This window comes from Aquicella siphonis (genome assembly GCF_902459485.1).
GTDB lineage: Bacteria > Pseudomonadota > Gammaproteobacteria > DSM-16500 > DSM-16500 > Aquicella > Aquicella siphonis.
In genome coordinates this window covers 344,666-575,351 of record NZ_LR699119.1, presented here as the reverse complement: position 1 = coordinate 575,351, position 230,686 = coordinate 344,666, and the positions used below count along the sequence as shown (strand labels likewise).

The 230,686-nt window shown below is 50.0% G+C and carries 211 protein-coding genes, 10 tRNA genes, 3 rRNA genes and 1 pseudogene (2 of these 225 cut by a window edge); 57 read left to right on the top strand and 168 right to left on the bottom strand.

Annotated features, from left to right (window positions below):
* From putA to AQULUS_RS02715, 4 genes are all read left to right on the top strand, one after another.
* Positions 1–2,003: the 3' portion of a bifunctional proline dehydrogenase/L-glutamate gamma-semialdehyde dehydrogenase PutA gene (putA, locus tag AQULUS_RS02730; protein ID WP_148338381.1), read on the top strand. The gene continues 1,141 nt to the left of window position 1, outside the view; 2,003 of the gene's 3,144 nt are visible here — the last part of the coding sequence; its start codon lies off the left edge, out of view; it ends in the stop codon at positions 2,001–2,003.
* Positions 2,003–3,175: a cation:proton antiporter domain-containing protein gene (locus AQULUS_RS02725; protein ID WP_408608922.1), complete on the top strand. Its 1,173-nt coding sequence runs from the start codon at positions 2,003–2,005 to the stop codon at positions 3,173–3,175. Before putA ends, AQULUS_RS02725 begins: the two co-directional genes overlap by 1 nt.
* Before the next feature lie 134 nt (positions 3,176–3,309).
* Positions 3,310–4,257 carry a cation diffusion facilitator family transporter gene (locus tag AQULUS_RS02720; RefSeq protein WP_148338379.1) on the top strand — a complete coding sequence of 316 codons (948 nt, stop codon included), beginning with the start codon at positions 3,310–3,312 and terminating at the stop codon, positions 4,255–4,257.
* 13 nt (positions 4,258–4,270) lie between these two features.
* Positions 4,271–5,977 carry an NAD-dependent malic enzyme gene (locus AQULUS_RS02715; protein WP_148338377.1) on the top strand — a complete coding sequence of 569 codons (1,707 nt, stop codon included), beginning with the start codon at positions 4,271–4,273 and terminating at the stop codon, positions 5,975–5,977.
* A 266-nt stretch (positions 5,978–6,243) separates the two neighbouring features.
* Here AQULUS_RS02715 and ettA read toward each other — a convergent pair whose 3' ends face one another.
* The 4 genes from ettA to AQULUS_RS02695 form a co-directional block, all read right to left on the bottom strand.
* Entirely contained in the window at positions 6,244–7,917 is a 1,674-nt protein-coding gene (gene ettA, locus AQULUS_RS02710) for an energy-dependent translational throttle protein EttA (RefSeq protein ID WP_148338375.1), read from the bottom strand.
* A 139-nt stretch (positions 7,918–8,056) separates the two neighbouring features.
* On the bottom strand, positions 8,057–9,478 hold the full coding sequence (locus AQULUS_RS02705) for an RtcB family protein (protein ID WP_148338373.1): 1,422 nt from the start codon (positions 9,476–9,478) through the stop codon (positions 8,057–8,059).
* Positions 9,479–9,539: 61 nt separating this feature from the next.
* Positions 9,540–9,953, bottom strand: coding sequence for an archease (locus AQULUS_RS02700; RefSeq protein WP_232051819.1), 414 nt, complete (start codon positions 9,951–9,953; stop codon positions 9,540–9,542).
* 14 nt (positions 9,954–9,967) lie between these two features.
* On the bottom strand, positions 9,968–10,423 hold the full coding sequence (locus AQULUS_RS02695) for an aminoacyl-tRNA deacylase (protein ID WP_148338369.1): 456 nt from the start codon (positions 10,421–10,423) through the stop codon (positions 9,968–9,970).
* A 239-nt stretch (positions 10,424–10,662) separates the two neighbouring features.
* Here AQULUS_RS02695 and AQULUS_RS02690 point away from each other — a divergent pair, with 239 nt between their 5' ends.
* Entirely contained in the window at positions 10,663–12,171 is a 1,509-nt protein-coding gene (locus tag AQULUS_RS02690; protein ID WP_172622705.1) for a glycosyltransferase family 39 protein, read from the top strand.
* Positions 12,172–12,193: 22 nt separating this feature from the next.
* Here the strand turns inward: AQULUS_RS02690 and AQULUS_RS02685 are convergent, their stop codons facing one another.
* Both AQULUS_RS02685 and AQULUS_RS02680 read right to left on the bottom strand, forming a co-directional pair.
* Complete coding sequence (locus tag AQULUS_RS02685; protein WP_148338364.1) at positions 12,194–13,324, bottom strand: aminotransferase class V-fold PLP-dependent enzyme; 1,131 nt, start codon at positions 13,322–13,324, stop codon at positions 12,194–12,196.
* Positions 13,325–13,400: 76 nt separating this feature from the next.
* Entirely contained in the window at positions 13,401–14,894 is a 1,494-nt protein-coding gene (locus tag AQULUS_RS02680; RefSeq protein ID WP_148338363.1) for an NAD(P)/FAD-dependent oxidoreductase, read from the bottom strand.
* Positions 14,895–15,109: 215 nt separating this feature from the next.
* On the opposite strand from AQULUS_RS02680, the gene AQULUS_RS02675 reads away from it, so the two are divergent.
* From AQULUS_RS02675 to AQULUS_RS02665, 3 genes are all read left to right on the top strand, one after another.
* On the top strand, positions 15,110–17,008 hold the full coding sequence (locus AQULUS_RS02675) for a hypothetical protein (RefSeq protein ID WP_148338361.1): 1,899 nt from the start codon (positions 15,110–15,112) through the stop codon (positions 17,006–17,008).
* A gap of 120 nt (positions 17,009–17,128) precedes the next feature.
* Positions 17,129–18,064 (top strand): glycosyltransferase family 2 protein, encoded by a 936-nt coding sequence (locus AQULUS_RS02670; protein ID WP_148338359.1) that lies wholly within the window; start codon positions 17,129–17,131, stop codon positions 18,062–18,064.
* Positions 18,065–18,068: 4 nt separating this feature from the next.
* Complete coding sequence (locus tag AQULUS_RS02665; RefSeq protein ID WP_148338357.1) at positions 18,069–19,742, top strand: glycosyltransferase family 39 protein; 1,674 nt, start codon at positions 18,069–18,071, stop codon at positions 19,740–19,742.
* Here AQULUS_RS02665 and AQULUS_RS02660 read toward each other — a convergent pair.
* Together AQULUS_RS02660 and trmJ are read right to left on the bottom strand one after the other, a co-directional pair.
* Positions 19,739–20,761 (bottom strand): hypothetical protein, encoded by a 1,023-nt coding sequence (locus tag AQULUS_RS02660; protein WP_148338355.1) that lies wholly within the window; start codon positions 20,759–20,761, stop codon positions 19,739–19,741. The two genes, AQULUS_RS02665 and AQULUS_RS02660, sit on opposite strands and share 4 nt — an antisense overlap.
* 323 nt (positions 20,762–21,084) lie before the next feature.
* Positions 21,085–21,810 (bottom strand): tRNA (cytosine(32)/uridine(32)-2'-O)-methyltransferase TrmJ, encoded by a 726-nt coding sequence (gene trmJ / locus AQULUS_RS02655; protein WP_148338353.1) that lies wholly within the window; start codon positions 21,808–21,810, stop codon positions 21,085–21,087.
* Positions 21,811–22,065: 255 nt separating this feature from the next.
* Here trmJ and AQULUS_RS02650 point away from each other — a divergent pair, with 255 nt between their 5' ends.
* The 3 genes from AQULUS_RS02650 to AQULUS_RS02640 all read left to right on the top strand — a co-directional run bounded on the left by AQULUS_RS02650 (position 22,066) and on the right by AQULUS_RS02640 (position 23,722).
* Positions 22,066–22,866 (top strand): inositol monophosphatase family protein, encoded by an 801-nt coding sequence (locus tag AQULUS_RS02650; protein ID WP_148338351.1) that lies wholly within the window; start codon positions 22,066–22,068, stop codon positions 22,864–22,866.
* A 129-nt stretch (positions 22,867–22,995) separates the two neighbouring features.
* Complete coding sequence (locus AQULUS_RS02645; protein ID WP_148338350.1) at positions 22,996–23,190, top strand: hypothetical protein; 195 nt, start codon at positions 22,996–22,998, stop codon at positions 23,188–23,190.
* A gap of 67 nt (positions 23,191–23,257) precedes the next feature.
* On the top strand, positions 23,258–23,722 hold the full coding sequence (locus AQULUS_RS02640; RefSeq protein WP_148338348.1) for an OsmC family protein: 465 nt from the start codon (positions 23,258–23,260) through the stop codon (positions 23,720–23,722).
* Here AQULUS_RS02640 and AQULUS_RS02635 read toward each other — a convergent pair.
* From AQULUS_RS02635 to AQULUS_RS02595, 9 genes are all read right to left on the bottom strand, one after another.
* A complete protein-coding gene (locus AQULUS_RS02635; protein WP_148338346.1) occupies positions 23,712–24,695 on the bottom strand; it encodes a zinc-dependent alcohol dehydrogenase family protein in 984 nt (327 codons plus the stop codon). The two genes, AQULUS_RS02640 and AQULUS_RS02635, sit on opposite strands and share 11 nt — an antisense overlap.
* Before the next feature lie 202 nt (positions 24,696–24,897).
* On the bottom strand, positions 24,898–25,602 hold the full coding sequence (locus AQULUS_RS02630; protein ID WP_148338344.1) for a hypothetical protein: 705 nt from the start codon (positions 25,600–25,602) through the stop codon (positions 24,898–24,900).
* A gap of 13 nt (positions 25,603–25,615) precedes the next feature.
* Positions 25,616–26,017, bottom strand: coding sequence for a hypothetical protein (locus tag AQULUS_RS02625; protein ID WP_148338342.1), 402 nt, complete (start codon positions 26,015–26,017; stop codon positions 25,616–25,618).
* 222 nt (positions 26,018–26,239) lie between these two features.
* Positions 26,240–28,699, bottom strand: coding sequence for a cation-translocating P-type ATPase (locus tag AQULUS_RS02620; protein ID WP_172622704.1), 2,460 nt, complete (start codon positions 28,697–28,699; stop codon positions 26,240–26,242).
* A gap of 68 nt (positions 28,700–28,767) precedes the next feature.
* Positions 28,768–29,514, bottom strand: a complete 747-nt coding sequence (locus AQULUS_RS02615) for a hypothetical protein (RefSeq protein ID WP_148338338.1) — start codon at positions 29,512–29,514, stop codon at positions 28,768–28,770.
* Between the two features lie 172 nt (positions 29,515–29,686).
* Complete coding sequence (locus tag AQULUS_RS02610; RefSeq protein ID WP_197737276.1) at positions 29,687–30,826, bottom strand: ABC transporter permease; 1,140 nt, start codon at positions 30,824–30,826, stop codon at positions 29,687–29,689.
* Positions 30,823–31,752, bottom strand: a complete 930-nt coding sequence (locus tag AQULUS_RS02605) for an ABC transporter ATP-binding protein (protein ID WP_148338336.1) — start codon at positions 31,750–31,752, stop codon at positions 30,823–30,825. Before AQULUS_RS02605 ends, AQULUS_RS02610 begins: the two co-directional genes overlap by 4 nt.
* A gap of 3 nt (positions 31,753–31,755) precedes the next feature.
* Positions 31,756–32,613 carry an HlyD family secretion protein gene (locus AQULUS_RS02600; protein ID WP_148338334.1) on the bottom strand — a complete coding sequence of 286 codons (858 nt, stop codon included), beginning with the start codon at positions 32,611–32,613 and terminating at the stop codon, positions 31,756–31,758.
* A 138-nt stretch (positions 32,614–32,751) separates the two neighbouring features.
* Positions 32,752–33,423, bottom strand: a complete 672-nt coding sequence (locus AQULUS_RS02595) for an outer membrane beta-barrel protein (protein WP_148338332.1) — start codon at positions 33,421–33,423, stop codon at positions 32,752–32,754.
* A 150-nt stretch (positions 33,424–33,573) separates the two neighbouring features.
* Between AQULUS_RS02595 and AQULUS_RS02590 the strand changes: the two genes are divergently transcribed.
* Positions 33,574–34,149, top strand: a complete 576-nt coding sequence (locus AQULUS_RS02590; protein WP_148338330.1) for a hypothetical protein — start codon at positions 33,574–33,576, stop codon at positions 34,147–34,149.
* Positions 34,150–34,370: 221 nt separating this feature from the next.
* Here AQULUS_RS02590 and secF read toward each other — a convergent pair whose 3' ends face one another.
* From secF to yajC, 3 genes are all read right to left on the bottom strand, one after another.
* A complete protein-coding gene (secF, locus tag AQULUS_RS02585; protein ID WP_148338328.1) occupies positions 34,371–35,306 on the bottom strand; it encodes a protein translocase subunit SecF in 936 nt (311 codons plus the stop codon).
* Positions 35,307–35,310: 4 nt separating this feature from the next.
* On the bottom strand, positions 35,311–37,182 hold the full coding sequence (gene secD, locus AQULUS_RS02580; RefSeq protein ID WP_148338325.1) for a protein translocase subunit SecD: 1,872 nt from the start codon (positions 37,180–37,182) through the stop codon (positions 35,311–35,313).
* A 132-nt stretch (positions 37,183–37,314) separates the two neighbouring features.
* The gene (gene yajC, locus AQULUS_RS02575; RefSeq protein ID WP_232051818.1) at positions 37,315–37,674 is read right to left on the bottom strand and encodes a preprotein translocase subunit YajC; all 360 of its coding nucleotides are present in this window, start codon (positions 37,672–37,674) and stop codon (positions 37,315–37,317) included.
* Between the two features lie 330 nt (positions 37,675–38,004).
* Here yajC and AQULUS_RS02570 point away from each other — a divergent pair, with 330 nt between their 5' ends.
* On the top strand, positions 38,005–39,804 hold the full coding sequence (locus tag AQULUS_RS02570; RefSeq protein ID WP_148338323.1) for a metallophosphoesterase: 1,800 nt from the start codon (positions 38,005–38,007) through the stop codon (positions 39,802–39,804).
* A gap of 235 nt (positions 39,805–40,039) precedes the next feature.
* Here AQULUS_RS02570 and queA read toward each other — a convergent pair whose 3' ends face one another.
* Entirely contained in the window at positions 40,040–41,077 is a 1,038-nt protein-coding gene (gene queA, locus AQULUS_RS02565) for a tRNA preQ1(34) S-adenosylmethionine ribosyltransferase-isomerase QueA (RefSeq protein ID WP_148338321.1), read from the bottom strand.
* Positions 41,078–41,256: 179 nt separating this feature from the next.
* Here queA and AQULUS_RS02560 point away from each other — a divergent pair, with 179 nt between their 5' ends.
* On the top strand, positions 41,257–41,412 hold the full coding sequence (locus tag AQULUS_RS02560; RefSeq protein WP_172622703.1) for a hypothetical protein: 156 nt from the start codon (positions 41,257–41,259) through the stop codon (positions 41,410–41,412).
* 35 nt (positions 41,413–41,447) lie between these two features.
* Here the strand turns inward: AQULUS_RS02560 and nuoN are convergent, their stop codons facing one another.
* From nuoN to tpiA, 18 genes are all read right to left on the bottom strand, one after another.
* On the bottom strand, positions 41,448–42,884 hold the full coding sequence (gene nuoN / locus AQULUS_RS02555; RefSeq protein WP_148338320.1) for an NADH-quinone oxidoreductase subunit NuoN: 1,437 nt from the start codon (positions 42,882–42,884) through the stop codon (positions 41,448–41,450).
* 26 nt (positions 42,885–42,910) lie between these two features.
* Positions 42,911–44,467 carry a complex I subunit 4 family protein gene (locus AQULUS_RS02550; protein WP_148338318.1) on the bottom strand — a complete coding sequence of 519 codons (1,557 nt, stop codon included), beginning with the start codon at positions 44,465–44,467 and terminating at the stop codon, positions 42,911–42,913.
* A gap of 3 nt (positions 44,468–44,470) precedes the next feature.
* Positions 44,471–46,444 carry an NADH-quinone oxidoreductase subunit L gene (nuoL, locus tag AQULUS_RS02545; protein ID WP_148338316.1) on the bottom strand — a complete coding sequence of 658 codons (1,974 nt, stop codon included), beginning with the start codon at positions 46,442–46,444 and terminating at the stop codon, positions 44,471–44,473.
* 5 nt (positions 46,445–46,449) lie between these two features.
* Entirely contained in the window at positions 46,450–46,755 is a 306-nt protein-coding gene (gene nuoK, locus AQULUS_RS02540; RefSeq protein ID WP_148338314.1) for an NADH-quinone oxidoreductase subunit NuoK, read from the bottom strand.
* Between the two features lies 1 nt (position 46,756).
* Positions 46,757–47,374, bottom strand: coding sequence for an NADH-quinone oxidoreductase subunit J (locus AQULUS_RS02535; RefSeq protein WP_148338312.1), 618 nt, complete (start codon positions 47,372–47,374; stop codon positions 46,757–46,759).
* A gap of 71 nt (positions 47,375–47,445) precedes the next feature.
* On the bottom strand, positions 47,446–47,937 hold the full coding sequence (gene nuoI / locus AQULUS_RS02530) for an NADH-quinone oxidoreductase subunit NuoI (RefSeq protein ID WP_148338310.1): 492 nt from the start codon (positions 47,935–47,937) through the stop codon (positions 47,446–47,448).
* 67 nt (positions 47,938–48,004) lie between these two features.
* The gene (gene nuoH / locus AQULUS_RS02525; RefSeq protein ID WP_148338308.1) at positions 48,005–49,030 is read right to left on the bottom strand and encodes an NADH-quinone oxidoreductase subunit NuoH; all 1,026 of its coding nucleotides are present in this window, start codon (positions 49,028–49,030) and stop codon (positions 48,005–48,007) included.
* Positions 49,031–49,069: 39 nt separating this feature from the next.
* Positions 49,070–51,433, bottom strand: coding sequence for an NADH-quinone oxidoreductase subunit NuoG (nuoG, locus tag AQULUS_RS02520; RefSeq protein WP_148338306.1), 2,364 nt, complete (start codon positions 51,431–51,433; stop codon positions 49,070–49,072).
* Between the two features lie 31 nt (positions 51,434–51,464).
* Positions 51,465–52,739: an NADH-quinone oxidoreductase subunit NuoF gene (nuoF, locus tag AQULUS_RS02515; RefSeq protein WP_148338304.1), complete on the bottom strand. Its 1,275-nt coding sequence runs from the start codon at positions 52,737–52,739 to the stop codon at positions 51,465–51,467.
* Positions 52,740–52,751: 12 nt separating this feature from the next.
* The gene (locus tag AQULUS_RS02510) at positions 52,752–53,261 is read right to left on the bottom strand and encodes an NADH-quinone oxidoreductase subunit NuoE family protein (RefSeq protein ID WP_148338302.1); all 510 of its coding nucleotides are present in this window, start codon (positions 53,259–53,261) and stop codon (positions 52,752–52,754) included.
* A complete protein-coding gene (locus AQULUS_RS02505; RefSeq protein WP_148340255.1) occupies positions 53,261–54,529 on the bottom strand; it encodes an NADH-quinone oxidoreductase subunit D in 1,269 nt (422 codons plus the stop codon). The genes AQULUS_RS02510 and AQULUS_RS02505 overlap by 1 nt, the downstream gene beginning before the upstream one ends.
* An 18-nt stretch (positions 54,530–54,547) precedes the next feature.
* Positions 54,548–54,670, bottom strand: a complete 123-nt coding sequence (locus tag AQULUS_RS13100; RefSeq protein ID WP_269472861.1) for a hypothetical protein — start codon at positions 54,668–54,670, stop codon at positions 54,548–54,550.
* Entirely contained in the window at positions 54,660–55,349 is a 690-nt protein-coding gene (locus AQULUS_RS02500; RefSeq protein ID WP_148338299.1) for an NADH-quinone oxidoreductase subunit C, read from the bottom strand. Before AQULUS_RS02500 ends, AQULUS_RS13100 begins: the two co-directional genes overlap by 11 nt.
* Before the next feature lie 9 nt (positions 55,350–55,358).
* Complete coding sequence (locus AQULUS_RS02495; RefSeq protein WP_148338297.1) at positions 55,359–55,835, bottom strand: NuoB/complex I 20 kDa subunit family protein; 477 nt, start codon at positions 55,833–55,835, stop codon at positions 55,359–55,361.
* Positions 55,826–56,182 (bottom strand): NADH-quinone oxidoreductase subunit A, encoded by a 357-nt coding sequence (locus tag AQULUS_RS02490; RefSeq protein WP_148338294.1) that lies wholly within the window; start codon positions 56,180–56,182, stop codon positions 55,826–55,828. The genes AQULUS_RS02495 and AQULUS_RS02490 overlap by 10 nt, the downstream gene beginning before the upstream one ends.
* 147 nt (positions 56,183–56,329) lie before the next feature.
* Positions 56,330–56,411: transfer RNA gene (locus tag AQULUS_RS02485), tRNA-Leu, on the bottom strand.
* 69 nt (positions 56,412–56,480) lie between these two features.
* Positions 56,481–56,840: a preprotein translocase subunit SecG gene (secG, locus tag AQULUS_RS02480; RefSeq protein WP_148338292.1), complete on the bottom strand. Its 360-nt coding sequence runs from the start codon at positions 56,838–56,840 to the stop codon at positions 56,481–56,483.
* Between the two features lie 100 nt (positions 56,841–56,940).
* A complete protein-coding gene (gene tpiA / locus AQULUS_RS02475) occupies positions 56,941–57,720 on the bottom strand; it encodes a triose-phosphate isomerase (protein ID WP_148340254.1) in 780 nt (259 codons plus the stop codon).
* A 319-nt stretch (positions 57,721–58,039) separates the two neighbouring features.
* Here tpiA and AQULUS_RS02470 point away from each other — a divergent pair, with 319 nt between their 5' ends.
* Positions 58,040–59,242: an IS4 family transposase gene (locus tag AQULUS_RS02470; RefSeq protein WP_148338290.1), complete on the top strand. Its 1,203-nt coding sequence runs from the start codon at positions 58,040–58,042 to the stop codon at positions 59,240–59,242.
* A gap of 164 nt (positions 59,243–59,406) precedes the next feature.
* Here the strand turns inward: AQULUS_RS02470 and AQULUS_RS02465 are convergent, their stop codons facing one another.
* From AQULUS_RS02465 to AQULUS_RS02445, 5 genes are all read right to left on the bottom strand, one after another.
* Positions 59,407–60,801 carry a coiled-coil domain-containing protein gene (locus tag AQULUS_RS02465; protein WP_148338288.1) on the bottom strand — a complete coding sequence of 465 codons (1,395 nt, stop codon included), beginning with the start codon at positions 60,799–60,801 and terminating at the stop codon, positions 59,407–59,409.
* A gap of 79 nt (positions 60,802–60,880) precedes the next feature.
* Positions 60,881–61,711 (bottom strand): Ig domain-containing protein, encoded by an 831-nt coding sequence (locus AQULUS_RS02460; protein WP_148338286.1) that lies wholly within the window; start codon positions 61,709–61,711, stop codon positions 60,881–60,883.
* 33 nt (positions 61,712–61,744) lie between these two features.
* Positions 61,745–61,990 carry a FeoC-like transcriptional regulator gene (locus tag AQULUS_RS02455; protein WP_232051816.1) on the bottom strand — a complete coding sequence of 82 codons (246 nt, stop codon included), beginning with the start codon at positions 61,988–61,990 and terminating at the stop codon, positions 61,745–61,747.
* Positions 61,987–64,320, bottom strand: coding sequence for a Fe(2+) transporter permease subunit FeoB (feoB, locus tag AQULUS_RS02450; protein WP_148338284.1), 2,334 nt, complete (start codon positions 64,318–64,320; stop codon positions 61,987–61,989). Before feoB ends, AQULUS_RS02455 begins: the two co-directional genes overlap by 4 nt.
* A gap of 3 nt (positions 64,321–64,323) precedes the next feature.
* Complete coding sequence (locus AQULUS_RS02445) at positions 64,324–64,551, bottom strand: FeoA family protein (protein WP_148338282.1); 228 nt, start codon at positions 64,549–64,551, stop codon at positions 64,324–64,326.
* A 287-nt stretch (positions 64,552–64,838) separates the two neighbouring features.
* Between AQULUS_RS02445 and AQULUS_RS02440 the strand changes: the two genes are divergently transcribed.
* Complete coding sequence (locus AQULUS_RS02440; RefSeq protein WP_148338280.1) at positions 64,839–72,752, top strand: hypothetical protein; 7,914 nt, start codon at positions 64,839–64,841, stop codon at positions 72,750–72,752.
* 83 nt (positions 72,753–72,835) lie between these two features.
* On the opposite strand, the gene AQULUS_RS02435 is transcribed toward AQULUS_RS02440, so the two are convergent.
* Together AQULUS_RS02435 and AQULUS_RS02430 are read right to left on the bottom strand one after the other, a co-directional pair.
* Entirely contained in the window at positions 72,836–74,038 is a 1,203-nt protein-coding gene (locus AQULUS_RS02435) for an IS4 family transposase (RefSeq protein WP_148338278.1), read from the bottom strand.
* A 155-nt stretch (positions 74,039–74,193) separates the two neighbouring features.
* Positions 74,194–74,829: an alpha/beta hydrolase gene (locus AQULUS_RS02430; protein ID WP_148338276.1), complete on the bottom strand. Its 636-nt coding sequence runs from the start codon at positions 74,827–74,829 to the stop codon at positions 74,194–74,196.
* A 170-nt stretch (positions 74,830–74,999) separates the two neighbouring features.
* Between AQULUS_RS02430 and AQULUS_RS02425 the strand changes: the two genes are divergently transcribed.
* The 3 genes and pseudogenes from AQULUS_RS02425 to AQULUS_RS02415 all read left to right on the top strand — a co-directional run.
* Positions 75,000–75,194: a hypothetical protein gene (locus tag AQULUS_RS02425; RefSeq protein WP_148338274.1), complete on the top strand. Its 195-nt coding sequence runs from the start codon at positions 75,000–75,002 to the stop codon at positions 75,192–75,194.
* 30 nt (positions 75,195–75,224) lie between these two features.
* Positions 75,225–76,025: an SAM-dependent methyltransferase gene (locus AQULUS_RS02420; protein WP_148338272.1), complete on the top strand. Its 801-nt coding sequence runs from the start codon at positions 75,225–75,227 to the stop codon at positions 76,023–76,025.
* 227 nt (positions 76,026–76,252) lie between these two features.
* Positions 76,253–77,293: pseudogene (locus tag AQULUS_RS02415) on the top strand (MFS transporter); the annotation flags it as partial.
* On the opposite strand, the gene AQULUS_RS02410 reads toward AQULUS_RS02415, so the two are convergent.
* Complete coding sequence (locus tag AQULUS_RS02410; protein ID WP_232051815.1) at positions 77,221–78,582, bottom strand: hypothetical protein; 1,362 nt, start codon at positions 78,580–78,582, stop codon at positions 77,221–77,223. The pseudogene AQULUS_RS02415 and the gene AQULUS_RS02410 sit on opposite strands and share 73 nt — an antisense overlap.
* Before the next feature lie 268 nt (positions 78,583–78,850).
* Positions 78,851–79,816, bottom strand: coding sequence for an L-threonylcarbamoyladenylate synthase (locus AQULUS_RS02405; protein ID WP_148338268.1), 966 nt, complete (start codon positions 79,814–79,816; stop codon positions 78,851–78,853).
* A 102-nt stretch (positions 79,817–79,918) separates the two neighbouring features.
* Between AQULUS_RS02405 and AQULUS_RS02400 the strand changes: the two genes are divergently transcribed.
* Positions 79,919–80,716 carry a segregation and condensation protein A gene (locus AQULUS_RS02400; protein ID WP_197737322.1) on the top strand — a complete coding sequence of 266 codons (798 nt, stop codon included), beginning with the start codon at positions 79,919–79,921 and terminating at the stop codon, positions 80,714–80,716.
* Positions 80,717–80,787: 71 nt separating this feature from the next.
* Positions 80,788–81,537, top strand: a complete 750-nt coding sequence (locus AQULUS_RS02395; protein WP_148338264.1) for a hypothetical protein — start codon at positions 80,788–80,790, stop codon at positions 81,535–81,537.
* 9 nt (positions 81,538–81,546) lie between these two features.
* On the opposite strand, the gene murJ is transcribed toward AQULUS_RS02395, so the two are convergent.
* Positions 81,547–83,103, bottom strand: a complete 1,557-nt coding sequence (gene murJ, locus AQULUS_RS02390; RefSeq protein ID WP_148338261.1) for a murein biosynthesis integral membrane protein MurJ — start codon at positions 83,101–83,103, stop codon at positions 81,547–81,549.
* 287 nt (positions 83,104–83,390) lie between these two features.
* Here murJ and rpsT point away from each other — a divergent pair, with 287 nt between their 5' ends.
* Positions 83,391–83,675, top strand: a complete 285-nt coding sequence (rpsT, locus tag AQULUS_RS02385; protein WP_148338259.1) for a 30S ribosomal protein S20 — start codon at positions 83,391–83,393, stop codon at positions 83,673–83,675.
* Positions 83,676–83,815: 140 nt separating this feature from the next.
* Here rpsT and cgtA read toward each other — a convergent pair whose 3' ends face one another.
* The 55 genes from cgtA to tyrS form a co-directional block, all read right to left on the bottom strand.
* Positions 83,816–84,841, bottom strand: a complete 1,026-nt coding sequence (cgtA, locus tag AQULUS_RS02380; RefSeq protein ID WP_148338257.1) for an Obg family GTPase CgtA — start codon at positions 84,839–84,841, stop codon at positions 83,816–83,818.
* A 170-nt stretch (positions 84,842–85,011) separates the two neighbouring features.
* A complete protein-coding gene (gene rpmA / locus AQULUS_RS02375; RefSeq protein ID WP_148338255.1) occupies positions 85,012–85,287 on the bottom strand; it encodes a 50S ribosomal protein L27 in 276 nt (91 codons plus the stop codon).
* Positions 85,288–85,301: 14 nt separating this feature from the next.
* Entirely contained in the window at positions 85,302–85,613 is a 312-nt protein-coding gene (gene rplU / locus AQULUS_RS02370; protein WP_148338253.1) for a 50S ribosomal protein L21, read from the bottom strand.
* 266 nt (positions 85,614–85,879) lie between these two features.
* On the bottom strand, positions 85,880–86,257 hold the full coding sequence (rplQ, locus tag AQULUS_RS02365; protein ID WP_148338251.1) for a 50S ribosomal protein L17: 378 nt from the start codon (positions 86,255–86,257) through the stop codon (positions 85,880–85,882).
* A gap of 70 nt (positions 86,258–86,327) precedes the next feature.
* The gene (locus AQULUS_RS02360; protein WP_148338249.1) at positions 86,328–87,332 is read right to left on the bottom strand and encodes a DNA-directed RNA polymerase subunit alpha; all 1,005 of its coding nucleotides are present in this window, start codon (positions 87,330–87,332) and stop codon (positions 86,328–86,330) included.
* Between the two features lie 27 nt (positions 87,333–87,359).
* Positions 87,360–87,980: a 30S ribosomal protein S4 gene (rpsD, locus tag AQULUS_RS02355; protein ID WP_148338247.1), complete on the bottom strand. Its 621-nt coding sequence runs from the start codon at positions 87,978–87,980 to the stop codon at positions 87,360–87,362.
* 14 nt (positions 87,981–87,994) lie between these two features.
* On the bottom strand, positions 87,995–88,387 hold the full coding sequence (gene rpsK, locus AQULUS_RS02350) for a 30S ribosomal protein S11 (protein WP_148338245.1): 393 nt from the start codon (positions 88,385–88,387) through the stop codon (positions 87,995–87,997).
* Between the two features lie 16 nt (positions 88,388–88,403).
* Complete coding sequence (rpsM, locus tag AQULUS_RS02345; RefSeq protein WP_148338243.1) at positions 88,404–88,757, bottom strand: 30S ribosomal protein S13; 354 nt, start codon at positions 88,755–88,757, stop codon at positions 88,404–88,406.
* An 82-nt stretch (positions 88,758–88,839) separates the two neighbouring features.
* On the bottom strand, positions 88,840–88,953 hold the full coding sequence (gene rpmJ, locus AQULUS_RS02340) for a 50S ribosomal protein L36 (protein ID WP_148340251.1): 114 nt from the start codon (positions 88,951–88,953) through the stop codon (positions 88,840–88,842).
* A gap of 85 nt (positions 88,954–89,038) precedes the next feature.
* Positions 89,039–90,367 carry a preprotein translocase subunit SecY gene (secY, locus tag AQULUS_RS02335; protein WP_148338242.1) on the bottom strand — a complete coding sequence of 443 codons (1,329 nt, stop codon included), beginning with the start codon at positions 90,365–90,367 and terminating at the stop codon, positions 89,039–89,041.
* On the bottom strand, positions 90,368–90,802 hold the full coding sequence (gene rplO / locus AQULUS_RS02330) for a 50S ribosomal protein L15 (protein WP_148338240.1): 435 nt from the start codon (positions 90,800–90,802) through the stop codon (positions 90,368–90,370). It lies immediately after the preceding gene.
* A 66-nt stretch (positions 90,803–90,868) separates the two neighbouring features.
* On the bottom strand, positions 90,869–91,375 hold the full coding sequence (gene rpsE, locus AQULUS_RS02325; protein WP_148338238.1) for a 30S ribosomal protein S5: 507 nt from the start codon (positions 91,373–91,375) through the stop codon (positions 90,869–90,871).
* 19 nt (positions 91,376–91,394) lie between these two features.
* Positions 91,395–91,748 carry a 50S ribosomal protein L18 gene (gene rplR / locus AQULUS_RS02320; protein WP_148338236.1) on the bottom strand — a complete coding sequence of 118 codons (354 nt, stop codon included), beginning with the start codon at positions 91,746–91,748 and terminating at the stop codon, positions 91,395–91,397.
* Between the two features lie 126 nt (positions 91,749–91,874).
* Complete coding sequence (gene rplF / locus AQULUS_RS02315; RefSeq protein WP_148338233.1) at positions 91,875–92,459, bottom strand: 50S ribosomal protein L6; 585 nt, start codon at positions 92,457–92,459, stop codon at positions 91,875–91,877.
* A gap of 8 nt (positions 92,460–92,467) precedes the next feature.
* Entirely contained in the window at positions 92,468–92,863 is a 396-nt protein-coding gene (rpsH, locus tag AQULUS_RS02310) for a 30S ribosomal protein S8 (protein ID WP_148338231.1), read from the bottom strand.
* A 24-nt stretch (positions 92,864–92,887) separates the two neighbouring features.
* Positions 92,888–93,193, bottom strand: a complete 306-nt coding sequence (gene rpsN, locus AQULUS_RS02305; protein ID WP_148338229.1) for a 30S ribosomal protein S14 — start codon at positions 93,191–93,193, stop codon at positions 92,888–92,890.
* A 5-nt stretch (positions 93,194–93,198) separates the two neighbouring features.
* Positions 93,199–93,750, bottom strand: a complete 552-nt coding sequence (gene rplE, locus AQULUS_RS02300; protein ID WP_148338227.1) for a 50S ribosomal protein L5 — start codon at positions 93,748–93,750, stop codon at positions 93,199–93,201.
* A gap of 9 nt (positions 93,751–93,759) precedes the next feature.
* The gene (gene rplX / locus AQULUS_RS02295; protein ID WP_148338225.1) at positions 93,760–94,086 is read right to left on the bottom strand and encodes a 50S ribosomal protein L24; all 327 of its coding nucleotides are present in this window, start codon (positions 94,084–94,086) and stop codon (positions 93,760–93,762) included.
* 24 nt (positions 94,087–94,110) lie between these two features.
* Entirely contained in the window at positions 94,111–94,479 is a 369-nt protein-coding gene (gene rplN, locus AQULUS_RS02290; protein WP_148338223.1) for a 50S ribosomal protein L14, read from the bottom strand.
* 134 nt (positions 94,480–94,613) lie between these two features.
* On the bottom strand, positions 94,614–94,880 hold the full coding sequence (gene rpsQ / locus AQULUS_RS02285; RefSeq protein WP_148340250.1) for a 30S ribosomal protein S17: 267 nt from the start codon (positions 94,878–94,880) through the stop codon (positions 94,614–94,616).
* Positions 94,881–94,891: 11 nt separating this feature from the next.
* The gene (rpmC, locus tag AQULUS_RS02280; RefSeq protein ID WP_148338221.1) at positions 94,892–95,086 is read right to left on the bottom strand and encodes a 50S ribosomal protein L29; all 195 of its coding nucleotides are present in this window, start codon (positions 95,084–95,086) and stop codon (positions 94,892–94,894) included.
* Entirely contained in the window at positions 95,086–95,499 is a 414-nt protein-coding gene (rplP, locus tag AQULUS_RS02275) for a 50S ribosomal protein L16 (protein WP_148338219.1), read from the bottom strand. Before rplP ends, rpmC begins: the two co-directional genes overlap by 1 nt.
* Positions 95,500–95,502: 3 nt before the next feature.
* On the bottom strand, positions 95,503–96,183 hold the full coding sequence (rpsC, locus tag AQULUS_RS02270; protein ID WP_148338217.1) for a 30S ribosomal protein S3: 681 nt from the start codon (positions 96,181–96,183) through the stop codon (positions 95,503–95,505).
* A 6-nt stretch (positions 96,184–96,189) separates the two neighbouring features.
* Entirely contained in the window at positions 96,190–96,525 is a 336-nt protein-coding gene (gene rplV, locus AQULUS_RS02265; protein WP_148338215.1) for a 50S ribosomal protein L22, read from the bottom strand.
* Between the two features lie 26 nt (positions 96,526–96,551).
* Entirely contained in the window at positions 96,552–96,854 is a 303-nt protein-coding gene (gene rpsS, locus AQULUS_RS02260; protein WP_148338213.1) for a 30S ribosomal protein S19, read from the bottom strand.
* 29 nt (positions 96,855–96,883) lie between these two features.
* Positions 96,884–97,711 carry a 50S ribosomal protein L2 gene (gene rplB, locus AQULUS_RS02255; RefSeq protein ID WP_148338211.1) on the bottom strand — a complete coding sequence of 276 codons (828 nt, stop codon included), beginning with the start codon at positions 97,709–97,711 and terminating at the stop codon, positions 96,884–96,886.
* A gap of 151 nt (positions 97,712–97,862) precedes the next feature.
* Positions 97,863–98,159, bottom strand: a complete 297-nt coding sequence (gene rplW, locus AQULUS_RS02250; RefSeq protein WP_148338209.1) for a 50S ribosomal protein L23 — start codon at positions 98,157–98,159, stop codon at positions 97,863–97,865.
* Complete coding sequence (gene rplD / locus AQULUS_RS02245; protein ID WP_148338207.1) at positions 98,156–98,770, bottom strand: 50S ribosomal protein L4; 615 nt, start codon at positions 98,768–98,770, stop codon at positions 98,156–98,158. Before rplD ends, rplW begins: the two co-directional genes overlap by 4 nt.
* A 10-nt stretch (positions 98,771–98,780) precedes the next feature.
* A complete protein-coding gene (gene rplC, locus AQULUS_RS02240) occupies positions 98,781–99,428 on the bottom strand; it encodes a 50S ribosomal protein L3 (protein ID WP_148338205.1) in 648 nt (215 codons plus the stop codon).
* A 74-nt stretch (positions 99,429–99,502) separates the two neighbouring features.
* A complete protein-coding gene (rpsJ, locus tag AQULUS_RS02235) occupies positions 99,503–99,835 on the bottom strand; it encodes a 30S ribosomal protein S10 (RefSeq protein ID WP_148338203.1) in 333 nt (110 codons plus the stop codon).
* 7 nt (positions 99,836–99,842) lie between these two features.
* The gene (tuf, locus tag AQULUS_RS02230) at positions 99,843–101,033 is read right to left on the bottom strand and encodes an elongation factor Tu (RefSeq protein ID WP_148338201.1); all 1,191 of its coding nucleotides are present in this window, start codon (positions 101,031–101,033) and stop codon (positions 99,843–99,845) included.
* 94 nt (positions 101,034–101,127) lie between these two features.
* The gene (gene fusA, locus AQULUS_RS02225; protein ID WP_148338199.1) at positions 101,128–103,230 is read right to left on the bottom strand and encodes an elongation factor G; all 2,103 of its coding nucleotides are present in this window, start codon (positions 103,228–103,230) and stop codon (positions 101,128–101,130) included.
* Between the two features lie 14 nt (positions 103,231–103,244).
* Positions 103,245–103,814 (bottom strand): 30S ribosomal protein S7, encoded by a 570-nt coding sequence (gene rpsG, locus AQULUS_RS02220; RefSeq protein WP_148338197.1) that lies wholly within the window; start codon positions 103,812–103,814, stop codon positions 103,245–103,247.
* Positions 103,815–103,833: 19 nt separating this feature from the next.
* The gene (gene rpsL, locus AQULUS_RS02215) at positions 103,834–104,208 is read right to left on the bottom strand and encodes a 30S ribosomal protein S12 (RefSeq protein ID WP_148338195.1); all 375 of its coding nucleotides are present in this window, start codon (positions 104,206–104,208) and stop codon (positions 103,834–103,836) included.
* A 180-nt stretch (positions 104,209–104,388) separates the two neighbouring features.
* Positions 104,389–108,552: a DNA-directed RNA polymerase subunit beta' gene (rpoC, locus tag AQULUS_RS02210; RefSeq protein WP_148338193.1), complete on the bottom strand. Its 4,164-nt coding sequence runs from the start codon at positions 108,550–108,552 to the stop codon at positions 104,389–104,391.
* A gap of 102 nt (positions 108,553–108,654) precedes the next feature.
* Complete coding sequence (gene rpoB / locus AQULUS_RS02205; RefSeq protein ID WP_148338191.1) at positions 108,655–112,731, bottom strand: DNA-directed RNA polymerase subunit beta; 4,077 nt, start codon at positions 112,729–112,731, stop codon at positions 108,655–108,657.
* A gap of 118 nt (positions 112,732–112,849) precedes the next feature.
* Positions 112,850–113,224, bottom strand: coding sequence for a 50S ribosomal protein L7/L12 (gene rplL / locus AQULUS_RS02200; protein WP_148338189.1), 375 nt, complete (start codon positions 113,222–113,224; stop codon positions 112,850–112,852).
* A gap of 44 nt (positions 113,225–113,268) precedes the next feature.
* A complete protein-coding gene (gene rplJ / locus AQULUS_RS02195) occupies positions 113,269–113,799 on the bottom strand; it encodes a 50S ribosomal protein L10 (RefSeq protein ID WP_148338187.1) in 531 nt (176 codons plus the stop codon).
* A gap of 375 nt (positions 113,800–114,174) precedes the next feature.
* Positions 114,175–114,870, bottom strand: a complete 696-nt coding sequence (gene rplA, locus AQULUS_RS02190) for a 50S ribosomal protein L1 (RefSeq protein WP_148338185.1) — start codon at positions 114,868–114,870, stop codon at positions 114,175–114,177.
* 1 nt (position 114,871) lies between these two features.
* Entirely contained in the window at positions 114,872–115,321 is a 450-nt protein-coding gene (gene rplK / locus AQULUS_RS02185; protein WP_148338182.1) for a 50S ribosomal protein L11, read from the bottom strand.
* Between the two features lie 111 nt (positions 115,322–115,432).
* Entirely contained in the window at positions 115,433–115,987 is a 555-nt protein-coding gene (nusG, locus tag AQULUS_RS02180) for a transcription termination/antitermination protein NusG (protein WP_456298080.1), read from the bottom strand.
* A 29-nt stretch (positions 115,988–116,016) separates the two neighbouring features.
* Positions 116,017–116,418, bottom strand: coding sequence for a preprotein translocase subunit SecE (gene secE / locus AQULUS_RS02175; protein ID WP_408608920.1), 402 nt, complete (start codon positions 116,416–116,418; stop codon positions 116,017–116,019).
* Between the two features lie 32 nt (positions 116,419–116,450).
* Positions 116,451–116,523 (bottom strand) — tRNA-Trp (locus AQULUS_RS02170).
* A gap of 13 nt (positions 116,524–116,536) precedes the next feature.
* Entirely contained in the window at positions 116,537–117,727 is a 1,191-nt protein-coding gene (tuf, locus tag AQULUS_RS02165) for an elongation factor Tu (RefSeq protein WP_148338180.1), read from the bottom strand.
* A gap of 144 nt (positions 117,728–117,871) precedes the next feature.
* A tRNA-Thr gene (locus AQULUS_RS02160) sits at positions 117,872–117,944 on the bottom strand.
* Positions 117,945–117,957: 13 nt separating this feature from the next.
* A tRNA-Gly gene (locus tag AQULUS_RS02155) sits at positions 117,958–118,028 on the bottom strand.
* 112 nt (positions 118,029–118,140) lie between these two features.
* Positions 118,141–118,223 (bottom strand) — tRNA-Tyr (locus tag AQULUS_RS02150).
* A gap of 215 nt (positions 118,224–118,438) precedes the next feature.
* Positions 118,439–118,511 (bottom strand) — tRNA-Thr (locus AQULUS_RS02145).
* Positions 118,512–118,674: 163 nt separating this feature from the next.
* Positions 118,675–118,950, bottom strand: coding sequence for a hypothetical protein (locus AQULUS_RS02140; RefSeq protein ID WP_148338178.1), 276 nt, complete (start codon positions 118,948–118,950; stop codon positions 118,675–118,677).
* A 92-nt stretch (positions 118,951–119,042) separates the two neighbouring features.
* Positions 119,043–119,157, bottom strand: a 5S ribosomal RNA gene (gene rrf / locus AQULUS_RS02135).
* 144 nt (positions 119,158–119,301) lie between these two features.
* Positions 119,302–122,209 (bottom strand): 23S ribosomal RNA (locus AQULUS_RS02130).
* Positions 122,210–122,428: 219 nt separating this feature from the next.
* A tRNA-Ala gene (locus tag AQULUS_RS02125) sits at positions 122,429–122,501 on the bottom strand.
* A 328-nt stretch (positions 122,502–122,829) separates the two neighbouring features.
* A tRNA-Ile gene (locus AQULUS_RS02120) sits at positions 122,830–122,906 on the bottom strand.
* A gap of 146 nt (positions 122,907–123,052) precedes the next feature.
* Positions 123,053–124,591: ribosomal RNA gene (locus AQULUS_RS02115) — 16S ribosomal RNA — on the bottom strand.
* Together the 16S, 23S and 5S rRNA genes with 2 tRNA genes alongside form the textbook arrangement of a ribosomal RNA operon.
* 190 nt (positions 124,592–124,781) lie before the next feature.
* Positions 124,782–125,981, bottom strand: a complete 1,200-nt coding sequence (gene tyrS / locus AQULUS_RS02110) for a tyrosine--tRNA ligase (protein ID WP_148338176.1) — start codon at positions 125,979–125,981, stop codon at positions 124,782–124,784.
* Between the two features lie 105 nt (positions 125,982–126,086).
* Between tyrS and AQULUS_RS02105 the strand changes: the two genes are divergently transcribed.
* Positions 126,087–127,199: an anhydro-N-acetylmuramic acid kinase gene (locus AQULUS_RS02105; protein ID WP_148338174.1), complete on the top strand. Its 1,113-nt coding sequence runs from the start codon at positions 126,087–126,089 to the stop codon at positions 127,197–127,199.
* 26 nt (positions 127,200–127,225) lie between these two features.
* Here AQULUS_RS02105 and AQULUS_RS02100 read toward each other — a convergent pair whose 3' ends face one another.
* The 10 genes from AQULUS_RS02100 to AQULUS_RS02055 form a co-directional block, all read right to left on the bottom strand.
* Complete coding sequence (locus tag AQULUS_RS02100) at positions 127,226–128,617, bottom strand: phenylacetate--CoA ligase family protein (RefSeq protein ID WP_148338172.1); 1,392 nt, start codon at positions 128,615–128,617, stop codon at positions 127,226–127,228.
* A 172-nt stretch (positions 128,618–128,789) separates the two neighbouring features.
* Positions 128,790–129,854, bottom strand: coding sequence for an Lpg1974 family pore-forming outer membrane protein (locus AQULUS_RS02095; RefSeq protein WP_148338170.1), 1,065 nt, complete (start codon positions 129,852–129,854; stop codon positions 128,790–128,792).
* Positions 129,855–130,034: 180 nt separating this feature from the next.
* A complete protein-coding gene (locus AQULUS_RS02090) occupies positions 130,035–131,114 on the bottom strand; it encodes an Lpg1974 family pore-forming outer membrane protein (RefSeq protein WP_148338168.1) in 1,080 nt (359 codons plus the stop codon).
* A gap of 183 nt (positions 131,115–131,297) precedes the next feature.
* The gene (locus AQULUS_RS02085; RefSeq protein ID WP_172622700.1) at positions 131,298–132,362 is read right to left on the bottom strand and encodes an Lpg1974 family pore-forming outer membrane protein; all 1,065 of its coding nucleotides are present in this window, start codon (positions 132,360–132,362) and stop codon (positions 131,298–131,300) included.
* A gap of 418 nt (positions 132,363–132,780) precedes the next feature.
* On the bottom strand, positions 132,781–133,848 hold the full coding sequence (locus tag AQULUS_RS02080; protein ID WP_148338165.1) for an Lpg1974 family pore-forming outer membrane protein: 1,068 nt from the start codon (positions 133,846–133,848) through the stop codon (positions 132,781–132,783).
* 174 nt (positions 133,849–134,022) lie between these two features.
* Positions 134,023–135,099, bottom strand: a complete 1,077-nt coding sequence (locus AQULUS_RS02075) for an Lpg1974 family pore-forming outer membrane protein (RefSeq protein WP_148338163.1) — start codon at positions 135,097–135,099, stop codon at positions 134,023–134,025.
* A gap of 179 nt (positions 135,100–135,278) precedes the next feature.
* On the bottom strand, positions 135,279–136,337 hold the full coding sequence (locus tag AQULUS_RS02070; RefSeq protein ID WP_148338161.1) for an Lpg1974 family pore-forming outer membrane protein: 1,059 nt from the start codon (positions 136,335–136,337) through the stop codon (positions 135,279–135,281).
* Between the two features lie 157 nt (positions 136,338–136,494).
* The gene (locus AQULUS_RS02065) at positions 136,495–137,580 is read right to left on the bottom strand and encodes a hypothetical protein (protein WP_148338159.1); all 1,086 of its coding nucleotides are present in this window, start codon (positions 137,578–137,580) and stop codon (positions 136,495–136,497) included.
* Complete coding sequence (gene recG, locus AQULUS_RS02060) at positions 137,567–139,702, bottom strand: ATP-dependent DNA helicase RecG (RefSeq protein WP_148338158.1); 2,136 nt, start codon at positions 139,700–139,702, stop codon at positions 137,567–137,569. The genes AQULUS_RS02065 and recG overlap by 14 nt, the downstream gene beginning before the upstream one ends.
* Before the next feature lie 183 nt (positions 139,703–139,885).
* Positions 139,886–141,085 carry a hypothetical protein gene (locus AQULUS_RS02055; RefSeq protein ID WP_148338156.1) on the bottom strand — a complete coding sequence of 400 codons (1,200 nt, stop codon included), beginning with the start codon at positions 141,083–141,085 and terminating at the stop codon, positions 139,886–139,888.
* A 179-nt stretch (positions 141,086–141,264) separates the two neighbouring features.
* On the opposite strand from AQULUS_RS02055, the gene AQULUS_RS02050 reads away from it, so the two are divergent.
* Positions 141,265–141,348, top strand: a tRNA-Leu gene (locus AQULUS_RS02050).
* On the opposite strand, the gene AQULUS_RS02045 is transcribed toward AQULUS_RS02050, so the two are convergent.
* From AQULUS_RS02045 to hfq, 4 genes are all read right to left on the bottom strand, one after another.
* A complete protein-coding gene (locus tag AQULUS_RS02045) occupies positions 141,330–142,661 on the bottom strand; it encodes an adenylosuccinate synthase (protein WP_148338154.1) in 1,332 nt (443 codons plus the stop codon). The two genes, AQULUS_RS02050 and AQULUS_RS02045, sit on opposite strands and share 19 nt — an antisense overlap.
* Before the next feature lie 66 nt (positions 142,662–142,727).
* The gene (locus tag AQULUS_RS02040; protein ID WP_197737275.1) at positions 142,728–142,931 is read right to left on the bottom strand and encodes a DUF2065 domain-containing protein; all 204 of its coding nucleotides are present in this window, start codon (positions 142,929–142,931) and stop codon (positions 142,728–142,730) included.
* A gap of 197 nt (positions 142,932–143,128) precedes the next feature.
* Positions 143,129–144,406: a ribosome rescue GTPase HflX gene (hflX, locus tag AQULUS_RS02035; protein ID WP_148338151.1), complete on the bottom strand. Its 1,278-nt coding sequence runs from the start codon at positions 144,404–144,406 to the stop codon at positions 143,129–143,131.
* 45 nt (positions 144,407–144,451) lie between these two features.
* On the bottom strand, positions 144,452–144,757 hold the full coding sequence (gene hfq / locus AQULUS_RS02030; protein ID WP_148338149.1) for an RNA chaperone Hfq: 306 nt from the start codon (positions 144,755–144,757) through the stop codon (positions 144,452–144,454).
* A 359-nt stretch (positions 144,758–145,116) separates the two neighbouring features.
* Here hfq and AQULUS_RS02025 point away from each other — a divergent pair, with 359 nt between their 5' ends.
* The gene (locus tag AQULUS_RS02025) at positions 145,117–145,809 is read left to right on the top strand and encodes a hypothetical protein (RefSeq protein WP_148338147.1); all 693 of its coding nucleotides are present in this window, start codon (positions 145,117–145,119) and stop codon (positions 145,807–145,809) included.
* Positions 145,810–145,909: 100 nt separating this feature from the next.
* On the opposite strand, the gene AQULUS_RS02020 is transcribed toward AQULUS_RS02025, so the two are convergent.
* Entirely contained in the window at positions 145,910–147,796 is a 1,887-nt protein-coding gene (locus AQULUS_RS02020; RefSeq protein ID WP_148338145.1) for a hypothetical protein, read from the bottom strand.
* A 452-nt stretch (positions 147,797–148,248) separates the two neighbouring features.
* On the opposite strand from AQULUS_RS02020, the gene AQULUS_RS02015 reads away from it, so the two are divergent.
* Entirely contained in the window at positions 148,249–149,724 is a 1,476-nt protein-coding gene (locus AQULUS_RS02015) for a hypothetical protein (protein ID WP_148338143.1), read from the top strand.
* A 49-nt stretch (positions 149,725–149,773) separates the two neighbouring features.
* Here AQULUS_RS02015 and icmQ read toward each other — a convergent pair whose 3' ends face one another.
* The 3 genes from icmQ to AQULUS_RS02000 form a co-directional block, all read right to left on the bottom strand.
* The gene (gene icmQ, locus AQULUS_RS02010; protein WP_148338141.1) at positions 149,774–150,361 is read right to left on the bottom strand and encodes a type IVB secretion system protein IcmQ; all 588 of its coding nucleotides are present in this window, start codon (positions 150,359–150,361) and stop codon (positions 149,774–149,776) included.
* 187 nt (positions 150,362–150,548) lie between these two features.
* Positions 150,549–150,770, bottom strand: coding sequence for a hypothetical protein (locus AQULUS_RS02005; RefSeq protein WP_148338139.1), 222 nt, complete (start codon positions 150,768–150,770; stop codon positions 150,549–150,551).
* Between the two features lie 73 nt (positions 150,771–150,843).
* Positions 150,844–151,833: an MlaA family lipoprotein gene (locus AQULUS_RS02000; RefSeq protein WP_148338138.1), complete on the bottom strand. Its 990-nt coding sequence runs from the start codon at positions 151,831–151,833 to the stop codon at positions 150,844–150,846.
* Between the two features lie 123 nt (positions 151,834–151,956).
* Here AQULUS_RS02000 and gpmI point away from each other — a divergent pair, with 123 nt between their 5' ends.
* Entirely contained in the window at positions 151,957–153,507 is a 1,551-nt protein-coding gene (gene gpmI / locus AQULUS_RS01995) for a 2,3-bisphosphoglycerate-independent phosphoglycerate mutase (RefSeq protein WP_148338136.1), read from the top strand.
* A 50-nt stretch (positions 153,508–153,557) separates the two neighbouring features.
* Positions 153,558–154,985 carry a S41 family peptidase gene (locus AQULUS_RS01990; RefSeq protein WP_148338134.1) on the top strand — a complete coding sequence of 476 codons (1,428 nt, stop codon included), beginning with the start codon at positions 153,558–153,560 and terminating at the stop codon, positions 154,983–154,985.
* A gap of 24 nt (positions 154,986–155,009) precedes the next feature.
* Here the strand turns inward: AQULUS_RS01990 and AQULUS_RS01985 are convergent, their stop codons facing one another.
* From AQULUS_RS01985 to AQULUS_RS01975, 3 genes are all read right to left on the bottom strand, one after another.
* Positions 155,010–155,393 carry a RidA family protein gene (locus AQULUS_RS01985; RefSeq protein ID WP_148338132.1) on the bottom strand — a complete coding sequence of 128 codons (384 nt, stop codon included), beginning with the start codon at positions 155,391–155,393 and terminating at the stop codon, positions 155,010–155,012.
* A 78-nt stretch (positions 155,394–155,471) separates the two neighbouring features.
* A complete protein-coding gene (locus tag AQULUS_RS01980) occupies positions 155,472–155,999 on the bottom strand; it encodes a DUF3592 domain-containing protein (RefSeq protein ID WP_172622699.1) in 528 nt (175 codons plus the stop codon).
* A 55-nt stretch (positions 156,000–156,054) separates the two neighbouring features.
* The gene (locus AQULUS_RS01975; RefSeq protein WP_148338128.1) at positions 156,055–156,387 is read right to left on the bottom strand and encodes a hypothetical protein; all 333 of its coding nucleotides are present in this window, start codon (positions 156,385–156,387) and stop codon (positions 156,055–156,057) included.
* A 190-nt stretch (positions 156,388–156,577) separates the two neighbouring features.
* On the opposite strand from AQULUS_RS01975, the gene spoT reads away from it, so the two are divergent.
* A complete protein-coding gene (gene spoT, locus AQULUS_RS01970) occupies positions 156,578–158,725 on the top strand; it encodes a bifunctional GTP diphosphokinase/guanosine-3',5'-bis pyrophosphate 3'-pyrophosphohydrolase (protein WP_148338126.1) in 2,148 nt (715 codons plus the stop codon).
* Positions 158,726–158,753: 28 nt separating this feature from the next.
* Here spoT and nagA read toward each other — a convergent pair whose 3' ends face one another.
* From nagA to AQULUS_RS01955, 3 genes are all read right to left on the bottom strand, one after another.
* On the bottom strand, positions 158,754–159,932 hold the full coding sequence (gene nagA / locus AQULUS_RS01965; RefSeq protein WP_172622698.1) for an N-acetylglucosamine-6-phosphate deacetylase: 1,179 nt from the start codon (positions 159,930–159,932) through the stop codon (positions 158,754–158,756).
* Entirely contained in the window at positions 159,925–160,857 is a 933-nt protein-coding gene (locus tag AQULUS_RS01960) for a BadF/BadG/BcrA/BcrD ATPase family protein (protein ID WP_148338122.1), read from the bottom strand. The genes nagA and AQULUS_RS01960 overlap by 8 nt, the downstream gene beginning before the upstream one ends.
* 146 nt (positions 160,858–161,003) lie before the next feature.
* Positions 161,004–163,934 carry a hypothetical protein gene (locus AQULUS_RS01955; protein ID WP_148338120.1) on the bottom strand — a complete coding sequence of 977 codons (2,931 nt, stop codon included), beginning with the start codon at positions 163,932–163,934 and terminating at the stop codon, positions 161,004–161,006.
* Between the two features lie 475 nt (positions 163,935–164,409).
* Between AQULUS_RS01955 and AQULUS_RS01950 the strand changes: the two genes are divergently transcribed.
* Positions 164,410–166,704: a rhoptry family protein gene (locus tag AQULUS_RS01950; protein WP_148338117.1), complete on the top strand. Its 2,295-nt coding sequence runs from the start codon at positions 164,410–164,412 to the stop codon at positions 166,702–166,704.
* Positions 166,705–166,747: 43 nt separating this feature from the next.
* Here the strand turns inward: AQULUS_RS01950 and AQULUS_RS01945 are convergent, their stop codons facing one another.
* On the bottom strand, positions 166,748–167,554 hold the full coding sequence (locus AQULUS_RS01945; protein WP_172622697.1) for a methyltransferase domain-containing protein: 807 nt from the start codon (positions 167,552–167,554) through the stop codon (positions 166,748–166,750).
* Here AQULUS_RS01945 and AQULUS_RS01940 point away from each other — a divergent pair.
* From AQULUS_RS01940 to AQULUS_RS01915, 6 genes are all read left to right on the top strand, one after another.
* Positions 167,535–168,287 carry a ComF family protein gene (locus AQULUS_RS01940; protein WP_148338114.1) on the top strand — a complete coding sequence of 251 codons (753 nt, stop codon included), beginning with the start codon at positions 167,535–167,537 and terminating at the stop codon, positions 168,285–168,287. The two genes, AQULUS_RS01945 and AQULUS_RS01940, sit on opposite strands and share 20 nt — an antisense overlap.
* A 177-nt stretch (positions 168,288–168,464) precedes the next feature.
* Complete coding sequence (locus tag AQULUS_RS01935) at positions 168,465–168,887, top strand: rhodanese-like domain-containing protein (RefSeq protein ID WP_148338112.1); 423 nt, start codon at positions 168,465–168,467, stop codon at positions 168,885–168,887.
* 2 nt (positions 168,888–168,889) lie between these two features.
* Complete coding sequence (grxC, locus tag AQULUS_RS01930; RefSeq protein ID WP_148338110.1) at positions 168,890–169,144, top strand: glutaredoxin 3; 255 nt, start codon at positions 168,890–168,892, stop codon at positions 169,142–169,144.
* A gap of 22 nt (positions 169,145–169,166) precedes the next feature.
* Positions 169,167–169,631 (top strand): protein-export chaperone SecB, encoded by a 465-nt coding sequence (secB, locus tag AQULUS_RS01925; protein ID WP_148338108.1) that lies wholly within the window; start codon positions 169,167–169,169, stop codon positions 169,629–169,631.
* A 22-nt stretch (positions 169,632–169,653) separates the two neighbouring features.
* Positions 169,654–170,673 carry an NAD(P)H-dependent glycerol-3-phosphate dehydrogenase gene (locus AQULUS_RS01920; RefSeq protein ID WP_232051814.1) on the top strand — a complete coding sequence of 340 codons (1,020 nt, stop codon included), beginning with the start codon at positions 169,654–169,656 and terminating at the stop codon, positions 170,671–170,673.
* Positions 170,674–171,096: 423 nt separating this feature from the next.
* Positions 171,097–172,299, top strand: a complete 1,203-nt coding sequence (locus AQULUS_RS01915) for an IS4 family transposase (RefSeq protein WP_148338104.1) — start codon at positions 171,097–171,099, stop codon at positions 172,297–172,299.
* Positions 172,300–172,360: 61 nt separating this feature from the next.
* Here the strand turns inward: AQULUS_RS01915 and AQULUS_RS01910 are convergent, their stop codons facing one another.
* The gene (locus AQULUS_RS01910) at positions 172,361–172,708 is read right to left on the bottom strand and encodes a type IV secretion IcmS family protein (RefSeq protein ID WP_232051813.1); all 348 of its coding nucleotides are present in this window, start codon (positions 172,706–172,708) and stop codon (positions 172,361–172,363) included.
* A 2-nt stretch (positions 172,709–172,710) separates the two neighbouring features.
* Positions 172,711–172,953 carry an IcmT/TraK family protein gene (gene icmT / locus AQULUS_RS01905; protein ID WP_148338102.1) on the bottom strand — a complete coding sequence of 81 codons (243 nt, stop codon included), beginning with the start codon at positions 172,951–172,953 and terminating at the stop codon, positions 172,711–172,713.
* Between the two features lie 247 nt (positions 172,954–173,200).
* On the opposite strand from icmT, the gene dotD reads away from it, so the two are divergent.
* The 3 genes from dotD to dotB are packed head-to-tail and all read left to right on the top strand — an operon-like array spanning position 173,201 to position 175,644.
* Positions 173,201–173,671 (top strand): type IVB secretion system lipoprotein DotD, encoded by a 471-nt coding sequence (gene dotD, locus AQULUS_RS01900; RefSeq protein ID WP_172622696.1) that lies wholly within the window; start codon positions 173,201–173,203, stop codon positions 173,669–173,671.
* 16 nt (positions 173,672–173,687) lie between these two features.
* On the top strand, positions 173,688–174,512 hold the full coding sequence (locus tag AQULUS_RS01895; protein ID WP_148338098.1) for a type IV secretory system conjugative DNA transfer family protein: 825 nt from the start codon (positions 173,688–173,690) through the stop codon (positions 174,510–174,512).
* The gene (gene dotB / locus AQULUS_RS01890; protein ID WP_148338096.1) at positions 174,505–175,644 is read left to right on the top strand and encodes a Dot/Icm type IV secretion system ATPase DotB; all 1,140 of its coding nucleotides are present in this window, start codon (positions 174,505–174,507) and stop codon (positions 175,642–175,644) included. The genes AQULUS_RS01895 and dotB overlap by 8 nt, the downstream gene beginning before the upstream one ends.
* A gap of 142 nt (positions 175,645–175,786) precedes the next feature.
* Here dotB and AQULUS_RS01885 read toward each other — a convergent pair whose 3' ends face one another.
* Both AQULUS_RS01885 and AQULUS_RS01880 read right to left on the bottom strand, forming a co-directional pair.
* Positions 175,787–178,120 (bottom strand): DotA/TraY family protein, encoded by a 2,334-nt coding sequence (locus AQULUS_RS01885; RefSeq protein ID WP_148338094.1) that lies wholly within the window; start codon positions 178,118–178,120, stop codon positions 175,787–175,789.
* The gene (locus AQULUS_RS01880) at positions 178,117–178,575 is read right to left on the bottom strand and encodes a hypothetical protein (protein WP_148338092.1); all 459 of its coding nucleotides are present in this window, start codon (positions 178,573–178,575) and stop codon (positions 178,117–178,119) included. Before AQULUS_RS01880 ends, AQULUS_RS01885 begins: the two co-directional genes overlap by 4 nt.
* Before the next feature lie 195 nt (positions 178,576–178,770).
* Here AQULUS_RS01880 and AQULUS_RS01875 point away from each other — a divergent pair, with 195 nt between their 5' ends.
* Genes AQULUS_RS01875 through cydP form a run of 4 tightly spaced genes read left to right on the top strand, consistent with a single transcriptional unit; the run spans position 178,771 to position 181,052 of the window.
* A complete protein-coding gene (locus AQULUS_RS01875; RefSeq protein WP_148338090.1) occupies positions 178,771–179,340 on the top strand; it encodes a hypothetical protein in 570 nt (189 codons plus the stop codon).
* Positions 179,341–179,367: 27 nt separating this feature from the next.
* Positions 179,368–180,318, top strand: a complete 951-nt coding sequence (locus tag AQULUS_RS01870) for a hypothetical protein (RefSeq protein WP_148338088.1) — start codon at positions 179,368–179,370, stop codon at positions 180,316–180,318.
* A 13-nt stretch (positions 180,319–180,331) separates the two neighbouring features.
* A complete protein-coding gene (gene icmW, locus AQULUS_RS01865; RefSeq protein WP_148338086.1) occupies positions 180,332–180,781 on the top strand; it encodes a type IVB secretion system protein IcmW in 450 nt (149 codons plus the stop codon).
* Entirely contained in the window at positions 180,774–181,052 is a 279-nt protein-coding gene (gene cydP / locus AQULUS_RS01860; RefSeq protein ID WP_148338084.1) for a cytochrome oxidase putative small subunit CydP, read from the top strand. The genes icmW and cydP overlap by 8 nt, the downstream gene beginning before the upstream one ends.
* A gap of 58 nt (positions 181,053–181,110) precedes the next feature.
* Here cydP and AQULUS_RS01855 read toward each other — a convergent pair whose 3' ends face one another.
* From AQULUS_RS01855 to AQULUS_RS01840, 4 genes are all read right to left on the bottom strand, one after another.
* Positions 181,111–181,968: a YicC/YloC family endoribonuclease gene (locus tag AQULUS_RS01855; protein ID WP_197737274.1), complete on the bottom strand. Its 858-nt coding sequence runs from the start codon at positions 181,966–181,968 to the stop codon at positions 181,111–181,113.
* A 57-nt stretch (positions 181,969–182,025) separates the two neighbouring features.
* The gene (locus AQULUS_RS01850) at positions 182,026–182,808 is read right to left on the bottom strand and encodes an SPOR domain-containing protein (protein ID WP_148338080.1); all 783 of its coding nucleotides are present in this window, start codon (positions 182,806–182,808) and stop codon (positions 182,026–182,028) included.
* Positions 182,809–182,813: 5 nt separating this feature from the next.
* On the bottom strand, positions 182,814–184,568 hold the full coding sequence (gene argS, locus AQULUS_RS01845) for an arginine--tRNA ligase (protein ID WP_148338078.1): 1,755 nt from the start codon (positions 184,566–184,568) through the stop codon (positions 182,814–182,816).
* A gap of 490 nt (positions 184,569–185,058) precedes the next feature.
* Entirely contained in the window at positions 185,059–185,991 is a 933-nt protein-coding gene (locus AQULUS_RS01840) for a LysR family transcriptional regulator (RefSeq protein ID WP_148338075.1), read from the bottom strand.
* A 117-nt stretch (positions 185,992–186,108) separates the two neighbouring features.
* On the opposite strand from AQULUS_RS01840, the gene AQULUS_RS01835 reads away from it, so the two are divergent.
* Positions 186,109–187,080, top strand: a complete 972-nt coding sequence (locus AQULUS_RS01835; protein ID WP_148338073.1) for a hypothetical protein — start codon at positions 186,109–186,111, stop codon at positions 187,078–187,080.
* A gap of 112 nt (positions 187,081–187,192) precedes the next feature.
* On the opposite strand, the gene topA is transcribed toward AQULUS_RS01835, so the two are convergent.
* From topA to AQULUS_RS01795, 8 genes are all read right to left on the bottom strand, one after another.
* On the bottom strand, positions 187,193–189,484 hold the full coding sequence (gene topA / locus AQULUS_RS01830; RefSeq protein WP_148338071.1) for a type I DNA topoisomerase: 2,292 nt from the start codon (positions 189,482–189,484) through the stop codon (positions 187,193–187,195).
* Between the two features lie 66 nt (positions 189,485–189,550).
* Positions 189,551–190,018 (bottom strand): DUF494 family protein, encoded by a 468-nt coding sequence (locus tag AQULUS_RS01825; protein WP_148338070.1) that lies wholly within the window; start codon positions 190,016–190,018, stop codon positions 189,551–189,553.
* A 17-nt stretch (positions 190,019–190,035) separates the two neighbouring features.
* A complete protein-coding gene (gene dprA, locus AQULUS_RS01820) occupies positions 190,036–191,145 on the bottom strand; it encodes a DNA-processing protein DprA (protein ID WP_148338068.1) in 1,110 nt (369 codons plus the stop codon).
* A gap of 194 nt (positions 191,146–191,339) precedes the next feature.
* Positions 191,340–192,284 (bottom strand): glutathione synthase, encoded by a 945-nt coding sequence (gene gshB, locus AQULUS_RS01815; protein ID WP_456298086.1) that lies wholly within the window; start codon positions 192,282–192,284, stop codon positions 191,340–191,342.
* 28 nt (positions 192,285–192,312) lie between these two features.
* Positions 192,313–193,647 (bottom strand): glutamate--cysteine ligase, encoded by a 1,335-nt coding sequence (gshA, locus tag AQULUS_RS01810; RefSeq protein ID WP_197737273.1) that lies wholly within the window; start codon positions 193,645–193,647, stop codon positions 192,313–192,315.
* Between the two features lie 39 nt (positions 193,648–193,686).
* Complete coding sequence (gene dsbD / locus AQULUS_RS01805) at positions 193,687–195,501, bottom strand: protein-disulfide reductase DsbD (protein WP_172622695.1); 1,815 nt, start codon at positions 195,499–195,501, stop codon at positions 193,687–193,689.
* A gap of 10 nt (positions 195,502–195,511) precedes the next feature.
* Positions 195,512–196,588, bottom strand: a complete 1,077-nt coding sequence (gene hemE / locus AQULUS_RS01800; RefSeq protein WP_148338058.1) for a uroporphyrinogen decarboxylase — start codon at positions 196,586–196,588, stop codon at positions 195,512–195,514.
* A 219-nt stretch (positions 196,589–196,807) separates the two neighbouring features.
* Positions 196,808–197,269, bottom strand: a complete 462-nt coding sequence (locus tag AQULUS_RS01795; RefSeq protein ID WP_148338056.1) for a PH domain-containing protein — start codon at positions 197,267–197,269, stop codon at positions 196,808–196,810.
* A gap of 255 nt (positions 197,270–197,524) precedes the next feature.
* On the opposite strand from AQULUS_RS01795, the gene AQULUS_RS01790 reads away from it, so the two are divergent.
* The gene (locus AQULUS_RS01790; RefSeq protein WP_172622694.1) at positions 197,525–198,046 is read left to right on the top strand and encodes a type II secretion system protein N; all 522 of its coding nucleotides are present in this window, start codon (positions 197,525–197,527) and stop codon (positions 198,044–198,046) included.
* A complete protein-coding gene (locus AQULUS_RS01785; protein ID WP_148338052.1) occupies positions 198,039–198,392 on the top strand; it encodes a tetratricopeptide repeat protein in 354 nt (117 codons plus the stop codon). Before AQULUS_RS01790 ends, AQULUS_RS01785 begins: the two co-directional genes overlap by 8 nt.
* A 133-nt stretch (positions 198,393–198,525) precedes the next feature.
* Here the strand turns inward: AQULUS_RS01785 and AQULUS_RS01780 are convergent, their stop codons facing one another.
* From AQULUS_RS01780 to gspG, 8 genes are read right to left on the bottom strand one after another with little or no spacing between them, the layout of a single operon-like run.
* Entirely contained in the window at positions 198,526–199,365 is an 840-nt protein-coding gene (locus AQULUS_RS01780) for a carbon-nitrogen hydrolase family protein (RefSeq protein WP_148338049.1), read from the bottom strand.
* Positions 199,366–199,405: 40 nt separating this feature from the next.
* Positions 199,406–199,900, bottom strand: a complete 495-nt coding sequence (gene gspM, locus AQULUS_RS01775; RefSeq protein ID WP_172622693.1) for a type II secretion system protein GspM — start codon at positions 199,898–199,900, stop codon at positions 199,406–199,408.
* Positions 199,901–199,947: 47 nt separating this feature from the next.
* Positions 199,948–201,153 carry a type II secretion system protein GspL gene (gspL, locus tag AQULUS_RS01770; RefSeq protein WP_148338045.1) on the bottom strand — a complete coding sequence of 402 codons (1,206 nt, stop codon included), beginning with the start codon at positions 201,151–201,153 and terminating at the stop codon, positions 199,948–199,950.
* A 23-nt stretch (positions 201,154–201,176) separates the two neighbouring features.
* Positions 201,177–202,124, bottom strand: a complete 948-nt coding sequence (gene gspK / locus AQULUS_RS01765) for a type II secretion system minor pseudopilin GspK (RefSeq protein ID WP_148338043.1) — start codon at positions 202,122–202,124, stop codon at positions 201,177–201,179.
* Positions 202,121–202,846 (bottom strand): type II secretion system minor pseudopilin GspJ, encoded by a 726-nt coding sequence (gene gspJ, locus AQULUS_RS01760; RefSeq protein ID WP_148338041.1) that lies wholly within the window; start codon positions 202,844–202,846, stop codon positions 202,121–202,123. The genes gspK and gspJ overlap by 4 nt, the downstream gene beginning before the upstream one ends.
* Positions 202,836–203,252, bottom strand: a complete 417-nt coding sequence (gspI, locus tag AQULUS_RS01755; RefSeq protein WP_172622692.1) for a type II secretion system minor pseudopilin GspI — start codon at positions 203,250–203,252, stop codon at positions 202,836–202,838. Before gspI ends, gspJ begins: the two co-directional genes overlap by 11 nt.
* The gene (gspH, locus tag AQULUS_RS01750) at positions 203,221–203,763 is read right to left on the bottom strand and encodes a type II secretion system minor pseudopilin GspH (protein WP_172622691.1); all 543 of its coding nucleotides are present in this window, start codon (positions 203,761–203,763) and stop codon (positions 203,221–203,223) included. The genes gspI and gspH overlap by 32 nt, the downstream gene beginning before the upstream one ends.
* Entirely contained in the window at positions 203,760–204,212 is a 453-nt protein-coding gene (gene gspG, locus AQULUS_RS01745) for a type II secretion system major pseudopilin GspG (RefSeq protein ID WP_148338035.1), read from the bottom strand. The genes gspH and gspG overlap by 4 nt, the downstream gene beginning before the upstream one ends.
* Positions 204,213–204,383: 171 nt before the next feature.
* Here gspG and AQULUS_RS01740 point away from each other — a divergent pair, with 171 nt between their 5' ends.
* Together AQULUS_RS01740 and AQULUS_RS01735 are read left to right on the top strand one after the other, a co-directional pair.
* Positions 204,384–204,995: a hypothetical protein gene (locus tag AQULUS_RS01740; protein WP_148338033.1), complete on the top strand. Its 612-nt coding sequence runs from the start codon at positions 204,384–204,386 to the stop codon at positions 204,993–204,995.
* Positions 204,996–205,035: 40 nt separating this feature from the next.
* On the top strand, positions 205,036–205,806 hold the full coding sequence (locus tag AQULUS_RS01735; RefSeq protein ID WP_148338031.1) for a hypothetical protein: 771 nt from the start codon (positions 205,036–205,038) through the stop codon (positions 205,804–205,806).
* A 99-nt stretch (positions 205,807–205,905) separates the two neighbouring features.
* Here the strand turns inward: AQULUS_RS01735 and gspF are convergent, their stop codons facing one another.
* The 7 genes from gspF to rsmD form a co-directional block, all read right to left on the bottom strand.
* A complete protein-coding gene (gspF, locus tag AQULUS_RS01730) occupies positions 205,906–207,135 on the bottom strand; it encodes a type II secretion system inner membrane protein GspF (RefSeq protein ID WP_148338030.1) in 1,230 nt (409 codons plus the stop codon).
* A 104-nt stretch (positions 207,136–207,239) separates the two neighbouring features.
* A complete protein-coding gene (gene gspE / locus AQULUS_RS01725; RefSeq protein ID WP_148338028.1) occupies positions 207,240–208,718 on the bottom strand; it encodes a type II secretion system ATPase GspE in 1,479 nt (492 codons plus the stop codon).
* Positions 208,709–210,823 (bottom strand): type II secretion system secretin GspD, encoded by a 2,115-nt coding sequence (gspD, locus tag AQULUS_RS01720; protein ID WP_148338026.1) that lies wholly within the window; start codon positions 210,821–210,823, stop codon positions 208,709–208,711. Before gspD ends, gspE begins: the two co-directional genes overlap by 10 nt.
* A 264-nt stretch (positions 210,824–211,087) precedes the next feature.
* A complete protein-coding gene (locus tag AQULUS_RS01715) occupies positions 211,088–211,495 on the bottom strand; it encodes a hypothetical protein (protein ID WP_148338024.1) in 408 nt (135 codons plus the stop codon).
* A 268-nt stretch (positions 211,496–211,763) separates the two neighbouring features.
* Complete coding sequence (locus AQULUS_RS01710) at positions 211,764–211,895, bottom strand: prepilin-type N-terminal cleavage/methylation domain-containing protein (protein ID WP_148338022.1); 132 nt, start codon at positions 211,893–211,895, stop codon at positions 211,764–211,766.
* The gene (gene trpS, locus AQULUS_RS01705; RefSeq protein ID WP_148338020.1) at positions 211,895–212,965 is read right to left on the bottom strand and encodes a tryptophan--tRNA ligase; all 1,071 of its coding nucleotides are present in this window, start codon (positions 212,963–212,965) and stop codon (positions 211,895–211,897) included. The genes AQULUS_RS01710 and trpS overlap by 1 nt, the downstream gene beginning before the upstream one ends.
* Positions 212,962–213,522, bottom strand: coding sequence for a 16S rRNA (guanine(966)-N(2))-methyltransferase RsmD (rsmD, locus tag AQULUS_RS01700; protein WP_148338018.1), 561 nt, complete (start codon positions 213,520–213,522; stop codon positions 212,962–212,964). Before rsmD ends, trpS begins: the two co-directional genes overlap by 4 nt.
* A 269-nt stretch (positions 213,523–213,791) precedes the next feature.
* Between rsmD and ftsY the strand changes: the two genes are divergently transcribed.
* Both ftsY and rpoH read left to right on the top strand, forming a co-directional pair.
* The gene (ftsY, locus tag AQULUS_RS01695; protein WP_148338016.1) at positions 213,792–214,838 is read left to right on the top strand and encodes a signal recognition particle-docking protein FtsY; all 1,047 of its coding nucleotides are present in this window, start codon (positions 213,792–213,794) and stop codon (positions 214,836–214,838) included.
* 119 nt (positions 214,839–214,957) lie between these two features.
* Positions 214,958–215,824 (top strand): RNA polymerase sigma factor RpoH, encoded by an 867-nt coding sequence (rpoH, locus tag AQULUS_RS01690; RefSeq protein WP_148340245.1) that lies wholly within the window; start codon positions 214,958–214,960, stop codon positions 215,822–215,824.
* 180 nt (positions 215,825–216,004) lie between these two features.
* Here rpoH and AQULUS_RS01685 read toward each other — a convergent pair whose 3' ends face one another.
* From AQULUS_RS01685 to AQULUS_RS01675, 3 genes are all read right to left on the bottom strand, one after another.
* Entirely contained in the window at positions 216,005–216,703 is a 699-nt protein-coding gene (locus tag AQULUS_RS01685) for a ferredoxin reductase domain-containing protein (RefSeq protein ID WP_148338014.1), read from the bottom strand.
* Positions 216,696–217,088 (bottom strand): hypothetical protein, encoded by a 393-nt coding sequence (locus AQULUS_RS01680; protein WP_148338011.1) that lies wholly within the window; start codon positions 217,086–217,088, stop codon positions 216,696–216,698. The genes AQULUS_RS01685 and AQULUS_RS01680 overlap by 8 nt, the downstream gene beginning before the upstream one ends.
* Before the next feature lie 139 nt (positions 217,089–217,227).
* The gene (locus AQULUS_RS01675) at positions 217,228–218,745 is read right to left on the bottom strand and encodes a YifB family Mg chelatase-like AAA ATPase (RefSeq protein ID WP_148340244.1); all 1,518 of its coding nucleotides are present in this window, start codon (positions 218,743–218,745) and stop codon (positions 217,228–217,230) included.
* 228 nt (positions 218,746–218,973) lie between these two features.
* Between AQULUS_RS01675 and AQULUS_RS01670 the strand changes: the two genes are divergently transcribed.
* Positions 218,974–219,047, top strand: a tRNA-Arg gene (locus AQULUS_RS01670).
* 96 nt (positions 219,048–219,143) lie between these two features.
* On the opposite strand, the gene murU is transcribed toward AQULUS_RS01670, so the two are convergent.
* Positions 219,144–219,818 carry an N-acetylmuramate alpha-1-phosphate uridylyltransferase MurU gene (gene murU, locus AQULUS_RS01665; protein ID WP_148338009.1) on the bottom strand — a complete coding sequence of 225 codons (675 nt, stop codon included), beginning with the start codon at positions 219,816–219,818 and terminating at the stop codon, positions 219,144–219,146.
* Positions 219,815–220,870, bottom strand: coding sequence for an aminoglycoside phosphotransferase family protein (locus AQULUS_RS01660; RefSeq protein ID WP_148338007.1), 1,056 nt, complete (start codon positions 220,868–220,870; stop codon positions 219,815–219,817). The genes murU and AQULUS_RS01660 overlap by 4 nt, the downstream gene beginning before the upstream one ends.
* 52 nt (positions 220,871–220,922) lie before the next feature.
* Between AQULUS_RS01660 and AQULUS_RS01655 the strand changes: the two genes are divergently transcribed.
* The 4 genes from AQULUS_RS01655 to pdxA are packed head-to-tail and all read left to right on the top strand — an operon-like array spanning position 220,923 to position 225,721.
* Positions 220,923–221,114 carry a hypothetical protein gene (locus AQULUS_RS01655; protein WP_148338005.1) on the top strand — a complete coding sequence of 64 codons (192 nt, stop codon included), beginning with the start codon at positions 220,923–220,925 and terminating at the stop codon, positions 221,112–221,114.
* Between the two features lie 15 nt (positions 221,115–221,129).
* Positions 221,130–223,727 (top strand): LPS-assembly protein LptD, encoded by a 2,598-nt coding sequence (locus AQULUS_RS01650; RefSeq protein WP_148338003.1) that lies wholly within the window; start codon positions 221,130–221,132, stop codon positions 223,725–223,727.
* The gene (locus tag AQULUS_RS01645; RefSeq protein WP_148338001.1) at positions 223,728–224,702 is read left to right on the top strand and encodes a peptidylprolyl isomerase; all 975 of its coding nucleotides are present in this window, start codon (positions 223,728–223,730) and stop codon (positions 224,700–224,702) included.
* An 11-nt stretch (positions 224,703–224,713) separates the two neighbouring features.
* A complete protein-coding gene (pdxA, locus tag AQULUS_RS01640; protein ID WP_148337999.1) occupies positions 224,714–225,721 on the top strand; it encodes a 4-hydroxythreonine-4-phosphate dehydrogenase PdxA in 1,008 nt (335 codons plus the stop codon).
* A 6-nt stretch (positions 225,722–225,727) separates the two neighbouring features.
* Here the strand turns inward: pdxA and AQULUS_RS01635 are convergent, their stop codons facing one another.
* Positions 225,728–226,159, bottom strand: a complete 432-nt coding sequence (locus AQULUS_RS01635; RefSeq protein WP_148337997.1) for a hotdog fold thioesterase — start codon at positions 226,157–226,159, stop codon at positions 225,728–225,730.
* Between the two features lie 290 nt (positions 226,160–226,449).
* On the opposite strand from AQULUS_RS01635, the gene AQULUS_RS01630 reads away from it, so the two are divergent.
* The gene (locus AQULUS_RS01630) at positions 226,450–227,904 is read left to right on the top strand and encodes a TolC family outer membrane protein (protein ID WP_148337996.1); all 1,455 of its coding nucleotides are present in this window, start codon (positions 226,450–226,452) and stop codon (positions 227,902–227,904) included.
* 123 nt (positions 227,905–228,027) lie between these two features.
* Here AQULUS_RS01630 and AQULUS_RS01625 read toward each other — a convergent pair whose 3' ends face one another.
* Both AQULUS_RS01625 and coaD read right to left on the bottom strand, forming a co-directional pair.
* Positions 228,028–228,291, bottom strand: a complete 264-nt coding sequence (locus tag AQULUS_RS01625) for a YfhL family 4Fe-4S dicluster ferredoxin (RefSeq protein WP_148337994.1) — start codon at positions 228,289–228,291, stop codon at positions 228,028–228,030.
* Positions 228,292–228,370: 79 nt separating this feature from the next.
* Positions 228,371–228,853 (bottom strand): pantetheine-phosphate adenylyltransferase, encoded by a 483-nt coding sequence (coaD, locus tag AQULUS_RS01620; RefSeq protein WP_148337992.1) that lies wholly within the window; start codon positions 228,851–228,853, stop codon positions 228,371–228,373.
* A gap of 116 nt (positions 228,854–228,969) precedes the next feature.
* Here coaD and AQULUS_RS01615 point away from each other — a divergent pair, with 116 nt between their 5' ends.
* Positions 228,970–230,686, top strand: the 5' portion of a protein-coding gene (locus AQULUS_RS01615) for an NAD-dependent malic enzyme (RefSeq protein ID WP_148337990.1). It continues 2 nt past the right edge of the window; 1,717 of the gene's 1,719 nt are visible here — the first part of the coding sequence; its start codon is at positions 228,970–228,972; the stop codon is cut by the window's right edge — 1 of its three bases falls inside, at position 230,686.

Below are 230,686 nucleotides of genomic sequence, written 5' to 3'. Positions count from 1 at the left end.
ATTCGACGGACGTCTCTTATCTCGCCTGCGCGAAAAAACTCCTTGCCCATCCGGACTGCTTTTTTTCCCAGTTTGGCACACACAACGCCTACTCGGCCGCTGCGATCATGGAAATCGCCGGCAATCATACCGAATTCGAATTTCAATGCCTGCATGGCATGGGACGTCCGCTTTATGACCAGATTGTAGATGCGTTCCGTTTTAACCGTCCCTGCCGGATTTACGCGCCTGTTGGCACACACAAGGATTTACTGGGTTATCTTGTGAGAAGATTGCTGGAAAACGGCGCCAACAGTTCGTTTATCAACAAACTGGCGGACGACTCCACCCCCGTTGAAAAAATAGTGGATGATCCTGTTGCCCGTATCGCGGCGCTGGCAAGCAAGCCTCATCCTCGTATTCCGCTGCCCAGAGATATTTATCAGTACTGGCAAAATTCACGCGGGATGGACTTGTCTAACCCTGAACAACGAACCGCGCTCAAGCAGCAACTGGATGAAGCCGTAAAAGAACCCTGGATAGCCGCGCCCATTGTTAACGGCGCAGTGCGGGTGAATGCAAACAGCCGGCCCGTTACCTCTCCTGCTGACGCAAATCGCGTCATTGGCCAGGTCAGCACGGCCAGTCAGGCCGATGTGCAAGCCGCGCTGGAAGCCGCAGCCCATTCTGCCAGAAGCTGGGCTGAAACCCCTGTCATGGAGCGCGCAGCCATACTCGAGCGTGCGGCGGAATTGTTCGAACAGGAAATGCCCGGCCTGATGGCCGTCATTAATCAGGAAGGCGGCCGCTGCATCATGGATTGCATATCCGAAGTCAGGGAAGCAGTGGATTTCTGCCGTTATTACGCTTACCGCGCCAGGCAAGATCTCGCCCCAGTGACCTTGCCCGGTCCCACGGGAGAAGCCAACCAGCTCAGCCTGCATCCGCGCGGCGTTATTGCCTGTATCAGTCCCTGGAATTTCCCTATGGCTATTTTCACCGGCCAGATTGTCGCCGCACTGGTGACAGGCAATCCCGTCATCGCAAAGCCGGCTGAACAAACTCCGTTGACCGCATTCCGTATCATTCAATTACTGCACCAGGCGGGCATTCCTCCCTCTGTGCTGCATTTACTCACTGGCGCAGGCAGCGAAGTGGGCGCCAGCTTGGTCAAGGACACGCGCGTCGCCGGTGTCATGTTTACAGGTTCCACTGAAACCGCAAAGTATATTGAACAATCCCTCGCCCATCGTTCCGGGCCTATCGCCATGTTCATCGCCGAAACAGGCGGTCAGAATGCCATGATTGTCGATTCCTCGGCACTGGCAGAACAAACGGTCATTGATATCGCGCACTCCGCGTTCAATAGCGCAGGCCAGCGCTGTTCCGCCCTGCGCGTGTTATTTGTGCAGGAAGAAATGGCGCCCAAACTATTATCCATGCTGAAAGGCTATATGGCGGAATTGACGGTGGGCGATCCAAGCCAGCTTTCCACCGACATTGGCCCGGTCATTGACAGCGACGCCCTGAAAATGCTGCAAAACCATTATTCCAGCATGAACCAGCAGGGACGTCTGATTGCCCAGGTTCCCATGCGAAAAACGGGACCGGGTCACTTTTTCGCGCCCTGCGTGTTTGAAATCACAGATTTAAACCTGCTCAAAGGAGAAGTCTTTGGGCCGATTCTGCACGTCATCCGCTACCAGGCAAACGAACTGGATAAAGTCATGGAGTCTATAATCCATACCGGATATGGTTTAACATTGGGTATACACAGCCGGATTGATGCGACTATTCAATACATCGCAAACCGCATGCCGGTCGGAAATATTTATGTCAACCGCAACATGATAGGCGCGGTGGTAGGTGTACAGCCTTTCGGCGGCGAACGCCTGTCAGGTACCGGGCCCAAGGCCGGCGGCCCTCATTATTTGCCGCGGCTGTGTCAGGAGCGGGCTGTGTCAAACAATACTACGGCGGTCGGCGGAAACGCGCGCCTGGTTTCGCTGCTTGAGGATGATTGATGCCGCAAAACATTCATACCATCTCGCATATCATCTTCCTGATTTTCTTCGGGACAGCCATCCTCTCGACGGTTGCGTTATTCACACGGCAATCTCTGCTGGTGGCTTATATCGTGCTGGGCGCCATTCTGGGCCCGTGGGGATTAAAGCTGGTCAGCAACAGTGAAGTCATCAAACAGGCTGGCGACATAGGCATCATCTTTCTGTTGTTTTTACTGGGGCTGCATCTGCAGCCGCAAAACCTGTTTCACTCGCTGCGCAAGATGAGCCTGATCACGCTGGTCAGTTCGCTCATTTTTTTCGGTACCGGTTTTATTACCTGTTATACATTCGGTTTTAACTTTGAGGAAAGCCTGGTCATAGGCATCGCGACCATGTTTTCCAGCACCATTATCGGATTGAAACTCTTGCCGACAACCATCCTGCATCATCAGCATACTGGCGAACTCGTCATCAGCATACTGCTGCTGCAGGATATCATCGCCATCGGCGCGATTCTCGCCATACAGATCATCTCCAGTCACAACGGCCCCAACAATCTGACACTCATCATCAGCGCGTTTCCTGTTCTGCTCACGGTCGCTTATCTCTTTCAGCGATACATCTTGCGCTGGCTGCTGGAAAAATTCGACAAAATTCATGAATACATTTTCATTCTTTCCATAGGCTGGTGTTTGTTCATGGCAGAATTCAGTCACTCATTCGGCTTATCAGAAGAGATTGGCGCGTTTATCGCCGGCGTTGCGCTCGCTTCCAATCCGATTTCCTTTTATATCGCGGAAAGCCTGAAACCTTTGCGCGATTTCTTTCTCGTTCTGTTTTTCTTTTCCATAGGCGCGAGTTTTAATTTTGGTTTCTTCAGCCAGGTGTTTGCTCCCGCCTGCATCCTGGCGGGCTTTATCCTGCTGCTAAAGCCCATGATCTTCAGCTGGCTTCTGTACCGGTCAGGCGAGGTCAAATCAGTCAGCTGGGAAATCGGTGTGCGCCTGGGACAAATGAGCGAATTTTCCCTCCTGGTTATCTATATGGCGCTGGAATCTCATCTCATGACGCCGCTCACCGCTTATATGGCGCAAGCCGCGATCATTATCACCTTTATCAGCTCCTGCTACTGGACCGTCATGCGCTATCCAACCCCGCTGGCCGCCACAGACAGACTGCGAAGGGATTAATCAGGCTGCCTGATTAACGTCATTGATTCCCGGGGCGTCTGCCGGCTGAAATTTGCCAGCAAAAATACTTGAAATCCGCTATAATAATCACACTTAAAATAAAACATATGATTACATGACACTGGAGCGACCGCATGGGCACACATTCCCATCATGACCACAGCCACTCGCACGCTCAGGCGCACGGACACCGACACAGCCACGGTGATGCACGCTCATTTAATACTGCGTTCGCCATCGCGGTGACTCTCACTCTCGCATACACCTTGTCCGAAGCCGGTTATGCGTTTTATGCCAACTCCCTGAGCCTGCTTGCCGACGCAGTGCATAATCTCGGGGATGTGCTGGGACTGATGCTGGCCTGGATAGCCAACTGGCTGCTCACTATTCCCGCCCGCAAGCGTTATAGCTACGGCTTCAGACGCACGACCATCATTGCCGCGCTCGCAAACGCTTTCATCCTGGTCGCGACTTCCGCCGTCATTGCGTATGAATCAGTTTACAAGTTCTTTCATCTGACTGCCGTGAATGAAACCGTCGTCATCGTGATTGGTATCATAGGCGTATTCGTGAATATTGGCGCTTCACTCCTGTTCATGCGCGGAGCCCGGGATGACATTAACATCAAGGGCGCGTTTCTGCATCTCATGGCGGACGCACTGATTCTGGTCGGCGTGGTGGTCTCCGCGATCGTTATCCGATACACCGACTGGCACTGGATCGATCCCGCGATGGGTTTGCTCATAGTCGGAATCGTGTTATGGGGCACGTGGGAGTTGCTGCGGGATTCTGTCATTCTGCTGCTGGATGCCATTCCGCATTACATCGATCACATGGGCGTCAAAAATTATCTGCATAACCTGCCGGGCGTCAAGGCTGTCCACGATCTGCATATCTGGGGATTGAGCACACGTGAAGTCGCGCTTACCGCCCATCTCATCATGCCGGATACTCCTCTGACGGATGCGGACTATAAAAAAATCAACGACACCTTGCACCACCAGTTCAAAATCAGTCACGCCACATTGCAAGTCGAATCCGGAAGCAAAGAAGATCCCTGCAGACGTTCGGAAACGTGTTAAGGAGTGTTCATCCATGGATTATGAACTTGACCTCGACGATGAGGGCAAGCCGTACCTGAAAGTTGCGCTGACGGACTACGCGCTCATGGCTAACTCCCTGCTCAACAAAGGTATGTCTTTCACCAGAAATGAGCGGGAACAGTTTGGATTGATAGGGCTGCTGCCTCCACACATATCCAATCTGGAAACACAGAGAGAACGTTCTTATCTGGCGGTGACAGGCAAACCAACAGACCTGGAAAAATATGTTTACTTGCGTGACCTGCAGGACTCCAATGAAACCCTGTTTTATGATTTGCTCTGCCATCACATTGAGGAATTACTGCCTATCATTTACACCCCCACAGTAGGTCTTGGCTGCCAGCGCTTCAGTCATGTATACCGGCGGCCGCGCGGCGTTTTTATCGCCTACCCCTATCTTAATGAGATTGACAGAATTCTTGCCAACCCCCGGTTTGATCATGTACGGACCATTGTAGTATCAGACGGCGAACGTATCCTGGGCCTGGGCGACCAGGGCGCGGGCGGCATGGGCATCCCTATCGGCAAGCTCGCGCTCTACACCACCTGCGCCGGACTGCATCCTTCCACCACGCTGCCAGTCCTGCTGGATACCGGCACCAATAACCCTGACTTGCTCAAGGATCCGCTTTACATCGGCTGGAAACATGAACGAGTACGCGGTGATGACTACGCCCGCCTGATCGACGCCTTTGTCACAGCGGTGAAAAAACGATTTCCTCATGTATTACTGCAATGGGAAGATTTCGCGCAGTTAAATGCCAATCCTCTGCTGGAGCGCTACCGTGGCCAGCTATGCACGTTTAATGACGACATACAAGGCACCGCTGCTGTCACCGCAGGAACCTTGTTCGCCGCCATTCATGTCACGGGGACACGCTTGCGCGACCAGCGTATTGTCATCGCTGGCGCGGGCTCCGCCGGATGCGGCATCAGCAGTCTCATCATGCGGGCGATGATAAAAGACGGCCTGACCGAAAGTGAGGCGAGAAAGCGTTTTTTCCTGATCGACAGACAGGGTCTGCTCACTGATGACATGACAGGCCTCCTGCCTTTTCAAAAACCTTTCGCGCATTCCCGCAGCGAGATTGCGCACTGGCCAGGCGGACATAACCAGCCGCCCGGCCTGAAAGAAACAGTGCAAAACGTTCATCCCACCGTTCTTATCGGCGTTTCCGGACAACCGCGCATTTTCACTGAAGAAATTATCCGCGACATGGCCGCGCATGTTGAGCGTCCCGTGATTTTTCCCTTGTCAAATCCCATCTCGATGAGCGAAGCATCCTCTGCGGATATCCTGCGCTGGACTCACGACAAAGCCATTATTGGAACCGGCAGTCCGGCAGGCGCGGTGACCCGGTTCGGCAAGTCTTTTCGTATCGACCAGACAAATAATTGTTATATTTTTCCCGGAGTGGGACTGGGTTTGATCGCGGTGAAGTCACGTCTTGTCACCGATGAAATGTTCATGGCAGCTGCAAGCGCATTGGCTGATGCCTCTCCCTCAAAACGGGATCCCGACGCCAACTTGCTGGCGCCGCTCAGCGAAATACGCAAGATTTCATTACATATCGCGATCGCGGTGGCAAAAGAAGCCATTGCTGCCGGCCTCGCTGAATTCAATGATATCGGCAACCTTGAAGAGCACATACGCCGCCACATGTGGACACCTGCTTATTTACCCTACCGGAAAATCTAAGCCAGCATTTCATGTAATCGGGAATCCAGAACCAGGGTTCATGGTTCGAGACGCCGCTGACGCGGCTCCTCACCACGAACGGGATTTTCACCACCGCTGAACGCGGCTCCTCACCACGAACGGGAAACACTAAACCCGTTCGCCCTGAGGAGGACACGTCAGTGTCCGTCTCGAAGGGCCTGTCCTGAGGAGGCACGCAGTGCCGTCTCGAAGGGCCTGTCCTGACGTCATGCTTGTCATTCCCGCGCAAGCGGGAATCCGTTCACCTATGCTTCCAGCTTCTTGTATTTGATACGGTGCGGCTGTGCAGCCTGCTCACCCAGACGGCGCACACGGTCTTCTTCATATTCCGTGTAATTGCCGGTGAAAAAGCTGACTGTGCTGTCGCCTTCAAACGCGAGAATGTGCGTTGATATGCGATCCAGAAACCAGCGGTCGTGAGAGATGACCATCACGCATCCCGGGAAACTCAATATGGCTTCTTCCAGCGCGCGCAAGGTTTCCACATCCAGATCATTAGTCGGCTCGTCCAGCAGCAAGACATTACCGCCGCTGCTAAGCAGCTTCGCCAGATGAACGCGGTTGCGCTCGCCGCCGGAAAGGTCTTTGATAAACTTTTGTTGGTCGGTGCCTTTAAAATTGAAACGGCCCACATACGCCCGCGAAGGCATTTGAAAGCTGCCTATGGTCATCACTTCCTGTTCATTCGCGATTTCCTGCCATACGGTTTTCTGCCCATTCAGCGCATCGCGGCTTTGGTCCACATAAGACATGACGACCGCATTGCCGATACGAAAGTCGCCGCTGTCAGGCACATCCAGACCGGCCAGGATTTTAAACAATGTCGATTTGCCCGCGCCGTTTGGCCCTATAATACCGACAACGGCACCAGGCGGAATTTTAAAACTCAAGTCTTCAAACAGGACGCGGTCACCGAAACGCTTGGTGAGGTGATTGGCTTCAATGACCAGATCGCCGAGACGCGGACCAGGTGGAATATAGAGTTCCTGGGTTTCGCTGCGTTTCTGGAATTCCTTTGAGTTCAATTCTTCAAAGCGCGCGAGACGCGCCTTGCTCTTGGCATGTCTTCCCTTGGGATTGGTCCGCACCCATTCCAGTTCAGCCTTGATGGCTTTTTGATGCGCGGTTTGCTGGCGCTCTTCCTGTTCCAGCCGCTTTTCCTTTTGCTCCAGCCAGGAAGAATAATTGCCTTCGTAGGGAATACCTTGTCCACGGTCCAGCTCCAGTATCCATCCCGCCACATTATCCAGAAAATAGCGGTCATGCGTCACCGCCACCACCGTCCCGGGATAATCATGCAGGAAGCGCTCAAGCCAGGCGACGCTTTCCGCATCCAGGTGGTTGGTTGGTTCATCCAGCAAGAGCATATCAGGCTTTGACAGTAACAGCCGGCACAAGGCGACACGACGGCGCTCGCCGCCGGAAATCTTGGTCACATCTGCGTCCCAGGGCGGCAAGCGCAGCGCATCCGCAGCGATTTCAAGCTTTCTATCCAGGTCCCAGGCATTGGCGGCATCAATTTTTTGCTGCAAGTCGCCTTGTTCCTCCAGGAGTTTATTCATTTCATCTTCGCTCATGGGCTCAGCGAACTTCATGCTGATATCGTTAAAACGTTCAAGCAGCGCCAGCGCCTCTCCCACGCCTTCTTCCACGTTGCCGCGCACGTTTTTATTGGGATCAAGATACGGTTCTTGCGAAAGATAGCCGATTTTAATGCCGGGAAGCGGGCGCGCCTCGCCCACGATTTCCTTGTCCAGGCCGGCCATGATTTTTAACAGTGTGGATTTGCCCGATCCATTCAACCCTAGCACCCCGATCTTGGCGCCGGGATAAAATGATAACCAGATGTTTTTCAGGATTTCGCGTTTGGGCGGAACAACCTTGCCTACGCCTTGCATTGTATAAATGTATTGTGCCATGTGTGCTTTGCTGTTTTATTGGTAAGAGTTAACGAGAGGCGCATTATCGTCTAATTTGCCGGTTTCGCCAATAAAAACCCGTTTGGGGAGAACAAAAAACCTTGGCCGCCCCCGAAATAACCTGAAAGATGCGGTGTTCTTATCCTTTCACGCACGCCAGCGGCCGCAAATACGCAACACGCCGGGCCAGCCCGCCCGCCTCGGTCGCCTCCGCGACCATATCCACATCTTTGTACGCTCCCGGCGCTTCTTCCGCGACGCCCCGCAGGGTAGCAGTGCGAATATATATTCCCTTGCGTTCCAACTCATCAATCAGTTCCCGACCGCGCCATTTTTTCAGCGCCTGGTTGCGGCTCATTCTTCTTCCGGCACCGTGACTGGCTGACGCAAACGCCTGATTGAGATCAGAAGGATTGCCTGCCAGCAGATAAGATCCTGTCCCCATGCTGCCCCCGATAAAAACCGGCTGGCCTGCCGCTTGATAGCGCGCCGGCAAATCCGCGTGGCCCGGCGGCAAGGCGCGCGTCGCGCCCTTGCGGTGTACATAGACTTCGCGCAGTTTATTCGCGATCCTGTGCTGTTCTTTCTTGCAAGTGTTATGTGAGACATCGTACAGGGTTTCAATCCGCACACCAGACAACAAACGGGAAAGTGTTTCACGCGTAAGATGAGTAATAATCTGACGATTTGCCAGTGCGCAATTGATTCCCGCATTCATGGCGCCCAGATATTGCAAACCTTCTTCCGAGTGAACAGGCGCGCAGGCAAGTTCCCGATCAGGCAAATGAATCCCCAGCCGCTGGGCGGCTTTCGCAAACATGACAAGATAGTCAGAACCGATCTGATGTCCCAGACCGCGTGAACCGCAATGAATGGCTATCAGGATCTGGCCTTCGGCGATTCCAAACGCCGCGGCTGCCTGCCGGTCATACAGCTTTTCCACCACTTCCACTTCGAGATAATGATTGCCCGATCCCAGTGTGCCCATTTCACCTAGCTGCCGTTTTTTCGCATGATCAGAAACAAAATCCGGAACAGCTCCCGGCATACAGCCGTGTTCTTCTATGCAGGCAAGATCTTCTTTCACTCCATACCCTTGCGCGAGCGCCCAATGCGCGCCGCCTTTCATGACATCATCGATGCCTGCCATGGTCAGCCTGATTTCACCCTCCATGCCAACACCCGCGGGAACAGTATCAAACAAATGGTCTGCGATATCCTGAATGTGCGGAATCACATCCGCCGCAAACAGGTTGGTACGCAGACAGCGCACACCGCAGGAAATATCAAATCCCACACCGCCGGCGGAGATAATACCACCCTCCTGCGGATCAAAAGCGGCGACACCGCCTATGGGGAAACCATATCCCCAGTGTGCGTCCGGCATGGTCAGCGCAGGACCAGCCAGGCCCGGCAGTTTGGTGACATTGGAAATCTGTTCCAAAACCTTGTTGTCCATTTCCTCAAGCAACTCCCTGCTGCCGTACAATATCACCGGATGCTCACTGGACATGAGCTGCCAGCGACAGGAATCTATAGGCTTGAGAAATGTCATATCCATTTTGATCTGTCTCGTTCTTTTTTCAGCCGATTGAAACACACAGATGATGTGCACGGGAATTTTATACGTCTACGATACAGCGCGCTTCCCAGGTGTGATCTACTTTTTTCACGGATAACATGGTAAGCGTGGCGCCCTTCACTTCGATGCCGCGCTCCATGCTGTCTCTCCAGTGTTCTCCAGCCACCGTGGCTTTCCATAGGACACCTTCATGACGCAAACGGAAATCGCCAAACACAAGAGAATGTTCCTGTGATTTGGCTATCAGCAGATTCAACCAGGTCACCAGCGCAAGTTCCAGATCCGCCTCTTCAAATTCGAAAGTAATGATTTGCAGTGGATGAACACTTTCAATGTCCGCCATCAGGGAAAACATCACGCGGGCGGTATTGGCAAAACAATTTTCAACAGTATCTCCGCGCCCGATGATACCAATATCGGCGTCATGGTCAAAATAATTTTCGGTGTCTTTCAATCTAAAGTTCATCGCTAGAATGCGACCACTTTAGGTTTGACCAGCCGCTCAAAATCACCAAATGACAATTGCATGAGTTCGGAGTGTGACCCGGCGTTAAACAGGATATGGTCCTGATGCGTCAAATGACTGGAGACAAACACCGGCATATCATACAAATTTCCGAATGGCGGCATGGCACCCACTTCGCATCCCGAAAATTTGTCCTTGAATTCGGATTCTGCGGCAAGATCCACACCCGATGTACCCGTCACGTCCTTTAGTTTTGCAAAATTGACCTGGTCATTCGCAGGCAAGACCACCATGGCAAGACGTCCATCCATTTTCACAATGACTGTTTTTGCAAGCTGTTTGCCGGATATATGTGCGGCCGCGGCGATTTCCTGCGAGGTGAATGCGGGTGAGTGGGTCATGGAGACATATTTAACTTTATGACTATCAAGAAATTCTTTGAGTTTTTTGACAGGCATGACCATCTCCTTTTATGTATTGTTACAATCCTATTATAGCCCTTTCCACAGGCGATGTGCGCATACGCTTGTTTTACGCTTCAAGGCGGCCGCTCCGCTGTAAGACCGCGAGAAATATTGCCTTTTCCAGGTTGATATTGTTAAATGACCTTTCGTCTTGCAACCCTGTAATCCGCGATGCCTCAAACCGTGATGAAAATTCATTTTCAAAACCCGACGAAGCAAGACGAGGGTTTGAAATGAATCTTTCTCCATCGCATGCTAACCGCTGGCTGTCTCTTTTTCTCTGCGCACATTTGCTGCTCTGGACATTGGCGCCGGCTTTGCTTCGTTACAATCTGCCGCTGGATGCCATCGAAGGGACTATCTGGGGGCACCAGCTGGAATGGGGGTATGATAAAAATCCATTTCTTAACGGTTGGCTGACCGCCCTGGCGGTATATTTTGACCGTTATTCCGGCTGGGTAATTTATCTTTTTAGCCAGATTTGCGTGGTGACCGGTCTGTGGGCGGTATGGCGGCTGGCGCGGGAAATGCTTACTCCCGCCCATGCGCTGATTTCCGTCATGCTGCTGGAAGGCATTCAGTATTACAACTTTCACGCCATCGATTTCAACGATAACACGCTGGAATTATGTCTCTGGCCGCTGGCGGTCTATTATTTCTATCGCGCCCTGCGTTCATCCGGATATATGCCCTGGCTTTTGACCGGTGTTTTTGCCGGTTTGGGCATGATGGCAAAATACTATACCAGTACGCTGCTGGCCGGAATGGGATTGTTTCTCCTGACGCATTCCCAACACTGGAAACATTTTTCACGACCCGGACCTTACCTCGGACTCACCGCGTTTCTTCTCATCATCCTCCCGCACGGCGTCTGGCTGTTCCAGCATGATTTCATTACCATCCATTATGTGATCGAACGCGGCCGCAGCGCGCCAGGCTGGATCAATCATATTTTATATCCCGCCGCCTTCACGCTGGAACAATTGGAAGCCTTTTTGCCGGCTCTCGTTCTTTACAGCATGCTGTACTTAGGCAAAGAAAACCAGACACCGCCTCAACAGGATATAATCGGCGCTTTTAACCAGGCATTTTTATTTTATATCGGCATCATGCCTTTATTATTGACGCTGATGCTTTCCGTTCTTTTCGGCACAAAGCTGCGCGCAGGCTGGGGCATGCCTCTGTTATCAACCTGGGGAATCATACTGACCGCGTCACTTCGGCCCGCATTATCGCGAAAACAACTTTATTGTTTCATCGCTTGCGTTTTTCTGTTAATGGGCGTGATGATCACTGGTTACAGCATCCGTCTCCTGAACACTTCTTCCCTGGCAAGCGCCAACTATCCCGGACAGGAAATGGCGCGCGCGATCACTCAACTCTGGCATGAACGTTATCACACCCGGCTGGAGTATGTAGGAGGACCGCGCTGGATAGGCGGCAACATCGGATTTTATTCGCCGGATCATCCGGCCGTTTTTGTCGAATGGAACAAGCGCCGGGCTCCCTGGGTTTCTCTCGATGACTTGCGTGAAAAAGGAGCCGTATTTGTGTGGGACATGAATCAGGCAGAATCCGTCCCTGAAGATATACGCAAGGAATTTCCGCGTTTACTGCCGCCCGTCATCAAGGAATTCGTCCGGCACCGCAGTAAAAATATTTCAGCCCCGGTCAGAATCGGCATTGCCTTCTTGCCGCCGCAAACGCGGGCAGACGCGATTCTTCCTGCCGCACCGGCTTGAAACATGCAGGCAAAACGCAGTGTCACGAAAACACACGGCAAATCAGATCCGCGGCTTTATCAACGTGGTCTGCGGTGGTAAAACGTCCGAAAGAAACACGCATGGAACTTTTGGATTGACTGTCATCTAGTCCCATGGCACGCAGTACATAAGAACCCTCTGTCCCCTTGCCCTGGCACGCCGAGGCGGTAGAAACGGCAATTTCCGGAACCTGGGCCAGGATGGCGTCAGCCAGCATGCCTTCAAAACGAAGATTGAGAATATGCGGCACTGCGTGAACAGAATCACTGTTCACCCGCAGGTTTTTTATGGAACCTAGCCTCTCTAAAAAGCGGTTGCGCAACTGGCGTATGGCGTTTGTTTCCTGCACCATGCACTCTTGCGCCAACCGGAAAGCCTCTCCCATTCCTGCCATTTGATGGGTGGCGAGCGTGCCTGAACGCATGCCTTGCTCATGACCGCCCCCATGAATCAGCGGCTCTACTCTGACCCGGGGTCTTTTGCGTAAATACAACGCGCCTATCCCCTTGGGACCATAAGCTTTATGCGCGCACAGAGACAGTAAATCCACCTGCGTGTTTCTGACATCCAGCGGCAGCTTGCCAGGGCTTTGCGCCGCATCCACATGCAGCAAGATGCCGCGCGCGGCTGTTTCTTGTGCCAGGGCACTTATGTCCTGAATCACACCTGTTTCATTATTCACGTGCATGATGGAGGCGAGTATCGTGTCTTCTCTCAAAGCCGCAATGAATTTTTCCAGGGAAAGCCGGCCGTCCGCTTCGGGCAGCAGATAAGTGATGAGATAACCTTCTTTCTCCAGACAAGCGCAGGTATCAAGTACAGCCTTGTGCTCGGTCTTCATGGTGACGATGTGCCTGCCTTTGTGCTGATATAACCGCACCGCGCCTTTCAGTGCCAGATTGTCGGATTCGGTCGCCCCCGAAGTCCAGATAATTTCAGAGGGATCTGCATGAATATACGCTGCCACACATGCGCGCGCGGCTTCCACCACTTCTCTGGCTGAGCGGCCATAATCATGAAGGGAAGCAGGATTTCCAAACATGCCGTCCAGCGTGAGGCATTCCGCCATTCTGGCCGCCACTCTGGAATCAACAGGCGTTGTCGCCGCATAATCAAGGTATATGGGTTTCATTCGTTTCTGTGTGGTTATGATAATAATGTCTATAAAATAGTCATTTTTATATGGAAAGTCAAAAACAGCGGTTCCATCAGAAACGGCTGGGAACGCGGCGTAATCCGCTGACAAGCGGATTCGCCGCAGCTGAACCTGCTTCAATATACTCAGCGTCCTGGTTCACACACCAGACATCGTAAAGCCGTTCACCGGCGATAATATTTTTCACCGTCAGCATGGCGGTCATCATGGCATGATCCTGATTATTATATTTGTGCATGCCATTACGCCCTACCAGATAAAGGGAAGGAAATTGTGTTTCCAGCTGCTGACGAATGGTAGCGACATGATCATGGTATTGACTGTCATATACGGGATAAGCATTCAACTGGCGGACAACCCGCCCATCCAGGATGTCTTCCGCTTCCGCGAGGCCCAGCGCTGTGATTTCCCTGACAGCCTTGGCAATCAGCTCATGATCCGGCGCAGACCAGATGGAATCGCCGCGCGAACAAAAATATTCCATGCCATAACTGCACATGCCCGGCTCCGGTACCATCTCCGGCGACCAGGATTTGAAATTCTGGATGCGTGCGACATCAACATGGTCATCATGCACGTAAATCCAGTTATCCGTGAATTTTTCCTGATCCCTGAGTATCAGGACCACAATCAAAAAATCCCGGTAATGCAATCCCCCGGCTGCGGCAGCCAGGGTTTCTGAAGGCGGCGGACTCAGGTAATTCAACACCAGATCACGCAAAGGAGCGGAAGAAATGACATGCGTCGCGCTAAGCGCACGCTCTTGCCCATGCTCATCACGGCAGCGGATTTCCCATTTTTTTTCATCACTGTCATAGGCGCAGTGATAAACCGCATGTCCCATGATGACCTGGCCGTCATTTTGAAGGATTTTTTTCGTGCATACTTCCCATAACATGCCCGGCCCCTTGCGCGGATAGCGGAAAGTATCAATCAGCGTCTTGATGACCGGCTTGGCGCGCCGCCTTAGCCAGGCGCCGGGCATGAGAGCGTGGGCAATGGCGGAAAACAGGGACAGGCCTTTGATTCGCTGCGCCGCCCAGTCGGCGGAAATTTCATCACAAGACATGCCCCAGACTTTTTCGGTATACGTTTTAAAAAAGATACGGAATAATCTTGCGCCAAAATGATTGGTTACCCAGTCTGCAAAGCTCTTTTGTCTCCCCAACGGCCGGATCCGCACTTTCAGATAGGACAAGACACACAGGCTGGATTCCAGCCAGCCCAGCTTGCTTAAAGCCTCGAAAGCGCGCAAGGGATAGGAAAAAAATTTCTGGCGATACAAAATCCGTGAAGAGCGCGGCCGCTCCAGCATGTCATCGGGCAATATTTCAGACCACAGAGCCTCCACTTCCTCCGCTTTGGAAAAAAAGCGGTGACCGCCGATATCAAAATGATACCCCTTGTATTTGACTGTGCGCGCAATCCCGCCCACATAGTCAGGATCGGCTTCTATAACAGTCACCGGGATCCTGTCTTTCGAGAGTAAATAAGCAGCTGTCAATCCTGCCGGGCCTGCGCCAATAATGACCACATGAGTCTGCATAGAAAAAGTCCGTTTACAATCGCGAGGCAGTCGCGGCACTCCGGCACCCACAGAAGGCAGTGCGTCCGGTAATCATTTAATCAGGTCCGGGTTAAAGATGCTGGATAAACCTGTTGCTCCTTCATAACATTCAGTGATAATAAAACACGAAGAAGTCCCCATGCAACAAGCATGGCGGGATACTTATCAGGAAAAACCCATGAGGATACGCCAAGTTGACGACAGATAAAATTCAGCATCGTTCTTTTATACTTTCGCTCGCGGGCGTTTGTCTGGTCTATCTGGTCATGGTACTTGCCTATAACCGCTACGCCATGCTTTCAGTGGATGAATTCTGGTTCGCCCATTTCATCTACCGTTACAAGGACGGATTGCCCTATCGTGATTTCGCTCCCTATAAGACCATACTGGGATATTATCTTTTATTGCCGCCCATGTTATCGGCTCGCGGCATCATGCAAACCCTGATTACCGTAAAAGACACTTTCGCTTTCCTCAACATGTTTATTCTGTTTATCTCTTCATTATGGTTAACACGATATTTTTCCCGGACCGGCGTTCTGATCAGCTTATTCATCCTGGTTTCTTCAGAAATTGTTCTCTCTTATTCCACACAGATACGCGTGGATTTACTCGGTTACTGGTTTTGCTTTTTTTCACTTCTGTTCCTGCTGGAAAAGCGTTTTCTGACCGCCGGAATTCTGCTTGGACTCGGATTTGCAACCACACAAAAAGCCATTTGGTATATTTTTGCCGGCAACTGCGCCCTGGCGATTCAGTGGCTTGCGTATGACCGCCAGATAAAAAACCTGCGAAATCTTGCGGCTTTCAATGCCGGCTGCGGGGCTTTAATCCTGATGTATCTCGCGCTCTGGTCATGGGTGACCGATTGGAACACTGTGATCAACAGTGTTTTTCATGAGGCGTCCGCCATGTATCGACTGGATTGGTATGACACCGCGCGCCGGCTGTTCTGGCAAAACATTATTCTCCACAATCCCCTGCTGTTTCTGTTATGGCCGCTGACACTTGTCAGTCTGTTTGTCACCCATGAAAATGACACCCGTTTCCGTGACCGCATGTTTATTGTTATTTTTGCCTGTGTAATCCTGCTGTCACTGATCCCGTACAAGCAGGTATTTCCATATTACATGCAAGTCACCATACCGGTATTTTTTGTCTTGTATGCCGCCTTCGCCTCCTGGACCCAGGCTGTCTTCTCACCCGCGCCGGCGTTGCGGCTGTTCGTTTCCAAACGGTTTCTCCAGGCTTTTCTGCTGATTTATCTGGCTGCCATTCTGCTGCTGATTTCCTTTCTGGAATTACCCGGCGCTTATTTGTTCTTTTGCCTCATTCCCGTTTCTCTCATCGCTTATATCACGAGCGGGAACAGCGCGCGCGCATCGCTGCGCAGCCTGTTTCTGCCGCTCATCCTTCTCACCGTTCTCTTTGTCGGTCTCATTTATCCCGTCTCATTACTGCCCGCACGGCTCGCCAGCATGAACGGGGACTATCAGAAAGCCCAGGTCCGAATGATTGGCAGCTTGCTCGCGACGCGCGGTGATTATGTCGCCGGCGTGGAACTGATCTACAACAGAAACCAGCCCATCGCGGGATTGCGGCATTTAATGGGACCCGCCATCGATTATCTTTACAAACCCACTCCCAGGCTAAGGACGGTCATGCTCGCTTCGTTATATGAAGATCCCGATGCAACGGCAGATTCCGTGATTCAGTCGCTCAGATCATCCGCGGTAAAATTTTATGTGAATAATTACCGGATCAATGCCCTGCCATATAAAATCAAACATTATCTTGATTCACAATATGAACATTGGTGGGGCAGCATTTATCTTTATGCGCCGCGCATCCCCAGAGGAAAAGGCTTGTTTGTCCTGAAATTCAGCGGTCAATACCTGATTGAATCCGATGCGGCCGGCAGCATTGAAATCAATGGCAAGCCTTATGCACGAGGAGACAGGATCAGCTTGCAGCAGGGTGAATTTTCTTCAAATGCCATCGTGGATTACCGCCTGAAACTCCTGCCAGACATAAACGGGCAGAAACCGGATCCGCGTTTTCAAAAGGATCAGTGGAACAAGGTCATGTTCTGATGTGTACAGCCTCTGCCAAAAATCGCGGGGCAGTCTGCCCGGAGGTTGTATTTATGACTGTCTTTGCTAAGATGATACGATTGATGTCATCTCTGGAATACAAGCTGGACAGGGTTACTAATGGATAATTCAACAGCCAATCCCCGCATCGCAATTCTGATCCCCTGCTATAACGAAAGCGCCACCCTGCCGCGGGTCATCCATGATTTCAAACAGTATTTTCCACAATCCGACCTCTATGTATACGACAACGGCTCAACTGACAACAGCGTGCAAATCGCGCTCGCCGGCGGAGTGCATGTCACACATGTCGCCATGCGTGGAAAAGGCCAGGTGGTAAGACGCATGTTTGCGGATATAGAAGCCGATATCTACGTCATGGTTGACGGCGATGCAACCTACGACGCCGCCAGCGCGCCCGCCGCCATTGATCTGTTGATCCAGCAATCTCTCGACATGGTAGTTTGCACCCGCAGACCCAACGGACAATACTCTTTTCGGCCCGGACATGCCCTGGGCAACAAGTTGTTTACCCGAACCGTCAACTTTTTGTTTGGTCATCAGTTTACGGACATATTTTCCGGTTACCGGATTTTCTCACGGCGTTTCGTAAAGTCATTTCCCGCCATCTCGCAGGGATTCGAAATCGAGGCTGAAATCACCATACATGCGCTGCAGCTGGGACTGCCCTGCGCTGAAATCGAAACTCCTTATCAGGAGCGGCCGCCAGGCTCGGTCAGCAAGCTGAATACCATCCGGGATGGTTTGCGTATCCTGCGCACCATTCTTTTACTGTTTTTATATGTGCGTCCCATGGCGTTTTTTGGGGTCTTGTTTATTCTGCTCGCCATCATTTCCCTGACTCTCGGAATCCCCGTCACGATTAATTTTATCCACACCGGATTGGTCCCCCGAATGCCCACGGCAATCCTGGCCGCCTCGCTTGGATTGCTGGCGAGTTTATGCCTCGCCTGTGGAATTATTCTGGACAGCGTCAGCCGTTCCCGGCTGGAAACGAAACGATGCTGGTATCTGATCGCTGCTTCCGCGCGTTAAACGAATGATGTACAAGACACTAAAAGATCACAGGATAGTTTTACTGCTGGCCATGCTGGGCTGCGGGTGGTTGTCCCTATATTTTGGCAAAGAACTCTGCTGGGACCTCGCGCATTATCATTATTACAGCCCATTTGCCTTGCTAAACGGGCGCAGGCAAATGGATTATTGGCCCAATTCCTATATCCATCAATTTATTAATCCCGCCATTGACCTGTTTTCGTATTTTTTAATCAGCCAGATGACGCCGCGGATGTCGGAATTCATATTGGGCGCCGCACACGGAATCAATTTATGGTTATTATTCCTGATCGCCCGCCGCCTGATACAGGAACCCTATGCTTACTTCATCGCAGTCATGCTCGCCTTCATGGGATTATGCGGACCCACGGTTTTGCCCGGAATCGGATCCTTCCAAAATGACAATCTGGTGGCAGTGTTTGTCCTGGGATTCGTACTGCTGCAATTACAGTGTCTTTCAATTTATCAACAATCAGAGCGCCTGTCCCGTGTCCGGCATGTTCTATCCGGAGTCATACTGGGACTGGGATTCGGCTTGAAACTGACAGCTGGAATTTACATCGCGGGAGGCATCGCCGCCGCGTTAATTTTACCTGTTCCCTTTGGCGTGAGGCTCAAAACGCTTTGTCTCTGGGGCGCAGGATGCGCAGCCGGCATGTTGGTGACGAATGGCTACTGGATGGCAGTCATGTGGGAATCGCATCGAAATCCTTTTTTTCCATTTTTCAACAATTTCTTTCATTCACCTGATTTTATCGATGCCGCCTGGCGTGATAAACGGTTCCTTCCTTCCACGCTTTCGCAAATCCTGTTTTTTCCTTTTTATTTTGCCTGGGACGGCCGCACCGCGGATGCGCCATTCCGGGACCTGCGTTTTCCAGTAATCTATATCTTGTTTGTATGGATCGGCTTGCAATGGATCAAAAACAAATTCTACGCCTGGCGCAAAAAAAATGCGGCCGCGCAAGAACGCGCAGCCCAGCAGGAAACATCTGAACTTCCGTTATTTCTGCTGCATTACTGGCTGTTCGCGTTTTTTATTTTTTCTTACATCGTCTGGCAATATTATTTTTCCATTGCGCGCTACCTCGCTGCGCTGGAAATGCTTGCACCGCTGATCATTTATTTGTTGATACAACAGATGGTGCGCAACAAAATTCTTTGTTACGCAAGCGTATTTCTGGTGTTTTACATTCTTCTTTATTTTCTCTCTCCCATTCCCATGGTAAGAGCGCCCTGGTATGACTCAAGCTTTTTTAACGTCAAACTGCCGTCATTGATTGCCCGCACACCCCGGGCTACAGTGCTCATGACATATACAGCTTATGTCATGGATCGTGATCCGCGTCCGCAAACTTATTTGATCCCCTTCTTTCCCCGCGGCTGGCGGTTTATCGGCGTCCCCTTCTGGCACCGGCAATATCTGGAAGAATCAACCGCAACGGAAAACATACGCGCGCGGCTGCGCGGACAGCATGACCCCCTGTTTTTATTGACATCGGATGCACAAATGCCGGCCCTTTATCAAACTGTGCGCCGCTTTGATCTGATGCCGGCTGGAAAATGTGAGAAAATCTACAGTGACAGGCAAGCGGTCACACATCAAAATGTGTTGTTATGTCCGGTCGTCTCCATGAATGGATTGCGTCACCCTTAGCCGCGCACGCACGTGCGGCGAGGCGCAGCACTGATTGCCTTAATCTCATTCATATACATTTTACCGTTAGTTGCATTGGCTCCAAATAATCCTTGATAGGCAAAATATCCGCCGATGACAACGCCAAAAATGGTCGCCGCGGCCACACCCAGGCCTTTGACAAAGGTGACAAAGCCGGTGTCACGCCGTGTTGCCAGGAGATCACGGTTTGCTGTGATATGCTGATGAAATTTTTTCAATACGTCTGTCCTTGACTGAGCCGGTTTGCGCAAAATGGTCACAGCCCTATGCATCACCCGGTGTTTTTTCAAGGCAAGTGACAGCTTGATATTATCTCCAATCACTTGCTCGACCTTCGCATCCGCTTCATTTGCATGCCTGGCACCATATTGCCTTATCAATGCGGCGGTAATGCCGCGTTTCATTTGCGCAATTTGCGAATGCTGCAATATCTTCACATCGACAGTCTTGTTAAAGAGGGTCTTGTACAATGCGGAAAGCGTTTCTTCATTACTGATTTTATTCACTTCCTGTGCGATTTCGTTTTGTAAATATTGATGGTAACGGACGGAAGCGGCCTGATAATCCAAAATCCGCCAGAATTCACCCGATTCAATATCCTGATTTCGGGCCTTGCGCTCAACCCGCTGCTGAGCTGTCGCCTGTTCCTCATACCATTTCTGGATGACAGGATTTTGCATATGTTTCAAAAGAGTGTTAGCCACTCTCGGATTTTTCATCAGAAAGCGCTGCATTGCCTGAGGGCTGCCGTCAAGCAAGCCTTGTACATGCCGGCCGTCTCCGAACATTGCGATTCTGAATTCAGCGATAGTCATATAATAGGTTGTATGCTGTCCGCGCAGAAATGCCTTGTGCATCTCATCAGACAGCGGCGCTATCATTTGCGCATTGTTTTCCGCCCACGCCTGAAATTTCTTATTCGAATCCGCATTAAATGTGACTGAAAAGAAATCCGCATTAAGGTAAAGGAATTCGATGATAGTATGAATATTCGACATAATTCGCATGCCCCTCGTTTGTTATCATCATTTTTATTGTTTACACCCATTATAAGGCTTAATTCTTGAAATTAATTAAAATACTCTTATGCCCCGTCATGAGGCGGAAGCACAGCGCAAGGTTTGCAATGATAGCGAGGCATGTGGTTCGAGACGCCGCTAACGCGGCTCCTCACCACGAACGGAAAATACTCAATCCGTTCGCTCCTTCGACAAGCTCAGGACAGGCCTGAGGAGGACACGTCAGTGTCCGTCTCGAAGGGCCTGTCCTGAGTCTGTAGAAGGGCAAGTAAAACTGTTCATCTGGAATCGGAGTTACATTGTCAGACGCCGTTTTTTTTGGATTCCTGTATGGCGGTGAGTATACCGCGCAAGATATTCATTTCCATGACATCCGGACGGGTACGCATAAACATGCGGCGCAATCGCGTCATTAACTTGCGCGGCGCATTCATTTTCAAAAAATCAATTTCAATCAACACATCCTGCAAATGCGTGAAAAACTTTTCCATTTCATCAGCTGTCGCAAGACGATAATCCCATGTATCGGCTGAGGCATTCGTGTCCAGACTGGCGAGGCGCAGTTCATAAGAAATCACCTGGACCGCGGCAGCCAGATTCAGCGAACTGTATCCGGGATTTGCCGGAATTTGTGTGTGCAGATGGCAGCGCTGTAATTCTTCATTGCTCAAACCGGATTGTTCGCGGCCAAACAGAATGGCTGTGGTACCCGCGGGAGCCTCGCGCTTCAATTGCTCAGTCATTGCGCGCGGAGCAAGCATAGGCCAGGGAATGGTGCGCGATCGTGCGCTTGCGCCCACCACCAGGGTGCAGTCCGCCACTGCTTCTTCCAGTGTACTCACAACCACCGCCTGGTCCAGGATGTCAGAGGCGCCGGACGCCATTTCGACCGCTTTCGCGTGCGGGAACTGTTCCGGCGCCACCAGCCAGAGGTCGGATAAACCCATGGTTTTCATCGCCCGCGCGGCGGAACCAATATTCCCGGGATGGGATGTATTTACCAGTACAATTCGAATTCGATCAAGCATGGCCGTACATTAGTCATCAGGTGTCACAGGGCCGACAGCTTATCACAAGTCTAATGAGGTTGGTATTTTGCTTCAGGCAGCGGCCGGACATCCCGCTTGCCCGCTCACGGCTTTGAAGTATCCCCGCGAATTGACTCGCTCACCTCCGGACCGGCACGGCCCCGGGCTGACACAATTATCCCTGGCATCCCCGGCCCTTTCGTTTTATTATTGTCCCACTCTGATAAATATAATTTGCGAAGCGCTTTTAACACTATGCGAGAACCCATCATAAACATTGCGATTGAAGCGGCGCGGTCTGCGGGCAACATCATCACCCGCGCCATGAAGCGCCTCGAAAATATCAAAATCGCTGAAAAGCAACCCAATGACATGGTCACGGAAGTGGATCAGCGCGTGGAACAGGAAATCATCTCCATCGTGCGCAAGGCTTACCCTACTCACGGGTTTCTCGGCGAAGAAGGCGGGGAAATCAAGGGAGATGATTATCAATGGATCATAGACCCCATTGACGGAACGCGCAATTTCATTCATGGATTCCCGCATTTTGCCATTTCTATCGCGGTTACCCACAAAAACAAGATTGAACACGGCGTGATCTATGACCCTAACCGCCAGGAATTATTCACCGCGAGCCGGGGCAAAGGCGCCCATCTGAATGAGCGCCGTATTCGCGTCAGCCAACGTAAACGCCTGGAAGAATGCCTGCTGGGAACCGGATTCGCTTACCGTCACAAGAATGTCAGCCACGACATTCCAGGTAAAATCCTTCAGTCCATGATCCCTCTTTGCGGTGATGTACGCCGGGCGGGAGCTGCCACGCTGGATCTTGCCTACGTCGCCTGCGGCCGCCTGGACGGCTTTTGGGAAATTGGCCTTAATATCTGGGATATTGCGGCAGGCATCCTCTTGGTCAAGGAAGCTGGCGGTATGGTATGCGATCCCCATGGCGGCGAAGACTACCTGAAAACCGGGAATATAGTGGCGGCCAATCCCGCCATCATGCGGCAGTTTCTGAAGACCATCAAACCGCAGCTGGATGAAAACACCGAGTAAGGTAATAAAAGTTATTATTAAACAAATTATTACTTTGCACCTCCCCGCCATCCCCCAGTTGCGCCCGGAATTCCAGTATAATGTATATAGGCAGAGGCAGACCTAAAACCTGTTTTAAAGGGGGGGGTTATGGCTTTCCGATATACAGCGAAAATCTATTTCGATGAAGGCGAAGTCGCCCATGAGAGCGGAAATGACATTGATGAACTCTACAGTTGGATGCTGATCAAGACACAGGGCAAATTTGGAAATTTCAACGGCGAGATCACGGATAACAAAACCGGAAAAGTGGTCAGAAGTTTTCGCAAATCCCCTCCGGATTGATTCCCGGCCAAAAGATTCGTATATTGCATGGCTTATCTTACTATCAGGATTATTAAGGACACGTCTCATGCAATATATTTCCAAAATCAGCTGGAACCGCCACGCATCCACCCCCTTCAACGTCAAATCCTTTGATCGGTCACACGTCGTGCATTTTGGCAGCGGATCTTCCATTTCCGCGAGCAGTGCGCCGGAGTACCTGGGCAAAGCTGAACTGCCCAATCCGGAAGAATTATTCACGGCTTCGATTTCCAGCTGTTTTATGCTGACGTTTTTATACTGGGCTGCGCTGAAAGGCTTGATCATTGACGATTATTCCGCCGAGGCCATAGGCACTCTCGCCAAAAACGCGGAAGGCAAGATGGCAATGACTGAAGTCGTGATCAAACCAACTATTGTATTTCACGAAAACAAAAACCCGGAACCCGCCGTACTGGAAGAATTGTTCAAAAAGGCGCACGAAAATTGCTTTATTTCTTCCTCGGTCAAAACCAAAGTCACCGTGCAATCCGAGCAGACTGCTACAGCTTGATAACATAAGCTCCAGTGAAGCGCCCGCTGCGCAAGTCAGCCAGCGCTTCATTCGTCTGTTCGAGCGGATAGATATGGATTTCGGTATGAATCGGAATTTTAGGCGCGAGCGCCAAAAACTCTTCCCCATCCTGCCTCGTCAAATTCGCAACCGAGCAAACCGCGCGTTCTCCCCATAATATTTCATAGGGAAAGGAAGGGATATCACTCATGTGAATTCCGCCGCAAACCACCACACCTCCTTTGATCAGCGCCCGCAGTGCGACGGGAACCAGCTCTCCCGCCGGCGCGAAAATAATGGCCGCGTCCAGCAGCTCCGGCGGCGATTCTGAGGAGGCGCCCGCCCACACCGCTCCCAGCGTTAACGCGAATTGTTGCGCCTCCCTGTCACCCTCCCGGGTAAACGCATATACTTCCCGCCCCTGGTGCCGTGCCACCTGCAACAAAAGATGCGCAGCCGCACCAAACCCATACACGCCCAAACGCCGGGCATTTCCGGTTTTACGTAATGCCCGGTAGCCGATTAATCCCGCACACAATAAAGGCGCGGCCTGATCATCGGGATATTCGTCCGGAATCGAAAAACAGAAACGCGTATCTGCGACACAATACTCCGCCAGACCGCCATTGACTTGATAGCCGGTGAAACGCGCCTCATCACAAAGATTTTCCTTTTCCGCGAGGCAATAACGACAATGGCCGCAACTGCTGCCCAGCCAGGGAACGCCGACCCGCTGGCCGCCGCTGAATCCGCGGACATTTTTTCCGGTTTTTTCTACTATTCCCACAACCTGATGTCCGGGAATAAGCGGCAGTACCGGCTTATCTAATTCACCATCCAGAATATGCAAGTCTGTACGGCATAATCCGCAGGCACGGACTTTTATCAAAATCTGATCGGCTGCCGGCTCCGGAACAGCGACATCGGCTAGTAACAAAGGCTGATTTTGTTTTTCCAGGAGCATGGCGCGCATAAGCTTCTATCCTGTGCTGAATATCCTGTTGCCCCTGCGCTTGGAAAATCAGTCGGGGCAAACCATGTAAAACAACGAGTCAATCATGACATGTTAAATAAATGACCGCTAATAGTCACGCAGACACGGAAAATAAGATAAAAGAAAGGCTGACAGCGATCCGGCTGTGGATCACAGCCGGATAACGATGTAGCGCAAAGGATTAACGCGTGACAGAGCTTGAATAGCCGCCGCCCGGATGACCCGCAAACCCGTAACGCTTTCTGACAGGTGCAGCGGAGGGAGCGGAATCGGAACTGCTAGAGCTGGAATACCCGCTGCCAGACGAGGAATCGGAACTGCTGGAGCTGGAATACCCGCTGCCGGACGAAGAGCCGGAGCTGCTAGAGCTGGAATACCCGCTGCCAGACGAGGAATCGGAACTGCTGGAGCTGGAATACCCGCTGCCGGACGAAGAGCCGGAGCTGCCAGAGCTGGAATACCCGCTGCCGGACGAAGAGCCGGAACTGCCAGAGCTGGAATACCCGCTGCCAGACGAAGAGCCGGAGCTGCCGGATGAACCTGTCACAGAACTACGATACCCGCCGCCCGAATCAGATGGAGCCGGGCTGGAAGGGGCATAGCTTTGACGCTGGTAACCGGAAGACCCTGTTGAATAATAGCCGCTAGGAGCAGCAGGTGTCTGGGAACTGTAGTAGCCGCTGTTATGCGACTGGGTGCTCTGGTAATGCTTGTCACGCTTGTGATGGCGGTTGTAATAATCACGGTTATAGCCGGAAGTGACGCTGCTGTAATAACCATCACCGCCGCCGCTGTAATAATCCGTGGTATAACTTTCCTCAATGACACAGCCGGCAAGCAGCGCTGCGCCAGAAATCACGAGTAATGTTTTCGTCAGCTTATTCATGGGATTTCTCGTATTAATTACAGAACTTTCTGTTTACATCGATATGGTAACTGCCCGGCCTGCCATCCACAGTAACAATGGCGCGGCGGCAAACATTCTGATCAAAGAACACGCTACGGTTCCAGTCCAGAAGCACCAGATGGGTATCGCCATAATAGGAATCATTGCTGATGGTGTCGCTCTTGCCTGAACCAATCCTGTCATCAATAGGTGAGCCTGGGACCACCGCGAAAATCAATTCATCCGAATAATTGGTGACGGTAATATTGGTTGCGGGAACTGCCAGTGCTTTCATGCCTGCTTTGGGATGCTGAGTGCTGTAATAAACACCGCTGTCAACTTTGGCGGCGGCAAAAGCAAAGGATACGGCGACAATGCTGGCTGTCGCAGCTAAAGTGGTAAGCATTTTCTTCATATACACCTCATAGGTCGTGTTGAACGAATTGGCAATTTACGTCCCTGAGGCAACCATGCAGCCTGTGAAGCTTTCCGAGGCTGAAAATTATACCTGCAACCATGGTACAAGCAAGTGCTTGCCGTCTGTCCTGGTCACGAATTGAACACTCCATGGGGATTGTTCATTGAACTCTGTTCAGTAAATATCCTTGCCAAAAGAAATAGCCAGATACATTTGCGGTCAGGCAAACTTGCGGGTCAGCCAGGCGGTCACTGTACTCAGAAAAACCAACACGCCCCAGGTCGCGAGCGAAGGCGGCTGCATATTAAAATAATTCGCGATCACAGGAACCTGGACCAATAATAACAGCGCTGCCAATGACACGATGACAATAATACGCGCCGTGAGTGACTGGAGTCTGCTCAAGCCCAAGGTAAATGCGATATGCGCCAACCCTACCGCCAGGAATGCGTTCGCCCGGGCAATCATGTCATTCCCGGTCAGATATAAACTCATCAGATAAGCCGACATGACGATCAGGGTGGAATATAAACCCAGTATTCCCATTCCCCACCAGTCATACGGATTAAAAAAAGAGATGCGGCGCTTGGCCGCGGAAGAGACGGCCGCCGGCATTTCACCCGGCAGGTTCTGGAAAACCAGCATGCACGTCGGATGGATGAATAATTCTATGCATACAATATGAATGGGATAATACAATAATGGAAATCCCATCAATGGAATCAATGTCGCTGACAACACATAAGGCGTGTGCACCAGCAGCAGGTATTTGAAACTGAGCTGAAGATTCCTGAATAATTGCTTGCCTTCACTGACGGCATTCACAATGCTGCCGAAGTTATCATCCAGCAATACAATGGAAGCGGCTTCACGCGCGCTTTGCATGCCTCGCTCTCCCATTGCGATGCCCACATCCGCCGCCCGCAATGCCGGCACATCATTCACACCGTCGCCCGTGACCGCGACAATCTCATCCAGATCGCGCAAAGCGTTCACGACCGCGAATTTTTGCGAAGGCACCGCCCGCGCGATCACGTCCACATGCCGGAGAAATTCGCCGCCGCCCTTTCGCAGCAGCAATTCCGCCTTGCCGGCGGTGATGACATTGGGCGCGCCTTCTCCCAAGCCAATATCCGCGGCGATTTTTTTCGCTGTCGAGGGATGATCGCCGGTAATCATCAATACGCGGATTCCGCCGCGACGGCATTGTCTGACCGCCGCAAAAACTTCCTGGCGCGGCGGATCTTCAAATGCCAGCACCCCCATGAATTCATAATTGCGATCCGGTTCTGCCAACGCCGCGTTTTGCGCCGGCAATAACAAACGCGCGCAGGCAATCACCTTGTAACCCTGCCTGGCCAATTGATTGACTTGCTCGCGCCAATAGTCTTCCTGCCCGGACGCGAGTGTGCAGATGTTCAACAGTACTTCCGGCGCGCCCTTGGTGGCGAAATAGAATTGCCGGTCCAGCTGATAACAGGAAGTTTCGCGTTTACGTTCTTCAGTGAAAGGATAAACCTGTTTGGATTCATATCCGGCCGCAGGCAAATCTTTGGCCACATCGATAATGGCGGCATCCAGCGGGTCGCCGCTGTCCGCACGCGACGCGAGTTTCGCGCATAACAGCAAATCCGCTTGCATCACGGATTGTGCCGGCGTTGAAACCGCGACACGAAAACGACCCTCGGTAATAGTGCCAGTCTTGTCGGTACAGATGCAGGAAACCCGCCCGATGTTTTCCACTGAAACCGCGCGTTTGACCAGCGCATGTTTTTTCGCGAGGCGGTATACGCCAACACCGAGAAAAAATGTAAACGTCATGGGAAATTCATCAGGCAGCGCGACCACGGCGAGCGTCGCCGCACTGAGTATGGCATCAACCAGCCCGAATCCCTGATAAAAGCGCACGAGAGCAAGCAGAATACAAAACCCCGACGCGACAACAATCAAAATGAAAACCAGTCTGGCCAGCGCGTGCTGCAAGGGCGTCATCTCCTGCTGGGTTTTCAGCACGGAAGAAACGATTTCGCCATAAATGGTTTCCTTGCCTGTATAAACAACGCGAACCAGCGTACTCCCGGTCAACAGGCGCGTGCCTACCAGCCCCCAGTACGTATAACTGATCAGGGGTTGCGCCGAACCTGCGGGAATGGCGGCCAACGCCTGCTTGCTGACCGGGAACGCTTCTCCCGTCAAGGAAGATTCATCGACTTGCGCGTTTTCAGCCGAAATAATGACGCCGTCAGCGGCAAAATATTCTCCCCCCTTGACCAGCACCAGATCACCCGGAACAATGTCTCTCGCCTCAATCATCCGTTCCCGGCCGTCACGAATAACACGCGCATAGGCAATCAGGCGGCTGCTCAACGCCTGTGTGGAAACCTGCGTACGCCAGTGCAGAAATGCATCCATCCCGCCTATGGGAATAATAGCCAGCAAAAGAATGATGGCGCTGGTATATTTGGACAAAATTGCGAAGAGAAAACTCGCCGCCACCAGAAACCAGATCATGGGATCAAGAAGCGTGTCTGTCAGCAGGCCCAGCCAGGCATTGCGCCGTTTCTCCACCACATCATTTGCGCCGTATTGCGCGCGGCGCCGGACAACTTCCTCTTCATCCAGGTTCCATCCCGGAGACAGGGATTGATTGATGCGCTCAACCGGCAAGGCTCTAAACATGGACAAACATCCTTTTAAGCTTCGCATCCTTTCATATCGGATGCGCCCAGTCTGTCATGACAAACCTGTCATTTCCTGTGTATTTTCTGCGTCTCTTGCGGCGCATTTTTTTGGGCAAGATCCTCGAATTGCCTGATCCTGTCTTTCACCCGTGACGGTTGTGATTGACCCTGTGAACTGAAAAAGCCCTGCGTGGACACAGCATCTGAACGCTCCTTGCCCTTGTCACTTCTCTTGTCTACAGGCGCGGCCTGTTCAGTGACATACATTTTCTTTTCCGCAAGACGGCTGACTGCGGCTGCGAAAGCGGCGTCTCCGACTTTCTCGGCATGGTTCTTGAGCTTTCCCAGACCCGGAACATCCAGATTATTGATTTCGTTTTCCACCCGATTACGTGCTGCCGCGAACTGCTTGCCCTTTTTTCCTTCTGCCATTTTGTGCAGCAAATACAAATCTTCAATATCCAGATTTTTACTTTTGTTCATCATCTTTTCCAACCAAGGTCGTATTTCAGCCGCCGATTTTGCCGTCGCAGCTTGATCAATCTGGCTGACCAGCTCCATGTTCTGATGGGTGGTGGCGGACTTGCGCCACTCATGCAATTCCAGCATGTCAAGGCCGTCAAGAAACTGCTTTTGCTGCCTTTCACTCAAATGGCTTAAATCAGGCATCATATCCGTGTCAAAATCCAGATCTTCAACTTCGGATTCACTTTCCTCGTCGGAAAAATCAGATTCATCGATTTCCAAGCCCATCTTTTTTTCTTTTCTGAACGGGTTCTTAAGAATTTTTCTGCTTTTTTTTCGATTGCGCATAACCTGTCCTCCACATTCTTGGCAGCTCTATCGTCTGCATTAGTCTCGATTTGCTTTTAATCTACAGTGATAATATTAGTATATGCCAATTCATCCTGTGTGGATGATTTTCAGATACATTCAGACAGCAGTATGAAAAATATTGCATTTTTCATGACATTCAACGCAAGTATCAATCCAGGGTTTTACGATAGCGTAGCAAAGCGATCACCAGCATGACCAGCATAAAAACCAGCAGCGGCCATAAATCAACCCACGATTCGGCGAAGCCTATGCCTTTCAGCATGATGCCGCGCACAATATTGATGAAATGTGTGAGCGGAAGCAGATTGCCTATCCACTGCGCCCATTCGGGCATGCCCTTGAAAGGAAAAGCAAAGCCGGACAAGAGCATGGAAGGCAAAAAGAAAAATATACTGGTTTGGCTGGCTTCCAGCTGTGATTTGGCAATCGTTGAAATTGTGATTCCCACAGACAGGTTAGCCAGCACAAATGGAAAGACCATTAATAGAAGCAAAAACAGACTGCCTTCCATGGGAACTCTGAAAAACGCTATGGCGATAATCAACACGACCATGACTTGCAAATAACCGACCAAGATAAAAGGTGTGGCCTTGCCGATAATGACTTCCAGCGGAAGTATAGGTGTGGCCAGCAGAGTTTCCATTGTGCCGTTTTCGCGTTCGCGCGTCAGCGCCATGGAAGCCACCATGACAAATGTCATGGTCAACAATGTCCCCAGCAGGCCCGGCACAATGTTATATTGCGTAATCGCGCTGGGATTATATTTGGTGTGAACAAGAAGGCGCGCCGGACCCGGTTTGGGATTCAGCCATTTGAGAGGGCCCGTCAAGTCATACTGAAACGCTTCCGCCATTAATCCGCTGGATGCCGCGACCGCATAAGCCACTGAAACCGGATCGGTCCCATCCACTTCCATCAATGCGGACGGCGTCTCGCCGCGCACGAGTTTTCGAGAAAAGTCAGGCGGAATGTTGAGCGTGAATAATACCTGATGAGTCTCTATCAGTTTTTTAGCCTCCGCTTCCGATTTGGGAAAATGAGTAAACCGGAAGTACTCGGTATTTTCCAGTTCCTGCACCAGCGTGCGCGCGAACGGACCGTTGTCAGTGTTGATCAGCGCACTGGGTAAATGCTTGGGATTAGCATTGATGGCAAGGCCGAAAATAATCAACTGCAAGATCGGCATGAATATGATAATGGCGAAAGTACTGCGGTCACGCCTGAATTGCGTGAACTCCTTGATGATGAGTCCCCATAACCGGAACAATGAAAAATCACTTGGCATCATACATTCTCTTTTTGCGCGGCCCGCTCATTGACCAGGTGGATAAAGACTTCTTCCAGGCTGGTTCCCACATGCTGCCAGGTAAATCCCGGCTGGCTGTCTACAGCCTGCTGCATCAAACCAGCGTCCGTGCCGCATATTCTCAATTCATTGCCCCAGGCAATGACTTGTTCCACGCCTTTCTGTTCGCGCATGGTATCCGCAAGCGTCGTCAGGTTTTTTCCGCTCGCAGACCAGGTGATCAGACCGACATGCTTGATGATGTCCTTGATGGAACCTTCCGCCATCAATGAACCATAAACGATATAAGCCAGACGATTGCAGCGCTCCGCCTCATCCATATAATGTGTGCTGACCAGCGAAGTGATCCCTTTCGCGGTCAATTGAGAAATATAATTCCAGAAATCCCGTCTGGCCTTGGGATCGACACCCGCTGTGGGTTCATCCAGCAAGAGCAGTTTGGGGTCATGTATCAACGCCGCCGCCAGCGACAATCTTTGCTTCCACCCGCCGGACAGCCTGCCGGCCAGCACATTTCGATACTGATCCAGACCCAGCTCCGCCATAAGATCACGCGCGCGCGTGATATAGTCTTGCTCCTCATATACTCGCGCGATAAATTCAAGATTTTCCGTGACGGTCAAGTCCTTGTACAAACTGAATGTTTGCGGAACATACCCAACCAGGCGCTTGATCTTGCGTGCGTCATTCAGAATATCGTAGCCGAAACACTGGCCGGTTCCGGAATCCGGTATCATTAAACCGCACAACATGCGTATGGTGGTGGTCTTGCCGCTGCCATTCGGCCCCAGAAACCCAAAAATCTCGCCGCGACGCACATTCAGGGAAACATGATTCACTGCCAGCTTGCCGTTAAAACTTTTTGTTAAATCCTTGACGTCTACAATATATTCGTCTGACATAGGCATGCTTCAATGGTCAAGAGAATAAGAAACCATCACGGGCTGGCCGGGATGCAGACGATAGGCAACCTGCGGAGTAAACTCCGCTTCAATCCGGTAAATCAGTTTTTCATTGGTTTCCCTGCTGTAAATGACAGGAGGCGTATACTCAGCGGATGGAGAGATGAAACTGATGCGGCCGACATTATCTTGCGCGCAGCTATCGCATTGCACAGATACCTTGTCTCCCAGCTTCAATCCGCCCAGAACCGTTTCACTGACGTAAAACACCACCTTGATGTCCGCCGGCGCCAAAAGAGACAAAACCGGCTGGCTGGCTGAGGTATATTCTCCCAGGCGATAATAAGTATCAAACACCACCGCGTCCACAGGCGCGGAAACCTCTTTCTGCTCTTCAGTCCATTTCATTTTCTCCAGCACCGCGCTGGTGGAGGCAATCTTGGCATTAGACTGCGCGAGCTGCGCTGCCAGCGATTCATAATTGGATCTGGCGTTATCGAGCTGGGATTTCTCTATCGCATTTTTTGGAACCAGGACTTTATAACGCTGGTAGGTAATTTTTGCGTATTCCAGATTTGCAGCGATCGCGTCGCGTGCCGCGACAGACTGCTTGAGATCTTCCTGTGCCTCGCGGTATTCATCGCTCTCAGGTTTCTTTTCCAGCACAAACAAGATATCTCCCTGTTTGACGCGTGCGCCGCGTTGCACCCGCAGCTGTTTTAATACTCCGGACACACTGGTTGCCATGTATGTATAGCGCCCTTCCACATATCCTTGCGCTTTTCCCTGCTCGCTGCGCGAACATCCCGCCGCGGTAACAGTTGTCCAGACCAGAACCAATATGATGCAAATCCGTTTCAAATGCATGAGACAATCCGGGTATCAGGTGATATCCCTGATTATCCTCGAAAAAACCGCCGGGCGCGAGTATTAGGTGCGGAGCGGAGTAATAGCAGGCCGCAGGTGTGAGAAAAAGGTGTTGGCACCGTAAGTTCGAAACACCTGTTAGTCAAAATTATATGTCAGACTGAATGTCGCCATATTCGCCGGCGGCATGGCATTCGTACTGGTATTGATATTACCCAGACCCTGGACGCGCTTGAATTCCACGCCAGCCGTCATATGCGATTTTGGAATATCATAGCCTATACCCACCCCGTACACAGGGCGGATTTTGCGCTGGGATTTTGAGCCGCGGTTGAGAGCCAGGAAGTCACTCACAACAGGCACCCCCCCATCCTGGTATTTGACTGCGTTATTGACCGCGGCGGCGCCGCCTAATGCATATAGACTCAATTTGCTTTCGCCCAAGGGCAGATAGGTTTTTGCGACGATATCAATGGTATTCATGGAATACTCTAGCGACGAATTGAGGTTATTCAAACTGCCCGTGTAACGTGTTTTCGCATACCGCGCAATGCCTGCCTCAATACCGAAGTAGTGGTTGAAATTAAATCCCGCATACGCTCTTCCACCCAGACCGCCCGCTGATTTTGCTGTATGACCTCCCGAATTCGGATCCACAGCAAAGATATCTCCGGAAGGCGTATCCAGTTTGGACGGGCCCAGCCCCACTCCCGCGTAAGGCCCGGGAATGGCTGCTTGAGACAAGACAGGCCATATACAGAGAAAACACAGTAACAAGCCTGGCAAGGCAGATTTATTCATTCGTATCATGGCTTCGTCTTGTTTGGAACTTTCATTATGGGCAAATTATATACAAATTATCTTTTTTGTCAATTTGTTAATTTATTATGTTACAATTGATTACAAGATGTACAAATAGATAAATCACACGAATATCTTTAACCTGAATTGTATGGCCTTATGACAACAAACCGTTTTTTCCCTTCCGCTCCCTCATCCGAAGACAGATTGAATAATCTACTCATACGCATGCTGGATCTCCTTGATCCATCTGAAAAGGAAGCTGCGTTAAGAGATATTTTGCGGGAACTGAAAATACTGGATTTATCCGGCATAGATAAACGCGAAAGAATTTGCCTCATCGATTCTGCAATCAAGTTTGGCAGCATGGAACTAGTCACCGCGATCACTGAAAAATATATTGCGCTTGGGCTGCAAGACGATATCCGTGTTCCCTATGAAAACCATGGAGAACATGCTTTTCGACCGGTTTTTTGGCTGGCTGCTGTCGCGACACGGCTTCCCGGTATTCCCGAGGAAAATTACAACGCCATCGAGAAATATCTATGCGAAAAATTTAACATCCCGGTTACTGTCGTCATTGATGGCACCGCCATAACCCGGGATGAATACGTCAAGGCAGTAACCGCATGGAAACAACAGCAAAACGCCAAACTGAGACAACAGGGGCGTGACAGTGACAGATATGTTATTCCAGAGTCCGGCACACAGCTGACGAACAATCGCTTCTCTTGATTGCACACATATTACGCGGTCAGCCCTGAGCTCGTGGTTCGAGACGCGACACTGCGTGTCGCGTCTCGAACCACGAACGGAAAGCACTCAATCCGTTCGCCCTGAGGAGGCACGCAGTGCCGTCTCGAAGGGCCTGTCCTGAGGAGGCTGCGCAGCAACCGTCTCAAAGGGCGGGCAGCTCCTCACCACGAACACAGGAGGACTTTAAGTCCGGAAGTTTATTACGGCCTTTCATCCGCTTCTTTAGGCACCGCGATCAAGTGCTGACGCGTCAGCCCCAGGGCAAGCGTCAATGAACCCGCGACATAAATTGAGGAATAGGTACCGACAACAATACCGATAATCAGCGCCAGGGCAAAACCATATAAAAGAGTGCCGCCGAGGAAAAACAGGGCGAGTACCACGGTAAGAGTCAGTGCTGATGTCATGATGGTTCGCGACAATGTCTGGTTGATAGACTGATTCATGACTTCCAGCGCGTCAGCCTTGCGGAACTTGCGAAAGTTTTCCCGCACCCTGTCAAAAATAACAATGGTGTCATTCAGTGAATAGCCAATCACCGTTAATACTGCTGCCAATGTAATAAGATTGAATTCAATGTGAAAAAAGGAAAACACACCGACGATAATAATGGGATCATGCACCAGCGCGACCGTCGATCCGATCGCGAACCGCATGTCAAAACGGAAAGCGATATACACCATGGTTCCCAGCAGCGCGATAATGATAGCCATCAAGCCTTTGCTGGCCATCTCCTGTCCTACCGTCGGACCGATATAATCCACCTGGGTCATTTTCGCGCCAGGCAGGGCTTCCAATACTTTGGTCACCATGGCGGTACGAGTTTTTTCATCCAGCATGGCTGGTTCATTTTCTTTAGGCACCAGGCTGACCAGCACATCCCTGGACGTACCGTAGCTGATCACGACGGCTTCGGGAAAACCGGCTTTTTCCAGATTATCGTGAATTTGCACCAGATCCGCGGCCTGCGGATAGCTTAGCTGGATTTGCGTTCCGCCGGTAAAGTCCAGGCCCCAGTTCAAGCCGTAATAAGCGAGTGAAATCAGGGAGAGCGTAAAAAGAATCACGGACAACATGGCTGCCCATTTGCGCTGGGCCATGAAATTGATAGTCGTATTATGTTTAAAAAATTCCATTGCTTCAGATCCCGATAGAAATACGTTTGAGAGGGCGTCCGCCATATATCAGATTGACCAGCGCGCGCGTGCCGGTAATGGCTGTGAACATGGAGGTCATCAAGCCAATGGTCACGGTAATCGCGATGCCTTTGATCATGCCGGAACCCAGGCTGAATAAAATCATCATGACAATCAGCGTAGTGATATTAGCGTCAAAAATAGTCGTGAATGCGCGTTCATAACCGGCATGAATACTGGCCTGCACACCCATGCCGCGCCGCATTTCTTCACGGATACGCTCAAATATCAATACGTTCGCGTCTGCCGCCATGGCCACCGTCAACACCAGTCCCGCGATACCCGGCAGAGTCAGCGTGGCCCCAAGCAGGGACAGCAGAGCAACGACCAGAACGAGATTCATGGCCAGCGCAAGATCAGCGATCACTCCCATGACACCGTAATATAAGGCCATGAAAATGACGACCAGTCCCATGCCCACCTCAATGGACAACACACCCATGCGGATATTCTGTTTACCCAGGCTGGGCCCAACCTGCCGCTCTTCGATAATGGTGACGGGAGCAGGCAGCGCGCCGGCGCGCAGCAACAAGGCCAGCGTACGCGCCTCGTTCGGACTGCTAAGGCCGGTGATCTGGAAATTACTGCCCAGCACGCTTTGTATGGTCGCGACACTGATAATCGTGCGCTGCGTCTTATAGGTAATGACTTGCTTGCCGTTTTCCATCTTGGGTGTTGACTTGATTTCGACGTACACCACCGCCATGGGCTTGCCAATATTTTCCGCCGTGGTCTTGGTAAACCGGCTTTCACCCGCGCCGCTTAAACGCACAGAAACATTGGGACGTCCGTCCTCGCCAAATCCCGAGGTGGCGCTTACCACGGAAGATCCGCGCAGGATAATATCGTTCTTGAGTAAAATAGGCGCGTCGCGATAAGTGTAGAAATGGGTATCAGGCGGCGCCACACCTTCACGCGCAGCCATCACAGCGTCATGTTCTACATCCACCATGTGAAATTCCAGCGTCGCGGTCTTGCCCAATATGTTTTTGGCTTCAGCCGTATCCTGAATGCCCGGCAAATCCACTGATACGCGGCTTTCTCCCTGCTGCTGCACAATCGCTTCAGAAACACCCAGTTCGTTGACCCGGTTACGCAAAGTATTCATGGCCTGTTCCAGGGTTTCCTGTCTGAACTTGAACACAGCGGGCTGCAACAAAACGCCTTGCAAAGTAAAATTATCGCCTTTTACCTGTTTTTCCCACGTGAATTCGTTATAGCGGCGCACCACGAAACTGTAGGCGTCATCCAGCACGTCCTGCGATTTAAATTGCAGCAACACCTGATTATTTCCCTTGCGGGTGATACCGGAATAACGGATGCGCTCATCCCGCAATGCCTGGCCGATTCCGCGCAAATCACCTTCAATGCGCTGCTGGATCACCGAGTCAATATCCACCTGTAATAAAAAATGCACCCCGCCGCGCAAATCCAGGCCAAGCTTCATGGGCGAAGCGCCTAACGACTTTAGCCAGGACGGCGTCGAATTCGCGAGATTGAGAGCCACAAGATATTTGTCACCCAATGCTTCCTGGATGGCTTCCTTGGCTTTCAGTTGAACATCGGTGGAATCAAAGCGGAACAAAAGCGTCTGATTCTGGAACTGGGCATCGCGATATGAAATGTGCGCGTTCTTCAACGTTGTTTCGACCGTCGAAAGCACGCTGTCATCCACCACGGAAGTGGTGGAACCCATGATTTGCACGGCAGGATACTCCGGATACAAATTGGGTGCGGCATAAATAAATGCCGCGATGATGACGACAATTATCAGAAGATATTTCCAGAGCGGATAGCGGTTAATTAAAGCTGCCATGAGTGAATAAAATCCTATTCAGCTTGATGCAAAAAAATGTCTATTCCATTGTGAAGATGCCGCATTTTTCAAATGCGTGCAAAATAATATAACGAGATCATAATTTTTGCACGCTTACGCTTATAACCGTCTTCACTCCATTGTTTTTAATGTTCCCTTAGGCATGACATTCACAATAGCTGATTTTTGCATCACAATATCAACATTGTTTGCGATGGACAGGGTAATATACTGTCCGCTGATTTTGACAATGCGCCCAAGCAATCCGCCAGCAGTCAGCACTTCATCGCCTTTCGCCAGTGAATTCAATAAATTCTGCTGTTCCTTGGCGCGCTTGTTTTGCGGACGCCAGATCACAAAATAAATGAATACAAAAAAAACCGCAAACATGATCAGAAAAGAAAAACTGCTGCCCTGCTGCCCGGCACCAGGCAGAGAAGCTGTTGAATCTGCATAGGCGTTTGATACAAAAAAATTCAGTAATTGGTCCATTGCTGTATATACCTTTTTAAAATCGGGAAAATGGGACGATTATAAGCTGTTTCTCGCCTCCGTCAAATCAGCTCCTTCCCGTCAGCGGCCGGAAAACATCGTCGGCGTCGGTCTAGCCGGGAATACACCGCTGGAATTTCATGATTGTTAATAAATTGAACAGCCTAGTTCCGGTTGTATTCGTCAGCGTTAATATTGACGTAATATTTTTGCACTATACTCATAACATAAACAGAAGACACATAAACACAAGACTGATAAATCATAAGCGAATGATTTCAATAAGCTCACCACCTGCGATGGCAGGCAGTAAACGAGGAGAATATTATTATGTTCCGCCCAATTCCGCCCGAAATAGCATCCCGCATAGAAGAAGATAAAGAAGCCAGAAAACGCCGCATTGAACCGGCAGAACATGCCGCTTACGCAGCCAAGCCCAAGGTATACAGATTGTATAAATCATCAAAAATGGGAAGCATGCAGCCCAGCAGTTCCCTGTTGCTGGACCTGGAGGAGCCCAGCTCTACCTCCAGCGAAGAAGAAATCAGCTCTGTGTCTGTCAAAAAGACCAGCAAGGTTTCCGCAGAATCCCCTTTGCGATTTTTCACGCTGGGCTGCCAGGGAAACGCCAAAAGCGCCCAGATCATGGTCGCCAATCTCATGGAGCAAGTCGCGTCGCAGTCGGACGCACCGCCGGATTTCATCCTGATACTGGGCGATAATTTTTATGACTGGGGTGTGGACGCGCCGGACAATCCCATGTTTCAGACCAATTTCCATGCCATCTATCAGAATCCCAAACTGGGAACCATCAGCAAGATACCCTGTTTTGTCATACTCGGAAATCATGATGAAAACCTGCATAAGCTGGGCGTACTGGAAGCTGAAAAAGGCGTTTCCCGCGGCATGCATCAAGTCGCCCACACCTATTTGCCTCGGACAAAGAAATATCCCACCACCGAATCCTTGCAACAATTGTATCGCAGCCATACCGACGACGAAGTCGTTGACCTGGACCTGGATAATTTACCCTCCTGGAATATGCCCAGCCGCACTTATTCACTGATCAGCGGTGATACCCAGATTTTTTGCATTGATTCGAATACTTATGTGTCTGACTATCTCAAAATGATTGCCGGAGACGAGAATCCCTATAATCAGGCCATTTGGGTAGCGGAAGAAGTTCGCAAAGCAAAAGAATCCGGCCGAAAAGTATTGCTCGCTTTGCATCATCCGCCTGTCACACCAGGCAAACGGGCTTTCCATAATGACATCAGTCTCTATCTTTCCAAGCAAGAGATCGCCAGCGAAGCATTTAATAGCTGCTTCGGCAAGCTGATGCACGAGCACAGTGTTTCCTATAACACACTCATGCTGGAAACGTTCAAACAGCAAAAACTCGTGTTTGACGCTATCTTCGCGGCCCATGATCACGATATTTATTATTACAACAACAAGGAATCCAGAGACATGGAATATCCGGTCTGCCAGATTACCTCCGGCGGAGGCGGCGGAGGCTTGCAGGAAAGAGAAAGCTTTGACCAGCAACAGGACATGGGTTGTTTTCTCAAACGCCACGGTTTCACCGTGGTGGATTGCCCGCAAGGCGATCGCCCCCTGCATTTCAACATATGTACTGTGCCCAAGTCCCAGACTGATCGCGCCTTTCACTTGCACTTTGACAGTGCTGACCACAGACCTTACCGCACTTATCCAAAAGAAATGCTCAAGGAAGAAAAAGAGGCAACCGAACAATTTTGCAGGGTGGTGGAGATTGCGCTGTACCGATATCTAGGCGAGTTTCTGGGCCCGCGCCAAAAACGTGAAAAAGGCAGCTTTCTGGGTACCAGCCCTATCTCTGGAAATGTCAGCCATGGTAAAGACGGCGTGGAGCGCGCGCACACCATATGGGCGTATATCTGCCAAGCACACGGGGACAGTTTACTGAACACATTGAAAACTGTGCACTCACTGTCCCGCTGGGGAGGCACTTTTACCAGCCCGACAGCGCATTCGTTCATCACACTGCTTAATGCTGAAATTGAGAAAAAATATGGAAAAGGCATGAACATGGACAGGCTAATTGAAACGGTCGAAAAACAGCAGCGGAATGAACGCAGATTTTTCTAAGCTGATCCTGGCGTAACACTTGGCCATACGTACGTCGTGGCTCGAAGAGCGGCATATTCGATTTCCATTCGTGGTAAGGAGTTGCACGCCCTTCGAGACGGCACTGCGTGCCTCCTCGGGCCTGTCCTGAGCTTGTCGAAGGAGCGAACGGATTCGGGTTTTTCCGCTCGTAGTAAGGAGCCGCGTCAGCGGAAATCCACTCATCGTGAAGAAAACCGTCTCGAAGTACGGGCTGTCAGAATGACTCGGCTTTTTCTATCCACATGGCGTCGCCATAACTGTAAAAACGATACGCATGCCTGACCGCGTCCTGATAAGCCTGCATGACTTTCGCATATCCGCCAAACGCGCATACCAGCATCAACAGGGTAGACCGCGGCAAATGCAGATTAGTAATCAGCGCATCCACACAGCGAAATTGATACCCGGGATAGATGAAAATACTGGTTTCGCCCCGGTAAGGTTGTGCTGTCCCGCTTTGCATCGCCGTTTCAAGCGCGCGCAGGCTGGTGGTGCCAACCGCGATCACACGCTTTCCGCGCGCCTTGGCCGCGAGAATATTGGCGCACAACTCCGGTGACACTTCCAGATATTCGGGATGCATGACATGTTCCTGGATCTGATTGACCCTGACAGGCGCAAACGTTCCCGCGCCGATATGCAAGGTCAGATAACCCATCTCGATTTTTTTATCCTGCAAATGCCGCAACAAATCCTGATCAAAATGCAGCCCGGCTGTCGGCGCGGCGACAGAACCCTTGTGACGCGCGTAGACAGTCTGATAACGTTCCCTGTCTTCTTCTTCCGCCGAACGCTGCATATAAGGCGGCAGCGGGATCTGACCGATGGATTCAATCATTTCCAATATTGATTCACGTTCGTTGTTATAACGCAGTTCGTAAAACTGATTCTGGCGATCAGTCACTTCCAGAAACTGATAATTAGTCAGTGAAAGATAACTGCCCAGACGCAAAGGTTTACTCGAGCGCACCTGAGCCAGAATGCGCTTTTCATCCAGAATTCTCTCCACCAGAATTTCCACTTCCCCGCCTGTGCTTTTGCGTCCCCTCAATCGCGCAGGAATGACGCGGGTATCGTTAAAAACCAGCAAATCCCCTTCCTCTATCAATTCCAGAATGGCTGGGAAGTAACGGTGACAGATGCTGTTGCTGCGGCTCTCAAGGCAGATGAGACGGCTGGCGCTGCGTTTTTCCAGCGGATACCGCGCAATCAGTTCCGGGGGCAAATCAAAATTAAAATCACTCAGCTGCATGCTAATATCACTCGGAAGTCATTGAATATACATTGAATAAACTGCATGGCCCTCATCAGACATTGTCCCGGTTCCTGTGCGTTATCTCTTAACCGTCATGGTGACAATGACTGATACCTGACAGCGTTCAAATTGTTTAAATTTTATAATAGCCTGATAGTCTAATCGAAGGACTGAATATGAAAAAGGAAAATAGTACCGATTTGAACAAAGTCAGCGAACCCTCTGCGGAAGCCCACGCATTCGCGGATTCGTCCATGAGCGAAGAGTTAAAACACGCCATCCAAAACCTTATTTATCGTTTACGGGAACTCGGACCCTTGCAAACGGCCTGACTCCGCCTAGGCTGCGCCTGCGGGATCATTCAAGGTTATCCGACCGAAATTCTGCACAAATCGATGAAAAAACTGGGCAGTAGTCCCAGTAACAGCGCGGCGGCGCCGTTAATACTGATGGCTATCATCATATCGGAAGACACCGTAATCGGCATGTTAATCATGCCTTCGCTAGGTTCTTCAAAATACATGAGCATGACAACACGTAAATAATAATAAGCGCCCACCAGCGCGAAAACCAGCGCGAGTACCGCCAGCCAGACCAGTTTGGCCTGCACCAGCGCTTCAAGCAGGCCCAGTTTGGCGAAAAAACCCACCGTGGGGGGAACGCCCGCCATGGAAAACAGCAACAGCAGCATCATGAATGCAAGCCACGGATTGCGCGCATTCAAACCCCGGTAATCATCGAGCTTGTCAAATTCAAAGCCTTCCCTGCTCATGATGGCGATAATGGCGAACGCGCCCGCCGCAACCAGCACATAGGTGGAAATATAAAACATGGCTGCGGAATATCCCTGCGAGGAATTCGGACCCGCGAGAATACCCAGCAAGGCATAGCCGATATGGGCGATAGATGAGTAGGCAAGCATGCGCTTGAGATTGACTTGAGCGATAGCAAGCAGGTTGCCAAGGAACATGGACAGTATCGAGATGACGATCAATATCAGTTCCCATTGGTTTTGCAGACTGGGCATGGCTTGCACAAGAATGCGCACGGTAATGGCGAACGCGGCAATCTTCGGAGCGCTGGCAATGAACAAGGTGGTCGGTGTAGACGCGCCCTGATAGACATCCGGCACCCACATATGGAATGGCACCGCGCCGAATTTGAAAATCAGGCCCGCCATGACGAATATCAACGCCACCACGGGCACGACATCATCCCGTGACTGCAGCGTGCCGGCGACCGCGCCAAGCTGGATACTGCCTGTGACGCCGTACAACAGGGAAATGCCATACAATAAAATCCCTGATGCCAGGGCGCCAAGCACGAAATATTTCATCGCGGCTTCCGTTGCATCGCTGGATTTTTTATTCATCGCGACCATGGCATAAAGAGATAAAGACAGCAGTTCCAGCCCGAGATAGATAGTCAGGAATGTGTAGGCGGAAACCATGATGGACATACCCAGCACGGAAAACAATCCCAGCAGATAATATTCACCGCGGGGAATCTTGCGTGCCTGCAAATATTCGCGCGCGTACGCGAAGGCAAAAAGACTGAACAGGTACATGAACAGCTTGCAGGTGACAGCCAGGTCATCTACAACATAATTGCCGCTGAAAGTAGTGATGGGGCCGGGATAATCCTTGAATTGCGGCACTGTCAGAACAAAGGCCGCAACCAGTGTAAGCTGCACCAGCAGATAGGTCACATTGCGCCGGCGTTCGGGTAAAAACGCGTCAACGACCAGGATGAGACACGCCATACTGAGTATGAATATTTCCGGCATAGCGGCAAAAAAATTCATTGCTGACCTCGTCGATTACAGATTTCTCAAGTTAAAATCACGCCATTTTGCAAGTTCATCGCCAGATCCGGCGGCATGCTCTGCAGCAACAAATGCCCGATGGTGACGCGCAGGACATTGATAATCGGCTGCGGGTACAGCCCGACAAAAAACACACCGGCCGCCAGCAGGATATAGTTAACTTTTTCCGTCCAGGTAATGTCGCTGAATGCGGCAACATGTTCATTCCCAATCGGGCCAAAGAAGACGCGCTTGTACATCCACAGCGTATAGGAAGCACTCAAAAGCAGTGTCAGAGAAGCAAACACCGCCACCCAGAAATGCGTCTGGAACGCGCTCATGATAATCATGAATTCACCCACGAACCCGGCCGTGCCCGGCAGCCCGACATTGGACATGGCAAACAACATGAAAAAAGCGGCAAAAATCGGCATGGTATGCGCCACGCCGCCGTAATCCTTGATCAGGCGGCTGTGATTATAAAACCGCTCCGCCATCAAACCCACGCCAAGGAACATCGCGCCCGATCCAAATGCGTGCGCAATCATTTGTATGACCGCCCCTTCCAGGCTCATATAGGCATCCTGCAGGCTGTGCATGTGCGAAACAATGTCATAGACCATGAAACAACCCAGCGTGGCAAACCCCATGTGCGCAATAGATGAATAAGCGATCAGTTTCTTCATGTCCTTCTGGACAATGGCGACCAGTCCGATATAGACGATCGCAATCAGTGACAGAATGATCATGACCCAGGCGAGCTTGGCGCAAGCCAACGGCGTGATAGGCATGCTGAAGCGCAAAAAGCCGTAAATCCCCAGCTTGAGCATCAGCGCGGCCAGCACGACGGATCCGCCGGCAGGCGCTTCCGTGTGCGCATCCGGCAACCAGGTATGTACCGGCCACATGGGCACTTTCACCGCGAAAGCCAGCAGGAAAGCCAGAAACAGCCAGGTTTGCGTGCGCAGACTGAACGGCAGGCCATAAAAGTTTTGGATCATGAAGCTGCCAGTCTGGTTATAGAGATAAATCAGGGCTACCAGCATGAGGATGGAACCCAGAAACGTGAACAGAAAGAATTTGATAGACGCATACGATCGATTGGCGCTGCCCCACATTCCGATGGAGAGATACATCGGTATCAGCATTCCCTCCCAAAACACATAGAACAAAACAGCATCCATGGCGCAAAACACGCCTACTATCATTCCCTGCATGGTCAGAAACGCTGCCATATATTGCGAAACTCGCACCTTGATGGTGTGGCATCCCGCAATCACCACCAGCAAGCCCGTGAAATTCGTCAAAATCACCATGACCAGCGATATGCCGTCTATGCCCAGCGCATAATGGATTTGATAGGCGCGTATCCATAAGTGGTCTTCCAGAAACTGCATATCATAACGCCCGGCGTCAAACCCCAGCAGAAGCGGAATACACAGCAAGAGACTCAGAACGGACACCACGATCGCTATGGTGCGCGCGCTGTTCGCGTTTTTCTCGCTGCCCGTGCATAGCACCAGGACAGCGCCGATCAACGGCAGCCAGATTAAAACTGTTAACAGGGGAAGCTGTTCAAACATAAATTATAATCCCCACATATACCAAGCCAAAAACACAATTATGCCCAACACCATTGCCAATGCGTAATGATAAATATAACCCGTTTGCAAACGGCGCGCTGTCTGGGCAAACCACCGGATAAACCATCCCGAACCATTCACACATACGCCATCAATCAGTTTCACGTCGCTGACATCATAAAAAAGATGGCCTGTTTCCTGCGTCCCGTGAACCAGGACAATCTGATTGAAATCATCAAAACCGTATTTGCGCACCAGAATGGCGTATATCCATGAAAAACGTTTCTTGACCGCTTCCGACCACCTTGGGAAGCCTGCAGTAAACAGCCATGCAGTCAAAATTCCCGCCATGGCCAGCCAGAATGTCAGCGTGGTTCCGGCCTCCAGCGCCATGAGCTTGGCGCCGTGAAAATGTTCAGCCAATTCACCCAGCACATTGTGGTCCGGCAGTACAAAGGTGGTGTTACCCAGCAGCTTGTGCTGGGAAAAGATCATCGCATTCACGAAAAACTCGCCCGCGACCACGCTGGGAATGGCAAGCCCGATCAAGGGAATCAATACGACCCAGGGAGATTCCATCACGTGTCCGCGCAATTTGGGATCGGTGCGCTCGCGCGTATGAAAAGTCATAAACAGCGCGCGGAAAGTATAAAGAGGCGTGATAAACGCACCCGCCAGCACGCAGTAATAAGCATAACCGGCGCCGGGAACCTGGCTCAGCTTCACCGCTTCAATAATGATATCCTTGGAATAAAATCCTGAAAACGGCGGAATTGCGCTTAGCGCGAGCGCGCCGACCACGAATGTCAGGTAAGTGACAGGCATGTATTTCGCGAGACCACCCATTTTCCGCATGTCTTGTTCGTGATGCAGCGCGATGATGACGGAACCAGCCGCCAGAAATAATAACGCCTTGAAAAATGCGTGTGTGATCAGATGAAATATCGCGGCATCGTAGGCGGAAGCGCCCAGGGCAACTGCCATGTATCCCAGCTGCGAAATGGTCGAATAGGCAATCACGCGCTTGATATCATACTGTGTGATAGCCAGCAACCCCATAAAAAATGCCGTGGTGCCGCCGATAATCAATACCGTGGACAATGCGGCAGGAGAATACTCAAACAGCGGTGACATGCGGGCAATCATGTATATTCCAGCGGTCACCATGGTGGCCGCGTGTATCAGGGCCGAGATGGGCGTGGGACCTTCCATGGATTCCGGCAGCCAGACATGCAAAGGCACCTGGGCGGACTTGCCCATCGCGCCGATAAACAGCAGCAGGCATATGAGGGTAATGACAGACACTTCGTAATGGGGAAACAACGCCAGCGTTTTGCTGGTCGCAGACGTGACCTGATTGAATACATCGTGGTAGGACAAAGTACCGAAATACATTAATACCGCGGCCGTCGCGAGCAGAAAACCGATGTCCCCGATTCGGTTGGCGATAAAGGCTTTCAGACTGCCGAAAACTGCAGCCTCGCGTTTAAACCAGAATCCGATGAGCAGATAGGAAACCAGGCCCACCCCTTCCCAGCCAAAAAACAACAGCAGGAAATTGTCCGCGAGCACCAGTATCAGCATGGAAAAGGTAAACAGGGAGACATAACTGAAAAATCGCGTGTAGCCCGGATCATCCGCCATATAGCCTATGGTATAGATGTGCACCATCAACGAGACAAACAACACGATCATGATCATGATCGCGCTCAGGCGGTCAACCAGAAACGCCACGTCAAAGCGCAGCATGCCGGCGGTCGCCCAGGTGTAAAAACTTTCATCCACAGCGGGGTGCCCGTCTATCACCATCACTTTAAACAGGTAACAAGAAAGGATAAATGACACACCCACCAGCCCTACCGCAATGCGGTGAGTCAGCGTACGGCCCAGCTGTTTCCCCAAAAGGCCCGCGGTCACGGCGCCGATCAGGGGCAGAAGCGAAGTGAGGAGCGCAATGAAAATAATCGGATTTTTCACATTCGTTATCCTTTCAATGCATCAAGGTTTTGTACTTCAATCGTACCGCGCCGGCGGTACAAGACCACCAGAATGGCCAAACCGATGGCTGCCTCGCTGGCCGCGACGGTCAGGACAAAAAACACGAACACCTGGCCTATCGTGTTATTCAGAAAGTAGGAAAAGGCGATAAAGTTGGTGTTCACCGCCAGCAGTATCAATTCAAGCGACATCAGCAGCACGATAATGTTTTTCCGGTTCAGGATGATTCCCGCCACACCCAGTCCGAACAATAACGCCGCTATGACTAAAAACTCGGTTAATGATGGCATATCATGCACCTTTCTGTTTGGGCTCAGCGGCCATTTTAATCAGGCGCACACTGTCTTCCGGACGAACGGCAAGCTGTTCAGCCACGTTTTGCGCCTTGCGCTTGACCGGCCCGCGATGCGTCAACGTAATCGCGGCGACTATGGCGGCAAGCAATAACACACCTGCAATTTCAAACGGATAAGCGTATTCGGTATATAACAGACTGCCCAGCTGGCGAATATTGCTATAGTCCGCGGGTTCCGGCAGCGGGACAGGCATTTGTGACAAGCCAAAATACCTGGGTCCCACGGCGGCAATAGTCAATCCCGCGAGGAGCAGCACCAGAATCACGCCAAATGGGAGATAACGAACGAACCCGCTGCGTTTATATTCCACATCGATGTTGAGCATCATCACAACGAAGAGGAACAAGGTCATGACCGCGCCGACATAAACCAGCAGCAGGATTAATGACAGAAATTCAGCGCGCAACATCATCCAGATGCCCGCCATGGAAAAAAAGGTAACCACCAGCGACAACACGCTGCGCACAGGATTGCGCACGGATATGACAGCAAAGGCCGAGCACACTGCGATCGCCGCGAAAATATAAAAAATAACATGTAAGGGTGTCAGCATCTCATTCGTCTCACAATTTAAAAACCATCAATCTGCGCATGAAAAAAAGTTCTTGCAAACTCACAGGCGTCTCATCGGTATTCCCGGTCCTCCCCGCGGTCTCTGGCGATTTGCGCCTCATATTTGTCGCCGATAGCGAGAAGTTTTTCCTTGGTCATGATATTTTCACCGCGATTTTCGATGTGATAATCCGCCATGTTAGTCAGCACGATGGAATCCACCGGACAGGCTTCTTCACAAAAACCGCAGTAGATGCATTTGAACAAGTCAATTTCATAAAGCGTGGTACGCCGGGAACCATCAGCGCGCGGTTCAGAATCAATGGTGATGGCAAGCGCGGGACAGACCGCCTCGCACAATTTGCAGGCGATGCAGCGTTCCTCACCGTTAGGATAGCGTCTGAGCGCGTGCAAGCCGCGGAAACGCGGTGAAACAGGTGTTTTCTCTTCCGGATACTGAATGGTGAATTTCTTTTTCCAGAAATATTTGCCTGTGACGCGCATCCCGCCAAGGAGATCCCAAAGCGAAAAGCTTTTGACATATTGTGTAAGTCGACGCCACATAAAAGTTAATCCCCCTCACCCTGACCTTCATCCGGACAAAAGACGCCGGAGAAGATTGTAAGTAATATCATGCGAACCATGGCCCCCAATGCAACTGTACCGCAAGCGCGATCACGACCACCCAGACCAGCGTGAGCGGGATAAACACTTTCCATCCCAAACGCATGATCTGATCATAGCGATAACGAGGAAAAGTCGCCCGAAACCACAGATAGCAATAGAGAAAGAAGCTGACCTTGGCCAGCAGCCATACCGGCCCCGGCACCCAGGCAAACCAGGATTCCAGCACGGGAATGCCCTGGAATGGCGACAGCCATCCGCCCAGAAACAGCAGTGAAATAAGCGCGGAAATCAGGACCATGTTCGCATACTCGGCGAAGAAAAACAGGGCGAACGTCACGCCTGAATATTCCACGTGAAATCCCGCAACCAATTCGGACTCTCCCTCTGCCACGTCAAACGGCAGCCGGTTTGTCTCCGCGATACCCGATACCCAGTAAACGATAAACAACGGCAGCAAAGGCAGCCAGTACCAATGCCAGAACCCGCCATTCTGCGCGGCGACAATATCCTGAAAGTTCAGCGAGCCGGCCGCCATCATGACGCCTATCAGGGCAAAACCCATAGAAATTTCATAAGAGATGGATTGGGCGGCAGCGCGCAGCGAACCGAACAAGGCATATTTTGAGTTGGAAGCCCAGCCTGCGATCATGATGCCGTAAACACCCAGCGAAGAAACAGCGAAAGAGTACAAAAGCCCGGCGTTGAGATTGGCGAGCACCACTCCCTGGTCAAAAGGTATCACCGCCCAGCCGATCAGCGCGATGCCAAAGCTGAGCGTAGGCGCGATGATAAAAAGAAAGCGGTTGGAAGGATTGGGAACAATGATTTCCTTGGTCAACAGTTTAATGGTGTCTGCGAACGGCTGCCAGAAACCCCAGGGACCGACGCGGTTGGGCCCAATGCGCACATGCATGTAACCAATGACCTTGCGTTCGAAATAAGTGAGATAAAGCACAATCACCACAAGACCGATAACGATCGCGAGGATCTTAAGAACGATGATGGCAATTAAAAATAGGCTTTCCAACATATCTCACCTTGTTATCACGCCCGTCTGCACGGGATTTGATTAGACCTTTTCCAGTTCAACTTCACCCATCATGTCACCCAGCCCGCGCGTGGCAGGAATGCCCGCCGCGACCCACGCCGCGCCGGGCGCGACACGCGCATCCAGCCGCAAGGGAAGTTCCGCACTGGCAGACTGCTGTTTCACCCTCACCCTCTCACCCTCAAGCAATTTGAGCTGCCCGGCTGTTTCGGGATGCAGGCGCACGCACGCAAGAGATCCCGACATGGCCTCCTGCGCTTCCTGCAGGGGACGAGAACGTCTGACCAGACCGTCAACCGCGTAGAGAGGCACTTCTCCCACACGCACAAGCTTGGGTACCGGCTCCAATGCAGCCGACAGATCAGGCTGATAAACTGGCGGTACCAGTGCAGGCATCTTTTCTGCGATCATCCGTACTTCCCGCTTCACTTCTTCTGAACTTTCATAATCGAATCCATCCAGATGGAGAAAATTGCCCAGCACCCGCAATACCTTCCAGCCTGGCCGCGCTTCTGCATAAGCCCGGGCCACGCCGTTAAACGATTGCCAGTCTCCCGCGGCATTCACGAAAGTGCCTGCGGTTTCAGTAAAAGGAGTCACCGGCAGGATGACGTGCGCGCATGCTTCAAGCACCGGGTTACGGAATTGGGACAATGCAACGACAAACCGGGCCTGTTTCAGCGCCTCTTCAGCCATCAGGGCGTTGGCGCAATCCAGATCGGGTTCCACATTGAGCAATACGTATCCCTTGCGAGGCTTGCTCAGCATCGCATACGCATCCAGCCCGGTATGGTTGATGGCCGAACCGCCTGCATGACGGTGCGGAACCGCGCCGGCCAGCCAGGCACCCGCCGAATTGGCTCCCATGGTCATGAATCCGAGCTTCGCGCCAGTCAAGGCAGCGATTTTTTGCGCGAGAAAACGTATGGCGGAAGCATGGGGATGCTGCAAAGCCAATGCACCCAGCAGCACCACGGCTTTCTGTTTGCCTTGCAGCAATCTTGCAATTTGAATGGCTTCCTTATCCGTCCCCTGCATGTTCCATTCGCGTGCCGCGCTCTCGTCCAGAGCTTGCACTACCTCAGCGAGGACACGAACCAGATGCTGCGGAGAAACAATTTTTTTCGCGGCGACGGGGAAATTGAAATCATGATCAATCGAATTGACGACAGAAATGGACGCGCCTTTCAGTCCGGCCTTGCGTACGCGCAGCGCCGCTGCCGGTTGTTCATGCCGCAGGTTTGATCCTATCAGCAAGAAGGCATCAACGTGTTCCAGTTCTGAAAAAGCCATGCCCAGTCCGGGAAACAAAGGCATGGCCTCCTGGTCTTGCACATCCGTTTCACGCAGGCGGTAATCAACATGCGGGCTGCCCAGTCCGCGAATGATTTTCTGCAGCAGATAAAATTCTTCCAGGGTGGAATTCGGAGAGGCCAGTCCTCCCAGCCTGTCAGCGCCATATTCAGCCGTGACAGCCTGCAGGCCCGCGGCCGCCACTTCAAACGCACGCTGCCATTCAACGGCCCGCCAGACACCCTCTTCTTTCACCATCGGTTCTTCCAGGCGGTCAGCATGATAAAGTCCGGCATAACTAAAACGGTCGCGGTCGGAAATCCAGGTTTGATTCACCAGCTCATTCTCGCGCGCGACCACCCGCATCACTTTGCCATAACGTGTGTGAATATTAAGATTGGAGCCCACGCAATCATGCGCGGCCACACTGGGAGCCTGGTCCAATTCCCAGGCGCGCGCCGTGAACCGGTACGGCTTGGAAGTCAGCGCACCTACCGGACAGATATCTATGATATTACCCGAGACTTCGGATTTGACCGCTTGCTCAACAAACGTTGACACTTCTTCATGCTCGCCGCGGAATGTCATGCCCAGTTCGCGCATGCCGGCGATTTCATCGCCAAAACGGATACAGCGCGTGCAAAGAATGCAGCGCGTCATTTCTGTCGCGATCAGCGGGCCCAGATTTTCATCCGCCACCGCGCGTTTGCATTCATCATAATGAGAAAAAGGCGTTCCATATCCCATGGAAAGATCTTGCAATTCGCACTCACCGCCCTGGTCACAGATAGGGCAGTCCAGCGGATGATTTATCAACAGAAATTCCATCACCGCGCGCTGGGCAGCGAGCGTCTTTTGCGAACGGGTAAAAACTTTCATACCCTGCATGACCGGCGTGGCACAAGCCGGAAGCGCCTTGGGCGATTTTTCCACCTCCACCAGACACATGCGGCAATTTGCCGGAATGGATAAATGTTTGTGATAACAGAACCGCGGGATATAAATGTCCGCTTCATCGGCAACCTGTATCACCGTCTGGTTAGGCTTTGCGGTAAGCTTTTGCCCGTCAATTTCAATTTCGATATCAGCCATGCCCATTCGACCTCATCAGACCATCCGTATGTTACACGGTTTCCGGTAAACATTTGCCATGTTCAATATGATATTCAAATTCATCGTAAAAATGTTTCAGGCATCCGCCGACCGGCCAGGCCGCGGCTTCGCCAAATGCGCAAATCGTACGTCCCTCGATATTTTTCGCCGCACGACGCAAGGTTTCCAGGTCTTCCCGCTTCGCGGTTCCACGTTCAATATCATGCGTAAGACGGTAAAGCCAGCCTGTGCCTTCGCGGCATGGCGTGCACTGTCCGCAAGACTCATGCATGTAAAACCGGGAAATACGTTCCAGCAGTTTCACGATGCAGACTGTTTCATCCAGCACGATCACCGCGCCGGATCCCAATCCTGAACCGGCTTTCTGCAGGGAATCAAAATCCATGTCTAACGCCATCATGACATCCGCCGGCAAAATAGGCATGGAAGAACCGCCCGGAATCACTGCTTTCAACCGGTGACCGCTGCGCACACCGCCCGCGAGCGCAAGCAGATCCTTGAAAGGTATGCCCAAGGGAACTTCAAAATTACCCGGCTTGTTGACATGACCCGTGACAGAAAATATTTTACAACCGCCGTTATTGGGCTTGCCCAGTCCCAAAAACCATTCCGATCCTTTTTCAACAATGACGGGAATGGATGCATAGGTTTCCGTGTTGTTAATTGTGGTCGGTTTGCCGTACAAACCGCGTCCGGCCGGAAAAGGCGGCTTGTTGCGCGGCAGGCCGCGCTTGCCTTCCAGCGACTCCATCAACGCGGTTTCTTCTCCGCAAATATAAGCGCCCGCACCCAGATGTGAAAACAATTCAAAATCAAACCCGGAACCAAGAATGTTCTTGCCTATCAGTCCGGCGCGCCTGGCTTCTTCCAGCGCCGATTCAAAGCGTTCATACGGCTCCCAGTATTCGCCGCGGATATAATTGTAGCCCACCGACGCGCCCATGGCGTAGGCGCCTATGGCCATGCCTTCAATCACCTGATGCGGATTGAAGCGCAGAATGTCACGGTCCTTGCAAGTACCCGGCTCGCCCTCGTCAGAATTACAGAGAATATATTTCTGGCCGGGCAGATCACGGCGGATGAAACTCCATTTCAATCCGGTGGGAAATCCCGCGCCGCCGCGTCCGCGCAAAGCGGAAACCTTGACTGCCTCAACGACTTTTTCCGGCGGAATTTTTTCAAGCAGAATTTTTTTCCATTGCGTATAGCCGCCGGCACCGAGATAAGTATCCAGCGTCCATGGCTTGTCCAGGTGTAATGTGCGAAAACAGATTTCGTTAGCCATGCGTACGCCTCGTTACTTTAATCCATCCAAAATCTCGTCGATTTTTTCCGGCGAGAGATTTTCATGATATTGCCTGCCTATCTGGCAGACGGGCGGTGCGATGCAAGCACCCAGGCATTCCACTTCTCTCAGGGTAAACCTGCCGTCAGGAGAGGTTTCATTGAATTCTATGCCCAGACGTTTTTTCAAATGTTCGGCTATGCGGCCGGCACCGTTCAGGGTACAGGAAATATTGGTACACACATCAATCACATGTCTGCCCACAGGCTTGAGGTGGTACAGGGAGTAAAACGTCGCCACTTCGTAAACAGCAATGCTGGGCATGCCCAGATAAGCCGCAACGGCATCCATTAATTCCACCGTGAGCGAACCGTGGTTTTCTTCCTGCACCACGCGCAGCGCTTCAAACACGCCTGAGCGCTTTTGTTCGGGCGGATAACGCAAATTCCATTTATCCAGATATTCGCGTGTGCTTTGGGAAAGTTCAGCCGGCTTGCTGCCGTTGATCAGATTATCTTTCATTAGCGGTCTATCTCCCCGAATACGATATCCAGACTGGAAAGAATCGCGACCACGTCCGCGATCATGTGACCGCGCACCAGTTCATTCAGTCCGGCAAGATGCGGAAATCCGGCCGCGCGGACCTTGACACGGTACGGCTTGTTGGCGCCGTCGGAAACCAGGTACACACCAAATTCACCCTTGGGATGTTCAACGGCGGCGTAGGCCTCGCCTTCCGGCACGTTGTAGCCTTCGGTCATGTTTTTGAAGTGGTGAATCAACGCTTCCATGCTAATTTTCATTTCTTCACGCGGAGGCAGCGCGATTTTATAATCGTCAATCATCACCGGACCGGGATGATCGCGCAGCCATTCCACGCATTGACGGATAATACGGTTGGACTGGCGCATTTCATTCACACGCACCAGATAACGCGAGTAACAATCACCGTTGACACCCACGGGGATGTCAAAATCCATTTTGTCATACACTTCATAAGGCTGCTTCTTGCGCAAGTCCCATGCCACACCGGAACCGCGCAGCATGGGGCCGGTGAAGCCCAGGGCAACGGCGCGCTCGGGTGAAATGACGCCGATATTGACCGTGCGCTGTTTCCAGATACGGTTATTCGTGAGCAAATCTTCGTATTCATCCACACAGGCGGGAAAACGCTCGGTGAAATCCCAGAGAAAATCCAGTAATGATCCTTGGCGGTTTTCATTTAATTTGGCGACTTCCCTGGCATTTTGCCATTTGGAAGGCTTGAATTGCGGCATTTTATCGGGAAGATCACGGTATACGCCGCCCGGGCGGTAATATGTCGCGTGCATGCGGGCGCCCGATACCGCTTCATAACAGTCAAGCAAGTCTTCGCGCTCACGGAAACAGTAGAGAAAAACCGCCATGCCGCCGTTATCCAGACTGTGCGCGGCCAGCCATAACAAATGGTTGAGAATGCGGGTGATTTCATCAAACATCACGCGTATGTATTGCGCGCGCACCGGCGGTGTGATGCCCAGCAATTTTTCAATCGCCAGCACATAGCCGTGTTCATTACACATCATGGATACATAATCCAGCCGGTCCATATAGCCTATGGTGTGATTAAACGGTTTGCTTTCCGCGAGTTTTTCCGTCGCGCGATGCAGCAATCCCACATGCGGATCCGCGCGCACGATGGTTTCGCCATCCACTTCCAGAATAAGGCGCAGCACACCGTGCGCGGCAGGATGCTGAGGCCCGAAATTAAAAACATAATTTCGGATTTCAGGCGCCTGGCTGTTTCCCATGTGTTGGTTTTGCATGCATCAACCCCGCTTTAATCGTCCCGCGGCGCGGCCGCGGATAAGGGAAAACTGGCAAGCAGAAGCCGGCATGCCCGCCGCCAGCCATGTCGTGCTCCCGCACGCGGTCATGCTGTCATTTGACATTTGCAGGTGTCTCCTCGGCAAGATAACGATTGTCATGGCGTATGACCTTGGGTTCCAGCACCCGCGCTTCAATACTGACGGGTTCATAAACAACCCGCTTTAATTGCGCATCGTAGCGCGCCTCGACCTTGCCTATCAGGGGGAAATCCTTGCGAAACGGATGGCCCACAAAACCGTAATCGGTCAACAGCCGGCGCAAATCCGGGTGTCCCCGGAAAAGAATGCCGAACAAATCAAAAGCTTCCCGCTCAAACCAGTTGGCTGACGGCCAGATTTCCATGACGGAATCCACCAGAAGCTCCCTGTTGTCGGGTATGTTCACACGCAGGCGCAGGCGCTGGTTATTTGATAAAGACAGTAAATGGTAGACCACCGCGAAACGGTTGGGACGCGCGGGATTGTCCCGCTGCAAATCTTTCAGAACGCCGCGTCCGAAACCGGTTGCGGTCGCCGTATCCGTCTGCCAGTCATCCAGTCCGTAGTGCAGATAATCCACGCCGCAGACATCCACCAGCAGCCTGAAATCAAAATCCGCTTCATCGCGCAAAACACGACAGACATCCAGCAAGTGCGCAGGATGGATTTCCAGGGTCAATTCATCACGCGCGATAACCGCGTTTTCAATCCCGGCGGAAAAACGTGACTGTATTTTGGAAAGCAAAACATTCACATCCGTCATCATTGCCCCCTAGCGCTCAATTTTCTGATTGCGGCGTATCTTGTTTTGCAGCTGAATAATGCCGTACATTAATGCTTCGGCTGTAGGCGGACAGCCCGGCACATAGACATCGACCGGAACAATACGGTCGCAACCGCGCACAACAGAATAGGAATAGTGATAATAACCGCCGCCATTCGCGCACGAACCCATGGAGATGACCCAGCGCGGTTCCGCCATTTGATCGTAAACCTTGCGGAATGCCGGCGCCATTTTGTTGCAAAGGGTTCCCGCCACTATCATGAGGTCTGACTGACGCGGACTGGGACGGAAAATAACGCCAAAGCGGTCAAGATCATAACGTGAAGCCGCGGAATGCATCATTTCCACCGCGCAGCAAGCCAGCCCAAAACTCATGGGCCACAAGGAACCGGAGCGCGCCCAGTTGAAAATGTTTTCCACGGTCGTGACATAAAAGCCCGGCTTCATCAAATCGCTTATTCCCATTCCAGGGCTCCTTTCTTCCATTCATAAATGAATCCTATGGTAAGCAAGCCGAGGAAAATCCCCATCACCGTCATGCCTGCCCAACCCAGCTCACGAAAAACAACAGCCCAGGGAACCAGAAAGGCGGTTTCAAGGTCAAAAATGATAAACAGGATAGCAACCAGATAGTAACGGACATCAAAAGGCGCGCGGGCGTCATCAAACGCTTCAAATCCGCACTCATAAGCAGAAAGTTTTTCAGGATTGGGGCGTTTGGGCCCCAGAAGATACCCAAGCACAGGCGCAACCAGGCCGACACCCAGACCAATCACCATAAAAACCAATACAGGCAAGTAATTTTGCAGCAACCCACTCTCCTTACATGCGATGCGTTAGCGTAAGCGCGCCGGATTATTATACACGATTCATTTTAATAACGCGTCATCCCTGTTGGAAGCTTGCTGAAAATATTGCTAATCCAGAACACTTTTCCAACAGGGATGATGGAGTATTATTGCCGACGGACGGACTCGAACCGTCACAGCTTGCGCCACTACCACCTCAAAGTAGCGTGTCTACCAATTCCACCACGTCGGCTGATTATTAATTTCAGGGTCTGTTGACTGGCCTGTTGTCTTGACCCAAATCTTCCTTTCTTTATTGATTTTACTTTCTTGCCGGTATGTCGCCCGACTTCGACGGCGCAGGGACTTGCTCACTCTTTTCAGCAGCGGCTGGAGCAGTTTGCGCAGGCACGAAAGGCAGCACCACGTTTTTATCTTTATCTTGCTTGTATGTATGCATGGCAACAGAGTTCAAGCCTATGCTGGTAATAAAAAACACGGCCGCCAGCCCTATGGTCAGGCGAAATAAAAAAGAACCCGACCCGCGGCTGCCAAATACTGTCTGGGAAGCGCCACTGCCAAACGCAGCCCCCATAGTGGCACCCTTACCTTGCTGCACAAGGACCAGAGCGATCACCAGCACAGCGGTAAAAACATGTATCAACAAAATAAACTGGTACATTAAAACACCTCTTCATTATCATCCATCAGGATGTGCTTTAGGCTGCCATCTGTAAAACAAGCCGGGGATGGCCGGCGAAAACACACCGTTTAACGGCGGTCTAATTGGCTTTTGCCGCCGCTGCTTCACGGCTGGCCGCCGCGCAAATGGCAAGAAAGCTGGCTGCATCCAGCGACGCGCCGCCTATCAGCCCGCCGTCTATGTCAGGCATGGCCAGAAGCGCCGCCGCATTTTCCGGCTTCATACTGCCGCCGTACAGTATACAAATTGTTTTTGCTATATCAACATTATTTTGCGCCATCTTCTCCCGGATAAAGGCGTGAACCGCCTGTGCCTGCTCGGGTGTCGCGGTCAAACCGGTACCTATTGCCCACACGGGCTCATAAGCAATCACAGCCTGCCGGAAGGCTTCCACACCGGCAAAACGGATCACGGATTCCAGTTGTTCACCCACCACATTTTCCGTATCGCCGCCTTCGCGCTGTTCCCGTGTTTCACCCACGCACAAAACAGGCTTGAGTCCGGCTTCCACAGCTGCCTTGAATTTCGCGGCCACCAGACGCAAATCTTCGCCAAGAATAGCGCGGCGCTCGGAATGGCCCGCTAACACATATCGGCATCCCAGATCTTTCAGCATGGCGCCGGAAACTTCCCCGGTAAACGCCCCCTGCGTGCCGGGATAAAGGTTTTGCGCGCCCCACATGACAGGAGAGTGATGGAGATGGTCACGGACCAGATTGAGGTGTACAAATGCCGGCAAGACAGCGATATCCACGTCAGTATAGGCCGACGCTCCGGCCTTGATGCCTTCGGCTAATGCCTTTGCCTGGCTCAGCGAGCCGTGCATTTTCCAGTTTCCCGCTATGAGCGGTCTTCGCAGCATAAGATTGCCCTTATCGGTACCACGCTGCAGCCGCGCAATCCGCCTGCGCAGCGGGTGTCTGTGAATTCATTGTCAAGGGCGGTGATTTTATATGAATTATCCGGAGAGGCGCAATGAAATGTTGCGGCATGGCCGTTCATGGTTCGAGACGCCGCGCAAGCGCGGCTCCTCACCACGAACGGGATTTTCACCGCCGTTCGCCCTGAGGCTGAACGCTCCCCTCAAAATTTCTCATAAAAACCATAAAAACAAAGAGTAGAAAAATTGCATAGTGAAGTTAAAATCCAAATTCGACCAAGAATATGGAAACCTCACTATGCAAGGGAAAAAATTATTACATAAATTTATGCAAGAATCTTCATTCTTGCATAAAAAAGTACTAGATACGTTAACCATCACCTGTGATGGTTTGCTTAAAGCAAAAAAGTTAAGTGTGACAGCGTTAGGTAGGGCAATTGCTAGCAAAACACCGGACAAGCACGCTATCAAACGTGTTGACCGGTTAGTTTCCAATCCAACCCTAGAAGAACATAGAGGTTGTTTCTATAAAGCGTTAGCGGAAAAAGTTGTGCCTAAAACAGGGTGGTGCCCCATTCTTGTTGATACTAGTTGTTTAACTGCGGATAGTGAATTTCAACTCATAAGGGCATCGCTTGCACTTGATGGCCGAGGATTTACTTTATTTGAAATGGCTTATAGGAACGGGACGTTAAGTCAGATATATGAGATATTTTTAGAGAAATTGAATGAGGTTTTACCTGAAGAGAAAGGACATGTCATCCTTATTAGTGATGCTGGGTTTCATAATAAATGGTTCCATTTGGTAAAGAAGCAAAAGTGGGATTTTATTGGCAGAATTCGTCAAGATAAGCATTATACTACCACCGATGGAAAAAGTTTCCCTTGTAAGTCCCTACACAAAATAGCCACTTTAAAGCCTACACATCATGGAACTGTTTTCTTATGCAAAAAGAGTCATAACAAAGCAATTATATGTGATTTGTATAGCATAAGGAAAAAGATCAAAGGCAGGAAAATGAAAACAAAAAAGGGGGCTATTAAGCGGGGAAGTTATAGCAAGGCGTTTGCTAAAGGCCAAAAAGAACCCTGGGTGTTGGCAAGCTCACTACCTAAAAACAGCTTTAATCCTGAGCAGATTGTTCGATTATATTCCTTTAGGATGCAAATTGAAGAATCTTTCCGGGACATGAAAAATAACAAATATGGTTTTAGCTTTAAAAACACATTAACCAGAAGTGTTCGGCGATTAAACGCACTCATGCTAATCGCTGCCATTGTAAATTTCATTGTGTGGTCGGTAGGGGTGATGGCGGAACAAAAAAAATGGCATTTAAAATGCCAATCCAACACCTCTAAAAAACGAACATTGTCATTATCTTACTTAGGGGCAATCATCCTGAAGTCGACATATTTCCAAATTAAAACCTCAGAAATAGAGAATGCAATTAAAAATATCATTATCCCCTCAGACCTCAATATAATGGAACGGCAATTTTGAGGGGAGCGTTCAGGCCCTGAGGAGGCACGTAGTGCCGTCTCGAAGGGCCTGTCCTGAGCTTGTCGAAGGAGCGAACGGGTTTGGATTTTCCGTTCGTGGTGAGGAGCCGCGCTTGCGCGGCGTCTCGAACCATGAACGGAATTAATAATATTAAGTGGGCTTGATTAAGTGGGCTTGGCAGTCGCTTTTTTGGCAGCGGCAATTTGTTCGCGTTTTTCAGCGATCTTTTCCTTGCGCTCGGTATCATCCCATTTTTTCACGGATGACAGGTTTTTAAGCTGGGCATTTCCCTTGGTTTCCAGCTCTCCCAGACGCTTGACCTGGGCTTCCATTTTTTCAATCTGCTTGGATTGAGCTTCTGTGGGAGGGTTGGGCATCGCGGCTTTCGCGTCTGTTAATTCTTTTTCCAGGATCATTTTCTGTGTTTTTATATCCTGCAGTTCTTTTTGCAGCGTATCGTGTAATTGTTTGCGTTCCTGCTTGCTCATCTCGCTGGTCTTTTCAACCGAATCCAGGACTTCCAGCTTCCCGTCAGGCGAAGAATCCAGCGCTTTCGCGCGCTTTTTAAACCCTTTATTGACCGTACTGTAATATGCATTGCTTTTCAGGGCACGCTGACTGCCTCTGACTGCGACTTCCGGATTCTGAATCAGTTTTTCCTGCGCTTCCTTACCCTGAACCAGCCTGTCCAATGCGCGCTGAGCCACTTCCAGTCTTTGTTCCAGCTGATTGATTTGTTTGGCGACTGCCTCCGTTTTCTTATCCGGATCAGTCGTGTCTACCCCCTGATAGATTTTCGCGCGCAGGTTCGCGGTTTTCGAAGCAGGATCCGCCCCCTCCAGCTTGCTTGTATTATGCTGGGCATCGACTTCTTCCCTGGCTTTGTTCATGGTGCCTTTATCGGATATGCCCAAGGCCATTTTGGTGCGTTCGTGATTGTTATTGAGGGCTTTTTTATAAGCTAACAGCCTGATCTGGTCTTTCACAGGCAAGGTTTTGATAAAAGCGGTCGTTGATTTATCAAATTCCACAGCCAGCCCTTTTTCCGCCGCCATGGACATCATGCCTATGAGATTACGCTTGGCCATTTTGGGACTCGCAGGCTGCGCAGGAACCGTCAGCTTGACCGTATCTGACCCCAGTTTGCCTGCAATGAAGTCCATGGCGGCACTCCAGCCTTCCGTATCAAATTTACCCAGTTTGTGGGGAATGGGGCAGACACCCTGCTCATCATAAGAAATATTGAAGTCGCTGCGATAATCCTTGTCTCCGGGATTACCGTGGTTATAAGCGTAAATACCGTGCTCCGGCGGCTTTTTAAGCGTTTCGTCGCCTGCCACCAAACGGGCGCCGTCATCATTTTCCTCGTCTTTGTTCGCGCTGTCAGTCAACAAATCCCACCGATCAGACTTATACACGGCCTGGCGATTATAATATTCACGGAAAGCAGCGGTTTGCTGCTCCCATCGTTTTTGTTCTTCTTCTCTTTTCATTTGTTCTTTCTTCTGGTCTGGTGAAGCATTACCAAGTAAATCTGCTAAACCTGCACCCGGTCCCATGACGGCCTCTTTTTGTAGTCATTTATGTTATTAATCTAAAGTATAATCGATAAACCTTATAAGTATATTATAGCTGTTCTCACTCCGGCTCGGGCCGGCTGAGGGTGCTGGATTTTTCTTCATAAACCCGCAATTCTTCTTCAGAAGGTTGATAATTAATGATTTCCAGATGCTTGCCGTGTTTGTCACCCAGCAGCTGGAATTCCATCCAGGCGGCACGCGTCCATTTATCCAGACCCGCCATTTCAATCGTCCAACCCCGTTTGTAAATTTCCTGGGCCATGGCCTGGGCAGTCAGGATACCATCCCGTATGGTGCGTTCATGAGAAAACAAGTCCCTGGGGCACATGATCAGACTGGATCCGCGGTCAAACACTTGATAATGCGGACTCACCCCGGCGATATTCAGCAATTTCTTTTCACTGGGCGCATCCAGGTTAAACGCGTCCCAAATGGTCAGCGTCCCCCACCGTTCCAGAATATAATAAATATCCAGTTTGGTAATAGGCAGAGACAGGACGCCGCCCAGATCAGGAACAGGCAGTTGCTGCTGCAAGGCATCCCAGACTTGCGCTTTTAATTTGTCGATATATTGCGCTTCATTGCTGGCCAGACTGGGTTTGATGGTCAGCAGAAAAGTCGCCGTCAGCGTGTCTGATTCATTTTGCGCCGTCACCACGACTTCATGCAAACCCTCGGTTCCGCCCGCCGGAATGCCGGTCAAAATGCCGTCACCCGTCAGGATAAGGCCTTTAGGCAGCATTTGCCCGCTTTTAAGCGCCGCGCTGAAGCGGATCGCCGGACTGCCTTCCGGCGCCTGAATGAAATTTTTAAGATCCACCGGCCCCAGGGAAGCCAGTTCGTTGACAACCTGGGCAGGAAGAGGCTTGATTAAAACCGGAACAGCCATAAGTGAATGCCTTTAAATGAATTCCTTGATTCATTAAAGTATAGCAATCCCCGTGGTCGCGTCCACCCATTCATAAATTTCAGTCACGGCTGACGGACATTTAAAGCATTGTGTGCCGCACGCCGGTTTTTTCACACACTGGCGGATTTTGCCTTTTTTAATCCAGTGAGACAGCAGACAGCGCAAGGTATCGGGATCCGTCTTGAACAGACTGCAAAGACTGCCCAGGGTCGTGACCTTGACTTGCATCATATGGGATTTGATTTCCATCAGTGTCATGCGGTTTCTCCTGCCGGCAGCCTGGCCGAGCGCATCGATCCTTCCGTGCCCTGCCGCGCATATCCGCGTGCGCAGGCAATAAAAACCAGAAACACTGTTATCACTCCTGTGATCCAGAAAGCGGAGGAAAGCGGGTGACGGGTAAAAGTGGCCGCCTGATAAAACGCGACAGCGGCGCCATACGCCACGCCTGTCATCCAGAAAGTGGAAAACAAGGCCCAGCCGCGGTGCAATTCACGCATCATCGCGGCCAGGGTGGAAATACAGGGAAAATACAGCAAAACAAAAAGAAGATACGCCGCTGCGCCGGCCTGGCCGTCAAATTGTTCATACATCAATCCATAGACACCTTGATTGACCGTGCCTATCGGCGCTTGAGCGAGTACCGGATTGCCGAACACGCTGCTCAACTGGGAAAGATTTTGCGGAATGGATTGCAAGGCTTGCATCAGCCCCCCCAGGATATCTGCTCCGCCGGCCACACCAGCCGCGCTTAAATGCCCGACTTGTGAATAAAGCGTATTCAGTGTTCCCACTACCACTTCTTTCGCCAGCACGCCCGTCACCAGCCCCACGGTCGCCGGCCAGTTGTCAGCCTGAATACCCATGGGGGCGAATACCGGCGTCACCCATTGCCCCGCCAGGGAAAGCAGCGAATGCGCCCCCCCTTCTCCATTATTCATGGTGCCGTCCAGATTGAGCGCGTTTAATGCGCCTATGAGGACGCAGATGGGCACGATCAACCGTCCGGCACGATAGACAAAACCTTTCAGACGCTGCCAGGCATGCAGCAACAAGGTCTGCATACGCGGCATATGGTACACCGGCAATTCCATGACCAGCGGTGAGGGCTCCCCCTTGAGCACGGTTTGGCGCAGCAACAACCCGGTCAATACCGCCATCAAAATGCCGGTAAGATACAGCGCGAAAATAATATTCTGGCCGCCGCGCGGAAAAAACGCGGCGGTAAAGACCGCGAAGATAGCGAGGCGCGCGCCGCACGACATAAACGGTGTCATCATGACGGTGAGTATGCGGTCGCGGCGATTCTCCAGGGTGCGCGCGCCCATCACCGCCGGCACATTGCAGCCAAATCCCACTATCATGGGAACAAATGCTTTACCGGGCAGCCCCAAAGCGCGCATGAAACGGTCTACCACAAACGCGGCGCGCGCCATGTAACCGGAATCTTCCAGAAAAGCCAGAAATAAAAACATGGAACCGATCACGGGGATAAAAGTCACCGTGGTGTTAATGCCTTTGCCTATGCCGTCCGCGAACAGCGCGCTCAGCCACGCGGGTGCCCCCAGATACGCGAGCCCGGCCGCGAAACCGTCCACAAAAAGTGCCTGGCTGCTGATATCAAAAAAATCCTGAAACGCACCGCCTATGTTAATGGAAAAAACAAACAGCAAGTACATGACACCCAGAAAGACAGGGATACCCAGCACCCGGTTCAATACAATGGCATCGATGCGGGAAGTCCAGGTAGTCGTGTTTTGTGTTTGCCGCGACACACAACTGGCAAGAATCTGATTAATGAAGCGGTAGCGCGCATCGGCGATCAGAATGTCCGCGTCTTCTCCCGCCGCCTGTTGTATCTGTGCCTGCTTTTCCCGCACTTGCGCGCGTATTTCAGGCAATACCTGGCGCTGCGCTTCGCCATCGTCTTCCAGCAGCCGTACCGCGAGTGACTCGCCGCATTGCGGCGCCAATTCACGGACGGCCTTTTGCACGATGTCAGGATAAGACACGCGCGCCGGCGCCGCGCTCGCACAGCCACGGTCCGACGCCATTTTTTTCAGGGCCGGCACACCGCCGCCCTTGTTGGCTTCCAGGGTTGCCACCGGACAGCCCAGCAAACGGGATAATTGCGCCGTATCAATACGGATGCTGCGCGCCCGCGCGACATCCATCATGTTCAGCGCAAGCAGCAGCGGCGCACCCCGCTCCAGTAATTGGCAAGTGAGATATAAATGCCGCTCCAGCTGGCTGGCGTCAGCAACCTGGATGATAAGATCGGCAGCGCCGGAAGCAATGAAATCCGCTGCAATGGCTTCATCCACCGCTGATTGTGACGCCAGGGTCAGCGAATAAATACCGGGAAGGTCGGTCACTTCCACCGTGACACCCGACTGGGTGAAGTAACCGCTTTTGCGTTCCACCGTGACACCCGGCCAATTCCCTACCCGCTGGCGCGCGCCCGTCAGCGCATTAAACAAAGTGGTTTTGCCGCAATTGGGATTGCCTGCCAGCGCCACGGTCAGCCGCGCCTGTTCTGCCTCAGCGGGTTTTTCATTATGTTGGCGGGCATCACAGCAAGCGGTCATGGTTCATACTTCTTCTATGGTCAAAATACTGGCTTCACTTTTGCGCAGGCTGAGGGCGTAACCACGCACCTGGATTTCAATGGGATCTCCCAGCGGCGCCATGCGCAGCACGGTGAATTCCGTGCCGGGCACCAGACCCATGGCCAAAAGACGCTGGCGGTAAGCCGGATCGCCTCGCCCTATAGAAAGCACTCGCGCCTTATGCCCAATCCGGAGTTGATTGACGTGCATGAAAATACCCTTATAGTGATACGAAAGAGTATTACTCGGCAGGACCAATCCTGTCAATAAGAATGAGAATTATTCTCATTCAGGAGGTGCGAGTCAGGCTACAATATGGTAAAATGAGGGCCTGTGAATAAAAACAAATGCTTATAAATATAACGCTCCCGGTTTTCACTGGTTAGGAAGTGATCGTCTGTTTAAGCCTGGGTTAATGAACTCTGGTCTATAAAAGGTGTATGTCTCTATAACTAGATAACTAGAATGACCAAGCCGTTTACGGGGAGAGGGGTGATATGGGCAAGAAATTAAAAAATAAAATGGGGAAGGTCGAGGAGAAGCTTTCCAAATTTGAAAAAGCCATCAAAAAAGCCGCCACATCTCAAGCCCTGCCCAATATTACAAAAAAATCATCGCTTGACGACATTTATGCTGTTGTCGGCACTGAAAGCGCCAATGCGACAATCAAGACCGCCATTGAGGAGTATAGAAAAATTCAAGCCAGCGTAGGCTCTGTAAAGGTGGATGTTGATGATAACGAACCTGACGAACAAAAACTGGATGGCGCAATCGAGTTGATTAAGTCAGCACAAGCCAAACTTGCTCCTCCCAAAAAAGAAAAACAGAAAAAAGAAAAAAAAGATAAGGCAGCTCAACCCGTCACACTCAGTGCGAACGAAGTGGAGCAGATAAAACTCATCGTCTCCAATCATAAACGAGAAGTCGAGACGTTAAGAGCGTTGCTCGCTTCTGCCCAAGAAGAAAACCCTTCTCCTGATGAACATCTGCAGGCGGCGTTTCGCCGGGCGGAAGAAGCATTAAGAAAATTTGATCGGCTACTCAGTCAACCGCCCGAAACGCCAGGTCTCACAGCAAGCTTTTCAACTGAATTACAGTACGAGAAAGAAATATTAATCCTGCAAAGTGAACTGGCGCTGGCTAAACTGGGTGCGGCGCTGGCTAAACTGGGTGCGGCGCTAGCCAAAACAGATGTTTTAGCAGACAATCAAACGATTCAAAGGATCAAACAGCAAATTATAAGAGACCAGCAATCTCTAGAGCGATACAAACAGGCTGCGCGCGACTCCGGCACTGAAGATAGAGGACATCTAAAATACCTGGCTGCAAATGTTGGCAAGATCCTTGAAACCATTAGCGAGCAGATCAAGCTGGCCGCGCAACAATCTGCGCCATCCCGCACTACCGCAGAGTTGCAGGATTTAGGTATATCTTCCGCTCCCACAGAGCGCCGCCCGCCGCCGACACAACAAGATGAACTTGAACAAATCCCCAGAAAAACTACAGACAAATCATACGGAGAACCACGCGTGTTAAGAAAAGACCCAAAAATCATAATACTTGAGAGACTCAGCAAAGATGCGAGTGAAAAAGACAATGTAACAGCAATGTCTGTGACTTTGAGGAATTACGAAGAAGTATTCACAGGGCACACACTGCTTAAACCCTTGCAAGCATTACAATCTGCGGTGGATCAGCATTGGACTGAAACAAACATCCATTCATCAATTCTTGAAGCCTATAGCCAGTTCGTTAAAGCTTTTGAACAATGGAATGCTGATCAACATCTTGATATCCAGTTTCCCAAACAACTAGTTGCAGCGCCTAGCGAGGAGGCCAGCTTCACTGCGCCAAGAGAAGGAGTGACAGGTTCAAGTCTGGCATCCACTGAAGGCGCGATAACTGCCGAATCACTGCAAGAGAGAATGCAGGCCTTAAATGAAAAAAGCCTGTTAATTGCTCGCGCACAACAACAAGCATCATCGGAAATTGAAAGAAATATGCAACTCATTGCAGAAAGTTTAAGGACTCTGCCTGATTCTGGCGAAGCCACTTCTGCAGCCATTCTTCCCCTCGTAGAAATGCGAGAGCGGCTAAACCGCCAAACCGCAAGCATGCTTGAGGAAGTGCAAGCATTAGCACTAGAAGCAAAGTCTCTCATGATGCCGTCAGAAACAGCCAGTACCAGCGCGCCTGTGATTGACCAAGAACGGTTGGAAGCGCTTGAAAGAAGAACACTGGAGCTTTCACAACAGGCGAGTAAATTGCTGATATCCATGCAACGGGATAATGATCAAATCCCGAATATACTCGAAAACATACAACGTAATGTTGCGCAACAGGTAATCGCACAGCAATTATCTTCTACGCCTGATCTAGAACAAGCTTTTCTGACACTGAAACCCTTGGCGGAAGTGTTGCATAACATTGATGCACCGAAAAACACTGACCTGACAATCTATCGTGAAGCGGTAGATCAACTTAATCAGAAAATTGACAGTCAATCCCCTCTCAAGCCAAGTCTGAATGCGCTGGCAGAGGCATTGAATCAAGAACATCCGGATTTAACGGAAGTCAGAATACAATTTAATAGTTTCTATCAGAGACTTCCCGTAGAGCTAAAAAGTGAAGACAAGCTAAAGCCACTAGCTCTTACTGCGGTTGTAAAACAAGCTCCGGAAGTCATTCCGAAGTATGCGGACTTTGTTTACCCCTATGAGGATACATCCCATGGCGAGTTGAGACTCACTGGTCCTCAGCAAGAGCTGATGGATGAACTCAGCAAAGCCGCACAGTTACCAGTCTGGGATGATTCCATTTTCTCCACTTTGAAAAACTTCAAAGACACATTTCCTGAAACCCATCCGCTTCATGACGCACTCGCATCCCTGGCAAAGGCAACAGATATTAGTGACGATGAATATAGCTCTAAGACTGCCTCTCAGGCGTACACTGAATTCCTCTCTGCCCTGCCCCCAAGCCTCGGAAAGCAATTTCCTCAGAATCCGGGCAACAAACTGGGGGTCCGTCCTGTAACTACCGTCAGTGCGCCGATTGAAGAACTCATTGACGCAAACGACACATCAGAAGCGAATATTGAGAAAGCAGCAAAGCTTGTAGGTAAAGAAAAACGTAAATTTGAAAGCATAATAAATCAATATGATGCTGGTCCCGGAATGAGCTTATTTGCTGAAGATCCAGCGGAAATTGCACAGCTGCGAAAAGCAGTCAAGGCTTTGGAAAATTTACCGCTTGAATTCGCAACAAATCGAGACAATGCGGTCGAGCTTAAAAACCATTTTGAACAAGCCAATTCAATATTACAATCTGCCAGACAAGCCGCAGCACGGTATAAAGAGGCGCAAAAGGCTCGAACTGTTCGTGTTGAAGTTCCAGATGTGCTGATGAGAGCCCGGCTTCCCCGATTCGAACAAGCCGAAGTAGAAGCTATCAAAGAGATTAGAAAAGAAATTCAAAAGTTTATGGATGATACTCAGAATATTGGCTTGGATCTACAACTTGGGTTATTATCATCTGGCTTGCCATCAACAGGCGCAACAGCTAAAGCCTTACAAACATTATCAGCTGAGGTGGGTAAAACTAGCCCTGATTTTAACAGAGAAACAGTCATCCGCTTATGCCAGGAATTCGACGCCACGCTTCCATCTGATTTACGCATCCCGCCGCTGCTGACACCTGAACAGTCACGCGCGCTGGGATTATTAAAACAATCGATTGAAAAAAATTTATTCCCAGCAGATCAAAAAGATCGAAACAAGACGGCGGCATCCGGCATGGTCGCTTCTTGCATGGGTACATTCGACAAATCACATCCTGTGCACAGCATGCTGGCAAGCCTCTCAGATGAGCTCGAGAAGGATAAACCCAGTTACAGCCGAGCCGTTTCATTATATAAGCAGCTGGATGACATACTGCCTGAACCATTAAAATCCACAGTAATACCTCATGTAGAAATCCCCAGACCGCAAACAACAGGCGCGCTGGGCGAACAACATGCACACGAACTGCCGGATCTTCGCGCAGTAGCAACACTAGAGTTAATTGACAATTTAAATCAGGCGCTGAGAGAAGATGAACCAGACTGGGACAGCATTAGCCATATCGCGAAAGAATTGTACGGTAGAGAAGACACACCTGATTACATTTATTACGGAATACGAAATTCAGGTCTCCGCGAATATAATCCAGGCACTGAATATGAAGGCGATCCCCAACCGCTACGTGACGCGCTGGCGCGCCCGCCGCAAGTTAAAACCACTGACACTTTGCTGGGTGAATTGAAGAATGAACTGGCAAAACCCGCACCAGATTCACAGATCATTAAACCTCTGATAGAAGAACTGCTCCATCACGGCAGACGGGATTTTCAGAATCCTCAGGTGCGAGCAGATATAGCGAAGTTAAACCCTGGCCTAGCTCAGTATAATCAACAAACTCACGGACATGGAGCAGTACTCGCATATGATGCAGCAATAGCAGCAGCAAGACATCAGCTGGGAGTACCAGTGCCACAGCCTCAACCACTGACAGCCCAGCAGATCGCGCAACAGATCGCCAACCTCGGACAGCCCCATGTTGGTAATTTGATACTGGCACAGCAAGCCATCAACGCAGGCCCCGGTATGGTCGTCGCCTTCAACCAGGCGCTTACCGCCGCCGGTATACAGGGTGTATTGCCTCCTGGCGGGTTCACAGCCAATGATATTGTGAATATCATCCGCCCCGCACTCACGCAAAGACAGCAGCAGCTGGCTCAGCCGCCGCTGCCACTGACAGCCCAGCAGATCGCGCAACAGATCGCCAACCTCGGACAGCCCCATGTTGGTAATTTGATACTGGCACAGCAAGCCATCAACGCAGGCCCCGGTATGGTCGTCGCCTTCAACCAGGCGCTTACCGCCGCCGGTATACAGGGTGTATTGCCTCCTGGCGGGTTCACAGCCAATGATATTGTGAATATCATCCGCCCCGCACTCACGCAAAGACAGCAGCAACTGGCTCAGCCGCCACTGCCACTGACAGCCCAGCAGATCGCGCAACAGATCGCCAACCTCGGACAGCCCCATGTTGGTAATTTGATACTGGCACAGCAAGCCATCAACGCAGGCCCCGGTATGGTCGTCGCCTTCAACCAGGCGCTTACCGCCGCCGGTATACAGGGTATATTGCCTCCTGGCGGGTTCACAGCCAATGATATTGTGAATATCATCCGCCCCGCACTCACGCAAAGACAGCAGCAACTGGCTCAGCCGCCGCTGCCACTGACAGCCCAGCAGATCGCGCAACAGATCGCCAACCTCGGACAGCCCCATGTTGGTAATTTGATACTGGCACAGCAAGCCATCAACGCAGGCCCCGGTATGGTCGTCGCCTTCAACCAGGCGCTTACCGCCGCCGGTATACAGGGTATATTGCCTCCTGGCGGGTTCACAGCCAATGATATTGTGAATATCATCCGCCCCGCACTCACGCAAAGACAGCAGCAACTGGCTCAGCCGCCGCTGCCACTGACAGCCCAGCAGATCGCGCAACAGATCGCCAACCTCGGACAGCCCCATGTTGGTAATTTGATACTGGCACAGCAAGCCATCAACGCAGGCCCCGGTATGGTCGTCGCCTTCAACCAGGCGCTTACCGCCGCCGGTATACAGGGTGTATTGCCTCCTGGCGGGTTCACAGCCAATGATATTGTGAATATCATCCGCCCCGCACTCACGCAAAGACAGCAGCAACTGGCTCAGCCGCCGCTGCCACTGACAGCCCAGCAGATCGCGCAACAGATCGCCAACCTCGGACAGCCCCATGTTGGTAATTTGATACTGGCACAGCAAGCCATCAACGCAGGCCCCGGTATGGTCGTCGCCTTCAACCAGGCGCTTACCGCCGCCGGTATACAGGGTGTATTGCCTCCTGGCGGGTTCACAGCCAATGATATTGTGAATATCATCCGCCCCGCACTCACGCAAAGACAGCAGCAACTGGCTCAGCCGCCCCAACCCCTCATCCCGCTCATTCCGCCACTGACGCCAGGGCAGCATCAGCAGCTGGATGCGTTGCAGCAGGCTCTGGCGGCGCATAATCCGCCGGGCGCGCAGAATTACCAGGCCATTCATGACATTGTGAAGGATATAAGCCTGCCCACCAGTCATCCGCTGAAAGGCAGGATAGAAAGCTTAAAAAACAAGGCGCATGCTTTAAATACCTATATGGATGCTAATGGTGGAGCTCTGCCGCCTCAGCCGCCGCAAGGGCAAGTTGATCCAGCTTATAATAATCTGATTGCACTTGATCGTGTCGTCACTGATCTCAAAGCGCAGGGGCAGCCGTTGTCTTTGTTGCAACAGTATTATCTAACGCCAAATCAGCAGCAGGCATTGAGAAATCTGCATACCGCTTTAGTCACGCATAGTCAGGCTCCGCAATTCCCTCTTGCTCCCGCAATCCAGCAGCATTTGACATCACTGCGTCAGGGAGGTGCGCACGCTCTGCCAACAGGGCATAAGTTGTTGGACGGGCTTGATCAGCTGCATAATGCTCTTGCCCAGCCAGCAGGCAATCCACAACAGCAAGCAGCCATCAATCTCGCCATCACCGAAGCCATGCGGCATACGGCAGGCCATTTGCCGCCGCAAAACCCGCCCGTGCCTCTGGGAGCGGCCAGATTATCGACCGACCAGCGCCAGTACTTGCGTGACTTGCAGCGTTTGATTGTGGATGACCTGGGACTAGAACCCGGACAAGCTGTACCGGTTCCCGCTCCCCATATCAGTGATGAGACCATTGACAAGGCTATCGAATCTCTCGCCATTTTGACCGACCCGGGTGCTGGAGGGTTGGATCCGACTCACCCGCAAAGAGCAGATCTTGACAGACTGTATCAACACCTGCAGGGATTAAAAGCAAATCCGAGACCCCCAGGTTGGGAAATTACAGCAGCAGGTGAGTTCAAGCGCGTTAATGATGCTATCGCCCCCATATTGCCGCCATTACCCGCGCAGCGGCAATTGACGCATGATCAGCAGGACGATTTGCACATATTGATTGGCGGGCTTGAAACCGCGCTGGATAATGTGTCATTCAACTGGATTTACCGGAAGAGCTTCCAGGAAAACATGAGACTTCTTGCAAGTGGGCTTGTAGATATCCTGAAATCGGCACCAGATGGGTTGAGAGAAGGCCATGCGTTGCGTGAACCGTTAATGGAACTGTTAGAGAAGATGTATCCAGCGGAACCACGTCCTTTGGATTTAAATACTTTACCACTGAACCCGCTACCGGCAAATCCTGCATTCCCGGCTCAAGACCGCACCAACACCGAGCTTGAAACCGCTTTCAAGGCTGCGAAAACTGCTTTCGCGGAACAAAGGCAAGATGCTGAAAATCTGCTGAGTAACGGCCAGATATTAATGGATTATCAAAAACTGTCCAGCCGCTATCAGGCTGAAATGGAACGTCGCAGCGGGTCCATTTCGCCCACGGATGAATTGCGCAGAAACCAGATTGCGCGTAAATGCAACAAAATGATTGACAGCATAGACATCGCTCTGGCCAAGTTGCGAGAAAAATTCGCGGCAGCAACCAGCCCGGACGAAAAGCGGAAGATTGACGAGAGAATGAAGCGTCTTGAAGAATGCCGTGAAAAGCTGAATGAAGCCGTGTGGAACCAGCCGCAAGGACGTGTCGAATTGGTCAACTGCCTGGCTGACGAGCATGTCGTATTAAGAAACCCCAGTGAAGACGAGATCATGGCGCAAGTCCATGCCTATCTAGGGTTAGGGACAAATGCGCAGGCGGGGGGTCTCCTAGGCGGTATGATGACAACTGAAACCGCATTGGGCATGAAAAAATCCGAGCGTTTCGACGGCCCCGATGTCAGGGTGCAAACAACCGCCATCGCAACCAAGGATGCACAAGATCAACCGGTCACCAAACAATTTGTCACCGTGCAGGGAACAAAAAACAATGCGTATCAGTCGCGGTTTTACTATACCCAGAGTGACATTACCAAGATGAGTGACGAACAACTGATCATGCTGGCTGCAAAAGAAGCAGAAAATTTCAACTTTGGAAACCCAAATAAAAACCTGCCCATCACTTTGAAAGGCAATATGCATCCGCGCCTGGCTGAAGCTATATGCGTATATTGTGAACTAAGAGGCTATACTGTGCCTCGTATTGGGAGCGGCGTAGAGTTACCTCCGCGCAATGCTTCGCAAAAAGCTGATTTCAGGACAAAAGTTCAAAAAACCATTAAGGAAAAAGGACAGGAAATTTACGGAGAAAAAGCCAAAGAACTCGGCCGCGATCAGGCTAAAATCCAAAAACGAGAGATTCGCGCCAAAACATCGGAAGCCGAAGTGCCTTTGCACAATACACGGCGGCCTGGATAGCGGGAAAGTTGCATTTGATTTTTAGTTTCATGCCCTTCGAGACGGCGCACCTTGTGCGCCTCCTCAGGGCCTGAACGCTCCCCTCAAAATTGCCGTTCCATTATATTGAGGTCTGAGGGGATAATGATATTTTTAATTGCATTCTCTATTTCTGAGGTTTTAATTTGGAAATATGTCGACTTCAGGATGATTGCCCCTAAGTAAGATAATGACAATGTTCGTTTTTTAGAGGTGTTGGATTGGCATTTTAAATGCCATTTTTTTTGTTCCGCCATCACCCCTACCGACCACACAATGAAATTTACAATGGCAGCGATTAGCATGAGTGCGTTTAATCGCCGAACACTTCTGATTAATGTGTTTTTAAAGCTAAAACCATATTTGTTATTTTTCATGTCCCGGAAAGATTCTTCAATTTGCATCCTAAAGGAATATAATCGAACAATCTGCTCAGGATTAAAGCTGTTTTTAGGTAGTGAGCTTGCTAACACCCAGGGTTCTTTTTGGCCTTTAGCAAACGCCTTGCTATAACTTCCCCGCTTAATAGCCCCCTTTTTTGTTTTCATTTTCCTGCCTTTGATCTTTTTCCTTATGCTATACAAATCACATATAATTGCTTTGTTATGACTCTTTTTGCATAAGAAAACAGTTCCATGATGTGTAGGCTTTAAAGTGGCTATTTTGTGTAGGGACTTACAAGGGAAACTTTTTCCATCGGCGGTAGTATAATGCTTATCTTGACGAATTCTGCCAATAAAATCCCACTTTTGCTTCTTTACCAAATGGAACCATTTATTATGAAACCCAGCATCACTAATAAGGATGACATGTCCTTTCTCTTCAGGTAAAACCTCATTCAATTTCTCTAAAAATATCTCATATATCTGACTTAACGTCCCGTTCCTATAAGCCATTTCAAATAAAGTAAATCCTCGGCCATCAAGTGCAAGCGATGCCCTTATGAGTTGAAATTCACTATCCGCAGTTAAACAACTAGTATCAACAAGAATGGGGCACCACCCTGTTTTAGGCACAACTTTTTCCGCTAACGCTTTATAGAAACAACCTCTATGTTCTTCTAGGGTTGGATTGGAAACTAACCGGTCAACACGTTTGATAGCGTGCTTGTCCGGTGTTTTGCTAGCAATTGCCCTACCTAACGCTGTCACACTTAACTTTTTTGCTTTAAGCAAACCATCACAGGTGATGGTTAACGTATCTAGTACTTTTTTATGCAAGAATGAAGATTCTTGCATAAATTTATGTAATAATTTTTTCCCTTGCATAGTGAGGTTTCCATATTCTTGGTCGAATTTGGATTTTAACTTCACTATGCAATTTTTCTACTCTTTGTTTTTATGGTTTTTATGAGAAATTTTGAGGGGAGCGTTCAGCCTCAGGGCGAACGGTGGTGAAAATCCTGTTTGTGGTGAGGAACCACTCACTCCCTAAGAGCGGCTTCAATCTGTATGCGTAATTCCGCGAGCTGTCCGTGAAAAAAATGTCCGGCTTGCGGGAAGCGGATAATAACAGGTTTGGGTACGCGTGCTTCCGCCCATTCCAGGACTTCCCTGGCGGGGACGACATCATCCAGCTCACCTTGCACCAGCACCCAGGGGCAAGGGATAGGCGGTAAATCCCGCATGGGAAAATGCTGCACAGGCGGTGCGACCGTCACCAGTTTTTTCACCGGCACGCGCGTCGCCGCTTTCGCGGCTATGAAAGCCCCGAATGAAAACCCGGCCAGCCAGATCTCCTGCTGCGGACGTTCCTGCTGCATCCAGTCCATCACGGCCAGCAAATCATCCAGCTCACCATTGCCGTGATCAAAACGACCTTCACTGCGCATCACGCCGCGGAAATTAAAACGTACCGTGACCAGCCCCATTCCCTGAAACAGTTTTCCCAGTGTGGTAACCACCTTGTTGTGCATGGTACCGCCGTGCAGCGGATGCGGATGACAGACTATGCCTAGCGCACCGCGTTCCGGGCCCGTGGGTTCACTGACGGCCACTTCCAGCTTGCCTGCCGGGCCGGTTATAACTTGCGTCGCTTCTTTGGTGAGTGTGGTAATCATGCCGTCATAATAGCATAAATCCCGTTAACTGAATCCTCTCCCGATGGCAGAACATGAAAATTCATCGACTGTTTCCCGGCCCTCGTGTTACCATGCGCGCAAAATCAATCATGTGACAATCATCGCTGTACAAAACCACGGGTAATACTTTTTTATCAGGGCAACCATGAATGAACACTATTGAATTTCTGACAGCGCTCGCATCAATGCCTGCCTTCCAGCCTGAAGTGAAAACGCTGATTGCCGCTCAGCCTCCGGCCGTGCAAGACGCATTTCGTGAGCAAAACGCACAGGCACTGAAACATGCTCTTCAACCGCGCCCGCATGAAATCACTATCCATGAGCGCACGGTCACTGAAATCTGACGCGCCGGCAATAACGAATCCATTATCCACATGACAAAAATGAGTTCTCTTACGGTGGTCGGCAGCGGTATCCGCTTCATGTCGCATTTGACTATCGAAGCGAAAGCCGTAATCGAAGCCGCCGACAAAATCCTGTATCTGGTCAACGATCCAGCCATGCGCGCATGGCTGCTTGCGCGACATCCCGAGGCGGAGTCACTGGAAAAAGCTTATTACGATTATCCGAAACGCGCCTCTGCTTATCAGGCGATGACCCGCACCATCTTGCAAGCGCTTGAATGCGGACGGCACATCTGTGTGGTGCTGGAAGGCCATCCCGGCGTGTTCGCGCGGCCCGCGCTGGAGGCAGTCATACAAGCCAGACTCGCGGGACACACCGCTGTCATGCTGCCCGGGATTTCCGCTGACGCCTATCTTTTCTCCGAATTGCAGATTGATCCCGGTTCTGCCGGCTGCCAATCTTATGAAGCGACCGATTTTTTAATTCACCGCCGCGCATTTGACGGCTGCAGTCACTTGCTGCTGTGGCAAGTCAGCATGATAGGCATATTGACCCGTCATGACGCACATGATCACCGCCGCGGCACGCAACTCCTGGTGGAACGACTTGGCGAAGTTTATCCTGATTCGCATGCGGTCACCTTGTTCGAAGGCAGCCAATATCCGCACATCGCCTCGCGTATTGAAAAATGTCCGCTGAAAAATCTGGCGAACGCCGGCATTTCAGGCATGACCACTCTCTACATTCCACCGGCGCGCAAACCGCCCACAGATATGCGTATGCTGCAACAACTGGGAATCATGGAAGTCCATGCAAAAACCGATGTCTGACCGGCTGCCATCACGTTTGAAAAAATATACGCAATATTATGCAGGCGTGCAGCCAGCCTGCTGGTTATTCGTTTTCCTGCACGGCCTGGATTCGCTGCTCATCAGCATCTGTTATTTTTTACCGCTTTATTTCGTGCAGCAGCTGCATTTTTCCGTTACCACCTCAGGCTTCACCATTGCGTTTTACAGCCTGGGAACCATGGCCGGCAGTGTAATGGGGGGGTACGGCAGACCGCTATTCTCCGCGTCATATTGCCGTAATCAGCCTGCTCGCGCAGGGAATTGCCTTTTTCTGTCTGTCAACGCTGCGCTCTCCCTTCACGTTCATGGCTGCGTTATTTTTTCTTGGCGCCGCCACTTACAGTTTTATCACCGCGAATTTTCTCTGGGCATTTGCGTTATGCCGGACTGAAAATCCGGAAAGACTGAAAGTCATGAACCTGATGGAAACTGCGTCAAACCTGGGTCTGGGTCTCGCTGCGGTCATCATCAGCGTCTTTCTGGATCATGACTTGCGATTATTGGCTGTGTTTTCCTCAATCCTGCTGGCCGGCGCCGCCATGCTGCTGCTATTTTTCCCGCCGTCTCTTTCATCCAGTCCGCGCGCACGTGTTTCCTCTCATGATTCAAGCCTTTCTTCACATGCGTCGTCCATGCGCCTGACACTGCTCACGGTTTTTTGCAGCCTGTTTTTTGTCGGCTTGATCATTTCCCAGCTCGGCAGCACGTATTCTCTCTTTGTGCATCATGCTTTTCCGCATTATCACCTGGGCGGGTTTGGCTGGCTGTTCGCGTTAAACACCTTCCTGGTCGTTTTGCTGCAGACACCGCTTGCCTGTCATCTGCGCCGTTATCCTCCGGTTTTAATCATGGGCGCGGGCGCGTTTTTGCTGGGATCAGGCATGTTCACGCTGATCTTCGCCTTACATTTTTCTCTGGTCATTCTTGCCTGTCTTCTCTATACCACCGGAGAAATGTTGTTTTTTTCTGTCGCGCAACTGATATGTTACGAACAGGCGCCCGCCGATAAAAAAGGCCTGGTTCTGGGAGGTTATCGACTGGTCTACGCGGTCAGCCGTATCCTGGGGCCGGCCGCGGGAAGTTATCTCTATGAGGGGTTTGGCGCAGCTTGCTTGTGGTTTGTGTGCGGACTGATAGGCACAGTCTGCCTCGCCGCCGCCGTGATTTATCACTATTACATTGAGGAACTCATCCCTATGCAGCCTCTTACGAATGGCGCATCCGCCGCGAACCGCGCGCCGGAATGACGCACGCTATCGTTCACATGCATGAAACGCGCGTCTCGCGCCGGAATTTCCACAGACGGCGCAATAATGCCTTGCCGGTCTGACTTGTTGTGAAAATAATGAAAACGCACACTTTTCGCAATCCTGCCAATGACGGTATCCGCGCAGATATTCGCTTCACACGACAATTCTTCACAAAAGACACGCATGATATATTCCAGTTCCAGCATTTCAGCAATTGTGCTGGACACTTCACGTGATTTGGGCGAAAACACATGCGTGGAAGGATGCTGCAGCGAATAATAAACCATTGCCCCAGGCGCGGAAAAATCAAAATGCGCGGGCTGCATCAGCGTAGGAAGATATTTTTTCATGCCGTAGGAAGCAGAAAACGCGTGCTGGATTTGACTAAGCGGCAGCGCGGCGTCATCACACGCGGGCACATATCCCGGCACCGCGCCCAGAGCGGTAGCGAACAAATGCCGCGCGGTATCGGTAAGATAGGGATTGGGTTTGAGGTTGCGTTTTTCCTGAATCAGTGAAAAAGCCATGTCGTAATAAATCCGGTTTCTGTCGTATTCGAATTTACGCCACGCCATTTCATGCAGATATAATTTCAATTTCATCCAGGCACTGTCCGTGTGCAGTTTATTGACCCATTTTTCACTGAAATAAACCAGACAGGAACGCCATTCGCATTTCAGGGTCTGACTGCGGATGATTTCCCTGAACAGGAACCAGTGGTCATACAATGTTTTTGGCGCGAGATGCTGAATATTGAAGTCCCGTTTCAGATTGGCATGATGAGTATTGCAGCCTATATTAGGCAGCATGAAAGTGGAACGCGCGCCAGATGTCACCGTCAACAGTCCGTTGGGCGCGTAAATCCTGTCGCTTTCGCATCCCAGCAAGGTTGAAAAGGGAAAAAAATGTCCCGGCGAATATACCAGCCAGGGAATAGTGATTTTTTTATGTCTGAGATCGATGAAATATTCCAGCTGTTTTTCCAATACCATTCCCATGGGAGAACCGCCCATCCCATAGCCCAGATGTTTGACTATATCAGCGGGCGCTTGCGGATCCGACAGGCGGTAATAACCCTGCTTGCCGTCCGGCATATATGAGCTTTGGGTATCACCTTTCAACGCGCCATAAGGAAGATAAACCAGGTAGAGTGGAAAAGTGTCATCGGGACTTAATTGGTCCACGATTTTCGTGAACTGCGGTTCCACGCAGGCGACGCGCTCACGCACCGTCTTCCAGGTCGTTTTGACCACGCCGTTTCTTTCGTCATGTTCCGTCACCATCATACGCTGTTATCCAGTATGTGCAGATTCGCAGGGAATCGCGTCAAAGCAGAGCAAAACGCTGCGCCTGAGAAAACATGCGCCGCTCTATCCGTGGGGGGTTTTTATTTTGTTTTTTCTTGCATGCAAAAAATTTCTGGCAATCTTATCTGCTTGTTTGAATTTGTCAATCGAACAAGAGAGTAATATTCATATTATTTTTGTTGTTGCTCTAATGGATTCCCGCTTGTGCGGGAATGACAAGCATGCGGGATGTAATCATGGAATCATATCATGAGCGCTGGCTGGCTTTGGCCAGCCGGTCACGAATGGCTTCCCATTCCATGGTGTCAGGAACCGCTTGCACAATAATGTTTTTCAATCCCTGATGATCCAGCGTGCGCAACGTGCGATAAAGTTCATGCGCGTAAGCACCGGGATGATCCGGCATTTGCACATGCAGCACATCCTTGCGCGCGCTTGCATGCCCGCTGGTATGCGTCAACAATGCGAGGGGAAACTCGGTGATAGGGAGAGACTGCAGATAAGCAGGTATTTTTTCCGCGGCCAGCACCCGTGTTTTTGTCAGCGGAGCATAATGCAAGTGATGCATGCCGGGCGCGCGCGCTTCCGACACTCCCTGATGAGCGGCAACCGGTGCGTGGATCACGTCATGAATGGCTTGTGAAGTAATCATCCCGGGCCGCAAAATCACGGGGACAGGACCGCTTAAATCCACAATCGTGGATTCCAGCCCGATGGCGCAGTCACCGCCATCCAGTATCCAGTCTACCTTGTCGCCCAATTCTTCCCTGACCGCCGCCGCACTGGTAGGGCTGATGTGAGTAAAGCGGTTTGCGGACGGCGCAGCAACGCCGCTGCCAAATGCGCTCAACACCGCATGGGCGACGGGATGAGCGGGAACGCGCAATCCCACCGTCTCTTGCCCGCCAGTCACAATATCCAGTACATGCGGTTGTTTTTTCAGTATCAGCGTGAGCGGACCAGGCCAGAATGCCTGCGCGAGCTGCCAGGCGGCGGGGGGGATATCACTGGCCCACTCCGTCAATTGCGACGCCTCAGCAAGGTGAACAATCAAAGGATGGTTGAACGGCCGCTCCTTGGCAGCGAAAATACGCCGTACCGCCGCTTCATTACGCGCATCCGCGCCCAGCCCATAAACGGTTTCCGTTGGAAGCGCTACCAGTCCGCCCGCGCGCAATATGTCTGCTGCCTTGATAATTTCGGGTGTAATCATGATCAACTCACTATTAAGGGCGGTTAATATAGCATTTTATGCTCAGGATAGTTAACATAAGCCCATATGACCGAAGCCGACAGACTACCAGCAGAACCTGAAATGCCCGCCGCATCACCGGCCCCTGCCGCACCGATAGCAACTGTAAAAGGGCAGGCGGTCATTGACTTGCCCAAGGATTTATACATCCCTCCCGACGCCATGAAGGTGTTTCTGGAAGCCTTTGAAGGCCCGCTGGACTTTCTGCTTTATCTGATTAGAAAGCAAAACCTGGATATCCTGGACATTCCCATCGCGGCCGTCACCCGGCAATACATGGAATATATTGATTTGATGCAGGAATTATCCCTGGAACTGGCTGCGGAATACCTGGTCATGGCGGCGATTCTCGCGGAAATCAAATCCCGCATGCTGTTACCGCGTGTCAGCGATACGGAAAATGAGGAAGACGACCCGCGCGCGGAACTGGTGCGCCGGCTGCAGGAGTACGAACGCTATAAGCAGGCTGCGGAAGATTTGAACCTCTTTCCCCGCGAAGAACGTGATTTCTTTATTGTCCAGGCGGATGGCAGCCAGATCGCTGTGGAAAAACCCCTTCCCAGCGTTTCCATGACCGACTTGATGGATGCCCTCATGGATGTCTTGCGCCGCGCGGAATTGAACGCCCGTCACCACATCCAGATTGACGCCTTGTCCGTGCGTGAAAAAATGACCATCATTCTCACCTCCATACAGGAGAAAGATCACTTCCCCTTCGCCAGCCTGTTCAATCTCAAGGAAGGACGGCTGGGAGTTGTGGTCACTTTTTTGGCCATGCTGGAGTTGCTCAAACAAAGCCTGATTGATTTCATTCAGGCCGCGCCGTTTGCTCCCATCTACCTCAAATCCAAGACAGCCTGACCACTGCTTGTTTTCATTTTCATGGACTTGCGACTATACTTATACAAAACCATTTCATTTTTGGGGACTGTATGCCCGAACCAGAATCTGATAACAAACAAGAAGCTGAAACCCCCATCCAGACACTGGCGGCGGGGATGTCCAAATCAGGCGAACCTGGCACGAAAGAGCGTAAAAAATTTCAAAGCACACATGCGCAAGTCATGAAAGGACTTACCGAAGCCTTTTATCAATTACCCAAGGAAAAAACCGATGACGCGGCCTTTCTCAGCATGGTGATACTGGATGCAAAAGCCGCACGTTTACGCGCCAAAGCCAGAACAACGGTGGAATCCCACGAACTGGCTCATATCAGCGGCAATATTTCCGCCACGCTTTCCAAAATGCAGCAATCCAAATCCACTGTGGCTTTTCATTCCCAGTATGTACAGCAATTCGCCCCCCTGCAGGCCGATGCCAATCAGCGGCAAATGCAGGCAGAAGAACTGGGCAACGCCATCACCACTTTCCTGGGCAACTTGCATACCAAGCTCAAGGGTCTGGATACCAAATCGGAAAGTGAACGGGAAAAAGAATTGTCTGAACTTTCCAAACAATGGCAACAGCTGGAAGCACAAACAGACAGGCTGGGCATTAACATGGAGTCGCTGCTGCAAAAGCTGAATGCCATGCACCAGGAGGCATACAACATGCTGCCTGCCCAGGATAAGGCCGGATTACCGCCTCCCGCTGTGCCGGGTGCCGCCCCGCGGGCCGCTGAAACTGTCAAAACAGCAGAAAAACCTGCCACGTCTGAACCAGGCCAGGAAGGTCCGGAATAATCAGAAGGGTTACGATGTAAGCTCTTGCCGCTGCGGCATCAGCAAGTGGTGCAGGCGCACGCCTGACAACCATAGCATGGCAAAATACACCAGCACCGCAGATGCCAGTAAAAACGCCAGGTGTTCTATACGCCAGGAAGCGCGGCTTGCGATCCAGGCGGTAATATCGCCCGCGCCTATCCACAGCCAGATGGCGAGCACGCTGTTGGCAAGTATCAGGCGCAATGAAAACAGCCGCCATCCTTCACGCGGGTGATAAAAACCCCGCTGGCGCAGGTAATATAACAGGCAGCCGGTATTCACCAGCGCGGCCAGAGAGGTGGATAAAGCAATACCGGCGTGCGCGAGCGGCCAGATCAGAATAATATTCAGTATCGTGTTCGTGATCATGGCGATGACAGCAATACGCACTGGCGTGCGCAAATCCTGTTTCGCATAAAAACCTGCCGCCAGGACTTTCACCAGCATGAAGGGCGCGATACCCAGCGCGAATGCTGACAAGCTTTTTTGCGCCATGAGAACGGAATGGCCGTCAAAACGCCCATACTGAAACAGCGTAGACAACATGGGCCCTGCCATGACCGCAAGCACTACTCCGGCCGGAATACCGACCAGCAGAACAGCGCGCAGCGCCCAGTCCAGCGTCAGAGAGAATGATTCTTCTGACTGCGCGGCATGATGACGCGACAGATGCGGCAAAATCACCGTCGAGATAGCCACGCCAAAAACGCCCAACGGGAACTCCATCAGACGGTCGGAATAATATAGCCAGGAGACACTGCCAATCACCAAGAGCGAGGCAAACATGCTGTCTATCATTAAATTGATCTGTCCCACCGACACGCCAAAAAGCGCGGGCACCATTAATTTCAGAACCCGCATGACACCCGGATCGTGAAAATGAATACGCGGCCGCGGCAGCAACCGCAGATTCCTGAGAAAAGGCCATTGAAACAGCAGCTGGATCACGCCGGCGATGAACACGCCCCAGGCCAGCCCTATGATGGGTTTGGCAAAATGCGGCGCCAGCCAGATCGCGGCCGCGATCATGACGACATTCAAAAAAACCGGTGTAAACGCCGCCACCCAGAAACGGCTGTAGGTATTCAGCACGGCCCCGGAGAATGCCGTCAGGGAAATCAGCATCAAATACGGAAAGGTGATGCGCAGCATGGTCACGGCCAGGTCGAAACGGTCGCCCGAACCTGCAAAACCAGGCGCGAACAAGCTGACTATCCAAGGTGCCGCCATGATACCAAGCAGGGTCACGATCAGCAGCGCCGCCCCTAGCGTTCCGGACATGGAATTAATGAACTGTTGTACTTCTTCCCGGGATTTTGTTTTTTGATATTCAGACAACACGGGAACAAATGCCTGGGAAAATGAGCCTTCCGCAAACAGGCGCCGCATGAGATTGGGTATGCGGAATGCAATGGAAAAAGCGTCAAATTGCGCTGACGCACCAAACAAGGTGGCGGTCACCATGTCCCGGATAAACCCGAATACCCGGGATATCATGGTCATGCTGATAACGATTGATGTTGATTTGACTAGACTTTTGCTCACGGCGCACAACCAAAAATTCAAGTATATTCCCCGCGGCAGGCCGCGGGAATCTTAACAAGAGGTTCCCCGGGGGAAATGGGCACCCGTCTTCCCCGGTCATCTGCGCGGTTTGTTTTATTCCGCGTTGACAACCTAATCCTTAATTTGCATGAGTTTACACCGTGCCCACGGTCCTGGGGAGTGTTTTTTTCCACCGATTTCAAATTGACAATATCTTGAAAAGCGGGCATATTACGCACTCTTTTTGAAACATACCTTAGATAAATAAAAGATTTTGGAGAAGAACCTTGGCTAATACAAAGCAAGCAAAGAAGCGCGTTCGCCAATCCGAAAAGCATCGGCGACACAATGCCAGCATGCGTTCCATGCTTCGCACCTACATCAAGAAAGTCACTGCCGCGATTGCAGCAGGCAATCAAGAGGCAGCTCTTGCTTCTCTTCAGGAAGCAACTCCCGTGATAGACCGCATGGTCAACAAGGGCATCATTCACAAGAATAAAGCTGCGCGTCACAAGAGCAGATTGACCCAGCACGTAAAAAAGTTAGGTGAAAAAGCCGGCGCCAACGCTTAAGTCTGCTGATTTTGCCATAAAATCCCTGCACTAGCCCTGCTATTGCGGGGTTTTTTGTTTGTCCCGCTTCCCTCCGGATACACCCGGACAATGGCGCCAAAAAACTCCGCTGGCCAGCCCGGCAGCTTTTTCATCGCCCGCTATTCTTCCCCAGCGCTCCCTTGGTCAATCAGATAATGCATGGTTTCTTTGGCAAGCTCATCCAGCCCTTGCCTGGCCAGGCCCGAAATGATGAATACACGGCCTTTCCAGCGCAGTCTCTTGACTATGTCCCGGCATTTTGACTCTGCCTCTTCCGGCATCAGCAAGTCCACCTTGTTCAATACCAGCCAGCATTCCTTTTTCATCAAATCATCGCTGTACTTGGCCAATTCAGCTGAAATGGCTTTCACATTCTCTACCGGATCACTGCCGTCCACGGGCGCAACATCAACCACGTGGTAAAGCAAACGCGTCCTCGCGACGTGTTTCAGAAAGCGTATGCCCAGGCCTGCCCCTTCCGCCGCCCCTTCAATCAATCCGGGCAAATCTGCGATCACGAAACTGCGAAAATGGGAAACCCGAACCACACCCAGGTAAGGATAAAGCGTAGTAAACGGGTAATCCGCCACTTTAGGCCGTGCTGACGACATGGAACTGATAAGAGTGGATTTGCCTGCGTTAGGCATGCCTACCAGCCCTACATCAGCCAATACCTTTAATTCCAGCCGCAGGTTACGCTTTTCGCCTTCCTGACCGGGAATTGTTCTGCGCGGAGCGCGGTTGACACTACTTTTAAAACGAGCATTTCCCACGCCATGGCGCCCGCCTTTTGCCACGCAGGCAACCTGGCCTGCCATGGTCAAATCAACGATCAATTCATCCGTATCATCATCGTAAACGATAGTCCCCACTGGAACCCTCAAAAACAAGTCCTGGCCGCTTTTTCCCGTGCAGTCCCTGCTGCCCCCCTTCTCGCCGTTTTCAGCTCTGTAGGTGCGAATATAGCGGTAATCCACCAGCGTATTAATGCTTTCATCCGCCTGCAAATACACGCTGCCGCCGTCACCGCCGTCACCGCCGTCGGGACCGCCCAGCGGCATGAATTTCAAGCGCAAAAAACTGCACGCGCCATTGCCGCCCTTGCCGGCTTCGATATAAATTTTCGCCTCATCTACGAATTTCATAATGACCACATTCAGATACGGTTGGACTGAAGCATACAATATTTTTATTATTCAAAAAGATGCGACAGAATATCCCTGGTAAAAAAAAGCCTCACCAGGGAAGGATGAGGCTTCTTATTGATTTTAAATTAAATTATCCAAGGGGCGGCATAATCGCCCGGCAGAAGTCGTCAAGCTGCTTCTACTGGTTCTACAGGTTCAATGCTCACGCTGCGTTTGCGCATGGGTCCTTTGACACCAAACACAACGCGGCCGGATACCAATGCGTAAAGCGTGTGGTCTCTGCCCAGACCAACATGCATGCCGGGGTGAAACTTGGTCCCGCGTTGGCGGACAAGAATTTCACCAGCATTGACGATTTGTCCGCCATAACGCTTGATACCGAGATATTTGGGGTTAGAATCACGACCATTTCGTGTACTACCGCCAGCTTTTTTATGTGCCATTGTGGATCCCCCTGCTAAGCCTCAATCTGCGTGATTTTTACTTCGGTAAAGTTCTGTCTGTGACCCTGCCATTTTTCATGGTGTTTTCTGCGACGGAACTTGACGATCTCAATCTTCTTATGACGGCCTTGGGATACAACGGTCGCTGACACTTTGCAGCCATCCAGGTAAGGACGTCCCACCTTGATTTTGTCGCCTTCACCCACTAATAAAATCTTGTCAAAATTTACAGTCGAGCCCACCTCTTCAGGCAGTGACTCAAGCTTCAGGGTATCTCCCTCTTGAACACGGTATTGTTTACCGCCACTAAATATTACTGCGTACATTTATAACACTCCAACGCTGTCCATTTGATACGGATACTAAAAAGAGGGTGAATTATATTTTATTACCCTCACAGCCGCAACTACTTTACAACAAGATACAAGGCTTGAGACTTGAACCGTCGTCAAATCAATACGGAACTCGCTTCGAATCCAGCCCGGCACGAATAACCGCAAACAATCAAGTCAGTCTTCACGTCAAACAAAAAGCCAGATTAGCGAACCAATCTGGCGAGTTTTAAAACGATTTATTATTTTATTTATAACCTTTAGGCTGCTGCATTATCATCGCGGCGGCCAACCAGTTCAACAATGGCCATGGGCGCATTGTCACCCTTGCGAAAATCGCATTTCAATATACGCAAATATCCGCCCGGACGTGTCTTAAAGAATGGTCCGATTTCGTTAAACAGTTTCAACACGGCTTCACGATCGCGAAGACGGGTATAGGCAAGCCGGCGCTTATGTAACGTGTCTTCCTTGGCCAATGTGATAAGTGGCTCAACAAATCTTCTCAATTCTTTGGCCTTTGGTAATGTTGTTTTAATCATTTCATGTTGCAGCAAGGAAACCATCATGTTTTTAAACATTGCCTTGCGATGGCTGCTTGTGCGACTCAGATTACGACCACTGTTACGATGACGCATGACTATAAACCCTTTTAATTTTAATACTTGATATCAATATATTCTCTGGATCAATGACATTTCCAATCAGTTACTTGGCTTCATCTTTTTCATGAGCTGATGTGGGCGTCCGCCAGCCATCAATTTTGGTACCCAACGCCAGACCATGCGCAGCAAGTACATTTTTGATCTCGGTTAAAGATTTCTTGCCCAGGTTAGGTGTTTTCAAGAGATCTGCCTCGGTGCGCTGTACCAGATCACCGATAAAGAAAATATTTTCTGCCTTCAGACAGTTTGCAGATCTGACCGTCAATTCAAGATCATCAACCGGACGGTAATAAATCGGATTGACCGAGTCTTCACGCGAAGATTTTTCCTGAACCAGCGGAGCTGATTGCAGGTCTACAAATGCTGCCAATTGCTGCTGCAAAATAGTTGCTGACCGTCTGATCGCTTCTTCCGGATCCAGTGTGCCATTTGTTTCAAGGTCAATCACTAATTTATCCAAGTCTGTTCGTTGTTCAACACGGGCATTTTCAACCGTGTAAGCAACCCGGCGAATCGGGCTGAAGCTGGCATCAAGGTGCAAAGCGCCTATGGTCGTCTTGCCTTCAGTCTTACGCGTTCTGACAACGGCTGGCTGATAACCTCTTCCCAGCATGACTTTCAAGGTCATGTTAAGCGAACCGCTTTCATTCAAGTGCGCGATGACATGATTTGGATTAATAATTTCAACATCGTGCTCGGGTTCAATATCGCCGGCAATAACAGGGCCCGGACCCTTTTTGCTAAGCTTAAGAGTCACATCCTGACGTCCATGGAGCCTGATAGCCACACCCTTGAGGTTTAGCAGGATTTCAACGACATCTTCCTGAACGCCTGAAATAGCACTGTATTCATGCAAAACACCATCGATTTTTACTTCAACGATAGCAGCTCCCGGCATAGAAGACAGCAATATTCTACGCAAGGTGTTTCCTAGTGTATGTCCAAAACCGCGTTCAAGCGGTTCCAATGTGATTTTCGCATGAAATGGCGAAACCGTTTCGACGGCGATTTCACGAGGTGTTAAAAAATCAAATGGATTATTTTGCATGTAACAACCTCTCTATCCCAGAAGTGACTATTTAGAGTAAAGCTCAACAATTAACTGTTCATTAATATCTGGCGGCAAGCGATCACGATCCGGGGCATTTTTGAATGTGCCGGAGTACGCGCCTGCATCAACTTCCAGCCAGTCACAGCTAGGACGGGCTTGTGCCAATGTCAAAGCCGATTGTATGCGCAACTGGGTCTTGGCGCCTTCACGCACACTGACAACATCACCGGGAGACAGTAAATAAGATGGTATGTTTACCACCTTGCCATTCACCAGGATACAGCGGTGAGTCACCAACTGTCTTGCTTCCGCACGGGTGGATCCAAAGCCCATACGGTAAACAACGTTATCCAGTCTTCTTTCAAGAAGCTTCAACAGATTTTCACCCGTTGAACCTTTCAAGCGAGTTGCTTTTTTGAAATAGTTTTCAAATTGACGTTCCAGAATACCATACATTCTGCGAACTTTCTGCTTTTCGCGTAACTGAACGCCATGTTCTGTTTCACGACCGCGGCGGGCGCCATGTTGCCCTGGCGCAGTGTCCAGTTTACATTTTGTATCCAAAGATCTAACACCGCTCGTAAGTGAAAGATCCATTCTTTCCCGTCGGGAAAGTTTGCAGCGAGGACCTAAATACCGTGCCATTTGATTATCTCCTGTTACACGCGTCGTTTCTTGGGCGCGCGGCAGCCATTAAATGGGATGCCTGTTACGTCTGTGATTGATACAATTTTCAAGCCGACTGCGTACAATGCTCGAATTGCGGATTCTCTGCCAGGTCCCGGACCTTTTACTCTGACCTGGACATTTTTCATGCCAAAGTTTTCAACTACAGCCTGACCAGCTTTTTGAGCAGCTTCACCTGCCGCATAAGGCGTTGATTTACGCGAACCACGGTAGCCGCAGTTTGCTGCGCTGGTCCAGGCGACTGTGTTTCCCTGGACATCGGTAATAGTTACAATCGTGTTGTTAAATGATGAATAGATATGTGCAATGCCATCACTTATTTGACGTTTTGATTTCTTTCTTGGTTTTACTGCTGCTTCAGCCATGTCGCTTGTCTACCTTCTATTTGCCTTTTCTTTTGCCTTTGCGTGTGCGCGCATTTGTCCTGGTGCGTTGTCCGCGGGCAGGCAAGCCACGTTTATGGCGTGTGCCGCGATAAGTACCCAGCTCAACAAGACGTTTGATATTCATTGCTACTTCTCGGCGCAAATCACCTTCTACACGAAACTTGGCAATCTCGCCTCGCAAGCCTTCGAGTTCAGCTTCAGTCAAATCTTTGACTTTTTTGGTAGGATCAACTTTCGCCGAGCCACAGATGACTTTGGCACGATTTCGTCCAATCCCATAAATAGCAGTAAGCCCTATAACAATATGCTTCTGCATTGGTATAATTACGCCTGCAATACGGGCAGCCATTCAATCACTCCTAACTTTCTTACTAAATTATCTTAACAAACATACAAAAAGCGCATGAGTGTAATATTCAATTACGGAAAAATCAACCTTGTTTTTGTTTATGACGCTTTTCTTTGCAAATAATCCTGACAACGTTATGACGTTTAACGACCTTGCAATTGCGGCATATCTTTTTAACAGATGCACCCACTTTCATTTTTTTATCCTCAAGCTTGCTCTTATTCATGCGACAATAAGCCTGGCGCAGAACAAGTGTTTCATTTATAACAAAAAACCAAGCATTAGCGAAGGGAGTTAAAACCACCGCCTCGCAAATTTGCCTTCTTTAACAATGACTCATATTGAAAAGACATAATATGAGCCTGTACCTGTGCCATAAAGTCCATCACAACCACCACGATGATCAGCAGGGAAGTGCCGCCAAAATAAAAGGGGACATTCCAGGCTAATATCAGGAACTCTGGCAGCAGGCAGACTAATGTAACATAGATCGCACCTGCAAGTGTCAACCGTGTCATGACATTATCGATATATCGCGCTGTCTGTTCGCCTGGACGTATCCCGGGAATGAACGCGCCAGACTTTTTCAGGTTTTCAGCAGTTTCTTTCGGGTTGAAGACAAGCGCAGTGTAGAAGAAACAGAAAAAGATAATGCCCGCACTGAACAAAATCATGTGTAATGGCTGGCCTTGCTGCAACGCAACACTTAAAGTGCTCAGCCATTCCATCCCTTTTGTGTTGCCAAACCATTGTGCGATGGTGGCAGGGAACAAAATAAGGCTGGATGCGAATATGGGAGGTATCACACCTGCCATATTGATCTTCAAGGGCAAATGTGAACTCTGAGCGGAATAAACCTTGCCGCCCTGCATACGCCTTGCATAATTGATAGTAATTCGACGCTGTGCGCGTTCAATAAAGACAACCAGGGCGACGACGCCTATAACAGCCGCGGCCACCAATAACAATACCACAACTTGTAACTGTCCTTCTCTTACCTGTTCCAGCGTTCTTCCCAATGCCGCGGGAAGTCCAGCAACAATACCAGCAAAGATAATCATGGAGATACCGTTGCCTATGCCGCGTTCCGTGACTTGTTCACCCAGCCACATCAGGAACATGGTCCCGGTAACCAGCGTCAATGCCGTTGTAAAGTAGAAGGCAAACCCCGGAGCAAGAGCAACGCCATTCGCCACCAGCATCTTGGATACGCCAATTGCCTGAAATGCCGAGAGTATCACTGTTCCGTAGCGGGTATACTTGTTTATTTTACGCTGCCCTGATTCACCTTCTTTCCGCAGTTCGGACAGGCTTGGTGAAAGAACAGTTAACAACTGGATAATAATGGACGCAGAGATATAAGGCATGATACCCAATGCAAAAATGCTAAAGCGCATCAGCGCACCGCCTGAGAACATGTTGAACAAGCCTACAATATTATTTTGCTGCCCGTTAAAAAGTTCCTGCAAGCGTTGTGGATTCAGGCCCGGTACAGGAATGTATGAGCCAATCCTGAATACTACAATTGCTAGTAATACGAATAATAAACGATATTTAAGATCCGTAAATCCGCTAGAATTGAAATTGACACCGCGCCTGCCTTCTGCCATTTATCCCTCGATTTTTCCCTTAGCTGCTTCTATTGCCTTACGGGCACCCGCAGTAACCGCTATACCACGAATGGTAACAGCACGGCCAATTTCACCCGATCCTATAATTTTGATATCTTTGGTGTCACGTCTGACCAAGCCTGCCGCTATCAAAGCTGCGAGGTCAATCACATCAGATTCGACACGACCAAGATCTGACAAATAAACTTCATCCCTGTGCAATGATTGTCTGGAGCGAAATCCCGATTTAGGGATTCGTCTTTGCAAAGGCATTTGGCCGCCTTCGAAACCGACCTTGTGATATCCACCCGCGCGAGCGCGCTGACCTTTATGACCTCTGCCACATGTCTTGCCTTTACCTGAACCTATGCCACGACCTAACCGTTTAGATTTAGTCTTGGAACCAGGAGCTGGATGTAAAGTATTAAGTTGCATCTTTACAATACCTCTACAGATGTTGTTAACGTTATTTCTGCTGATATTGCCTGATATCAGGTCAGGCTATCCGAGCAGCTCTTCTACATTCTTGCCGCGTTTTGACGCCACGAAGTCTGGCGTAGTGATACTGGACAACGCCTTGAGCGTAGCTCTGACCACGTTGACCGGATTGGTGGAGCCGCCAATTTTTGCGAGTACATTCTTGACGCCAAGCACTTCAAACACTGCGCGCATGGCACCACCTGCAATGATACCGGTACCATCGGAAGCCGGCTTCATGAATACGCGTGTCGCGCCATGTTTGCCAGTGACCTGATGATGCAGAGTGTCGCCTTTCAATACAACATGCCGCATATTCTTTCGCGCATTTTCGAGAGACTTCTGAATCGCAACAGGCACTTCTCGCGCTTTACCTCTGCCAATGCCAATACGGCCGTTACCATCGCCAACCACTGTCACTGCCGCGAAGCTGAAGATTTTACCGCCTTTGACCACTTTTGCATTACGTGCAACAGCTACAAGCTTTTCAGTGTAGCCGTCACCTTTAGAACCTTGATCAAAACTTGCCATAGCTTAACCCTTATGTGCCTTAAAATTGTAACCCAACTTCTCTTGCCGCTTCAGCCAGTGCCTTAATGCGGCCATGGTATGCAAAACCAGCGCGGTCAAATGCGACTTCTGTAATACCAGCTTCCAGGGCTCTTTGGGCAATCAGTTTACCCACTTCTTTAGCCGCCTCAATATTACCTGTAGACTTCATTTTTTTACGCAATTCTTTATCCAGTGTTGATGCGCAAACCAGTGTCTTAGCACCATCAGACGATGTTACCTGTGCGTACATATGACGCGGCGTCTTGTGTACAGTCAATCGGGTAACTTCCAAGTCACGGATTTTTAATCGTGTACGCTTGGCTCTACGCAATCTTGTAATTTTCTTATTCATTACCATTTCACCCTGCTAATAACTTGTTCGCTCTTATAATTGGTGCGCAACCCTGTCTTTTATGCGATGTATTCATACGAATCATTGCATTTGCCACTTTGAAATACTGCATCCTAGTACGATGCGCTATTTCTTCTTCGTTTCCTTGATTTCTATGACTTCATTTGCATAACGCACGCCCTTGCCTTTATAAGGTTCAGGTCCGCGTATTTGTCTTATCTGCGCCGCCACCAGGCCAACCATTTCTTTATTTGAACCTTTTATGACGATTTCAGTCTGGGTTGGCGTTTCAATTGTAATACCCTCCGGAACAGAAAAATCCGTTGGATGTGAAAAACCCAGACTAAGCGAAAGAATTTTGCCCTTTGCCTGCGCTCTGTAGCCCACGCCTACCAAAAGCAGCTTGCGCTCAAACCCCTGTGTGACGCCGTGTATTACATTATTAATATTAGCACGCATGGTACCGGCAATAGATTTATAAAGTTTTACACTTTTACCGGTTATAACACCCTGGGTCTTTGAATTTGGCTGCACTTTTATCTCGTTGCTTTCAACGGATACATGCACAAACGGATGCAGCGGAACTGAAAGCTGTCCTTTTGGACCCTTGACCGACAACATAAGACCTTGAAGTTTGACTTCTACACCAGCAGGTATAACAACTGGCTTTCTACCTACTCTTGATGTTGGGACACTCGATGACGTTGTCATACTCACTCCTACTCAACCGTGCATAAAACTTCACCGCCGACTTGCTGCGCGCGTGCAGTTTTATCCGACATCACTCCCTTGGGAGTGGAAACAATCGATATTCCCAGACCGCCACGAACCAGTGGAATCTGGTCATATCCTTTATAAACACGCAGCGAAGGGCGGCTGACACGATCGATTCGTTCAATGACAGGTCTGCCCTGATAATATTTTAACGTTACGTGCAAGTTCTTCTTTTTTTCGGACTCTATCACTTCGAAATCGTTAATAAAGCCCTCATCTTTCAATACTTGTAAGATTTCTTTTTTAAAGCTGGAATGCGGCATGCGAATGGACTTGATCCCCATAGCCTGAGCATTTCGTATGCATGTTAGCATATCAGAAACTGGATCTTGCATTGACATCTGACACCTCTGTATATCTGTTTTTTACCAACTGGCTTTATGCATTCCAGGGACCATACCATTAATGGTGGCAATCCGCATATGCAATCTGCACAAGCCTGTTAATCGGTTGTAGGCGCGCGGTCTGCCGCAGAGTTTGCAGCGATTGCGTCTACGCGTTGGACTCGAATCACGAGGAAGATCTTGCAATTTCTGCATAGCTTCCCAGCGGTCCTTGTCACTCAAGTGTATATTACTAACATCTTCTCTTAATTGATCGCGCTTGGCTCTTAAGCGGCTCACAAGTTTGATGCGTTTTGCATTACGATTTCTTACTGATTTTTTTGCCATATTCCTTAACTCACTTCTTTCTCTCTAAAAGGGAAATTAAATGCCTGCAAGAGAGCAAACGCTTCTTTGTTAGTTGCAGCAGAGGTAGTAATAGTAATATCCATTCCTCTAAGCGCATCAATCTTGTCGTACTCGATTTCAGGAAATACGATTTGCTCTTTTATACCCAGGCTATAGTTACCGCGGCCGTCAAACGACTTTGCACTCACGCCACGAAAATCACGCACACGCGGCAAGGCTATGGTTATTAACCTGTCAAGAAATTCATACATCTTGTCCCGGCGCAGCGTCACCTTGCAGCCAATTGGCCAGCCTTCGCGAATCTTGAATCCAGCGATAGACTTGCGTGACAGAGTGGGTACAACTTTCTGACCTGTGATCTTTTCCAGGTCACCAATTGCATTCATCAAAATCTTCTTGTCAGCCGCGGCTTCTCCAACGCCCATATTGATTGTGATCTTTTCAATACGCGGAACCTGCATGACAGACTTGTACCCAAACTTTTCTTTCAGCTTGGAAACGACTTCTTTACGATAAAAATCGAGCAACCTTGGCATAACTACACCTTACCCTTTAACTTCAACAAGTTGATCGCTGGCTTTCAAGAAACGCGCACGCTGACCGTCTTTTAATATGCGAATACCAACCCGGCTGCCCTTCTTGGCAGTATGGTCATAAATCATGACATTAGAGCGGTGAATCGGCATGTTTTTGTCGACTATTCCGCCGCGCTCACCTGCGTTAGGATTGGCCTTAACATGTTTTTTGGCTGTATTGATACCTTCAACCAGCAGTTTCTCGCCGCCGTCAACCACAGAAAGGACTGTTCCTCTCTTTCCCTTGTCTTTACCTGCGATGATTACCACTTCATCGCCTTTTTTGATCTTTTTCATAGTCGTATCTCTTTAATCTGCTAGCTAGAGAACTTCAGGAGCTAACGATATGATCTTCATAAAGTTTTCACCGCGCAGCTCTCTCGTAATAGGACCGAAAACACGGGTTCCGATCGGCTGCAATTGCGTGTTTAATAACACAACTGCATTTTCATCAAATCGAATGGATGATCCGTCTGACCTTCTGACACCCTTTTTAGTCCTGACTATAACAGCGTTTAAGACTTCGCCTTTCTTGACCTTGCCGCGGGGGATGGCTTCTTTCACAGAAACCTTGATTACATCCCCGATGCTGGCATATCGGCGTCGAGTGCCACCTAAAACCTTTATACACATGACACGACGTGCGCCGCTGTTATCAGCCACATCGAGCATTGTTCGCATCTGAATCATGCTTTACTCCAACTTACCTGTGGACGTGCCTTTTTGAGCCCGCCAATATTATCATGTTTAAATAAAAATAAAAGCTTAATACAACATCTTTTCGCTATTATTATTGCGTGAAAATCAGCAATATACGGGCAAAATTATTGTTGTTCTTCTCGTTTTAGAATCTCTACCAACTTCCAGCGCTTTGTCTTGGACAAAGGACGGGTCTGCTGTATCACAACGAGATCCCCTATATGGCAAGCATTATCCTCATCATGCGCGTACATCTTGGAAAAACGGCGTATGTATTTTCCATATAACGGATGTTTAACCTTGCGCTCAACCTGAACAACGATTGTTTTGTTCATTTTATCGCTAATGACTGTGCCAGTAATTGTTCTTGATGACTTCTCTTTTTCAACCATTTTTTCGTCCGTCATACTATTGAACCCTTTTCTTTCAGTATCGTTTTGATTCGTGCTATATCCAGCCTGACCTTCTTGAACAGATTGGATTTTGGTGACTGCCCGGCGCCTTTTTGAATCCGCAGGTTAAACTGCTCTTTCAACAAGGCGAGCAGTTCCGTCTTCAGCTCATCCACACTCTTATTTCTTAATTCAATCGCTTTCATTACATTATCGTCCGCGCTACAAATTCTGTTTTAACCGGTAACTTGGCAGCAGCCAAACCTAAAGCTTCACGTGCCAAATCTTCAGTGACTCCTTCAATCTCGAACATGACGCGCCCTGGCTGTACCAGTGCTACCCAGTATTCCACATTGCCTTTACCGGAACCCTGTCTCACTTCCAATGGCTTCTTGGTAATTGGCTTATCAGGAAATACTCTGATCCAGACTTTGCCGCCACGCTTGATGTGTCTGGACATCGCGCGTCTTGCAGCTTCGATCTGCCGCGCCGTGATACGACCATGTTCAACCGTTTTCAGACCGAACTCGCCATAACTTACCTTTGTACCGCGAGTGGCAATACCGCGGTTGCGACCCTTAAATTGTTTGCGATATTTAGTACGCTTTGGTTGCAACATGGATTATTTCTCCTGCTTAGCGGTTTTCTCGGTGCTCTCTGTCTGGGTGGACTTATCGCCAATGATTTCACCCTTGAATATCCACACCTTAACCCCAATTACACCGTATGTCGTATACGCTTCAGCAAGTGCGTAGTCTATATCTGCGCGGAAGGTCTGCAATGGCACACGGCCCTCGCGATACCATTCTGTACGGGCAATTTCAGAACCACCTAGACGCCCGCTGACACTAATCTTGATTCCGAGCGCGCCCGAGCGCAGCGCTGTAGTCACAGCGCGCTTCATGGCTCGTCTGAACATGATACGACGCTCCAATTGCTGAGCCACTGATTCAGCCACCAGTCTTGCATCCAGTTCGGGTTTGCGGACTTCTTCTATGCTGACATGAACAGGCACATTGACTATCTTGCTCACCTCATCACGCAGCGCCTCAACTTCTTTACCACTCTTTCCAATGATGACGCCCGGCCTGGCAGTATAAACTGTCACTCTGGCATTGCGAGCGGGGCGGTCAATCTGGATACGGCTGATACCAGCTTGTGCCAGCTTCTTTCGCAGATAGTCTCTGACCTTCAGGTCCGCACATAATGTGTCTGAAAATTCCTTTGCCGATGAATACCACCTGGATGCCCAGTCTTTCACAATACCTAAACGTATACCGACTGGATTAACTTTTTGGCCCATTACCTCTTACTCCTCATCCGATAAAACGATTGTAATATGACAGGTAGGCTTCAAAATCCGGGAACCACGCCCCTTGGCCTTTGCCTGCATACGTTTATACGTCGGACCTTGATCTGCGAACACTTTGGTGACTTTCAATTCATCAATATCTGCACCGTGATTATGTTCAGCATTTGCAATTGCCGAATCCAATACCTTCTTGAGCACAGCCGCGGATCTTTTACGGCTGAATTTCAAAATATCTAACGCGCGATCAATGGGCAGTCCACGGATCTGGTCGCAAACAAGACGGCACTTTTGCGGTGACAATCTTGCAAATTTTAATTTCGCTGCAACTTCCATACTCAATTCCTCTTTCGTTTAGGCCTCTATTCAGATGCTTTAGCCGCTTCTTCAGCGCCCTTAGCCTTTCTATCACCAGAGTGCCCGCGGAATGTACGGGTAATGGCAAATTCCCCGAGTTTGTACCCAACCATGTTTTCAGTAACATAAACAGGCACATGCAGCCTGCCGTTATGAACAGCAATCGTTAAACCAACCATTTCAGGTACAATCATTGACCGTCTGGACCAGGTTTTAATTGGTCTCTTGTCACTCGTTGCAACGGCCTTCTCAACCTTTTTGATCAGGTGGTTATCTACAAATGGTCCTTTTTTAATTGAACGTGGCACGCTGACACCTCTTACTCAATAAGTTATAACTATTTCTTGTTAGCATCACGGACGATAAATTTGGCTGTACGCTTGTTACGGCGTGTTTTATAGCCCTTAGTTGGCACACCCCATGGAGTAACAGGATGACGTCCGCCCTTTGTTCTTCCTTCACCACCACCATGCGGGTGATCGATAGGATTCATTGCCGTCCCTCTCACCGTCGGACGGATACCTCGATGACGCGTTGCACCAGCCTTACCCAGAGAGCGCAGATTATGTTCTGAATTGCTGACTTCGCCAACCACAGCCCGGCATTCAGACAAAACCTTGCGCATTTCGCCCGAGCGTAGTCTCAATGTTGCGTATATGCCCTCACGCGCAATTAACTGTACAGAAGCACCTGCGCTGCGCGCGAGTTTCGCACCGCCGCCCGGCTGCATTTCAATACAGTGAACCGTGGAACCAACCGGAATATTGATCAGAGGCAAGCAGTTACCTGCCTTAATGGCAACGTCTTTCCCGGAAGCCACTTCATCACCGGCTTTCAAACCTTGAGGCGCTATCATATAACGTCGTTCGCCGTCGGCATATAATAACAAGGCAATAAACGCGCTTCGGTTAGGATCGTATTCCAGCCTTTCAACCTTGGCCGGTATACCATCCTTATCACGCTTGAAATCAACCAGGCGGTATTTTTGCCTATGTCCGCCGCCAATATGCCGGCAGGTAATTCTGCCTTGATTGTTTCTGCCGCCCGTTTTGGATTTTTTCACAACCAGCGCAGCATGCGGCTCGCCCTTATGAAGGTCTTTATTCACGACCTTTATCGCAAAACGCTTACCTGGCGATGTTGGTGAATGCTTAACAATTGCCATATTATCCTCAATTTCTCAATCAGTTACTTAATTTTGTCTTCATCATGTTTACTTGCTGGCAAACGTGAGGAAACGCATTAGTCTATTCAGGGCCGCGCTATTATAATATGAAAACAGCCGAGAGCAACTTGAACACGCTCTTTTTTATTACTTATTGCGCTCCGATGATATCCAGCTTCTGATCCGCCTGCAGCGTAACATATGCCTTTTTCCACCCCTGGCGCTTGCCTTCAAAGCCGCGGAACATCTTTTTCTTGGGTCTGACATTCACAATCCTGACTGTCTTGACCTTTGCATTAAACAAATGTTCGATAGCATCTTTCACTTCAGGCTTGGTTGCGTTATCTGCCACTTCAAACACATACTCATTACGCTTTTCCATGGCAATGGTCGATTTTTCAGAAACATGCGGTGTTAGTATTACTTGTAAAAGACGTTCCTGGTTCATTTCAGCAACCCCTCGATCTCTTTAATTGCAGCCTGAGTAACTATGATCTTGTCCGCTTTTACCAGTGATACTGGATCTGTAGCAGCTGTCGCCGCGTCTCTCACCTCGACCTCGGGCAGGTTGCGCGCGGAAAGATAAAGATTCTCTTCCACAGAATCAGCAATTATCAGCACACTGCCTTCAATCTTCATTTTATCCAGCATCTTCAGCAAGGACTTTGTTTTTGGCGCATCTACTTGAAATTCATCCACAATCAACAATCTTTCTTGCCGGATCAATTCAGAGAATATGGAACGCAAAGCGCCTTTATACATTTTTTTGTTAACTTTTTGTTTATATGATCTTGGCTTTGCTGCAAAGACAATACCGCCCTTACGCCATATCGGGCTGCGAATTGTACCAGCACGAGCTCTGCCTGTACCTTTTTGTTTAAATGGCTTGCTGCCGCCACCGCTGACTTCTGCGCGTGTTTTTTGCGCCTTGGTTCCAGCGCGGCCGGCTGCCATATACGCTGTCACTATCTGATGAATAAGTGATTCATTGAACTCACAAGCGAATACGGAGTCAGCCAGTTCAATCTTTTTCTGCGAGCTTGATAATTTTATTTCCATCGCCTTCTCCTTACGCGCTCTTCTTGACTGCAGGGCGTATCACAACATACGCATTGGTTGCGCCAGGAACGGCGCCTCTGACCAAAACCAGATTGCGTTCAGCATCGATACGAACGATTTGTTGTGACAATATGGTGCGCACCACGTCACCCATATGCCCGGCCATTCTTTTGCCTTTGAAAACCTTGCCTGGTGACTGTCTTTGACCAATAGATCCAGGGGCGCGATGCGAAAGCGAGTTACCATGTGAAGCATCTTGTGAGTTAAAATGATGCCGCTTGATAACGCCGGCGAAACCTTTACCCTTTGATATTCCAGTCACATCGACATACTGACCCACGGTAAAGCGATCCACCTTGATTTCGGAACCCACTGTCAAGCCATCGAGATCTTTTGCATCTTCAACATAAAATTCACGCAGTTCGCAGCCTGGCTCCACACCCGCTTTAGCGAAGTGGCCAGCCTCAGGCTTTGTCAAGCTCGTGCGCTTGCAAGTGCCTGTTGTAACCTGAATAGCATGATACCCATCGTTATCCAGTGTCTTGACCTGGGTAATACGATTAGGAAGCACTTCGATTACTGTAACAGGTATAGACACCCCATCCTCAGTAAACACCCGCGTCATTCCGCATTTTTTGCCAACTAAACCTATTGTCATTTTTATAGCCTCAAACTATAGACTCTCATTCAATCCATCTTCCCTTGCGGGGAATAACAGTGTTGTCTGAGCAGTTAATCTTCCGCATCCACGCTGATTTGCACATCAACCCCTGCTGCGAGGTCAAGCTTCATGAGAGCGTCAATCGTCTTGTCTGTAGGACGATTAATGTCTACCACGCGCTTGTGCGTACGCAGTTCATACTGATCTCTTGCATCTTTATCAGCATTGGGTGAAATACAAATTGTATAGCGCTCGATGCGCGTAGGCAGCGGAATAGGGCCTCTAACCTGTGCCCCTGTCCGTTTTGCCGTTTCAACAATTTCTCTGGTTGATTTATCAATTAATCGGTGATCAAACGATTTCAACCGAATACGTATTCTCTGACTTTTTCTTCCTATTGCCATAGCATGGTTACTCTATCACTTTAGCGACAACACCAGCACCGACCGTACGGCCACCTTCGCGAATTGCAAATCGCACACCTTCTTCCATCGCCACCGGCGCTATCAATGTGACCACCATCTTGATGTTATCTCCCGGCATCACCATCTCCACACCTTCCGGCAACTGCACCTCTCCCGTCACGTCCGTCGTCCTGAAATAAAACTGGGGTCGGTATCCCTTGAAGAACGGTGTATGACGTCCGCCTTCTTCTTTCGACAACACATACACTTCCGCTTCAAATTTCGTGTGGGGCGTTATACTACCCGGCTTTGCCAGTACTTGTCCACGTTCAACTTCTTCACGCTTCGTCCCACGCAGCAATACTCCCACGTTATCCCCTGCACGGCCTTCATCCAGCAGCTTGCGAAACATCTCTACCCCGGTGCAAGTCGTCTTGATCGTCGGCTTCAGGCCCACAATCTCCAATTCCTCTCCCACTTTCACTATCCCGCGCTCAATTCGGCCCGTTACCACCGTCCCTCGGCCCGAGATCGAAAACACGTCTTCAATCGGCAGCAAAAACGGCTGGTCTATCGGCCTTTCCGGTATCGGTATGTACTCATCCATCACTTCCACCAGCTTGTAGATCGATGGCACACCAATCTCACTCTCGTCACCTTCCAGCGCCTTCAACGCACTGCCTATCACTACCGGCGTCTTGTCACCAGGAAACTGGTATTGGGTCAGCAAATCCCTCACTTCCATCTCTACCAATTCCAGCAATTCCTTATCATCCACCATGTCCGCCTTGTTCAGGTACACCACTATGTATGGCACCCCTACCTGTCTCGCAAGCAAAATGTGCTCACGTGTCTGCGGCATAGGACCGTCCGCCGCCGAAACCACCAGGATCGCTCCGTCCATCTGCGCCGCGCCCGTAATCATGTTCTTCACATAATCCGCGTGGCCAGGACAGTCCACATGCGCGTAATGTCTCTTGTCTGACTGATATTCCACGTGCGATGTCGCAATCGTGATACCTCGCGCCTTCTCTTCCGGCGCATTGTCTATCTGATCGTAGGCGCGCGCTTCACCGCCATACTTCTTCGCCAATATGCTCGTTAATGCCGCTGTCAATGTCGTCTTACCATGGTCAACGTGGCCTATCGTTCCTACGTTAACGTGCGGTTTCGTACGCTCAAATACTTGCTTGCTCATTTCCTCAATCCTCTCTTCAATAAACCTCTAACTCAAATCCCGTGAAGAAAATCCCTTGATGCATGGTGTGCATCAAGGGAAGGCTCTATATGTATTATTTTTTACTTTTATCAATAATCTGTTCAGCAATATTGGCTGGTACTTCACTATATTTAGCGAATTCCATTGAGTATGTCGCACGCCCCTGCGTCATTGAGCGCAAGTCGGTCGCATAGCCAAACATTTCTGAAAGCGGCACTTCAGCGTGAATCAGTTTGCCTGATGGAGAATCATCAATGCCCTGTAATATACCGCGACGTCTGTTGAGATCGCCCATGACATCACCCATGAAATCTTCAGGGGTCACAGCCTCAACCTTCATAACAGGTTCCAGAATAACTGGTCTGGCACGCTTGGCAGCATCCTTGAATGCCATGGATCCGGCAATCTTGAATGCCATTTCGTTTGAGTCAACTTCATGGAACGATCCATCAAATAAAGTGACTTTGACATCGACAACAGGATAGCCCGCAATCACACCATTTTGCATCTGTTCCTGTATTCCCTTATCAACCGCAGGAATAAATTCACGAGGAATCACACCGCCGACAATGGCATTTTCAAACTCATAACCCTTGCCCGCTTCCAATGGTTCAAGCTTGATCCATACATGGCCGTATTGTCCTTTACCGCCAGACTGACGGACATATTTACCTTCCTGCTCCACCGCACCGCGTATGGTTTCGCGGTAAGCTACCTGGGGCTTGCCCACATTCGCTTCCACCCCAAACTCACGCTTCATGCGGTCAACAATGATTTCAAGATGCAGCTCACCCATACCTTCGATAATGGTTTGACCTGATTCTTCATCTGTATGCACACGGAAGGATGGATCTTCCTGGGCAAGCTTGCCCAGTGCAATACCCATTTTTTCCTGGTCAGCCTTTGTCTTGGGTTCGACGGCAACGGCAATAACCGGATCAGGAAAGACCATTTTTTCCAGAATGATCACTTTGTTTTGATCGGTCAGAGTATCGCCTGTGGTAACTTTCTTAAGACCAACCGCAGCAGCGATATCCCCTGCGCGCACTTCCTTGATTTCGGTACGATCGTTGGCGTGCATTTGCAACAAACGGCCAATACGCTCTTCCCTGTCTTTAATCGGATTGTACACCGTGTCACCCGAGCTCAAGACGCCTGAATAAACACGGAAATAGGTTAGCGTGCCCACATAAGGGTCGGTAGCAATCTTGAAAGCCAGCGCCGAGAACGGCTCATTATCGGAAGGATGACGTTCGGCCGGTGTTTCAGCAGCGTCATTGAGATGACCTTTAACAGCCGGGACATCCACAGGAGACGGCAAATAATCGATGACCGCATCCAGCATGGCTTGTACACCCTTGTTTTTGAACGCGGAGCCGCAGAGCATCAACACGATTTCATTGCGCAGCACGCGCGCACGCAGCCCCTTCTTGACTTCTTCCATGGTAAGCTCGCCGGTTTCGAGGTATTTATGCATGAGTTCCTCAGATCCTTCAGCAGCAGCTTCCACCAGAATTTCATGATATTTCTTGCACTCATCCAGCATGGCGGGCGCAATGTCACGCTCTTCAAAGGTCACACCCTGGTTTTTATCATCCCAGTAGATGGCTTTCATTTTAACGAGATCGACCACACCCTCGAATTTTTCTTCAGCGCCGATTGGCAATTGCAATGGAACCGGATTTGCACTTAACTTGGTGCGGACTTGTTCCACCACGCGCAGAAAGTTCGCGCCGGTACGGTCCATTTTGTTGACAAAACCCAGTCTTGGGACGCCGTAACGTGTCGCCTGACGCCATACGGTTTCGGTTTGAGGCTCTACGCCGCCCACTGCGCAGAACACGGCGCAAGCACCGTCCAGAACGCGCAGAGAGCGTTCAACTTCAATCGTGAAGTCCACATGCCCCGGAGTGTCAATAATGTTAATGCGATGCTGGGGAAACTGCTTTGCCATCCCATACCAGTAGCATGTGGTAGCAGCCGAGGTAATAGTAATGCCGCGTTCCTGTTCCTGCTCCATCCAGTCCATGGTCGCCGTACCTTCATGGACTTCACCCAGCTTGTGAGAAACGCCGGTGTAGAAAAGGATACGCTCGGTTGTTGTTGTCTTGCCAGCGTCAATATGGGCCATAATGCCTATATTTCGGTACCGCTCAATTGGTGTTACTCGCGCCACGGATCACCTCTACCTTACCAACGATAATGTGCAAACGCTTGGTTTGCTTTAGCCATACGATGGACATCATCACGTGTTTTGACGGATGCGCCACGGCCCAAATAGGCTTCATATAACTCTGCCGCCAACCGGAGAGCCATTGTTTTTTCAGAACGGGACTTGGCAGCATTGACCACCCACCGCATAGCCAGCGCAATACCCCGGTCAGATGCAACTTCAACCGGCACTTGATAGGTAGCACCGCCCACACGCCGTGATTTTACTTCTACTGTAGGAGCAACATTGCCTAACGCCTTACGCAGGGTTTCCATCACTTCTTCATGCGTATGCCCGTGGCTTTTGCCTTTCGCCGCAGACCCGCCAGATTTGCCGCCTTTTCCACCTTTTCCGCTATCATCGTCACCCTTGTCTTTTTCCTTCTTCAGACGGTCAGTCAGCATTTCCAGGGCGTTGTAGACGATTTTTTCAGCGATTGACTTCTTGCCAGCACGCATGACGACATTGATGAATTTCGCGACATCCTCACTACCATAAAGAGGATCTGGTAAAACCTCACGCTTGATTGCAGCTTTTCTTCTTGGCATTGCTCATTCCCACCATTATTTATTGCTTAGGTCTTTTCGCACCGTACTTAGAGCGGCCCTGACGTCGACCATCGACACCCGCCGTATCCAAGCTACCGCGAACTATGTGATAGCGAACACCTGGTAAGTCCTTGACACGACCGCCACGGATCAAAACAACAGAGTGTTCTTGTAAATTATGTCCTTCACCGCCGATATAGGCTGTGACTTCATAACCATTCGTTAAACGAACACGCGCAACCTTACGTAAAGCCGAGTTCGGTTTCTTCGGGGTCGTCGTATAAACGCGCGTACAAACACCGCGTTTTTGTGGGCACTGACCCAATGCAGGCACTTTAGACTTGAATTCCTTTGGCGCCCTACCACTTCTTACTAACTGATTAATCGTTGGCATTGACTATTCTCTCTCTCCAACCGTTAAAATTCATTCCAAATCAATGGCTTAACTTCATAAAGCAAAATCGCGCTGATTCTCCTGCCCGTGAGTCGGCCTGTTTCCAGGCTCTGCTCAAACACACAGGAGAGGCGCGATTCTAAAAAAGCATAACCTTTGATGTCAAGGACTTATTGGTTATTATTTTACTTTTTCAGTACGCTGGACTGCCTGATCATGGCCGTGGACACCTACCCGACGATCCAGATGATAAGCCAATCCCGTTCCCGCCGGTATTAAACGCCCGACAATCACGTTTTCCTTCAACCCTCTTAACTCATCCAATTTTCCACTGACTGCAGCCTCGGTCAAGACGCGTGTTGTCTCCTGGAATGACGCAGCGGAGATAAACGATTCAGTAGACAGCGATGCTTTCGTGATGCCTAAAAGCATGGGTTCAAGACGCGCAGGAATCTTGCCTTCTTTCTTGAGACGCTGATTATCTTCCCGCGCCTGGCTGAATTCAACCTGCTCACCCTTGATAAAGCTTGCATCGCCGGGATCTGCGATAATGACCTTGCGCAACATCTGACGGATGATCACTTCGATGTGTTTATCGTTGATTCTCACGCCCTGCAAACGATACACGTCTTGAATCTCGTTGACCAGATAATTCGCCAGTGCATTCACACCCAGCAGGCGTAAAACATCATGCGGATTCAATGCACCTTCCACCAGTGTTTCACCACGCTCCACATGTTCGCCTTCAAACACATTGATATGACGCCATTTTGGAATCAGTTCCTCATGCACATCCCCGTTATTGGCGGTAATCATGAGACGGCGCTTGCCCTTGGTCTCCTTCCCAAAACTGACCACACCGGAAATTTCAGCCAGGATCGCCGAATCCTTGGGCCTGCGCGCCTCGAACAAGTCGGCAACCCGCGGCAGACCGCCGGTGATATCGCGTGTTTTTGATGTTTCCTGAGGAATACGCGCCAAGACGTCGCCCACTTTCACCTTCGCGCCGTCTTCGAAATTGATAATCGCGTCTGCAGGCAGAAAATATTGTGCAACCAGATGAGTTCCCGCCAGGAACAAATCTTCGCCCTTTTCATCCACCAGCTTGATCATGGGCTTGAGTTCCTTGCCGCTGGAACCACGCTGTTTTTGATCAGTCACGACAATACTGGTCAAACCAGTCAGTTCATCGGTTTGGCGATTCATGGTGACACTGTCAATCAGATCAACAAACTTGATGAATCCTGCCACTTCCGTGATAACCGGATGGCTATGCGGATCCCAGTTTGCGACTATCTGGCCCGCTTCCGCCTTGGATCCATCCTTGACATTCAATTCTGCGCCATATGGGAGCTTGTAACGCTCACGTTCACGTCCGTGATCATCCAGCACTGCCAGCGTACCAGACCGGGATACGACGATAAACTTGCCGCCCTGACGTTCTATCAGCTTGACGTTGTGCAGTTTGACCTTGCCAGGGAACTTGACCTGGACATTGTTCACGGCAGTGGTTCTCGATGCGGCACCGCCGATATGGAAGGTTCTCATGGTCAGCTGTGTACCTGGCTCACCGATTGACTGGGCAGCAATGACACCTACTGCTTCACCAATATTCACACGATGGCCACGCGCCAGATCGCGGCCATAACAGGCCGAACAAATGCCAAAGCGTGATTCACACGCAATGGGAGTGCGCACAAACACCTGATCGATGGTGACGTCTTCCAGTTTCTTGATCCATTTTTCATCCAGCAGTGTACCTTGCGGAATAATGACTTCGTTGGATTTAGGATCGAAAATATCTTGTACGGTAACACGTCCCAGCACGCGCTCATGCAGCGGTTCCACCACGTCACCACCTTCAATGAGAGGCGTCACGATAATACCTTGCGTTGTTCCACAGTCATCTTCCGTGATCACGATATCCTGGGCAACATCCACCAGACGGCGGGTCAGATAACCCGAGTTCGCGGTCTTTAACGCGGTATCGGCAAGACCTTTGCGCGCACCGTGGGTTGATATAAAGTATTGCAACACATTCAAGCCTTCACGGAAATTCGCCGTAATAGGCGTTTCGATAATAGTACCGTCCGGCTTGGTCATCAGACCACGCATACCGGCCAGCTGACGAATCTGGGCAGCGGAACCTCGCGCACCCGAATCGGCCATCATATAGATGGAATTAAATGATTCCTGCTTGACCTTGTTGCCTTCCTTGTCTTTGACAGCCTCTGCGGAAAGCTCTTCCATCATAGCTTGCGCGACCAAGTCATTCGTGCGCGACCATATGTCGACAACCTTGTTATACCGCTCGCCTTGCGTCACAAGACCGGAGGCGAACTGCGCCTGGATTTTACGTACTTCATCTTCCGCCTGGTCGATGATGTCAGACTTTTTCTTGGGCACCACCAGATCATTCACGCCTATAGACAAACCAGACCGGGTAGCATAATGAAAACCGGTATACATCAGGTGGTCCGCAAAAATGACTGTTGATTTCAATCCGACTTGACGATAGGAAGCATCGATCAAGCTGGAAATAGTCTTCTTGTTCATGGTGCAATTGACCAGATCGAATGAAAGCCCCTTGGGCAGCAGTTCGGACAATATCGCGCGGCCGACCGTGGTTTCAACAAACCGGATTTTTTCAACAAATTCACCCGTTCTTTCATCCCGCGGAAATTCTTTTACCCTGGCGCGAACCCTGGCATGCAAATCCACAATTCCATTTTCATAGGCACGGTGGACTTCTTCCACATCGGCAAAAATCATCCCTTCACCGCGCGCGTTCACTCGTGTACGAGTCAGGTAATACAAGCCCAATACCACGTCCTGGGTAGGCACTATGATGGGTTCACCGTTGGCTGGTGACAATACGTTGTTAGTTGACATCATCAGCGAACGGGCTTCCAGCTGTGATTCCAGCGATAAGGGAACGTGTACGGCCATTTGGTCGCCGTCAAAGTCCGCGTTATAAGCAGTACACACCAGCGGATGCAGCTGAATCGCCTTGCCTTCAATCAGGACGGGCTCGAATGCCTGTATGCCCAAACGGTGCAGGGTTGGCGCGCGGTTAAGCATGACTGGATGTTCGCGAATCACTTCTTCCAGTACGTCCCAGACTTCGGGTTCTTCGCGCTCTACCATCTTTTTGGCAGCCTTGATGGTCGATGCAGAGCCCAGCATTTGCAAGCGGCTGTATATAAAGGGTTTAAACAATTCAAGGGCCATTTTCTTTGGCAGGCCGCATTGATGCAAGCGCAGGGTCGGGCCCACGACAATGACAGAACGGCCTGAGTAATCGACACGCTTACCCAAAAGGTTTTGACGGAAGCGGCCTTGCTTGCCTTTGATCATATCAGCAAGCGATTTCAGCGGCCGTTTGTTGGAGCCGGTAATCGCGCGTCCACGCCGTCCGTTATCCAGCAGCGCATCCACTGATTCCTGCAGCATGCGCTTTTCATTGCGCACAATAATATCCGGCGCATTCAAGTCCAGCAGACGTTTCAGACGGTTGTTACGGTTAATCACGCGGCGATAGAGGTCGTTAAGATCCGATGTCGCAAAACGTCCCCCATCCAGTGGAACGAGCGGACGCAAGTCTGGCGGCAGCACCGGCAACACGGTCAGCACCATCCATTCCGGTTTATTCCCGGAAGACAAGAAGGCTTCCATTAATTTCAGACGCTTGGACATTTTCTTCAGCTTGGCTTCTGAAGTGGTTTTCGCGAGCTCATCGTGAATACGCGGAACTTCCGTCTCAAGATTGATGCCTTTCAGCAAGGTCTGAATAGCATCCGCACCCATGCGGGCTTCAAATTCATCGCCATATTCTTCAATGGCATCGTAATAAGCCTCTTCAGACAGCAGTTGTCCTTTTTCCAGCTGTGTCATGCCGGGGTCAATGACCACATAAGCTTCAAAGTACAGCACGCGTTCAAGATCCCGCAATGTCATATCCAGCATCAAGCCTATGCGTGACGGCAGAGAGCGCAGGAACCAGATATGCGCCACCGGGCTTGCCAATTCGATATGCCCCATGCGTTCGCGGCGCACGCGGGAAAGCGTGACTTCAACACCGCATTTTTCACAAACGACTCCACGATGCTTCAAACGCTTGTACTTGCCGCACAGGCATTCATAATCCTTGATGGGACCAAATATTTTGGCACAAAAAAGCCCGTCTCTTTCCGGCTTGAAAGTACGATAATTAATGGTTTCCGGTTTTTTCACTTCACCAAAAGACCAAGAGCGGATCATATCGGGCGAAGCGAGTCCAATACGGATTAGATCAAACTCTTGTGGCTGACTTTGCTGCTTAACCAGATTCAGTAAATCTTTCAAAGTGAATCCCCCCAATAAAAAAATTCTTTATGCGTATTCCCCTCTCTTTGCGGGAGAGGGGATATTCTCATCCTTATCGCTGCGGATGAGCAAACAAGGCCATCAATCAAATTCGATGTTGATCGCCAATGAACGGATTTCCTTAATGAGCACGTTGAAGGCTTCCGGCATGTTGGACTCCATATAGTGCTCGCTGTCCACGATGTTTTTATACATCTTGGTGCGTCCGGTCACGTCGTCTGATTTAACTGTCAACATTTCCTGCAGGGTATAGGCAGCGCCATAGGCTTCCAGCGCCCATACTTCCATTTCACCAAACCGCTGGCCGCCGAACTGGGCCTTACCGCCCAAAGGCTGCTGGGTTACCAGACTGTAGGATCCGGTCGAACGTGCGTGCATCTTGTCGTCTACCAGATGGTTCAGCTTCATCATGTACATGTAACCCACTGTCACAGGACGGTCAAAGGCGACGCCAGTACGGCCGTCATGCAATATGGCCTGGCCTGTTTCAGGAAGACCGGCAAGCTGAAGCATGGTCTTGATTTCTTCTTCGGACGCTCCGTCAAACACAGGCGTTCCGAACGGCACACCTGCGCGCAAGTTGTTCGCGAGGGTCAAGACTTCATCATCATTCAGACTGGTCAGACTTTCCTTTGTCTTTCCAACGCTGTAAATCTGGTTCAGGAAATGGCGGAGATTACGCACTGACTGCTGCGCATCCAGCATCTGGCTGACTTTGCGTCCCAATTCTTTTGACGCCCATCCCAGATGGGTTTCCAGCACCTGCCCAACGTTCATACGTGAAGGTACGCCTAACGGGTTCAACACGATATCAACCGGAGTACCGTCCGCCAGGTACGGCATATCTTCCACCGGCACAATCATGGATATCACGCCTTTGTTACCGTGACGGCCAGCCATCTTGTCGCCAGGTTGTACGCGGCGTTTGACAGCGAGATAGACTTTGACAATCTTTAGTACGCCTGGAGCCAAATCGTCACTCTGAGTGATTTTTTGACGTTTTGCTTCATAAGCCTTTTCAAAATCGAGCCTGATTTTTTTGATCTGTTTGGCTGCTGATTCCAGCTGTTTACTGGCTGCGGTATCTTTCAAGTGGATTTCAAACCATTTTTCACGCGCCAGTTCACCAAGGTAAGCCTTGGTAATCTTGGAACCCTTCTTCAGCTTATTAGGACCGCCTTCAGCCGTACGGTTGAGCAGCAATTTTTCAACACGTGAAAACACATCATTTTCCTTGATACGCATTTCATCGCTTAAATCCTGCTTGGCTTTTGCCAGTTCATTCTTTTCAATTTCTTGTACGCGGGAATCTTTTTTGACTCCTTCACGCGTGAACACCTGGACATCAATCACCGTTCCTTCCATGCCAGTCGGAACACGCAGCGAGGTATCTTTCACATCTGATGCTTTTTCGCCAAAGATAGCGCGCAGCAGTTTTTCTTCTGGTGTGAGCTGGGTTTCACCTTTTGGTGTCACCTTACCTACCAGAATATCTCCGGAGTTGACTTCCGCGCCTATATAAACGATCCCGCACTCATCCAGCTTGGAAAGAGCGCTTTCGCTGACATTCGGGATATCACCCGTAATTTCTTCGGGCCCCAGCTTGGTGTCACGCGCAACGCAAGTCAATTCCTCAATGTGAATACTGGTAAAGCGGTCTTCCTGAACCACACGCTCAGAAATCAGGATGGAATCTTCAAAGTTGTATCCATTCCAGGGCATGAAGGCCACCAGCAGGTTTTGCCCCAGCGCTAATTCGCCGGTGTCAGTCGACTGGCCGTCAGCCAATACGTCTTGTTTTGCGATCACATCACCTATCGCAACCAGAGGACGCTGGTTGATACAAGTGTCCTGGTTGGTCCGGGTGTATTTTGTCAGACCATAGATATCAACGCCGGTGCTGCCAGGTTCCGCTTCATCTTCATTAACACGCACCACAATACGGGATGCATCCACGTAATCAACAATGCCGCCGCGTTTGGCAACTACCGTGACACCTGAGTCTTTAGCAACCAGATGCTCGATGCCAGTGCCAACCAAAGGCTTTTCAGTCTTAAGAGTGGGAACAGCTTGCCGCTGCATGTTTGATCCCATCAAGGCGCGGTTGGCGTCGTCATGTTCCAGAAAGGGGATGAGGGCTGCCGCCACCGAAACGATTTGTTTGGGCGATACATCCATGAACTGTACGCGGTCAGGCGTAGAAAATGTAAATTCATTGCGATGCCTAACCGGAACAAGCGTATCGGTCAAACGGCGTTTGTCGTCAACAGACGCATTAGCCTGAGCAATGACATAGTCGCCTTCTTCAATCGCTGAAAGATAAACCACCTCATCTGTCACCTTATTATTCACTACCTTGCGATAAGGCGTTTCCAGGAAGCCATATTCATTCGTACGCGCATAGACAGCAAGAGAGTTGATCAATCCGATATTCGGACCTTCCGGTGTTTCAATAGGACAAACACGGCCGTAATGGGTAGGATGAACGTCACGCACTTCAAAGCCGGCGCGTTCACGCGACAAGCCGCCAGGCCCTAAAGCGGAAACACGGCGTTTATGTGTAATTTCCGACAAGGGGTTATTCTGATCCATAAATTGAGAAAGCTGGCTGGAACCAAAAAACTCCTTGATCGCGGCTGAGATCGGTTTCGCATTGATAATGTCCTGAGGCATGACAGCTTCAATATCCGGCAGACTCAAGCGCTCCTTGACAGCGCGTTCTACACGCACCAGGCCTATGCGGAACTGGTTTTCCGTCATTTCACCCACGCAGCGGACACGACGGTTACCAAGGTGATCGATATCATCCACCACATCTTCACCGTTACGTATGCGAATCAATGTTTTTAACACATCGATAATATCGTCTTTGGACAGTACGCCTGGTCCGGTAATCTCGCTTCTGCCAACGCGACGGTTTAGCTTCATACGGCCGACATCGGACAAATCATAGCGTTCAGGAGTAAAGAACAGGTTTTTAAACAAGGCATCTGCCGCTTCCTTGGTCGGCGGTTCGCCCGGACGCATCATGCGATAAATTTCAACCAGAGCTTCCTGTGCATTTGTTGTTGAATCGACGCGCAAAGTATCTGAAATATAAGGTCCGCGATCGATATCATTGATATACAGGGTTTCAATACGCTTGACACCAGATCCTGCCAGCTGCTTTAACATATCACCGGTGACGATATCATTGGCATTGCCTATCACTTCGCCTGTTTCAGGATTAATGACTGTCTTGGCCAGTACCTTTCCCAAGAGATAATCGGATGGAACTTCAAGATGTTTGATGCCTGCCTTTTCAAGCTGTCCAATATGACGCGCTGTAATGCGGCGCCCCTTCTCTATGATGACCTTGCCGGCTTTTTTGACTTCAAAGGAAGCAATTTCACCGCGCAGCCGTTCAGAAACAAGGTGCAGAACAAACTTCCCGTTTTCAATATCATAGACATTGTTTTCGAAGAAGGTGGCCAGAATTTCTTCAACAGACATGCCCAGGGCGCGCAGCAAAATCGTGACCGGGAGTTTGCGGCGGCGGTCTATACGCGCATGTATGCTGTCTTTCGGGTCGAATTCAAAATCCAACCAGGACCCACGGTAAGGAATAACACGCGCAGAAAACAAAAGTTTGCCGGATGAATGTGTCTTGCCCTTGTCATGTTCAAAAAAGACGCCTGGTGAGCGGTGCAACTGGGAAACCACTACACGCTCAGTGCCATTGATAACAAATGTCCCGTGTTCTGTCATGAGCGGGACTTCACCCATGTAGACTTCCTGTTCCTTTACATCCTTGACGACTTGCGTACCAGCTTCAGCTTCGCGGTCATAATGGACCAGACGCAGCTTAACACGCAATGGCGCGGCATAAGTCAAACCGCGCATTTTACATTCTTTTACATCAAAAATAGGTTCACCCAGCCTGTAACTCACATATTCTAAAGCTGCGTATCCTGATAAACTGCTGATAGGAAAGACTGACGAAAACACGCCATGCAAGCCGCTAGAGCCGAGTTTGTCTGATTCGCCGTTAGCTTCTAGAAACTTGCGGTATGAATCCATCTGGATCGCAAGCAATGAAGGCACTTCAATAGCACTTAGAAGTTTGCCGAAATTTTTACGAATCCGCTTTTTCTCAGTATATGAGTAGGTTGAACCCATGTGTGATACCTCTGTGTCTGCGTGATCAACTACAAAGCGAAATAAAGGAAAAGCCGGCGACTAGCCTAATCACCGGCCATAACAAAGTTAACAACAAAACAAGAACTTAACAGGAGGCTTACTTAATCTCAACTGTTGCTCCCGCTTCTGTTAATTTTTTCTTGATGTCTTCAGCTGCAGCTTTGGCAATTCCTTCCTTCACAGCCCTTGGCGCACCCTCAACGAGATCTTTAGCTTCTTTCAAGCCCAGGCCGGTGATTTCACGTACGACCTTGATTACATTGATTTTGTTATCGCCAGCTTTAGCCAAGATAACGTTAAATTCAGTCTTTTCTTCAACAGCTGCAGCAGCAGGACCTGCGGCTGGAGCAGCCACAGCCACAGCGGCTGCGGAAACACCGAATTTGTCTTCCATCGATTTGATTAACTCAACGACATCCATAACGCTCATTTGTGATATAGCTTCAAGAATATCTTCTTTGCTTACTGCCATCTCTAAACACTCCAACTTTAAGTATAGTTACAAATTTTAAAAAGTTATGCAGCTGCCTGTTTCGCGTCGCGAATAGCTGCGATAGTTCGAACCAGTTTCGCATGAGGTTCTGCCATGGTGCGTACCAGTTTGGTGATTGGCGCTTTCATGACTGACATCAGTTGAGCAATGGCTTCTTCACGTGTAGGCAGATTTGCAAGAGTATGCAAGCCTTCAGGCGGCAACAACTGGTTTTCTACAGCCAGTGCCTTGACCTTAAGCTTTTCATTTTCTTTGACAAAATTTCTGATAACACGCGCAGCCGCACCTGGATCTTCTTTTGAAAAAGCCAGTACTAACGGCCCAACCAATTCCTGTTGCATACAAGCAAACTGGGTTCCTTCCAGCGCTCTTCTAGCCAGCGTATTACGCACAACACGCATATACACACCTGCTTCGCGCGCGGACTTTCTGAGTTGTGTCAATTGAGCAACAGTCAATCCGCTATATTCCGCAGCAACTAGCGATACAGCTTGTTTTGCAACATCGGCAACCTCACTAACAATGGCCTTTTTATCGTCTATCTTTAATACCACTTACTACCTCCACGTCGGATCATTGCCATTTCCAGTTACACCTTATGCCTACATCTGGCAGTAGCGCTTCAGACCATGCTCTGCACATAAACGCAGGACATCGACTATTGCGTCTGCCGCCAGTCCGGCAACAGGCTCCTTTAAACAGCAATGCCAGTTACTGGCATCACCGTCTGCGTAGGTTGACCTGTTAGTCAATTATGCCTGCCTCGAGTAATCCCCTAAGCAGGACACCTACGGTCTCTGACGGGCATTGGCATAAGCAAAGCCACGTCAAACCTTACCCTGATCCACATGCGGCGTGAGAATGCATCATCTGCCGCCTCCAGGGTCAACGCACTGTCATCTCAGACAGTTACATCAAATCATAGTCAACTACAGTCCCAAGCCTGAGATATCCAGTGACAATCCCGGGCCCATGGTGGTTGACAGTGTAATCTTTTTAAAATAATTACCTTTGGATGTGCTGGGCTTAGCCTTTTTAAGAGCCGCTAGCACAGCATCAAGATTCTCAGCAAGATCTGCTGGGTTGAAGTCAATTTTACCAATCGTACAGTGTACCACACCCGCTTTATCGGTACGATATCGAACCTGACCCATTTTAGCGTTTTTAACAGCATTAGCAATATCCGCTGTCACTGTTCCGTCTTTGGGGTTTGGCATCAAGCCGCGTGGACCCAGGATTTGGCCCAGCTGCCCCACCACCCGCATGGCATCCGGTGTCGCAAGCAACACATCAAACTCAATCTTGCCGCCCTTGATTTGTTCAGCCACATCTTCAAGGCCTACCAGATCAGCACCTGCCTTTTTGGCGGCGTCTGCATGAGCCGATGAAGTAATCACAGCGATGCGAATAGTACGGCCTGTACCCTTGGGCAGTAGAACGGCACCTCTGACAGCTTGATCGGATTTCCGTGGATCCACACCCAGGTTAACTGATAAATCAACGCTTTCCCTAAACTTGGTCTTTGGTAACTTTTGAAATAATTCAAAGGCTTCCTGTGGGCTATACAGCTTGCCAGGAACCAGCAATTCACGAATTGAACGCGCGCGTTTTGTTAACTTTGGCATCTTATACACCCTCCGAATCAATACCCATACTGCGAGCACTACCTGCTATGGAGCGAACTGCCGCATCCAGATCAGCAGCAGTCAAATCAGCCATCTTGATCTTGGCGATTTCTTCCAGCTGCTTGCGGGTAAGTTTGCCAACCTTATTGGTATTGGGGGTGCTGCTGCCTTTTTGTATCTTAGCAGCCTCTTTAATTAAATAGGTTGCTGGAGGCGTTTTGGTAACAAAGGTAAAACTTCTGTCTTCATACACTGTAATGACGACAGGCAATGGTTTGCCTTGCTTATCAGGTGTTTGCGTCTGTGCGTTGAACGCCTTGCAAAACTCCATAATATTCACACCCTGCTGACCCAGAGCCGGACCTACCGGCGGACTAGGGTTCGCTGCGCCGCCTGTAATTTGCAGCTTGATAAAGGCTTTTATCTTCTTCTTTGATCTTGGAGCTGACATAACATTACCTCATTTATTTGGGTACAAACGCCTTTCGGCTCCCCTTTAACACAAAACACTGACAAAAAAACCCATACACACCTGCTTAGACAGGCATGAATGCATAGAACATTACCCTTTTTCGACTTGATCAAACTGTAACTCGACTGGAGTAGAGCGGCCAAAAATCATGACGGCTACCCGCAACCTGCTCTTCTCATAATTGACTTCTTCCACCACACCATTAAAGTCGGCAAAAGGCCCATCGATGACACGGACAACTTCACCCACCTCAAACAAGACTTTTGGCTTCGGTTTCTCGCTGCTGTCTTGCATGCGCTGCAAAATGGTTTCAGCTTCTTTTGGACTGATAGGAGCCGGCTTATCACTTGTACCGCCAATAAAACCCAATACTTTTGGTATGGACCTGACAAGATGCCAGGTTTGCTCATCCATCACCATTTCGACCAGCACGTAGCCAGGAAAAAATTTGCGCTCACTCTTGCGCTTTTGGCCGCCTCGCAACTCAACCACTTCTTCGGTTGGAACCAGGATTTCACCAAACTTCTCTTCAACGCCATCCAGACGTATACGCTCACGCAAAGCTTGCATGACGTATTTTTCGAACCCGGAATAGGCGTGCACAACATACCAGCGCTTCTTTGGCATTGTCTGATCTGTTGCCATATTTTAAATTCCCCTCATCACTCAAATACTTAGCTTCTTTGCCCGGTCAACCAGCCAATCAACCAAACCAGTACGCCATCCATGCCCCACAATAAAAGCGCCAAAATAACGACCATTGCAGCCACAACCAATGTTGTCTGCATGGTTTCTTCACGAGTTGGCCAGACTACTTTTCTCAGCTCTGCTCGTGAATCACGAAAAAAATCAACCACCCACCTGCCTTTTTGCGTTCTGGATGCGACAAAACCGGAAACCGCCAGTACACCCACCCACGCGAGCATGCGTAAAGGCATAGAAACTTCGCTATAATAATGATTACCAATCAATCCGGCAAGCAATAAAGCAAGAGCAACCAACCACTTAAGCCAGTCCAGCCGCGCTTCTCCCTGATTCTCAGCTTTTAACACCATTACATTTGCCTTTGATTTCACGCTACTGCTTCTCTTTAGTTATCCAATTAAATCAGGCCAGGAGGGTCTCGAACCCCCAACCTGCGGTTTTGGAGACCGCCGCTCTGCCAATTGAGCTACTGGCCTAATGTTAACGCCGTTACTGAATCACTTTAGCGACAACACCAGCACCGACCGTACGGCCACCTTCGCGAATTGCAAATCGCACACCTTCTTCCATCGCCACCGGCGCTATCAATGTGACCACCATCTTGATGTTATCTCCCGGCATCACCATCTCCACACCTTCCGGCAACTGTACCTCTCCCGTCACGTCCGTCGTCCTGAAATAAAACTGGGGTCGGTATCCCTTGAAGAACGGTGTATGACGTCCGCCTTCTTCTTTCGACAACACATACACTTCCGCTTCAAATTTCGTGTGGGGCGTTATACTACCCGGCTTTGCCAGTACTTGTCCACGTTCAACTTCTTCACGCTTCGTCCCACGCAGCAATACTCCCACGTTATCCCCTGCACGGCCTTCATCCAGCAGCTTGCGAAACATCTCTACCCCGGTGCAAGTCGTCTTGATCGTCGGCTTCAGGCCCACAATCTCCAATTCCTCTCCCACTTTCACTATCCCGCGCTCAATTCGGCCCGTTACCACCGTCCCTCGGCCCGAGATCGAAAACACGTCTTCAATCGGCAGCAAAAACGGCTGGTCTATCGGCCTTTCCGGTATCGGTATGTACTCATCCATCACTTCCACCAGCTTGTAGATCGATGGCACACCAATCTCACTCTCGTCACCTTCCAGCGCCTTCAACGCACTGCCTATCACTACCGGCGTCTTGTCACCAGGAAACTGGTATTGGGTCAGCAAATCCCTCACTTCCATCTCTACCAATTCCAGCAATTCCTTATCATCCACCATGTCCGCCTTGTTCAGGTACACCACTATGTATGGCACCCCTACCTGTCTCGCAAGCAAAATGTGCTCACGTGTCTGCGGCATAGGACCGTCCGCCGCCGAAACCACCAGGATCGCTCCGTCCATCTGCGCCGCGCCCGTAATCATGTTCTTCACATAATCCGCGTGGCCAGGACAGTCCACATGCGCGTAATGTCTCTTGTCTGACTGATATTCCACGTGCGATGTCGCAATCGTGATACCTCGCGCCTTCTCTTCCGGCGCATTGTCTATCTGATCGTAGGCGCGCGCTTCACCGCCATACTTCTTCGCCAATATGCTCGTTAATGCCGCTGTCAATGTCGTCTTACCATGGTCAACGTGGCCTATCGTTCCTACGTTAACGTGCGGTTTCGTACGCTCAAATACTTGCTTGCTCATCGTGTACGCTCCTCTTTAAATAAGTAAAGCCACATTTCATGTTAGAAATCAGAAAACAAAAACCAATGGAGATGTTTTGGCGAACATCTCTATATACACGAAAATGAAGACATTCTCCATTCTGTTTTTGATTTCTGATCATATAGCCCACAACCGGAATCGAACCGGTCACCTCTTCCTTACCAAGGAAGTGCTCTACCGACTGAGCTATGTGGGCGCTGCTCTAGGTGAGCGGGTGATGGGAATCGAACCCACGCTATCAGCTTGGAAGGCTGAAGTTCTACCATTGAACTACACCCGCTTTCTAGTTACCAGAAACTAGAATCTGTTATCCGGCACAAAACCGCTGCTCGTGTATACAGGGCAGTAACAATACCATGCCAGCGAAAAATCCAGTTTCTGGTATCCAGAATTGGAGGGGGAAGGATTCGAACCTTCGAAGGCGTAAGCCGTCAGATTTACAGTCTGATCCCTTTGGCCGCTCGGGAACCCCTCCTGAAAATCGAGCGGGAATTTTGCTTTATAGCCGTAATTATGTCAATCACATGAGGAAAATAATTCGAAAATTTTAATAACTTGGCGCTTTTTTGGCATATACAATCATGACTCCGGAAAAATGATTGACACAGCGGTTCGCTAAACAAACCCTGTTTATGTATTTGAATCTCAGGAGCGGAATTTAGAAAATAAGAACTTGTTAAGTCTTGACAAAGCTGGCAGTCGGACTCGAACCGACGACCTGCTGATTACAAATCAGCTGCTCTACCAACTGAGCTATGCCAGCGCCTTAGTTAGGGGTGCAATTTTAGCTATATCATATGAAAAATAGCAACGATTATAATAAATCTACTAATAAAAAATATTAGTCCATTGAAGAAAAGCTTTTTCTTACCAAAGCAATGACAAAGAGGTAAAACTTCCTTCCATTTTATGAAACAACAATAGATTTACATGAAACAACAAGTGTCGTTACGATGTTCATTGTGCTCTGCCTCTGCCTGGCTCTCAAGGTCTCTCTCCGCCTCGTGGGCGCCCATAGCATGATATCTCGCAGCAGCCTGATGTAGATGTCTTTCTGCCTCACCATGATTGCCTAAAATATGCTGCCGCTCAGCTTCGCGTTCTTCCTGAATGGCTGCCAATGTTCCGCAGCATATGCCAAGAAGCTCACAAATTACTGCCGTAGAATCTTGATTTGAATTGTTATTGCGGCTGCTACTCATGCAATCTCTCCTCCATGCTAAGTTCAATTTATAGTAATTATCTAAACAAAAAGCCCCTGCAAGGATTAATTGCAGGGGCTTTAGGAAAAAGAGCCTGGCGATGACCGACTTTGGCATGGATAAACCCACACTATCATAGGCGCTAAATGGTTTCACTTCTGAGTTCGAGATGGGATCAGGTGGTACCCACTTGCTCTGGTCGCCAGGCAGTAACTGGTTGAAACGGCACAGGTTGAACTGCCGTCCTGAAGCTTTGTGCGGCGTAAGGTTCCTCTGCTTCCAGGGGATTTCCCGCACCGCGTGCTCAGGATAATTGCGAAGTACACTTTCATCAAACGACTTGGGTGTTATATGGTCAAGTCGCACGGTCAATTAGTACTGGTTAGCTAAATACATTACTGTACGTTCACACCCAGCCTATCAACGTTGTGGTCTCCAACGGACCTACAGGAGCTTACGCTCGTGAGATCTCATCTTGGGGCGAGCTTCCCGCTTAGATGCTTTCAGCGGTTATCTCTTCCGTACATAGCTACCCGGCAATGCCACTGGCGTGACAACCGGAACACCAGAGGTACGTTCACTCCGGTCCTCTCGTACTAGGAGCAACTCCCCTCAAATCTCAAACGCCCACGGCAGATAGGGACCGAACTGTCTCACGACGTTCTAAACCCAGCTCGCGTACCACTTTAAATGGCGAACAGCCATACCCTTGGGACCGGCTTCAGCCCCAGGATGTGATGAGCCGACATCGAGGTGCCAAACACCGCCGTCGATATGAACTCTTGGGCGGTATCAGCCTGTTATCCCCGGCGTACCTTTTATCCGTTGAGCGATGGCCCTTCCATACAGAACCACCGGATCACTAGAACCTACTTTCGTACCTGCTCGACCCGTCAGTCTCGCAGTCAAGCCCACTTTTGCTCTTATACGCACTGCGCGATGTCCGACCGCGCTGAGTGGACCTTCGTACTCCTCCGTTACTCTTTGGGAGGAGACCGCCCCAGTCAAACTACCCACCATGCACTGTCCCCATCCCGGATTACGAGATTAGGTTAGAGCCCCAAGCATTTCAGGGTGGTATTTCAAGGTCGGCTCCACCTGAGCTAGCGCCCAGGTTTCAAAGCCTCCCACCTATCCTACACAGAAACGCTCAAAGTCCAGTGCAAAGCTATAGTAAAGGTGCACGGGGTCTTTCCGTCTTGCCGCGGGTACACTGCATCTTCACAGCAAATTCAACTTCACTGAGTCTCGGGTGGAGACAGTGTGGCTATCGTTACGCCTTTCGTGCAGGTCGGAACTTACCCGACAAGGAATTTCGCTACCTTAGGACCGTTATAGTTACGGCCGCCGTTTACCGGGGCTTCGATCAAGAGCTTCGCTTGCGCTAACCCCATCACTTAACCTTCCGGCACCGGGCAGGCGTCACACCCTATACTTCCTCTTTCGAGTTTGCAGAGTGCTGTGTTTTTAATAAACAGTCGCAGCCACCGATTCTTTGCAACCTCTCTCAGCTTAAGCCGCAGGGCTCTCACCTAACAGAGGCACACCTTCTCCCGAAGTTACGGTGTCAATTTGCCTAGTTCCTTCACCCGAGTTCTCTCAAGCGCCTTAGTATTCTCAACTTGTCCACCTGTGTCGGTTTGCGGTACGGTTCAATGACTTTCAACACTTAGAGGATTTTCCTGGAAGCTTAGCATCAACTACTTCCCCCGCAACGTGTGCGGGGTCGTCATCACACCTCAGAATAGGAATGAGCGGATTTGCCTACTCATTCTTCCTACATGCTTAAACTGGGACAACCAACACCCAGCTAGCCTAGCTTTCTCCGTCCCCCCTTCGCTCCAGTCACCAAGTGCAGGAATATTAACCTGCTTCCCATCAGCTACGCTTCTCAGCCTCACCTTAGGGGCCGACTCACCCTGCGTCGATTACCGTCGCGCAGGAAACCTTGGACTTTCGGCGTGCGAGTTTTTCTCTCGCATTATCGTTACTCATGTCAGCATTCGCACTTCTGATATCTCCAGCATCCCTCTCAGGACACCTTCACAGACTTACAGAACGCTCCTCTACCACCCGTACTAATGTACGGATCCGTAGCTTCGGTGGATAGTTTTAGCCCCGTTACATCTTCCGCGCAAGCCGACTCGACCAGTGAGCTATTACGCTTTCTTTAAAAGATGGCTGCTTCTAAGCCAACTTCCTGGCTGTCTCGGCCTTCTCACATCGTTTACCACTTAACTATCTCTTGGGGACCTTAGCTGACGGTCTGGGCTTTTTCCCTCTTCACGACGGACCTTATCACCCGCCGTGTGTCTCCTGTGATATGGCTTTGCGGTATTCGGAGTTTGCATCGGTTTGGTAGGACTATCACGTCCCCCTAGCCGGCACAGTGCTCTACCCCCGCAAAGAACCTCACAAGGCACTACCTAAATAGCTTTCGAGGAGAACCAGCTATCTCCGGGCTTGTTTAGCCTTTCACTCCTAGCCACAACTCATCTCCTACTTTTTCAACAGTAGTGAGTTCGGGCCTCCAGAACGTGTTACCGTCCCTTCACCCTGGTCATGGCTAGATCGCCCGGCTTCGGGTCTAATAATGCCGACTTAACGCCCATTTCGGACTCGGTTTCCCTTCGCCTCCCCTATTCGGTTAAGCTCGCCAACACTATTAACTCGCTGACCCATTATACAAAAGGTACGCAGTCACCAGATTACTCCGGCTTCCACTGCTTGTACGCACACGGTTTCAGGTTCTATTTCACTCCCCTCTCCGGGGTTCTTTTCGCCTTTCCCTCACGGTACTTGTTCACTATCGGTCAGTAAGGAGTATTTAGCCTTGGAGGATGGTCCCCCCATCTTCAAACAGGATTTCACGTGTCCCGTCCTACTTTTCGAACGCTTGCACATCCACTACTTTTCACATACGGGGCTATCACCCTCTACGGCTGGCCTTTCCAAACCATTCTGCTAAGTAGTCAATGCTTTCCACGTTCAGGCTGCTTCCCGTTCGCTCGCCACTACTAGGGAAATCTCGGTTGATTTCTTTTCCTATAGGTACTTAGATGTTTCAGTTCCCTACGTTCGCTTCTCTGGACCTATGTATTCAGTCCAGGATGACAGGATCTCTCCTGTCGGGTTTCCCCATTCAGATATCCTCGGATCAAAGCTTGTTGCCAGCTCCCCGGGGCTTTTCGCAGGCTGCCACGTCTTTCTTCGCCTCTTACTGCCAAGGCATTCACCCTGTGCGCTTAATTTCTTGACCATATAACCCCAAATCGTCTCCGCTCCATATCACGCTCGCGCGCAATATCCAGCAGCAACCACCAGGATCATATGCATTTTACTAAAGTTAACTTGAGTAAATACACCCAGTGTACTTCGCTTTATTTCAACCAAATTGTTAAAGAACTTTCTGTCCCGTCTAGAGATCAGAAGATAACTCTCTTAAACACCGAATCCTATCTTCTGTTCTCTTCTTTCCTGGAGCCAGTCGGGATCGAACCGACGACCCCCTGCTTGCAAAGCAGATGCTCTCCCAGCTGAGCTATGGCCCCGATGTTCCTATCGCTTCGCTCGGGCAAAGCCCTCGCTTGCGACTTAAGGGTAGAACTGCGTTTCTCCCCTTAAGAAACCCCATTGCTTTACCACTATCAATGCGGCTCTAACTCAAATCATCCAGCGCAACTTCAAACCCTTACCTCTTTAGCCTTGATCCAGCCAAAGAGCTAAACGCTTTGTGCTCCTTCACCTATCGCTTCGCTCGGGCAAAGCCCTCGCTTGCGACTTAAGGGTAGAACTGCGTTTCTTCCCTTAAGAAACCCCATTGCTTTACCACTATCAATGCGGCTCTAACTCAAAAACAGCCCGCCCTCACACTCTCGTTGGTGGGCCTGGGTGGACTTGAACCACCGACCCCACGCTTATCAAGCGTGTGCTCTAACCAACTGAGCTACAGGCCCCGCAGGGTCTCTTCTCAATCTCTTCTCTTACACAAGCCTCAAGAGTGATTTATGTGCGCGCCTTCCCAAGTGTGCGATCTATCTTTACTTCAGCCTCGCGGCTGATCGGCACTTCCCGCCACCGGCGGTCAGTACCTTCAATATAGTAAGGAGGTGATCCAGCCACAGGTTCCCCTACGGCTACCTTGTTACGACTTCGTCCCAGTCATGAATCATACCGTGGTAAGCGTCTCCCTTTCGGTTCAACTACCCACTTCTGGTACCATCCACTCCCATGACGTGACGGGCGGTGTGTACAAGGCCCGGGAACGTATTCACCGCGACGTTGCTGATTCGCGATTACTAGCGATTCCAACTTCATGGAGTCGAGTTGCAGACTCCAATCCGGACTACGAGACGCTTTATGAGATTAGCTCCCCCTCGCGGGTTCGCGACCCTCTGTACGCCCCATTGTAGCACGTGTGTAGCCCTACCCATAAAGGCCATGATGACTTGACGTCGTCCCCGCCTTCCTCCGGTTCCTCACCGGCAGTCTCCTTAGAGTCCCCAACTAAATGCTGGCAACTAAGGACAAGGGTTGCGCTCGTTACGGGACTTAACCCAACATCTCACAACACGAGCTGACGACAGCCATGCAGCACCTGTCTCTGCGTTCCTTTCGGCACTCCCAACTCTCATCGGGATTCGCAGGATGTCAAGGGTAGGTAAGGTTCTTCGCGTTGCATCGAATTAAACCACATGCTCCACCGCTTGTGCGGGCCCCCGTCAATTCATTTGAGTTTCAACCTTGCGGCCGTACTTCCCAGGCGGAAGACTTATCGCGTTAGCTTCAATACTGATAGGTTCCCCTACCAACATTTAGTCCTCATCGTTTACAGCGTGGACTACCAGGGTATCTAATCCTGTTCGCTCCCCACGCTTTCGCGCCTCAGCGTCAGTATTATGCCAGGTGGCTGCCTTCGCCATTGACGTTCCTTCCGATCTCTACGCATTTCACCGCTACACCGGAAATTCCGCCACCCTCTCATATACTCCAGTTAGATAGTTTGCGATGCACTTCCCAGGTTAAGCCCGGGGCTTTCACACCACACACATCTTACCGCCTACGCGCCCTTTACGCCCAGTAACTCCGATTAACGCTCGCACCCTCTGTATTACCGCGGCTGCTGGCACAGAGTTTGCCGGTGCTTATTCTGTCGGTACCGTCAACATACCCGGATATTCACCGGGCACACTTCTTCCCAACCTAAAGAGCTTTACGACCCGAGGGCCTTCTTCACTCACGCGGCATCGCTGGATCAGGGTTGCCCCCATTGTCCAATATTCCCCACTGCTGCCTCCCGTAGGAGTCTGGGCCGTGTCTCAGTCCCAGTGTGACTGGTCGTCCTCTCAGACCAGTTACCGATCACCGCCTTGGTGAGCCTTTACCTCACCAACTAGCTAATCGGACGCAGGCCCCTCCTCAAGTGCCACCCTCGCGGGCAGCTTTACTCTCTCGAGATTATGCGGTATTAGCCAAAGTTTCCCTTGGTTATCCCCCGCTTGAGGGCAGGTTCCTACGTATTCCTCACCCGTCCGCCGCTCGTCAGCAGCTAGTATTGCTACTAGCCCTGCTACCGCTCGACTTGCATGTGTTAGGCGTGCCGCCAGCGTTCAATCTGAGCCATGATCAAACTCTCCACTTCTTTAAAACTCGTATGCTCCTATAGACTCTCATCCATAGTCGCAAATTCTCCTTCGCACTGAATTGCTCAGGTAAGCGCGCACATATATCACTCTTTCAACTTGTTAAAGAACTTTTACCGCTTGAGAGGGCGCATTCTACCCGTTCCCGCTCATGTGTCAACATCAAAAACACACTTTTTTCATCTTTTTTTACATTAACGTCACTTTAGCAAAACGACGTTTACCTACTTGTAAAATAATTGTCTTTTTTTCTTTGATATGCAAATTTTTATCCGATATGCGCTCGCCATCTACCCGCACCGCGCCCTGCTGCAGCAAGCGATTGGCTTCAGAAGTACTGTCTGACAATCCCGCCGCCTTGATAATATGTGCAATTGACATGCCCGCATCGCCTGACGACACCTGCACTTCCGGCATATCTTCCGGCATCTGTCCCTTTTGGAACTGCGCAATAAAGTTTTCACGCGCCAACCTGGCTGCCTCAGGTTGATGAAACCGTGCCGCCAGCTCCTCACCCAGTAAAAACTTCACATCTCGGGGATTCATGCCATTGTTGACCTGATCACGCAGATTTTTAATTTCCTCAATCGACTTGAAGCTGACCAATTCAAACCATAACCACATGGTTTCATCCGAGATTGACATGACCTTGCCAAAAATCTGATCGGCTGACTCGTCAATTCCAATATAATTTCCCAGCGACTTGGACATTTTTTTGATCCCGTCCAGACCCGGAAGCAACGGCAGTGTAATAATTATCTGAGGCTTCTGCCCAAAATGTTTTTGCAATTCCCTGCCCATGAGCAAGTTGAACTTCTGATCCGTACCGCCCAGCTCAATGTCCGCCCGCATCGCAACCGAATCATACCCCTGAAGCAGCGGGTAAAGAAATTCATGGATGGCAATAGGCTGCTCTGAGGTAAAACGCTTGTGGAAATCATCCCTTTCCAGCATTCTCGCGACAGTATGGGTTGATGCGAGCCGGATCAAATCCACGGCAGACAATTTGTCTCCCCACTGGGAATTGAACAAAATGCTGGTTTTCTCGGGATGCAAGACCTTGAATACTTGCTTTTGGTATGTCAGGGCATTTTCCTGCACTTGTTCCCGCGTCAAAGGCGGCCGGGTTTCGTTTTTCCCGGAAGGATCGCCTATCATGCCGGTGAAATCACCGATCAGGAATTGGATTTCATGACCCAGCTCTTGCAACTGCCTCATCTTGTTTAACAAAACAGTATGCCCCAGATGCAGATCCGGAGCGGTAGGATCAAAACCAGCCTTGACACGCAGCGGGCGCCCTTCTTTTAATTTGGCAATCAGCTCATCCTCAATCAGAATTTCTTCCGTGCCGCGCCGGATAATGGATAATGCTTCTTCAATCAATGTCATCTCGCACTCCGCTTTCGCTAAATGTTCTGAATCAAGGGGCAAATTATGGCACAATAGAAGCCTGATGCGAGAGGGTATTTTTACAACGCAACTTCAGAGAGTCCTATGAAAGATTTATATATCGGATTAATGTCTGGCACGAGCGCCGATGGCATCGATGCCGCGTTAGTGGATTTCAGCCGGCCTGTTCCGGCAGTCGAAGCTACTTATTACACTCCCTATGCACAGGAATTGAAAAATAAAATTCTTGCCCTATGCCATCGGGGAGAAAATGAAATCCATCGTTTAGGTGAATTGGATGTTTTATTGGGCAAGGAGTTTGCTTCAGCGGTCAATCATTTGCTTAACAAAAACTCCATCCGCCCACAGTCGATTAAAGCCATAGGAAGTCACGGACAAACCGTGCGCCATCATCCACACCCGCCATTCCGGTTCACTCTCCAGATCGGAGATCCCAACACCATTGCGGCAGAAACCGGAATCACGACCGTGGCTGATTTTCGTCGCAAGGACATCGCCCATGGCGGGCAAGGCGCTCCGCTGGTTCCCGCGTTTCATCAGCATGTTTTCGCGTCTGCGGCTGTCCATCGCGCCATTGTGAATATAGGCGGCATTGCAAATGCGACCATACTGAAACGAAATCATCCTGATGTTATCGGCTTCGACACGGGACCTGGAAATGTGTTAATGGACGCCTGGATTCATCTTCATCACAATCAAAATCATGATACTAACGGAGCCTGGGGAGCACAGGGAACACTGCACACGGAATTGCTCGCAAGTTTGCTTAAACATGATTTTTTCCAGCTGCCGCCTCCCAAAAGCACTGGACGCGAACAGTTTCATCTTGAGTGGCTGAACAGCCAATTGCGCCCGTTTGCAAAAAACATTCCCGCCGCGGATGTGCAGACAACGCTGGTAGAATTAACAGCTCGCAGCATCATTGAATCCGTACAACAGCAATTATCAGGCGGTGAAATTCTCGTTTGCGGCGGCGGCACACATAATGCTTTCCTGATGTCGCGGTTACGTGATCTCGCAGCGCCGCGTTTTATTGTCGATACAACAATAAAATATGGACTGGATCCCGACTGGATAGAGGCGACCGCATTCGCCTGGCTGGCGCGGCAAACCATCAACCGGAAAACGGGCAACCTGCCAGGCGCAACCGGCGCCAGCAAAGCAGTCATTCTAGGCGGAATTTATTATGGTTCTTAACCTTTCAGCAAAGCAGATCGTCCGCATTACGCCACTTCACATTTAAAGTCTTCATACTTCCCTCCGGGGCCGCGCTCGATTTTCTCCAGATAGTTAAATATGAAACGGAAAGGGTAATCAAACACAATACTCAGCTGCGCGCGCAGGTTTTCTTCTTCTTTTGCGCTAAAGGGTGAGATATGCGCAAGATTAATATGGATCTCGCTCAGGCTTTTTTGTATCACCTGGAATTGAGCGCCCGAAAACATATCCATTAAGCGCAGCCCGTTACTGGTAAAACTGGGCCAGATACGACGCCCATCGGGAAGTTTCAACATATTCCGCTGCCTGCCCAAAATGCGCTTAATAACAGGCAGATTCCTGCCGCATGAACATGGTTCACCAGGAGAAGCATAATCACCCACGAAGTACCGGATTAGAGGCGAGGCAAAATTATGCAGCGCGGTGGCAACTACCCTGCCAGGCTCATCGATTTCACACAACTTGCCTTGCTCATTGATAATTTCAACCAGAACATTTTCAGATTGCACATGATAATGCTCTTGTTCGGGACACTGCAGCGCAAGATAGCCCAGCTCTTTGGTCGAATAGGTATCGACAAGCTGCACTCCCATCACCTCCTTAACCATTCTTCGCAAATCCGGTTCAACGATTTCACTGTTTGTGTGCACCATGGTCAAATGATCCGGCACGCCTCCGTGCGCGGCAAAGTATTGCGTGATTTCACGCAGCGTAGAAGGGTTGCAGTTCAGGTAATGCGGATTGATATCACGCAGCCATCGCACTTCTTCTTCCGTTGTGCAAATGGTCAAATGATGGCATTTGCCCGTAGGTACTACCCGGTAAGTCGCCGGCCCCCAGTTTTCAAAAACTGCTCCGTGCGGAGGCTTGGCCGCCGGATTTTCCGTGAAACGAATCACGGCATAGGTTTTGTTGAAATCATGCTTATGCCAGAGATGATCACGGAGAGTCGTTGCATTCCAAAAGAACTGAGTCGCCACATTTCCTTTCACGGTGACAGGCATGCCGGTAGAGCCGGTAGATGTCATTAATTCTGAAGGCTCATGAGAAGGGAGCGGCGATTCACTAAAAATTGCGTCTTTTGCCTGTTGCAAATCCAGCCGGCTTAGCATTGGTATTTCATCCCAAATCTCGCGCAGCTGTTCCCCGTTCGTTATAACAGGCAAATGAGAAAATTTGCTGCGATAATACGGTACTGTTTTACGCGCAAAATTAATTACTTCAACTAATTGCGTAAACTGCAGGGTCAACAGCGTTGACGGGGAAAAAGTCTCACTGAGATTGAAATAATGAATTTGTGAAAGTAATTGCGCAGCCATTGGTGTTGGAATGACTGGCCAGACAATACCCGGTATGGAACTAGGGATTGGCAATGAAATTGCAAGCTCGTTATTCATGGGTAAACCATCCTGTGTAACCTGGGTTCCAGAGTAATGTGTAAATGGGAATTAAGATAGTATCAAAGAATACATGTTTGATTAAAGAAGTTGTACGAATGCCAAGGGCAGGATCGATGAAGTGAATCCCGGCGTGTTAATCAACAGGCCGGGATTATCATTGATTTGCAGATTACATCCAGTCTGTGCTGAGCTTGATACCCACGAACAATCCCTGGTCTCCGAAGTTGCTGGTCTTGGTAGAGAACGAGGAAGAACTGGATTGCACAAGCGCGGCTTCAGCCACAGAAGCGGATTCACTGCTTTCTGGCCGTTCAATGGCATGGATGTATGACTCCGCCTGCCAGCCGGCATCCACGGTCAGCGTGGTCGTTCTGCAAGGCACGCCTTCCGCTCCAGCCTGACCAAAGACATAGGAATAACTAGCTCCCAGTCTCATGCCCAGCTTGGGAATAACCACATGGCGATTGGTGTAATCAATGCCGCCATTGTATTCATCTGCTGTCAGTTCATTCACCGCAGTCAGTGAAATATCACGCGTGCTCACCAGCAAGGCTGCGTTGGCATTGGCGAACAAGGCAAAACCGTAAGGCAGGTGATATGTCATGTCAAACTCGGCGCGCGGGCCCCAGCCTCTCATGTCACTCTTGGAGTAAAAACCAAAAGTATCAGAGGTATCGTAATAAGGATTCGCTGTCACCGTCATCTTGCTGTTCAGTTTCGCATATTCCACACCGCCGGCGAAACGAACACTCCAGGGGTTGTTAAAGTAAACAGTGTGTCCCCAGACCAGATAAGCCTCATCCAGGTCAAACGTCACTTTCCCGCTCACGTTTTTCCAGGGATAAGTTGATAGCCAGCGGGGAGTGGCATAGCCGGCACCGTTAATAAGTCCGCTTGTTGAGATAGAATCCGTGTCACTGGTGCGCATCTGCATCCAGCTCAGGGTGAGATCGTCGTTTTCTGTAAACTTGATCCCGCCGTAGACACGCCAGTTCCAGTCATAAGAAGGACTGATGGCATGAGTATAAAAAGACCCGTTGCTGGTGCTGGGAAATACTGTCACATAATCCAGATCACCGTTCTGAGGGCGCAGATCCAGGCCTTCAACTCCTATAAATGCCCCTGACAAGGATGGCGACCAGGAAGCGTTATTGTTTGGCATAGCTGCATACGACGCGCCAGCCATACCCAAGACTATCATGCTAACCGCACTGCGTTTAAAGAATGACTTCATATCCGTATGCTCCGTGTTATTGACCGTGATGTTACATCTAGATCTTCTATCTTAGAGCAAATACACCAAGCCGTGTAATATGGGTTACACCATGTGGGATAGGGAAAAACCATTATAAAAAATGCCATGCGTCATCCCGATTCGCATGCAGCGAAGCGGGATAATGCATGAGGAACAGGGTTACATCCAGTCAGAGCTGAACTTGATTCCCAGAAACAAGCCCTGGTCGCCAAAGTTGCTGGTCTTGGTTGAGGCAAAACCCGAATAACTGCTCGGCTGTACCAGGTCGCTGCCATCTTGGACATAGCTGGCGTATCCATATTCAGGCCGTTCTATGGCGTGAATATAGGATTCAACCTGCCAGCCAGCGTCAATTGTCAATGATGAGCAAGGCGCACCTTCCCCGCCCGCTTGTCCAAACATATAGGTATAACTGGCACCCAGACGCATACCCAGTTTTGGCACCACAACATGGCGGTTGGAATAATAAGAAGAATACGCACGGTAACCTACATCGGTTTCATAATTGAATTCATCGAAACCTTCCAGTTCAATTTTGCGCGTACTGACCAATAAGGCAGCATTTGTATTGGCGAATAAGGCAAAACCATATGGCAAATGATATGTCATATCAAATTCGACACGTGGGCCCCAGCCATGCAGACGGCTTTCTGCGGTATAGCCTAACGATTGGTTGGTATTGTTGTAATCTGAAGCGGAAACAGAAAAATCACTATCCAGTTTTGCATATTCGATACCAGCTGCATAACGAATGCTCCAGGGGTTATTAAAGTTGATCGTATGACCCCATACACCATAGACTTCATCCAGATCAAATTTGACTTTGGCTGCAACATTTTCCCAATAATTGCCCAGCAACCAGCGCGGCACAGAATAAGACTGATTGTTGATGGCACCGGTAGGCGCGACAGAATCACTGTCACTGGTACGCATTCTCATCCAGCTCAAAGTAATGTCATCATTATCCGTGAACTTGATACCGCCGTATAAACGCCAGCTCCAGTCATAATCGGTTGAAATAGCGCGGGTATAGAAAGACCCGTTTGATGTGGCTGGAAAGAGGGTAACATAATCCAGATCACCATTTTCCGGACGCAAATCCAATGCGTCTACACCAATGAACCAGCCAGTCATGTGAGGTGACCACATGGTATTATTGTTTGGCATGGCTGCATACGATGCACTTGTCAAACCTAATACCGCTGCAGCAATTGCACTGCGTTTGAAGATTGACTTCATGTCCTAAGCTCCCTATTAATAGACCGTGAATTTTCTTGTAGTTCAATATCATATCAAATTAATCAGGATTAGCAATCACGCCGGAAGTATGTACTGAAGAGTCTCGGAATATCCCGTACAGATACGAAAATAAAAATGAAAAACCCGGCTTGCTGAATGCAAGCCGGGTTATCTTGGGAGTGGTTACATCCAATCTGTGCTGAGCTTGATACCCACGAACAATCCCTGATCTCCGAAGTTGCTGGTCTTGGTAGAGAATGAGGAAGAACTGGATTGCACCAGGTTAGGTGAAGTTTCTACGGATGATGTTCCAAAATCCGGCCTTTCAATGGCATGGATATATGATTCCGCCTGCCAGCCGGCATCCACGGTCAGCGTGGTCGTTCTGCAAGGCACGCCTTCCGCTCCAGCCTGACCAAAGACATAGGAATAACTGGCTCCCAGTCTCATACCCAGCTTGGGAATAACCACATGGCGATTGGTGTAATCAATGCCGCCGCCGTCTTCATCTGCTGTCAGTTCATTCACCGCAGTCAGTGAAATATCACGCGTGCTCACCAGCAAGGCTGCGTTGGCATTGGCGAACAAGGCAAAACCGTAAGGCAGGTGATATGTCATGTCAAACTCGGCGCGCGGGCCCCAGCCTCTCATGTCACTCTTGGAGTAAAAACCAAAAGTATCAGAGGTATCGTAATAAGGATTCGCTGTCACCGTCATCTTGCTGTTCAGTTTCGCATATTCCACACCGCCGGCGAAACGAACACTCCAGGGGTTGTTAAAGTAAACAGTGTGTCCCCAGACCAGATAAGCCTCATCCAGGTCAAACGTCACTTTCCCGCTCACGTTTTTCCAGGGATAAGTTGATAGCCAGCGGGGAGTGGCATAGCCGGCACCGTTAATAAGTCCGCTTGTTGAGATAGAATCCGTGTCACTGGTGCGCATCTGCATCCAGCTCAGGGTGAGATCGTCGTTTTCTGTAAACTTGATCCCGCCGTAGACACGCCAGTTCCAGTCATAAGAAGGACTGATGGCATGAGTATAAAAAGACCCGTTGCTGGTGCTGGGAAATACTGTCACATAATCCAGATCACCGTTCTGAGGGCGCAGATCCAGGCCTTCAACTCCTATAAATGCCCCTGACAAGGATGGCGACCAGGAAGCGTTATTGTTTGGCATAGCTGCATACGACGCGCCAGCCATACCCAAGACTATCATGCTAACCGCACTGCGTTTAAAGAATGACTTCATATCCGTATGCTCCATGTATTTGACCGTGATGTTGTATCTTGATCTTTCATCATAGAGCAATTCAAACCCTATCCGCAATATGGAAAATAAATATCAACCTGACCCATATCTTTTCTGTGTCTGGCTTAAGCTGATTACGGAATCCAAAAAATTGGAAGCATGGAGCAGCCATGACAAATCACCAGCTAAAGTCGGCAGGATAAATCTGCCATCCTATTAAGATAACATGCTAGGGAAATGCAAGAAAAAGACACTAATTCGATCATTAAGCATGAAAAAGACAAATAATTACTCTTTTTATCAGCCTTTCTTCACTTACACGCCATTATTTCTGAGAATAAAAAGCTGATCTAACTCTAACAATGAAAAAGCCACTCCAGTCTCTTGCAAGAACCGGAGTGGCTTGACCACAAAAATATTAAAGCCAGTCTGAACTGTACTTAAGCCCAAGGAAAAAGCCCTGGTCGCCAAAGTTGCTGGTTTTTGTAGACGTGAAACTGGAGAAGTAAGCTGTTGAATCAGCCGCAAGCACTGACGGAGCCACTTCTGTTCCACCATCTGGCCGCTCAATGGCATGAATATAAGTATCCACTTGCCAGCCGGCATCAACTGTCAATGATGAGCAAGGCGCACCTTCCCCGCCCGCTTGTCCAAACATATAGGTATAGCTGGCACCCAGGCGCATACCCAGTTTTGGCACCACAACATGGCGGTTAGAGAAATATGCCGAATAACCAAACTGCATTTCATTTTGATTAGAATAGTAAGACTCCAGGGAAACCTTGCGTGTACTGACCAGAAGCGCCGCATTGGTGTTCGCAAACAGGGCAAAACCATATGGCAAGTGATATGTCATATCAAACTCAGCCCGCGGGCCCCAGCCATTCAAGCGGCTTTTATCGGTGTATGACACTGTGCCATAAACGCCATTCAAGTCATCGCCTGTGACATAGAAGTCACTATTCAGTTTCGCATATTCAATACCGCCCGCGAAACGCACACTCCAGGGATTGTTAAAGTTGATCGTATGACCCCATACCGCGTAAGCTTCATCCAGATTGAATTTGACTTTCGCTGAAACATTTTCCCAGTAAGCGCCAAACAGCCAGCGTGGCACAGAATAAGTTTCATTATTGATGGCACCAATAGGAGCAACGGAATCACTGTCACTGGTACGCATTCTCAGCCAGCTTAGGGTGATGTCGTCGTTATCCGTGAACTTGATACCGCCGTATAAACGCCAGCTCCAGTCATGATCGGTTGAAATAGCGCGGGTATAGAAAGACCCGTTTGATGTGGCTGGAAAGAGGGTAACATAATCCAGGTCACCATTTTCCGGACGCAAATCCAATGCGTCTACACCAATGAACCAGCCAGTCATGTGAGGAGACCACATGGCGTTATTGCTTGGCATGGCTGCGTATGACGCACCCGACATGCCTAACACTGCCGCCGCAATGACACTACGTTTGAAAATTGACTTCATTTCCGTTTGCTCCCTGTTAAATTTCCGTTAGTAAAATCTGACAGTTATCATATCAAAAAATATATCTTCCACAACATCTCTCTTTCCACAAAAATGAAGCGGCTCGCATGAACGGCTTACGCAGAAAAAAAATCCCGGTATGTGTGAACATACCGGGATTCCGTGTTGCTTTGATTACATCCAGTCTGAACTGTATTTGATGCCCAGGAACAAACCTTGATCGCCAAAGTTGCTGGTTTTGGTTGCGCCAATTCCCGAGTAGCCAGAGCTGGATTGAAGCAGTCCTCCCACGCCATTTGACACATAATCACTGTTTGGACGCTCAATGGCATGTATGTAAGACTCAACCTGCCATCCGGCATCGATAGTCAGGCTGGAGCAAGGCGCACCTTCACCGCCGGCCTGGCCAAACATGAAAGAGTAGCTTGCACCCAGACGCATGCCTAGCTTGGGAATCACAACGTGACGGTTGGAATAGTAGCTGGAATACAAATCATAGCCGCCGCCATTGTAATAATTGCTGCTATAGCCTTCCAGTTCGATTTTGCGTGTGCTGACCAGTAAAGCCGCATTGGTGTTGGCAAACAAGGCAAAGTTGTATGGCAAATGGTATGTCATATCAAACTCGACCCGCGGGCCCCAGCCGTTCAAACGGCTTTCAGCTGTGTAACTAAGGGTGTCATAACTGCTGTTATTAAAGTCATCAGCTGACACCGAGAAATCGCTATTCAGTTTTACATATTCGAGACCACCCGCGAAGCGCACGCTCCAGGGATTATTAAAGTTGATGGTATGGCCCCATACCGCATAAGCTTCATCCAGATCAAATTTGACCTTGGCTGAAACATTTTCCCAATAATTGCCAAACAACCAGCGCGGCACAGAATAAGATTGACTGTTTACGGCACCGATAGGGGCGACAGAATCGCTGTCGCTGGCATGGAATCTCATCCAGCTCAGAGTGATGTCGTCATTATCCGTGAATTTGATTCCGCCGTATAAACGCCAGCCCCAATCATAGGAAGGCGAAATGGCACGGGTAAAGAAAGATCCGTTTGAGGTGTTTGGGAATAAAGTGACATAATCCAGGTCACCGTTTTCCGGCCGCAAATCCAATGCGTCTACACCAATGAACCAGCCAGTCATGTGAGGAGACCACATGGTGTTGCTGCTTGGCATGGCTGCATAAGATGCGCCAGTCATGCTTAACACTGCTACCGCGATTGCGCTACGTTTGAAAATTGATTTCATATCCTTATGCTCCCTGTGAAAGTTCCGTAATCAATTATACTAACCGATATATTAACAAATCCCAAGCATTGCACAATCTGTTTATGCAGAACTCACGCTTGTCATGAAACCATCATGAATTAACCGTATCAAAAAAATCCCGGACTGTATGAACAGGCCGGGATTCTGTATTGCAAAGATTACATCCAGTCTGAACTGTACTTAAGCCCAAGGAAAAAGCCCTGGTCGCCAAAGTTGCTGGTTTTTGTCGCACCGACTCCTGAATATCCAGAAGTAGGCTGGACAAGAGTGGAAACTGACGAGTAATCGCCGTTTGGACGCTCGATAGCATGGATGTAGGAATCAACCTGCCAGCCAGCATCGATAGTCAGACTAGAGCAAGGAGCACCTTCCCCGCCGGCCTGGCCAAACATATAGGTATAACTGGCGCCCAGACGCATGCCCAGTTTTGGCACCACAACATGGCGGTTGGAATAATAGCTATTCAGCAAATAATATGACTCATAATCGCTGCTATAACCTTCCAGCGACAGCTTGCGTGTGCTGACCAGTAAAGCCGCATTGGTGTTCGCAAACAGGGCAAAACCATATGGCAGGTGATATGTCATATCAAACTCAGCCCGCGGGCCCCAGCCATTCAGACGGCTTTTAGCTTTATAAGCAAGCGTATCATAGCTGCCGTTAAAGTCATCGCCAGAAACGGAAAAGTCACTGTTTAACCTTGCATACTCGATACCAGCCGCGTAACGCACGCTCCAGGGATTGTTAAAGTTGATCGTATGACCCCATACCGCATAAGCTTCATCCAGATCAAACTTGACTTTCGCTGAAACATTTTCCCAGTAAGTACCGGGCAGCCAGCGTGGCACAGAATAAGTTTCATTATTGATGGCACCAATAGGAGCAACGGAATCACTGTCACTGGTACGCATTCTCAGCCAGCTCAGGGTGATGTCGTCGTTATCCGTGAACTTGATACCGCCGTATAAACGCCAGCTCCAGTCATGATCGGTTGAAATAGCGCGGGTATAGAAAGACCCGTTTGATGTGGCTGGAAAGAGGGTAACATAATCCAGGTCACCATTTTCCGGACGCAAATCCAATGCGTCTACACCAATGAACCAGCCAGTCATGTGAGGAGACCACATGGCGTTATTGCTTGGCATGGCTGCGTATGACGCACCCGACATGCCAACGACTAACAAACTGATTGCACTTTTTTTAAAAAAAGACTTCATTACCTAATACTCCCTATAAGTTTGATATGCATAAAACTCCCACAAGATATACTACCAAATAAACATGAGAACACAATATCAATAACGAATGAATCATGGAAAATGCTACAGCTTGCCGCCAGACCGGCAAGGCGGCCAGCCTCCATGATGACCAGCATCACCATTTGCGGAAACCGGATTTCTCCGCCTGATCGTTTACAGGCGACTCCATTCCTATTCCCTTTTTATTAGTTACGGATGCGGAAAACAATCCATTACGCTGATACCCCGAGGTTGGCAGCGCGATACGAGAAGCACTGATTTCATTTTGCTGGTTCAGTTTCATTTCATTCTGCAGAAAAGCCGCAACCTGGTTTTTTTCCGTCTCACCCACCTTGCAGCGATGATTCATTTCGATTCTGGCAATCCTGTACCAGCCGCGCCGCCGGTAAAAATCCAGGTAAAACGCATCATCCTCAGATCCTCTTTCAGTAATTTTTTTCAGGTATTCTGGAGTATTTGCCTGATCAGGGTCATAAGACATGCGTATGATACCCGCAGCGGCAATAATATCCTCAGGAGGAACATAATCTGTAATAAGCTCATCCACGAATAGCAAATCGGCAGCATGGGCATTCAAACCGCTTTCAGCAAACACGCTATAACCATGAGCATGCACGTCAAACCCCTGACGAGCCTTGAATACATAGACATTGGTCCATATTTTCTGGGAATTGAAAGGAAAAAATGTTGCTGCGGCAAATCGCGAGGTAAATGCCACCACATTATCGCTGTCTGATTCAAATGGCGAGACGATCCCTTCCTCGCCCTGTGCATAAGGCGTAAAACCGTTTAGGAAAATCTCCGCAGGACTTCTGTCATCGCCGCGAAAACAGATTCGGTCAATTTTATGCGGTCTGATTTCCGACATAGCCAGTTTAATCTTGGGAACCGCAAAAACAGGATGAACAATGGATTTGATTTGTGTCAACGCATCGGCCACCGCAGCCAACAAGTTGACTATCTTGCCCGCCCGCGCTCCCTGCTGCCGAGTTCGCACGGTCTGCAAAAGGCGGCTGAGGATATCATCAGATGTTTCTCCTTCCGCTTGCTCGCTGATCCGCGCAAGCGCCTGCTGACACCGCTCCAGCAGGTCCGCTGTCAGTTTTTTATGTTTCTTGTGCATGCCGTGATAGGCGCGGAGTATAGAAACCGCATCACGGATTTTTTCCATAACGATTTTGTCGTGCTCAGACAGACTCATATTCGCTTTTCTCTCCAAACCAGCGTCGCAATAAAGCTGGTATTTTATCCTGGTGCGCAGACATCATGATTTCAGCCGCGCGGTGAACTTGCGGCAGCAGCTCACTATCGCGAATCAAATCCGCGACGCGGAACGACAAATCCCCGGTCTGCCGCGTCCCCAATACCTCACCGGGCCCGCGCAATTCCAGGTCACGCTGGGCTATTCTGAATCCATCCGTTGTCTCCCGCATGACCGCCAGACGTTCCCTGGCCAGATCGGATAAGGGTTGTTGATAAAACAGCACACAATGACTAGCCGCTGCCCCGCGGCCTACCCGGCCGCGTAATTGATGCAGTTGCGAAAGCCCCAGGCGCTCCGCGTTTTCAATAATCATCACACTCGCATTCGGCACATCCACGCCTACCTCAATAACCGTGGTCGCGACCAGCAATTGTATCTCTCCTTGTTGGAATGCCCGCATGACCTTGTCTTTTTGCTCAGGATTCATGCGCCCGTGTATTAGGCCGATTTTCAACATGGGCAAAAGTGACTTCAGGTCATCCGCCGTCTTGGTTGCCGCCTGACAGGCGATAACTTCTGACTCTTCAATCAAAGGACAAACCCAATAAGCCTGTCTGCCCTCCTGACAGGCTTCCCGAATGCGGGCCACCACTTCATCCCGTCGCCCGCTCGCCACCACACTGGTCATAACCGGTGTTCTGCCTGGCGGCAATTCATCTATGACAGAAGAATCCAGATCCGCATAAAAGCTCATTGCCAGCGTGCGTGGTATAGGAGTTGCCGTCATGACCAATTGATGGGGACAATTTTCCGCCTGCATGCCTTTTTTTCGAAACAGCGCCCGCTGATGTACGCCAAATCGATGCTGTTCATCCACGACAATCAGTGCCAGCGCAGCGAAATCCACTTCCTCCTGGAATAAAGCATGGGTACCCAGAATAATGTGCGCGTCACCCGTATTAACCGATTTCAACACCGCATTCCGGGCACGAGCTTTCACATGACCGGAAAGAAATGCCACATTAACACCCAAGGGTTCCATCCACTTCCTGAACACCCGGTAATGCTGTTCCGCCAACAGTTCCGTGGGAGCCATCATGGCCGCCTGAAACCCGCTTTCCACTGCTTGCAGCATAGCCAGCGCGGCAATCACTGTCTTGCCCGACCCCACATCACCTTGCACCAGCCTCAACATGGGATGTGCCCGAATCAAGTCTTGTTGAATTTCACGGCTCACACGCGCCTGAGCCGCGGTCAGCTGAAACGGCAGCTGCGCGAGAAATGAGCACGTGAGTTTTTCATGCTTTAATAATGGCACACCCTGGCGGGATTGAAATGTTTTTTTGATTTGCAGCAAACTGATACGGTGCGCGAGCAATTCTTCAAACACCAGACGCTTTTGCGGTATTGTCTTATTGTCTTGCAATACCGAAACCAGGGTTTCACGCGGCGGTCGGTGCACAAACCACAAAGCTTCTTTCAGGGTGGGAAAAGCCAGCGTTTGCAAAAGAGAGTCCGGCAGAATTTCATCCAAGACGGTTTCCTGATCCATTGTCTGCAGAGCGTGCAACGTCAGTTTCCTCAGCATATATTGGCTCAGGCCTTCCGTCGCTGGATAAATGGGCGTGAGATGCGAATCAACAGGGGGCGGCCTGTTCTCGGATATGACCTGAAATTCGGGATGCACCATTTCCCAACCCTGAGGGCCGATTCTCACTTCACTATAACAGCGCAAGCGCGCTCCCGGCCGCAGCACGCTTGCCTGAAATGGCAATACATGAAAAAAACGCAGGCGCATCATCCCGGTATCATCTTGCAGTTCGCACATGAGTTTCGTGCGGCCGCGCGGCGGCGCAATCACGTTTTTTATCACACCCTCAATGACAGCCGCATCTCCCGGAACCAATTGGCGTATGGGTTGTATGTGCGTACGATCCTGATACCGCGCGGGCAGATGCAGCAAGAGGTCTTGCAAGGAAAAAATTTCCAGTCGCGCGAGATGCCTGGCGATTTGTTTGCCCATGCCGCGCAGCTTGAATACGGGTATGGCAGCAGGAGCCGCTTTTTTTTCACGCAAAACACATACCTCCCTGATTACTTCCAGGACTTCATGCTTCATGTCTATAGTCTATATTGACGCTGATACCCTGGCTTGCTGCGGTCTATTATACGCATCAGGCTTCAAGTTGCGAATTCTGCCCCCGCGCGGACGCACACGCTTGTCAGGCAAGGCCAGGATCAGCGGCACAGGAGAGAAACATCGCCGCTCCCCCTTTGCGAGGAAGCGGCTGGCAGGCAGGACTCAACATTTATTCGTCAGGCTGGGAAGAAGCCGGGATGATTCATCATCATGGCCTTGAATAACCGTTTGATCGGGAGTAGCGGGACTGGAAAACAGGCGTGACAACCCGTCCAGGCTGGACTGTAGAGACGTATTTTGTGAAAGAACCGGCGTTGCCGCGGGTGATTGATTTTTATCCGCCGTCCAGTCACGCTCTTCTGCGGTAACAAGCGCCATCGCCCGGCGGAGCGCGCCTTTCACATCTGTTTCAAATCTGTCGATAGCAACTTTTTCCTGCTCGATTTCATTATATAAAAAGTTGCGATAACTGCTGCTGAAATTAAAATCCATCTCGGGCACCGGGATTTTGGTGACTATCAGAATGGCGAGCGCGATCAACTGGACAGCGGCTTTTTCCGAGATTTTTTCCCATCGCAGACAATGATTGAGTTCAGCCTGGATATTATCCACCAGTTTAATCATGTCTTCGGTGATTTCCATGCTGATATTGCACATGTCTATACAAATCTTGTGGCGCTCATGAGCAGATTTATTTCCATCCTTCAACGCCTGCGACAAGTCATGAAGCTCATTGCATAAAGACTGCACGGCAGCGTGAGTCTTTTCCAGCAAATCATGCAACTCATCCGAAGCCGGCTCAAGATCTGCCTTCAGTGCTTCAAACAGGTTTTCAAAAAAAGCCCGAATACCATGCACCACACTGTGATTGGCATTGATTTTCTTGACGCTGGCGTACCGCTGCAAATCCATGTCATCACCGATGATTTTCTCTTTTTCTCTTTTCCATTTTTCCAGTGTGACCTGAAGTTCAGCGCCTTGTTTTACCAGCTGCTCCTGGTACCCGCCCAGCGCATCCAGCGAAGTAACAACCTGACCGTGGTCCGGCTCCCCGGGCTGCGCTGGCTCATCCCTATCCATGCGCACAGCAGATGATTGTACAGCCTGGACCCGTGTATTTGCCTGAGGCAAGCCTGCATCCGGTTCGAATTCCTTTATATATGATTGAGGAAGGGGATCTTGAGGTTGTGTGACAGCAAGAGACATTAATGCGGCCGCCGTTGAAGTTGTACTTTTGACATAACCGCCTTTACCATCCGGTATCCAGAGCGGCTTGTCTCTTTTCTGCGGTATTGCCCGTTTCAGCGGCTTTTCATCCGGTTTTTTCTCTTCCTGGTTCCATCCAAAAATCCTACGCAACATGGTCTTCTCCTTATAGACTTTGTTTTTTACAAACAACTGCGCCAGTCAAAAAGATATAACATACCTCGCTTAAGGCTTTCTTAAGGTAGCCGCAAAAGAGTTTGCCAAGAAGGTTGAAAAAAATCATCGGCGAGTATAAAGTTCGCACTCTACAAGGGCGCGTTACTTGCGCCCTTCTTGCCGGGGTGGTGGAATTGGTAGACACGCAGGTTTCAGATGCCTGTGGGGGAAACCCCGTGGAGGTTCAAGTCCTCTCCTCGGCAATAAATGGATCTATTTCCACGTTCTCAAACGGGTTACGCAACACGATGGTATCCTTTCTGTCTGCCCCCGTTGAAATCATGTCAATGGGGACTCCCGCCAGCTTTTCAACGTGCAAAAGGTATTTTTGTGCGTTCACTGGCAGTTCGCTGAAACTGCGGATTCTGGCAGTCGATTCTGTCCAGCCAGGCAGCTCCTCGTAAACCGGTTCACATTCCGCAAACAATTCCGTTTCCAGCGGCGGGTAGAGGCAATCTTCGCCATGCAAGCGGTATCCGGTACAGACTTTAACCGTTTGCAAACCATCCAGCACATCCAGCTTGGTCACACATAATCCTGAAAAGCCATTGAGTTGAATGGAGCGGCGCAAAGCGGCAATGTCCAGCCATCCGCAGCGACGCGGACGCCCTGTAACCGACCCAAACTCGTTTCCCCGGCTTGCCAATTGTTTTCCGGTTTCATCTTTTAATTCGGTAGGAAACGGCCCGGAACCGACACGAGTCGTATAAGCCTTGGTAATTCCAAGAATATAATTGAAATGCCTGGGGCCATATCCGCTGCCGACACTAGCCGCACCCGCCACTGTATTGGATGAGGTCACAAAGGGATAAGTACCGTGATCTACATCCAGCAATGTCCCTTGGGCGCCTTCAAACATGATATTTTTGCCTTCATCCCGATAACGGGCGAGCAAAGCAGCGACATCCGCGCGCATGGGTTTTAATTTCGGAACCATCAGCAGGAGATTATCAAATAATTGCCGCAGCTCTATGGTTTCATGCCCATGATAATGCTGCAGTACAAAATTATGGTAGGCCAACACTTCTTCCAGCTTGTCCAGCAGCCGTTTTTCATTGAACAAATCACCAAACCGCAGTGCCCGCCTGGCCACTTTGTCTTCATATGCAGGGCCAATCCCGCGCCCCGTGGTGCCAATCGCAGACTTGCCCTTGGCCTGCTCGCGCGCCCTGTCCAGGGCAACATGGTAGGGCAGGATCAGAACACAGGCATCGCTGATACGAAGCCGCTCGGTCACAGGCACACCGCGGCGTTCCAGTTCTTCAATTTCTTCCAGGAGGGCGATCGGTGAAAGAACCACGCCATTACCTATCAGACACTGCACATGCGTATGGAGGATACCAGATGGTATCAACCGCAAAATGGTTTTCTGGCCGTCTATCACCAGTGTATGCCCGGCATTATGGCCACCCTGGAAGCGTACCGCTATAGAAGCTTGCTCCATCAGCATGTCAACGATTTTACCCTTACCTTCGTCACCCCATTGACTACCCAAGATTACAACACTTTTACCCATGATGAATTCTCACTCTAAAATTATCTGATTCTGGATTTGGAAGCTGGAAAAACCTGACACGCCCTGTCAACCCTGGTATAAATCCCGGGCAATGGTCACCAGGGCCAGCCCGATGAGCATGCTTGCAAGTCCCATGATACGCAGCGCCCTGTCGCTTTGTGTAAACATTTGCTGCATCAGCCTGCGCCAGAAGCGAGGCGACAAAAAGGGCAAGATGCCCTCAAAGACAAATAACAATCCTACCGAAGTGACGAAGACAAACCACATCATACAACCATCCTCCTCTTTGCAGAAGACAGGAAAGCGAAATGCTCCAGGTCTCGCGGCCGCCAGCTTTGACAGCCGCAGCACAGCACCCTGTCCATCCTGGTTATTAGACTCAAGGCCTGCTTCCCGTGTTTCTCGTTGTTTAATTCGTGACTATACTAGCGAAAAAGCGCTGACTATGCCATGCAAGGTTGACGCGTTTAATGGGCCGGGCGGCGTTTATGATTGATCAAAAGCTGATCGAGATCACCTTGCGGCATGCGTATCTGAAGATGACAATTACCCTCTTCATCTATCCGCTCTGACATGACAGCTTCCCGGGAATAGAATTCCGCCCGCAGTTTCGCCTGCCCGGGCCCCAGTATGACCTCCCGGCTGATCATATTCCTCCCCAGCATTTCACCTATCGCTGACGCCAATGCAGCAAGACCCGCGCCAGTCTGCGCGGAAAGAAATACGCGCCTGATTTGCCCAAATTCATCCCGGTCAATCTTAGGCTGGATTTCAGTATTCAAATCAATTTTGTTATAAACCAGTATACGGGGCACAGCTCTTGCGTGAATGGCTTCCAGTACCTGGTTGACTTGTTCAATATGACTGTCCCTGTTTATATCCTGACCATCCACCACATGCAGCAATAAATCTGCTTCACTCACTTCTTCCAGCGTCGCATGGAACGCTTCGACCAAATCATGCGGCAAATGCCTGATAAAGCCTACGGTATCAGCCAGAATCACTGGCCCGCACTCAGGGAAATCGACACGCCGCAAGGTGGGATCCAGTGTTGCAAATAATTGGTCGGCAACATAAACGGATGCGCCCGTTAACCGATTAAACAAAGTGGATTTGCCCGCGTTGGTATACCCAACCAGTGCGACAGTAGGAATAATGGCCTTGCGCCGAGCGCGCCGGCTTTGCTCCCGCTGACTGCGAATTTTCTCCAGCCTGAGGGTAATCTGCTTGATTTTATTGCGTATCAGACGGCGGTCGACTTCAAGCTGTGTTTCACCAGGCCCCCCGCGCAGCCCGATACCGCCGCGCTGACGCTCCAGATGCGTCCAGCCGCGCACCAGACGAGTTGACTGGTGCTTTAAAAAAGCCAGTTCGACTTGCAGTTTTCCTTCAAAACTGCGGGCCCTCTGGGCAAAAATATCCAGAATCAAACCCGTCCTGTCCAAAACCCTGCAATTGATGAGCCGCTCCAGATTACGTTCCTGGGCGGGCGTCAAAACATGATTGAAAATGACTAGCTGAGCTTTATTTGCCTGAACCACATCACGAATTTCATCGGCCTTACCGGAACCGACAAAAAATTTTGATTCGGGCACACGCCGTGTGCCCGTTACCATTTCAACAATTTCAGCTCCCGCAGACACCGCGAGTTCTTTGAATTCAGCCAGGTCTTCTGCCATTTGACCTGCTGGAAAATTGATATGAACCAAAACGACGCGTTCACCGCCGCTTGGGCGATCGTTCAAAAGCAACCTCCTCGTTTCCGCATGATAAGCCTGGGCACACTATGTCTATTCATGGGGCGGCAAGTTAGATTTGCTGCTATTGCCATTGTTTTTATTTCCATTACCATTGGTGTTAAACCCGCCGGTCGTATATTCAAAGGGTGAAGACACGTTGCGCGCCGGCACAATAGTGGAAATCGCGTGCTTATACACCATCTGGCTGACGGTGTTTTTCAACAAAACCACAAATTGATCAAACGACTCAATCACTCCCTGGAGTTTGATTCCGTTTACCAAATAGATAGAAACAGGGATTTTTTCCTTGCGCAAAGAGTTCAGGAAAGGATCTTGTAATGATGGTCCTTTTGTCATGTATTATATTCTCCAATTTGAATTATTAAATCCATCCTCTAGATGAGGCCACGCCCATATAGTACTAACCCGTTACATTCATTCAATATTTCTTGAAGGTCCGGAGTGGGAAACAACTGAGGATATCGAATATGGAATTCTTAAGCAATATCGATCTCATGCAAAACCGGCTTCTCCCCAAGCGACAGGCAGAATCCAGCGGCAGCACCAGTCAATCTCTCACAATGAATTGAGACAACATGACTATCAATTCCAACAAAAAAGATTGATCATTTATCAAACTGTTAATCTAAGTATGTTATATTATTATATTAAGACCCGATTGAGTTATGCGACAAGATAATTTGAGATCAAATTCCATGAGCAAGACCCATATTTCCCTGACAAAAACCTGCGCGAGCTGCGGCGAGCAAAAGCCTCTGTCAGAATTTTTACAACTGGCGGGCGCACAGGGTACAACCTATGGAAATATCTGCGCGTCTTGCCGTAAAACCCAAATGGAAAAAGATGCCGGTCACAAAGACACTGATGAAGTCACCACCCGAACCACCGGTGTCAAGATAGATTCCAAAGCAAAAGTCAAAGGCGACATCGACAAGCTAGAGTTCCGTAAACAAATGGAAACCGAATATTTCGATGAGCGTGAAAAGACTGAAGAAAAGGAAATCAAGCAAACACAGAAAACCCAGCATACCGCCCGCGAGGAAAAAAAACATCGCGAAGGTTTTCTGGAAAAGCGGTCTTTTCTGGATTCGTCAAAAAAGCCGGCCGGCACAAGCGCCGCACCCGTTTTTGGCGGTGAAGAACAAAAAGCACAGGCGGGAAAACTTGATTTCGCAACCGGCCCGGTAGAACACACGCGGGTAACTGGACAAATCAAGTTAACACAATCTCCCATCTACCAGGCATTCAAAAACTGGCTGGGGAACGCGCCCATCGTCAGCGCGGCGGAAAGAGCCGCAAAGCAGAAAACCAACCCTGGCGAAAAAGCGCATTCCGATCCGTTGATTGAACACATGAACAATAAATACAATCCGCGTAACAGAAAGTAATGAACCCGCCGGAGGCGCAAACAGCTCAAGGAGGACTGGCTTGTTTTTCACACGCTGACAGGACAGGGATGATCCCCCTCATATCCTGACACCCTCAAGTCTAAATATGACTTTTACTTTTGCAATAAGCTGTTCCCGCAACTAGTCCTCCCACCACTGCCATACCCAGACCCACTGCGATGATCGTATTTTTGTGCCGGTTCCAAAAGCCATGGCTGGATTCGGATGCGCGCGGCATGCTTTGGCTTGCCACAGGGGAACGATCGGCAGAATCGGATCCGCCTTGTCGCGCACTTTCAATTTCATTTTCCAAAGGAAGCACCATGACCAGGTTGTAAACGCCTTGCATCGCTGCACGGTATTTCTGAATGTCAGATTCGCTTCCTGAAGCGCACATGACACTCAGTTGTTTCAGAAGATAATCGAAATGATGATCGATCATCTGCCGCAGCTGCTCTTTATCGAGCGGCCTGCCGCCTGTCTCATGATGTATGCTTCGGAAATCTGCAATCAGCGCTTTCTTCATCAAATAGTTTGCATACGCATGCGCTCCCGTCTTCGGATGCAGTTCCAACAGTCTCGCGTAAACAGCATACGCTTTCACAATACAAAGCTGATCAGGCTGCCTACGTCCGGATCTGCCGATAAAGTGAGTCATGTTTGCTTCATTGCCGATAAGAGCGGGACTTCGTGAAACCTTCATTAACAGCTTCATCCTCCAGTCCCGCTCATGATCAGTAGGAGAGTGGCTGTGCAATCCAACAAATTTTCCGCGCGCAAACAACTCATATGCGCGATATTCGATATGACTGCTCCCGCTCATCAAAGCAGCGGTATTTCCTTGCGGCGTTTTTACAAAAACCCGATTGAAATAACCGGCATGCCTGTCATAATCCCGCTCCCGGCACAAGCGGTCATTAAATTCCCGCTCACCATTAGACATGGCATGCTCGTTGATATCCTCTTCGGATTGATTCATTAAACATAACGAATCCGGGAAATGTTCCCGGATAACTTGATTGATTGCCGCCCTCAAGGAAGTTGTCTCAGGATCAAACCCGATAATTTTCCCGCCATAACTTCCCAGGCGCGCTCTTAAAGCCCCCACGCTGTCGTTAGGCACAATAATACAGGACTCATCACTCAATCTGTGCGGCCCGACCGTCATGGTGTCATAATAAGCGCATCCCAGCACGTGATTGAATTGACTTAATGGCTCAAGATAAGCAATCAAGGAATTCTCCCAATCACCGCCGGAGTTTGCCTGAAACAGACCATTCCACCACCAGTGAATATGAGGCCTGTCAACAAACGAATCTGTATATTGATTTTGTTCAAAAGCCAGATGAGCGCCTATCACTGCGTCGTCTGTCAGCATGGTGTCATCATGAACCACTGCGTTAACGGCAGACAAAGCCTCATTGTAATTCTGCCGCGATTCATCATAAACGGCGAGATACTCTTTCCCGGTGTCAAAAAGACAATTCAATATTGAATTTGACTGTAGCGGATGAACCAGAACGACTCGCCTGGAGAAATCATACGAGAGGGCCGCATCAAGAATGACCCTAGTCTCATCGCTCGCGAGTTCAGCGGGTGTTTTTCCGCGCGCATCAAGCGCATACAAATCCGGGAGAGCGGCAAACTGATTTCTGGCATCACAAACAGCCTGGGCTGCAAGATGAAAGTTTTTTCTCGCTATGACATGCAGAATCGTATCACCTCGTGCGTTTTTCGCATTTAAATTGATATGCGCGGCAAATCTGCTCATGAAGGCAAGAATATGATTCTGTGCGTCCGGCAAGTCATCGCTTCTTTCCAGTATACGATGCAAAATGGATATTCCATTTTGCCGCTCAAAATGCGCGAAAATCTCGGAAATATTCTGCTGATCCGCGATAAAATCGCTCAATTGAGATAAGCTTAAATCCTTTTTGGAAAGGGATTCCTCAATCACGCGTACGATTAAATTTGAACTGGTCATCATTTTTAAATATCGCCGTTTCTATGAAGATGCCGTGCACACGCCACTGCAGCTCCTGGTAACCGAATTATAACTCGTTTTCGTCTCATGCAATCCTATCATTTGTATATTTTTTAATCAATAAAAACCTTGCGAGACAAATAATGTTATCATAATGATCCCTTGGGCAAACGCCAGAAATATCTCTGAATGCCCGCCTTTTCCTTGGCCTTGTTTCTTGCAAAAGGTGTGCGCCAGCTTCTCTTCTAGCACTTAAGCAGTCTGTTAACCGTCTTGTCTTCTCCATGCGCCTCCTGCTCCGGCGCAAAAGTATTCCTAAAATTTCAATAACTTATATTTCAACCCCGGTATGTCTTAAATTTAATCATTCTTTCTGCACTGTTTAATAATTGGTTAATAATAGTTTGTTTAAAATATTACCCAACAATTATTATTAAATAAAAACGAGGCTGATAATGTCGCATTCAAGAAAAAATGAATCTTTTAACGAGGATTTTGCTGAAAATGTAATTCTGGTTTCATCGGTGCAAAGTGAATCCGCGATGAATTTTTTAATTTCCGATCCTTCATATGAAGGTCTGGTCGCTGAAGTCTTATCCAACGAACTGGATCCCGCGACTGTTGTTTTTGAAAGAACAGAACACTTCATAAAAAATGACGGCACCATCGCCAGTCATTTGAACTTTACAGCCAATCAGTATGCCTCTGCTTTTGTAGACAGGCCTCATATGCACTGGACGTGGAATGGCCTGGTCCACGCCAATTCAGGCGGAGACTGGGAAACAGCAAGAATCGCTTACCTCGAACCATTGTCAGAGTTTGCACATGTATTCAGCTGCGCGCCCTATGACACCATGGTAGTGGGTTCCCACACGCTTAGCCGCAGATCTATTATTCTGGTACCCATGGAAATCCTGAACAGCTTAAAGAAAAAAATGGAGCGATATGAAGGCGAGATCATAGGCTATGACCCTAAAAAAATGTCCTTGAGACAAGCTGTGGCAACAATCATACAAGACAAATTTCCACACGCTTTTCGACTGGTCAACAAAAACAAGACAGATATCTGCACTTTGTCGGTATCTGACGGAAAACGCAACATCGATATATCAGTCTGCTCTCATCATGATTACAACCAGGCATGTGGATATTTTAACGCCTATTATATCAAAACAGAGGATGAAGAAATTGAACTAATGGACAGCCCGAGCACTATACGATTGGCAGAGTATAGGGAATACACCCAGGGCAGACATGTAGGCTTGCATCACGGTTCTGCGACCGATATAGAATCACATGCCTCGTTCAAGAAACTGAAAGCCGTCTCTGAACATCCCGAATCAGCAATCGCCAAAAATATGAGCGTGCTGGTCGGAGCAAAAGGTGCAAAATTTATCCCCGGCCTGCTTTCAGTCGAGGCATATCATAAATACGAGGATTTGCAGAGATATCACAAGGGGACTGGCTTGCGTCATTATGCCGACTATCTGGTCAAGAAAGCAATGATCGCAGACTGCAGAAGTATTCATTTTGAATTAGGCATGGACGGGTCTCTCAAATCAGAACAGTTGAAATCCATTATTGATGACCACTATGAAGAATTGCTGAATAATTTAGCCGCAGTTGCGACATCAGGATCAAAAAGCGATCTTCTCGCCTATCGTAAATCCTTGCTGGATGCGTACATGAAGGTACTCGGGATCCGCGAATTGAAGATTGCAGCCGACCCCTCAATCAGCGCATCGAGCCGCCGGACATCCGTTGTTCCAGCAGCAGGACCCGCTCTTCCAGCAGCAGGGAATGTTCGTGTGTCACGCTCTGGCCATAGTTTCTGGAGTACAAATAGACTGGCTGTCGGCATAGGAGCGCTTGTAGCAGGCGGCTTGATTGTCGGAGCAGCCTATCTTCTTAGGAACAGGAACTCCGGGTAAACTGCAGCAGCTGTATACCCGAGAAGACTCTGGCTTTCGCCGGGCGGGCTTATTCACTCTGTTTTTTAACAAGCTGTCCGGCTTCATTCACAACGTAATCTGACCCTTGATAGGTGAAAGAGAGCATACGGTTAAATTTCAGAGATCCTTCCCTGATTTTGATTAGCGGGCTGCCCACCGGATCTTTAGGCTGCTCGGTTCCCTCTGGCACGGGAAGAATATCGCTCTTTTTTATCACCACAGAAATGTAACCATGTTGCGCCTTGTTCGAGCGTGAACGGATAAATGATTCTATCTGGGTCTTGTCTGCGTACAGCGGCCTGTTAACACTGTATTCATAAAAAACAGAGGGATTAACCATTTTTTGCCAGGTCGGAAAAGCCAGACCCTGGGCATTGAATAAATAGACATAGACAGTGGTTTCATCTTCCGCGAGCCGGCTTATCTTTTTTTCGATTTCCTGCGCCATTTCCTTCAGGTCTTCTTCTATGCGCACGCGCAGTGCGTCCAGACGGTCATGTATGAAACGGAACTTGTCACCAATCTGGTATTTTTCACGCAGCTCTTTATCAAGCTGTATTGAATCTAGGACCAGCTTCTGGATTTGATCTTTAAGCTCTTTTTCACTGTTAGACATAGAACGCTCTGTTGCCCCATTAGTTCATAGCATGCAAAGATTATTCCGTTGTGAACATGACAACTTTCCCGGTTAGCATACTATGCCCAGGTAGTTTACTCTGTCTTCCCTGTGTTTTTTCGTCAAGCATCACCATACTCCGCCGTGAATAAATGTTCACGTACTACAGGTTTTCAAGACATCCATCCTAGGATGTCTTGGAAGGTGTTGCTGATATTTTATCGCATTCGTTGGCAATTTTGGCGAGACTATCCGCTATGCTGAGCAAGTAAGATACTGAATTATTGGGTGTGCCTGATTTGTCTCCTGGCGCGGCATTTTGCAATCCTGTACCTAACGCGCCCGCCTGCTTGGCGATTTCCAGCAACGTTGTTTTAACCGATGCGGCCAAAATCACAGCATCACTCATTGCAAACCTCACCCCGTTTCGAACCGATTGAATCTCTCTATAAGCATAGCATACATAACGTCTAATACTTTGATTATTCAGCCGCAGCAGTCGAGGATGACACTTCCACTGCTTGTGATTCCTCGACCCTGTCCTTATATCCCAAGTGCTTGACCTGATCGATCTGGAATGCGCGATGCTGCATATAGGCGTTACGCATAAATACATATTTGTCAATGGCAGCTTCTTCCAACACCGGCTCAAACTGCAGAAGATTTGCCCTATGATCAATCACATACAACCCCAACAACTGATATCGGGCTGATTGCGGCTTCAAATACGGATAGACTGTAAACTCAAAGTAATCGACGGGGATGCCAATACCGTCCCGAATCGTGTTGGATCCCAGGAATGGCAGCACCAGGTAGCTTGAATTCTTATAGCCCCAGTATGCAAGCGTCAGGCCAAAATCATTTTGAAAATAAGGCAAGTGCATGCGGGTAGCCATGTCAAAAAGACCGCCTATCCCCAGGGTGGAATTAATAGCCAGGCGGGCAATATCCTTGGACATTTGAAAAAAGTTGAATTGCAGCAAGTCGTTTGCAATGGTGGGAATTTCGCCCAGGTTGTTAAAAAAATTATGAATTCCCTGATTAAGCGGCTTGGGCATAATGGCATTATAGAACTGGGCGACCGGCTTGATCAGGTAGATATCAAGCTTGTCATTAAAAGTAAACATCACCCGGTTAAAACCTTCCAGCGGATCTTTGACATTCGCCGCCTCATCCAGATCATCACTGATGTCAGACTGATCACTATCCGTGGAATCCTGAACCGCAGCCGCGGATTCAGATTCAGCAGCGGTCTTCTTTTCAGCGCCGTCGGAGCCGGGTTTGTCTGCCGTCTTTTTTTCAGCAGAGGTAACGGGCGCTTTGGCATTCTTGGAATGATTGGCTGACTGGGTCTCCAGGGATGCGGAAGAAGCAGTTTCGGCATAGGCCGCGGCGCAGGACCCGGCCAGCAAAATCACGCTTGCGAGACCGGCCGCGAGCCGCAGAAATCCATTGCTTTCATTATTTTTCATATATCATCCCGACAAAAGCGAAAAGATTAGTGTAACGTTAGAGATGTCAGATAACAATTTCTCTGTTTGCAAAATCTAAACTTTGTTAAATTATGTCATCCTTTTGACTAGACAAGTTGAATTATGAAAAGTTTTCGCCCGCGACCGCTCGTACTGGTTATCCTCGATGGCTGGGGATATCGTGACAAAACAGATTTCAATGCTATTGCCGCCGCGCATAAACCCAACTGGGACAATATGTGGCGTCACTATCCGCATACATGCATTTCCGGTTCCGGACATTGTGTCGGCCTGCCTGACGGGCAGATGGGGAATTCCGAAGTCGGGCATTTAACCATGGGTGCGGGACGAGTCGTTCACCAAGATCTGACACGAATTGATCTTGCTATCAACAGCGGAGAATTTTTTGATAATAAAACACTCACAGATGCTCTAAGACTGGCACAATCAACAAACAAATCTGTTCATATCATGGGACTGCTCTCTCCCGGCGGCGTGCACAGCCATGAAAAACATATACACGCCATGATTGAACTGGCGGCCAGGCTGCAATCCAAGTCCGTATTCATTCATGTTTTTCTTGACGGGCGTGACACCCCGCCTCGCAGCGCGCTCTCTTCGCTGCAATCACTGGATGCGCACTGCCGGCGCCTCCAGTGTGGAAAAATCGTTTCGCTGATAGGACGCTATTATGCCATGGACCGTGACAAACGCTGGGATCGTGTCCACAAGGCATATGATCTTCTGACGCAAGGCAAAGCAGCGTATACGGCGGAAACCGCAGAACAAGGCCTCAGGCTCGCATATGAACGCGGAGAAAGCGATGAGTTCATCCAGGCCACGGCCATCCAAACCAAAAACGCTACGCCTGTCACGATGAGTGACGGTGATGTGGTCATTTTCATGAATTTTCGCGCAGACCGCGCGCGTGAAATTACCCAGACACTCATTGATCCCGACTTTCATGGTTTCATACGGGACCAATGGCCAAGGCTGGGAGCGTTTGTATGTCTGTCCGAATACGACAGCCGATTTCCAGTCCCAGTAGCCTTTCCGCCTCAATCCCTGCAGCACATCCTGGGTGAATACATCAGTCAGCTGGGACTCCGGCAGCTGCGTATTGCCGAGACTGAAAAATACGCCCATGTCACTTTCTTTTTTAACGGCGGAGTAGAACATCCCTACCCCGGAGAAGACCGCATACTGATTCCCTCACCCAAGGTAGCCACTTATGATTTGCAGCCGCAAATGAGCGCGCCGGAAGTGACCGAACGGCTGGTACATGAGATTAAAACATGTCAATACGATATGATTGTATGCAACTTCGCCAATCCGGATATGGTTGGTCATACCGGAAACTTTGAAGCAACTGTCAAGGCCATAGAAGCCATAGATCAATGCCTGGGAACCATACTCAAGACACTGCATGAAGTTCAGGGAGAGTTGATTATTACCGCTGATCACGGAAATGCGGAACAAATGTTTGATATTGAACATAATCAACCACATACAGCCCATACCAGTGATCCGGTCCCGTTTCTCTATGCGGGGCGCAAGGCTGAGATCATCAAGACAGACGGCAAATTATCAGATATCGCTCCCACCCTGTTATATCTGATGGGCCTGCCGCAGCCAGCGGAGATGACAGGCACCTCACTAGTGAAATTGGTATAAAGAAAAGCCGAAGTGTTATACTTAAATTAACTAGTAGACGGATGATCCCCATGAGACTACGCCCTCTGATCTTGAGCATTCTGTTTTCTGCCGCACTGATTAGCATTATTCCTCTCGGCTTTTCCCAGACACCCGCAGCCAAGCCTGCCGCTCCCGCGCCGACCATAGCGCCAGCCACAAGCAGCGCACCGGAACTTCAGTCAACCGATCTCACGCTGACATCTCAATCCAAAGGTCAAACCGTGAGTGATGATGATATTAACCGCTTTACCAATACCATTGTCCTGATCAAGGATTTTTACGTTCAACCCATAGGAGACAAAACACTGCTGGATGATGCGATTCGCGGCATGGTGAGCGGCCTGGATCCTCATTCCGAATACCTGGATGGCGACGCTTACAAAACCTTGCTGATGACTACTAGCGGTGAATTTGGCGGCGTGGGAATTGAAGTCACTCCCGAATACGGCATTCTCAAAATCGTGACTCCCATGGATGATACACCCGCTGCGAAAGCCGGCATCAAACCGGGAGATTATATAGTTGCCATCGACGGCAAACTCGTCAGTGAAATGACATTACAAGACGCAGTTGACAAGATGCGCGGGAAACAAGGCTCCCAGGTGGCTCTCACCATTTTGCGCAAAGGCGAGAAAACTCCTCTCACCTTCAAACTCAACCGCGAAATTATCCGCATTGCCAGCGTGAAAGCCAAAATGCTGGATGGCAATTTTGGTTATGTGCGTCTCACCCAGTTTCAGGAACCCACTGCCAAACTCATGCGTGATGCAATACTGAATTTAAAAAACAAGAATAACGGCCACTTGAACGGCATTATCCTTGACTTGCGCAACAACCCGGGGGGATTGCTGGAAACAGCGGTTCAGGTTGTCGATTCTTTCCTGGACACCAAAAAATTAAACAATAAATATAATGATGTCATCGTCTATACTGAAGGCCGGCTTCCTGAAGCACAATATAGCGCCAAGGCAAACGGCACTGACATTCTGAACGGCGCGCCCATTGTGGTCCTGATCAATGGCGGTTCGGCTTCCGCTTCTGAAATTGTCGCCGGCGCCCTGCAGGATTACCGTCGCGCGTTGATCGTTGGAACTACCAGCTTTGGCAAGGGTTCCGTGCAAACCGTCATACCACTCGATAAAACCCATGCGCTCAAACTGACAACCGCGCTGTATCACACCCCGTCAGGCAAGGTGATACAAAATATCGGCATCATTCCTGATGTGCAAATCGAAGATTTGAAAATCATGCAAAAGAAGACGGATGAAGATCTCGCGATGATAGAACCCATCAAGGAATACCAGCTTAAAAACCATCTGGCAGGAACCTCTACGAACGATCCCAAAGCAGTAGAGCAAAATGATCTCGGGCTGGCAAGCGATGATTTTCAACTATTTGAAGCCTTGAAAATCCTGAGGACCATGTATCGTCTGAATACTATGGGCAGTAACTCTTGATCAAGCCTATTGCCAGGGTGATGCTCATGCCAATACCATCACGGCATCCATTTCAATTTGCGCCGCCTTAGGAAGCGCTGAAACCTGCACGGTCACGCGCGCCGGATACGGTTCCGTGAAATATTGCTTCATCACGTCATTGACCAAGGGAAAATGCGCCAGGTCGGTTAAATATATTGTGAGCTTGACAATCCCTTCTAATCCGCCCCCAGCCGCTTCGCAGACCGCCTGCAAGTTCGCAAAAACCCGCCTGGTCTGCACCGTCATGTCACCTTCGACCAGCATCATGGTTGCTGGATCCAGTGGAATTTGTCCGGAAAGATAAACAATCCCGCCTGACCGTATCGCCTGGGAATAAGGACCAATCGCCTGCGGAGCCTGTGATGATTCAATTTTCTGCTTATTCATGTTTACTGCCCCTTGATTCCAAGAAAAAAGAAATGAGCAAGACCATTCGCGCCATAACGGCGCTGACCCGCCTGGTTTTCAGATATTTTGCAGACGGCTGCGGCTGATTCTCGCAAATGCCGCGCCCGCAAGCCAGAAAAAATTCTTGAGGAAATAGTAAAAAACCAGCACCCCTGTTACTGCGGGTATCATCATGGGAAGTACTGCCATCCAGTCATGTCGATGGGCCAGCACAGCGGACTCAGGATTTTCCGGAGGATACCAGCAAGGATAAGACTGCCCGATGCGATATCGCAACAGCCTGGCTTCCTGAGCACGACGATCCAGATCAAATGATCTGTCCAGACCATTGTCTGATACCCAGCGCTGGTATTGGACATCATTGACTTTATAGCTGATAAGGAAATCCGCACGGTATTGCCGCGGATAATCTTCAGACCGGGTTAACTGTTTGCTTATAATCAATGCGGTCGTTTTACGAAAATTTTCGTTGATGGTTTTATCCGGATAAATATTATTATCGTAACCCTGCTCAAGCAGGACTATGCAGATAGTCATGATTGCCGCAAACAATAAAGAAAGAAAAAAACGAACAACAATCTGCATATCCATCCTTTTAATATGCATTTACAACCCGAAAGCATGCCCGCTCAAGGAATGCTTATTTTTTCTCGCCAGCCTTGTCTTCGGACGCACAGCATGCGCAGCCGGATTTTTTGCAGCACCATTTCATCTTGCAGCAGCAAGAAATGAAATCATAAAACAAGGCGATGAAAAACCCGAATATAAATCCTTTTAACAATCCCCAAAGCGCATGTATCGTTCCATCCTTAAGGGTGGGGACTGGAATATGATATTCTACCATCATGGGTGAAGCTCCCATATACATGGCCCACAATGACCAGAAAAACACACCCAACCCGAATGTCAGGCCTACCGCCAATCCGAACGAGAACGGGCATAACTTGTTGCAACCACATTTACCGCTCATCATATCAACCCCCTGGAATCCCTTCTGGTTTTATCCTCTCATCTCAAGTATAAGATATATTTTCCTGATTTGTATCAAGTAATATGTTTTCCGCAGTGGCTAACTGACACAGCACAATCCATAATAATATTAGTGGACTGCTGTGCTGCGTCATGGGGTGTGCATATCGGGATATTAACAGATCGAGGCGGGCGTGACGGAATTTGATTCGCTAAAAGATGAAATAAATCAATATCTTAGCCATGAACAAGTGGCTGACATTGAAAGGTCGTACCTGTTCGCCAAGCAGGCGCATGGCAGCCAGGCCCGATATACCGGCGAACCTTATATCACCCACCCGTTGACTGTTGCCCATATCCTGGCGCAAATGCGCATGGATCCTCAAACCATCATGGCTGCCATCCTACATGATGTCGTGGAAGACACTCCGGTAAAACAATCTGAAATTATCGATAAATTTGGCAAAGAAGTCGCAGACCTGGTAGACGGCGTCACCAAGCTGACGCAAATTCATTTTGAAAATTACGCACAGGCGCAGGCTGAAAACTTCCGGAAAATGGTCATGGCCATGGCCAGCGATATCCGTGTCATTCTCGTCAAGCTGGCTGACCGGCTGCACAACATGCGCACATTGTCAGCCTTGCCGCCGGACAAACGCCGGCGCATTTCGCTGGAAACACTGGAAATATTCGCCCCCATCGCCAACCGGCTGGGCATGCACGCATTTCGCGTTGAGCTTGAAGACCTGGGCTTTGCCTCCCTATACCCCATGCGCTACAAAATCCTCAAGGAAGCTGTGGCAAAAGCCCGCGGCAACCGTCAGGAAATCATAGACATGATTCATGAACAAATACGCGGGTGCATCAAAAAAAACAATATTCCTTCCGCCACACTTTCCGGCCGCGGGAAACACCTTTACAGCATTTACAAAAAAATGCATGAAAAACATCTGTCATTCTCTGAAATCATGGACGTTTATGGCTTTCGCATTATCGTTGACAAGGTGGACACCTGTTATCGCGTACTGGGAGCCTTGCATAACCTGTACAAGCCCATCACGCAACGGTTCAAGGATTATATCGCGATACCCAAGGCAAATGGATACCAATCCCTGCATACCACTTTGTTTGGCCCTTACGGCGTGCCCATTGAAGTACAAATCCGCACCGAAGAAATGCATAAGATGGCTGAAAACGGCATTGCCGCGCACTGGCTTTATAAAACAGAAAAGAAAGTTTTCAACGATGCCCAGTCGCGCGCGCGCGAATGGCTGAAAGGTATTCTGGAAATGGATAAAAGCTCGAGGAATTCCCTGGAGTTTATCGAGAATGTCAAAATTGACTTGTTCCCCGACGAAGTCTATGTCTTTACCCCCAAAGGCCAGATCATAGAATTGCCCGCGGGTGCAACGCCTGTCGATTATGCTTATGCCATTCACTCCGACATAGGCAATACCTGTGTGGCTGTGCGCCTGGACAAACGCCTTTCGCCCTTGAGCGCCCCCTTGATCAGCGGACAGCAGGTTGAAATCATCACTGCTCCGGGCGCGCGGCCGAATGCCGCGTGGCTTAATTTCGTTGTGACCGGAAAAGCGCGCAGCAAAATCAAGCATTATCTGAAAAAACAACAGCGCGAAGAATCCATGGAATTGGGCCGACGCCTGGTGGAAAAAGCCTTGCACGCTTATGATATCTCCCTGGACAAAATTCCCGAATCCATTCTGGGGTCGCTGGTCACTCACTCACGGCTGGAATCCGTCAGCCATTTATTCGAAGAGGTAGGAATAGGCAACCGCCCCGCCGTCCTGGTAGCAAAACAGATTGCCAAGTCCATGGGTGAAAATCTCAAAAAAGAAACACCTGACATGCACGCACCGCACCCGCTGGTGATCAAGGGAACCGAAGGCCTCGCCATTACCTACGCCAAGTGCTGCCGGCCCATACCAGGCGACCACATCGCGGGATTGATCAAGAGCGGTCAAGGCATTGAAGTGCATATGGTGCATTGCGATAACCTTGAGCGCTATCACCATCAGCCTGACAAATATGTCCCTTTACTGTGGGAAGACAAGATAGAGGGTGATTTTTCCGTCGATCTCAAAGTGGACTTGATCAACCGCCGCGGTAGTCTCGCATCATTGACGCTGGCAATATCCGAAGCCGAATCCAACATCGAAAATATCCGCGCACAGGAAAGCGACCGCCATCATTTCAATGTGGATGTCACCATCTCTGTCCGCAATCGCTCTCATCTCGCCAGGATATTGCGTAAAATCCGCAAACGCAAAGATGTCATACGTGTCTTGCGGCACAAGCCGCACCCGGAATCGATACATTTATAGCCCAGCCATCAGAAACAGATTAAACCGGCTATGCATGCTTTTTGAATACTTCCTTGCCGCCGCGCAGTGTCAACTCCACTTCGAACGCGGAATCCATTACCACCAAATCCGCATCCTTGCCGTTTTCAATGCTGCCTTTGCGGCCGTCCAGGCCAAGGATGCGGGCCGGGTTGGCAGATGCCATCCTGACTGCGTCTGCCAGAGAACACTCGGTATACTGCGCCATGTTTCGTATGGCCTGCGGCATGCGCAAGGTGCTTCCCGCGAGCGTCCCGTCGGGGAGCGCCGCGCATCCGGCATGCACGGTTACCGTATGACCGCCCAATTCAAACGCGCCATCACCCAGGCATTTTGCCCGCATCGCGTCCGTCACCAGCACAATTCTATCCGTGCCTTTCAGACGCCAGGCCAGATCAACAACGGCAGGATGCAAGTGCAATCCGTCCACAATCAATTCCACATTGACCTTATCAGACAAAAGCAATGCGCCAGCCGCGCCCGGTTCGCGGTGATGGAGTCCGCGCATGGCATTGAAAAGATGGGTAGCATGGGAACATCCCGCCGCAAGCGCATGGCAGGTTTCAGCATAGCCCGCATTGGTATGCCCTACCGATGACGTCACCCCCAGTCTGCGCAAGGTCTTGATCATGGGAATCACATCCGTTAATTCTGGCGCCAGGGTCATCAGTTTGAACGCACCCCGGGTCATTTCATGCCACCGCTGTACCCATTCCGGATTCGGCAGTGCGACATGATCGCCCGCTTGCGCCCCCATTTTATCCCGGGAAATGAACGGGCCCTCCAGATGAATGCCAAGTATCGCGGCGCCCTCCCTGCCCGGCATAAATGCAGCGATAGCACTCAATACCGACTCCAGCTTAGCCACAGGCGCAGTCATGGTGGTTGCCAGAAAGCCTGTGACGCCTTCGGACGCCAGAGTTTCACATATACCCCGCAGCGCTTTCTCATTGCCATCCATCACATCATGACCGCCCGCGCCATGAATATGCAAATCAATCAGGCCTGGAATGAGATAATGATGGGGTGAATACACAACCTGTTTCGCAGGCAGCTGGTGGCCGATCATATCCGCAGGCAGTACTGCCTTGATAATACCCTCTTCCACCACAACAGCGTGCTCCAGTGACCATTCGTTCCCCACGAGGATTTGCATGCCTGAAAAAATGATTCGATTACTTTCAGTCATGGGTTCCCTCCCGACCCGGAGATGTCTTGATATTAGATTTCGCAAGATAATTCCGCACCAGAAAAACTGCGCCGGCATCGGGTGTGGATTGGCAGGGAACAAGCTGCGCGCGCAGCGCGTTATTCAAATAGGGTTCGATGAAAGCTGCCATGCCGCCCGCCAAGGAACAGGGCAATATCACATCCTGATTTTCCCGGGCAGCCTGCAGCGCCGCAGCCACACCATCCACTGCTTTGGCTGACTCGCGCATCAAATTCCGCGCAGCCTCACTGCCCGCGGCAGCACAATGAATCACGACAGGAGCCAGTTCAGCGAATGCGGTGGAGTTGGCTTGATTCGCCCAGGTAACAAAACGGCCCAGGTCACTGCCAAAAAAGGCAAATACCGCCTGGGTCAATTCATTGACGGGCTGCCGGCCGTCCAGCGTTTGCAGCGTCAGTCTGACTGCTTCCAGTCCCAGCCAGGCACCGCCGCCTTCGTCATCGTGCGGAAAACCCCAGCCTCCCACTTTGGATGTTTCTCCAGACTGGACCTGAAACCCTACCACTCCCGTGCCAATTATAATGACCGCTCCATCATGACCAGCATGGGCGCCCAAACAAGCCGTGTGGGCATCGGAGGTAAGAATCAGCGTCTCAAATTCATGGGGTACCGCAAGAAAAGCCTGGTAGGCTTCCTCAATCTCGCATCCCGCCAATCCCATGCCCGCATGCCAGTGATAGCGCTTGTCGTACATCTGGATGGCGAGCGGCGACAAAATCTTTTCCAGGGCGGCATGAATGGACTGCCAGGCTTGCGGCACCGACAGACGGATATTGGCAGGGCCGCCGGTTTCTCTCCCCAGCAAGTTTCCGTGTTCATCTTCAACACTGACCAGGCATTTGGTTGCGCCTCCATCCACTCCGATATAAAAAGACTGCGTCATGAACCATGGTTTCCTTGTAAAAGCCTACATTATATCGTAACAGGGAATGAAAAAGTGATGTTGAAGAAAAGCCAGAGTGCCAGATTTCTTATATGCCGCGGGAAAAAGAGCACACGCTGCCATGCGTGCGCCAGGAAAATACAGTATTAGTATGAATACACAGGACCCTCGCGAGAATCCATTCGGGATGAGCGCACTTCTGCCGCAATCGGCTGCAGCCGCGATCCGTTCAAATCCGCCAGGTCAAGATTGGCGAATGCATCCTGTTTCAGGGCATTCGATACCGCTTGCCTGACACGGCCGGGATTATTTCCAAGATGCGCTCTCACCAGATTATTTACACTCGCCTTGCCATCAGACCATAATGCGACAAATTTATCTGCATCCTTCATATCCGGCATCAGCTTTGCCAATTCTTCCACGAAAGCGTTTTCGAACTGACGGCGCATGGTCAAGACAGGCCGGACAGGAGTAACAACAGGTGTAAATATTTTTGTTTGCAGCCCGGAAGAACTGTTATCACGCCTGAACGGAACCACGTTATCAGGAATCGTGGAAGTGCTGGTCAGCATGGACGAACCCGGATATGAGGGAGGCTGCGCATCCAGCTCGCCTTGCAAAAAAGCGGTGGAATGACGACGAGAATTTGACGGCGAGGGCGGATCACTTCTCCGGCATTCCTCATCGTTTAATAAAGGATCACGGCTTTCAAGATCATCATCCACTGAAGGCTGACAGCAACAGGAATCCACGATGGCGCCCACGCCTGTGCCTATGCCAGCGCCTACCACCGCACCTCCCACTACTGCGCCAATCGCAGCGAACAGCGGCACGCTGGCGCCAAATGTGACCGGCGCAAGGAAAAAGCCGATCAAAGCGCCTATTCCGCCGCCTATCAGAGCTCCCCCTCCGGCGCCAGCAAATTTACCCTTATGCCGCTTGATAAAATCCCAGATTCGGCTGCCCAGACCTTTTTTCTGTGCGACGGCCGCAGGGCGGGGAAAGGAATCGTGTGAATCCCGCCGCCCTCTCCATCTTTCATCTTCTCCATCCTGGCCACTGCCGCCGGTGCGGCTATGATCCGCACGCCGGGAAGGCCCGTCCCGAGATATCACTGTGGATTCAACATCCGCCTCACCCAGATGATATCCGGACACTTTTTCCCTATCCCTGCGGATATTTTCGCTTTCATCCTCTTGCAATTGCTTGTCTTCACGTCTTTGTTGTTCCTGAAGCCGCCTCTCTTCTTCTCGCCTCTGCTCTTCCCGGAGACGTCTTTCTTCTTCGCGTCTCTGTTGTTCCTGAAGACGTCTTTCTTCTTCGCGTTTTCTCTGGCGTTGGCGCAAGGCTTTTTCGAGGTTATCCGGCTGGGGCAGCTGTTCCACCTGCAACCTGACCTTATCCTGGGATTTATTACTCTGCAATAATTCAATCTGTCGTTTTAATTCAGCCAGATTTTCTTCAGTGGTGCGTTTCGCATCTGCCACATCCTTGATACGCTGTTCCTGTTCTATTGCCTTGAGAATGCCAAAGCATTCGCAACGCCAGGCTTGCAGTGACGCACGTGCCTGTTCCACTCGCTCTTTTAATCTGCGAACCACTTCCCTGTGTCCTTCAACGCGCGGAACCAGAGCATGTTGATAATAATCTTTTTGCAGTTTGTTCGTTTCAATGCCAATAATCTGGGCTGACTTTCCCTGCAGCAGCTCAATCTGAGCTTCAGTCGCTTTAAGCTGCTGCTCCACCGCTTTGGCGGCATTTTCCCATAACGGATTACCTGTGTTGGACTGGCCGCGGCATAATTTCGCCAGTTGAATACTCAACGCTTGCGCGTCTCGCAGCTGTGATGCCAGCAAACGGCCATGTTGTGTATACAAGCTCTGAACCACATCAAATGCCGGGAGAGGCGGCAGTGATTCATCCCTATGGTCATGACTGGCAGAGCCAATAAATCTCTCTACACGACTTACATATTCAGCAATCAGGCCATTCGCTTCAGGCAGCCATCCGGCATCGACGATTTGCCCAACCTGTCCATCACGACCATCCACCAATTCAGTACGGTGAATGTTACTCAAGCCTCTGATATGCTGATCGATGTCATGAAATACCTGTAAATGCTGCCAGTCCTGCGCCTGCAGTTCCGCGGGAATCCTGACACCAGCAAACTGTTGCGCCACCTTACATTCTGAGTACAGGCTTTTGATCTGTTTGGTCCACTCCAGCTGGGCAGCACGCTGCAATAACTGCTCTCTTCTCTCCCTGAACTGGGTTATCATCCTCTGTATGGCGCTCTCATCTTCATCTTCCTGAATCAGCTGGCTGACACGCTCAAAATCCTGATTGAACTGCTCAATGTCCCGGCAAAAACCCTGAATCTCGCGGTAAAGGTTGACATATTTTTTCTTTACGGCCTGAAAGCCACTCTCGTAGGCGGCGATAATCTCACCGCGCTGCTGACCCAGTCTTTCTATCACTGCTCCGTCATGACTAATTACCTGTCTGTTCGTGGCCGCCTCATGAATATGGTCAAAGCTGCTGCCGCCCGTACCCATAATTTGTCTAAATGCGTAATGGCGTCCCAGAAAATTTTCAATTTGTTCTATTTTATCCGCATAAGCACTGAGTAATGGATTAAACGACAAACGCAGCTGATCCCAGGCCAAATTGCCTATCCCGGACAATTGCAAAAGCAGCAATCGCTGCAATGCCAATAGTTTGAATGCTTCTATCAAGACAGGGATCAGATCTCGTTTGTCGCTGGAAAGATTGGCGTAAAATTTTTTGCCATCAATCTCACACTTTTGCGCCGATTCGACAAAACCCACTTTATAATCCTGATCACGGAGTTTTTCCAACAGCCCGGGATTCAGAAGAAACCGGTAATTGAATTCAAAGTGGCTTTGTATTCTACCCGGGAGTTCATTCAGCAAATTTGCAAAACGCATACTCACGGTTTCGAGAGTGTCGGTTTTCGGATCAATGGAATAAAGTATTTTCGCGGCTTCTCGATATAAGGCGTCATATGCCAGCTGAGACAAATGATCTTCCTTTTTATCCTTGAATGCCGGTGCCATGGCGCGATGGAGCTCATCAACTTTTTCTTGTTTTCCTGAAGAAGAAGGTCGCTGTAAAAAGCTAAATCAGATGGCCTGGCAGAATTCATTCTTCACCTCGTCATGGGTAAATAAGGCACTTGAATCTTCCGTTTTTTATTGTGCTTATATTTTTTCAAATTAAAAAATATTTTTACCGCCTGTATTTATTGATCTTAATGCACTCAACCTTAAGGGTTTATTAATAAGCTCAAAAAACTATCCATAACACAGCCCCATACTCCGCGCAAGATTCCCCTAGCGTTCCGGCCATTTCGGCCGCCTCAGGATTTTTTATATATAATCAGATGGATAACTCACATATAATCGCTTAAGACAGATGGAAATTAAGGAAAATACACGCTATCTTTAATAGTAGGGACATGAACGGCCACTTACCGGACATGACCCGACTGAAACCAGGTTAAGGACAGCCTGCCGCGGACCAGGAGAAGCCATGAAAACAGCGCTATGCAAGTATACCCACGCCGGTGCAGACCTCACTGTGGCGATTTACTTCGATAACAAGGCATTTGAATTCCTCACTCCTCCCCTAAGCAGTGAAGAAGAAGATGCTCTGATCCGGTTGATCGGGGACAGCATGGCGGCCGCCATGCCCAAAGACAGTGCCGAAAAACATTTTTATGTCAAACGAGTCCTGCGTTATCCGCAATCTATCAAATTGTTATGCACCGACGGCTTTATGATTGACAGCGCACTGATCCTGCCCGTCTCCCAGCAGGCTTTTGCGACGGAACGCATCCGGATCGCAGAGGTTGAACAACTGCCTGCGCGGCTGAAACTAACCAATGAAACCATTAAAAACATCAATGACCGGCTGCCCTTATTTGAAGAAGCCGCGCGAAGAGATTTTTCCCAGGTCAAGGCTGCCGCCGCCAGGGAAACCGTCAAACAGGAGAAAATCGCTGTCAGCGTCCGTGAAACCGCAGCGGATGAAGTCATTGATGTGTTAGCTGAAATCGGCAACGTCAAAAAGGAAATCAGGGAAATTGCCGACAACAGCACACGCCAGTTAAAGGCGCTGTCAGCGCAAATTGACGGAGTGAGCGCACGCATTCTTGACGAAGTCATGAAAGCGACAGAAAGCAATCTGCAATTCGAGGATAACAAAAAGAAACTGGATGAATTCGCCAACTCCATCCTATCCCGGTCCGGCGGCGGCAACGTCGAGAAAACCAGGGAAGAGTTACGAAAAAAAATTGAGGAAATCACGCCCATACCAGAACAGTTCGAAAATGAAACCAGTGAAACAGCTCAGCTTATCGCGAAGCAAATTAACACCCTCACCCGGTTCAAGCAGCATTTGATCAACGCGCTTTACACTTCAGCCGCGCAATTTCATGAAATATTGACCAAGCAGATGCAATCCTCCCCACCTCATGCCCGGAAAATCATGCTCAATGAATTCAACAAAAAATTTTCCGGGATTGCGCGTCTGTCCGAATCGGGCGAATTAAGCAGTCTGAACGAGGCAATGGAATCGCTGGGCAATCTGCCGCTGGAACGCTTTCAGGATATTATTTCCAGCGAAGACAAGGAAAATCCCGGATTATTGCAAAAATGCAATACCTCCTGGACGGAAGAATCTCCTGAACTGCAAATCGTGATGAAAAATATTGGGCAATTAAATCCGATCTTGTCCGGCATATTCAAGGACGACCCGGAATTTTCCCGCTACGCCCGGGAAGACATGATCCAGATCATACGCATTCCCTTTCCCCGCAGTTTTCAATTCAAGTTTTCCAGCAGCGCGCTGGGATACAAAAAGTCAGTGGATGATTTCTGCAGGACCCAGAAAGACAAGATCATCAATCTATCGAAAGCCTACAAAAGAACCATGCAAATCGATGATGTGCGCGACAAGACTCAGCGCGCCATGACTGAAATCCAGCGCCAGACCGCCTTGATGAAAAAGCCGGTCGCGGATTACAGAGATTTGCTCAAGCGCAAGGAATCCAGCGGAATGATCATCGCGTCCGCCAACAAAGATCATGCGTTGACCATGCAGTATACGAAAACAGCGAACCAGCTGCTGGAAGTCATGAACACAAAAGTGGATCCCACGCTGAAAAACATGCTGAAAAAAATCAGCAATCTTGCACAGGAAATACAGGCCAGAAGTGATGCGTCGGAAAACATCATACAGTCAATGAACAGCGCCAAGGCGCGCATTGATTTCACAATCAACAAATTTACTTCTCAGCCTGGCGAAATACCCAGCCTCGCAGACCTGGACGCCAAAATCGCGGCGCTGGAAGAGCAAAGAAAATCCCTGATGGAAGAAAACCGCGTGCTGGAATCATTAAACGCCAGACTGTCAGTTTATGACAATGCCATAAACATCGCGGATAAAATTGCCGCGGCGGTCGCGCAAAGCAATATGCGCAAACAACAGAGCGAAGCAAAAAGCCTGTTGCTGCAACTCATAAAAAACCAGACCCGTGACCCCGCTTCTACCGAACAGTTAAAAAAACACATGATAGAGCTCTATACCCGCGTTGACACCAGTGTTTCCGGCATCGACAAAGCCATCAACGAACTGATGGAAGCAAAAAAGCAGTTGTTCAGTGATCTGAATAATAAAAGCGACCCTCCAGCCAGTGAGTTTGAAAAAAATCTGCAAAATATTTCAGACAAGCTGCAGGCGTTGGAAGAAGCCAAAAATCTTGTTCAGACTAATCTTTCCAGCCTGAGAAAGCTCAGCCTGGAATCAACAATGGAAAAAAAATAAGCAGAAAACGCTTTAGGGTGGGAATGGTTTGAACGGCGTCTCATTATCCCCCTGAAGCACGCAACCTGCGTCGCAAGTGTGATAACGGCACGCGGACCGTCCCATCGGAAGACGCCGGAACTTCATCGCTGCAAGGCGGCGCGAACGCATGGGCAAATACCACTTCATAGGTGACAGGAAACACACCATCCTCCCCTGGAGCCGCCTCAAGGAGCAGCGATAACGCCGTAGCGCCGGCCAGCATGCCGCTGCCATGCATTTCCCTGATCAGATTGCTGCGCTCACGATAAGTCACGGTATAATAGTTAACATCCAGCACAGGGTCCGCCAGTCCTTCCTGCAGCATCAGGTCGCCCAGATCATGCATGTCGGCGAACACGGGAACCACATGGCCTGATAACTGACGATGCCATTCTTTCAGGGTGTCAGGTCCCAGCGCGGTGACAATCATCACCCCATCCGGCCGCAACACACGGCGGGACTCCCGTATCACCAGCCGGACATCCCCATGCCAAGGCAGTAGAAGGTGAGCAAAAACAAGGTCTATGGATTGTGCGGGAAGCGGCAGCTGGCCAGCCTCGCCACAGACGCAAACAAGATCACTGTTGTGATGCCGGGTGTGTTCTATCATTGGATCCGAGTCATCCAGCGCCACGATTGTCGCATCTGGATAGCGGACTCGCAAACGCTGGCTCATTTCCCCTGTTCCGCACCCCAGATCCAGAACGACCCGAGGCTTAAGCGTCATCCAGTCAAGCCGGGACAAAAGTTCTTCCCCAGCTGCACGAGCAAGCGCGGAAGATTCCACATAATCAGAAGGAGACCAGACCATGTTCGATATTAAAGTCATACACATTCTCACCCAGGTATTTCGACTATCATCCAGTTGCCTGACTGACTGGCTGCTGCCCGCATCCTGCCTCTTGTGCGGTGACAACACACACGACGACATGCCCGTTTGCCAGCCCTGTCAGCTGGATTTGCCCATTTTACCTCATCATTGCTTTCAGTGCGCACAATTTTTACCAACCTGTACATCTGATGTTGTAAAATGCGGTATCTGCCTGAATAATCCGCCTGGCTTCGCCGCAACCTATGCCTTGTTCCCCTACGAACCTCCTATCATTCAATGGATCATCAGGCTCAAATTTCACCATCAGCTCCACATTGCCAGAGCATTGGGAAAAATGCTGTCTCATCACATCCAGAGCCGGTGGTATGCCGGCAAAGCACTGCCGGATGTCATCATCCCCGTCCCGCTTCACCCCTCGCGCTTGCGCGAAAGAGGCTTTAATCAGGCACTTGAAATCGCCAAACCAGTTGCGGCGGATCTGAGGTTACGGCTGGATCGCACCGGCATAAGGCGTATCCGTCATACTGCCGCTCAAAGCAGCCTGCCTGCCGCTTCCAGAGAAGAAAACATAAAAAATGCCTTTACTGTCACCAGACAGTATTCAGGCCAGGTCATCGCCCTGGTCGACGATGTCATCACTACCGGCCATACCTTGCGCGAATGCAGCCGCCTATTGCTGCGTCAAGGCGCGGCCCGTGTCGATGCCTGGTGCTGCGCAAGAAGAGGGTAAAAAAATCCCTCATTTCACTCACGGCCTGTTGCCCAAAGCAACAAGACCCGATAAATTAACGCCCTGGTATTTCACTAACACCTCTGACTTTGGGCCACCCCTTGCCCGGGAACCTGTTGAGAAGGTGTCCGCGGCAACCTGCGCGGTGTAAATTTTAATATTATAATAGGTATCGTCATGCAAGATTTGACCACTTTCATTGCCCAGCATCCGCTGCTCAGCCTCGCTGCAGCCATCGTCCTGATATTACTCATACTCCTGGAACTCATGCGCGCGAAGCGCAACGTGTTCAATATCAGCCCGTCTCAAGTCACACACTTGATTAACCGCGAAAATGCTGCGGTCATTGACGTGCGGCAGCAAGACGCTTTTCGCGCAGGACATATCATTGATGCCGTATCCATGCCGCCGCAGGATATCTTGCAAAACCCCAAAAAACTTGAGAAATTCCGTGCCCGGCCGCTTGTTATTGTCGCCAATTCCAGCAGTGAATCACAAAAAATAGCCGCGTTATTATTGAAACAGGGTTATAATGCCTATTCTCTCACCGGCGGAATACGTGCCTGGAACGAGGCACAAATGCCTTTGATTAAGGAGTAAAGATGGCTAAGGTCATTGTCTATACCAAGGATCATTGTCCTTACTGCCGCTTGGCGAAAGAATTGCTGGCCGCACGAAATATTGCTTTTGAGGAAATCCGCATTGACCTCGATGCGGATAAAAGAGATGAAATGATTCACCTTAGCAACCGGCGCACTGTTCCACAAATTTTCATCAATGACCAACCTGTCGGTGGCTACGACGACCTTGCCGCTTTGGCAAAGTCGGGTAAACTCGATGGCTTATTAAATTCGTAATCAAAATAAAGGGCTTCTTACTATGCAATCAACCAATGAAACCAACTCGCCTCAATTTGAAATTCAGCGCATTTTCGTTAAGGACATGTCTTTCGAAGCGCCGAATACTCCGCACACTTTCGTTGAAGAATGGAAGCCGGAAGTTTCATTAAACCTGGAAACCAAAAGCAACCGCATTCAGGACAACATGCATGAAGTTGTCTTATCCATCACTGCGACCGTCAGCACCGGCAAAAAAACAGCTTTCCTGATCGAAGTACATCAGGCAGGCGTATTCATGATCAATGGATTCCCCAATGATCAATTGCACCAGATGCTTGGCAGCTTTTGCCCGAATATTCTGTTCCCTTACGCACGCGAAGTGGTATCCGACACCGTTGTGCGCGGCGGTTTTCCTCAACTGATCCTGGCGCCCGTCAATTTCGACGCGCTCTATGCCCAGCACATGGAGCAGCAAGGCAAGGAAGGCACGCAAAAAGCAAATTAGGCAATCAGATAAGGATATTGACGTGGAAGGTCAGCAGCTGAAACCCATCGCAATTCTAGGTGCCGGTTCGTGGGGCACGGCATTGGCGCTTTATTTGGCCCGGCGCGGCCAGACTGTCAGGATCTGGAGTATTGAAGAGTCGGAAATCACTGCCATGATCACTGACAAGGCAAACAACCGTTACATGCCTGGCTTTTCTCTGCCTGACCAGATCCACCCCATGACTAATCTTGAGGAAGCCGTTAGCGGAGTGGAAGATGTTATTGTCGTGGTCCCTTCCGCTGGTTTTCGGCATACGCTTGCCATGCTCAAGCCTCTGATTGGGCCGCATGTGCGTATCACTTGCGCAGCAAAAGGCCTGGATACGGATACCGGACAATTGTTGGGTGAAGTCGCTGAAGAAATTTTTACTCGCCAGCGCCCCTTCGCGGTTCTTTCCGGACCGTCATTCGCGCGTGAAGTCGCGGCCGGGCTGCCTTGCGCAGTCGTCATCGCCAGTCACCACAAACCTTTGCTGGCTGACATGATGCAACGCTTTAACAGCCCCATATTCCGCATCTATACCAGTGATGATGTCACAGGGGTAGAAGTGGGCGGTGCAACTAAAAATGTCATTGCTATCGCAACCGGCATCTCAGACGGCATGGAGCTGGGTTCCAACGCCCGCAGCGCTCTCATCACCCGGGGTCTTGCTGAAATCATACGCCTGGGCACCGCACTGGGTGGAAAACTGGAAACCTTTGTCGGCTTATCCGGCCTGGGTGACCTGATCCTCACCTGCTCCGACAACCAGTCAAGAAACCGCCGCCTGGGGCTCGCCTTGGGTAAAGGCCGCGATTTGCTGGAAGCTGAAAAAGAAATAGGCCAGGTGGTGGAAGGAAAGCGCAACGCGGAATTAATCGCCAAACTTGCCAAGCGGCACGGCATAGATATGCCTATTTGTGAAACCGTTTGGCAGATATTGCAAAACAAACTCAGCGCAAAAGACGCCATTTCCATTCTTCTGGCTCGGTCAGCTAAAAGCGAATTGTTGTCATCCTGAGAACACTCTTCCGTTTCATACGCAGAAATGTTTAGTCACTTCCATCAGTGAACGGCAGGGGCGCTTCACCCGCTGCGCGGATTCGCGCGGATGGATTCCCGCACCTTCTCGTCATTCCCGCGCAAGCGGGAACCAGAACCGGGGTTCATGGTTCGAGACGCCGCTAACGCGGCTCCTCACCACGAACGGAATTTCACCGCCGTTCACCCTGAGGTCTCGAAGGGTCTGGCACAAGCAGGGATACAGGCTTTTTGAATATTTCTGGATGCCAGCTAAAAACATGCTGGCATGACAACGTACCCGTTCACCCTGAGGCTGAACGCTCCCCTCAAAATTTCTCATAAAAACCATAAAAACAAAGAGTAGAAAAATTGCATAGTGAAGTTAAAATCCAAATTCGACCAAGAATATGGAAACCTCACTATGCAAGGGAAAAAATTATTACATAAATTTATGCAAGAATCTTCATTCTTGCATAAAAAAGTACTAGATACGTTAACCATCACCTGTGATGGTTTGCTTAAAGCAAAAAAGTTAAGTGTGACAGCGTTAGGTAGGGCAATTGCTAGCAAAACACCGGACAAGCACGCTATCAAACGTGTTGACCGGTTAGTTTCCAATCCAACCCTAGAAGAACATAGAGGTTGTTTCTATAAAGCGTTAGCGGAAAAAGTTGTGCCTAAAACAGGGTGGTGCCCCATTCTTGTTGATACTAGTTGTTTAACTGCGGATAGTGAATTTCAACTCATAAGGGCATCGCTTGCACTTGATGGCCGAGGATTTACTTTATTTGAAATGGCTTATAGGAACGGGACGTTAAGTCAGATATATGAGATATTTTTAGAGAAATTGAATGAGGTTTTACCTGAAGAGAAAGGACATGTCATCCTTATTAGTGATGCTGGGTTTCATAATAAATGGTTCCATTTGGTAAAGAAGCAAAAGTGGGATTTTATTGGCAGAATTCGTCAAGATAAGCATTATACTACCGCCGATGGAAAAAGTTTCCCTTGTAAGTCCCTACACAAAATAGCCACTTTAAAGCCTACACATCATGGAACTGTTTTCTTATGCAAAAAGAGTCATAACAAAGCAATTATATGTGATTTGTATAGCATAAGGAAAAAGATCAAAGGCAGGAAAATGAAAACAAAAAAGGGGGCTATTAAGCGGGGAAGTTATAGCAAGGCGTTTGCTAAAGGCCAAAAAGAACCCTGGGTGTTGGCAAGCTCACTACCTAAAAACAGCTTTAATCCTGAGCAGATTGTTCGATTATATTCCTTTAGGATGCAAATTGAAGAATCTTTCCGGGACATGAAAAATAACAAATATGGTTTTAGCTTTAAAAACACATTAACCAGAAGTGTTCGGCGATTAAACGCACTCATGCTAATCGCTGCCATTGTAAATTTCATTGTGTGGTCGGTAGGGGTGATGGCGGAACAAAAAAAATGGCATTTAAAATGCCAATCCAACACCTCTAAAAAACGAACATTGTCATTATCTTACTTAGGGGCAATCATCCTGAAGTCGACATATTTCCAAATTAAAACCTCAGAAATAGAGAATGCAATTAAAAATATCATTATCCCCTCAGACCTCAATATAATGGAACGGCAATTTTGAGGGGAGCGTTCAGACCCTGAGGAGGCACGCAGTGCCGTCTCGAAGGACGGCACTGCGTGAATCAATCGTATAACAGCTGGTCTAACGGGGCAGGTTCGCCGCGCGGCGTACCCTTCATGAGTTCATTTAACACATCGGTCAGACAAAGCAGTCTTAAAACATTGGGGGTAATATCATCAAATATGACTTTGACACCCAGGGCAGAACCTTCCGCTTCTTCGAAAGTCACGCCTATGCCATATCCCAGACACAATGAACTTAACTGGTCAGCCCTGCGCGCGATTCCCGGCAGCAATCCGGTATAGGAAAACACTTCTTCCATTGTCATGGGCCGGCCATTCAGCGTGAATTGCGCATTCATGATACGGGCTATTTTAATCATTTGCTGGGATACATCTAAACTGGGCATGATTAATTTTTCCACCATGGTTGAGCGATCTTGCGCGGGCCCGCTACGTATGCACGCAGCCAGCGCATAAATACTGCGACGGTAAAACCGAAACGTTCTAGCAAACTGAAAAACACTGTGGCAATGATCGCAAAAATAAAAGTCCACAGTCGAATATGCAGCAAGAAAATAAGCAAGGGAAACGTCGCCCGATAGTCAATAATGAAAAACCTGACATTTCTTGCCGAGTCACGCCAATGAGCCATAGATTATTCCTTCATCTTTCTTCATTCTAACTAAACTCCTTGTCTATTGCATAGCCCCAAAGTCTGGCCGGCCGCCGCAAAGGCGGCATGACTTTTGTCTTGACTTTGCCTGGCCGTCTTGCTTCAATGCCTTGAAAACTAGATATTTTAAGAAAAAATGTTCAATTTTCTTGAATGTCGTTATACCATGTTTGTCATGAATGAACAGCGTCAGGATGAGATGCGAATTACAGGGAAATCGTCAAACATGAATCACAAAATTGGTATTGTCACCTTTCTGTCTCTTCTCTTGTGCGCGTGTGCCGCACCCAAACCGCCGCAAGGTTACGATGTCAGCAAAAGTGAAGCATCACTTGCCGAAGCATCCTATTCAGTCAGCCGCTCCGTGGTTGACCTAGCGGAAACCGCACAGGCAGCCCATCCGCTGCCGGCACTTGCGCCTCCGCCCAGTCCCGCAACCTACGGCATGGCCGGACTGACAACCGTAGACTGGTCAGGCCCGGTCGAACCCCTGCTCAAGCAGATGGCTGTGGCGTCTAATTATCGTCTGCGCGTATTGGGTACCGCACCTGCCATTCCGGTGATAGTCACCGTGTATTCAAAAAATGTCATGCTGGGTGATATCCTGAGAGATGTCGGGTATCAGTGCGGAAGACGCGCAACTGTGGTAATTTATCCAGAGACCCGTGTGATTGAATTGCGTTATGCGAAAAACTAACTTGGATTGAGGCCGCATGAACAGGAAGTGTGTCCTTCTCAGCATCTTTATTCTCATCATGCTCGCCGGCTGCGCGCAGAGTCAGCAGAATCTGGATAATGTTGATACCGCCAACCTGTCTCAACTGGAAAAAGTACGTGTTGATCCGCTGAATCCCTCCGCTTCCAAGACCCAATTGAGCAGCCTCAGAATCAAATCACTGCAGGATTCCGCCATGAGCATAGGCGCACAAGGCGGCCTGGCCTGGGCATCCGATCAGATTAATTCGCGCATGAACCAGGATAGAAAATACCTAGATACCATTTTTAATTTCAATGCCATGGTATTGAGCCATGGCGTGATTCCGCCCGTGCTGGAAGTGGGTGACAACAGCCTGAATCTGGACGACCCTAACACGATTCGGGTTGCAGACCGGACATATAAAATCGTCAAACAGGCGCGCTTTGCAACAACACCGCCAAACTGGCGGGAATATTTATGGCTGACTTTTTCCAAGCCTCAACTGCCTGACAAATCCCTGCTGCCGCGCAACAGTTATGAACAAAAAATCTGGAAAGAAGGCGTGCGCATGGGGTGGGAAAAAGGGATTGCTCAATCCTACAGTATCTTCCAGCAAAACCTCGCTCGCCTGAAGAGAGATTACAGCGGAATGGTGTTATATCGAAAGTTACTACAGGAAAAAATGATCAGCCCGCCCTTTGTCGCCCGCACCGAACTGGGTGTTACGGGTAATGGCTCGGATATGCGGATCAACGACCAGGTATTGCGCATCGTTGAGCTGCCGAAACTGCAAACCAATAGTAGAGGCTGGAAAGCCATAGTGGTGAAAAACAATGAGTGATTTCCTTTTCCCGCAAGAACCCGTCAGACTGACCATTGAATCCACCAATGACATTCTGATTCATTGTGTGAAACTTGGCGCGTCAGATATCACTTTCCAGACCGGGGAACCCATTATCGCTGAAATTTTTGGGCGCCTGAAAAAAATCACCCGCCGCCGTCTGTCCAATACAGAAGTCGGTGAAGTACTGAACGCCATGTACGGCCCTAACGCCACCACCTTGATCATGTCAGGCAAAGATATAGACACGCATTACGAAATACGCCCCAACCGCTCTGATCGTTACCGTTTTCGTATCAACGGCACCGGCTGCCAAGTTGAGGGCCACGACGGCATTCAGATCACGGCGCGTACCATTCCCACTGATCCGCCCAAACTGGACAGCATGAACTTGTCCAAAGAAGTATTGGAGGCCATCGCGCCCGAGCAAGGTGTGGTCTATGTGACCGGCGCAACCGGATCCGGCAAAAGCACTTTACTCGCGGCCATCATACGCAGCATTACCGAAGACGCGGAGAGCAACCGCAAGGTTCTGACTTATGAAGCGCCGATTGAATTCGTGTTTGATAACGTGGAAAAAGTATCCAGCGTGGTCAGCCAGTCTGAAATTCCCCGCCATCTTCCAAGCTTCGCCGCAGGTGTGCGCAACGCGCTGCGCCGCAAACCCCGCTTGATACTCGTGGGTGAAGCCCGCGATCCTGAAACCATCAGCGCGGTGATGGAAGCCGCCATGACCGGCCATCCGGTTTATACCACTTTGCATAGTAACGGCGTTGCCGAAACCATGCGCCGTCTCGTCATCACGTTTCCACCCGAGGAACGGCAAGGACGGACCATAGACATCATTGAAACCGTGCGCCTGATCATCTCGCAGCGCCTGGTGCCCACCGTTGAAGGCAAGCGTGTCGCCTTGCGCGAATACCTTATTTTTGACGAAAAAATCCGTGATATTCTTTTGGATACTGATGTGCTTAATATCACCAACGTGGTGCGCAAACTGGTAAGAGAACACGGCCGCACCATGGAAGCCGATGCCCAGGAAAAATTCCAGGCCGGGGTAATCAGCGAACGCCAATACCGCCTGATTGCCGAGCAAGCCAAGCGGGAGGAAAAAGACGCTGGCGCGATTTGATGCCAACGGTGTCAATTGTTGCCTGTGACACTGTCACAGGCAACGCCCTTTATAAACAAGAAATGGTTTTGATAGCGTAAAAAAAACCACACGCACTGTGTAGTCATTTACTGCAGGAAAGTAAAATGGATTAGTCTTTGGATTAGTCTTTCTTGTCGCCCGCGCCCACACTCGTTTTGTTCGCATCCGCCTCAGCTTTCTGCTTGCCTTTGGCAAAGTCTTTGGCAGTACCTCTGGTGGTCGATTCCATACCGCCGCCCGCTTTGCCGCCAGTCGCCTGTATGCCGCCCTTGATTTCCTGCAGAGGCGCTTCCACGCCTTCACCCTGGCCGCCAATCCAGCGCATGACTTGCTGAGGAATGACATTGATAACTGCGAAGCATTTGTTTAAGGCAGCCAGTATCAGGCCTACATACGCCGACAGTATCAGGATTAAAGACAGGGGATCCACCGCTCCGGTTTCAACAAACGCAAGCACGACATAAGCAAATGTTTCATTAATCATGGTCACGACCACGACTGCGAGCAGCATGGCGGATATCAATCCGAATATCATTAACGAAGGCCGCAGGAAAACGTTAAAGAGCAGCATCAGCGCCGGCTCGGCCTTGCCCAGAATTTCATGATGACCACTGGGACTGATCACACCCAATGCCACCAGCGGACCCGCCACCATGGTTTCAACCGTCGATATCATCCAGCCTATGGCGCCGAAGGTGAAATAAACATAGGGAATTAAAGGCGTATAAATGCCCAGCAAGCCGCCCAGGGTAATGAGGACTGCAAATGCCGCATAAATACCTGGAATCACAAACATGGCCACCAGGCTCGCCATGGGGCCTAAAGGATCAATCACGCCGGTGCCAAGAGCAAAGACGTCAATATTACCGGAAATACCAATCGCGAATAACACGACCAAAACCACCACGAACATGATTTCCGCGATGATAAGCATGAGGACACCAAAAACCTGTATGAGAATCAGCGGATTGGTTCCTCCCGCCGTTACTGTCGCGGTAAAGGCTTCCGTGACGGAACCCATCACGTCATTCGCCACTTCACCCGCCGCGCTTTGACCGCTGCTGCTCGCGCTTTGAGAATAATTTCCCGCAGCCACCGATTCCAGGGTCTTTGCCGCCGTGAAGTTATTGCGGTAGTCTTTCATGGCGGATGAACTCATATCCGGCGCATTCCAGGTCAGATCCGGAATAGAAGATTTCAGGTTGTCACTATTCATGCGCGCAATTTCATAATAAAAACCGCCGCCATAAATCCAGCCCTTGTTGGATGCATTGGATAACAGGCCGGAGAAATCACTGGAATTGTTGCCCTGGGCCGCGATGTAAGTCGATACCGCGCCGTTTGCCAAATCAAGATAATAATTGGTCGCCACTTTCACGAAATTTTCGCTCAATCCGAGACTGGGGCCCAGCTGCGGCCAGTACGGCCAGTAGACATTTTGTACCGCCGCAGCACTGGGGCTTTGTATGGCACCGCCAGTACCAGTCGGGGTATTGACATCAGGCATATTGCTGCTTGTTGCCTGGCAAGAAGCAAAAGGATTGTTTCCTTTGACACAGCACTGGGTTTTGGGAATGATGGCCTTGCTGCTTCCATCCTGGTTGGTCGGACTCGCGCAATAGCTGTAAATCCAGTTCCATGAGGCGTTATTTTGCTTGTTCCATGAGTTTGCGTAAAAATCCCGGTAAGAATAGTCCGCATTCACTAGTTGCTGGGCAATATCGCCCAGGGTGGGAATGATGGCTGCCAGAGCGGTAGTCTGGGCCTGACAGGCCAGACATTTCAATGAATTGCTGTCACCTGCGCAAGCGGTTGCCTGGTTGCAATAGGTGATGGATCCGCAAGCACCGTTAGGACCCATGGAATACGTCGTCGCGCTGGGATTAAACGCAGGCGCTGAACCGCCGCAGCCGCCGTTGGATACACAATAATAATTCCCCACATTTGCAGGGTCAGCTTTTCGGGAACTGGCATCGCAAACCAGTCCCTGGAACAATCCCCCGAGAGTCTGGGAAGCATTCACGCCGGGAACTTTCACTTGCCCATAAACGCTGCCCACATTGCTGACATAACTCAGGGCTGTATTCCACAAGGTATCTGCCGCGCCTATGCCTTGCACAATAACCCACATCATGATGATCTGGATGCCGCAATAACCCGCCCCTGTAGGAACCAGCAAGGCTATGCCCAGCACCGAGCGTATGGGTATCCAGATATTATTCATTTTCTTGCCCATGAACTCGCCTTCATGAGCTGTCCCAATGACACCAATAATCGTGATATAAACCAGCATTAAAACTGCTACAGTCAGAATGACTGAGTTGAAAGTCTTGAACATGGTGCTCAGGATGGTAATCTGGCCGCCTGACCCAATAACACCGCTCACACTTCCGAAAATTTGTGAAAGATAATCAAGCGACGCGTCATCAGAAGCAACCTGAAAAAGATTTATCATGTGGAAGCACCTTTATCACCCAGAATACTGCGACTCCATTCTGAAACAGTGACTCCCAGCTTTCTTTGACGTATTTGAAAAGCCCAATAATCAAATTTGAACGCTTGTGCAAAACATAATGCAGACGCGGCCAGCCCCAACAGCCACCCCGTGATCACAAACTCGCCGAACAAGAGATAAAATGCATAGACAAATATACAAAGCCCAACAATGAAGAAACAAAGAGCATACATCCTGTAGGCTGAAGCGGTTTTCTGGGCTTCTTCATCACTCACGCCCAGGCGCTTCATGGCTTCTTCATAGGTTTCCTGCCGGCCGGGCGTTGCTCTTGTAAATAAAGCCCTCAGCGTATTGTAGATGGTTATGTTCTGGTTTTTTAGACCTTCATAATCTATCCAACCCGCGGGATTGAAGAATGTTCTCCATGAAATTCTGAAAATGTCACGGACAGCCATCTAATTGCATCCTCAGCTAATGCTATACTATTATTATATTATATTATTCTTAAATACAACTGCTCCCGGGCAAAAGGAAGTGAGGAAAAGTGAAATTATAACGCATTGATTTATCTATTTATCTAGAATGATGTATGCTCGGAGTGTGGAAGTGATGTCAGATAGGAAATTTCATTTAAATGCTGGAGTCAAGCTATGCCGATTTTCGCCCGCCAAATGATGTGCGGTTTGCTCGCACTCACTTTTTTTGCAGCTTCTCCGAGCATAGCACAGTCATTTTTCAATTTTGGAAGCAGCAGTAACTCCACCACCTCATCCCAGCCTGCGCCAGCCGCTCCCGCTGCGCCCATTAAACCTATGTCGCCAGATGAATATAAGAGCCTGGTCAACAGCCTGGGCAAGCAAAACCTGAACAACGTCTCCCAGCAAGCCGCACAACAGCTTTCGCAAAAACCGGCCGTCGCCGCCCCGCCCGCCGCTGGCAGCACACAAACGCAGACCACTTCCACGCCCCAGCCTGCCGCCGTCCCTTCTGTTCCTGCAACGGCTGCGGCACCAGCAACCGGCACCGCCACCCCATCTGCTCCGGCATTATCCGGCTCTGGCACTTCCGCCAGCACGGCTGCGCCCGCAGGCGCGTCTTCCACACCTGCCAATACCGCATCACAACCTTATACGGGTTTTGGAAATTTTGGAACTGCGAAAGAGACAGGAACATCCAATACTTCATCTGGCAACTCAGGCGGATGGAACATTAAATACTAATGGAATCGACAGAAAGGAGCGACTCGCATGCGTGTCAATGAAGTGAAACGATTTTTTGTTCTGGTGGGATCCATGACTGTTGTCAGCTTTCTTGGCAGCACGCCAGCGGCAGCACAAAATGATGAATACCTGAAGCAGATTGCCGAAAACACTTATAACACCCTGCAGAAAGTGAATGATCTTCCCACTTATTTGCAAAGCCTCAATGCATTCATCACCGCCTGGATGAGCCAGGATGATTCCGCGCCAACGGTTGCCATGCAAGGTTCGTTCACCAACCTTGGCAACATGCTGATTACCGATCAAAGCGCACAATTGCTTTTGCAGCCGGCATTAAACGCCTATCTGCTTAATAATGACGGCAACAATGTTTTCAGCGTGAATAACGGAACCGCCACCCCCACCAATCTGGCAACGTCATCCACCCTGTGGTATGCAAATGATCTCGTGTATTCCTCCCTGCTGGGCGTACCGTATTTCGCAAAAGATCCCCGGCAGCAGCAACAAGCAGGAACAACCAACAAAATTGATTTTGCCTTGAACTATGTGCGTAACGCCAGCGGCATGAATATTTACCATATGCTCCCTGGCAGCAACTGGCAAGGCAAGAAAGAATCACAGGCCAGATATCAAAGCTACTTTAATACCGTCACATCGGCAGAGTCATTCGGCGCATATATTTTATCCAAACAGTATCTCGAAAAAGACCAGTTCACCACCTTGCAAGCCCAGTTAATCAAACAGGCTTCTGACCCCAAAGACTGGTTCGCACAAGTGAGCTCCGAGAGCATAGGGTTTGTGCTCAGACAACTTTTGTTATACCAGTCCCAGATTTTTGTATTGCTCACCCAGATGCTTCAAACCCAGAACCAGATGGTCACTGCCCAGGTCATGACCAATGCCGTGCTCATCGCCAACAACTCATTGAATGAAACCATGCTGGTATCCAACGCACAAGGTAAACAACCCACCCCATAAGGTATCATTAGACATGCCAAAATTAGATCTCACGTCTTCGCATGAATTCTGGAAAAATTATGATGACCCGATGATTTACCGGGTCATCTCATTCATGGAAACTGCGGAAGATTTTACCCTGGATGGTACGCCGGCCCTTGAGCAATCCCTGAATAAACTGGGTGAAACACTGGACCAGCTGACCAGTTTTGAATTGGGAAAGGAAGACCAGTTCATCACGCTGTCATCGCATATTAAAACTTCGCGAATTTTACGTCTGTTGCAGGCAATCGACACGATTGACCCGGGCTCTGCCTCCAAATTGCTCATGTATGCGGAAGAAAACAATACGCCGGACAATACCATGGCTGGATTATTCCTCAGGCGAAATATTGTTTTTGAACGACTGCGTCTTTTGGCGAGAGTATTTTCCACAGAAAGATTTAATCTGGTATTAAAAGTCCTTGAGCAGGAACATGCCTGATATCCCCCATCATCCGGAGGAAACCGTGACGAAATCATCCACAGAGGCGCGCACGAAAGCAATGTCACTAATGAACACGTCGGCCGGATTGCTCTCTTGCATGATTCGGTTTCTTTCAAAAACCCATTATCGCAAGGAAATCACCCTGGTCGTGGCTCTCAAAATACTGGCTCTTTTTCTTTTATGGGGATTGTTTTTTTCACATCGTGATCCTGACTTGTTAAAAACACAAAAACTGGTGGACCATTACATTTCATCCACATCCATATAATGACAGGGACCGCGCCTGCATAGACTCGCAATGAGAGAACCTGCACACTGCATTCGCTTTATTCGATATTTTGTACCTGCTCCCTGACTTGCTCGATTAATACTTTCATTTCCACAGCCGCGTGTGTCAACACCGGATCAACAGACTTGGACCCCAGCGTGTTGGCTTCCCGGTTTAATTCCTGCAGTAAAAAATCCAGTCTTCGGCCAGCCAACCCGCCCTGTTTGAGCACGCGCCTGACTTCCGAGACATGCGTATCAGTCCGGTCGATTTCTTCCGCCACATCTATCTTCTGGGCGAAAATCACCATTTCCTGTTCCAGCCTGCCTGAATCCAGCTCCAGTTTCACATCAGCAAAGCGTTTGAGCATCTTGTCCTGCTGCTCCTGCATGACCTGCGGAAGCCGTTCACGCACTTTTGATAGTTGCTGCTGAATTAAATCCATACGCTGTAAAAACAAATGCTTCAATTCCTCTCCTTCGCGGGCACGCGCCGCGATCAAATCTTTCAGCGCCAGGTTCAGTACATGAAATATTTCATCCTGCAGCGTTTTAATGTCCGCTTCACGCGTCTCAATGACACCGGGAAAACGTAATATATCAACGGGAGACACTGGCCCTGCGTCTCGCAAAAATCCTGCGATCTTCTCACTGGCGTCGCATAACTGCTTGACCAGAAGAGTGTTCACTTCCAGCCCCGAGTGTTCCGCTTCCGGGCTAGTCTGATAGCGCATGACACATTCTATCTTTCCGCGCTTGATATGCTGGCGTATCAATTCACGCATGGGCATTTCAAGCACACGGAACATCTCGGGCACGTGTATGCCAACCTCCAGATATCGATGATTGATGGATCTCATCTCACATACCAGGCTTCCCCACTGCCCCTGGCTTTGCACACGCGAAAAAGCTGTCATGCTATAAATCATTTGTTTTCTCTCTTGGTTATATGCCAGCCCTTACCAGGGCCCGATTCACCATTCAACCCGGCGCACAATTCCATTCACGCTTTTTCTCTGCCACTGTCGTTGAACCTCTTTTGCCTGGTTCATACTCAAAAATGGGCCTGACTGCACACGGAAAATAGCCTTGCCAGAGAGTCTGGTTTTGACCACGCTGGCTGTCAAACCCGATACTGCAAGAGACTGGCGGTAGCGCTCAGCCGCATCGGCATTTTTGAAAACACCCAGCTGGATGATATATTTTTTCTGGCTGAACTCTTCAGTGAGTTCGCGGTGTAACTGCTCCGCATTGAATATGGCTGCCCCCGTCTGCGGCCTGGGCATTCTCTCTGCAACCTGCGCTGTGGCAGCAGCATGGTTCAGCCGCCGGGCCGAACTTTCCTGAGTACCAGCGCTGACAGACTTCCCTGTTCCAACCGAGGTTACTGATACCGGAACAACCGCGTCCTGCCCCTTCTCAACCACCGGCACGGGTACTTTCATGCTTGGCAGTTCCGTATAAAATTCGAAATGTATGGCCTGCGGTTCCTGCTTGCTGGCCGCCAATTGCCGGACCTTTTTAATATCGCGACTCAAACGGCTTTTACGTTCGACGACCCAGGCCTGCATTTGTGTGAAAGCCGATGAAAGCCGTGGTATGCCAGCCCAGTCAGGATGCTGCCGGGAAACATAAAAACCCGATCCGCCCGCAATGAGCAAAACAACAACAAATGCGGTCGCCCAATACCGCAGCGTACGTTCCGCGCGATTTGCCGGTCTGACAGCCAGTCTTTTTTTTGCAAAGTCCTTTTTCATTTTGCTCACATTGATTCAGGTGCTGAAATCCCCAATAGATTAAATCCATTTAACAATGTTTGCCGGGTTGCCGCAACCAGCGCCAGCCGCGCATCACGCAATGATGCTTCTTCCACGATAAACTGGTGAGAATTGTAGTATGCATGAAAGTCGGCAGCGAGATCACGCACATAATTGGTCAACTGATGCGGTTCGTATTGAAGAGCCGCGCTGGTAATCACCTCGGGATAACGCGACAAGGCATTTAATAATTGCTGTTCCTGGGGCTGGGTCAGCAAATTCAGATGAGACACCCCATTGGCTTCATCAAAAAGCAGCTGCCGTTCCGCCAGCTGCTTGAATACGCTGCAAATACGCGCATAAGCGTATTGCACATAATATACCGGGTTTTCATTAGACTGGGCTTTGGCGAGATCCAGGTCAAAATCGATATGCTGTTCGCTTTTACGCATGACATAAAAAAACCTGGCCGCGTCATTGCCGACTTCTTCGCGCAATTCGCGCAATGTCACAAACGTTCCACTGCGTGTGGACATTTGCACCTGTGAGCCGCCGCGGTAGAGCGTGACGAACTGCAATAACAGGTGCAGCAAGCGTTCGGGGTTAATTCCGGATGCCTCCATGGCGGCTTTCATTCGCGGAACATATCCATGATGGTCAGCGCCAAAAATATCAATCACGATATCAAAACCACGCTCAAATTTACTGAGATGATAGGCCACATCATTGGCGAAATACGTCCGTTGACCGTTGGAACGGACCAGCACCCGGTCTTTTTCATCCTTGAAGTCAGTGGAACGAAACCATAACGCACCGTCTTTTTCATAGACATGTCCACTGTCTTTCAATTTTTCCAGCAGTTTGTCCACCACATCAGTCGCGACAAATTCCCGTTCGGAAAACCAGTTGTCATAATGCACGCCAAACTCAGCCAGATCTTCACGGATATCGCCCAACACATTATCCAGGCCCAATGTAAAGACTGTTTCATACTGGTCAGCCAGCAGACGTTTAGCCTGCGCTATAATGGCATCAATATAGATTTCCTTGTCGCCGCCCTGCGGTTCATCCGGCGGCAGCCCCGCATAAACCTGACTGGCTGGTACCAAAAAATGGCTGCCGTGAATTCCATGGATGGCCTTGGCAATATCAATCACATAGTCGCCGCGATAAGCATTTGCCGGAAAAACAATCTGTTCTCCGCATAAGGCCAGGTAACGCAGCCAGATACTCACGGTCAGGATATCCATCTGCCGGCCGGCGTCATTCACGTAATATTCCCTGTAGGTTTTGAATCCGACAGCATCAAGCAGATTTGATACGACCGCTCCAAAAGCCCCGCCGCGGCCGTGGCCTACGTGCAGCGGCCCGGTGGGATTGGATGACAGGAATTCGACCAGAACACGCTTCTCCCTGCCGATTTTACTGCGGCCATAGGCTTCCTTTTCTTTTAATATGACGGCGACAACGGAAGACAAGGCATCCGGCGTCAAAAAGAAATTGATAAAACCCGGTCCGGCGACTTCGGTTTTGCGCACGTATTGCGACGCAGGCAAGGCTTTCATGATTCGCTCAGCCACCTCACGGGGTTTTTTTTGCGCGGATTTCGCCATCACCAAAGCAATATTGGTGGCAAAATCGCCATGCTGCTTATCCTTCGTTCCCTCAACCAGGACAAAAGAAGGTATTTCCGGAAGGTCGCCGCTCTCTTGCAGTGTTTTAAGCGCTGCATGTATGAGTGTTTCAATATGCTGTTTCATAGTTTTAATTAAATTTCCTGATTAAAAGGGCCAGGCCAATAGTGAATGCTTTATTATCCCTTCTTAACAAGAAGTTGCAAGAAGCGAAAAAGAATTTAAGAATATAGCTGAAAATTATGTGAGTAATTGCTTACATGATTAATCAGATATTGACCCTGCCTGCATCCAGAGCCGTACACAGCTTTCCCCATTTTTTCATTTATCTCATTGATTAAAAATAATTATCAAATTTCTCATCCTACAGGCCAGGGACATGGAAAATACATAGGCTTACGAGTAACTTGTTGATTTAAAATAGCACGCAAAAATCTGTTTCGGTATACTGGGTCTCGTAGTCACGGATTGACTACTCTCGCAAAAAAGGACTTGTGCAACCACTCCTCGTTTTGTGTGTTCAGGGACGGTATTTTGGCATGGATTGCCTGACCTGATTTGAGCATGTTTGGGCGGTACTGATAAAGTGCCGCCTTTTTTTACGCCCAAAATCACATCAAGTAAGCTTGTCCTGGATATTTTGAGTATGGGCGCTGATGAAATCCAGCAGCAGGCGCGTGCGCTTAGGCAGTGCGTGCTGTTGCGAGTAAATCGCATAAAGCTGAAAATTTCCCCAGTCATATTGCTGCAAGATGGATTTTAAGGGAGCTTGTGATTGTGTCTGCTCGCTGATGTAAACAAGATCTGTAAATTTGCCAATCCCGTGCCCTCCCAGGCAGGCAGCCATTCTGCTCTCGACGTCATTGCTGTGAAATTTCGGCTTCAGCTTGATGCTCAAGCTCTTGCCCTTGTCACGATAAGTCCACACTTCATCCTCATGATGACGCGCCTCATGCAGATGACCTAGAATGGAATGATGCGTTAACTCTTGCGCAGTTCTGGGTTCACCGAATTTTCCAAGGTAATCGACACTCGCAAACATGCGTATTTTTTGTTTGAGCAGCAATTTGGTCTTCATGCTGCTATCTTTGAGTTCTTTTTCAAAATAACCCGCTCCACGAATAAGCAAATCAATATTTTCCTTCATGGGATCCAGGTAGATATCTGACAACAGCACGTCGACATGAATATTGCTGAAATTATGCATAAACTTGATGATGATAGGCATCAGGTAATGCCTGCCAAAATATTGTGGAGCACTGATCCGTATTTCTCCCCTAGGTTTTTCAGCCAATGACTGGATCAAACACACCGCCGTATCCATTTCCTGCTGTATGCGCTGCGCATGCTGCCAGAATAATTCACCTTCGGGTGTCAACTGAATCTGGCGAGTGGTGCGTTTTAGCAAGGTCACACCCAGGTCTGTTTCCAATTTGGCAATCCGGCGGCTGATCAAGCCGTTTGATAATCCCAGGTATTTGGCGGCCCGGCTGAATCCCCCTTGCTGAATAATGGCGGCAAATATGACCGTATCATCTAATATACTCATTTATTATATCCAATTAGTAAAATATATTTTTATATTTTACATATTTTTTACTATTTGTAAAAGATATAAGATGTTCTCTCAAGTATCCCGTAACACGAAACGAGAGGAGTGGAAGCTATGTTTAGATCTGCACCCGAAGTCACCGAAATTGAATTAGAAGAATTTAACAAGGCAAAAACGCAGGAGTCCATAGAAAATAACCGCAGATGGTCTGCCCTGGTTAGCTTTTTTGAATCGCTGGACCTGGCGGCAATCTATGCCCTGTTTTTAAAATCGTTTTTACATAAATTCCTTGAAGAAACCGGCAAATACTTCCTGTTCCCCATCGCAGCCGCGGCCAGCCTCATTACTGCTGCACTGGCATGGAGAGAAGCCTATTTAAGCGGCGGCAAAACCAGAACACTGGTGCATGCCGGCGTCGAAACCGTCGCAGCGGCTGCCATTACCACCGCAGTAGTGGGTTCACTCGTCGCCACCACGTTGTTTGCCGTTGCCACTCCCATCATCTTCACAACTGTCATGGCAGCGAAAACTGTTTATCACGCTGGCGCCGCCATGTATTACCTGGGAAAATCCGTCGGTAAAAGCGAGCCGGAGAAAAAAGCGAAATACCGTTCCATGGCGGCTGGTAACGCGATCGCGGCCATCGCGGGTGTCGTCGCCACCGCCGCCGTTGCCGGCGTGTTTTTATTAGGCAAAACTGTCGTAGCAGGCGTAGGTCTTGCTGTTGGCCTGTTTGGCGCCGGCTATGCTGTATATAGAGGTGTCAGCAGTTACTTACAGTCCAGGGCGGCCCGACGGCAACAAGCCGCGGCCCGCGATGTGGAAGAAAGCGCAGACCATCAGCATGAGCATGACTATCGGCCGACTTCCTCGCCCGGAAATTCACTGACCATCGCAAAAGGCCTGGGTGTCACTGAAGAAGATTTACGTAACAGATCCGTCTCGCAGCCGGCACACAGGGAACCGACCGCACCCGTCAGTCTGCCCGGTCAAAGAGATGAAACCACTGCGTTACTGACAGATTATGACCACCAAGAAGCGCTCACACCAACACAAGGCAGATTACGCCTCAATTCATCTCAATAATACACTTGGCCCGTAATCCACGGATCTCATCAACAGAAAAGCCGCGTCCCTAAGGACGCGGCTTTTTATCTGCGTTCACGCCAGGCCAGCAGCCCGACCGGCACGACCAGGTTTATTCGGGAACATCTTCCACTTGCTTGACGAAACCACAAGTCTGGCGCGGACAAACCAGTTCGGTGCCGCGTTTCTTGGTTTTCTTGATGGTCAGAATAGGCCAGGCGCACTTGGGGCAGCTTTGCGCAACAGGTTCATTCCAGATGGCATATTTGCAATCCGGATAACGCGAGCAAGAATAAAAAATCCTGCCGCGGCGCGACTGCCGTTTCACGATTTTCCCCTGCTTGCACTCGGGGCACTCCACGCCTGTCTCAGCCGGCTTGTTAAGTGATTCAATATGCTTGCATTTGGGATAATTGCCGCAGCCAATAAATTTTCCGAAGCGCCCATGCTTGATCTTGAGGTCGCCGCCGCAATCGGGGCATTGCCGGCCTTCCACGATTTCAGCATCTTGCGAAGCTTCTTCCGGCTTTTCTTCCACGGCCCGGGTATAGGAACAATCAGGATATCCTGTGCAGCCGATAAAGCGGTCGCGCTTGCCCAGCCGGATAGATAGTGGTTTGCCGCACTGGGGACATTTCTCATCCAGCAGTTCTTGAGTAACATCTTTGCGCTTGACGGTTTCTAGAATATTATCAACCTGGTGCTTGAACGGATCCCAAAATTGCTCCAGCAAAGGCACCCACTCCTTTTCACCGCGCGATACTTCATCCAGCTCGTCTTCCAGCTGGGCGGTAAATCCGTAATCCACATAACGGGTAAAATACTGCGTCAGGAATTTATTGACAATGCGCCCGATGTCGGTTGGACGAAACCGCTTGTTTTCCAGCACAACATACTCGCGGGTCTGCAGGGTGGAGACAATAGCCGCATAAGTTGATGGCCGGCCTATGCCGTATTCTTCCAGCGCCTTGATCAGCGTGGCTTCCGAATAACGCGGAGGAGGTTCTGTAAAATGCTGGTTACAAGCAATATCATGCAGCTTGACCTCATCCCCCTCTTGTAATTGCGGAAGCAAATGCTCATCCCCCAGCTCCTCGGGTTTGTCGTCCGTGCCTTCCTGGTAAACGCGCATATAGCCCGGATCGATCACAACCGAGCCTGTCGCGCGGAACTGGTTTTTTTCTCCCGCCGCCATGTCCAGTGTCAACGTATCAATGGTCGCCGAAATCATTTGCGCAGCGACAGTGCGTTTCCAGATCAAATCATAAAGCTTGAATTGTTCCGGCGACAAAAAGGCTTTCACGGATTCCGGCGTGCGCAGCACAGAAGTGGGACGAATCGCTTCGTGAGCTTCCTGGGCATTTTTGGATTTGGTTTTGTAAACACGCGCTTCAGCAGGCACATTGTCCTTGCCATAACGCTCGGCGATCAGATCACGAATTTCATTAATCGCGTCTTGCGCGAGATTGACGGAGTCGGTACGCATGTAAGTGATCAACCCTGTAGACCCGGAGTCCAGTTCCACGCCTTCATAGAGCTGTTGCGCGATGCGCATAGTGCGCTGAACGGCAAAACCCAGTTTGCGCGCCGCTTCCTGCTGCAAGGTGGAAGTGATAAACGGTGCGGCCGGATTGCGTTTGCGCTGTTTCTTTTCCACTTTCACGACACGCAAGACGCCCTTCGCCGCCTTGAGCAAATGTTTCTTGATGTCTTCCGCCTGCTTTTCATTGGTGATGGAAAACTGTTCCAGCTTGCTGCCTTCATAAACTGTAAGCTTGGCGGCAAAAGTTTTCCTTTCTGCTTCCAGCGCCGCTTCCAGGTCCCAGTATTCCTGTGTGACAAATTTTTCTATTTCTTCTTCACGCTCGACTATCATGCGTAGGGCGGGACTTTGCACGCGCCCGGCAGAAAGACCGTAACGGATTTTTTTCCATAGCAACGGAGACAAATTAAACCCTACCAGATAATCCAGGGCCCGGCGCGCCTGCTGAGCGTTTACCAGTTCCATGGAAATTTCCCGCGGATGATCCACCGCGGATTTGATAGCGGATTTTGTGATTTCATGGAACACGATACGATGCACCGGCTTTTTACCCAGCGCTTTTTTGTCCTTTAAAATGGAATAAATATGCCAGGAAATAGCTTCCCCTTCACGGTCAGGGTCTGTCGCGAGATATAAGGCATCGGCTTTTTTCATGGCGCTGACTATGGTCGCGACATGTTTTTCATTCTTTTCTATCAATTCATAGCGCATGGCAAAATCGTGACTGGGATCGACCGCTCCTTCCTTGGGCAGCAAATCACGGACATGCCCGTAGGACGCGACGATATTGAAATCGGAACCCAGATATTTCTTGATCGTCTTTGCCTTTGCAGGCGACTCAACAATGACAAGATTAGTCATGAGTGTACATCTTCCTTAGAAAAATGTTCTATCTAGAGAATATAGCCTAAATTTTGAAGGATAAGGTTAATGCAGGACATCAAAGGCATCCGACAAGATCATATCCTGGAGAAGTGAAAGTGCTGATTTTTTATCGGGTTGATTGAATAAAGCAATCAAAACCACCCATTTAATCCGGCCCAAATCCACTTCGCGATTATCCAATGCCATTAGCCTGTCGATGACGATTTCTCGCGTCATTGGATCCAAAATGCTCAACTGCTCGAGGTAAAGCAGAAACCCCCTTCCTTCGAGGCCAAGACGTTCGCTTTCTTCCAAAGCAAAGTGGCGTATGGCATGAGGGGTAAATTGAGGACCGGATTGAACAGTTTCCTGAACCCTGTTTAATCCATCAAGCCAATCCAAGGCACGTCCAATTTCATTCCGGCTAAACCCCGCCTGTTCCAGTTCGCTGACTATCGTATCCTGGTCTGCATTCAGGGCTACGCTCCCATCCATATAATTTTCAAATAGATACATTAATACTTCAAACATAGTGTTGCTGGCCCACCTTACAGATTAAGAATTTCGCGGACATATCCTCCAGGAACGGACTGAATATAACCCTTTAATTCTAATGTTAAAAGAATGGAGGAAACTTCGCCCGCCGTCAATCCGCTGCGCCATAGTATCACATCCAGGGGTGTGATTTCATAGCCGATTTGTTCAAGGATTTCCCTGCAAAGCCCATCCAGCCCTTCTCTGTTGCCCGCCTGGCTGTTCTCGCCAGGCCTGCGGACATCCGACATCAGCCCGCGCATTTCTTCAAATATATCCTCGGCTGATTCTACCAGTTTGGCGCCCTGCCGGATGAGATGGTGACAACCGCGGGATAAGGGATGATGGATAGATCCCGGTATTGCAAAGACTTCCCGGCCTTGCTCTAGCGCATGCTGCGCCGTAATGAGTGACCCGCTTTTCAGCGCGGCTTCCACCACCAGCACGCCCAGGCTCAATCCGCCAATAATGCGGTTGCGTCGGGGAAAATTTGCCGCCCTGGGCGGCACATCCAAGGGAAATTCTGAAACCACGACACCTCGTTTCTGCACGATTTCTTCCACCAGCGCACGATGAGTACGCGGGTAAACATGATTCAATCCGGTTCCCGCCACGCCTATAGTCACTCCATTTGCAGCCAGTGCGCCGCGGTGGCTTGCTCCGTCCACCCCCAAAGCCAGACCGCTAGTCACTGCCCAGCCGCACTCTGCCAGCACTTTTGCGAAAAATCCGGCGTTCTTTACTCCGCCGGGCGTGGCGTTGCGTGACCCAACCACAGCGATTTGTCTCTGCTTCAGGACTGTCTTGTCACCGTGCGCGTATAAAACCAGGGGCGGATCCGCGACTTCTTTCAGCAAATCGGGATAATCAGCATCATCCAACGCAATAATATGGCAACCCGACTGGTTTCCCCAAGCAAGCTCCTTGTCGACCTGATCCCAGTCAATCCGGCTCAATGCCTTGCTATGCCGTTCGGACAAGCCCTTATGGCGCATTTCATCCGCTGACGCATGAAACAGGGCTTGAATGTCAGAAAATTGCTTTAGCCAGCGCAAGGCCGTGCGCGGGCCAACTTCCGGTAACTGCAGTAATGCAAGCCAGTAACGCAAATATTGAGAACTCATATCATAATGACCTTCGTGATGTTAAAAGAGTTTGAAATCAGAGAGGGAAACAAACTGAATGAATCGAAAACCCGCGCAATGGGATTAAGGAGAGCTGCACATCCTCAATCCTGTGTCCGCTGCGTTAGCGCATGAGATGAATACTCTCCGCAGCATGGATAAACCGGATGGCGAATAAGCGCCGTATCGCGCACTTATTGATTTAATCGTTTGACCAGTGCGTCCATCAGGATGGCACTGACATTGGTTTTAGCGCCCGCGTCGATTTCCCTTATGCCTGTGGGGCTGGTGACATTGATTTCAGTCAGATAATCACCAATGATATCAATGCCTACAAAATACAAACCGAGATCACGCAAAACCGGTCCTACCTGGGAGCAAATCCAGCGGTCGCGTTCGGACAACGGCCGGACTATGCCTTTAGCTCCCACAGCCAGATTTCCGCGCCAATCATCGCCCTGAGGCACACGCACCAGCATATGTGGAACCGGCTCCCCGTCTATCATTAATATGCGTTTATCACCATCGCGAATTTCCGGAATAAACTGCTGCGCCATGATGTAAAAAGTCTGATTGCGAGTCAATGTTTCAAAGATAACCGAAGCATTGACTTCATTTTCACGCAAACGAAACACCGATGCTCCGCCCATGGTATTCAGGGGTTTGCAGACAATATCTCCCATTTCCTTCCAAAAAGCACGCAGGAGGTCGCTGGATTGCGTCACCAGCGTAGGCGGCGAACATTGTGGAAAATAAGTGGCAAACAGTTTTTCATTAGCATCGCGAAGAGACTGCGGATGATTGACCACCAGCACCCCCCGGCGCTGCGCATGCTCGAGAATGTAAGTGGAATAGATATATTCCTCATTGAAGGGCGGATCTTTGCGCATCAGAATAATATTCAAATCTGACAATGGAATAAAAGAGGCTTCTCCCAGTTCAAACCAGTTCCCGGAATCCTGCGCGACACGCAGTTGCCGCGCATACCCAAAAGGCGCTCCGTCACGCAAAAATAAATTTTGCTGTTCGAAATAGTACAGATTCCACCCGCGTTCCTGTGCTTCAAACAACATGGCGAGTGTGCTGTCCTTTTTATAGTGGATCGAAGAAATCGGATCCATGACGACACCAAGCTGAATTGTCATTTGTGTATCCGGCCTCATGCTCTTAACCATTGCCAGCCTGTCTCAAACCCTTGATTTCCCGTGCTGCGGCAAGCATGCTGAGCTTGGCGACAATACCATAGGTATAAAACCGGTTTGGGCATGCATCAGGATCCATATCCTCGCGAGGCTCATGACACGTCTGCGCAAAGGCCAAAGGTTCGAATTTCATGCCGGGTGAATTCAGGTTTTCATCGATTCCCCGGTTCTGATGCACGCGATAAAACCCGCCCACCACCTGGCTTCCCCAAAGATAGATGACCGGTTCCGCGACCGCTTTGTCCGGCCCAAACGTTTCAAAAGTATATACACCTTCCTGGATGATGACACGCCGCACCGGCTGCCCTCCCTTGGTCATGGACATGCGTGTTCTTTGTTTGCGGTTCAGTGAACCTAACTCATTCGCATCACGCACCGTCATGACCGCCATGCCATAAGTACCCGCATCCGCCTTGATGATTAAAAACGGTTGATGAGGAATCCGGTACTCGTTGTATTTCTTCTGAATTTCGGCGAACAAGACTTCGGCATTCGCGCCCAGACACTCCATGCCTTCCTGCTGCATGAAATCAATTTCTCCGCAGTAACGAAACAAGGGGGAAATCAGCCAGGGATCTATGTTGACCAATTCCGCGAACTCGGCAGCAACCAGTGCATAATATTGAAAATGCTCCGACTTAAACCGCTGGCTCCATCCCAGCTGCGCAGGAGGAACCACCGCTTGCTGAAGGTTTTGTAAAATCTCGGGAATACCGTCCGATAAATCATTATTTAACAGCACAATATCCGGCTCATATTGATCCAGACAAAGCGCATTATCCTTTCGACGCAAGGGTTCAACCAGCACTTTTCCACCTGATTCGAGAACAATTTCATGAGGCGCGGTGATTTCAGCGCTGAGAATGCCAAAGCGCACCTGAAAACCGGCCTTGATCAATATATCCTGCAAGATTTTGATATTGGACCAGTAACGCAGATTGCGTGTATGGCTCTCTGGTATCAGGAGGATTTTTTTTGCACCCGGCACCGCTTTCTGAATAATGGCATGCGCGGCGCTGACCGAGTAATTGAGAAAATCAGGATTCAGATTATTAAAACCTGCGGGAAAAAGATTCATGTCTATCGGAGCCAGCTTGAAACCTGAATTTCTCAGATCAATGGAGCCGTAAACCGGAGGCATGGTTTGCTCCCATTGGGAATGAAACCAGCCTTCTATCAATTTGCGTCTGGCAAGAAAATGGCTCTCCAAAACATGGAGCTGCTCAGTGACTGAAGTATTGAGTTGTAATGCGGCGTGCGATGTAACCAGCATGGTAGTCCTCTTGATAATATTCGTCATTCCTTGTCATGCGCTGCGGCACAAGACCGGGTAATACATTTAACACGCAACGTTTTTATCACAGCTCGCGGTGATAAAAGTATTGATGCGGGTCATGAATTCATTGGCCGTCAGCTCTCCCACAATACGGTGTGAATTGACTTCCTGGCCCTGATTATTAAAAAACAAGACCGTAGGAGGCGCGATAACATCATAGTTTTTCAGCATGGCTTCATCTGCGGCATTGTTTGCAGAAAGATCCGCGCGCAGCAAGATGAAACGGCTTAAATTTTTCATCACACCCGGTTCGCTGAATACTGTTTTGTCCATCACCACACAGGATTCGCACCAGTCCGCATAAAAATCGAGAAGCACGGGCCTGTGTGCCGCCTGCGCTTTCGCCAGCTGCTGGTTGAGATCAGCGAGGTCGTGCACGATGGTAAATGAATTCGTCGCGAGTGTGCTTTGGCGCGCGGGAGACAGATGAGTCATGACAGCGGGCAGGCTGACGACAGTAAACAGCAGCACGCCTGCAATACCTGACGCCAGGCCAAAACCGCGCTTCATCCGTTTCGAACCCTCGAAGCGCGGAAGATAAACACCCAGATAAACCGCTGCCGCCAGCAGCATGACACTGATAAATTTCAGGATGACCGCCGGGGAAGATACACGCGACAACAACCATACTGCCATGCCTATCATCAGCAAACCGAAAAAACGTTGTACCGCATACATCCAGGGCCCGCGTCTGGGCAGCCATTTGCCCGCCGTAACGCCAATCACAACCAGTGGAATACCCATGCCTAATCCCATGGCAAACAATGCGCCCCCGCCCAGCGCCATGTTTCCGGTTTCAGCGATATACATCAACACGCCAACCAGCGGCGCGGTCACGCAAGGAGAAACGATAAGCGTGGACACCATCCCCATGATAAAGACGCCAACATAAGTACCGCCTTCCTGTTTGCGGCTGACGGAAGTAATCCGGTTTTGTAATTCACGCGGCAGGCGCAAGTCATAAAATCCGAACAGGGAAAACGCAAGCAATACAAACAAGGCGCTGACGAGAATAATAATCAAGGGCTGTTGCATCCACGCCTGAAGGGACCCGCCCATCAAGGCGGCGGCCATGCCGGCAAATGCATAGGTAATCGACGAACCCATGACATAGGACACAGACAGCATGAAAGCTTTTCCGGTGCTGACTGGCTGCTTATGGCCGACAATGATGCTGGTCAGTATGGGTATCATGGGTAAAACACAGGGAGTGAAAGCCAGCAGCAACCCCAGACCGGCGAATATCAGCAGCATTACACCCATCTGTTTGGAAGCAAGCAGCGTCCGCACCCCGTTCTGGTCTGTTAACAGTGATTGAAAGGAAGACTGGGGGGGCTGCAAAGTCTGCGCCGCACCGCCAGCCATGCCTGACTGGCCTGACAAATCCAGCGTCAATGTCTTTTGTGACGGAGGATAACAAAATCCTTCCAGTGAACAGCCTTGATAGTCCACTGTAAGCTGTATGGTTTTTGCCGAAGTCTGCAAGGCGACAGGTATGTTGACATCACCGGAATAGACTTCATATTGCCCATGCTTGGGATCTTGCTTCACCTCTCCCTGCGGCAGACGGATGTCCGCAATCAGCTTGGGATCAAAAGTAAAATGCATGCGCTGACGGTACAGATAGTATTGCGGCGCGATATGCCACTTTATATTCAGTAAGTTCGACTGTTCAACCGAGACCGTCAATACAAATGCCTTGTCGGCTGGCAACGGTGTTTTAGTGGCGGAAAAGGCCGGCCCGGCAACAAGCCAGCTGACTGCCAGTACAATAATAAACAAACACTGTTTTGCTAATTCCGCTTTGCTGTACTGCATAATCCACCTTTCATTGACTGTCGCCCGGAACGTGGTACGCCCTGCTGAATTCATGCACCGCATCCACGAGTACTTTAACATGATCCGGCGGCACATCGGGGGTTATCCCATGGCCCAGATTGAAAACATGGCCTGATCCACGGCCATAGGAGGCCAGAACACGCGCGGCTTCTTCACGAATGACTTCAGGCGGTTCCCGCAGGCAGGCTGGATTCAGGTTGCCCTGCAAGGCAACCCCATTGCCTACTCGCAAGCGCGCTTCATTTAACGATATTTCCCAATCCACACCTATCACATCACATCCGGACCGGGCTATTTGCTCCAGCCAGCGGCTCCCCCCCTTGGTAAATAAAATAACGGGAACCTTTCTATTATTATAGTGACGCAAAAGCTCCGCAGTGACCTGTTTTACGTAATAGAGTGAAAATTCCTCGTAATTTCCGGTCTCCAGCATGCCGCCCCAGGTATCGAATATCATGACCGCTTGTACACCCGCCTGGATCTGGGCATTCAAGTGCGCGCAAACCGCTTGCGCGAGTATGTCCAACAGGCTATGCAGTAAAATGGGGGCTTCTTCCAGCATTTTTAATAAGCGGGGAAAACCGGTTCGTGACTGCCCCTCTACCATGTACGCTGCCAATGTCCAGGGACTGCCGCAAAATCCGATAAGAGGTACTTTTCCAGCCAGCTCATGCTGGACCAGTCTGATGGCGTCATAAACATAAGACAGACCGGAAAGATCGGGAACCGCAAGCCGCAGGATATCTTTTTCGTGGCTTAGCGGGTGCAAAAACCGCGGGCCTTCTCCTTCCACAAACTCAAGCCCCAATCCCATGGCATCGGGTATGGTCAGAATATCGGAGAAAATAATGGCTGCATCCAGCGCATAGCGTTGCAGCGGCTGCAAAGTCACCTCGCAGGCCAGCTCAGGAGTTTTGCATAACCGCATGAAACTTCCCGCCCGTTCGCGCGTTTTGCGGTATTCAGGCAGATAACGCCCCGCCTGACGCATGATCCAGACAGGCGTCCTGTCCACCGGCTCGCGCAAGGCAGCTTTTAAAAAGCGGTCGTTTTGCAGTTGGTTCATGAAGTACCATTCCCAAGCTTAAGTATTGTAAAGACCAAGATCATATGGAGGCAAACAGCATTGAATTATGTTTATTCGCTGAATAATAGGTTCACACTTCTATCGCCAAAGCATTATACGATCTGCCCGCGGCTAAGTGAACTTAATTTTATGCCGCCAAACACCCCCTAACCGCTTGCCCGTCACCCGTAATTTTCATGGGTTCAAGCCAGACCTGACTCAGCGGACAAGTTTATCCAGCTGTTCGTTGACTGCTTTCTGAAAGGTGTAAGGATGTGCGATCATGGAGTAGGCATCAAAAGCACCAAATGCATTGATGGAAACCATGCCGTAATCCAGCATCTGTCCCAGCAGGCTTTGATCCACATTGACCTGGAAAATGGTATTGATGCGCATTTCATTGGCGTGGCGATAAAAAAAACCTTCCCGCATCATGACGCGCTTGTTGGTGACCGCGAACTCGGATGTCATGTACTCCAGACCAACATAGCCCCAGAAAATCAGGATAATCAGGCTGGGAGCCCAGGCGACATGCTGAAGTATTTCGTTATTTCGCATATAGTCATAGGCATAGATGCCAAGTATCGCCAGCACCAGCGGATAAAAGAAAATAATCAGATGTTTTTTCGTGCGAAACAAGATTTTTTCATCAGGCAGCAAATTCCTGTCAATATAGCTCACGTTTGTCCTCCCTGGTTATTCCCTGTTCATTGCCTGTCTTACCAGTCTGATTCATAAAAATATTATCCGGAGTCGCTTCGCCTGGCTGCGTTGGAGTAAGAATCGCGGTGTTCATTTTTACCGGCGAGAGATGATAATCCCTCCAATTAAGTTATAATATTCCAATTATGATGATACAGCCATACCGTTCGCCGAGAGAGTATGACGGCAGACCTTGGATCAACCCCCGGCCCATGGGTAGCATGACGAATGAATTTGAATGAATCACTCCTAAATTTTAGCCATTCCCAAAAAGCCGCGCTGGGCTTATGTTTGACAGTTGCCGCGCTGACAGGTATTACTTTCATTTATTCCGCGCTGCAATGGCGCGATGACTGGTTATTGACCCGAGGACATCCGACCAAAGCGCCGGTCATCGTAAAAAGCACTTCTTCCTCAGAACTCGCAGCCGCGCCGCCCGGAGATCATCTGTTTGGAAAATCCCTAACCAAACTGGGCGACATGCCCATTACCAACTTGCAGCTGCAAGTCACAGGCATTGTCAAAGTCGACAACAGCCGCGCCGGACAGGTATCCAAGGCCTATATTTCCATAGCTGGTCAACCCAGCAAAATTTTCCAGGTCGGCGATAAATTGCCTTACGGTGTGAAAATCTATGAAATTACCGCTGATGCCATTGTGCTTGAGAACAATGGTCATTTCGAAAAACTGCCTTTGCCGCGCGAACGCTTGCAATTCAAGCCAAGGCAAATCGTGGAGCGTACACTGCATGACTAGAATCATCATTATCTGTCTGACCTGTTTTTCCCTGCTCGCCTGCGCGACGACATCACCACGGGTCCAGTCTGAGCTGAACCAGGGAAAGCGCTATTTTGAACAAGGATATTACAAACGCGCCATGCATGAGTTGCTGCCTATCGCCTGCGATGGCAACGCTGAAGCACAATATGCCGTAGGCTACATGTATTATTACGGCCTGGGAGTTGCGCAGGATACGGATGTCGGTCACTTCTGGATCATGCGTTCCGCCAGCAAAGGCTATCCTCCCGCCATCAAAGCGCTTGAAATGATTGAAGTCAGCAAAAAATCAAACCGTCCCAGCCCTTGGAAAAAAACCGGGTAGCCAGCTCTGAGGAATGTTCCTCGCGAACCAGAATTCCTGGAAAAACGAGAATGATCAATGAACGCTCTCGAAAAAAACCGCCTTGCTGCCAACGGATAATAACCAGGAAAGACCAGAGAGACGGCGTCACAATTTATTTTTCATTCAATCCATTGATGTTGAAAAAAATACGCTGGTGTTGAGCGACCGGTATGGATTTCCTGATTTCAGCCAGCTCATCCGGATTCAAGTCCGCACAGATGACGCCGGCCCCCTCGCCTGTAAGCTCAGCGAGCTTGCGGCCCCAAGGGTGAATAATCAGGCTGTGACCGTAGGTACGCCGCCCATTACCATGCGTGCCGCCCTGTCCCGCGCCTATCACATAACAGAAATTTTCTATCGCACGGCTGCGTGTCAAGACTTCCCAGTGCGCCTCGCCAGTCTTCACCGTGAACGCGGACGGCAAAACAAGGATTTCAGCGCCCGCATTCGCCATGCATCGGAACAATTCCGGAAAGCGAATGTCATAACATACCGCCATCCCGATTTTGCCTATTGGCGTTTCCGCCACCACGATCTTGCTGCCGGGCTGAATACCGTCAGATTCCTTGTATGATTCGTGGTCGGAAATAACCACATCAAACAGATGAATCTTGTCATAACGCGCGACACATTCTCCCGCCTCATTGAAAAGCAGGGAGGCCGCCCGCACTTTTGCTTCGTCCTGGCATGCCATCGGAATCGTTCCGCCCACGATCCAGACGTGATGCTTTTGTGACTGGGCAGATAAAAAATCCTGTATTTTGCCAGCGCCAAAAACTTCCTTTTGCCTGCAGCGCTCGTCATCGTCCACCCCCATGACGGCGAAATTTTCAGGCAGCACAATCAGCCTCGCACCCTGCCTGGCCGCGGAAGCAATCAGGCCGGCCGCGGCTGCCAGATTCTCTTCCACGTCAGATGTAGAACACATTTGAACAGCCGCTACGGTTGTCATGCAAGCTCCCGTTCCGATGACGCCAAATTCATTTTGCGGGTCAGGACAGTTTGATAATCATGTCTGCGTTTACAATGCCGGTTGTTTCGTCTGAAGCTGTCACGGAAAATTGCGTTACCGATACACTCTGTTCCTTCAGGATCTTGACCAGTAACGTCATCAGCTTTTCGAAATCCACTTTTTGAAAATGCACTTCGATGGAATCATTGGAAGCCTGTTTAAGCTGCGAAAGAGACTGGTCCAGACCCGCCTGATTGATTTGCTTTTGTATCTGACTCAACAAAGCCACAGGCGATGACGATTTTGCCTTGCCCTTAGACTGACTTTCAATTTTCTGGATTTCCTGGTCCGCCGCCTGCATCCAGACAAGAGTTTCCTGATCGCTGGCAATACGTTTGCGCAGCTGATTGACATATTCCAGATACGGCGACCATATCCATTGATAAATAATAAACAAGACCAGCAGGGCACCCGCCGCTGTCATCGCCTGACGCTCGCGCGCGGCAAGACTCATCCACCATTCTTTTGCTTTCATCCAAAACTCTTTCATGCCTGCCTCTTATCGAGTGATCCGGATATCTGCTAATCCACAATAATGACCGCGTTAATCCGCGAGCCGGTCAGGTTCGCGCTCTGCTGTTTGACCCGCAAACCTTGTCGGGTCAGGAATTCAGTGAACCGGGCAAAATCATCTGATGAAGGCGCCGTTAAATCGACGGTAATCTGATTCGTCTGATAATCCAGCCGTTTTAGCTGAATGCTGGGCGTTTCCAATACTCCCTTGCCCAGATAATCAATCCATAACAGCAATTTGTTATCGCTCGCTGAAGACGTGAGTTGTTGTAATTTTTCTTCCATGCGTAACCTGGGCGCGACAAGACTGCTAGATAAAGGAAAATTGTGTTTATAGATTTTTTCTATCTGACTATCAATTTCCCTGACTCTCTGCCCCAGGATCCAGTAGGAAACAGTGGGATAAAGAAACAGTAAAAAAACCCACGCAAGACCAAGATAAAATGTCAGCTTCCAGATTCTTTGCATGTGTGGAAGACGGGATTTTTTGCTTTTAAACTCGCCTTGCAGCAAATTGAAAGGCAAATCATTCACCAGGTTGCGCGCCAGATCAACCGGCCACTGTTCCGTCATCAGCTGACTTGAGATTATTTCAACCGGCATCGTCAGGGACAGTGCGACAGGATTTTGTGAATATTGATGTATGCGCAGGCATTTGGGAATATTCACTGCGTCCGCGAGGGCGATCTCCAGCAATTCCTGCAGGTTTTGAATATCACAGGCAAACCCCTGATTTAAACCCGTACGCACAGCGGCCGTTTCTGTTATCACAATCTGCCAGGTGTTCTCTTCCAGCGGCAACGCCAGTGTTAACGGGATCATCTCATCGGCCTGCACATTCCAGGACTCCAGCAGCGCCATCCATTCCCGCATCTTTTGTTTCCCAGCGACAGCGACCGACAAGGCCCCGTCAGCCTTGTTTGCGCCGGTAGCGAAATGCAGGGAATCGACATCGCTGATCAGCCGGTCTTCCAGCGCGTAAGGCAGTGCCTGCATGAGCCTGGCATGACTCATTTTCGGCAGCCTGACCTCAGTGAGCAGAATATCTTCCGCGGGCACAACAACCGTCACTTTCTTGCCGATGGACAGTTCGGACAATGCCTGCGCTTCGCCATGGTGAATGCACTGCGCCACTGACTGATTCGCATCCAGAACGACCCAGCCGGGATGAGCCGTGTCATGCGCATGTAAATAGAGGATGAGCTTATCTTGCATTCCCAATCAATCCTTCCGTAAAGTTAACCGGGCACACTTTTGCTTTGCCAGATGATTTTGACAGGACTCTTGCCGTCATTTCCCGAACGATTCATAAGAGTATAAAGCACAACATGCTGCTTCTCTATGGCAACCTCGGTTTCCACCAGAAAATATTCACTGAGCGTCGTGATTTTTTCCGCGGGCATATCATGGTTTTTCACCAAATCCAGGGATAAAAATGCCTGCACATTAGGAATAACCGTTTCCGCGCGGATTTTGTCTACAGCCTTGCCTGTTTCCAGCGTCATTTTAGGGCTCATTGCCGCCATGACCTGAGGCGGCGCGGTCTGGATATTGATCTGGGTCGTATTTGGCAAGGCCGTGATAAAAGGTTTTAATCTGGCATATAACGCCGGCGACATCCCTTTGACCAGCTGCAATTCACTCGCGCTTTCCATCGCACGATGCGCGGCGCGGTACGGAGGAGACACGCTGAGATAATATTTTTCGAATTCATTTTGCTGCTGGCCCGGAGTGATCCAGTCCACAACACCCAGCACTATCGCCTGCGCCTGCTGCTCTGTCACTTCCGGCGCCACAATCTGGATCAGCCGCTTGAAATCCGCCTGTGCATCCGGGCTGGCGAGATTATTGAGATTGAAACGTGACTGCATATCGTAAATGACGCTGGAAATGGCATAGCCGTTAACCTGATTGACGGGTGAGCGCGCCGGCATCACATCAACAGGCTTGTTCGGTTTTTGACGAACCAGATTATCCCGTAATTGTTCTTTTGCCCAGTCAATGGATCCCTGGGCCAGCAGCTCGGCCTGCGCATTGCGCAATAACAGGCTGGTGCGCCGCGTATCTCGTTCCAGCCGCGCCATCATGAGATAAGCCATGGTGGCAACCAGCGCCACAAAAAACAGAGCAACGACAATGACCACTCCCCGCTGGCTTTTCAATCCCGGCAGTGTCAATCGTCTCATGAATCCCTGCCCTCCTGTTTTCCGCCAGAAGGCCGGCTGTCCGTCGAAGACGCGCCGGCGGGTTTGCCGGCCGGCTGAGGATTCTGATTTCCCTGCGCGGGTATCATATAAAACTGGGTCATCTCCCCCCAATCCGCCAGGTTGAGATAAATTCTTACTCCGCGCGGTAACGGCTGAAGAGCGTCCCCTCCATCAAGCGGCCAGTTATCCTGAAACTTTCCCTCTGCATCGAGATATTGAAAGCGCGCACCCTGAACGCCGGACAATAAACGTCTCACCCCGGTCCGGGTTTCCGGAGCCTGATCCAGTACCGGCCAGGTCAAACGGAACAAGCCCTCGTCACGAAAGACATATCCCGTGCGCTGCAAGGCACTGCGTGCCGGTACGCCGGTCGGATTCGCAAAACCGGCATGGGTAAATGAAAATCCCCGCGGATTTCCCACAAAAGCTCCTTCTTCCTTGCCTGAAGCATTCAGAATTGGTCGGTCCACGGATTGTGCCACATCGCGCGAAAAAATGAGCAAGGCGACCTGAAGATTACGTAAACGTTCGGCTTTTGCTTCCGTACGTGACTGTGAATTAATGACGCTGCGAAGCGCTGCCACCAGAATGACAGAGAGGATGGTGAATATAAACAGCGCGATCAGTATTTCCAGCAGGGTAAAACCCTGGCTGCGCCGGTTTTGGCGGCGGGAACCGTGGAACAAGGCATTATTGTTCATGATACAAAAAACTCTCCAGCGTCATGATAGGAGTTTCATCTTGTTCATCCTCTTCATTCGCAAAAACCTTGACGCGGACTTTCTTGATACGAGGATTAGGCGTCTCTTCTTCTTCGGTAGACCAATACCACTCCTGTCCCAGCATTTCCGTCGTCAGTTTCTGACTGCCCGATGAGCCGCCCGTTTTGAGCACGCCAGCGCGAATTTCATTCAACACCTGCTGCCCAACCCAAAGCGCCATGGTTTTTTTCTGCAAATATCCTGTGGAATTGATGTTTTGTGATGTCGCCTTGATAACAGCTGTCATGGCAATACTGACAATCGCCAGGGCAATAAGGACTTCTATCAGTGTCAGGCCCGCCTGTTTCGCGGCCTTAAGACAATAGTTTGCTGGTGACACGACCATCCGCATCCCCTGTAATGACATAACGGGGTTTTTTTCCGCGTTTCCCCACATAGATTGTAAAAGGTGTGATATCGCCATTCGTGGATATAATGACTTGCGGAGCCGCCGGTTTGCCTTCTTCGTCCTGGTTGTCGTCACGTTCGGCAGCCTGACGCTGACCGCTGATTTCCACGCCCAGCTGAATACCTTCCGGAATACGGTGCGGACCCAGCATTTTATCCTGAAACAGCGTCCAGGACGGCTTTTTTTCCCCCTCACCAGGCTGGAAAGTTGAAAACTGGTATGACTGTTCGTCCAGCGCAAGACCCAACACAACCGGCTGCAGCATGGCCTGCTCTTCCGCCAGGGTCACCAGCTGGACCAGCTCATGGGTAAACGATTCTATTTGTCTGTTTTCATTGCGGCTGACCGTCAGCAAGGCCACGCTCGTGACAATACTGATGATAAAAATCACCACCAGTATTTCAATGAGCGTGAACCCGCCGGCTGACCGCCCGCATTGACGCTTCACGATACCTGTTTCTCGCCGTTCATGTTCCAGTTGCCAATTTCGCTGTTACCATCCCTGCCTTTAGGCCCATAGCTGAAAATACGCACTTTTTCATTATCATTGATATATTGATATGCGAGACCCCAGGGATCCATAGGCAAATCCTGCAGATAACCATCCGACTTCCAGTCGCGCGGCACAGGAGGAGCGGAAGGACGCGTGACCAGCGCCTGCAATCCCTGGTCCGTGGTTGGATAAACGCCGTTATCCAGCTTGTATAAATCCAGCGCACTCTGTATTGCGGTAATGTCTTGTTTGACCTTGACGATACGCGCCTGCTCGGGACGGCTCATGATTTTTGGCACAATAATGGCGGCCAAAATGCCCAGGATGACTACTACCACCATGACTTCGATAAGGGTGAAACCGGCGGCTTTTCGATAATTCATTGATTGAAATTGGATTTTCATATTACTATACCATTATCCTGTCTTTAATGAAGAATTTGAAAATTTAACAAAATCTGTCTAAAATGTAAACAGTTATAAAATCGCCGAAAGAAGAGTACAATTTAAGTTGATGGTAAGAAAAAGCGATTATAATTAGGGTAATTGAAAACTGAATCGCAATGCGAGGATGATATGAATCCAAGAGAAGCCCAACAAGAAGTCTATAAAAGCTTGCTAAATACTGCTGATAAAAGCTCAAAAGCTTTGAAAGAAGTATTTGATAATATTAGGCAAGCAATGGAAAACCTGCTTAGGTCAGCCTACTCAGACAACCAGCAGTTAAAACTGGATATCGCCCAATCACTTACCAATCCTCAGCTGGCCCAGCGCGCGGATGAAAGTGTCAGACCCATGGTAGAAAACCTTCAAAATATTCATAGGGAATTGGCAGAAGCCAATGATGAAATGATTAAGCTTCGCTCTAAAATCACCCTGCTTCAAGGCCGGGCGGAGACTGCCGATCCGAAGATGAAAGCCGCGCTTGAAACACAACTGAATCAGCTGAGTGAATTAAACCAGAAATACACAAAGACTTACCAGCAGGTATACAAGGAAGCGCAAACCCTTGCAGTCACCATGGGAGACTCCAAATTTGCCGAGCCTGGACAAAAAGACAAGCTGGATAGCACGCTGAAAACATTATACGTCCAGGCTGCTGAACTGAAACAGCAAGCCAAGCAAAAAGCACAAGTCGTTAAAGAAGTGGAAGATACTTATAAACCTCAATCACCCGGGATGAAATAGCTCAAGCCCCTGAGATACGCAAAGGATATAGGAGATCATCATGTTTGAGCGGTTGCAAAAGCCTTTTTTAACTGTAGAAACAGGCGAGGCTTATCAACCTATACGTGTAGCCTATCAAATCCTTCAGCCAGAAAAACTGGAACCCGCCTTGAAAAACCTGCAGTGCGTGGAAGCAAAACAGGGAGGATGGAATGTCTTTTGGCGGGGCGAATGCGAAGATACCCACTTCGAATCCCTGGATTCCTTCAAAAAAAATCCACAACACCCTTTACGCCTGGGCACCATGATTATCAAGGAAGGCACATTATATTTAAATCTGCCTTCTTTCAAGCGCGCGTGTCTGCTGGTGCCCTTGCTGCACAAATTGATAGACCCGGCGATCATCAAAATCATTAAAGCGGATTTCATCAATAAAGTATTCGGAATCAATGAAAGACTCCCGCATGGTTTCGCGGAACTGTTCGACGAAGATGAGCTGGAACGAATTGTGCATCAGCGTGTGCACGATTACGAAGTCGTACAAGCCCGCTGTGAACAAGCCGCGACCGCCGAAGAAGCATTCAAAATCCTGTCCGAATATACCAACGCGGAATCTCATAAACGCCTGCCTTATGCCGAACGTTACGCCTTTCAGGAAATTGACGGCATGGACCCTGACGTTGCCTATCTGGGTTTTTACATTTTCCTGCGCGGCCGGGAACTGGTGGCGATACGCCGCTGGTTTGGCGAAACCGGTTACACTCTCGCCGACGCAGCAGAAGAAACCATAGAGCAAGTCTTTGGCGGCATGAATATCGACATCATTGAATAATGATTGCAGCGGCAGTTTCATCGCTATTCTGACCTGACCCCCCTGGCAAACCTCTTTCGCGAATATCGGCAGTGGATACCCGCCAACGTAAAGACGCCGCTATCCGGTGAATTCATTCAGATTAAAGATGGGCAGTAACACGGCAAGCACGATAAACAATACAATCGCACCCATGATCAGAATCACGGCGGGCTCAAACAAAGCCAGTCCGACTTCAATAAGCCGGCTGATTTCGTCTTCCTGATTTTGCGCGACACGCTCCAGCATGGATTCCAGCTGGCCGCTGGCTTCCCCGCTCGCTATCATATGGATACTCATGGGCGAAAAGTAGGTGGTCTGTTTCAAGGCAAGATGTATGGCCGCGCCTTCACGCACATGGAGTACGGCCTGTTCAATAGAATCGCGTATCGGCAGAGTGGTGATCAACTGGGCAGAGATATTCATGGCTTCCAGAATGGGCACGCCTGCCGCGGAGAGAATAGACAAGGTACGGGAAAATCGCGCGGTATCAGCTGTTTTGACCGCATAACCCAACAAAGGCAGGCGCAACAGCAATCGATGTGATTTTTCCCGCAGTGCCTCGCTGCTTTTCAACGCCCGCCGCCAGATAAAAATGCCCGCCGCTATCACGATGAGGGTATACAAGCCGTAACTCTTCACAAAATAGCTGATGGATATCAGTATTTCCGTCATCGCCGGCAAAGCCTGATTCAAATTGCCATACACGGCTATCATTTTGGGGACCACGTATTCCAGCAGAAACCCCACGATACCGATTGCAACCAGCACAATCATGGAGGGATAAATCAATGCAGTTTTAAGTTTCTGGCGCATTTGCCATTGCTGCTCGGTGTAATCCGCAAGACGCAACAACACCTTGTCAAGATGGCCGGTCTTTTCTCCCGCCGCAACCGTCGCACTGAACAGATCAGTAAATGCTTCCGGGTGATCTCTCAATGCTGCTGCCAACGAATGTCCTTCGACCACTTTGCTGCGCACTGAAAACAGCAGTCCCTTGACACGAGGCTTGTCCGCCTGCTCCGCCACCGCTAGCAGCGCTTCTTCAACAGGTAACCCCGCGGATAACAGAGTGGCAAACTGCCGTGTGATGAGGGCCAGCTCTTTGCTGCTTAATCCGCGCGATTTTTTAAACAAGGCAAATGAAGCCTTGCCGGCTGAGCTCTTTTTTTCCTGTGCAGGCTGCACACGCACCGGCACAAAGGATTTATCACGCAGCAATTGCCGCGCGTGTTTTTCGCTTTCCGCTTCGATAACGCCTTTTTGCTCCCGGCCGTTTTGACTGATCGCAACGTAATGATAAGCCGGCATGCACCCCCCTTAACACTTGAATTGACTCATACAGTGACAAATCCGTGAGCGTCATTCACCGTTGACCGACAGCGAAACACGAGGCCCGGCCGTTCAAACCCGGATTAATCCTCACTGGTCACTCTCAGCACTTCTTCCAGTGAGGTTTCACCATTCAGCACGCGCCGAAATCCATCTTGACGCAGGCTGGGATATTTGCCGCGGGCATATTTGCGCATTTGCTGTTCCGGCTGGCGGTCGTGAATCATGGTACGCAGGGTTTCGTCAACCGCAATCAGTTCATAAACTCCGCTTCTGCCGGAATAACCGGTATAACGACAATGTGAACACCCTGCCGCATGATAAATCACCGGCGAGGCTGCGGCGGAAACACCTAATATTTCACATTCACTCGCAGTCGCCAGCATGGGTTTTTTACATTCCGGACACAGCAACCGCATCAAGCGCTGGGCCAGTACGCCCGCCAGACTGGAAGCCAGCAAAAAAGGCTCCACACCCATATCATCCAGGCGCGTAATCGCTCCGATCGCGCTGTTTGTATGCAGGGTCGACAAGACCAGATGGCCGGTCAAGCTCGCCTGTATCGCGATTTGCGCGGTTTCAAGATCACGGATTTCGCCTACCATGACCACATCCGGGTCCTGGCGCAAAATGGCGCGCAATCCTTTTGCAAATGTCATGTTGATTTTATTATTGACCTGCGTCTGGCCTATGCCGACCAGGTCAAATTCGATAGGATCTTCCACTGTGAGGATATTGCGTTGTCTGTCGTTTAAAATGATCAGTCCTGAATAAAGCGTGGTCGTCTTGCCCGAGCCTGTCGGACCCGTGACAAGAATAATACCGTGAGGCTTCTTGATCAGGCTCACGAATAATTCCAGGGACTGAGGATCCATACCCAATTCCTTCAGATCCAGCCGCGCGGTCTGTTTATCCAGCAAACGCAACACTGCGCGCTCGCCATGATTCGTGGGCATGGTGGAAACGCGCACATCAACCGCGCGTCCGCCTATGCGCAAGGTAATGCGGCCATCCTGAGGCAGCCGTTTCTCAGCGATATCCAGACGCGCCATCACCTTGATGCGGGAAATAATTAATGGAGCGAGAATACGCGGCGGCTCCAGGATTTCCCTTAATATGCCGTCCACGCGGAAACGAATGGTGACATGGTCTTCAAAGGTTTCAATGTGAACATCTGAAGCTTCTTCCTTGATAGCCTCGCTCAGTAACGCATTCAGCAAGCGTATGATGGGAGCATCATCCTGTTTCTCCAGCAAGTCTTCCGCCTTGGGCAGTTCATGCATCAGATCCGACAGATTCAATGATTCTCCCAGGTCTTCCGCCATTTGCATGGCGGTGGAAGAGTCAGTTTCATAGGTTTTGACCAGAAGCTCGTTAAACTCCTCGCTGCTCACTTGCGAAAACTCGACAGGCATTTGCAACTGGCGACGTATTTCCGTCAGCACCATCAGAGGGGGTTTTTCGTGATAAACCACCTTCGCAATATTATTTTCCATGCCGGCCACCAACACCCCGTAGCGCTTGGAAAATGCAAAGCGTAATGGGTTTATCTCTACGGGCATTGATCACTTCCTGGCGGACAAGGATCAATAGGATCCTTGCCCGCAAACGGCAATGGCAAATCATGTTTGTTTTTCCACGGCGGCAGCTTGGTGGGCGCTGGTTCATCGCCTATGGTCGCCAGGTCACCCCGGAAATTCGCCTGTGTCTTGCGCACTTCATTATATTTCGTTTCGGAAATCGTCATGGCGGCGTCGTTATTATGAATGATGATAGGCTTGATAAAGACCATCAAATTTTTCTTTTGCTGATTCGTTGTTTTCTGCTGGAATAACGGCCCGATAATCGGAACATCTCCCAGTATCGGCACCTTGTTGATGCTTTCATTATTGGAATTGCTGATCAGTCCGCCCAGCACCAGCACATCGTCGCTTTTGATGATGACGGTATTACTGATCTTGCTGGTATTGATCAGCGGAGTCAGACCCGGATTCTGGGGATTTTGCAAAGTATCATTTTTCAGGCTCAGTTTGAGACGAACCGAGGTACCCAGATTGATTTGCGGTGTGACGTCCAGCTTCAGGGTTACCGGTTTATACTGATTTGTCGTGAATGGCGTCACGGTGGTTGCGTTATTTGATGTCGCATAAGAACCGGTTTGAAAGGGAACATCCTGCCCCACTTCAATCGTGGCCTTCTGATTATCCAGCACCATGATGGACGGCGTTGATAGAATATCCACTCCATTCTGGTTACGCAAAATACTTAACACCGCCTGGATTTGCACACTGGGCATGATACCCACCACCCCGGCGCCAAGAGGCGGAAATGAAATAGCGGAACCATTAGTTGTCTGCACTGTTCCGTCAGATGCCACGCTGCCCCATTGAATACCCAGACTGGTCAGGTTGCTTTCATCAATCTCGGCAATAATGGCTTCCACCAGCACTTGCGCGGGTCGAATGTCCAATTTTGCGATAACAGATTTTAATGCCTGCATGAGAGCGGGCGGCGCGGTGATGATGATCGCATTGGTATTCGGTTCTGCCTGTATGTTGGGCGAGTTGGTCGAGATTTCCTTTGATACGCTGGATGTGGTTGAAGACGCAGGCGATGTATTGGTGCTGGTGCTTTCATAAGCCGGACCGCCGCTGTTCTTGCCAAGAATATTCGCTGCAATCTTGCTGAGCAAGGGAGCCAGTGTTTTTGCTTCCAGGTAGCGAAGGTAAATCACTTCTGTGTTACCGGAGGGCGCCTGGCTGGGAGCGTCCAGCTGTGATACCAGCACCCGCATGCGCAATCGCGCGGCTTTTGGTCCGCCCAGCAGCAGGCTGTTGCTGCGCTCATCGACTGCGATTGAAACCGTACTCGACTCGCCCGCAGCGCGCGCTGCTGACTGCAGGTTGTTCAAGACCAGTGCCACCTGCGGCGCGGAAGCATGCCGCAGCGGTATCATTTGAATCCCGCTGGTAGAAGCCTTGTCTACATCTTCAATAATGGTGTGAATGCGATCCAGATTGGATGCGCGCCCCAAGAGAATGATGACATTGCCGGGAGTATAAGCCGAGATGTTGCTCCACTGCGGAAGCAAAGGGCGCAATACCGGTATCAGCTGCGACGCAGATACATTCTCAAGCGGTATGACTCTCACCACCACTTCATCGCCCTTGCCCGGCAATTGATTGGAAGCGACTGGCGTTGCCTGTTCCCCGCTTTCCATGTTTGGCACAATTTTAACTACATTACCACTGGGTATGGCTGAATATCCCAGCAATCCCAGCACTGACAGAAAGACCTGATAGACTTCATTCTGTTTCAGCGGCTTGCTGGAAATAAGAGAAATTTTGCCGCTGACACGCGGATCAACAATAAAGTTCTTGCCGGTTTCCTGGGATACCTCGGTGATGACACTCATGATATCAGCATCCTGCAGGTTCCATAACCGTTTGGCCGGTTTGACAGGCTCCTCGGCGTTCACACTGGCTTTGACGCTCACCTCGTCAACAGGCTGGGCGCCTTGGACGTTTGCCGCCTTGAGCTGCGGTTTGACAGCAGCAGCCGCGGGAGCCTGTTCAGAGAACGATGCAGAAGAAATCCATAAACCACAAACTACAGCCAGTGATAGCTGGCTCATCAGTTTGCGCATCATCAAGGGAAAAAATTTCATATTTTTCTAGAATCCGGCATTCAACATAAAAAAGATCGCTTAAGATTATCACAAATTTCCACGCAGTCAGTACAGGTAGTTAATAATCACGAAACTCAGCGGACGGCAGTGAATACCCCGCTGCTCAAGACTGGGCAAACCAGGCCGGGCACACAAAACTAAGGAAAGAGAAACAGCCGGGGAAAGAACAGGGATTCAGGTGTTGCCTTGAAGAAAGCACCGCCTGCGATAGTGATCAGCAGGCGGTACCATGATAGCAAGAGTTTAGTTGCTGGAACCATTAGAAGGAGCCATCGCGCCGGAACCCATCACGTTGGTGCCCGAACCCATGGTGCCGGTAGCGGAACCCATAGTGCCGGTAGCCGAACCCATAGTACCGGTAGCGGAACCCATCATGCTGGAAGAATTTGAATTGTCCGCAGTGGTAAGCGGTGCGGTGGTTTGCTCTTCCGGAGTAGCCGTAGCCTGGCTGCTGTCAGCAACTTGTTGGCTGGCTTCAGGCTGGGCCTGGACTGGAGCAGCAGCATCGGCAGTCTGAGCCGGAGCTTGTTCCGTAGCCATCGCAGTAGTCGTGGTGGTGGTATCACTGGATTTGTCTTCACCTTTGGAGCAGGCAGAAAGGCCCATTACACATAATCCAACAAGAGCAGCAACAAGAAGATTTTTACGCATGATATTTTTCCTTAATAAATTAAATTAACCCACATCAGTTTATCCGCTTGGCTGGAATTTCCTGAAGTCCTCAAAAAATGCCCAGCTAAGGGTTTGTGTAAACCATTAACATAAAATTGTTATCTTATCCCAATTTTAAACAGGTGCAAAGAGTCCCTCATGATTTCCAGTCAAAAATCAATCGCGAAAAACAATGCCGCAAATTCATCCGGACTTCAACCACAAAAAGACACCGTGCGCTTGCGCGGACACCATCCTGACACAAGTGTTAGGCAAAAAAACGCCGCAGCACCCAGGTTGCGAGAATGCCCAACACGGCAAGAACCGCCATCAGTTCAAGCACAGTCAGCCGGCCCAGCCGGTAAACATTGATTTCATCTTTTTTGTCATCTGTCTGCATTAGAAATACCTCTGCCGCATTGCCTCTTTCGCCAAAACCAGTGTTGCACCCGCCACTTCATTCGCCTTGGCAGTCCCTTCTTTCAACAGGGATACCACATGGTGCAAATCCTTTTCATATTGGAGTCTGCGCTGGCGCATGGGTTCAATGACTCCGACCAGAACATCAATCAGCCGCCGCTTGCACTCCACATCCCCGATTGTCCCCGCACGATACTTTTCTTCCGCTTCCCGCACCCAATCCTGATCAGGGTTAAATGTTTCATGAAAAATCCACAAGGGATTATTTTCCACGCACCCCTTGTCAGTCGCCTTGAGCCGGTTAGGATCGGTATACATCGCCATGACTTTCTTTTTGACGGTGTCAGGATCATCACTCAGAAAAATGGCGTTATTCATGGATTTTGACATTTTCAAAAGACTTCCATCCGGCCCCGGCGGCCCGATACCTACCAGCCGGCGGCTGCGGCCCAGTTTGGTCTCCACGACCGGGAACAGCCCGCCCTTATCCAGGTATTCTTCATCTGGCGTCTGCGGATCCACATGACAGTACACTTGGTTAAATCGTCTGGCGACTTCCCTGGTCAATTCCAGGTGAGGAATCTGGTCTTCTCCCACTGGAACGACTTCCGGTCTGAATGCCAGAATATCAGCCACCTGACTGACGGGGTAAAGCAAAAAACCCACAGAATAATTATCGCCCAGGCCTTTGTCACGAATTTCATCTTTGATAGTGGGATTGCGCATCAGCCGGGGATAGGGAACCAGCAGGCTGAAAAACACGGTCAGTTCGGCTATCGCGGGCACTTCAGACTGGATAAAGACCGTGCTGCGCGCCGGATCAATGCCCGCGGCCAGATAATCCAGCATGACATCCATCACATGCTGATGCACTTCAGCGGGCCTGTCCATGCGCGTGGTCATGGCCTGGATATTCGCGATGATAAAATAACAATCGTATTCGTCTTGCATGCGCACGCGGTTTTCCAGCGATCCAACCCAGTGCCCGAGGTGCAGACGTCCGGTTGAGGTGTCGCCTGTCAGTAATCGTGGTTTTTGCTCTTTACTCATTTTGTATCTCTAACAGCCAAATGATAATAAACCTGTCCCGCCTGCTGCGCCTTGATGATGTGCCAGCGCTGCGGCAAGTCATTATCCTTGATAATGGCGCGTGCTTCCAGATAGATAAGAGCAGAATTTGCTAAATAACCTTTTTCCTCCAGATAATGGCAGCATGGCAGCAAGAGATCTTCCTGGTAGGGCGGATCCAGGAACACAATATCAAATGGCTGCGCCGGCGGCCGCAGCCCTGCGGGCACACGCGCGCAATAGACCAAGGCATTTTCAGCTTTAAACTGCGCAAGTTCTTCTTTCAGCAGCCTGACCACATCGGCAGACTGGTCCACCAATTCAACATATTCTGCCCCGCGCGACAAGGCTTCGAATCCCAGCGCCCCGCTACCCGCGAATAAATCCAGACAACGCGTTCCGCCAAGTTTTTGCCCCAGCCAATTGAACAAGGTTTCCCGCACCCTGTCAGGCGTGGGGCGCAGCCCCGGCATTTCTGGCACCTTCAGACGCCTTCCTCGCCATTTTCCGCCTATCACCCGTACAAAACCTGGTTTCATGCCATATGCCTCTTGTTAATATGCTGCGCACAAGCTCAGCTTGTGCTTGCACTTAGAGGGGAGAATCGCGCTTCTCCCCTCTAAGAACACCCCATCGCGCAAGGTGACAGGATAGCGTTTAACCAAAACCTCGCTATTAATTTTAATATGCTGCGCACAAGCTCAGCTTGTGCTTGCATTGCTTGCGCTCATTCAGCGCAACTCGCCGCACTCCTGTTTCATTTCCAGAACTATGCTAACATTAACCACTTTTTCCAAGGGCATCTATTATGTTTGACTTTCTCAAGAGAAAAAAAAATACCGATACAGCAGACAGCCCTAACCCTGTTGAAACGGGCATCGCGCCTGCTGGAGAAGATATCCGGAACAAGCCGGGGCTTTTCGCCCGTCTCAAACAAGGACTATCAAAAACCCGAGCTACTCTCGCAACAGGCATGGCCAATCTTTTTCTTGGCAAAAAAGAGATCAGCCAGGATTTGTTAAATGATATAGAAATGGCTTTATTGACGGCGGATGTCGGCGTTGAAACAACCGACCAGTTAATTCAAGCCCTGACCAGGAAGCTCGCGCGCAAAGAACTGAATGACGCCCAAACGGCCTTTCATTTTCTCCAGGAAGAAATGAAACAAATTCTCAGGCCCTGCGCAGTACCCTTATCCATCGCCCCGGAAACCAGGCCCTTTGTTATTCTCGTTGTCGGGATTAACGGGTCAGGAAAGACCACCACCATAGGCAAACTCGCCAGTCATTTCAAACAGCAAGGAAAGCATATCATGCTGGCGGCAGGTGATACTTTCCGCGCAGCGGCCATTGAACAGCTTCAGGTTTGGGGCAGCCGCAACCAGGTTCCCGTGATCGCTCAGCAACCGGGAGCCGATACTGCCGCAGTCATTTTCGACGCCATGGAAGCAGCCAAGGCCCGTGGCGCGGATATATTGATTGCGGATACGGCCGGCCGTCTGCACACCCAGTCCAACCTGATGGCCGAACTGCAAAAAGTCAAACGCGTGCTCGCCAAGACCGATTCTTCCGCGCCGCACGAAACCCTGATCGTGCTGGATGCCTCATTGGGCCAGAATGCCTTGAACCAGGTCAAGCAATTCAATGAAGCCATGGGCGTGACCGGCATTGTATTAACCAAGCTTGATGGCACCGCCAAGGGCGGCATTATTTTTGCCATTGCCAACCAGACAAAAATACCTATTAGATTCATAGGGATAGGAGAAGGAATTCAAGACTTGCGGCCTTTTGACGCAGATGATTTTGTCAACGCCTTGTTCGCCGGCGAATCCTCCCAGCCCGCCCCATCCGCGTAGGGACCAGCGGCAGCCTCTTGAAACAGGCTATACTTATTGAAAAAGCAGGCCAAAATCAGGTATGATGAGGCCGCTAAAATTATATTTTTCAACTCCCCAAGAGCATAAAGATGGGCAACATAAATACGAGTCTACAAACCGTTGATGTTCGCCTGCCGGTTAGCAGTCTGGAAACTTACCTGCATTATGTAAACCAGATTCCCATGCTGACCCAGGAAGAAGAACACGACCTCGCTGTCCGGCTCCAGAAGCATAACGAACTGGGGGCGGCTAAACGTCTCATTTTAGCCCACTTACGCTATGTGGTACGCGTTGCCAAAGGTTACCAGGGATATGGTCTTCCCCTGGCTGACCTTATCCAGGAAGGCAACATTGGCCTGATGAAAGCAGTCCGCCGCTTCAATCCCGATGTGGGTGTACGCCTGGTCACTTTTGCCATGCACTGGATCAAAGCTGAAATTCACGAATACATCCTGCGCAACTGGCGTATTGTCAAGGTGGCGACCACCAAGGCCCAACGCAAGCTGTTCTTTAATTTGCGTAACCTTAAAAAACGCCTGGGCTGGATGACGCAACAGGAAGTCGATGATATTGCCAGGGACCTGAAGGTCAAGCCTGAAACCGTCCGGGAAATGGAAATGCGTCTTGCCACTTCGGATGCTTCTTTTGACGGATATGATGACGACGAGGATGACCAGCATCATTTCACGCCTGCCGGATTTTTGGAAGACATGCGTTACAACCCGGCACAACAGCTGGAAAATACCGACTGGTCAGAACAATCCAGTGACACCATTTATCATGCCCTGGAAAAGCTGGATGAACGCAGCCAGGATATCATACGCACCCGCTGGCTGGATGAGAACAAATTAACCCTGCAAGACCTGGCGGACAAATACCAGATTTCTGCAGAACGCGTGCGCCAGCTGGAAAAGAATGCCATGCAAAAACTGCGCGCGGCATTTGAAGAAACCATCGCCGCGTAACAAAATTCCTGGCGCGACTGTCACGCGAAAATACCCTCGTCCGCAATCAAAACGCAGACATGACGCCAGCACAGTGACCCAGCGTAACACTGGCATGTTCACGATATGAGCCATCAAGCCATTACGATGTGTTTCTGGCAGCAGAAAACCAAAGACACCTAATCCATAAAGATTCTCGAATTACCCAGAAACAACGTCGGAATAAAAGAAACTGCGCTGCAAGCCGTAATCGCGCAAGATAGAAAATGCGGCATTCACAAAAGAGGGCGAACCACTTGCATAAATCTGACAATCAGACAGATCACCCCAATCATGGATCAATGTTTCACAAAGGGAGTCGGCCTTGCCGGCGCGATGATCGCGCGAGATGAGCGTGCAACCAAAACCGTCTATCTCTTCAGCCCACTGCTCAAGCAGATTTTCCAGATAAAACTCGGAGCGTAAAGGCATGCTCCAGTATAAATGCATAGGCGGCCGGCGCTGTGCTTGCGACAATGCTTCAATCACAGCCTTGACTGACGCGAACCCGGTGCCACGGGCAATAAAAAATAGCGGTTTACGCGGATGCAGACGGCCGACTGTGCAGTCACCAAACGGTCCGGTCAGTCTCCAAGACTTTTCCTTTTTTCCCATTTGCAGCAAATCCCTGGCCTGATGGTTTTCAGGGGGATGAAACAGGTGAAACTCCAGGACACGGCTGCTGAAAGGGGCGCAGGCAATGGACAGCGGAGAAGCACTCTGGTCACGGTGAAGCACATTGACATATTGTCCCGCCTCATAAGACAGCGCAAGATGCGAACCAGGTTCAAGAAAAATCTGCGACACTTCACCCACCAGGGTTTGTATACGGATGACTTCATAGAAATACGTATTAGACAACTTGTGGAGCCCCGCCTTTCAGTTGATTGGATTCACTGATTAATGCGAGCCTCACGGCTTCCAGCTTGGACATTTTTGCAGCGCGCAATACTTCATAAACTTCAGCCAGTTTGGCCAGGAGATCCGCTTTCTTGATTTTATCCTGTTTATTGCTCTCTGATAACTCTCTGATCGCGCGCAAGACATGTGATATTTCTTCCCAATTATAAGCCGCCGATTGATCCCGCGGCACCATACGCTTGTTCGGATCGACAGCAGCGACTTTCGCAGATTCATCCAGAATAACAGCCTTGTAACGTTCAGCAGCTTCCATAAGCAAATCAATTCTTTCTTCCAGGCTCCCCTTTGCGGCATCTTCCAGATGCGGATAAAATGTCATTGCCATAAATCCTCCCCATTTCGTTATTTTCAAGTCTTATCACATCTTACCGTCCAGGAAAACATCCGGAATAACATATTTTCATTATAGCTGTTCTAAATAAAAATGCCTGCCAGGAGAGATAAAATAATAATCATTTTTATCATTAAATCATCATTCTTGACCTATCCAGGCACCTATAATTCAACGCTTCCCCCAGATGTTCCAACGTAATGACTTCCATGTCAGCCAGGTCGGCGATCGTGCGGGCCATCTTGACCAGGCGATGACAAACGCGCGCGGATAACCCGAACCGCAGCATGACCTGCGCCAGCAAATCCCGGGCTTGCGCATCCAGCAGACAATAAGAATCAAGCTCACCCGCGGTCAGCATCGCATTGCATTTACCTTGCCGTTGTTGTTGACGTTGGCGAGCGTACATCACCCTGCCGCGGACTTCCGCGCTGGTTTCATCCGGATAAGAACCCGGCTTTATCAGTAATTCCGGGCGGGGCCGCGTCACTTCGACCTGCATGTCAATGCGGTCCAGCAGCGGACCGGAAAGCTTGCCAAGATAGCGTTTGATTTTCTCCGTATCACACTGGCAGAATTCCTGCGTGCTGCCCGCATACCCGCAAGGGCAAGGATTCATGGCTGCCACCAGTTGAAAGCGGGCGGGAAACACTGCCTGGACAGCCGCCCTCGATATGGTGATAGACCCTGATTCCAGAGGTTCCCGCAAACACTCCAGCGCCTGCCGGTTAAATTCAGGCAGCTCATCCAGAAACAAAACCCCGTGATGAGCCAGTGAAATTTCACCTGGACGGGGCGGTCGCCCGCCTCCCACCAGCGCCGCGCTGGAACTGCTGTGATGAGGAGACCTGAAAGAAATCCGCCGCCAGTGCAAGGGGTTGAATCCGCGGTGACTGAGAGAAGCAACCGCCGCCGCTTCCAACGCTTCGTCTTCCTGCAGGGGCGGCAATATTCCTGGCAGCCTGCTGGCCAGCATGGTCTTGCCGGTACCCGGAGGACCGATATATAACAGACTGTGGCGTCCCGCCGCCGCAATTTCAAGCGCACGCTTGGCGTGCGGCTGGCCTTTCACTTCAGCAAGATCCGGAGTATTTTCATTTTCCGGGTCAAAACGCGGGCGCACGCTGCGAGGCAAATTCTGTTCGCCCTTCAGATAAGCGCAGACTTGCAGCAAATGGTTCGCTGACAGCACCGTTGCCTGATCAGCTAATGACGCTTCCATCGCGTTTACCTCGGGCACGATCAGGCGGCGGCCAGCATGGTGCGCGCCCAGAGTCATCGTCAACACCCCGCGAACCGGGCGCAAATCCCCTGATAACGCCAATTCGCCTGTAAACTCGGATTCTTCCAGCCGGTCCCGCGGAATTTGTCCCGATGCGGCGAGAATGCCAAGCGCAATAGGCAAATCAAAACCTGCGCCTTCTTTAGGTAAATCTGCCGGCGCAAGATTGACCGTAATCCGTCTTGATGGAAATTCAAAATTCGAATTCACCAGCGCGCTGCGCACGCGATCACGGCTTTCCTTCACCGCAGCCTCGGGTAATCCGACAATAAAAAATCCGGCCATTCCAAAAGCCAGGTGCGCTTCCACCGTAACGAGAGGAGCGGTAATGCCCGATGATGACCGGCTATATACAATTGCAAGAGCCATAGGATTGTCCTTTCTGCAACAGATTTCCGCGGCTTGCCGCGGGTGTAATTTCAATAGCAAGAGTAATGTGGATGCCCGAACCGGCCAGGTACCGGCCTGCCTGAAAATAAAGACACATACATGGAGAATGCTCATTGAACACCCTCCATGTATGCGGCCGAATTTACCGAATAATTCATAAAAACATTTGCAAGTTGAAAAGAGATGAGCTATTTCTAGCAGCCGAGTGCGCCCGTAGCTCAGTTGGATAGAGTATTGGTTTCCGAAGCCAAGGGTCGGAGGTTCGAATCCTCTCGGGCGCGTTCATCAAACAGAAGCGCAAACCAATTTGTACGTATTGCCCGTCATCCGCGCGCCCGGACATCAGGCATGCGCGGGAAAACCTGTTCCCAGCCTGGTCAAGGCAAAACAGACTTGCTGCCGGCTTCCTCCAGCTGCGCCAAGTCATCAGGGGTACCAATGTTATGCCACGCCCCCTGATAATATTCCCCCGTCACCTTTCCTGCCATGATCGCCGGCTTGAGCACCGCCGCCAGCCGGAAATGCCCGGCACTGCACCCGGCAAACAATTCCGGCCGATAAATGCCGATATTGGCAAAGGTCAGCGCCGGCCCGGTGTGCAAGTCGATTTTTCCCTCATGAAGGCCGAAATCACCTTCCGGGTGATAAAAAGGGTTTGCCACCATGACAAGATGCGCAAGCCCCTCAGGCTGAGGCGGCAGCGCCGACAGAGGAAAATCGGTGACGACATCACTGCTGACTACCAGAAAAGGCTCTTTCCCCAGGTATGGCAAGGCCTGAAAAATACCTCCGCCGGTTTCCAGGCGCTCCGCTTCTTCTGAATAAATGATTTTCACGCCATATTGGGCGCCGTCACCCAGCGCATTTTTAATGAGATGGCCTTGATACGAGATATTGATAATGATTTCATTTATTCCCGCCTGCCTGATACCGGAAATAGCATATTCAATAAGAAAACGCCCCCCCACCCGCAGCAAGGGTTTGGGTGTACGGGCGGTCAGAAGGCCCATGCGTTCGCCGCGTCCCGCGGCCAGTATCATCGCCTTCTTCATTTTATCACCCTGCTCGATTTTACCACCTTGCTCAAAGCCGGTTTCAACGTATCGCGCAGATAGACATGCAAGGCGGATAATTCCGGATAACGCTGGCTCACATTCAGCAAGTAATGCATTGTGCGCGGAACAAACTCAAGATAACGCGGTTGATGATCACGCACATGCTTGCGTGCGAAGGTAAGCAGGGCTTTCAAATGCCGCTGCAGCCCCATTAAATCAAACCAGTATAAAAAATCCTGCCTGCTGACGCGCGTCGTTGCATCCAGAGCCTGCAGTTTCTCAGCATAACAGAGCGCAAGGGTCTGAACCTGCGCATCGGGCCAGTCAATATAGCAATCGCGCAGCAGGGAAACCAGGTCGTAAGTGACAGGACCAATAAAAGCATCCTGAAAATCGAGTATCCCTGTTTCACCTGATTCCAAAACCATAAGATTGGCTGAATGATAATCCCTGTGCATAAAGACCTGGGGCTGAGCAGAAGCTGTTTCCACAATATGCCGGTAGCAGGCATCCAGCGCGCTTTCTGCGTGCCCCAAGGCCAAGCCCAGCAATTTCTCCATCACCCATTCCTTGTGCCATGCCCATTCTTTCCACATGAAGTCCGCAGTGAAAGGCGGTATGGCATGACCTGACACCAACCGGCAAGACTGCAGGACAGCAAGAGCATCCAGGGCGCGCTGATAAAGCACTCCCGCATTGCCGGCATGCAGCGTTCTGAGATAAGTGGCGTCACCAAAATCCGTCAGCAGCAAAAACCCTTGTTCATTGTCAGCCTGGAAAATTTCGGGCGTTTGCAATCCCATGCCTCTCAAGGCCCGTGAAATCGCGGCAAACGGACGGACATTCTCCTGCGGCGGCGGAGCATCCATGACAACGAACGAGCGCTCCTGCGCCTGAAGGCGGAAATAACGGCGCAGGCTCGCATCACCTGGCATGGGCTGAAGCGAGATATCATACAGCCCGCAAGCGGACTTCAGCCAATCTTCCAGGGCTTGTCTGCGCTCAATCAGATTTGATTCCGCAATTTTTAAAGACTGCGCGGATTCCATTGCTTACCCCTTTTCGTTACACTGACGATTGCTGGTATCTTGAGAAGTGACGATGACAAGAAAAAATTACTTCAAAACCGTGAACCGCCTCGCCACCCTGTGTTGGCCTGATGTTGCCGGTATTCCTCATCGTTTAAATTTCAACCCCAGTCTTTCTTATCCGCGCACCTGGCTGCTCTGCGCGGCTCCGGGTCTTGAACCCGGTAACAACGTATTTTTTCTCGCCGGGGAAAAATCAATATAGCCTAGAGATCATGAAATGTCTGCAAGAAAAAAAACAACTATTCGGTATGCTCTTATTGCGATTCTTCCTGTGCCGCTTCTCGCGGTGTCCGCCTCTCTTGCCACGCTGCCTGCGGACAACACGGACTCCCCCACCTTAATGAGTGAAACTGTAGCCAGACAGCTGGGCTGGGTTGAAGACGCAGACAGCAAATGCGGGGGCTACTACTTTAACCAGCCATTCACCGGAAACATAAAAGATAACACCGTGACCATTACCAGTGACTCCGGCCTGCTGTCTCAACGCGCCACCTCCCTGCTGGAAGGCAAAGTCACAGTCACACGCTCAGGCCAGCAAATCACGGCGAATAATGCTTATTTGTACCGGGATCCTGCCACGGGAAAATTAAGCGCGATTGACATGATAGGAAACGTCCACCTGCGTGAACCGCGCAGCCTGGTGATAGGAAAAAAGGGGCGTTATAACTTTGAAACACAAGCCAAGTCGCTGATTGATATCATCTACCGCACATCCATCAACACATCCAGCGCGCCCGCCGCAAAGCCGGCTGAAACCGGCGAGATCCAGGAACCCGCCAGCCTGACGGCGTGGGGCAGAGCTTACGAATTCGCTCAGACTGAGCCGAATATTTATGAATTGTCGCGCTCAAGTTACACCACTTGTCCGCCTGTTCATCCCGCCTGGCGCATCAAAGCCAGTCATATCGTTCTCAATAAAAACACTGGGCGCGGCTATGCCACACACGCGCGCATCCTGATCAAGAATTTCCCTGTTTTTTATGTGCCCTATATCAATTTTTCCATAGATAAACAGAGGAAAACCGGGTTTTTGTGGCCCACCATCGGCGGCTCCAACAAGTGGGGCCCTTATTTTCAGGCTCCCTTTTACTGGAACATGGCACCCAATTACGACATGACATTCACGCCCGGAATACTCACCAAGCGCGGCGTACAATTCATTAACAATTTCCGTTATCTCACTTCCAGCAGCGAAGGCAATATCAACTTCAGCATTCTGCCCAGTGACAAGGCTTTCAGTGATTTTCAGGAAAGCGCGGCGAAAAACGCCCAATATACCAATCCTGTTAACACGCCCAACCAGTCCGCCAGCGTGACCCAGGCAGAATTGAACCGTTTGCTAAGCGCAAGCGATACACGCGCCGGCTTTCTGTTCCGGGACGATTCCCGGTTCAATGAAAACTGGTCCAGCCACATTGATTACAATTATGCGAGCGATGATTATTATCAGCGGGATTTCGGCAGAAACCTGAATGAAATTTCAGCCAACCAGCTTCTCCAGGAAGGAGATCTCTATTACAACAGCCAGAACTGGAATTTTATCGGACGCCTCCAGGCTTACCAGACACTGCATCCCATCAACGAGTCTCCAGTACTCAACCAATACCGGCGTTTTCCGCAATTAATTTTAAATGGCGATTATCCCGACCAGGCGTATGGTCTGCATTATTTCATCGGCAATGAACTGACGCATTTTGACATACGCAACACCCCGGGCGCGTCCGCCAATCTGCCCATAGGCAACCGCATGCATACCCAGCCTGGAGTAAGCCTGCCGCTTTACTGGTCTTCCTTCTACATTAATCCCCGCCTGCAGCTCGCGCTCACTGATTATAATCTTTACCAGACAGCTGACACAGGCGCACCGAACAGCAAACACCGGGCGCTGCCCATTCTCGATATCGCGTCTGGAATCGCATTGGAGCGTAACGTGTCATTTTTCAGTCATGCCTTCCAGCAGACACTGGAGCCGCAGGTGTATTACACTTACATCCCCTATCGCAATCAATCCAGCATTCCGGTCTTTGACACTACGGTCAATACCCTGACTTACGACCAGCTGTTCAACTACAACCGCTTCACCGGCCTTGACCGCATCGGCGATGCCAACCAGATTGGCGTGGGCATCACTACCCGCCTCATCGATGACATTTCCGGATTTGAAAAAGTCCGGCTGGGCGTAGGCGATATCATCTACTTTTCCAACCGGCGCGTCACTCTGTGCAACGATAACAGCTGCTCGGACAATCCTTCCAATCATAGTAACGAACAAAGTCTTTCGCCCGTTTCCGGCGTATTGAATTACCACATCAATCCATCCTGGAGCTTTAACGTCAACTCAATCTGGAATCCCATTTCCAAGCAGCTGGATAATACGACACTCGCCTTCCAGTACCAACCGGATGACTTGCGCCTGTTTAACTTCGGATATACCTATGCGCGCAGCGGCGACATTCTTTCCGGCGTCTCCACCACCAATGCCAGCAATAACCTGAAAGTCACCGACTTTTCCGCCGCGTGGCCGCTCGTGCGGGACATTCTCGTGGTCGGGCGGTGGAGCCAGAATTGGAACCATGAACATTTGCAGAACCTGTTGTATGGGTTACAATACGACACTTGCTGTTGGGCGGTCAGGCTGGTGGGAGGGCGCGCCTTTACGGGTTTTGACCCCAATAACAACAATAAGCCCCAGTATAATAGCGAATTTTACATTCAATTCTCTCTTAAAGGTTTGGGCGATATAGGATCAGGCAACCCCAGTGGACTGCTGAGCGGCATTCCAGGTTATAAATCACAATTTGGGCAGGAAATTTAAATGAAAAAAACACTCTTACTCACTCTCTTGTTCGTTTCCGCGCTTTTTTGCGTAAGCAGCGAAGCCGGAAAAAACAGCGAACCGCTTGACCAGATTGTCGCCGTGATCAATGACGATGTCGTGACAAAATCGGAGTTGAATCGCGCCCTGTCCATAGTCAGGCTGCAGATCGCCCAGGGACAGATGAATTCTCCCTCTGATTCCGTCCTGAAAAAACAAGTCCTGGATCAGATCATCAATAAAAAACTGCAGATGCAGATCGCCAAGCAGGTGGGCATCAATATCAGCGACGCGGAAATAGACCGCGTCATTCAAAACGTGGCTAGCAAAAACAACCTTTCTGTTGACGTGCTTTACCAGCGCATCAACCATGACGGCATGACAACGGCCGAATACAGAAACGAATTACGCGAACAAATGACAGTGCAGAAATTACAACAGCAGGAAGTCGGCAGCCACATCACTGTCACGCCCGAAGAAATCACTTCTTTCATGCATTCCAAGCTTTGGCAGAATAATACCAGCAAGGAATACCATCTCGAAGACATATTGATTCCACTGTCAGACTCGCCATCCACTGATGAAATCGCCGCAGCCAAAAAACATGCCCAAGAAGTGGCTGCAAAAATCAACCAGGGCGAAAACTTCCGCGCCGTGGCGCAAAAAGAATCCAGCGGCAGCAGCGCTTTGAAAGGCGGCGACCTGGGCTGGCGGAAATTACCTGAAATTCCATCTGCCTTCGCCCAGTATGTAGTCAATATGCAGCCCAATGAAATCGCGGACCCCATCCAGACTTCCAATGGTTTTCACATCATCCATCTGGCGGCGGAAAGATCGGCAGAGGCAAAAAACGCGGCACCTGACCGCGCGCAGGTTGAACAATTATTAATGCAGAGAAAGTTTGAAGAGAATGTGCAAAACTGGCTGTCCAAAATGCGCAGTCAGGCATTTATCACCATGAATGGCGTGAAGTGAGAGGATAAAGCATGTCAGAAGCCGCTGTTCCCCATCCAGGAACAGTACCTCAGCGTATCCTGATCACACCAGGCGAACCGGCCGGGATTGGTCCGGACATCACTATTCAAATTGCGCAGCAACCCTGGCCTGCGGAACTTGCTGTCGTTGCTGATCCTGATCTTCTATTGCGGCGGGCGCGTGAAACCGGGCTGCCCCTGACTCTTGATGAGATTGATACGGACTCTCCTCCCTCGGCGCACCGCCCCGGCACACTGAAAATTCTGCCGGTGAAAATGCGCAGCACCGTGGAACCGGGCAAATTGAATCCGGCGTGCGCCGTTTATGTGGTCGAAACACTGGAAAAAGCGGCAGCACTCTGCCTGAAAAAACAGTCACACGCGATTGTGACCGGGCCGGTGCATAAAGGCATTATTAATCAGGCCGGAATACCTTTTTCGGGCCATACCGAGTTTTTTGCAAAATACTGCCAGGTGCCCCAAACCATCATGCTGTTTGTCGTGAAAGACTTGAAAGTTGCACTGGCAACGACTCATCTCCCGCTGTCGGCAGTGTCCGCCGCCATCACAAAAACGCATTTGCAAACCATTCTGACGCTGCTCAACACCGAATTAAAACATCGATTCCAGATAAAGACACCCCGCATCCTGGTATGCGGCCTGAACCCGCACGCGGGTGAAGGCGGTTACCTGGGCAGAGAGGAAATCGACACCATTAATCCTGTGCTGGAAAGTCTGCGTGCCCAGGGTCTTCTAATTGAAGGCGCGCTGCCCGCTGACACCATCTTCACTCCCAAGTATTTAAATCGCGCAGATGTCGTTCTTGCCATGTACCATGACCAGGCCCTTCCCTTGGTCAAATACCTGGGATTTGGCCATGCGGTCAATGTCACCCTGGGACTGCCCTTCATTCGCACATCGGTTGATCACGGAACAGCCCTGGATATAGCCGGCACGAAAAAAGCGGACGCAGGCAGTCTTGAGGCAGCGTTAACGCTTGCTATCGCCATGCCGCAGTAACTCATTTTATTTTTGATCTTTTTGCAATACCGCCATGGTCAACCGGTTGACTGAAACCAGCCGCCCCTCTTCGTTTCTGATTTCTATGCTCCATACCTGCGTGCTTTTCCCCAAATGAAACGGTCTTGCTATGCCTATGACATATCCTTCACGCATGGCACGCACATGATTGGTATTGATATCAAGGCCCACGCAGTAATATCGGCTCCTATCCACGCAAAATTGCGCGGCGGTACTGCCCACTGTTTCCGCCAGCACACAGGACGCGCCGCCGTGCATAATGCCCGCCGGTTGTTTGGTACGCTGATCCACCGGCATGCGTGCAGAAAGATAATCATCGCCGACTTCAATAAACTCTATGTTCAGATAATCTGACATGGTATTTTTGCCGCGCTCTGTCACGATGCCAAGGTCAATCTCGGATTGCCAGATTTTCATGTTTCACCTGATAAATATCCAAGCCTGATATTATACAATTGTAATCCTCATGAGGAGTGCCGGATAAAAAAACTTTTAACTCTGCCCTGAATTTATGCATGTTCGTGTTTTTACAAAACTATGCGGCGGTGTCACTCACATATGCCTCGCACAAGAAGCCCTTGGCAGACTGTCTTATGAATTCCCCCGCGCGGCGCTTGCTTTACGCGAGTAAAGCCCGTATCTTTTTATGTTCCCAAAAATAACAAGAGCGAGCGGCTGGTTAATTGATACGCAAGGATATGTAGTTCATGAAAAAAAAATTCCTGTCTGTGTTTATCTTAATTTGCTGGCAGTCTTTTGCACAGGCAGCCAACCTCCTCGAAGTCTATGAACAAGCCCAGACCAGCGATCCTGTGTTCCTGCAGGCTGTTGCCCAACGCTTGTCCACCCGGGAAGGTGTGCCTATCAGCGCAGCCGCCCTGTTGCCCAACATCGCGTTCACCGCTTCTCCTTCCGCAGACAAGGTAGGATACTCCGGCTCCAATTTTGATCCCGTGGTTGATAACTCCGGTTCTTACGTCAACCCGCGCAATCTGACACAACGCAACTTCAGCATGTCGCTTTCATTGACCCAGACCATCTTCAATTATGCCCAGTTTTCCGCTGTGGCACAGCAAGTCTCGCTCGCCAAAGGCGCGGATGCGACTTTAAACGCCGCTCTTCAAAATCTGATGATACGGGTGGCCAGTGCTTACTTTGCCATTCTGAAAGATGAAGACAACCTGAGTTACGCCGAAGCATCCAAGCTTGCGTACGCCGAACAACTGGACCAGGTCCGTCAACAATATAAAGTCGGCTTGAAAACCATCACCGATGTTTACACCGCGCAAGCATCTTATGATTCGGCCGTGGCCACCTATATCGCGGCAGAAACCACTTTAAGCAATGACCGGGAAAATTTGCGCGTCATCACCGGCGTCTATTATCCGCATCTTTCCAGCCTGAGTGACGAGTTTCCGCTCGTAAGCCCGCAGCCCAGAAACGTTGAAACGTGGGTAAAAAAAGCCGTGGCGCAAAACTGGTCCATCAAGTCCGGACAATATAATGTCTCGGCCGCGCGCGAGCAGATCAGACAGCAATATTCCGGTCATTTGCCTACTATTAATGTTCAGACGACCTTTTCGAAAGAAGTCAGCGACAACATCAACAATTACAGTTCATTTACCGAAAGAAACGGTCCCGGCACCACATCTGACCGTGGAATCGCGCTGAATGTGAATGTTCCCATCTTTTCAGGCGGCGGCGTGGTCGCGCAAACCAATCAGGCCAGTTATAACTATCAAGTCGCGCAACAACAACTGGAGCAGACCATACGCAGCACGATCAACACCACACGGCAAAGCTATCTTAGCATTGTGGCCGGCATCAGCCAGATCAAGGCTGACAAGGAAGCCATACAATCCACCATCAGCTCACTGGAAGGACTGGAAGCCAGTTACCGAGTCGGCACCGAAACCCTGGTTGACGTTTTGAATCAACAGCAAAAAGTCTTCCAGGCGCAAACGCAATATGCGACTGACCGCTATGCTTTCGTCAACAATATTCTCGCGCTGAAACAGGCGGCCGGGACCTTGAGCTTTGATGATTTAAGAGCAATCAATGCCTGGCTGATCGACAAGAAAAGAAAAACGCTGCGTCGCATGTCAGTTAAATCCCTTAGCACGACCCGGCACAACAAGACTTTGCATATGACAAAACAATAAGCGCATGCGCTTCGGGGCGAAGCCCGTCGCACTCCAGTTCGCCTGTCATTTATTAACGGAAACAATCCGGACAACACCCTGTCATCCCGCTTTCAGCGGGATGACAGGACTTCAAAATGGTTGCTAGACCGAACTTCCTTCTTTCCCCGTGAGCCTATGATATTTCTCCAGCAGTTGCTCCCGGGTCTCCGGATGACGCGCATCCTTGATTATGCAATTGACCGGACAGACGGCAACACATTGAGGCTCATCAAAATGCCCCGCGCATTCCGTGCACTTATCAGGGTGAATTTCATAAATCATTTCACCCTGATAAATGGCCGTATTCGGACAAACCGGTTCACACACATCACAATTGATGCATTCATCAGTGATGATTAACGACATAACCGTCCACACCTCATTTTACAAATCTCATCTGCCGCTGCTTTTCATACACGCATGCAAGCATGCGGAAATTTCACGGCTATTTTTCAAACTTCATTTTCAAGGCATTCGCAACATGTTCTGGCACAAATGCTGACACATCCCCGCCCAGTGACGCGATCTCCCGCACCAGACTGGATGAAATGGACATGTATTTTTCTGCCGGCATTAAAAAAATACTTTCTATAGAGGGATTCAAATGCCGGTTCATGCTGGCCAACTGAAATTCATAATCGAAATCCGTGACGGTTCTCAACCCGCGTAATATCACATTCGCACCGTGTTGCCGGGCAAAATCCAGAAGCAAGCTGTTAAATCCCGAGACAGCCACATTGGGAAACCGGCTCAACGCAGCCATGGTCAATTGCACCCTCTCCTCAAGATCAAACAGCGGCTTTTTAACTGTGCTGGCGGCAATGGCAACAATGATCCGGTCAAAAACGGTGGAAGCGCGTTCAATCAAATCCACATGCCCGAACGTGATGGGATCAAAAGTTCCCGCATAAACCGCGATATTTTTCATTTACCACTTCACCTCATGTCCGTTGTTAACCGAAATTATTACACAATCAGGTATAATTAACTAAGCATGGATAAGGTATTTTACCTGTAATTTGAATACATAATAGAGTTATGTCTATGTTTGAATTTAAAATAATCCAAGATCAATCCGGCAAGATTTCCCATATTGAAACATCTTTATGCGGCAATGATCTGTTAAGCACCCCCAAACTCAATAAAGGCTGTGCTTTTACCCAGGAAGAACGCGCGCTCTTTAATCTCTCCGGGCTCTTGCCTCCGCACGTGGAAACACTGGAAGAACAAGTAGCCCGCATGCATATGCAATACCATGAGCAACACACTAATCTGAGTAAAAACATCTACTTGAATGTATTGCATGACTATAATGAAACGCTGTTTTACAAACTGGTCAGCCAGCACCTGGAAGAAATGCTGCCCGTCATCTATACCCCCACTGTCGGGGAAGCAGTGCAGCGCTTCAGCCTCGAACACCGCAAACCCAAAGGTCTTTACATCAGTTATCCCGAGCGCGGGAATATCGGGCAAATCCTTGATAACCGTGTTCCGCCTGAAGTTGACCTGTCTGTCATCACGGATGGAGAAGCCGTACTCGGCATAGGTGACCAGGGAATTGGCGGCATCAATATCTCAACCGCCAAACTCATGGTTTATACCTTGTGCGGCGGCATCAGCCCCCACCGGGTTTTACCCATTCAACTGGACGTAGGCACCAATAACCCGCATTTGTTGAACGACCCCATGTATCTGGGATGGCGGCACGAACGCATCACGGGCCAAGAATATGATGATTTTATCGATGCATTCGTCACCACCATGGCGAAAAAATTCCCCGGCATTTTTTTGCACTGGGAAGATTTTGGACGCGATAACGCCCGCCGCATACTCAGCCGCTACCGTGACCAGGTTTGCACTTTCAATGGAGACATGCAGGGAACCGGGGTGGTCGCGCTCGCCTGTGTGCTGGCAGGCGCGAATGCGAGCGGCGTCCCATTGCGCGACCATCGTATTGTCATCATGGGCGCGGGCACAGCGGGAGCAGGTATCGCTGACCAGATTCACAACGCGTTAAAACGAACCGGCTTAAGCGAACACGACGCGCGAACCCGCTTCTGGCTGCTGGATAAACCGGGTCTTTTGACTGACAAAAGAACTCTGCTGGCTTTTCAGGCACCATACGCACGCAAACATGATGAAGTAGCCGGCTGGGAATTACGAGACCCCGATTTTATCAGCCTTTACGATGTGGTTAAAAATGTCAAGCCTACCATTCTGATCGGGTGTTCTACCGTAGCAGGCGCGTTTAGCGAAGAAATTGTCAAAACCATGGCTGAAGCCGTCGAGCGGCCTATCATCATGCCATTATCCAACCCCAATTCCCTGGCTGAAGCCATACCCGCCGATTTATTACAGTGGACAAACGGCAAAGCCATCATCGCCACGGGCAGCCCTTTTCCTGAAGTAAATTTTGCCGATAAATGGTATCGGTTTGCACAAAGCAATAATGCTTTTGCCTTTCCCGGCATTGGTCTTGGCGCTATCGCGGTCAAGGCCACGCATGTCACGGATGACATGTTATGGGCCGCCACACAAGCCTTGAGCGCCTGCTCTCCTGCCATACAAGATAAAATGGCGCCCTTGTTACCCAAGTTATCCGAAGCCAAAATGGTCAGCTTTCATGTGGCCCTGGCTGTGGCGGAACAAGCCAGAAAAGACGGCCTTACTCAACTGGACGCATCAGCCGACCTGAAGACTGTCATAAAAAAAATCACTTGGGAGCCGGAATATTACCCCTACCAAAAAGTCCGCCGTCACT

Coding starts and splice junctions, on each gene's coding strand:
- AQULUS_RS02065 (WP_148338159.1), bottom strand. CDS start 137,580: ATGAGTCTGTCTGAGCACGACAAAATCGTTATGGAAAAAATCCGTGAT.
- AQULUS_RS01710 (WP_148338022.1), bottom strand. CDS start 211,895: ATGCAGACAGATGACAAAAAAGATGAAATCAATGTTTACCGGCTGGGC.
- AQULUS_RS02660 (WP_148338355.1), bottom strand. CDS start 20,761: ATGTCGAATATTCATACTATCATCGAATTCCTTTACCTTAATGCGGAT.
- hemE (WP_148338058.1), bottom strand. CDS start 196,588: ATGAACCAACTGCAAAACGACCGCTTTTTAAAAGCTGCCTTGCGCGAG.
- grxC (WP_148338110.1), top strand. CDS start 168,890: ATGGCTAAGGTCATTGTCTATACCAAGGATCATTGTCCTTACTGCCGC.
- AQULUS_RS01780 (WP_148338049.1), bottom strand. CDS start 199,365: ATGACAACCGTAGCGGCTGTTCAAATGTGTTCTACATCTGACGTGGAA.
- rplB (WP_148338211.1), bottom strand. CDS start 97,711: ATGGCAATTGTTAAGCATTCACCAACATCGCCAGGTAAGCGTTTTGCG.
- AQULUS_RS01975 (WP_148338128.1), bottom strand. CDS start 156,387: ATGATGAGCGGTAAATGTGGTTGCAACAAGTTATGCCCGTTCTCGTTC.
- AQULUS_RS02720 (WP_148338379.1), top strand. CDS start 3,310: ATGGGCACACATTCCCATCATGACCACAGCCACTCGCACGCTCAGGCG.
- AQULUS_RS01880 (WP_148338092.1), bottom strand. CDS start 178,575: ATGGCTGTCCGTGACATTTTCAGAATTTCATGGAGAACATTCTTCAAT.
- AQULUS_RS01935 (WP_148338112.1), top strand. CDS start 168,465: ATGCAAGATTTGACCACTTTCATTGCCCAGCATCCGCTGCTCAGCCTC.
- AQULUS_RS01945 (WP_172622697.1), bottom strand. CDS start 167,554: ATGACTTTAATATCGAACATGGTCTGGTCTCCTTCTGATTATGTGGAA.
- tyrS (WP_148338176.1), bottom strand. CDS start 125,981: ATGACATTGATTGAAGAAGCATTATCCATTATCCGGCGCGGCACGGAA.
- AQULUS_RS02045 (WP_148338154.1), bottom strand. CDS start 142,661: ATGGGTAAAAGTGTTGTAATCTTGGGTAGTCAATGGGGTGACGAAGGT.
- AQULUS_RS01855 (WP_197737274.1), bottom strand. CDS start 181,968: ATGACAGCTTTTTCGCGTGTGCAAAGCCAGGGGCAGTGGGGAAGCCTG.
- rplO (WP_148338240.1), bottom strand. CDS start 90,802: ATGCAACTTAATACTTTACATCCAGCTCCTGGTTCCAAGACTAAATCT.
- AQULUS_RS01630 (WP_148337996.1), top strand. CDS start 226,450: ATGAAAAAAAAATTCCTGTCTGTGTTTATCTTAATTTGCTGGCAGTCT.
- AQULUS_RS02080 (WP_148338165.1), bottom strand. CDS start 133,848: ATGAAGTCAATTTTCAAACGTAGTGTCATTGCGGCGGCAGTGTTAGGC.
- rpsE (WP_148338238.1), bottom strand. CDS start 91,375: ATGGCAAGTTTTGATCAAGGTTCTAAAGGTGACGGCTACACTGAAAAG.
- rpsJ (WP_148338203.1), bottom strand. CDS start 99,835: ATGGCAATAGGAAGAAAAAGTCAGAGAATACGTATTCGGTTGAAATCG.
- dotD (WP_172622696.1), top strand. CDS start 173,201: ATGAATCACAAAATTGGTATTGTCACCTTTCTGTCTCTTCTCTTGTGC.
- rpsQ (WP_148340250.1), bottom strand. CDS start 94,880: ATGGTTGAAAAAGAGAAGTCATCAAGAACAATTACTGGCACAGTCATT.
- secY (WP_148338242.1), bottom strand. CDS start 90,367: ATGGCAGAAGGCAGGCGCGGTGTCAATTTCAATTCTAGCGGATTTACG.
- AQULUS_RS01625 (WP_148337994.1), bottom strand. CDS start 228,291: ATGTCGTTAATCATCACTGATGAATGCATCAATTGTGATGTGTGTGAA.
- rplN (WP_148338223.1), bottom strand. CDS start 94,479: ATGATTCAGATGCGAACAATGCTCGATGTGGCTGATAACAGCGGCGCA.
- AQULUS_RS01990 (WP_148338134.1), top strand. CDS start 153,558: ATGAGACTACGCCCTCTGATCTTGAGCATTCTGTTTTCTGCCGCACTG.
- gshA (WP_197737273.1), bottom strand. CDS start 193,647: ATGACGAATATTATCAAGAGGACTACCATGCTGGTTACATCGCACGCC.
- AQULUS_RS02620 (WP_172622704.1), bottom strand. CDS start 28,699: ATGTTTAGAGCCTTGCCGGTTGAGCGCATCAATCAATCCCTGTCTCCG.
- AQULUS_RS02020 (WP_148338145.1), bottom strand. CDS start 147,796: ATGATGACCAGTTCAAATTTAATCGTACGCGTGATTGAGGAATCCCTT.
- AQULUS_RS01715 (WP_148338024.1), bottom strand. CDS start 211,495: ATGCGTAAAAATCTTCTTGTTGCTGCTCTTGTTGGATTATGTGTAATG.
- rplD (WP_148338207.1), bottom strand. CDS start 98,770: ATGGAAATAAAATTATCAAGCTCGCAGAAAAAGATTGAACTGGCTGAC.
- AQULUS_RS01850 (WP_148338080.1), bottom strand. CDS start 182,808: ATGAAAAAGGACTTTGCAAAAAAAAGACTGGCTGTCAGACCGGCAAAT.
- AQULUS_RS02695 (WP_148338369.1), bottom strand. CDS start 10,423: ATGCCTGTCAAAAAACTCAAAGAATTTCTTGATAGTCATAAAGTTAAA.
- rpmA (WP_148338255.1), bottom strand. CDS start 85,287: ATGGCACATAAAAAAGCTGGCGGTAGTACACGAAATGGTCGTGATTCT.
- icmW (WP_148338086.1), top strand. CDS start 180,332: ATGCCAAAATTAGATCTCACGTCTTCGCATGAATTCTGGAAAAATTAT.
- rpsC (WP_148338217.1), bottom strand. CDS start 96,183: ATGGGCCAAAAAGTTAATCCAGTCGGTATACGTTTAGGTATTGTGAAA.
- AQULUS_RS02455 (WP_232051816.1), bottom strand. CDS start 61,990: ATGACACTGATGGAAATCAAATCCCATATGATGCAAGTCAAGGTCACG.
- AQULUS_RS01960 (WP_148338122.1), bottom strand. CDS start 160,857: ATGACGCAGTCTTTTTATATCGGAGTGGATGGAGGCGCAACCAAATGC.
- rplX (WP_148338225.1), bottom strand. CDS start 94,086: ATGAAAAAGATCAAAAAAGGCGATGAAGTGGTAATCATCGCAGGTAAA.
- AQULUS_RS02070 (WP_148338161.1), bottom strand. CDS start 136,337: ATGAAGTCTTTTTTTAAAAAAAGTGCAATCAGTTTGTTAGTCGTTGGC.
- AQULUS_RS01635 (WP_148337997.1), bottom strand. CDS start 226,159: ATGAAAATCTGGCAATCCGAGATTGACCTTGGCATCGTGACAGAGCGC.
- gspL (WP_148338045.1), bottom strand. CDS start 201,153: ATGCAAGATAAGCTCATCCTCTATTTACATGCGCATGACACGGCTCAT.
- nuoF (WP_148338304.1), bottom strand. CDS start 52,739: ATGGCTAACGAAATCTGTTTTCGCACATTACACCTGGACAAGCCATGG.
- AQULUS_RS02615 (WP_148338338.1), bottom strand. CDS start 29,514: ATGCGCAATCGAAAAAAAAGCAGAAAAATTCTTAAGAACCCGTTCAGA.
- rpsH (WP_148338231.1), bottom strand. CDS start 92,863: ATGTCAATGCAAGATCCAGTTTCTGATATGCTAACATGCATACGAAAT.
- gspD (WP_148338026.1), bottom strand. CDS start 210,823: ATGAAATTTTTTCCCTTGATGATGCGCAAACTGATGAGCCAGCTATCA.
- nuoN (WP_148338320.1), bottom strand. CDS start 42,884: ATGAATTTTTTTGCCGCTATGCCGGAAATATTCATACTCAGTATGGCG.
- AQULUS_RS01940 (WP_148338114.1), top strand. CDS start 167,535: ATGTTCGATATTAAAGTCATACACATTCTCACCCAGGTATTTCGACTA.
- AQULUS_RS02570 (WP_148338323.1), top strand. CDS start 38,005: ATGTTCCGCCCAATTCCGCCCGAAATAGCATCCCGCATAGAAGAAGAT.
- AQULUS_RS02435 (WP_148338278.1), bottom strand. CDS start 74,038: ATGCAAGGGAAAAAATTATTACATAAATTTATGCAAGAATCTTCATTC.
- nusG (WP_456298080.1), bottom strand. CDS start 115,987: ATGGCAACAGATCAGACAATGCCAAAGAAGCGCTGGTATGTTGTGCAC.
- AQULUS_RS01895 (WP_148338098.1), top strand. CDS start 173,688: ATGAACAGGAAGTGTGTCCTTCTCAGCATCTTTATTCTCATCATGCTC.
- gspI (WP_172622692.1), bottom strand. CDS start 203,252: ATGGTCGTGTCACCAGCAAACTATTGTCTTAAGGCCGCGAAACAGGCG.
- AQULUS_RS02465 (WP_148338288.1), bottom strand. CDS start 60,801: ATGGGACCGGGTGCAGGTTTAGCAGATTTACTTGGTAATGCTTCACCA.
- gspF (WP_148338030.1), bottom strand. CDS start 207,135: ATGCCGGCTTATCATTACGTTGCGATCAGTCAAAACGGCCGGGAGCAA.
- AQULUS_RS01910 (WP_232051813.1), bottom strand. CDS start 172,708: ATGCCCAGTTTAGATGTATCCCAGCAAATGATTAAAATAGCCCGTATC.
- AQULUS_RS02140 (WP_148338178.1), bottom strand. CDS start 118,950: ATGAGTAGCAGCCGCAATAACAATTCAAATCAAGATTCTACGGCAGTA.
- AQULUS_RS02005 (WP_148338139.1), bottom strand. CDS start 150,770: ATGAGTGATGCTGTGATTTTGGCCGCATCGGTTAAAACAACGTTGCTG.
- AQULUS_RS02665 (WP_148338357.1), top strand. CDS start 18,069: ATGATGTACAAGACACTAAAAGATCACAGGATAGTTTTACTGCTGGCC.
- AQULUS_RS01655 (WP_148338005.1), top strand. CDS start 220,923: ATGACAAGAAAAAATTACTTCAAAACCGTGAACCGCCTCGCCACCCTG.
- AQULUS_RS02425 (WP_148338274.1), top strand. CDS start 75,000: ATGAACACTATTGAATTTCTGACAGCGCTCGCATCAATGCCTGCCTTC.
- AQULUS_RS02560 (WP_172622703.1), top strand. CDS start 41,257: ATGAAAAAGGAAAATAGTACCGATTTGAACAAAGTCAGCGAACCCTCT.
- AQULUS_RS02430 (WP_148338276.1), bottom strand. CDS start 74,829: ATGATTACCACACTCACCAAAGAAGCGACGCAAGTTATAACCGGCCCG.
- rplK (WP_148338182.1), bottom strand. CDS start 115,321: ATGTCAGCTCCAAGATCAAAGAAGAAGATAAAAGCCTTTATCAAGCTG.
- gspG (WP_148338035.1), bottom strand. CDS start 204,212: ATGAAAATCCAATTTCAATCAATGAATTATCGAAAAGCCGCCGGTTTC.
- rpoB (WP_148338191.1), bottom strand. CDS start 112,731: ATGGGTTCAACCTACTCATATACTGAGAAAAAGCGGATTCGTAAAAAT.
- nuoH (WP_148338308.1), bottom strand. CDS start 49,030: ATGTTGGAAAGCCTATTTTTAATTGCCATCATCGTTCTTAAGATCCTC.
- AQULUS_RS02595 (WP_148338332.1), bottom strand. CDS start 33,423: ATGATACGAATGAATAAATCTGCCTTGCCAGGCTTGTTACTGTGTTTT.
- rpsK (WP_148338245.1), bottom strand. CDS start 88,387: ATGGCTGAAGCAGCAGTAAAACCAAGAAAGAAATCAAAACGTCAAATA.
- nuoI (WP_148338310.1), bottom strand. CDS start 47,937: ATGTGGCGTCGACTTACACAATATGTCAAAAGCTTTTCGCTTTGGGAT.
- AQULUS_RS02100 (WP_148338172.1), bottom strand. CDS start 128,617: ATGAATAACGAGCTTGCAATTTCATTGCCAATCCCTAGTTCCATACCG.
- AQULUS_RS02090 (WP_148338168.1), bottom strand. CDS start 131,114: ATGAAGTCAATCTTCAAACGCAGTGCAATTGCTGCAGCGGTATTAGGT.
- AQULUS_RS02055 (WP_148338156.1), bottom strand. CDS start 141,085: ATGTTGCGTAGGATTTTTGGATGGAACCAGGAAGAGAAAAAACCGGAT.
- murU (WP_148338009.1), bottom strand. CDS start 219,818: ATGAAGAAGGCGATGATACTGGCCGCGGGACGCGGCGAACGCATGGGC.
- trpS (WP_148338020.1), bottom strand. CDS start 212,965: ATGAGTAAAGAGCAAAAACCACGATTACTGACAGGCGACACCTCAACC.
- AQULUS_RS02670 (WP_148338359.1), top strand. CDS start 17,129: ATGGATAATTCAACAGCCAATCCCCGCATCGCAATTCTGATCCCCTGC.
- secG (WP_148338292.1), bottom strand. CDS start 56,840: ATGTACCAGTTTATTTTGTTGATACATGTTTTTACCGCTGTGCTGGTG.
- rplR (WP_148338236.1), bottom strand. CDS start 91,748: ATGAATAAGAAAATTACAAGATTGCGTAGAGCCAAGCGTACACGATTA.
- gspJ (WP_148338041.1), bottom strand. CDS start 202,846: ATGAACAATAATGCCTTGTTCCACGGTTCCCGCCGCCAAAACCGGCGC.
- AQULUS_RS02470 (WP_148338290.1), top strand. CDS start 58,040: ATGCAAGGGAAAAAATTATTACATAAATTTATGCAAGAATCTTCATTC.
- rplC (WP_148338205.1), bottom strand. CDS start 99,428: ATGACAATAGGTTTAGTTGGCAAAAAATGCGGAATGACGCGGGTGTTT.
- AQULUS_RS02690 (WP_172622705.1), top strand. CDS start 10,663: ATGAATCTTTCTCCATCGCATGCTAACCGCTGGCTGTCTCTTTTTCTC.
- rsmD (WP_148338018.1), bottom strand. CDS start 213,522: ATGAAACCAGGTTTTGTACGGGTGATAGGCGGAAAATGGCGAGGAAGG.
- AQULUS_RS02645 (WP_148338350.1), top strand. CDS start 22,996: ATGGCTTTCCGATATACAGCGAAAATCTATTTCGATGAAGGCGAAGTC.
- AQULUS_RS02040 (WP_197737275.1), bottom strand. CDS start 142,931: ATGATGTGGTTTGTCTTCGTCACTTCGGTAGGATTGTTATTTGTCTTT.
- AQULUS_RS01735 (WP_148338031.1), top strand. CDS start 205,036: ATGTTTGAGCGGTTGCAAAAGCCTTTTTTAACTGTAGAAACAGGCGAG.
- gspK (WP_148338043.1), bottom strand. CDS start 202,124: ATGAGACGATTGACACTGCCGGGATTGAAAAGCCAGCGGGGAGTGGTC.
- dsbD (WP_172622695.1), bottom strand. CDS start 195,501: ATGCAGTACAGCAAAGCGGAATTAGCAAAACAGTGTTTGTTTATTATT.
- rpsM (WP_148338243.1), bottom strand. CDS start 88,757: ATGGCTGCCCGTATTGCAGGCGTAATTATACCAATGCAGAAGCATATT.
- AQULUS_RS01955 (WP_148338120.1), bottom strand. CDS start 163,934: ATGGCACCGGCATTCAAGGATAAAAAGGAAGATCATTTGTCTCAGCTG.
- rplW (WP_148338209.1), bottom strand. CDS start 98,159: ATGAACCAGGAACGTCTTTTACAAGTAATACTAACACCGCATGTTTCT.
- rpmC (WP_148338221.1), bottom strand. CDS start 95,086: ATGAAAGCGATTGAATTAAGAAATAAGAGTGTGGATGAGCTGAAGACG.
- secD (WP_148338325.1), bottom strand. CDS start 37,182: ATGGCAGCTTTAATTAACCGCTATCCGCTCTGGAAATATCTTCTGATA.
- rplV (WP_148338215.1), bottom strand. CDS start 96,525: ATGGAAGTTGCAGCGAAATTAAAATTTGCAAGATTGTCACCGCAAAAG.
- rplQ (WP_148338251.1), bottom strand. CDS start 86,257: ATGCGTCATCGTAACAGTGGTCGTAATCTGAGTCGCACAAGCAGCCAT.
- rplA (WP_148338185.1), bottom strand. CDS start 114,870: ATGCCAAAGTTAACAAAACGCGCGCGTTCAATTCGTGAATTGCTGGTT.
- gspE (WP_148338028.1), bottom strand. CDS start 208,718: ATGCCCGTAGAGATAAACCCATTACGCTTTGCATTTTCCAAGCGCTAC.
- AQULUS_RS01885 (WP_148338094.1), bottom strand. CDS start 178,120: ATGATAAATCTTTTTCAGGTTGCTTCTGATGACGCGTCGCTTGATTAT.
- AQULUS_RS01980 (WP_172622699.1), bottom strand. CDS start 155,999: ATGCAGATTGTTGTTCGTTTTTTTCTTTCTTTATTGTTTGCGGCAATC.
- secB (WP_148338108.1), top strand. CDS start 169,167: ATGCAATCAACCAATGAAACCAACTCGCCTCAATTTGAAATTCAGCGC.
- AQULUS_RS02085 (WP_172622700.1), bottom strand. CDS start 132,362: ATGAAGTCATTCTTTAAACGCAGTGCGGTTAGCATGATAGTCTTGGGT.
- AQULUS_RS02535 (WP_148338312.1), bottom strand. CDS start 47,374: ATGCTGACACCCTTACATGTTATTTTTTATATTTTCGCGGCGATCGCA.
- rplE (WP_148338227.1), bottom strand. CDS start 93,750: ATGCCAAGGTTGCTCGATTTTTATCGTAAAGAAGTCGTTTCCAAGCTG.
- nuoK (WP_148338314.1), bottom strand. CDS start 46,755: ATGCCATCATTAACCGAGTTTTTAGTCATAGCGGCGTTATTGTTCGGA.
- AQULUS_RS02500 (WP_148338299.1), bottom strand. CDS start 55,349: ATGACGGATGTGAATGTTTTGCTTTCCAAAATACAGTCACGTTTTTCC.
- feoB (WP_148338284.1), bottom strand. CDS start 64,320: ATGACCGCTTGCTGTGATGCCCGCCAACATAATGAAAAACCCGCTGAG.
- AQULUS_RS01645 (WP_148338001.1), top strand. CDS start 223,728: ATGAAAAAAACACTCTTACTCACTCTCTTGTTCGTTTCCGCGCTTTTT.
- icmQ (WP_148338141.1), bottom strand. CDS start 150,361: ATGTCTAACAGTGAAAAAGAGCTTAAAGATCAAATCCAGAAGCTGGTC.
- AQULUS_RS02590 (WP_148338330.1), top strand. CDS start 33,574: ATGACAACAAACCGTTTTTTCCCTTCCGCTCCCTCATCCGAAGACAGA.
- AQULUS_RS02400 (WP_197737322.1), top strand. CDS start 79,919: ATGCCCGCCGCATCACCGGCCCCTGCCGCACCGATAGCAACTGTAAAA.
- AQULUS_RS02685 (WP_148338364.1), bottom strand. CDS start 13,324: ATGAAACCCATATACCTTGATTATGCGGCGACAACGCCTGTTGATTCC.
- AQULUS_RS13100 (WP_269472861.1), bottom strand. CDS start 54,670: ATGTCAAATGACAGCATGACCGCGTGCGGGAGCACGACATGGCTGGCG.
- AQULUS_RS02015 (WP_148338143.1), top strand. CDS start 148,249: ATGTCGCATTCAAGAAAAAATGAATCTTTTAACGAGGATTTTGCTGAA.
- AQULUS_RS02610 (WP_197737276.1), bottom strand. CDS start 30,826: ATGATGCCAAGTGATTTTTCATTGTTCCGGTTATGGGGACTCATCATC.
- rpsD (WP_148338247.1), bottom strand. CDS start 87,980: ATGGCACGGTATTTAGGTCCTCGCTGCAAACTTTCCCGACGGGAAAGA.
- tuf (WP_148338180.1), bottom strand. CDS start 117,727: ATGAGCAAGCAAGTATTTGAGCGTACGAAACCGCACGTTAACGTAGGA.
- AQULUS_RS02460 (WP_148338286.1), bottom strand. CDS start 61,711: ATGGCTGTTCCGGTTTTAATCAAGCCTCTTCCTGCCCAGGTTGTCAAC.
- cgtA (WP_148338257.1), bottom strand. CDS start 84,841: ATGAAATTCGTAGATGAGGCGAAAATTTATATCGAAGCCGGCAAGGGC.
- AQULUS_RS01875 (WP_148338090.1), top strand. CDS start 178,771: ATGCCGATTTTCGCCCGCCAAATGATGTGCGGTTTGCTCGCACTCACT.
- AQULUS_RS02360 (WP_148338249.1), bottom strand. CDS start 87,332: ATGCAAAATAATCCATTTGATTTTTTAACACCTCGTGAAATCGCCGTC.
- rplP (WP_148338219.1), bottom strand. CDS start 95,499: ATGTTGCAACCAAAGCGTACTAAATATCGCAAACAATTTAAGGGTCGC.
- gspM (WP_172622693.1), bottom strand. CDS start 199,900: ATGAAAGCAAAAGAATGGTGGATGAGTCTTGCCGCGCGCGAGCGTCAG.
- AQULUS_RS02495 (WP_148338297.1), bottom strand. CDS start 55,835: ATGGGAATAAGCGATTTGATGAAGCCGGGCTTTTATGTCACGACCGTG.
- rplF (WP_148338233.1), bottom strand. CDS start 92,459: ATGACAACGTCATCGAGTGTCCCAACATCAAGAGTAGGTAGAAAGCCA.
- AQULUS_RS02510 (WP_148338302.1), bottom strand. CDS start 53,261: ATGAAAGATAATCTGATCAACGGCAGCAAGCCGGCTGAACTTTCCCAA.
- icmT (WP_148338102.1), bottom strand. CDS start 172,953: ATGGCTCATTGGCGTGACTCGGCAAGAAATGTCAGGTTTTTCATTATT.
- AQULUS_RS01950 (WP_148338117.1), top strand. CDS start 164,410: ATGAAAACAGCGCTATGCAAGTATACCCACGCCGGTGCAGACCTCACT.
- argS (WP_148338078.1), bottom strand. CDS start 184,568: ATGAAACAGCATATTGAAACACTCATACATGCAGCGCTTAAAACACTG.
- AQULUS_RS02000 (WP_148338138.1), bottom strand. CDS start 151,833: ATGAAAAATAATGAAAGCAATGGATTTCTGCGGCTCGCGGCCGGTCTC.
- AQULUS_RS02025 (WP_148338147.1), top strand. CDS start 145,117: ATGAGCAAGACCCATATTTCCCTGACAAAAACCTGCGCGAGCTGCGGC.
- dotB (WP_148338096.1), top strand. CDS start 174,505: ATGAGTGATTTCCTTTTCCCGCAAGAACCCGTCAGACTGACCATTGAA.
- rpsN (WP_148338229.1), bottom strand. CDS start 93,193: ATGGCAAAAAAATCAGTAAGAAATCGTAATGCAAAACGCATCAAACTT.
- AQULUS_RS02650 (WP_148338351.1), top strand. CDS start 22,066: ATGCGAGAACCCATCATAAACATTGCGATTGAAGCGGCGCGGTCTGCG.
- AQULUS_RS01785 (WP_148338052.1), top strand. CDS start 198,039: ATGACTAGAATCATCATTATCTGTCTGACCTGTTTTTCCCTGCTCGCC.
- AQULUS_RS02715 (WP_148338377.1), top strand. CDS start 4,271: ATGGATTATGAACTTGACCTCGACGATGAGGGCAAGCCGTACCTGAAA.
- gpmI (WP_148338136.1), top strand. CDS start 151,957: ATGAAAAGTTTTCGCCCGCGACCGCTCGTACTGGTTATCCTCGATGGC.
- AQULUS_RS02420 (WP_148338272.1), top strand. CDS start 75,225: ATGACAAAAATGAGTTCTCTTACGGTGGTCGGCAGCGGTATCCGCTTC.
- cydP (WP_148338084.1), top strand. CDS start 180,774: ATGCCTGATATCCCCCATCATCCGGAGGAAACCGTGACGAAATCATCC.
- dprA (WP_148338068.1), bottom strand. CDS start 191,145: ATGAGTTCTCAATATTTGCGTTACTGGCTTGCATTACTGCAGTTACCG.
- nuoG (WP_148338306.1), bottom strand. CDS start 51,433: ATGGCTGATATCGAAATTGAAATTGACGGGCAAAAGCTTACCGCAAAG.
- AQULUS_RS01675 (WP_148340244.1), bottom strand. CDS start 218,745: ATGGCTCTTGCAATTGTATATAGCCGGTCATCATCGGGCATTACCGCT.
- AQULUS_RS01825 (WP_148338070.1), bottom strand. CDS start 190,018: ATGTTTGAAGTATTAATGTATCTATTTGAAAATTATATGGATGGGAGC.
- AQULUS_RS02600 (WP_148338334.1), bottom strand. CDS start 32,613: ATGCATTTGAAACGGATTTGCATCATATTGGTTCTGGTCTGGACAACT.
- tuf (WP_148338201.1), bottom strand. CDS start 101,033: ATGAGCAAGCAAGTATTTGAGCGTACGAAACCGCACGTTAACGTAGGA.
- ettA (WP_148338375.1), bottom strand. CDS start 7,917: ATGGCACAATACATTTATACAATGCAAGGCGTAGGCAAGGTTGTTCCG.
- nagA (WP_172622698.1), bottom strand. CDS start 159,932: ATGACTGAAAGTAATCGAATCATTTTTTCAGGCATGCAAATCCTCGTG.
- AQULUS_RS02605 (WP_148338336.1), bottom strand. CDS start 31,752: ATGCCTATGTCAGACGAATATATTGTAGACGTCAAGGATTTAACAAAA.
- AQULUS_RS02725 (WP_408608922.1), top strand. CDS start 2,003: ATGCCGCAAAACATTCATACCATCTCGCATATCATCTTCCTGATTTTC.
- AQULUS_RS01660 (WP_148338007.1), bottom strand. CDS start 220,870: ATGGAATCCGCGCAGTCTTTAAAAATTGCGGAATCAAATCTGATTGAG.
- AQULUS_RS02550 (WP_148338318.1), bottom strand. CDS start 44,467: ATGTTTGAACAGCTTCCCCTGTTAACAGTTTTAATCTGGCTGCCGTTG.
- AQULUS_RS02630 (WP_148338344.1), bottom strand. CDS start 25,602: ATGAATAAGCTGACGAAAACATTACTCGTGATTTCTGGCGCAGCGCTG.
- ftsY (WP_148338016.1), top strand. CDS start 213,792: ATGTTTGACTTTCTCAAGAGAAAAAAAAATACCGATACAGCAGACAGC.
- AQULUS_RS02405 (WP_148338268.1), bottom strand. CDS start 79,816: ATGATTACACCCGAAATTATCAAGGCAGCAGACATATTGCGCGCGGGC.
- recG (WP_148338158.1), bottom strand. CDS start 139,702: ATGAAGCATGAAGTCCTGGAAGTAATCAGGGAGGTATGTGTTTTGCGT.
- AQULUS_RS02095 (WP_148338170.1), bottom strand. CDS start 129,854: ATGAAGTCATTCTTTAAACGCAGTGCGGTTAGCATGATAGTCTTGGGT.
- rpsG (WP_148338197.1), bottom strand. CDS start 103,814: ATGCCAAGAAGAAAAGCTGCAATCAAGCGTGAGGTTTTACCAGATCCT.
- AQULUS_RS02625 (WP_148338342.1), bottom strand. CDS start 26,017: ATGAAGAAAATGCTTACCACTTTAGCTGCGACAGCCAGCATTGTCGCC.
- secF (WP_148338328.1), bottom strand. CDS start 35,306: ATGGAATTTTTTAAACATAATACGACTATCAATTTCATGGCCCAGCGC.
- AQULUS_RS02105 (WP_148338174.1), top strand. CDS start 126,087: ATGAAAGATTTATATATCGGATTAATGTCTGGCACGAGCGCCGATGGC.
- AQULUS_RS02640 (WP_148338348.1), top strand. CDS start 23,258: ATGCAATATATTTCCAAAATCAGCTGGAACCGCCACGCATCCACCCCC.
- rpmJ (WP_148340251.1), bottom strand. CDS start 88,953: ATGAAAGTGGGTGCATCTGTTAAAAAGATATGCCGCAATTGCAAGGTC.
- AQULUS_RS01840 (WP_148338075.1), bottom strand. CDS start 185,991: ATGAGTATATTAGATGATACGGTCATATTTGCCGCCATTATTCAGCAA.
- pdxA (WP_148337999.1), top strand. CDS start 224,714: ATGTCAGAAGCCGCTGTTCCCCATCCAGGAACAGTACCTCAGCGTATC.
- rplL (WP_148338189.1), bottom strand. CDS start 113,224: ATGGCAGTAAGCAAAGAAGATATTCTTGAAGCTATATCACAAATGAGC.
- rplU (WP_148338253.1), bottom strand. CDS start 85,613: ATGTACGCAGTAATATTTAGTGGCGGTAAACAATACCGTGTTCAAGAG.
- AQULUS_RS02705 (WP_148338373.1), bottom strand. CDS start 9,478: ATGGATATGACATTTCTCAAGCCTATAGATTCCTGTCGCTGGCAGCTC.
- AQULUS_RS01740 (WP_148338033.1), top strand. CDS start 204,384: ATGAATCCAAGAGAAGCCCAACAAGAAGTCTATAAAAGCTTGCTAAAT.
- AQULUS_RS01915 (WP_148338104.1), top strand. CDS start 171,097: ATGCAAGGGAAAAAATTATTACATAAATTTATGCAAGAATCTTCATTC.
- AQULUS_RS02395 (WP_148338264.1), top strand. CDS start 80,788: ATGCCCGAACCAGAATCTGATAACAAACAAGAAGCTGAAACCCCCATC.
- AQULUS_RS02440 (WP_148338280.1), top strand. CDS start 64,839: ATGGGCAAGAAATTAAAAAATAAAATGGGGAAGGTCGAGGAGAAGCTT.
- hfq (WP_148338149.1), bottom strand. CDS start 144,757: ATGACAAAAGGACCATCATTACAAGATCCTTTCCTGAACTCTTTGCGC.
- AQULUS_RS01870 (WP_148338088.1), top strand. CDS start 179,368: ATGCGTGTCAATGAAGTGAAACGATTTTTTGTTCTGGTGGGATCCATG.
- trmJ (WP_148338353.1), bottom strand. CDS start 21,810: ATGCTTGATCGAATTCGAATTGTACTGGTAAATACATCCCATCCCGGG.
- queA (WP_148338321.1), bottom strand. CDS start 41,077: ATGCAGCTGAGTGATTTTAATTTTGATTTGCCCCCGGAACTGATTGCG.
- yajC (WP_232051818.1), bottom strand. CDS start 37,674: ATGGACCAATTACTGAATTTTTTTGTATCAAACGCCTATGCAGATTCA.
- AQULUS_RS02410 (WP_232051815.1), bottom strand. CDS start 78,582: ATGATGGTGACGGAACATGACGAAAGAAACGGCGTGGTCAAAACGACC.
- AQULUS_RS01835 (WP_148338073.1), top strand. CDS start 186,109: ATGTTTAGATCTGCACCCGAAGTCACCGAAATTGAATTAGAAGAATTT.
- AQULUS_RS02680 (WP_148338363.1), bottom strand. CDS start 14,894: ATGCAGACTCATGTGGTCATTATTGGCGCAGGCCCGGCAGGATTGACA.
- AQULUS_RS02445 (WP_148338282.1), bottom strand. CDS start 64,551: ATGCACGTCAATCAACTCCGGATTGGGCATAAGGCGCGAGTGCTTTCT.
- coaD (WP_148337992.1), bottom strand. CDS start 228,853: ATGAAAAATATCGCGGTTTATGCGGGAACTTTTGATCCCATCACGTTC.
- AQULUS_RS02075 (WP_148338163.1), bottom strand. CDS start 135,099: ATGAAATCAATTTTCAAACGTAGCGCAATCGCGGTAGCAGTGTTAAGC.
- AQULUS_RS02505 (WP_148340255.1), bottom strand. CDS start 54,529: ATGGGAAACAGCCAGGCGCCTGAAATCCGAAATTATGTTTTTAATTTC.
- topA (WP_148338071.1), bottom strand. CDS start 189,484: ATGACTAATCTTGTCATTGTTGAGTCGCCTGCAAAGGCAAAGACGATC.
- AQULUS_RS01680 (WP_148338011.1), bottom strand. CDS start 217,088: ATGGCAATGACATTTTATCCGCATCTGGAAGATGCCGCAAAGGGGAGC.
- AQULUS_RS01650 (WP_148338003.1), top strand. CDS start 221,130: ATGTCTGCAAGAAAAAAAACAACTATTCGGTATGCTCTTATTGCGATT.
- AQULUS_RS01985 (WP_148338132.1), bottom strand. CDS start 155,393: ATGAATAAGCAGAAAATTGAATCATCACAGGCTCCGCAGGCGATTGGT.
- rpsL (WP_148338195.1), bottom strand. CDS start 104,208: ATGCCAACGATTAATCAGTTAGTAAGAAGTGGTAGGGCGCCAAAGGAA.
- AQULUS_RS02635 (WP_148338346.1), bottom strand. CDS start 24,695: ATGCGCGCCATGCTCCTGGAAAAACAAAATCAGCCTTTGTTACTAGCC.